Below are 226,918 nucleotides of genomic sequence, written 5' to 3'. Positions count from 1 at the left end.
AGAGCGAGGACGGCGAACACGAGGACCGTGAGGCCGACGAAGACGAGATCGAGCATGAGCTCCACCAGTTGCTTCAGGAACGTTGCCGTGGGCGGCCCCAGGGCTCCGCACGACGCCGGCAAGGGCTACCGGCCCCAGAAGCAAATCGTCTGTTCGAGGCGCTCCGGCGTTTGTTGACGCCCTCCATACGGGTGGTTCCGCCATGTTGACGACGTCCTTACGGCCCTTGACGCTGCCCTAACGCCGCCGTGATCACGCCGTTAAGCGATCCGGGCCCGCCGGCCGCCCGGCGACCCGGCCCCGCCCGGTCGGGACAGCGCCGTCGGGGCGGCACGGCGACGGGCCCCGGGCGCAGTGCCCGGGGCCCGTCGACGGGGCGGCGCTGGTGCTCCGTCAGGAGGTCTCTCGGGGACCGTCCGTCAGGACCGCTCGGGAGCCGCGATCGGCTCGCGCCGGCCGGTGCCCTCGACGAGCGGCTCGCCGCGGCGCACCGAGCCCGGGCCGCGGCGGGCCGGGTGGTCGCCCTTGGGCGCCGAGGAGAGCTGCCACGGCACGCTGATCACCATCACGCCGGGGGTGAAGAGCAGCCGGCTCTTCAGCCAGAGCGCCGACTGGTTGTGCAGGAAGTGCTCCCACCAGTGGCCCACCACGTACTCGGGGATGAAGACCGCCACCGCGTCCCGCGGGCTGTTGCGGCGCACCGAGCGGACGTAGGCGACCACCGGCTTGGTGATCTCGCGGTACGGCGAGTCCAGCACCTTGAGCGGCACCCGCAGGTCGTACTGCTCCCACTGCGCCTTGAGCTCCTCGGTGTCCTCCTTCTCCACCGCGACGGTGACCGCCTCCAGCAGGTCCGGGCGGAACGCCTCCGCGTAGCCCAGCGCCCGCAGGGTGGGCTTGTGCAGCTTGGAGACCAGCACGATGCCGTGCACCCTGGACGGCCGCACCGAATCGGCCCGCGGGTCCTCCACCGCCAGCTCCTCGGAGACCGAGTCGTAGTGCTTGCGGATCCCGCGCATCATCACGAAGAGCACGATCGCGGCGAGCACCGCCAGCCAGGCGCCCTCCAGGAACTTGGTGGCCATCACGATCACGAAGACCAGGCCGGTGGTGCAGGCGCCGAAGGCGTTGATCACCCGGGAGCGCTGCGCGCCGGCCCGCACCTTGGGGTCGCTCTCGCCGCGCAGCACCTCGTTCCAGTGCCGGACCATGCCGATCTGGGAGAGCGTGAAGGAGGTGAAGACGCCCAGGATGTAGAGGTGGATCAGGTTGTCCACGTTGGCCTTGTAGAACCACAGCAGCAGGATGTTCACCGCGGCCAGCGCGATGATGCCGTTGGAGAAGGCCAGCCGGTCGCCGCGGGTGTGGAACTGCCGGGGCAGGTAGCGGTGCTGGGCCAGGATCGAGCCGAGCAGCGGGAACCCGTTGAAGGCCGTGTTGGCGGCCAGGATCAGCACCAGCGCGGTGGCGGCCTGGATGAAGTAGAAGAGCGGGCTGTGGTCCCCGCCGAAGATCGACGAGGCGAGCTGGGCGATCACCGTGGGCTGCGAGGCGGTGTGGCAGTCGCCCGGGTAGCCGACCAACTGGCAGGAGTCGTTGGTCTTGTGCACCTTGGCGACCAGGGCCAGCACGGTGATGCCGATGAACATCACCACGGCGGTGATGCCCATCCAGGACATCGTGGTGGCGGCGTTCTTCGACTTCGGCGCGCGGAAGGCCGGCACGCCGTTGGAGATCGCCTCGACGCCGGTCAGCGCGGTGCAGCCGGAGGCGAAGGCCTTCAGGCCGAGCATGATCAGCGCGACCCCGGCGAGGGTGCCGTTGTGGTCGGTGGGGATGATCGCGTACTTGGCGCTGGAGGCGACCGGGGCGTGCCCGAAGGCCATCTTGACGAAGCCGGTGATCACCATCAACAGGATGCCGAAGATGAACAGGTAGGTCGGCGCGGCGAAGGCCTTGCCGGACTCGCGCACCCCGCGCAGGTTCATCGCGGCCAGGATCGCCACGAAGCCGCAGGCCATCACGACCCGGTAGTCGCCCAGGCCCGGGAAGGCCGAGATGATGTTGTCCACGCCGGAGGCCACCGACACCGCGACGGTCATCACGTAGTCGACCATCAGCGAGGCGGCCACCACCAGGCCCGCCTTGGCCCCGAGGTTGCGCGTCACCACCTCGTAGGAGCCGCCGCCGCCCGGGTAGGCGTGCACGACCTGGCGGTAGGAGAGCACCACGACCGCCATCAGCGCGACCACGCCGAGCGCGACCCACGGGGTGAGGTAGAGGAACGCGGTGCCGCCGACGGTGAGCACCAGCAGGATCTCCTCGGTGGCGTAGGCCACCGAGGAGAGCGGGTCGGACGCGAAGATCGGCAGGGCCAGGCGCTTCGGGAGCAGGGTCTCCCCGAGCTCCTCGCTGCGCATGGCCTTGCCGATCACGAGGCGCTTGAGCGCCGAGGGCACATTGAACACATCCGGGAGCGTATGCGTCCTGGCCGTATGGGCAAGGGGTGACTCGCGGGGGTACGGAGGGCTGAGCTCCGCCTCGGCGGTGGGCGTTTCCGCAGGCCAGGGGCGGTGCGCCGGATTGCTGTCGGGGGCGGCGCGCGCGTTAAGAGGTGGCGTTAAGAGCCCGTCAAAATATCAGGCTGTTATCTGTCATATAGGTCAATCGTGACATTTCGTCTCTGATTGATGGATCCACCCCCGGTACGGGCCTTACAAGTCGAGGGTGCAACGGCGTTGTGGCCTGGATCCCTTGCCGTCTGCTCGCTCTGCCGGGAGTCACATGTGCAGCCGCAGGCGGCAGACCACCGCCTCGGTGTGCCGGCGCAGCGCGCGGTCCATCAACATGCCGCGCTGGTTCTGCAGCGCCCGCTGCCACAGCCGCTCCGGCTCCACCTCGGCGATCAGCACCGTGACCCGCTCCGCCGACAGCCCGTTGACGAACCCGACCAGCGGCTTGCCCAGGCGCCGGTGCGGGTCCGGCACCTCGACCAGCGGCACCCCCGGCTGCCACAGCTCCCAGTCCCGGCGCAGCGCCGCCACCGCCTGCTGGTCCTCGGCGTCCGGCTCGGTCGGCACCACGGTGACCGCCAGCACCTCGTCGCCCAGCGAGAGCGCCGCGGCCAGCGCCTCCCGGGTCATCCGGGTGATCGAGTGCACCGGCACCACCACGGTCGAGCGCTGCCGCACCACCGGACCGGGGATCCGGCCCAGCTCCAGCCGCTCGCCGATCCGCCCGTACGCCCGGTGCACCGCCTCGAAGAGCAGCACCAGCAGCGGCAGCGCGACCACCACGGCCCAGGCGCCCTCGGTGAACTTGGTGCCGGTCACCACCAGGGTCGCCACGCCGGTGAGCAACGCGCCGAAGCCGTTGATCGCCGCCCGGCCGCGCCAGCCCTTGCCGCGCTCCAGCGCCCAGTGCCGCACCATGCCGACCTGACAGATGGTGAAGCCGACGAAGACACCGATCGAGAACAGCGGCACCAGGCTGTTCACGTCGCCCCCGGAGGCGACCAGCAGGCCGGCCGAGACCGCCGCCAGGAAGAGCACGCCGTGCCGGTGCACCTGGTGGTCGGCGCGCAGCGCGAACACGTGCGGCAGGTGGTTGTCCCGGGCCAGCAGCCGCATCAGCACCGGCAGGCCGCCGAACGAGGTGTTGGCGGCCAGCGCCAGCAGCACCACCGTGGAGAACTGCACCAGGTAGAACCCGAAGCCGTGGCCGAGCGAGGCGTCGGCCAGCTGGGCCAGCAGAGTCACGCCGTCCACCGGCTGCAGCTTGAACCGGCCGATCAGCACGGCGAGGCCGATCAGCATCACGCCGAGCACCGCGCCCAGCGCCACCTCGGTGTGCTGGGCCCGCTTCACCCGCGGGGTGCGGAAGCTGGGCACCGCGTTGGCCACCGCCTCCACGCCGGTCAGCGCCGAGCAGCCGGAGGCGAAGGCCTTGAGCAGCAGCAGCGCGCCGACCCCGGTGGCGTTGTGCGCGAGCACCGAGGCGTGCCCGGCCGCCGCGGCGGTGCTGGCCGGGTGCGAGCGGAACAGGCCGACCACCACGATCGCCATGATCGACAGGACGAAGACCGCGGTCGGCAGCATGAACCAGCGCGCCGACTCGGCGATGCCGCGCAGGTTGACCCCGGTGACCAGGACCAGCACGGCCAGGCAGAGCCACACCCGGTCCGGGTAGAGGCCTGGGAAGGCGGAGGTCAGCGCGGCCACCCCGGCGGTGACGCTGACCGCCACGTTGAGGATGTAGTCGATCACCAGCGAGGCCGCGGCGGTCAGCGCGGTGCGCCGGCCCAGGTGGGTCTTGGCCACCGCGTAGGAGCCGCCGCCGTCCGGGAAGGCGGCGATCACCTGCCGGTAGGAGGCGGTGAGCACGGCGAGCAGCACCGCGATGGCGACGGTCACCGGCAGCGTGAAGCCCAGCCCGTAGCTGCCGGCCGCGGCCAGCACCAGGACGATCGACTCCGGGCCGTAGGCCACCGAGGCCATCGCGTCCAGCGAGAGCGCCGCCAGTCCGCCGAGGGCGCTCAGCCGGTCGCGCTCGCCGTGCCCGCCGCCCGGGGCCGCGTCGGTACTCGGCGGCTCGGCGGCCTGTTCGGCGATCTCCGGGGTCAGTGACATCGCAGTCCTCCATGGTCGGTGGCGCCGCTCACGGCACTCCCGGCATCGTCCCGGCCGCGGACTCGGCCGCCGCCGGGTCCATACGCGTTCGATACGCGGGCGCCGAGTTCCCTTACGCTTCGTTGACGGGGCCTGACGGCCCATCATCTCCCTGACCAGCGGGGATCCCCGGAGCGGGGTCCTGCGTCGGACCAGGGAACGGTTCCGGCGGCTCGGAAGGCGGACGGCGATGCGACGCGGACTCTGCGCGATTCTTCTCGGGTTGGCAGTGGGAATGGTCGGAGTGGCCGGCTGCGGAGGCACGACTGCCTCCAGCGCCCCACCACCACTGCGACTCACCGACAGCGCCAACGGCACCACCGTGGCCGCCGAGGTCGGCCAGCAGGTGGTCATCCACCTCACCAGCAGCTACTGGTCACCCGTCAGCAGCTCCGACGCCAAGCTGCTCACCCCGGGAACGGTCAGCAGCTCCCCCGTCAGCTGCCCGCCGGGCGAAGGCTGCGCCTCCGTCGACTTCCCCTTCACCGCCGAAGCCGCGGGCAGCGTGCAACTGACGGCCAGTCGGCACGTCTGCGGCGAGGCCAAGCCCTGCGCACCCGACCAGACCAACTTCCTGGTCACCGTGCGGATCAGCGGCTGAGCAGAGCCTCCACCCTGCCCAACTCCCGCTGCAACTCCAGGTGCGGCACCGCGAGCACCGGGCACCCGGCATGCTTCACGCAGTACCCGGCCACCGGCGCCCGCAGCACCCGCCGCCACCAGGGCCGGCCACCCGCGCCCACCACCAGCAGGTCGTCCACCCGGTCCGCGGTCGCCACCAGGCCCGCCCCCGGCTCCCCGCGCACCACCACACAACTCAGCGGCACCCCCTCCAACCCCGCCGGAAAGGCCCGCCCCATCGCCTCCCGCAACCGGGCCACCGCCGCATCCCGGCACGCCGACAGCAACGGCGGACACGGGGCCCTGCGGAAACTGTGCTCCCCACCGGGCGGCGTCCACACCAGCGCGACGACCAGCTCCGCCCCCGTCTCCCGCGCCAGCCCCGCCGCCCGGTGCAACGCCGCCAGACTCCCCAGCGACCCGCTCACCCCGACAACGACCCGCCGCCCGCCCATCTCACCCTCCACTGCCTGCGCCGACCTGCTCTCCGCCCCCATCCCAACCCCCGCCCAGCCCGGCCCCCGCCCCGTTGACGCACCCCTGACGCCGAGCGACCACTTCCCAACGGGCCCCTGACGGCGCGTCCGGCCCGGGAACGCGAGAAGGCCCCCGGTCTACGTTTCCGTAGATCAGGGGCCTTCTCAGGATCCTGTGGCTGGTGCAGGGTTCGAACCTGCGTAGCTTGCGCGACAGATTTACAGGCCGCTGGTCAGCCCTGCTCTCACCAGGCAACTTCCGATCGTGCGCTGACCCTGGTCCGCCACTGGTCCGGATCTTGGTTCACCTGCCGATGCTGGCGCCGATCCCTACTCCTCCCCCAACCGAAGCTGTTCGCCCTGACCAGCCACCGCAGGTGAGGCGGCGCTCTTGTCAGAGGCAGCAGGCTCCGGGATCGTGAAAATCAATTTCCGATTCCTTCGGTTCTCTCGCCGATCCCACTTCAGAAAGTCCATGTTCTGTGTCGCCCTCTGAGCACTGAGTTCAGCCACGTCGAGCAGCCAGACATTGAATCGCTGGGACCCCTTGTCCGGAACCGTCTCACTCTCATAAAGCAGATGAGTGAATCGAAGGTGCTGAAGCTTGTCAATCTGCTCGGTCAGTCCGGCCTCATCTGTGGCGACCAAGAAGTAGGCCGACTTGTGCTCTCGGCAAAATTCCGTGAGCTGCCTGACTAGATTTTCCAACTGTTGAGCCTCGCCGGGCTCGTCCTTACTTAGGTCCGCAAGCTTACTAGGAGACAATCCCCCTGCGGCCTTATTCACATCTTCAACGATGACGCGATGCGAACCGCTCTTCTCGCTCACTCCGCGATTTCTCGCCTCAGTGATGGAACCAGCGGCCAAGCGAAGGTAGTCCCGAGCGACCCCTCCGGCTGCCAGCACCAGTCGCTTCCTCGTCTCATCCGTAAAGAGCGCCTGCACGTCGACGTTCGACTTCGACGCGATCTTCACCAAAATCTCTTCGAGGAACTCCTGAGTAGACCTGAAGTGCCGGAGCCCGCGATCAAGTGGAACCTCGTGAGCATCATGACCGATCTGCATACCCCGGGGCGGGTCACCCGGCTTAAAGGTGATGGTCGAATACCGAATAGTCCCGATCTTGAGCCAAAGGCCAGTATCCTTCACGAGCCGATGCAGGTAGCCGAGAACGAGAGGCTGAACGTCTCGTCGCAACTGGTACAGGTCGTCGACGAAAACAAACCCGCCGCCCGTAATATTGGCCGCCTCGGTCAGAAGGCCCCTGAAGTTAGTAAGAGCCCTTTCGAGATACTGTTCCTTGGAGCCTTCAACCACTTCACTCGAAGATACGGCAAGCTTCCCCGTTTCCTCAATCTTTGAATCAAGTGAAACGATATTCATCTTGAGACCAGCACTGACTCCGGCCGTCTCCGATGATTCACTACTGATAGTCCACTGGACCTTGCGGTCCAAAGGTGCAAATTTCAGCATTTCGAGGTCGCGGGCGGACTGGGCAAGCGAGTTTGCGAGAATCTGGTTTTCATTCAACTTCTCGGCGATACGAAAGATTCGCTTGACCATTCCACGCTTAGGCGCTGGACCAACTTTATTCAAGAGTGCAATTCGAACGCCCTTGATCAGCTCATGGACTGCGCTGACCAAGACATCAGGATAACTGAGATTCGCAAAGACCTCTTCATCGATCCAGACCGAGATCCGCCCATCGGCGCCGGACAGCTGCTCAAGATGCCGCAACAGACTTGACTTACCGGACCCTCGCTGGCCGAAGACGAAGTGGTGGTAGTTCGCCTCAGCGATCTCACCACCATTGGGCGGCACGTAGTTCTGAGGACCTCCGCGCGGATTCGCCCGTGTCGCCTCTTGGAGATCTTTCAGCAGTAGGGTCACTGCGGGAGTTGCGTAGAGGGCAGCTACCTGACGCTGAACCATCGTGACCTCCTGAAGTTCGATGTCACCATTATTCCACCAGTTGGACTCGGATCTGCGCCTTCCGCAAAATCTGCCAGCTGATCCCAAGATTCACCGGATAGCGGACAGGCGTTGGAAACGCTCCCAGTCCCGCCAGCCGCTGACGGCTCGCGGATCAAGTCAATGCGTCTGAGATGAGAGCCATGGAGTCCACCACCACCACGGCCCCGGCGGCGGCGAGCCTTGCGTCCTTTCCCGGCTTATTGGCGTAGCCGATCGTCCGGACTCCTGCGGAGTGACCAGCCTCAACATCACGGACGGCATCACCAACGAAGATGCAGTGTTCCGGATCGGTTCCCGCAGCTTCCATGGCGCCAAGCAGGAGCCTCGGGCTGGGCTTCATGGACGACAGGTCGCCAGGGGGGCGCCCAAAGACACCCGCCACTAGATCACTCAGCCCATGGTCAGCAAGGTACCGGGCGATGGCCGCACCCGAGTTGTTGCTAACGATCGATACACGGCGGCCGGTAACAGCACAGGAGCGCAGAACGGATTCGCCCTCGGGGTTGGGCCGGCCGGATTGGACAGCCTCGACCTCAAGCGCGGTCAGCGCCGCATCGGCATCACCAGCCAGGTCAGGCCAGAAGTGCGCAATCGACCGAAGCAGAGAAAGTGGGTCCGTCTCGGTCGCGCCGATCGCCTGGCATTGCCCGTCGTCGGGCAGAACCCGGCGGAGGCGCCGGGCAACCTCCGGAGCGGGAAGACCAGAGAAGACCCCGCAGACCGGACCGTCAAAGTCCAGCAGCACGTGCGTCACCGGTCGGAGCACCTCGGTGAGTCGCTGCGCAACGGCACTCACGGCTGACGCTCGTAGGCGATCGTGGACCACACGCTCTCGAACCACATCGTGGCCTGCTGAACGTACTGCGAGCCCAGGGAGGCCTCATCCGGGCCAGCCACGTGGTGGAACAGCGTGGCGTCCTTGCCGGTCACGTCATAGAAGGTGTGGGCCGAGTCCCCGATGGTCACGGTGCGCTCGCGCAGCGGGTAGAAGCCGAAGAACGCCTCTTGACCGTTCAGGACGTACAGCTTGAAGAGGCTGGCGCCCCGGTGGACCTTGACCTGGACGGTGGCCGACTGGACCAGGCCCAGCTCGGCCAGCACCTCCACCGAGTGAGCGATCCCGCCGGCGGCGGTCAGCGCGATGTTCCGGGCTCGCTCAGGCAGCGCGACCTCATCGCGCAGGCCGTCCACCAGCACCGGCACGGCCATCGGCTCGGTGGTGTCGGGCAACAGGAGCCGCACTGCGATGGGCTCAGGGGCGAGCCGGCCAGAACGGACCTTGTCCAACGGCTCCTGCATAGCGTTGTGGAGCGTCTCGCTGGACAACCCGGCGAAGTCGAGGGTCACCTGCTGCTGCTCGAAGGCGCCTCAAGATGGGGCCGCAACCCGACCGGTCGAGAGAGCCGCTCCCGGATGAAGGACCCACTCCCCTGGCGGGTCACGATCATCCCCTCGACCCGGAGCAGGTCCAGCGCCTTGTCCACGGTCCCGCGCGCCACGCCGAAGTGCCTCGCCAGCTCAGGGCCGGAGGGCAGCTTGTCACCGGTCTCGAAGCCAGGCTGCTTGGTGAGGATCGAAGCCCGCAGGGCGCTGTTGACCTGCTGGTACGGGGGACGCGAGTCATCCGGGTCGAGAGGCATGAGCCAACGCTAGGCCTCCGCGAGCTACCCAAGTGGGTTACCTGAACGATCCGTTGGACGACCAGAGCTGCGAGCCGGCGCTCGGCCTCACGCGTCGAAGTCGTACTCCAGGACGTAGGAGGCGGCGTCGAGGGTCATCTCGTTGACCTCGACGGGTCGGTGGTCCTGTGCGAACGCTGTCCGGCAGATCAGGATCACCGGGGTCCCTGCCGCAAGTTGCAAGGCGGCGGTCTCGTCGGCTGTGGGCATCCGCGAGCGGAGTTCCTCACGGAAGTGGGCCGGCTTGGCGTCGATCTCGGCGAGGCGGGCGTAGGTGCCGCCGGGGCCGGTGTCCTCCTGCATGATCCGGGTGCCGGCCACCAGGGCGGCGGGGAGGTAAGAGGTGGAGAGCAGCACGGGCTTGCCGTCCAGGACGAACCGGCGCTGACGAACGCACACGGAGTCGCCCGGTTCCAGGCCGAGCGTGTCGGCGATCCGCTCCGGTGCGACGGCAACCGAGACATCGACCTGGTCGACTTCCAGCTCCCGGTTGTCGATGTCCGCCGCCCAGATCGAGCGCCCGGAACCCCACTGCGCCTCAGCCAGACGCTGGATGCCGCGACGCCGCAGTGGACGGAAGTCGCGGACGAAGACTCCGGCGCCCTTGCGGGCCTCGGCGATGCCCTCGCTCTGCAGGACGCCAAGTGCCTGACGCGCGGTCATGCGGGCTACGCCGTACGTCTCCATGAGGTCGTTCTCGCCGGGCAGACGGTCGCCGGCCGCGTACTGGCCGGAGTTGACGGCGTCCTTGAGCGCGTCGGCGATCCGACGGTACTTCGGCAGCTTGTCGTCGCTGTCTGCCATTGGGTCTCCCTCTGTGGATCTCTAGACATCGTAGGACCGGATCCTCCTGCACGCCGAGCGGCAGACCCACGCTTGACATCTCTAGAGATGAAGAGTTCTCTAGAGATGTTGCTCCATCTGAAGCAGGAGGCGCAGTGACCCAAACCCACCGTCAGAACGCAGGGCTCGTCCCGTACATCACCGCCTGGAGCTCCGAGCGCACGATCCGCCCTGAGCTTCTCTCACTTTCCGGCAGGGGCCTCGGCTTTGAGCGGGAGACCCCTCACGACCGCGACGCGGACGGGGTCCTGTGGAGCCGGATGACGTCCGCCGCGCACCAGGGCTCGCCCGACCACGGGCGGGTCCACCCGCAACGTCAGCGCCGCGCGATGCGACGACTGCTCTGCCAGGTCTGTGGCGGGCCGGCCGACCGCACCGACGAAGGCGTCCTCTGGCTGCTGCGGGACGACCGGGACGACTGGCCGGATTGGCCCGAGGGCATGGCAGCCACGCACCCGCCCGTCTGCCTGCCCTGCGCGCGGGCCGCGACTCGCCTCTGCCCGCACCTGCGGCGCAGATCGGTGGCCGTCCGGGTCAGGGAGTACGAAACGTGCGGGGTCTACGGGAGCCTCTACCGGCCCGGCCTTCTCGGCCTGGAGGCCGTGGGGGACGTCGTCGTCGCATCCACCGAGCCACTCGCACGCTGGGTCCTCGCCGCGCAGATGGTCCGGGTGCTGCGCGGCTGTTCGCTCGTCCGTCCGGACGTTCGGTAGGCACAACAGAGCAGCCCCTGATCTGCTGAACGCAGATCAGGGGCTGCTCTCTATCCTGTGGCTGGTGCAGGGTTCGAACCTGCGTAGCTTGCGCGACAGATTTACAGTCTGCTCCCTTTGGCCGCTCGGGCAACCAGCCAGGATGTTCGTCTTGCGGGGCTCGCCCCGTTCGACTGGGTAAACCTTACCTGATGGACGGGGGTGCTCCGCCACTTGATTGGTCACGTGATGATCAAGGGGGGTGGGGCGGGTGGCGCTGGATAGGCTGGGGGGCTGAGAACGCCCCGCGCCGGCGGGGAGAGGTGCCGAGTCAGCAAGGAGATCACGACAGATGGCCGACTCCAGTTTCGACATCGTCTCGAAGGTCGAGAGGATGGAGGTCGACAACGCGATCAACCAGACCTCACGTGAGATCGCGACCCGCTACGACTTCAAGAACGTCGGGGCCACCATCGGCTGGACCGGCGAGAAGATCGAGTTGAAGGCGGACGGCGAGGAGCGGGTCAAGGCGATCCTCGACGTGTTCCAGGGCAAGTTGGTGGCCCGGAAGGTGTCGCTGAAGGCGCTGGACGCGGGTGAGCCGCAGCTGTCCGGCAAGGAGTACAAGATCTTCGCGACCATCAAGGAGGGCATCTCCCAGGAGGATGCCAAGAAGGTCTCGAAGATCATCCGCGACGAGGGCCCGAAGGGCGTCAAGGCGCAGATCCAGGGCGACGAGCTGCGGGTCTCCTCCAAGAGCCGGGACGACCTGCAGACCGTGCAGGCGCTGCTCAAGGGCAAGGACCTGGACTTCGCGGTGCAGTTCGTCAACTACCGCTGACCCACTCCGGACGGCCGGAGGGCACTGCCCCTCCGGCCGTCGGCGTTCCCGGCTGCGTTCCCGGCAGGCGAGTGGGATTCGTACTGATGGCCGGATGTTTACGTTCGGCGGTACCCGGGGGTGGCGGCCGGCGGCGTGGGGGCGATGACCTCGGGCCGGACCCGTAGGGAGCACGTCCGATCCTGGAGTTCCGAAGAAATCTGGGAGTTTTCCGTGTGCCAACGGTGCGGATCCTGCAAGGATCGGGTGGGATCGGAGCATCGGACCGTGCAAAGACAGGCGGATCCGAGCCGCCGGGCTCAGTAATTCTTAAAAAACGAGCATTAGGTTGACCCGGCTTGCCCCACCAGCCAACGAAGGGGACGCCACCGGTGACCAGCCTGCTCCATACCGTACGCGCCACTGCCGACCGCTCGCGCTCCGACTCCGACAGACCGCCGGGGCGGCTCGCGTCGGTGCTCCGGGTGGCCCGGTACGCTCGCTGGCTGGCCTGGCCGACCTACTTCCTGCTGCTGTGGCACTTCACCGACGAGTACGGGCTGCCGTACGCCAACGACCTGGTGTTCTGCTGGCTGATGGGCGCTCTCGCGGCGGCCTGCGTGCACAGCGGGAGCTGGTTCGGCTGGGTGAAGGTGCTGCGCGACTGGGTGCCCGTGATGGCCGCGGTGTGGGCCTACTCACTGCTGCGCGGGTACGGCGCGCACACGCCCTGGAAGGTGCACTACGCGCCGCAGTTGGCCTTCGACAAGATGGCCGGCTTCGGGCAGGTGTGGACGGTGCGGCTGCAGCACTGGCTGTACACCCCGGGCCACCCGCACTGGTACGACTACCTGTGCACGGTCGTCTACATGTCGCACTTCTTCGCGGTCTTCATCGTGATGGCGGTGCTCTGGAAGCGCCGGCACGACCGGTTCACCCGCCTGGTGGCGCTCTACCTGGCACTCACCTTCGCGGCCTTCGCCACCTACCTGCTCTACCCGGCCGACCCGCCGTGGCTGACCGCGCAGAACGGCCACCTGCCGCAGCTCACCCGGGTGGTGTCGGACGTGCTGACCAACTCGGGGATGCCGCGGGCCGGCTCGATATTCGAGAACGGCAGCCGGTTCGACAACGACGTGGCCGCGATGCCCTCGCTGCACGCCTCCTACCCGATGCTGCTGGCGCTCTTCTTCTGGCCGAAGGCCGGCAAGAAGACCCGGGTGCTGCTGGCGCTCTACCCGATGGCGATGGCCTTCACCCTGGTCTACGGCGCCGAGCACTTCGTGATCGACATCATCATGGGCTGGCTGTACACCGCGGCGATCTACTTCAGCCTGACCCGCTGGCTGGACCGCCGGGCGGAGCTCCGCGCCGAGCGCCGGTTGGCCGGGGAGCCGCGCGGGCGGCTCGGCGCCCTGGTGGGGGTGGCCAGGCGCGGTTAGGGTCCGGGCAGACTGGGGCGGTGAGCACTGCGATCCGCCCCACGCCGGCCCAGCTGGCCGCCGCCCAGGACACCACCATCCCCGACGTGACCGGGCCCGGGCTGCGGGTGCTGTTCTGCGGCATCAACCCGGGCCTGTGGTCCGGCGCCACCGGGCACCACTTCGCCCGGCCGGGCAACCGGTTCTGGCCCGCCCTGCACCGCTCCGGGTTCACCGACCGTCAGCTGGCCCCGGACGAGCAGGGCCTGCTCCCGGCCATGGGCCTGGGCATCACCAACGTGGTGGCCCGGGCCTCGGCCAAGGCGGACGAGCTGACCCGCGAGGAGCTGCGGGCGGGCGGGGCGGCGCTGCGCGAGCGGGTGGAGCGGTTGCGGCCGCGGGCGCTCGCGGTGCTGGGCATCGGCGCCTACCGGACCGGGTTCGGGCAGCCGAAGGCGGCGCTCGGCCGGCAGCCGGAGCCGCTCGGCGGCACCGAGGTCTGGGTGCTGCCGAACCCGAGCGGACTGAACGCGCACTACTCGCTGGACGCGTTGGCCGAGAAGTTCCGCGAGCTGCGCGAGGCGGTCGGGACGGCCACCACGACCGACGGCTGACCCCCCGTCAGCCGTGCTGCGGGCGCGGGCCGGTGTAGGTGGCCCGGGCCCGCATCCGCAGCTCCTCCTCGCGGTACTCCTCGACCGCGTGCCCGAGCCAGCCCGGCGTCCGGGCGACGGCGAAGACCACCTCGCCGGCCTCGGCCGGCAGCCCCGCGGTGTGCGCCAGTGCGGCCAGCGCCAGGTCGACGTTGGGCTGGTCGGCGGAGCGCCCGCCGGCCACCTCGCACAGTTCCTCGACGGCCGCCACCACCCGCTCGCCGCCGGCCAACCCGCGCACCGCGCGCAGCAGCGCGGTGGCCCGGGGGTCGCCCTGCGGGTAGAGCCGGTGGCCCAGCCCCGGCACCCGCCGGCCGGTGCGCAGGTGCTCGGCGACAACGGGCACCGCCCCGGCGGCCAGCACGTCGCCGAGCATCCGGTAGGCGGGCAGGCCGGCCGCGCCGTGCAGCGGGCCGTCGGTGGCGCCCAGGCCGGCGGAGACGACGGCGTACGGGTGGGCCCGGGCCGAGGCCGCCACCCGGGCCGCGACGGTGGAGACGGCCAGCTCGTGGTCGAGCAGCAGCACCAGCGCCCGGTCGAGGCACTCCACCGCCCCGGGGCCGGGCGCTCCGGGCGCCAGCCGGCTCCACAGCCGGGCGGCCAGGGTGGCCCCGGGCCCGGGGTCGGGCGCGGTCGGCGGCAGCGCGGCCACCATGCCCGCGACCAGGCCGGCGCCGGTGGCCCGCACCGCCTCCTCGCGCAGGTCGAAGCGGAGCGGGTCGGTAGCCGAGGCGACCGCGACGGCGACCCGCAGCCGGTCCGGCAGCCGGATGCCGGCGGGCAGCACGGCGGACGCCCGGTCCAGCGCCTCGGCGGCGGCGGGCGGCACCGGGAACCGCACCCCGGGGTCGGTGCCCTGGCCCCAGAACCAGCCGACGGCGGCCTCGAAGCCGTGCCGCTCGGCGAGTTCGGCGGCGTCCCGGCCGCGGTAGTAGAGCCGGCCGTCCTCGATCAGGGTCAGCCCGGTGCGCACCTCTACGGGCCCGCCGGCCACCGCCTTGGCGGCCGGGCGGCGGCCCCGGCGGGCGAGTTCGGCCACCTCGCGGGCGTCGAAGGTGCTGCCCTTGCCGTCGGGCGCGCGCTCGCTGCTGAGCTGGCCCCGGCTGGCGTAGGCGTACACCGTCTCGACCTTGACGCCCAGTTGCTCGGCGACCTGCTGGGTGGTCAGCCGCTCTGCGCGCTCCTCGGCCATCGGCGCGGGGTCCTCTCGATCGCGATGGGGTATTGACGGGAAGTATTGCACATTGATTTTAATCAACATTGACAACGTGGATCAACGGTCGCAGAGTACGAACCGTCAACCGGAACTCCTGGAACCGGAACTCCTGGGAAGGGGACCAGCACCATGTCCACTGTCGAGATCGAGGTCCCGCGCGGCCTCAAGGGCGTCGTCGTCACCGAGACCGGGCTGAGCGACGTCCGCGGGCTGGAGGGCTTCTACCACTACCGCCAGTACTCGGCGATCGAGCTGGCCGAGCAGCGCACCCTGGAGGACGTCTGGCACCTGATGCTGCTCGGCGAGCTGCCGGACGCGGCCGGGAGGGCCGCCTTCCTGGCCCGCACCGCCCCGCTGCGTCGGCTGCCCGCCGCGCTGCGCGAGGTGCTGCCCGCGCTGGCCGCCGGCACAGCGCACGGCGGCCCGCTGGGCGCGCTCGGCGCGGCGCTCACCGTGGCCGGCGCCGAGCGGGGCCTGCGCCCGCTCTACGACACCGCGCCCGAGCAGCGGGTGGAGGACGCGCTGTTCGCCGCCGCCCTGGTGCCCACCGTGCTGACCGCGCTGTACCGGCTGCAGCACGGCCTGCAGCCGATAGAGCCGCGGGACGACCTGGGCTACGCCGCCAACTACCTGTGGATGCTCACCGGCGAGGAGCCGGAGCCGGCCAAGGCCCGGGCGATCGAGATGTACCTGGTCTCCACCGTGGACCACGGCTTCAACGCCTCCACCTTCACCTCCCGGGTGATCGCCTCGACCGGGGCCGACCTGGTGGCCTGCCTGGTCGGCGGGCTGGGCGCGCTCTCCGGCCCGCTGCACGGCGGCGCGCCGAGCCGGGCGCTGGACACCCTGGACGCGATCGGCACGCCGGACCGGATCGACGCGTGGATCACCGAGCGCGTGCTGTCCGGCGACCGGATCATGGGCTTCGGCCACCCCGTCTACCGCACCGAGGACCCGCGTTCGCGGATGCTGCGCGGGGTCGCCGAGTCCTTCGGTGGCGAGCTGGTGGAGTTCGCCACCAAGGTGGAGGACCGGGTGGTGGCGCTGCTGGCCGAGCTCAAGCCGGGCCGCGACCTGAACACCAACGTCGAGTTCTACGCCGGCGTGGTCATGCACCTGTGCGGGCTGCCCCGGGAGATGTTCACCCCCACCTTCGCGGCGGCCCGGGTGATCGGCTGGAGCGCCAACATCCTGGAGCAGGCCGCCGACTCCAAGATCATCCGCCCGGCCGCCCGCTACACCGGCCCCGCCGCCCCGCAGCCGCTGCCCGACCTCTGACCGACCGCTGACCGGCCCCGACGGATCGTCAGCGCCCGGTCGGCGTGAAGGTCGGCAGCTGCTCCAGGCTCGCCGCGACGGCCGCGAAACCGTAGTCGAGCATCTCCAGCTCGTACCGCTCGACGGCGGCGAGCAGCTCGGCCTCGCCGTGGTGCGCGGCGGTGAGCGAGCGGCAGAGCAGGGCCGCATCCCGGAACGCGGTGTTCGCGCCCTGGCCGGCGCTCGGCGGCATCACGTGGACGGCGTCGCCGAGCAGGGTCACCCGGCGGGTGCCCCAGTGCGGCACCGGCTTGGCGTGACGGACCGTCAACGGCGAGCTGTTCACCGCGTCGGACTGCCGGACCAGCTCGACCAGGTCAGGGTGCCAGCCGTCCATCAGGCCCAGCAGCAGCTCACGGGTGGCCGTCCAGTCCTGCGGCAGCGCCTCGACGTGCGGCGGCAGGAAGGCGCCCCAGCGCAGGTAGCTCCCGGTGGCGGGGAGTTCGACGTCGGGCGCGAGTTCCGCCGCCGCGAGGTGCGGCGGCCGCCGGAACTCCATCTTGCCGAGCAGCATCCGCAGCTGCGGGCCGTGCACCACGGTGCCGAACCCCGGCACCAGCCCGGCGAACCGCTCGGTGAGCGGGGTGCGCCCGAGCAGGCCGTTGCCGCCCAGCGTGACGATCTCGGCCTCGGGCAGGAGCTGGCGGCGCACCCGTGAGCCGACCCCGTCGGCGCCGACCAGCAGGTCGCCGCAGGCCGCGCTGCCGTCCGCGAAGACGGCCCGCACGGAGCCGTCGGCCGCCTCCTCGTAGGAGACGAAGCGCTTGCCGAACTCGACGCGGTCGGCGAGACCGGCGAGCAGCAGGTGCCGCAGCACGTGCCGGTCGGTGGCCATGCCACCGTTCAGCGGGCCGAGTCGGCCGGTCACCCGGAGCTGCTCGTCGACCACCCGGCGCTCGCCGGAGAGCTCCCCGGTGGTGGCCTCCAGCAGGCCGTGCAGCCGCGGCGGCAGGCACTCCCGCAGGGCGGCGAGCCCGGGGCCGCCCAGGCCGATCCGGAAGCCCTGGTAGCGGCTGTGGACGCCCGCCTCCCCCTCGAAGACCCGCACGTCGATCCCGGCCCGGACCAGCCCCTGCGCCAGGCACAGTCCGCCGATCCCCGCCCCGATCACCAGCACCCGCATGTCGACTCCCCCACTTGAACAGCGTTCACTTGATCGGTGTTCAAGTTAATTGAACACCGATCAAGTGGCAAGATGCTCCGCCGGGGAGGAGCCGGGCGAAGAAGAGGAGGAGGGCCGATGCCGCTCAGACGGTCCGATGTGCTCGACGGCGCGCTGGAACTGCTCGACGAGGTCGGCCTGGACGAGCTGACCACCCGTCGGCTGGCCGACCGGCTCGGCGTCCGGGCCGGCGCCCTGTACTGGCACTACCCGAGCAAGTCCGCGCTGCTGGACGCGCTGGCCGGGCGGATCATCGGCGAGATGCTCGTCGAACCGCTCGCCGAGCGGGACTGGGCCGGCCGGCTGCGCGAGCTCTGCCACCGGGCCCGGGACACCATGCTGGCGCACCGGGACGGCGCCCGGCTGGTCGTCTCGTTCGTCGAGCTCCCGCCGGCCGCCGCGGCCTACTTCGGGTCGCTCACCGACACGCTGCGCTCGGCGGGCGCGACGGAGCGGAACGCGGCGCTCGCCGCGGACGTGCTGACCAGCTTCGTGAACGGCTTCACCCTGGAGGAGCAGGCCCGCCAGGCCCACCGGCTCCCCCGCGCGGAGCGCGACGCCGCGTTCCGGCTGGAGCTGGACATCGTGGTCGGCGGGATCGCCGCGGTGCTGCCCCCCGACGGGAGTCAGTAGCGGGCGCCGAAGGCCTCGTCCGTGCGGACCACCTCGCGCCCGAGCGGCATCAGCGAGACCGGGATCAGCTTCAGGTTGGCCCAGCCGAACGGGATCCCGATGATCGACAGGAACAGCGGGATGCTCGTCGCGATGTGCGCCAGCGCCAGCCACCAGCCCGCGAAGACCAGCCAGATCACGTTCCCCACGCAGGACGCCGCACCTGCGTCCGGCTTCTCCACCGTGGTCCGGCCGAACGGCCAGATCACGTAGCCGGCGATGCGGAAGGACGCGATGCCGAACGGGATGGTGATGATCAGCACGCAGCAGATCAGCCCGGCCAGCGCGTAGCCGATGGCCATCCAGAAGCCGCAGAAAACCAGCCAGAGGATGTTGAGCAGCAGGTTGATCAGCTTCATGCTCCCCAGCCTCGCACGGCTGACGGCCCGTCGGAACGCGACGGGCCGTCAGCCGGCGGGCGGGGTCAGTCGGTCACCGGGGCGCGCAGGGCGGCCAGGGTCTCGCGGTAGAGGGTCTCCTTGATCCGGCCGCGCACCGGCTTGGACTTGGCGGCCAGCGGGCGGGCCAGTTCGACGGCGGCGGCCAGCAGCTCGTCGGCGCCCGCGGTGGCGTCCACCACGGCGGCGGCCAGGGCCTGCTCGCCGCCGTAGCGGTGGCCGGTGGTCATCGCCTCGTGCGCGGTCTGCGGGGTGAGGCGGGCCCGCACCAGGTCGGACATGCCGGTCTGGAATGGCAGGTCGAGGTCCACCTCGGGCAGGCAGAAGAAGCCCCGGTCGGCCCGCATCACCCGGAAGTCGTGGGCCAGCGCCCACATCGCCCCGGCCGCGAAGGTGTGGCCGTTCAGCGCGGCGACCGTCACCACCGGGGAGGCCAGGGTGCGGGCCAGCAGCGCGTGCACCCGCTCCAGATAGGGCGCGTACTGGTCGCCGTGGGCGAACAGCCAGTCCAGGTCCAGGCCGGTGCACCAGAACTTGCCGCTCCCGGCGGTGACCAGGGCGCGCGGACCCTCGGCGGCCTCCACCTCGTCCAGCAGGGCCTCCAGGGCGCTCAGCCGGTCGGGGTGGAAGCGGTTCTCGTCGTCCGCATCCAGGTGCAGGACGAAGACCTCGCCGTCGCGCTCCAGCTTGGGCATGGGGGTGCTCCAATCAGGGGGTGGTCATTCGCCGGCTGCCGACACCTGCACGTCCGGTTCCTGATCGAACGTCAGGCCCTTGAGCCGGCCCGCTTCGTACGCCGCCACGATGGCCCGCCGCTGCAGCTTTCCGCTACTGGTGCGCTGCAGCTGGTTGGGGCGCAGGTAGTGCACGTCCCCGGGGTGCACGGTGACGCCGACGGTCTGCGCCAGGTGCTCGACGATCCGCGCCCGGCTGCCGGGGATGTCGTCCCGGGCCTCCCGGTCCACCTCGGCCAGCACGATGATCCGACCGCCGGTCTGCGCCGCCATCGAGCGGCCCTCGCGGACGAACGGCAGCCGCTCGACGGCCTGTTCGAAGTCGGCGGCGAACAGGCTCTGGCCGTTCACCTTGATCCGGTCGCTGATCCGGCCGGTGATGAAGAGCTCGCCGCCGTTGACGAAGCCGATGTCGCCGGTGGCGTAGTAGCCGTCCGGGCCGGTCAGCGGCTCCGTGCGGTCCAGGTAACCGTCCGTCAGGCTGCCGTCGGCCAGCTCGATCTCGCCCAGCTCGTCCTCGCCGCAGAGCCGGCCCTCGTCGTCGCGCAGCCGGACCCGGAACTCCGGCATCGGCGGGCCGACCGAGACGGCCGACAGGCCGTTCGGGCCGGTCACCTCGCGGATGCCGGCGCCGACCGCGCGGGTGGAGACCAGCAGCACCACCTCGGCCATGCCGTAGCAGGGCATGAAGACGCCCGGGTCGAGGCCGGTGGGGCGCATCAGTTCGATGAACTCGCGCAGGTTGGGCAGGTTGATCGGCTCGCTGCCGAGGTAGATCGAGCGGATCCCGCTGAGGTCCAGGCCGGCCAGCTCGTCCGGCTCCATGTCCTGCATCATCCGCAGCGAGTAGTCGATCGCGAAGTTGGGGATCACCGTGCCGATCGCCCGCTCCCGCGCCATGTGCTCCCACCAGCCGCGGGCGTCGAACAGGAAGCTGACCGGCTCGGCCAGCATCAGGTCGCAGCCCACCGCGAAGCACGACAGCATCCCGCCGACCAGGCCCATGTCGTGGTAGAGCGGCAGCCAGCTGCTGACCCGCTCGTGCGCCGACCGGCCGTCGGTGCGGGTGATCATGTCCAGGTTGGCCCGGAGCCGGTCCTGCCGGACCGGGATGCCCTTGGGGAACGAGGTCGAGCCGGAGGAGAACTGCACGAAGGCCAGCTCCTCGCCGTCCGGCACCCGCAGCACCGCGCCGGGCACCCGGGCGCCGGCCGGCGGCAGCGGCAGGCCGGGCACCGGCGGCTCGGTGGTGGCCAGGCTCGGGGTGAGCAGCACCCGGGCCGCGCCGAAGTCGCGGGCCACCTTGTCCAGGAACTCCTGGTAGGACTCGCGCTGGGTGCTCATGATCATCGGCTTGACCGAGAGCGGCACCGCGCCGATCTCCATCAGCGCCAGGAAGGCGATCACCACCTGGCTGGAGGTCTCGAACGGGAAGACCACCCGGGTGCCGGCGGTGACGCCCTCGCCGCGGAAGAACTCGGCGGCGCCGGCCACCAGTTCCGGGAAGTCCCGGTAGGCGAGGAACTCCGGCTGCTCGCCGAACTTCTCGTACAGGTAGAGCCCCCGCTGCTGCGGCGACTGCTGGTTGCGCTGGATGAGTTCGAGCACCGCGCGCCCCTCCGATCGTTGGGTTCAGGTCAGCTGGGGCGCGAGGCCTCGACGAATTCCTGCAGGGTGGTCAGCGAGCGCTTCCCGGCGTCCAGGAAGGCGACCGTGACCAGCGCCTCCACCGCCGGTCCGGCGCGGCCGGGCAGGAACACCCGCTGCCGGAACCGGGCCCGGTAGTTCACCCCGTCCTCCTCGAACTCCTCCGCGTCCGGGGACACCAGCGCGGTGGCCACCTCGACGGTGCCGCGCGGGATCTCGGCCCGGTAGTCGATCTCGGTCCGGGCGACCACCGCGATGGTCTCGCCGTTCGGGACCAGGCCCTGCTCCTCCAGCCAGTGCCATCGGCCGCTCTCCAGGTACTCCAGAGCAACCGAGTTGTTCACGTGCCCCAGGACGTCCAGGTCGTTGGGGCGCACCGGCAGGGTGAGCCGGGTCTCGCCGAAAAACATGTCGGTTCCCCCGATGGATGGCGCCGGGCGGGCCGCCTGCGCCGGCGTCACCAGGACGACGGCCGAGGCGAACCCGCCGCTGTGCGAGATCGATACGTGCACGGCCAGGCCCCGGCGGGCGAGCAGCTCCGCCAGGGCGCCGTGGGTGCGGAAGGCCGGCGCGCCGTGCCGGTCGTGGACCAGTTCGGCATCCGTCCAGAACCAGGTCCGGTCCGTCCGGGGCAGCGCCTTGAAGAGGGCCTCCTTGGCCGCGAAGGCGCCGGCCAGGCTCTGCGACGGCTGCTGCGCCGAGTCGATCCGGCGCAGCTCCGCCGCGGTGAAGAAGACGTCCGGGGCACGCAGTCCGCTCACCCCGGCGACCTCGGCGACCTGCTGGAGGTCGTGGCCCAGGCCGGTCACGCGTCCGTGCCCCTCACGAGTCGAGGCCGATCACGAGTCGAGGAGGTCCATCCACATGTCCTCGACCTCGTCCCGGCTCTTCACCTCGATGCCGGTGATCTTCTTGAGCGCGCTGCAGACCAGCTGCTCCTTCTTGTCCATCATGCCGACCTGGAACCCGGTCTCCCCGGTCTCCAGGTGGTCCCACCAGTTGACGTGGGTGCCGCGGTCCTCGCGCAGGTCGCGGTTGCTGCCGCCCAGCTCGCCGTCCTCGCGCAGGAACAGGTGGGCGACGGCGAAGGCGTCCTTCGCGTGGTACTCGCCGCTGTCGATCAGCGCCTTGGCGAAGGCGATGAAGTAGTTGCGGTGCTGGATCTCGTCGGCCGCGACCTGCTTGAAGATCTTCTTCAGGCCCTCGTCCTGGATCACGTGCTGGCACTCGCCGTAGTTGACGGCCGCGGTGATCTCGGAGATCGCCAGCAGCATCAGGGTGCGCAGCATGTCGTCGTCGGGGAAGACCTGGCGGAACTCGATGAAGGTCTCGTCCGAGATCGGCTCCATCCCGGTGACCTGGGCCAGTCGGATGAAGACCGTCTCGTGGTGGGCCTCCTCCTCGTTCCAGTACCGGCTCCAGGTGCCGCAGGCCTGCATCACGGAGGCCAGCGCCGGGTTCTTCTCCTGCCAGCGGCTGCACTCGGCCTCGGCCTGGCGCTCCAGCCGGTCGGCGCCCGGCTTGGTGGTCAGCTCGGCCCGGCCGGCGTTCCACACCAGCACCCGGTCCAGCTCGGTGAGGCTGTCCAGGTCGACGGCGGCGAGCATCTCCACGACGCTCCAGCGGCGCGACTCGTGCAGCCGCTGCTGCTCCCAGGTCACGTCCACCAGGGACATCTGACGCTCGGTCAGCGCGTCCCAGAGGTCGGTGAGGATGGCCGGCTGGCCCTCGCCCTGCAGGGCGGCGCCGCGGGCCGGACGCTCGGTCTCGGCGATTGTCATGCCGCCGCCTCCTGCTTCTCGAATTCGTCCAGGAATGCCTTCAGCACGACCGAGACCGGCGTGTCCAGCGGGAGGGCGGGCAGCCGCACCCGCACGCCGTACTCCTTGCGGACGGCATTCGCGGTACGCGCGAACGACTCCATCAAGTCGATGCTGTTGGTCATTTGCGGACTGCGACTGATCACCGTCGCCATAGTCACGTCTTCGACGAAAACTTGCTCATCAGACAGTCCCGCGAACTCGACGAACTTCAGCCGAATGAAGGACTCCACCCCAGGCGTCACCATGGCTGGAATCGTACAGGTATACTCACGCCCCGCCAAGTGTCTTCTGTCACAGGCATCTTGATGGTCCGTCGGAGTCCGTGCGAGTTCACGGCGAATTAACGCTAATACCGGATCGCCGGGCCGCGCGATGTGCTACCGAGCATGGCAGAACATCTCGGAAATACAAGTGCCGGTGATTTTCCGGAGAACGGAAGCCGCAGTGTCGGCGGGCTTTCGGAAAATCGGACGGAGGTGTCCGGAATTCAGCCCGCGACACCCGCGCGGCGCCGCCCCGGCAGCGTCGCCGACACCAGCACCGCGACCGCCAGCGCGAAGCAGATGGCCATCACCCAGGTGTTCCGGGCGCCGTGCAGCAGGTCCCGGCCGGCGGAGCTGACGATCGACACCGCGAGCGCCGTGCCCAGCACCGCCCCGAGTTGGCGGAAGGCCGCGTTGGCGGCGCTCGCGGTGGCCAGCCGGGCCGGCTCCACCCCCGCCATCGCCACGTTGCCGAGCACCGGCCAGACCAGGCCGGCCCCGACGCCCATCACCGCCGCGCCGGGCAGCCAGTGGGTCACGAAATCCGGGTGCTGCCCGGCGCCCCAGGAGAGCAGCAGGGTGCCGGCGCAGTAGACCAGGCAGCCGATCGCCACCGTGATCCGGTCACCGAGCAGCTCGGCGAGTCTGATCGCCGGGCGGGCCACCAGCGCGGTGGCGATCGGCGGCGGGGTGGTGGCCAGGCCCGCCGAGAGCAGCGTCCAGTGCCAGTCGTTGTTGAGGAAGAGGATGTTGTTGAGGATCACCGCGTAGAAGGTGACCGCGAACAGCATCGAGCCCAGGTTGCCCGCCAGCGCGCTGCGCGAGCGCAGCAGGTCCAGCGCCACCACCGGCGCCGGGTGCCGCGAGCTGAGCACCAGCACCACCGCGACCAGCACCGCGCCGCCGATCAGGCAGCCGATCGTCCGGGCGCTGCTCCAGTCCCAGTCGTGCCCCTTGACCAGGCCGAGCGCCAGCAGGCCGAGGCCGACGGCCAGCAGCACCGTGCCGAGCAGGTCCGGGCGCGGGCCGCTGCGGTCGCGCTGCTCGCCGAGCCGCCGGCTCGCCCAGACCGCGACCGCGCCGATCGGCAGGTTCACCCAGAACACCGCGCGCCAGCTCCAGTGCTCGGTGAGCAGGCCGCCCAGGCCCGGGCCGATACCGGCCGCCAGCGCCGCCGCCGCGCCCCAGATGGTGATCGCGACCAGCCGCCGGGCCATCGAGAACATCGGCATCAGCAGCGCCAGCGAGGTGGGCACCAGGATGGCCGCGCCGATCGCCTGCACCAGCCGGGCCGCGATCAGCAGCTCGACCGAGCCGGCCGCGCCGCAGGCCGCCGAGGCGACGGTGAAGACCACGAGGCCGACCACGAAGGAGCGCCGGCAGCCGAGCCGGTCGGCGGCCCGCCCGGCCGGCATCAGCAGGGCGGCGATCACCACGTTGTAGCCGTTCAGCACCCAGGACAGGGTCGGCAGGTCGGAGCCCTTGAACTGGCGCTCGATCCCGGGGAAGGCGACGTTGACGATGGTGCTGTCCAGGAAGGCCATGAACGCCCCCAGGCAGCACAGCAGGATCAGCGCGGTGGCCGGCCGGGCGGTTGCCCCCAGCCCGGGCGGGTCGCGGCGCTCGGCGTCGGCGACCGGAGTGTCGGCCATCCGGGCTTCCCTTCACTCAGTGAGTGCGCCTTGGCTCGGCGGCCGTCGGACTCGCCGAGGTGGAACCGGTGCCGGAGATTCGACGCCCCCACCGGGTGGAACCGGCGAACCCCGAGGAAGCCCACCCCGGCGACAGTTTCCTTGCCCGTGCCCCGAGTTGGTGTCCCAGTGGCCGTGATCGCTCCCCCGAGCGCGGCAACCCGCCCCACAATGGCCGTTGTTACCGGTGAGTGTCAATGGCCCCAGAGCTCCATTGACCATGGCGCAGGGTTGTTGCAGGATTGCACGGAGTACACACCACTGGGGGGCGGACCGGGCCGTCCGCGCCGTCACCCGTGCAGCGGACATAGGCTGGCTCTGTCACACCGCCTGCCCGCCGTCCGGAGGGCCTCATGACCCGCCGCCGCCCCGCCAGCCACCCGAGCGCAGACGAACTGCTGACCGAACTCGGCCGGCTCACCGCGCAGGCGCTGGAACAGGCCGAGCTGCAGCAGGCCCGGGTGGAGCTGGCCGAGGCCCTGCAGCGCGAACTCCTCCCCTCCGCACTCCCGCAGCTGCCCGGCCTGCGCGCGGCGGCCCGGTACGCGCCCGCCCGGCACGGCCTGAGCATCGGCGGCGACTGGTACGACGGCTTCACCCTGCCGGACGGCTCGCTGGCCTTCTCGCTCGGCGACGTGCAGGGGCACGACGTGGAGGCGGCGGCCTTCATGGGCCAGGTCCGGGTCGGCCTGCGCGCGGTCGCCGGGGTGAGCGCCGACCCCGGCGAGGCCCTGAGCCGGGCCAACGACCTGCTGATATCGCTGGACAGCCGGCTCTTCGCCACCTGCAGCTTCCTGCGCTACGACCCGGCCACCCGGGAGCTCGCGCACGCCCGGGCCGGCCACGTGCCGCCGGTCTGGGCCACCGCCGACGGGTGCTGGGGGCACTGCGCGGACGACGGCGGGCTGCCGCTCGGCGTGCTGCCCGGCGAGCAGTACCCGGTGACCCGCCGCACGCTCTCCGGCTCCGGGGCGTTCGTGCTGGTCACCGACGGGGTGATCGAGGGCCCCGCGTTCCCGATCGAGGCCGGGCTGGAGCAGGTGGCCAAGGTGGTGCGGGAGCGGGTCACCGCGGATCCGGGCGAGCTGGCCGCCGAGGTGCTGCGGGTCGCCGACCTGACCGGGCACACCGACGACGCGGCCGTCCTGGTGCTGCGGCACGACGAGTGATCGACCGGTACTGCGTGTCTCACCCGGCTCGGCGGCCCGGACGTAGTCTGATGACTGGGTGCCGCCCAACGCCCTGACCCAGCTCCGCGACCCCCGCCGCCTGGCCGTCGGCGGGCTGCGCCTGCTGGTGATCGTCGCGGCCTACTTCGGCTCCGGCCGGCTCGGACTGCTGGAGCAGCTGGTGATCGGCGGCGCCAAGGTGACCCCGCTCTGGCCGCCCACCGGGGTCGCGCTGACCAGCCTGCTGCTCTTCGGGATCGGGGTCTGGCCGGCCGTGGCGGTCGGCGCCTTCCTGGTGATCGTCTCGCTCGGGCCGCTGCACCCGGCCTCGTTCGGGATCGTCGCGGGCAACACCCTGGCACCGGTCGCGGCCTACCTGATACTGCGTCGGGTGGGCTTCCGGATCGAGCTGGACCGGCTGCGGGACGGGCTGGCGCTGGTCTTCCTGGGCGCGCTGGCCGGGATGCTGATCAGCTCCACGATCGGCTCGGTGACCCTGGCGCTGAACGGCACGCTGCCGCGCAGCGGGTTCTGGTCCAGCTGGTCGACCTGGTGGGCCGGCGACGCGATGGGCGTGCTGGTGGTCACCCCGCTGCTGCTGGCGCTGCGGATGCTGCGGCTGCCCGAGGAGCCGGGGCTGTTCGACTGGGTGGAGCCGCTCCTGCTGCTGGTCGGCACGGCGGCCGTCACGCTGGTGGCCACGCACAGCACGCTGAGCCTGCTGTTCCTGGTCTTCCCGCTGCTGATCTGGGCCGCGCTGCGGTTCCAGCTGCTCGGCGCGGCGCCCTGCGTGTTCGTGGTCTCGGTGCTGGCCGTCGTCGGCGCCACCCGTGACGCGGGGCCGTTCGCCCGGCACGGCGTGGTGGCCGACATGGTGATGCTCCAGGCGCTGAACGGCTGCGCGGCGCTGACCGGGCTGCTGCTGGCCGCGCTGATCACCGAGCAGCGCAACACCTACCTGCGGATCGAGCAGGCCTGCGTGCAGCTGGCCGAGGTGGTGGCGCGGCTGGCGCCGGGCGAGCCGGCCGGGCGGTGGCCGCCGCCGGAGGACGACGACCACCGCTGACGCCGCGTCAGCCCTGGCCGAGCAGGATCGGGTTGGTGAGCGCGGCCATCGGCCCCCAGGGCAGGACGGGGCCCATGGTGTTGCCCTGGCCGGGGGTGCCGTCGGCGAGCGGGTGGCGGACCTCCGCCCGCACGTAGGCCGCCAGCGAGGCGGTGGTGCGCCAGACCACGGTGCCGGCGCCGCCCGCGGGCAGCGACTCCTGGTGCAGCTGCCCCTCGTCGGTGATGAACCGCACCGTCCCGTGCGGCACCCCGGAGACGGTCAGGCTGACGTCCACCGGCGCGTCGGCCGGCACCGCCAGCCGGTCCCCGATGCCCACCTGCCGCCCCTGCGCGGTGGCGGTGAACTCCAGCTGCACGCCCGCCGACTCGGCCACCCAGCTGCGCCCCGCCTTCAGCCCGGCCAGCACCTGATCACGGGTCAGGTCCTCGGCCAGCACCACGTTGTGCGGCAGGCCGATCACCTGGGGCACGCTGTGCGCGTCGCTGTTGCCCATGGCCGGCAGCCAGGGCCGGCCGGCCCGCAGGTCCTCGGCCAGCCGGGAGTCCCAGGTGTCCACCGCCGACTCGTCGTCGTAGGTCCACGGCCCGTTCCACACCTCGACCAGGTCGGCGCCCTGGTAGCCGAACTTCCACTGGCAGGCCACGTACGGGCAGTAGGGGTGGGCCGGCACCACCAGACCGCCGGAGCGGTGCACCTGGCGGGCGAAGCCGGGGTAGGCGTGGTCCCGGGAGCGGTAGCGCCAGTCCACCCACTCGCCCGGGTGCAGGCCGAGCGCCAGCCAGTGGCCGTTGCGGGTGGTGACCTCCTCGCCGGTGATGATCAGGAGATCAGGGCCGGCCAGTGGGCCCCAGATGCCGTGCGAGGCGGGGGTGTTGTGGTCGGTGGAGACCATGAAGTCCAGTCCGGCGGCCCGGGCGCCGGCCGCCACCTCGGTGGGCAGCCGGTGGCCGTCCGAGTAGACGGTGTGCAGGTGGCAGTCGCCGCGGTACCAGGCCCGGCCGCGGCCGGCGGCGCGCAGCGGCGGGTACTGCGGGGTGAAGGCGGGCAGGTCGTCGCCGAAGGTCAGGGTGACCTGCACCTGGTAGTCCAGGCCCTGCGGCGCCACCTGGTACGGGCCGAGCACCACGTGCCAGGTGCCCGGGCGGACCGGGCCCGGCAGGTAGCCGGGGGTGGCCTGGTCGGTGCTGATCGCGAACTCGGTGCGGAAGCCGCCGGACCAGCCGCGGAAGCCCTGGCCGCCCAGGTCGGTGCCGCGCTCGTCGAAGATCCCGATGTCGCAGGAGTTTCCCGGGGTGCCGGCCGGCACGCCCGGCCGGTCGTAGCTGTAGGAGACGGCGATCTGCCGGACCCCGCGCGGCACCTCGACCGGCAGGTAGACGAAGTCGGCGGCGCCGGTGTCGAGGTGGCCGGTGACGGTCTGCGTGGTGGTGCCGCCGCTCGGCGTGCCGGCCGCGGCGGCGAAGCTGAGCGGCGCCAGGCTCAGCGCGGTGGCGGCGCCGGCCAGCAGGCCGCCCCGCAGCAGGGTCCGCCGGTCCGGCTGTCCGTGCTCCTGATCAGGGTGTTGGCAGGTCTCGTTGCCGCACACGGCGGTCCCTCCGTCGCTACTGACGATGAACTGTCAGTACGCTCCCTTCCCCGGTCGGTGAACCCGGGGCGTGGCGCGGGCGGACGGGACCGCACCATGGCGTGAGGGTTTCGGGCTCAGCCCTGTTCGATCAGCTCCGCCAGCCCGGCGGCCGCCTTGGTCGGGGTGAACTCGACCACCTCGTAGGTGGCGGCGCCCGCCCGGTGGAACGGGTCGCCGGCCAGCACCTCGTCCAGCGCCGCCCGGTCGGCCGCGCGGGCCAGCAGCACGCCGCCGGTGCGGGGCACCCGGCGGCCGGAGGCCAGCACCGTGCCCGCCGCGTAGTGCCGCTCCAGCCACTCGACGTGCTCGGCCAGCAGCTCGTCGATGGTCTCGATCGGCGCGGTGTAGGTGAGGGTGACGACGAACACGGGTTCCTCCTGGCGGGGTCAGCGCCGCCCGGCCAGCCGCTCCAGCCGGGCGATCCGCTCCCCCATCGGCGGGTGGGTGGAGAACAGCCGGGAGCCGGCCTCTCCGGGGCGGAACGGGCTGGCGATCATCATATGACTGGCCGTCTGAATGCCCGGCTCGGGCGGCAGCGGCAGCCGCTGGGTGCCCGCCGCCAGCTTGCCCAGCGCGCTGGCCAGCGCCAACGGGTCCCCGGTGATCCGCGCGCCGTCGGCGTCCGCCTGGTACTCACGGGAGCGGCTGACGGCCAGTTGGATCAGCGTGGCGGCGAGCGGACCCAGGATCATGATGGCGAGCACGCCGAAGAGCCCGGGCCCGTTGTCGTCCTCGTCGCGGCCGAACGGGATCAACCAGGCGAAGTTCACCAGGAACATGATCACCGAGGCCAGCGCTCCGGCCACCGACGAGATCAGGATGTCGCGGTTGTAGACGTGGCTGAGTTCGTGGCCGATCACCCCGCGCAGCTCCCGCTCGTCCAGCATCCGCAGGATGCCGTCGGTGCAGCAGACCGCCGCGTTGCGCGGGTTGCGACCGGTGGCGAAGGCGTTCGGGGCCGGGGTGGGCGAGATGTACAGCCGGGGCATCGGCTGGCGGGCCGAGGTGGAGAGCTCCCGGACGATCCGGTACAGCCCCGGCGCCTCGATCTCGCTGACCGGCCGGGCCCGCATCGCCCGCAGCGCCATCTTGTCGCTGTTCCAGTAGGCGTAACCGTTGGTGGCCAGCGCGACGGCCAGTCCGATCAGCAACCCGGTGCGCCCGAAGAAACCGCCGATCACGATGATCAGCGCCGAGAGCAGGCCGATCAGGACGGCGGTCCTCAGCCCGTTGTGCTGGCGGTGCACGGCAGCCCCTCCAAGTGGTGCGGTGGCGGGAGGCCCTTCGGTTCTCATCCCTCGGTCACTCCGACAACGGAGGGGATCGGGGCCCGGGTTCCCTGCCCGCCGCGCCGGGCCGGCCGCCGCAGCTCAGAAGAGCGAGCCGGAGACCACCTGGAGCACCAGCTGCGGGGCCACCGACAGCACCACGGCACCGGCCGCGGCCAGCCCCAGGGTCGCCGTCAGCGCGGCCGGCGCGCGCTCCGGCCGGGCGTCCTCGGCGGGCCGGAAGAGCAGCGCCGTCCAGCGCAGGTAGTAGGAGAGCGCGATCACCACGTTGACCGCCATGACCACCGCGAGCCAGCCCAGGCCGGCGTCCACCGCCGCCCGGAAGACCACCACCTTGCCGAACAGGCCGACCACGCCCGGCGGCAGCCCCGCCAGGCAGAGCAGGAAGAAGGCCAGCGCCAGCGCCGCCCCGCGGTTGCGGGCGAACAGGCCGCGGTAGTCGTCCAGCCGGTTCGCCGACCGGCTGCGGCCGACCAGCGCGGCCACCCCGAAGGCGCCCAGGTTCACCAGGCCGTAGATCAGCGCGTACGCCACCGTCGCGCCCAGCGGGTGCGGGCTGCCCGCGTAGCCGGCCGCCGCCAGCGGCACCAGCAGGTAGCCCGCCTGCGCCACCGACGACCAGGCCAGCAGCCGCACCGCGCCCTGCGCCGAGTCGGCGCGCTGGCGCAGCGCGGCGGTGTTCCCGGCCGTCATGGTGACCGCGGCCAGCACCGCCAGCAGCAGGCCCCAGGTGTGGCCGTACGGCCGCAGCCCCAGGCTGGTGACCAGCGCCAGACCGGCGAAGCCGGACGCCTTGCCGACCACCGACAGGTAGCCGGCCACCGGCACCGGCGCACCCGCGTAGGTGTCCGGCACCCAGAAGTGGAACGGCACCGCGGCCACCTTGAAGGCGAAACCGACCAGCGCCAGCATCGCGCCCGCCTCGGCCAGCGGCTTCAACTGGCCGGGCAGCCCGACCAGCCCGCGCGCGACCGCCTCCAGCTGCAGGCTGCCGGTGGCCGCGTAGAGGAAGGAGATGCCGAGCAGCATCACCGCGGTGGCCACCACCGAGGAGAGGAAGAACTTCAGCGCCGCCTCGCCGCCGCGCCCGTCCCGCTTCAGCGCGACCAGCGCGAAGGAGGGCAGCGAGACCACCTCCAGCGCCACCACCAGGGTCGCCAGGTCGCGGGCGGCCGGCAGCAGGGCGGCCCCGGCCGCGCTGCTGAGCAGCAGGAACCAGTACTCGCCGGCCGGCAACTCCTCGTCCCGGACGGTCGCGATCGAGAGCAGCGCGGCGATCAGCGCGCCGCCGAGCGCCAGCAGCTGGAAGGCCAGCGCGAAGTGGTCGGCGGTGTAGGAGCAGCCGCTGTCCGGCAGGCAGAAGGTGGACCTGGTCCGCCCGGTCAGCGGCAGCAGCGCGAGCAGCGCGCCCGCCAGGCCGAGCACGCCGAGCGGGCCCAGCAGCCGCTTGCGCGACTCGGGCAGCAGCAGGTCGGCGAGCAGCACCAGCAGCGCGGTGCCGGCGGCGATCAGCGGCGGGGCGATCGCCGCCCAGTCCACCGACTGGATCAGCGAGCCCGCGTGCGGCACGGCGAGGTTCATCAGGTGAGGACCAATCAACTGGGGCGTCGTCATCGGTCAGCCCACCGCCAGCAGGTGCTTGACCACCGGGTCGGAGAGGGTGAGCAGCAGGGCCGGCCAGAGCCCGGCGACCAGGGTGAGCGCGGCCAGCGGGGTCCAGCTGACCGCCTCGTAGGCGCGCAGTTCGACGGGCCGGGCGACGGCGGGCTGCTCGGGGTCGCCCATGCAGACCCGGCACACCACCACCAGCAGGTAGGCCGCGGTCAGCAGGGTGCCGAGGCCGGCCAGCACCATGTAGGTGACGAAGGCCGGGCGGGACAGGCCCGCGCCGGGCTGGAAGGCGCCGAACATCGCCAGCAGCTCGCCCCAGAAGCCGGCCAGGCCCGGCAGGCCGAGGCTGGCCACGGCGGCGAAGGCCAGCAGCGCACCCAGCCGCGGCGCGCGGCCGTAGAGCGCGGCGCCGGTCTCGCCCGCGAGGGTGTCGAGGTCGGCCGTCCCGTAACGGTCCTTCAGCGAGCCGACCAGGAAGAAGAGCAGACCGGTGATCAGGCCGTGGGCGACGTTGGCGAAGAGCGCGCCGTTCACCCCCACCGGGGTCAGCGAGGCGATGCCCAGCAGCACGAAGCCCATGTGGCCGACCGAGGAGAAGGCGATCAGGCGCTTGAGGTCGCCGCCGCGCCCCTGCCGGGCCAGCGCCAGGCAGGCCAGCGAGCCGTAGACGATGCCGACGGCCGCCAGCGCGCCCAGGTAGGGGGCGAAGGTCGCGGTGCCGTCCGGCACGATCGGCAGCAGCACCCGGACGAGGCCGTAGGTGCCCATCTTCAGCAGCACGCCGGCCAGCAGCACCGAGCCGACGGTGGGCGCCGAGGTGTGGGCGTCCGGCAGCCAGCTGTGCAGCGGCCAGCCGGGCGCCTTGACGAGCAGGCCGAGGCCGATCGCCAGCGCGGCGAGCACCTGGGTGGAGTGGCTCAGGCCGTGGCCGTGCGCGGCGGCCAGCGCCGTCATGTCGAAGGTGCCGGCCTTCAGCCCGACCAGCAGGAACCCGAGCAGCATGACCGCCGAGCCGAGCAGGGTGTAGAGGATGAACCGGTTGGCCGAGGCCTCCTTGGCGCCGCTGCCCCAGCGGGCGATCAGGAAGTACATCGGGATCAGCACGACCTCGAAGGCCACGAAGAAGAGCAGCAGGTCCAGCACCAGGAAGGTGGCCAGCATGCCGACTTCCAGCAGCAGGAAGAGCCCGGTGAAGGCGAGCGCCGACGGGGTGCCCTCGCCGGTCGGCCGGCGCCGGGTCGAGTAGACGGCGCACAGGAAGGTGAGCAGCGCGGTCAGCACCACCAGCGGCAGCGAGACGCCGTCCACCCCGAGGTGGAACCGGACGCCGATCGCCGGGATCCACCGCACGTCGGTGACGGCCTGCATCCGGCCCGGGTGGGCGTGGTCGAAGCCGGCCGCCAGGGCGATCGCCAGCACCAGCACCAGGCCGGTGACCACGGCGTTGAAGGCCAGCGCCCGGCGCTCCCGGGTCTCGTGGTCCGGGCCGAACAGGCCGGCCGGGGCGAGCGTGGCGGCGGCGCCCAGCAGCGGCAGCAGCAGGAGCGCGATGAGGAGCGCGGTCATCGGGGACTCCAGGAGTAGAGGGTCACGCCCACTTCGAGGGTCAGGGGAGTCATGTACCGACCGCCACGAAGACCGCGATCAGCACCACGCCGGCGAGCAGCGCGCTCAGGTAGGTCTGGGCGTTGCCGGTCTGGCTGCGGCGCACGGCCCAGCCGAGCAGCCGGGCCGTCGCGCCGGAGCCCTCGACGTAGGTCTCGACCACCTCGCGGTCGAGGAACCTCACCAGCTCGGCGGCGCCCACCACGGGGCGGACGAAGAGCCGGTGGTAGAGCCGGTCCAGGTGGAAGCCGTGCCGGGCCGGGCCGAACAGCGGGCCGAGCAGCACCCGGCCGGGGTCGGCGACCGGCGGCACGGGCTGCGGCTGAGCCGCCGTCAGGCTCTCGGCGGCGGGGGCCACGCCCTGCTCGGGCACCCTCTCGCTGCGCGCCACGGCGGTGCGCCAGGCGGCCCAGCAGATCAGCACACCGGCGACGGCCAGGCCGGTGCCGACCGCGGCGGTGGCCAGGGACGGCCGCAGCGAGCCGCCGTCCAGCAGCTTCGGCAGCCACTCGGGCCGCAGCCCGGCCACGCCGAAGCCGATCGCCGGAATCGCCAGCACCCAGAGCGGCCAGCGCATCGCGGCCGGCTCGGCCTGCCCCGGGGCGACCTCGTCGGGTTCCGGCGAGTAGGGCGCGCCGGCCTCCGGACCGAGCGCCCCGGGCGCCACGGTGCGGGACGGGAAGGCGAGCAGCCACAGCCGGGTCGCGTAGGCGGCGGTGAGCAGCGCGGTCAGGCCGGCCGCGATCAGCACGATCCAGCCGGCCGCCTGCGGCACCGCGCCGGCCGGGCCGAGGCCGTTGGTCAGCGCCTCGCCGTTCGCGGCCTTCTCGGCGGCGGTGAAGACCGCCTCCTTGCTGAAGAAGCCGCTGAACGGCGGCAGGCCGACCAGGGCGACCAGGCCGATGCCGAGGGTCCAGCGGGCGTCCGGCACCCGGTCGCGCAGCCCGGGCAGCCGGGACATCGCGGAGAGCGAGTTGGTGTGCGCCGCGTGGATCAGCACGCCGGCGGCCAGGAACAGCAGCGCCTTGAAGGCGCCGTGGCTGACCAGGTGGAAGACCGCCGCCTCGCGGTCGCCGCAGGCCAGCGCGCCGGCCATGTAGCCGAGCTGACCGACCGTGGAGTAGGCGAGCACCCGCTTGACGTCGTCCTGGGCCAGCGCGCACAGCGCCGAGCCCACCATGGTGACGGCGGCCATGACGGCCAGCACCACCAGCGCGGCGCCGGAGAGCAGGAAGACCGGCAGCAGCCGGGCCACCAGGTAGATGCCGGCCGCCACCATGGTGGCGGCGTGGATCAGCGCGGAGACCGGGGTCGGGCCGGCCATCGCGTCGGGCAGCCAGGTGTGCAGCGGGAACTGCGCGCTCTTGCCGGCCACCCCGGCGAGCAGCAGCAGCGCGATCAGCGTCGGGTGGTGCAGCTGGCCGTGCGCGGCGGCGGCCAGCACGCCGGAGATCCGGAAGGTGTGCGCGTCACCGGCCAGCAGGAAGATGCCGAACAGGAACGGCACGTCGCCCAGCTTGGTGACCAGGAAGGCCTTGAGCGAGGCGGACCGGGCGTCCGCCGTCTCCCAGTGGTGGCCGATCAGGAAGTACGAGCACAGGCCCATCACCTCCCAGCCGGTCAGCAGCACGATCAGGTCGCCCGAGTAGACCACCAGGAACATCGCGGCGGTGAAGAGCGAGACCAGGGCCGCGTAGGAGGGGTAGCGCGGGTCGGCCTTCAGGTAGGCGGTCGAGTAGACCTGCACGCAGGTGGCGACCAGGCCGACCAGCACCGTCAGCAGCGAGGTGTAGCCGTCCAGGTGGAGCGCCAGCGAGACGTCCGGGCCGCCGGTGGGGGTGAGCCGGGTGGCCGCGTCCAGGGTCCGGCCGGTGCCCAGCTGCACGGCGGTGACCAGTGCCAGCACGGCGGCGGCCAGCACCGGCAGCACGGCCAGCGGGCGGGTCCAGCCGGGGGCCCGGCGGCCGGTGGCGAAGGTCGCGGCAGCACCGAGCGCGGGCAGCGCCGGGACCAGCGCGGGGAGGGCGGTGTTCACGAGACGGGCTGCCCCTTCGACGCGTCGTCAGTCGGCACCGGACCGGCCTGGGCCGGGACCTCGGCGGCGCGGTCGCCGAGCCCGGTCAGCCGGTCCACGTCGGCCGAGCCGCGGGTGCGGTAGACCAGCAGCACGATGGCCAGGCCGAGGCCGATCTCGGCGGCGGCCACCGTGATGGTGAAGAGGGTGAGCGCCTGGCCGGCGTGCAGCGCGTCGCGCAGCCAGGCGTCGAAGGCGATCAGGTTCAGGTTGACGGCGTTGAGCATCAGCTCGACCGACATCAGCACCAGCACCAGGTTGCGGCGGGCGAGCACGCCGTAGACGCCGATCGCGAAGAGCAGCGCGGCGAGGACGGCGGGGTAGGCGAGGTGCATCGGTGCTCAGCGCTCCTGCCGGGTCGGGGCCTTGGGCGCGCGCAGCTTGCCGGCCCGCGGCTTGGCGGCGCCCTTGCCGGTGCGGGAGATCACGATGGCGCCGACCAGCGCGGCCAGCAGCAGCACCGAGAGCGCCTCGAACGGCAGCACCCAGTAGCGGAACAGGCCGGCGCCGACCGCGGCGGTGGAGCCGCCGCCGGCGTCCAGGTCGATCCAGGAGGTGCGGAAGGCGTCCACCACCAGGGTCACCAGGGTGCCGGCGGTGGCCAGCGCCACGCCGAGGGCGACCCAGCGGTTGCCCGAGTCGGCGTCCGGCGAGCGGCCGATCGGCGCCCTGGTGAGCATCAGTCCGAAGAGCACCAGCACGACCACCGAGCCGAGGTAGATCAGCACCTGCACCCAGGCCACGAACTCGGCGGTGAGCAGCAGGAACTCGACGGCCAGCCCGCCGAGCGCGACCACCAGCCAGAGCGCGGCGTGCACCAGCTGACGGGTGGTCACGGTGAGCAGGCCGGCGCCCAGCACGACGAGCCCGACCAGCACGAAGACGACCTCCACCCCGGTCGGGGAGAGGAAGCCGTGCGGGGCGGGAGCCAACGAACCATTGGCCAGCGAGCCGGAGGCGGCCAGCAGCTGACGGGCGGTCACGAGGCATCACCGGCCGCGGCGGCCGCCTTCTGCGCCGCCTTCTGGGCGGCGGCGATCTCCTTGGGCTCCTCGGCCGCGGGGTCCAGGGCCGGCGGGGCCGGCACCGTCCACATCCACTCGCGCAGCTTGTCCCGCTCGTGGGTCAGCTCGCGGATGTCGGTCTCGGCGTACTCGAACTCGGGCGACCAGAAGAGCGCGTCGAACGGACAGACCTCGATGCAGATCCCGCAGTACATGCAGAGCGAGAAGTCGATGGCGAACCGGTCCAGCACGTTGCGGGTGCGGGCCCGGGCGTTCGGGTCGGCGGCCGGCAGGGTCTCCTTGTGCGAGTCGATGTAGATGCACCAGTCCGGGCACTCCCGGGCGCAGAGCATGCACACCGTGCAGTTCTCCTCCAGCAGCCCGATCACCCCGCGGCTGCGCGGGGGCAGCAGCGGCTGGGTGTCCGGGTACTGCGCGGTGACCGTCTTCCTGGTCATGGTCCGCAGGGTGACGGCGAGGCCCTTGGCCAGGCCGGAGCCGGGGAGGTTCACTGGATCGCCACCTTGATGATGCCGGTCAGGGCGAGCTGGAGCAGGGCCAGCGGGATCAGCACGGTCCAGGCGAACTTCATCAGCTGGTCCTCGCGCAGCCGCGGGAAGGTGACCCGGGCCCAGATCACCACGAAGGCCAGCGCGAAGGTCTTCAGCAGCATCCACAGCCAACCCAGGCTGTCCGGCAGCGGGCCGTGCCAGCCGCCCAGGAAGAGCACCGCGGTCAGCGCGCAGAGCACCAGGATGCCGCCGTACTCGGCGAGCAGGAAGAACGCGAACCGGATGCCGGTGTACTCGGTGTAGGCGCCGAAGATGATCTCGGAGTCGGCCACCGGCATGTCGAACGGCGGGCGCTGCAGCTCGGCCAGGCCGGCGGTGAAGAAGACGAACGCGCCGATCGCCTGCCACGGCAGCCACCACCAGTGGAAGGCGCCCAGGATGCCGGTCAGCGAGGCGGTGCCGGCGGCCATCGCCACCGAGGCGGCGGCGAGCAGCATCGGCAGCTCGTAGGACATCAGCTGGGCGGCCGTGCGCAGGCCGCCGAGCAGCGAGAACTTGTTCGCCGAGGCCCAGCCGGCCATCAGCGAGCCGAGCACCCCGATGCCCATCACGGCGAGCACGAAGAAGATGCCCGCGTCCACCGCCTGGCCGACGAAGCCGTGCGGGCCGACCGGGATCGCCAGCAGCGCCACCAGGTAGGGCAGCAGGGCGACGGCCGGGGCGAGCTGGAAGACCCGGCGGTCGGCGCCGGCCGGGACCACGTCCTCCTTCTGCGCGAACTTGACGCCGTCGGCGACCAGCTGGGCCCAGCCGTGGAAGCCGCCCGCGTACATCGGGCCGAGCCGGCCCTGCATGTGGGCCATCACCTTGTGCTCGGTCTGGCCGATCACCAGCGGCAGCACCAGGAAGGCGACCAGCACGGCGACGCAGCGCAGCAGCGTGTCGAGCAGGTTCACGCGCCGTCTCCGTCCTTCTCTTCCGGGGTCTGCTGGGGAGTCTCGGGTGCCGGGGTGTCAGCCGATGGAACGTCGGGTGACGACGGAGCAGCTGACGGTGCCTCGGGAGTCGGCTCGGCCGACTTCCCCGGCTCGTCGTAGGCGGGTACCGGCGCGTGCCACGGGGCGTCCGCGCTCTGCGTCCGGGCCACCTTCGGCGCGGCAGGCTCGGCGGACTCGGTGGGCGCGGCGGGCTCGGTCGGCGTGGCGGGCGCGGGCGCCGCCTGGCTGGTCGACCCCTCGGTGATGCTGCGGTTGCGCCGCGGCCGGTCGGCCCGCACCGCCGGGGCGCCCTCGACACCCGCGGCCGCACCGGCACCTGCACCGCGCGCCGCCGCACCGGCGGCCCCCGCCGCGCGCGGCCCGCGCGCGGCCCGGGCCGGCCGCTCGGCCACCGGCGGCAGGGTGCCCTTGAGCGGGCCCCACTCGTTCGGGTCCGGCACACCGGCCGGCTGCATCTTGCGCCGGGCCGGGCCCTCGCCCTCGCTCTCGCCCGGCTCCTTGGCACCCGGCCAGGCCTTGGCCACCCGGGCGGCCAGCACGAACTCCTTGCGCAGCGGGTGCCCCTCGAAGCCCTCCGGCAGCAGCAGCGGCTCCAGGTGCGGGTGCCCGGCGAAGCCGATGCCGAACATCTCGTGGGTCTCCCGCTCGTGCCAGGAGGCCCCGGCGTACACCGCGGCGCAGCTCGGCAGCACCGCCGCGTCCCGGGCCACCCGGGTGCGCAGCAGCAGCCGGCGCAGCTCGCCCGGCCCGCCCACGGCGGCCAGGTGGACGCAGACCGCGAAGCCCTCGCCCAGCTCGTCGACCGCGCTGAGCCAGTCGAAGAAGCGCAGCCCGAGCCCGTCCCGGGCGGCGGTCAGCGCCTCGATCCAGTGCTCGGCGGGGACGTCCACGGTGCAGAGGTCGTAGGCCTGCACGGCGGTGGCCCAGGGGCCGATCGCCGCGGCGGCCGCCTCGGGGTCCAGCGGGGTGCTCACTGCGCACCCCCGGGCCCGGGCAGCAGCGGCCGGCGCAGCGCCTCGGCGGAGGGGCCGGTGTAGCGCTCGGGCAGCGACTCGGCGGCGATCTTCTCCTGGAGCTTGAGGATGCCCTGCAGCAGCGCCTCGGGCCGCGGCGGGCAGCCGGGCACGTAGACGTCGACCGGGATGATCTGGTCCACGCCCTTGGTCACCGAGTAGGAGTCCCAGTAGGGCCCGCCGGAGTTGGAGCAGGCGCCGAAGGAGATGACGTACTTGGGTTCCGGCATCTGCTCGTAGAGCCGCTTCACGGCGGGGGCCATCTTGTCCGTCACGGTGCCCGAGACGATCATCAGGTCGGCCTGCCGGGGGCCGGGGGCGAACGGGATCACACCCATCCGGATGAAGTCGTGCTTGGCCATCGACGCGGCGATGAACTCGATCGCGCAGCAGGCCAGGCCGAAGTTGAAGCACCAGAGGCTGTAGCGGCGCCCCCAGTTGAGCACCACCTTGACCGGGTCCGGGGCCAGCCGGGCCAGCGGGCCGAGCCGGCGCTGTTCGAGCGCGCCGGGGCCCGGCCGGGCCGGGTCCGGCAGCCCGAGCGGCACCGGGCCGTCGGCACCGTCCGGGCCGTGCCCGTGCGGGTGACCGTGGGTCAGGTCCATTCCAGAACGCCCTTCTTCCAGGCGTAGAGCAGCCCCACCGCCAGGAACCCGAGGAAGACGAACATCTCGACCAGGGTGCCCGCGCCGAAGCCCGCGGCGGCGAAGACCGTCGCCCACGGGAAGAGGTAGATGGCGTCCACCGCGAAGATCACGTAGAGGAAGGCGTAGACGTAGTAGCGCAGCTGGGTGTGCGCCCAGCCCTCGCCGACCGGGTCCACGCCGCACTCGTAGGTGAGCAGCTTCTCGGGCGAGTGGATGACCGGGCGCAGCAGCCGGTTGGCGCTGAACGCGACCGCCACGAAGAGCACGCCGATCACCGCGAGCAGGCCGACCGCCGCGTAGGCGTCGAAGTAGCCGCTCCCCAGCGCGGGGTCGGCCGCGAGGGCGGCGGCCCGGGGCCCCTCCATGCGTTCGCCTCCAGCGGTCTTTACCCAATCAATAAGCTCGGTACGGCGTGAGTCTATGGCCACCGCCCCGCTCCACAGCTACCCCTCCCGACCCGTGGGACACCTCACGAGACGATCACCACACGAATCACACCGGGCCCGGGTGGGGTTAACCCCCGCCCCGGAACGGGCACCGGCCCCCGTGCGCGGAGCGGGCCCGGCTTGCCAAGCTGGGCTCGGTCACTTCGGGGTGCCGCAGCCCCTGGCCCAGCAGAACGGACGGAGACCCGATGAACAGACCGCTCTACGGTGCGCGGATGTGGCGCCAGGTCGGCGAGCACCTGATCGGCTTTCCGATCGGCGTCGCCTCCTTCGTCTTCACGGTGCTCACCCTCACCGCGGGCGCCGGGTTCAGCCTCACCGTGGTCGGCCTGCCGCTGCTCGCCGGCGGGCTGCGCGGCTGCCGCGGGCTGGGCGGCTGGGCCCGGCGGCGGGCCAGGTCCGCCTTCGGCGCGCAGGTCGCCGAGCCGGAGCCGCTGCGGCCGGCCCGCCCGGGCGTGGCCGGCCTGGTGCTGGCCACCCTCGCTGACGGCCTGTGCTGGCGCTCGGCGCTCTACTGCCTGCTGATGCTGCCCTGGGGGATCATCAGCTTCACCCTCACCCTGGTGCTGCTGGTGGTCGGCTGGCCGGTGCTGCCCTTCGTGGTGGGCTGGCTGGCGGCCGCGCACCGGGTGCTGGTCGAGCTGCTGCTCAGCCCGGGCGCGGCCGAGCAGCGGGTGCGCGAGCTGGAGGAGGACCGCGGCGCGGTGGTCGACACCGCCGCCGCCGACCTGCGCCGGATCGAGCGCGACCTGCACGACGGCGCCCAGGCCCGGCTGGTGGCGCTGGCCATGGACCTGGGCCTGGCCAAGGAGAAGCTGCTGGACACCGAGCTCTCCGCGGAGCAGGCCTCGGCGGCGAAGATGGTGGACGCCGCGCACGGCGAGGTGAAGCTGGCCCTGCAGGAGCTGCGCGACCTGGCCCGCGGCATCCACCCGGCGGTGCTCACCGACCGCGGGCTGGACGCGGCGCTCTCCGCGGTGGCGGCCCGCTGCACGGTGCCCGGCGGGGTCCGGGTGAACGTCGACCTGGCCGGCCCGGACGGCACCGCCGAGCGCCCGGACTCGGCGGTCGAGGGGATCGCCTACTTCACCGTCAGCGAGCTGCTCACCAACACCTCGAAGCACGCCGGCGCCTCCCGCGCCACGGTGGACGTCTGGCGCTCCGCCGACCGGCTGATGGTGCAGGTCACCGACGACGGGAAGGGCGGCGCGACGCTGCCCGACGGCTCGCCGCGGCCCGGCGGCGGACTGGCCGGCCTGGCCGAGCGGGTCGGCGCGGTGGACGGGGTGTTCCTGGTGGAGAGCCCCGAGGGCGGGCCGACCTCGGTGACGGTGGAGCTGCCCTGGCGCACCCGGGCGGCCCGCGCCGGCCGCTGAGCGGCGGCCCGACGGCCCGGCGGCAACCCTTGCGCGGTCGGCCGCCGGGCCTGCTCTGACCACCCGTCAGGAGCCGAGCGTCCCCAGGGTCACCTGGACGGTGCTGCTCTGCCCGTTGCGGGTGTAGGTGACCGGGGTCTGGCTGCCCGGGGTGAGCGAGGCCAGCGCGGTGGTCAGGTCGGAGAGCGAACTGACCTGGGTGTTGCCGACCTTGGTGATCACGTCCCCGGGCTGCATGCCGGCCGCGGCGGCCGGACCGCCGGAGGTGGTGCTGACCACCACCACGCCCGCCGGCTTGAAGTCGCTGCCGTAGTAGGTGCGGGCGCTGATGCCGAGCGCCGCCCGGCCGGAGTTGGTGACCTTGCCGCTCTGGATCAGCTGGTCGGCGATGCTGGTGATGGTGGCGCTCGGGATCGCGAAGCCGATGCCGGGCGCGGCGCTGCCGTTCAGCTGCTGGTCCACCGCGGCCAGCGTGTTGATGCCGATCACCTGGCTGGAGAGGTTGACCAGCGCGCCGCCGCTGTTGCCCGGGTTGATCGCGGCCGAGGTCTGCACCATGTTGCCGATGGTGGCGCCGGGCGAGTCGGTGCTCTTCGGCTCGGTGACGGTCCGTCCGGTGCCCGAGACGATGCCCTGGGTCACGCTGCTGGACAGGCCCAGCGGGCTGCCCATGGCCAGCGTGATCTGGCCCAGCTCGACCTTGCTGCTGTCGCCGAAGACCGCCGGGCGCAGGCCGCCGGGCGGGCTGCTCAGCTTGATCACCGCGAGGTCGGAGTCGGGGTAGCTGCCGACCAGGGTGGCGTCGAGCTGGTTGCTGCTGTTCGCCAGGCTGACCTGGAAGCTGGTGGCGCTGCCCACCACGTGGGCGTTGGTGACGATGTCGCCCTTGGTGTCGTAGATGATCCCGGAGCCCAGTCCGGAGGCGGTGGTGATCTGCACCACCGAGGGCAGCACGTTGCCGATCACCTGCTGGTAGTCGTCCTGCAGCGTGTTGCTGACGGTGGGTGAGCCGGAGGCGGCGACCGGGGTGGCCGAGCCGGTGGTCGAGGAGGAGGACGAGGACTTGCTGCCACTGGTGCAGCCGGCCAGCGCCAGCGCGACGCAGGCCAGCACCACGACCGGCCCGGCCGCCTTCGGCCCGGTGGGACGGGGTCCGCTGGGGAACGGTCGGGTGTGGTCCTTCGAGGGGTGCACCTGGCTGCCTCCGGTTCGCGCATGCGGGCGTGCTGAACCCGGCCCTGGGGCCGGGCTTTGTCAGCATTTCACCTTTATGTCCGAATCCCCGGCGCGGCGCGCCGCGCTGCGCTACCGCTGCTCGGGCACCGCCGTCCCGTAGACCGCGTCCAGCGCGTAGACGCAGCGGTCCTTGCTGCTCACGAAGACCCGCCCGAGCGCGGCCACCGGAGAGCCCGTCAGTTCGCCCTTGGTGCCCAGCTCCCAGCGCAGCCGTCCGGTGGCCAGGTCCACGGTGTGCAGCGAGTGGTCCCGGCTGCCCAGGTGCACCAGACCGTCGGCGGCGGCCGGCGCGCCGACCACCTCGCCGCGGGCCGAGTAGCGCCACAACTCCCGGCCGTCCGCGGTGTCGAAGGCGTAGAGGGTGTCGCCGCTGGCGATCAGCGCGGTGCGGCCGGCCAGCACCACCGGCTCGGCGCCCTGCCGGCTGGCCGTCCGGGCCTGCCAGCGCACCCGGCCGGTGGCCGCGTCCAGGGCGTAGAGCGTGCCCAGGTAGTCGGCCACGTAGACCGCCGGGTTCGGCGAGTCGTCCAGCACCGGCGGGGTGAAGAGCGAGACCGGCGCGTCGAACCGCCAGTGCTGCGCCCCGCTCGCCGCGTCCAGCGCGTAGACCGCGGTGCCGGCCGTGACCAGCACCCGGCTGCCGCGCACCGCCGGCCGGGACGGCACGTCCTCGCCGACCGGGAAGGACCAGCGCGGCAGCCCGCCCCTGGCGTCCACGCAGCGCAGCCGCCCGCCGCCGTAGTAGAAGGCGGCGCCGGCCAGCAGGGCCGGCCCGGACTGCGGGTTCTCGTAGTCCTGCTGGGCGTCCTCGGCCCGCCACAGCTCCGCGCCGTTCGCGGTGGAGCGGGCCTGCACGCCGCCGCCGCGCAGCCCGCAGAGCAGCACCCCGTCGCCCGCGTCCAGCGAGTACACCCAGCCGTCCAGCGAGGTGCGCCAGCGCTCGGTGCCGTCCGCCACGTCCACGGTGTAGAGGTGTGGGCCGTCGGCCGCGTGCAGCCGGCCGGCGTCCACCGCGACCGCCCAGGCCACGTCCCGGGTCTTGTAGCGGCGGCGGCCGGTGGCGATGTCCAGCGCGTGCACCTCGAAGCTGGAGATGAAGAGCGTGCCGTCGGCCACCAGCGGGGTGCCCCAGACGTCGTTGGACATCCGGAACCGCCACGGGCGCCAGCGGGCCCCGCCGGTCGTCTCGGGGCGCACCGCCGGGGCGGGGGGCGCGGCCTGGCCGCCCTCCGCCGGCCGCGCGCCGGTGGGAGCCGCGTCGGACCGGCGGATCCAGTCGGTGCCGGCCGGCATCGGTCCGCCGGTCTGCCCGTTGTCGGCGTGCGCCTGCGGGCCGGGCCCTATCCGCACGTTGGACAGCCGCACCTCGCCCTGCGGCGACCGGCGGGCGTGCGAGCCGAGCTTGGCGGTGGCCACCTCGCCGGCCTCGCCGGTCGGCGCGGCGTGCGGGCGCGGCCCGAACGCGTCGGGCGGCGGGCCCCAGGGCTCGGCGGCCGGCGGGCCGGCGTGCGCGCCGACCGGCGTCTGCGCCAGGTAGGGCGCGGGCACCGGGGACTGCGGCACCACCGGCGGGACGGTCGGCTGCGGCGGCACCTGCATCGAGGGGGACGGCGGCGGCACCTGGGCGGAGGGCTGCGGCGGCTCCGGCGCCCGCGGCGCGCTGACCGAGCGTCGGCCCAGGCGCTTGCGCTCGATCAGCGCCAGCGCGTCGGGCGGCAGCCAGTCGCCGCCCTCCTCCCCCGCGTCGTCCCGGGAGAACAGGTGCGGGGCCAGCTCGGACTGGATCTGCGCGGGCGTCGGCCGGTGCTCCGGCGCCGCCCGCATGCAGGCGGCCACCAGGTCGGCCAGCTCCGCCGGCAGCCCGGACAGGTCCGGCTCCTCGCGCAGCAGCTTGAAGACCGTCTCCACCGGATTGCCGCCGCGGAACGGCGCGTGGCCGGTGGCGCAGAAGACCAGCAGCGAGCCGAGCGAGAAGACGTCGCTCGCGCCGGTCACGCTGCGGCTGTCCTTGGCCTGCTCCGGCGACATGTAGGCGGGCGTGCCGACGGCCACGTTGGTCATGGTCAGCCGGGTGCTGGAGACGCCGGCCGCGATGCCGAAGTCGATCACCCGCGGACCGTCCTCCACCACCAGCACGTTGGAGGGCTTGAGGTCGCGGTGCACCAGGCCGGCCGCGTGGATCGACTGCAGCGCCTCGGCGATGCCGGCGACCAGCCAGCGCACCGCCTCCACCGGCAGCGGCCCGCACTCCTCGACCAGGTCCTCCAGCGAGGGCGCCGGCACGTAGGCGGTGGCCAGCCAGGGCACCCGGGCGTCCGCGTCGGCGTCCACCACGGCGGCGGTGTAGAAGCCGCCCACCGTCTTGGCCGCCGCGATCTCGCGGGCGAACCGGACCCGGAACAGCTCGTCCTCGGCGAGCTCGCCGCGCACCGTCTTGATCGCCACCCGTCGGCCGGCGGGCGACCGTGCCAGGTACACCAGCCCCATCCCCCCGGCGCCGAGGCGCCCGAGCACCTCGAACGGCCCGATCCGTCTCGGATCCTGCGCCGTCAGCTGGTCCACTCGGCTGCCACCTCCCCGTCCGCGCGCGCCACCTGATCGGCGGCCGCTCCGATTCTCCAATGCCCCTGCCGTCTGAGCCAATCTCCCCCCGCCGGTGCGTCCCACCCGTGTCCCGGTGGAACGTCTGGTTCCGGCCAGCCCGTCAGCTCGGCCGCTTCCACACGGAACTGACGGGCATTCGGAACGTCACGGCGCGCTACGCAGAGCGACCCGAGGCCCCCTCAGCCCACACGCCGTCACTCTGTGCCGCCATCAGCACACGGGGGGGCTCCGAATATCGCTATCCGCCGATCGATTAGCACCCCGAGCGGACTAATAGTCGCATCACCGAATCGCGCCATGATCGGTGCGCGGTAAGCTGACGGCATGACAGGACAAGTTCGCACCGTCGACGGTCGCGTCGCCGGGCGACGCGGACAGGAGACGCGGCAGAAGCTGCTCGACTGCCTCCGCGAGATGCTCAGCACGTCGCCGTACCGGGACGTCAAGGTCATCGACGTCGCCCGTATGGCGGGTACCTCCCCCGCGACCTTCTACCAGTACTTCCCGGATGTCGAGGGCGCTGTCCTCGAGATCGCCGAGGAAATGGCCAAGGACAGCGTCGAGCTCAAAGAGCTGATCGACGGAAAGTCCTGGGCAGGAAAGTCCGGCACCACCACCTCCGAAGAACTGGTGGACGGATTCCTCGCCTTCTGGCGCAAGAACGATGCCATTCTGCGAGTGGTGACGCTCGGTGCTGCCGAAGGGGACAAGCGGTTCTTCAAGATCCGCATGACCGTCCTCAACTCGGTGGCCAAGCCGCTCACGGATGCCATCAAGGAACTCCAGGCCAAGGGCCAGGCCGACAAGGCGCAGGACGCCGCCGCGACGGCAGGCTCGCTGATCTCGCTGCTCGCTTCGGCGGCCGAGCACCAGAAGGCCTTCACCTCCTGGGGTGTGAAGGTCAAGGACCTGAAGCCCACCCTCGCCCCCCTGGTCTACCTGGGCATCACCGGCAAGAAGCCGCCCAAGTAAGGCCCTCCTACGACCCGTGGTACCAGCTCGACAACAGAATGCTCGCGCGCGGCCCCGGCCCTCCTGTCCGGTGCAACGACGGGCGGCGGCCGTGTCCTCGGGGGAGGTTCGCCGACGTACCGCAGCGCGCGGGCGAACGCCGACGGCGGTGTGCACCAGCACACCGCCGTCGGTCTTTTCGCGTTCGGGCCCCGGTCAGGGGCAGCGCACCACCTGGCCGGCGTAGGCCAGCCCGCCGCCGAAGCCGAAGAGCAGCACCGGGTCGCCGGTGGTCAGCTCGCCGCGCTCGACCAGCTTGCTCAGGGCCAGCGGGATCGAGGCCGCCGAGGTGTTGCCGGAATCCACCACGTCCCGGGCGATCACCGCGTCCGGCGCGCCCAGCTTGCCGGCGATCGCGTCGATGATCCGCAGGTTGGCCTGGTGCGCCACGAAGCCCTTCAGCTCGCTCGGCTCGATTCCGGCCTTCTCGCAGGCCTGCCGGGCGAGTGGCGCGATCCGGGTGGTGGCCCAGCGGAAGACCGACTGCCCCTGCTGGGAGATCACCGGCTTCCAACCGGTGATGACGACGGCGTCGCTCCGCTCCGGCTCGGAGCCCCAGAGCACCGGGCCGATGCCCGGCTCGGCGCCCTCGGGCTGGGCCTCGACCACGGCCGCGCCCGCGCCGTCGGCGAAGATCACGGCGGTCGAGCGGTCCGCCCAGTCGATGGTGTCGCTCATCCGCTCGGCGCCGATCACCAGCGCCGTCCGGGCCGCGCCGGCCCGGATCGCGTGGTCGGCGGTGGCCAGCGCGTAGGAGAAGCCGGAGCAGACGGTGTTGATGTCGTAGGCGGCCGGCGAGCTGATGCCCAGTCGGGCGGCCACCGCGCAGGCGGTGTTCGGGCTGCGCTCCACCGCGGTGCAGGTGGCGACCACCACGAGGTCGATCTCGGCGGCGGTCCGCCCGCTGGCGGCCAGCGCCTTCTGCGCGGCCTCGGTGGCGAGGTCGACGAGGGTCTCGCCCTCGGCGATGTGGCGCTGTCGGATGCCCACCCGGCTGCGGATCCACTCGTCGTCGGTGTCCACCACGAGGGCGAGATCGTCGTTGGTGAGCACCTTCGGCGGCTGGTAGTGGCCGAGCGCTACGATGCGGGAACCGGTCATGGTGCCACTCAAACGGTTACCGGTGGGTCAACTGAACACGCCAAGTGACAACGTAAAGCGGTTTCGTCTGTAGGACACGGACAACGGCCCTTGTCCCGCAACGACGCACGGGGCGCATCGGGACAATTCTCACGTTGCCAACGAGGCCGCGTCGCCCATCACGATCACCGGGTGCGCCGCCGGGTCCAGGGTGCGGACCAGCTCGGCCATGTGGTCCTCGGAGACCGAGACGCAGGCGTGGGTCGGGCCGCCGTGGTCCACGTGGATCCAGATCCCGCCGCCCTTCTGCGCGCCCATCGGCTCGCGCGGGTCCAGCGGGGAACTGCCGACCACCCGGTTGTAGTCGATCGCCACCACGTAGTCGAAGGCGCCGGCCAGCGGCTCGCCGTCGAAGCCGGTGCCGCCCGCGACGAAGCCCTTGTCCTGGTGGTAGGGCAGCTTGCTGCCCGGGTCGGACTTGAGGCCGCCCGCGTCGCTGAGGGAGAAGACGCCGATCGGGCTGCGCAGGTCGCCGACCGAGTGGTCGGCGGTCCAGCCCGAGTAGCCGTTGTGCGCGGGCCAGCTCGCGCCCGGCCGCCAGCGGTTGTCCGGGGTGCGGCTCCACAGCGTCACGGTGGTGTCGGAGGAGTCCTTGGCGGCGCCGGAGGCGAGCACCACCTGGTTGGCGCCGGCCGGTATCTGCCCGGCGAAGCCCGGGCCGAGCCCGGGTATCGCGGCGAAGGTGCCGTCGGCGCGGTCCGAGCGGTCGGCCGCCGGGGTCCCGGTGTGCGGGTCGGCCGGGGTGGGTGCGACCTGCTGCGGGGAGGCCGGGCCGGCCGCCGGCTCGGGCGCCGCCTGCGCCGTCGCACCGCCCCGGCCGTGCGCGGCGAAGGCGCCGCCGGGGCCGAGGGCGAACCAGCCGGCGGCCGCCGCGATCAGCAGCGCCGCCGTGCCCGGCAGGATCCGCCGCTTCGGCTTCGCCCGGCGCCGCCGCCCCCGGGACCCGCCGCCCTGCTCCGCCTGCGGCGGGGGGCTGGGGCGGCGGCGTCCTGCGGCACGATGGGATCCGGACATGCGGTCGATCCTGCCAAATTGATAACCGATCGGTAAACCCGGTCCGCCATAAATCCTGGTGAAGGGGCATCAGGCCTGGTGAAGGCCCTGCGGCTGCCGCAGGTCAGAGGCGCATCGCCTGCGGAACGTCTCGGCGGCCGAGATCCGGGCCCGGGTACTCGCGGATGATCTCGTACCGGGTGTTGCGCTCGACCGGCCGGAAACCGGCGTCGCGGATCAGGTCCAGCAGGTCGTCGCGGCCCAGCTTGTTCGGGGTGCCGAAGTTGTCCGCGTCATGGGTGATCTTGTACTCGACCACCGAGCCGTCCATGTCGTCCGCACCATGACTGAGCGCCAGCTGGGCGGTGGTGACGCCGTGCATCACCCAGAAGACCTTGACGTGCGGCACGTTGTCGAAGAGCAGCCGGGAGACCGCGAAGGTCTTCAGGGCCTCGGCGCCGGTGGCCATCTCGGTGCGCGCCATCAGCCGGTTGCGGACCACGCCGTCCTTGGAGTCGTGGAAGTCGTGCTGGTAGCGCAGCGGGATGAAGACCTGGAAGCCGCCGGTCTCGTCCTGGAGTTCGCGCAGCCGCAGCACGTGGTCGACCCGGTGGCGGGGCTCCTCGATGTGGCCGTAGAGCATGGTGCACGGGGTCTTCAGGCCCTTTTCGTGCGCCAGGCGGTGGATCCGCGACCAGTCCTCCCAGTGGGTCTCGTGGTCGACGATGTGTTGGCGGACCTCCCAGTCGAAGATCTCCGCGCCGCCGCCGGTCAGCGACTCCAGGCCGGCGTCGATCAGCTCGTCGAGGATCTCGCTGGCGCTCAGTCCGCTGATCTTCTCGAACCAGTGGATCTCGGTGGCGGTGAACGCCTTGAGCGAGACGGTCGGCAGCGCGGCCTTCAACTCGCGCAGCGAGCGCGGGTAGTAGCGCCAGGGCAGCGTGGGGTGCAGGCCGTTGACGATGTGCAGCTCGGTCAGCGACTCGCTCTCCATCGTCTTGGCGAGCCGCACCGCCTCCTCGATCCGCATCGTGTACGCGTCCTTCTCGCCCGGCTTGCGCTGGAACGAGCAGTAGGCGCAGCTGGCGGCGCAGACGTTGGTCATGTTGAGGTGGCGGTTCACGTTGAAGTGGACCTTGTCGCCGTTCATCCGGGTCCGCACGTGGTGCGCCAGGCCGCCCAGCCAGGCCAGGTCGTCGCTCGCGTAGAGCGCGATCCCGTCCTCCCGGGTCAGCCGCTCGCCCGCGTAGACCTTCGCCTCCAGCTCGCGCTTCAGCCCTGCGTCCATGCGGTGGCCCGCCTCTCTGTCCTTCGTTTCACAGTCCGGAACGAGAGTACGCCTATGCCGTCAGCAGCTCGGACAGCAGCGTCGGTTCCAGGTTGCCGCCGCTCAGCACCGCCGCGAAAACCCGTCCGCCCAGCTCACCGGCCCGGTAGAGGTAGGCCGCCGTGCTGACCGCGCCGGAGGGTTCGGCGACCAGCCGGCCGCGCTGGGCCAGCACCGCCACCGCGTCCCGGATCTCCTGCTCACTGACCGTCACGATGTCGTCCACGTAGGCCTGCACGTGCTCGAACGGCAGCACCCCGAGCGAGGGCTGCCGCAGGCCGTCGGCGATCGTCCGGTAGGTGTCCGCGACCGGCCAGACCACCCGGGTGCCGGCCCGCAGGCTGCCCTGCGCGTGGGCGGCCAGCTCCGGCTCCACGCCGATCACCCGCACCCCGGGGGTGGTCAGCTTGATCGCGGCGGCGACGCCGCTGATCAGGCCGCCGCCGGAGATCGGCACCAGCACGGTGTCCAGCTGGTCCGGGGCGTCCTCGCCGATCTCCAGGCCCACCGTGCCCTGGCCGGCGATGATGTACGGATCGTCGTACGGCGGCACCCAGACGTAGTCGTGCTCCTCGGCCAGCTCGGCCGGCACCTCCTCGCGCCGCTCCGGCGTCACCAGCAGCACCTCGGCCCCGAAGGCCCGGGTGTTGGCCACCTTGACGGCGGGTGAGGCCTCCGGCATCACGATCACGGCCTTGATGCCGAGCAGCTGCGCCGCGTACGCCACCGCCTGCGCGTGGTTGCCGCTGGACTGCGCGACCACGCCGCGGGCCCGCTCCTCGGCCGAGAGCGCGGCCAGCCGGTTGTAGGCGCCGCGGATCTTGAAGGCACCGGTCGGCTGGAGGCTCTCCGGCTTCAGCCAGAGACTGCGCCGACCGTCCTGCGCCCACGGGCACGGGAGCAGCGGCGTGCGCACCGCCACCCCCGCGATCCGCCGCTGGGCCGCGCGCAGCTCCTCCACCCCGACCAGTGCCATCAGTGCCTCACTCCCAGCTTCGATCCAACCGCTTGATGCCCTGCTCCTGCGCTCCGTGCGGGTGCCACCTCTCCCAGCCTCCGGCCGGGGGCACCCCCGCCTCGGCGACCCCCACACTCCGCTGCGTCGCAGGTCAGTCGCTAGCCAAAGGCAGTTCGCTGACCCGGTTCTCCCACTTGGTGGAGAGCACCACGGTGGTCCTGGTGCGGGCCACCCCCTTGGTGCCGGAGAGCCGCTTCACCACCGACTCCAGCCCCTCCACGTCGGAGACCCGGACCTTGAGCATGTACGAGTCGTCGCCGGCGATGAACCAGCAGTCCTCGACCTCGCCGAGGTCCTTGAGCCGGTGCGCCACGTCCTCGTGGTCGGCCGCGTCGGTCAGCTGCAGGCCGATCAGGGCCGTCACGCCGAAGCCGAGCGAGGCCGGGTTGACCGTCGCCCGGTAGCCGGTGATCACCCCGGCCTGTTCCAGCCGGTTGATCCGGTCCGTGACGCTCGGCCCGGACAGGCCCACCAGACGCCCCAGTTCCGCGTAGGAGGCGCGCCCGTTCTGACGCAGCGCCTGGATGAGCTGTCTGTCCACCGTGTCCATGTACCGTCCCGCGTCCTTCCGAGCTGCTATCGCAGAGAACATACTCTCCCGGCAAGTACCGTCTTACGCCCCCCGCGCCACTCTCTCCGCACCCAGCTCCCCCGCCCAGCGTCGGTAGAGCCCGTGCGGCACGCCCACGGCGTCCAGCACCCGGCCGGCCACGAAGTCCACCAACTCCTGCGCCGTCGAGCCGCCGGCGTAGAAACCGGGCGAGGCGGGCAGCACCACGGCGCCGGCCGCGTCCAGCTCCACCAGGTGACGAAGCGTCACCGAGTCGAGCGGCGTCTCGCGCAGGCAGACCACCAGCGGCCGGCGCTCCTTGAGGGTGACGGCCGCGGCCCGCTGCAGCAGGTCCTTGCTCAGCCCGAGCGCCATCCCCGCCACCGCGCCGGTGGTGGCCGGCACCACCAGCATCCCCTTGGCCGGGTAGGAGCCGCTGGACGGGCCGGCCGCGAAGTCGCCGGCCGTCCAGTAGCGCACGTCGTCGAGGTCCTGGTCGGCGCCGATCCAGGCGGCCAGGTCGGTCCGCCAGTGCGCGTCCCGGAAGGAGATCCCGGTCTCGTCCAGGATGGTCAGCCGGGCGGCCCGGGAGACCACCAGGTCCACCGCCTCCCCCGCGGCGATCAGCGCCCGCAGCACCGACGCCGCGTACGGGGTGCCCGAGGCACCGGCGACGGCGACCACCCAGGGGCGGCGGACGGTTCGTTGTTCGTTCTCCACAGCACCGGACCCTAGACCCTCGGTGGATCGGGGGGCGGCGTCGCGACGCCCGGACTCTCGCCTGGACGGCTTCTCCTCAGTCGCCAATGCTCCGCATGGACTCCTTCGTCGGCACCGCCCAGACTCGGCCCGAACGCCGCTCCTTCACCCACCCCCCAATCCACCGAGGGTCTGCGGGAGGATGCTGGCGTGACTGCTCCGGTTCTGCACGACCTCACCCACCAGGTCACCACCGGCATGCCCGTCTACCCGGGCGACCCCGAGGTGGCCCTGCGACCGGCCCTGACCAGCGACACCGCCGGGGTCAACCTGCTCTCGGTGCACCTCGGCTCCCAGTCCGGCACCCACGTGGACGCGCCCTACCACGTGGACGTCACCTGGCCCACCCTGGACGGGCTGCCGCTGGAGCGCTTCACCGGCCCGGCCGTGCTGGCCGACCTGCGGGCGCTGCCGCCCCGCAGTGCGGTGACGCCCGATCAGCTGGCGCCCGCGCTGGAGCGGGTGGTGCCGGGCGCGGTGCTGCTGCTGGCCACCGGCTGGCCCCGGTTCTGGGGCACCGACCGCTACCTGGCGCACCCCTACCTGACGCCCGGGGCGGCCACCGCGATCGTCGAGGCGGGCGTGCGCACGGTCGGCGTGGACGCGCTCAGCGTCGACCCGACCGCCGACCCGGGCCCCGGCGACCCGGCGGTGGCAGCCCTGCTGGCCGGCCTGGCCGACGAGCACGACCCCGGCCAGCCCTCCGCCGCCGCCCTGCCGGTGCTGGACGCGCACCGGATCCTGCTCGGCGCCGAGGGCGGCGGGGTGATCGCCGAGAACCTCACCGACCTGACGGCCCTGGTCGAGGCGCAGGCCCGGGGGAAGTCGATCACCGTGACGCTCTTCCCGCTGCGGCTCGCGGCGGCGGACGGTGCGCCGATCAGGGCCGTGGCCCGGGTGGAGTGACGGTCGGTCAAGGCCGCGGGGACCATTGCCGTGCTCCCGACAATTGGCGCGCTTGGTCTAGACCATCCTCCGTAGGCGCCGATAAGCTGACGGGCCATGGCAGAGATCATCGGAGTCGTCGAACGGCTCTGGCGCTACCCCGTGAAGTCCACCGCCGGGGAGCGGTTGAGCGAGGTGCACCTCGATGAGCGCGGCCTGGCCGGCGACCGGCTGTACGCGGTGCGGGACGGCGACGGGAAGATCGGGTCCGGGAAGAACACCCGACGGTTCCGCCGGATGGACGGACTGCTGCGGCTCGGCTCCCGGCTCGGCCACCGGCTCGACCGCCCCGAGCTGCTGGATCCGCTCGGCCGGCCGGTCACCGACCCGGCCGCCTTCCTGCGCGCCTACCTCCAGCGGCCCGAGGTGGCGCTCGCCCGGGAGGACGGCGTCTCGCACTTCGACCAGAGCCCGGTCAGCGTGGTGTCCACCGCCACCCTGGACTGGCTGCGCGAATCACTGCCGCAGACCCTGGTGGACGAACGCCGGTTCCGCCCCAACATCGTGCTGCGCACCCCGCCCGGAACCCGTCCGTTCGTCGAGGACGACTGGCTGGGCCGGGAGGGCTGCTTCGGCTCCGGCGCCCGGCTCAGCTTCACCGGGACCAGCGAGCGCGGGGTGATGACCGCCACCGCCCAGCCCGGGCTGCCGCACGCGCCCGAACTGCTGCGGCTGATCGCCATCGCGCACGGCAACCGGCTGGACGCGCTGGCCGCGGTCGGCGCGGTCGGGCCGCTGCGGGTGGGCGACCGGCTCCGGCTGAGCTGACCGGCCGCCCTGACGCCGGGTCAGGCGAAGTGCAGCCCGCGCAGGATCAGGTCCAGGAAGGCGAAGGCGAACAGCGAGATCCCGACGAAGCCGTTGATGCTGAAGAACGCCCGGTTCAGCTTCGAGATGTCGTGCGGCTTCACGATCGAGTGCTCGTAGAGGAAGGCCGCCACCACCACGGCCAGGCCGATGTAGAAGGCCGGCCCGGCGTGGGTCAGCACCCCGTACCAGGCCAGCAGGCCCGCGGTGACGGCGTGGCAGGCCCGGGCGCCGTGCAGCGCGCCGGCCACCCCGAACCGGGCCGGCACCGAGCGCACCCCCTCGGCCCGGTCCGCCGCCACGTCCTGGCAGGCGTAGATCAGGTCGAAGCCGCCGATCCAGATGCCGACCGCCAGGCCCAGCACCACGGCCTCCCAGGACCAGCTGCCGGTGACCGCCAGCCAGGCCCCGACCGGGCCCATCGCCTGGGCCAGCCCGAGGATCGCCTGCGGGAAGTCGGTGAACCGCTTGCCGTACGGGTAGACCACCATCGGCACCACGGCCACCGGGGCGAGCGCCAGGCAGAGCGGGTTGAGCGAGGCCGCCGCGCCCAGGAAGACCAGCAGCGCGGCCGCCGAACCGGTGTAGGCGGTGCGCAGCGAGACCGCGCCGGTGACCAGCTCGCGGCCGGCGGTGCGCGGGTTCCGGGCGTCCAGCTCGCGGTCGATGATCCGGTTGGCGGCCATCGCGAAGGTGCGCAGGCTGACCATGGCGATCGTGACGATCAGCAGCTCGCCCCAGTGGATCCGCCGGTTCGCCAGGAACATCGCGGTGAAGGAGGCGATGTAGGCGAACGGGAGGGCGAAGATCGAGTGCTCGATCATCACCAGGCGCAGGAAGGCCTTGATCCGGCCGGGCGGCGGCGCCTCGAAGAGTTCGGCCGTGCTCACAGCCCGTACTCCTTCCAGCGCTGGTCCACCAGGGCGGCCGTGGCCGGGTCCGAGGTGATCATCTCGGGCCAGCCGCCGTCCCGGGTGTAGCCCTCCTCCGGGAGCTTGCGGGTCGCGTCGATGCCCGCCTTGCCGCCCCAGAACTTCTGGTACGAGGCGTGGTCCAGGTGGTCCACCGGCCCCTCGACCACGCTCAGGTCGCGGCTGTAGTCCACGTTGCCCAGGGCCCGCCAGGCGACCTCCTGGTAGTCGTGCACGTCGCAGTCGGCGTCGACCACCACGATCAGCTTGGTCAGCGACATCATGTGGGCGCCCCAGATCGCGTGCATCACCTTCTGGGCGTGCTTGGGGTACTTCTTGTCGATCGAGACGATCACGCAGTTGTGGAACCCGCCGGCCTCCGGCAGGTCGTAGTCCACGATGTCCGGCACGATCACCTTGAGCAGCGGCAGGAAGAAGCGCTCGGTGAACTTGCCCAGCGGCCCGTCCTCGGTCGGCGGCCGGCCGACCACGATGGACTGCAGCAGCGGGCGGCGGCGCATGGTGACGCAGTCGATGGTCAGCGCCGGGAAGGGCTCCTGCGGGGTGTAGAAGCCGGTGTGGTCGCCGAACGGGCCCTCCGGCAGCAGCTGGTCCGGCTCCAGCCAGCCCTCCAGCACCACCTCGGCGTCGGCCGGCACCTGGAGCGGCACGGTGCGGCAGTCCACCATCCGCACCCGCTCGCCGGCCACGAAGCCGGCGAACAGGTACTCGTCGATGTCGCCGGGCAGCGGTGCGGTGGCCGCGTAGGTCACCACCGGCGGGCAGCCGAAGGCGATCGCCACCGGCAGCCGCTCGCCGCGCTTGGCGGCCACCGCCGCGTGGTTGCGGCTGTCCTTGTGGATCTGCCAGTGCATGCCGATGGTCCGCTTGTCGTGCCGCTGCAGCCGGTAGAGGCCGAGGTTGCGCACGCCGGTGTCGGGGTCCTTGGTGTGGGTCAGGCCGAGGTTGAAGAACGACCCGCCGTCCTTGGGCCAGGTGAAGAGCGCGGGCAGCTGGTCCAGGTCCACCTGGTCGCCGGTGAGCACCACCTCCTGCACCGGCGCCTCGGCGGCCTTCACCTTGCGCGGCGGCACGTGGGTCATCGAGGCGAGCTTGCCGAAGGCGTCCCGGACGCCGGTGAAGCCGTGCGGGAGCTCGGGCTTCAACAGACCGGCGATCTTGTCCGCGATGTCGGCCGGCGACTTCAGGCCGAGCGCCTTGGCCAGCCGGCGCTCGGTGCCGAACACGTTCATCGCCAGCGGCATCGAGGCGCCCTTGACGTCCTCGAAGAGCAGCGCCGGGCCCTTGGCCTTCTGCACCCGGTCGACGATCTCCCCGATCTCCAGGTGGGGGTCGACCGCCACCTTGATGCGCTTGAGGTCGCCTTCGCGTTCGAGGGCCCGCAGGAAGGAGCGGAGATCGTCGTATGCCATGGCAGCCAGTATCGGGTACGCCCCCGCCCGTCCCGCTCGCACCCCGCCCATGCCCTGCGGAGGAGCTTTTGGCGTATCCCTACGATTGCGGGTGCGTGAACGGCTCCCCCGCACCCGGGTCGGCCGCGGCGGCCCAGCAGTGGGCGAACTGCCCGTTTTGTGAGGGATCCGGGACCGGGAAACCCGCCCTGAGCTGCGAAATCGCCGAGCGGTAGACTCCGCGGCCGCACTCCCGGGCCGGCGACCGGATGCACCTCGCGTTAACACCCCCAACAGGGGCCCGGAACAGGCGATCTGTAGCCCTCTCACAGGTAATGCCCGCCGACCTTGTACGGAACCAACGCCGAACCGCAGCGGTGAACCCTCGTAATGTCGTAGGGGAAGAATGAAATCGCAGCCGGGGCCCACAACTCGACGCCGACTGCTCGCGCGCTCACAACTGGGAGTTCGAGATGACGGTGTTGCGGGAGGCTGCCGCGGGGGAACCCGCCGACGCGCGTGGCCGGGTGGCCGAACTGCTCGAACTGCGCGAGTTGGTGCGGCGCGGCCCGAGCGACGCGGCCACCGAGGCGCAGCACGCCAAGGGCAAGCTGACCGCGCGCGAGCGGATCGAACTGCTGCTGGACGAGGGCTCCTTCCACGAGGTCGAGCCGCTGCGCCGGCACCGCGCCCAGGGCTTCGGCCTGGAGGCCAAGAAGCCGCACACCGACGGTGTCATCACCGGTTGGGGCACCGTGCACGGCCGCACCGTGTTCACCTACGCCCACGACTTCCGGATCTTCGGCGGCGCGCTGGGCGAGGCGCACGCCCAGAAGATCCACAAGATCATGGACATGGCCATCGCGGCCGGCGCCCCGCTGATCTCCCTGAACGACGGCGCCGGCGCCCGGATCCAGGAGGGCGTCACGGCGCTGGCCGGCTACGGCGGCATCTTCCAGCGCAACACCAAGGCCTCCGGGGTGATCCCGCAGATCTCCGTGATGCTCGGCCCGTGCGCCGGCGGCGCGGCCTACAGCCCCGCGCTGACCGACTTCGTCTTCATGGTCCGCGAGACCTCGCAGATGTTCATCACCGGCCCGGACGTGGTGCAGGCCGTCACCGGCGAGAAGATCAGCCAGAACGGCCTGGGCGGCGCGGACGTGCACTCCGCCGTCTCCGGCGTGGCGCACTTCGCCTACGACGACGAGCAGTCCTGCATCGAGGAGGTCCGCTACCTGCTCTCGATGCTGCCGCAGAACAACCGCGAGATGCCGCCGGCCACCCCCGTCGACGACCCGGTGGAGCGGCGCTGCGAGGCCCTGCTGGACCTGGTGCCGGCCGACGGCAACCGCCCGTACGACATGCGCAAGGTGATCGAGGAGATCGTCGACCACGGCGAGTACCTGGAGATCCACGAGCGCTGGGCGACCAACGTCATCGTGGCGCTGGCCCGGATCGACGGCCACGTGGTCGGCCTGATCGCCAACCAGCCCCAGTCGCTGGCCGGTGTCCTGGACATCAACGCGTCGGAAAAGGCCGCCCGCTTCGTGCAGATGTGCGACGCCTTCAACATCCCGCTGGTCACCCTGCTGGACGTGCCGGGCTTCCTGCCCGGCGTGGACCAGGAGCACGGCGGCATCATCCGGCACGGCGCCAAGCTGCTCTACGCCTACTGCAACGCCACCGTGCCGCGGATCTCGCTGATCCTGCGCAAGGCCTACGGCGGCGCCTACATCGTGATGGACTCCCAGTCGATCGGCGCCGACCTGACCTACGCCTGGCCGACCAACGAGATCGCCGTGATGGGCGCCGAGGGCGCCGCCAACGTGATCTTCCGCCGCGACATCAACGGCGCCGAGGACCCGGAAGCCATGCGGGCCCAGAAGATCAAGGAGTACAAGAGCGAGCTGATGCACCCCTACTACGCCGCCGAGCGCGGCCTGGTGGACGACGTCATCGACCCCTCGGAGACCCGCACCGTGCTGGCCGCCGCGCTCGCCATGCTCCGCACGAAGCACGCCGACCTGCCCTCCCGCAAGCACGGCAACCCGCCGCAGTGACGGGTGCGCACCGCGAGCGGACCGCGGTGCGCACCCCGTCCTGACACACCCCCAGCCGACCCACGCCCAGGAGCTTACGATGACCGAGCCTCTCGTCCGCGTCACCCGCGGCAGCCTCACCGACGAGGAACTGGCGGCGCTGACCGCCGTGCTGATGGCCCGTGCGGCCGCCGTCCAGGCTGCCGCCCCGGCCGCCCGGATCGAGCCGATCGCCCGCTGGCAGCGGCTGGAGCGCCGCCCGTCCTACTTCTCGCCGTTCAGCTGGCAGCAGGCCGCCTGACCGCCTGACCCGCCTGTCGGGAGGCGGCCGGGCGGTCGGCTCAGGCCGTCAGCCGCTTCTCGAACCAGTGCGCCGAGTACCGGCTGTCGTTGTACCGGGGGATCTCCCGGTAGCCGTTGCGGGCGTACAGCGCCCGCGCCTCGACCAGGTCGGAGCGGGTGTCCAGGCGCAGCACCGACATCCCCCGTGCCGCGGCCTCGACCTCGACCGCGGCGAGCAGCCGGGTGCCGCCGCCGCTGCCCCGGGCCGCGGGGTACAGGAAGACCTTGGTGACCTCGCCGGTGCTCTGGTCCAGCCGGCGCAGGCCGATGCAGCCCAGCACCACGCCGGCCGGGTCCCGGGCGAGCAGGAACTCGGCCAGCCCGGCGGCGGGTTCGGCCGCCACCACCTCGTCCACCTCGGCCGCGGTGGTGGGGCGGCCGTGGTAGCGCTCGATCATCTCGATCAGGTAGTCCCGCAGCACCGCCACCGCGTCCGGGTGGTCCACCGGGGTGGGTTCGAAGGTCCAGGCGTTCGTGTCCATCCGGCCATGATCGCCTTCGGATGACCCACAGTCAGCTGATTATCAGGCGGCGACCAGCGCGGCCGAGGAACGGCCGGCGTGCATCAGGTCCAGGTGGGCGGCGAGCAGCTGCGGGTCCTGGTCGAGCCAGAGCCGCAGCGCCGCGCCGAGCATCGCGCTGCCCGAGCCGAGCCGCACGCCGGTGGCCCCGGCCACCGTGGCGGCAGCCGGCACCAGCAGGTCGGCCAGCGGGCCGGGCAGCCAGACGGTCAGCGCGCAGGGGGCCGGCTCGGCGAGTGCGGCCAGCAGCAGGTAGGACCGGGCCGGGCCGTGCAGGGTGGGCAGGATGTCCAGCAGGCCGTCGGCGACCACCTCGGACAGGTCACTGCGGTGCCCCTGGGCGAGCCGGCGCAGCAGTGCCCGCTCCGCCACGGTGATCCGGACCTTCAGCATGATCTCTTCGCTGTCCACGGCGCGGTTCTCCTTCCCTCCTGGCGCGTCCCGCTCAACCGCTGTCACACCTGCCCACCGGAACAGGTCTCACACCACAGTGTGCCCGTTCTCACGCAACTGGCGGACCGTCAGACCGACCGGCCCGCCGCCGGGTTGACGCTGCGTCGGATCATCCCACGCCGGCGTAGGAGTGCTTGCCGGTGATGAAGATGTTGACGCCGTAGTAGTTGAACAGGAAGCAGGCGAAGGCGAGCAGCGCCAGGTAGCCGGCCTTGCGGCCCTTCCAGCCGGCGGTGGCCCGGGCGTGCAGGTAGGCCGCGTAGACCACCCAGGTGATGAAGGACCAGGTCTCCTTCGGGTCCCACTCCCAGTACTTGCCCCAGGCCGCCTCGGCCCAGATCGCGCCCGCGATGATGGTGAAGGTCCACAGCGGGAAGACCATCGCGTTGATCCGGTAGGAGAGCTTGTCCAGGGTCGCGGTGGCCGGCATCCGCTCGAACACCGAGGCCGGGATCTTGAACGGGCCGTTCGGCAGGCCGGCCGCCTTGCGCTTGTCGTAGGACTCGCGGCCCAGGTAGAACGCGGTGGTGGCGAAGGCCGCGTAGAAGGCGCCGCCGCAGATGATCGCGGCGGTGACGTGGATCGCCAGCCAGTACGAGTGCAGCGCCGGGACCAGCTGCTCGGAGTCGGTGTAGAGCACGCTGGTGGCCAGGCCCAGGGTCAGGCAGGCGGCCAGCACGGCCGGCAGGCCGAGCCAGCGGACCGGCTTGCCGACGACCAGCAGCACCAGGTAGGCGCCGACCATGGTGACCGAGAAGGCGCAGGAGAACTCGTACATGTTCCCCCACGGCGGCCGCATCACGGACAGGCCGCGGAAGACCACGCCGCCGAGGTTCAGCAGGAAGCCGAGCACGGTCAGCGAGATGGCGATCCGGCCGAACAGGTCGGCCCGTTCGCTGGTGCCGGCCGCGCCGGGGCCGTCGACCTCGGGGTCGTCGTCACCGCGGCCGCTGGTCACCACGGTGGCGCCCTCGCCGGCCAGGGCGGTGCGGGTCAGCGTGGTGGTGCCGCCGTTGCCGGAGGCCACCGTGACGGTGACCTTCTTCGCCTTGGCCGCCTGTGGTGCGGCGGCGGCAGCGGCGGCCTCGGCCAGGCTGGCCTGCTCGGCCGAGCGGCGGGCCACGGCGCCCTTGCTGCCGAAGGTCCACTCGAACATGTGGGCGAACATGGCCAGCGCGTACACGCCCATGGCCGACCAGATGCACTTGTTGGAGAGGTCCGCCAGGTGGGGGTTGACCCCGGAGGCGAGAGACACCGTCTACTCCTTGGGTTCGTCGTCGGCCGGGGCGGTCTCGGGGGCGCCCGCCTCGGGTTCGTCGGCTTCGGGTTCGTCGGCTTCGGCTTCATCGGCTTCGGCCTCGTCGGCTGCTGCACCGGCTTCGGCCGGTGCTTCGTCCTCGTCGTCCAGCGCCGGCGCGTCGTCCTGCAGGTCCACGGCCAGCTCGGCCAGCTCCTCGGCGATCTTCGCCGACTCGCTGCGGGCCAGGCCGGCCAGCTCGACCAGGGTCCGCCCGTCCGGGCCGACCACCGCGCGGACCCAGATCCGGCGGCGCTGCACGAACAGCGAGCCGATCAGGCCGGCGATCGCCAGCACGGCGCCGGTCAGCGCGACCGCGTTGCCGGGCCGGTGCGAGACCGAGAAGGTGGCCCACTTCTTGTAGCCGTCGAAGGTGAGCGAGCCGTAGTTGTCCGGGAGGGTCCAGCCCTGACCCGGGGTCAGCTTGACCCTGGCCGGCTGGCCGTCCTGCTGCAGCTGGGTCAGGTGGCTCAGGTCGAGCTGGTAGACGTTCTGCGGCAGCCCGGAGTCGGTGCCCAGGTCGCCCGCGTAGCCGGTCAGCACCAGGGCCGGCGCGGCGTCGCCCGGGAAGAGCGAGCGCGGGCCGGTCGACATGTCGAACTGGTCCGGCGCGGTGGGCAGGAAGAAGCCGGAGAAGCCGAGCTGGACCTTCTTGCCGTCCTTCTGGCCGTAGTCGCCGACCTTGACCACGCCGGTCGAGGTGAGGTTGGCGTCCTGCGGCAGGAACGGCACCGCGTCGTGGAAGACCACCTTGCCGCTCGCGTCCCGGACCGTGATCACCGGGGCGTAGCCGTGCCCGATCAGGAAGACCTTGCTGCCGCTGATCTCCAGCGGGTTGTTGACCGAGATCTCACCGGCCTTCAGCTTGGTCGGGTCCGCGCCCTGCCAGTACCGGATGTGCGCGGTGAACTCCCGGGCCTCGCCGATCTGGTCGCCGGTGGTCTGGTACTTGTCGGTGAAGCCGTCCAGCTTGAAGCCGAACGGATCGAGGTCCTCGGAGCCGTAGAAGGCCGAGCCGGAGAAGTCGTCCAGCTGGGTCATGGTGTTGGAGAAGCCGTCGCCCTCGACCACCAGCTTGCCGCCGGTGCCGCTGGCCAGGCTGGCCCAGGCGAAGCCGGCCAGCAGGGCGAAGAGCGAGAGGTGGAAGAGCAGGTTGCCGACCTCGCGCAGGTAGCCCTTCTCGGCCGCCACCGCGCCGCCGGACCGGTGCGCGCGGAACCGGCGCCGGCGCAGCAGCCGGTGCGCGGCGGCCACCGCGGCCTCGGGGTCGGCGTCCGTCTTCCAGGCCGCGTAGACCGGCATCCGGGTCAGGTTGGCCGGGGCCGCCGGCGGCTTGGCCCGCAGCACCCCGACGAACTGCCAGGTGCGCGGGATGATGCAGCCGGCCAGCGAGATGAACAGCAGGATGTAGATCGCCGAGAACCAGACCGAGCTGTAGACGTTGACCAGCTGCAGCTTGTCGTAGACCGGCGCCAGGCTCTTGTGCGCGGCCTTCCAGGTCTGCACCTTGAAGGCGTTCTCGCTGGTCTGCGGGATCAGCGAACCCGGGATCGCGGCGAGCGAGAGCATGAAGAGCAGCACCAGCGCGACCCGCATGGAGGTCAGCTGGCGCCACATCCAGCGCAGCCAGCCGAGCAGCCCTATGCCGGTCGGGGTGTCCGAATCCCTCGGGGCGCTGGTCAGCCGCTCGGCGGCAGCCTCCTCGGGCTGCTCGGTCCGCAGCTCGGTGTCACTCACGGTCAGATTCCGATCTCGCCGCTGGGGGCGATGTATTGAAGCTGGTTCACCAGGTAGTCCCAGCCACCGGTGACCAGCAGCACCCCGACGGCGACCAGCATGCCGCCGCCGATCCGCATCACCCACTGGTAGTGGCGCTTGATGAAGCCGAAGGCACCGATCGCCTTGCGGAAGGCCAGGGCCGCCGCGATGAACGGTATGCCCAGGCCCAGGCAGTAGACGGCCATCAGGAACGCGCCGCGCCCGGCGCTGGCCTGGGTGGCCGACAGCGAGAGCAGCGCCCCCATGGTCGGCCCGGTGCACGGGGCCCAGCCGAGCCCGAAGACGATGCCGAGCAGCGGCGCGCCGATCAGGCCGACCACCGGGCGCCGGTGCGAGCGGAACTCGCGGTTGCTGAACCCGGGGAGCAGACCGGCGAAGGCCAGGCCCATCAGGATGGTCAGCCCGCCCATCACCAGGTTGATGGTCCGCCGCTCGTCCCTGAGGGTGTTGCCGAAGTAGCCGAAGAGCGCGCCGAACGAGATGAAGACGGCCGCGAAGCCGGCGATGAACAGCAGCGAGCCGAGCAGCATCCGGCCGCGCTTGCGGCCCTCGGCGTCGGCCAGGTCGGCGGCCGAGAAGCCGGTCACGTAGGAGAGGTAGCCGGGGACCAGCGGGAGGACGCACGGCGAGAAGAAGGAGACCAGCCCGGCCGCCACCGCGATCGGGATCGCGAGCAGCAGCGGTCCGCTGGAGACCGTCTGGTAGTTGTCCGCGAGGATCACTGCTTCTCCGCGACGATCGGCGCGACCAGCGTGGTCAGCTCGTCGGGGGTGAGGCCCTTCATCGCCCGGGCGGCCAGCCGGCCCTGGCGGTCGATCACCATGGTGGTCGGGATCGACTGCGGGTTCAGGCTGCCCTTGGGGAACTTGAGGATCTGGGTGCCGTCCGGGTCGTAGATGCTCGGGTAGCTGATCCCGTTGACGTCCTCGAACCGCTTGGCGTTGGTCGGGTCGGTGTCCCGGGTGTTGATCCCGACGAACTGGACGCCCTGCGACTTGTACTTCTCGTAGACCTGCTCCAGGCCCTTGGCCTCGGCCCGGCAGGGCGAGCACCAGGAGCCCCAGATGTTGACCACCACGACCTCGCCCTTGTAGTCGGAGAGCGCGATGGGCTTGCCCTCCAGGTCGTTGCCGCCGATGGCCGGGGCGGGCTTGCGGGCGCTCAGCGGGACGGTGTCCAGTCCGCCGTTCCCGGAGACGAAACCGGCCTGGGCGTCACCGCTCCCGCCGCCCGATGAGCTGCAGCCGGCCAGGGTCAGGACAGCGGCCGCCGCGGTGAGCAGGGCGGCCGTACGGAGGCGGGGCGTACCAGACATGTGAAAAGTTTCGCATGGCACTTCTGGCCGGTTCAGGGGGGTCCGCCCTCGTGTGTCGGACCCCCGCTGAACTGCGGGTGTAAAGCCGTTCTAAGGAACTCCGGCCAGGCTCGGCGCAGGTGGTTAGGCCCCGAAGCTCTTGGCCACCGGCGCGTCGCCCTTGCGCCCCTTGCCGCTCAGGTGGGCCGGCAGCAGGTCGCGGGCCGGCTCGCGGTAGCCGATCGAGACCAGCCGGTCGCCCTCGTAGGTGAAGCTGGTGAGCGAGGCCAGCGAGCACTGCCGCTTGCGCGGGTCGTGCCAGAGCCGGCGCTTCTCGGCGAACGAGCGGGCGATCCAGATCGGCGACTGGTGGCTGACCGCGACCGCCTCGTGGCCCCGGGCGGCGTCCCGGGCGGCGGCCAGCGCGGCCATCATCCGCACCGCGAGGTCGATGTAGGGCTCGCCCCAGGACGGCCGGAACGGGTTGGTCAGGTACTTCCAGGCGGACGGGTTCTTCAGCGCGCCGTCGCCGACCCCGAAGACCTTGCCCTCGAAGACGTTGCCGGCCTCGATCAGCCGCTGGTCCACCGCGATGTCCAGCCCGTGCGCCTTGCCGATCGGCCCGGCGGTCTCCTGGGCGCGCTCCAGCGGCGAGGCCACCACGTGGGTGATGTCCCGGTCCGCCAGGTGCTCGGCCACCCGGTCGGCCATCTGCCGGCCGAGGTCGGAGAGGTGGTAGCCGGGCAGCCGGCCGTAGAGCACGCCCTCCGGGTTGTGCACCTCGCCGTGGCGCATCAGGTGCACCACAGTGATCTCGCTCATTGGATGTCCAATCAGTTCGCGGTGGCGGCCGCCGCGGCGCGGGCCGCGGCGGGCAGGGCAGCGGCGATCCGCTCGATCGCCCGCTCGTCGTGGGCCGCCGAGACGAACCAGGACTCGAAGGCGGACGGCGGCAGGTAGACGCCGTCGGCCAGCAGGCTGTGGAAGAAGGCGGTGAACCGGAAGGACTCCTGGGTCTTCGCCGAGGCGTAGTCGGTGACCGGCCGCTCGGTGAAGAAGACCGAGAACATGCTGCCGGCCTTCTGCACCCGGTGCGCCACGCCCTCCTTGGCCAGCGCCTCGGTGACCAGGCCGGAGACGGTCCCGGCGACCCGGTCCACGGTGGCGTAGACCTCGTCGGTGCAGTTGCGCAGCTGGGCCAGGCCGGCGGCGGTGGCGATCGGGTTCCCGGAGAGGGTGCCGGCCTGGTAGACCGGGCCGGCCGGGGCCAGCTGGGCCATCACGTCGGCCCGGCCGCCGAAGGCCGCGGCCGGGAAGCCGCCGCCCATGACCTTGCCGAAGGTCAGCAGGTCCGGGGCCCAGCCCTCGTGGGCCGCCTCCAGGCCGTACCAGCCGGCCTTGGAGACGCGGAAACCGGTCATCACCTCGTCGGAGACGAAGAGCGCGCCGTTCTCCCGGCAGAGCTTGGCCAGCCCGCCGTTGAAGCCGGGCAGCGGCGGGACCACGCCCATGTTGCCGGGCGAGGCCTCGGTGATCACCGCGGCGATCTCGCCGGGGTGCTGGGCGAAGGCCTGCTCGACGGCGGCCAGGTCGTTGTAGGGCAGCACGATGGTGTCGCCGGCCTGGGCGCCGGTGACGCCGGGGGTGTCGGGCAGCGCGAAGGTGGCCAGGCCGGAGCCGGCGGCGGCCAGCAGCGAGTCCACGTGGCCGTGGTAGCAGCCGGCGAACTTCACGATCTTGGCCCGGCCGGTGAAGCCGCGGGCCAGTCGGATCGCGGACATGGTGGCCTCGGTGCCGGAGGAGACCAGCCGGACCTGCTCGACCGGGGCGACCCGGGCGACGATCTCCTCGGCCAGCTCCACCTCGCCCTCGCCGGGGGTGCCGAAGGAGGTGCCGCGGACCACGGCCCGCTGCACGGCCTCGATCACCGCCGGGTGGGCGTGGCCGAGGAGCATCGGCCCCCACGAGCAGACCAGGTCGACGTACTCGCGACCGTCGGCGTCGGTCAGGTAGGGGCCGCTGCCGGACACCATGAACCGCGGCGTGCCGCCCACCGCACGGAAGGCGCGGACCGGCGAGTTGACGCCGCCGGGGGTCACGGCCGCCGCGCGGTCGAAGAGCGCTTGGGACTGAGGGGCTTCATACGGGTAGCTCACGAGACCCCATCCTCTCAAACCGGCTCCGGTCTCAAATCGTGTCCTTTACCTCTGCATGTCGGACCCGATCATCTGGAACGATGATCCGTGTGCGGCCACGGGTCGATTCATCCCGCACACTGGATGTGACGAACCCCGGGCCACGGTCCGGGGAAGGCGTCGGGATCCGGCCGAGATGTCCGGTTTCGGTCGCACAGCGGCGGCACAACGGGAAAATGGGGCCTTCGGCGGGACGCCGAGGGCCCGGGGGTCTGTCGATTCCGGCGAATTCCGGTGAGGATGGTCCGAGTGTCCGAGGAGCAGGACGGCTTCGAGGAGGCCGCGGGGGCAGGCCGCAAGGCAGCCCGAGCGGGAAGGGGAAGGCGGGGTGAAGGTCGCGTGGGGGTGACGTACAAGTACTTCGGGGCACCCGACCGCGCCACCGCCGCCAGAGTCCCCACCGCGCTGGGCCCCGGGGGTCTCGGGCTGGACGCCGGCGAGCTCGGTTCGCTCGGCCGGCTCGGCGACCTGATGGAGACCAGCGGCTCGCCCAACGGCCACCTCTCCACCAAGATCAAGCCGGAGACGATGAGCGCGATGGTGCTCACCGGCATCCAGGGCGTCCCGCTGCACCAGGTCCCGCCGCTCGAACTGGTCGTCCTGCACCCCGACTACGCCGTGGTCCAGCTGCCCTCCACCGTCGTGGAACCGCTGCGCAAGGCCGACGAGACCGAGCTCGGCGCCGCCGCCTTCATCTGGTCGACCGTCCCGGACCGCCGCGGTCCGCGCGACGCCTTCGTCATCTACTCGATGCTGCACGAGTGGCAGGACTTCGCGAACCGGCTGCACGACGCGGGGCACCAGCTGTACTGCCTGGTCTGGCCCTGACGGTCCGTCAACGGCTTCGCTGACTGACCGTCAGGGCAGCACGGGTCGTCAGCTGTCGCTCTGCGGGCCGGTGAGGTTCTTGGTGAGCCAGTCCAGGCTCATCGGGATCAGCTTCCCGAAGTCGACGGTGCTGTGCTCGCCGCCGGGCTCCTCGTAGTACTCGACGGTGGTCGGCGCGGCGGCCTTGGCCATCCACCGCTTGACCACGCCCACCTCGTAGGCGCTGCCGCCGCCGGCGGTGGCGAGTATCCGGACATCGGCCTTGCTGCTGGCGATCAGCTTGTCGGGGCTGTTGGCGGCCTGCTCGGCCTCGTGGCCCTTCCAGGACCAGGAGTCCGCGACGAAGTCGCCGTCGATCGCCACGGCGGCCTTGAAGAGGTCGGGGTGCTGCATGGCCAGCTTGGCGCTGCAGTCGGCGCCGCTGGAGGCGCCCATCAGGCCCCAGCTGTCCCGGCCCTTGAGGGTGCGGAAGTTGGCCCGGACGAAGTCCGGGACGTCCTGGGACATCCAGGTGCCCATCTTGGGCTGGCCGGGGATGTCGGAGCAGTCGAAGGAGTGGTGCTCGTCGCCCGTCAGGTTCTGCACCGGCATGATCATGATGAAGGGGTGCGCCTTCTGCTGCTGGGCGAGCTGGGCGTCGATGTCCTGGATCGGCAGCTGGTGCTCGTCGGTCCAGGTGTTGTAGCCGTTGCTCTGACCGCCCGCGTAGAGGGTGAGCACGGGGAAGCCGTAGTGCGCGTACTTGGGGTCGTTGTACTGCGGCGGCAGCCAGACCCAGACGTCGGCGGAGACACCGGACTTGGGGCCCGCCAGGGTGGTCATCATGATCGGGCCGGCCTTGGTGTCCCGGGCCTTCTTCAGGTTGGCGGCCGGCCCGGTCGGCATGACGACCTTGGCACCCGCCGGCGCCGCGCTGCCGCCCGTCGGGACCGGCGCCGCCGGGGCGCCCGAGCCGGCCGGCGCGGAGGCCGCCGCGCCGCCGCCCGCCTTGGCGTCGGCGGCCGGAGTGCCGCTGCTGCCACCACTGCAGGCCGCCAGCGCGGCGGACAGGGCCAGCGCGGTCACGCCGGCCAGGACCGCGCGGATACGGGTGGGCTGGGACTGCGGCTGTCGCACGGTGGGGGACGCTCCGATCGGTATCACGCCTGGCGCACCTTCCTCGGGTGGAGTGGCCGGCCGTTCACGATCAATGACGCTGGACCGGCGCGCGAAGTTGCCAGGTCCCGCCAGGTCACTTGAGTCGCCGGGAGAGCCAGTCGAAGACCGCCGGCAGGGCGCCCCGCCAGAGCGGGAGGTCGCGCGGGCCGACGAGTTCGCCGACCGTGACGGTGGTCGGCGGCTCGGCCGCCGCGGCCAGCGCCTGGCCGTCCTCCAGTCCGTCGCCCTTGGCGCCCGCCGCGTAGAGGGCGACGGCCGGCGGCCGGGCGGCCCGACGGAGCATCAGCAGCGGGTTGTCCTGGGTGCGCAGGGTCTTGTCGCGGCCGACGGGGCTGGTCGGGTCCCCGGCGGGGTCGTTGACGCCGCTCAGGCTCACCCCCGCGCCGTAGCGGTCGGGGTGGGCGATGGCCAGCCGGGTCGCGCACTGGCCGCCCGCCGAGTAGCCGGCCACCGCCCAGTGCTGGGGGGCGGGTTCGGCGCGGAAGTTGTCGAGGACGAGCTGCGGGACGTCGCGGGTGAGCCAGGTCTCGGCCTTCGGCCGGCCGGGCAGGTCCGCGCAGCCGGTGTCCTGGACGCCGCCGAGGCCGGTGAAGCGCGGCGCGACCAGGATGAACGGCAGCGCCGAGCCGTTCGCGATCATCGGCTTGAGCTGATCCGAGGCGTTCAGGCGGCTGAACCAGATGCTGCTCGGGGCTCCTTGGCCGGGGAGCAGCTCCACGACCGGGAAGCTGCGGTCCCGGTAGGCGGGGTCGTCGTACTGCGGCGGGAGCCAGACCATGACCTCGGCGTCGATCCCGGAGAGCGGCCCGTTGAGCTGGGTGACCTTGACGTCCCGGGGGACCGTGCTGTCAGCCGCGGCGGTGAAATCGGCGTGCGAAGCGGCGGGGGCCGCGGTGGCCGGGCCTGCGGCGGCGGGGACCGCGGCGGCCCGGTCGGGCGGTGGAGCCGGGTGGCGGCCCGGCAGCAGCGCGAGGGTGAGCGCGGGGACGACGACCGCCGTCACGACGACGGCGCTGCGCACCGCGGCCCGGCGGCGGCGGTGCGCGCGGCCGTCGCGGACGATCCGCGCGTACGGCGGCGGGGAGATGACGATGTCCGCCGCGCCGTGCGCGAGGGCGTGGCGCAGCCCTGGTTCGTCGGTGGGTGTGTGGTCCTCGTCAGACCAGGTCATGCGGGCACCTTCGATCTGGGGTCGGTCGTGGCCATCGGGCTGAGGTCGGTGAGGCCGGGATGGGCGCGCAGCTTGGCCAGCCCCTTGGCGGCCTGGCTCTTGACGGTGCCGATGGAGCAGCCGAGCGCGTCGGCGACCTGCGCCTCGGCGAGGTCCTCCCAGTAGCGCAGCACCACCACGGCGCGCTGCCGTGCGGGCAGCGTGGCGAGCACGGCGAAGAGCACCTGGCGCTGGTCGACCTGTGCGCTGGCGTCCGCCGGGTGCGGGCCGCTCGGCTCCAGCAGGTCGCCGGTCGGGTACTCGGTCAAGCGGCGCTTGCGGAAGCGGTCGATGTTGCTGGTCACCAGGATCCGGCGCAGGTACGCGTCCGGGCTGGTGCTGCTGCGGACGCGGCGCCAGGACGCGTACGCCTTGGCCAGCGCGGTCTGCGCCAGGTCCTCCGCGTCGTGCCGGTTCCCGGTCAGCAGGTACGCCGTCCGGACCAGGCCGTTCCACCTGCCCTGGACGAACGCGCTGAACTCCGCCTCCTCGTCGTAGCTGCCCATCAGCCCCACCCCCTCGCCCGTCCAGACCACCTACTTCGTGGATCAGGTTGCCTGATCGGCGAAAAAGCCTGACGGCCCGCCGGGAGGGCAATCCCGGCGGACCGTCAGGTGTGCGGTGTCAGGGTGTGCGGTCAGCCGTGCAGGTAGACGATGCCGAGCTTGGTGAGCTGCCACTGCTGGTTGGCCGCGCCGGTGTCGGGGGCGAGCTGGACCAGCGGGTTGCCCTGGGAGTCCTGAGCGGTGGTCAGGGTGGCGACCGCGGACGGGTCCTGCGAGTCGGCGAGGCGGTAGGTGCCGGAGCCGGACGGGGTGACCAGCCAGTGCTGGTTGCCGCCGCCGTTGCAGCCCCACTGCTCCAGCTGGGTGCCGGCGCCGGTGGCCCCGCCGGTGGCGTCCAGGCACATGTTCCGGTTGCCGCTGAAGTCCAGCTCGTAGCTGCCGCCCGGCTTGGCCTCCATGACGAAGGACTGGTTCAGCCCGCCGGTGGCCTGGTAGCCGATCGCGGCCCGGCCGTTGGTGCTGTCGCCGTAGGTGCCGCCGCCGGAGAGGTCGAGCACCTGGCCGGTGGCCGCGTTGGTGAGCTGGAACCAGGCGCCGTCGTCCGGGGCGTCGTCGAACGGGCGGCCCGGGGTGAGCGGCTCGATGGTGGTGCCGTCGCCCTGGTCCAGGGTGCAGTAGGCCTCCTGCCGGGCCGGCTGGTCGTAGAACTCGCCGAGGCAGTTGCCCTCGCCCTGGTAGCCGGCCACCCGCAGGTGGAAGGACTGCCGGATCTCGTTCTCGCAGAGCGAGAGGATGCCGATCGGGTAGTCGCAGCCGTTGCGGGTGTTCTCCGAGAGGTCGATCACGTCGCCGTTGGTGTACTCGTACGGCGAGGTGGTCATCTCGGCGCAGACCTCGTGGCCGTAGGAGACCCGGCGCTGGTCCAGGTAGCGCACCCCGGGCACCTGTTCGGCGGCCTGCCGCAGCGCGTCCTCGAAGGTCGGCACCACCCAGTTGTGGCCCCAGGCCATGTCCTCCGGGTAGGCCGGGCAGCCCTGGGCGATCTTGGTCGCGTAGTCGTTGCTGCGGATGTCCGGGGTGAGCGGGGTGAAGTAGGACTGGAAGACCAGCTGGTAGTCGCCGTCCGCGTAGCCGGCCTGACGCATGGTCTGCCGGACGTCGGTGAGCGCGGCCACCACCTTGGGGATCACCTTGGCGGCCCGCTGGGTGATCGCGGCACTGCCGATGGTGTCCCGGCAGCCGGTGCCCTTGGGGATCGGGAAGTACTGCCCGAGGCAGCTCTCCATGATGCCGCTGAAGTCGAAGTCGTCGTTGGCGCCGATCGTCACCACGACCATCTTGACGTCGTACTTGCCGGCGGTCTGGGCGAGTTGGACGTCCTGCTTGGGCTCGCCGAAGTCGCCGCTGCCGCCGCCGGTGGTCTGCGCCAGCACCGGGTCGCTGGTCAGGTCGCCGGTCTGGGCGCCGGAGCAGGCCAGGTCGATCGCGGTGACTCCGGACAGGCCGGTGTCGAAGATCTCCGACTGCGGGTGGCGGTGGCAGTAGTCCTTGGGCCCGTCGGTGCCCGGGAAGTAGCCGTCGCTGGTGTCGGTGCCGGCGCCCTCGCCGGAGATCGCGCTGTCGCCCAGCGAGACGATCGCGGGAGCCAGGCCGGCGTGGGTGGCGGTGGGGGTGGCGGCGGCGCTCGCCGGTGGGGCGGTGAGGCCGAGGGCCGCGCCCAGTGCGGCGGCGGCGAGCAGCGCGGCGGGGGCGCGGAAGGGGTGTCTCCTGGTCACACGGACTCCTTCGAGGGGGCGGAGCGGTGCGGTGAGCGGAGTCACATGCTAGGTACTGACAAGTAGTACAACAAGGCTTGCGACAGCCGAAGTTGAGGCAGGCTCACATCCTTCGGCAGACACCCGGCGGCCGGAACGCGAACGGCGCCGCCGCCCGGACCGCCCCAGGAGGGGAGGCGGCGGGCGGCGGCGCCGCGTCGCAGCAGCGGCTGGATCAGCCGTTGTTGACGCAGGTGTTGCCGAAGGCCGGGTTCAGCAGGCCGATCACGTCGACGCTGTCGCCGCAGACGTTGACCGGGATGTGGATCGGCACCTGGACCGCGTTGCCGGAGAGCACACCCGGGGAACCGACCGCGGCGCCCTCGGCACCAGCGCTGGCCAGGGCGGTACCGGCACCCGCGGCCACGATGCCGACCACGGCGGCGCCGACGGCGGCAGCCTTCTTGACGCTCATATTGAGTCTCCTTGTTACTGAGCACGATGCGTGCATGATCTGGAACGACCCGCCCGCACGGCAGTTGCGGCCGGGGCGCGCGAATCACCCGTTCGTACGAACCCGGCGGCGCCGCCCGGCGATCGGGTGATGTTTCACGCCGGTACCCGTTTCCGGTCGCCCGGATCCTCGTTCTCGTTCCCGAAGCGCTTTCACGTACCGCCTCGGAAACGTTCCCGCCCGGGAATGCCCCGGGCCCAACAGAGAACTCGGGAGTCCGTCCCGGGAATCAACGGAGGAAAAACCATGCGCAAGTTCTCCAAGACCCTGGTCCTCTCCGCCGCCGCGGCCGGCCTGCTGCTGGGCGGCGCCGGCGCCGCCGCCGCCAGCTCGGGCGCCGAGGGCGTCGCGGCCGGCTCCCCGGGCGTGCTCTCCGGCAACCTCGTCCAGGTCCCGGTGCACGTGCCGATCAACGCCTGCGGCCTCACCGTCAACGTGATCGGCCTGCTGAACCCGGCCTTCGGCAACACCTGCATCAACCACGGCTGACCAACCCCCAGTTAGACCAAGGAGGTCTCTCCCATGAACGCCAAGAAGATCGCCATCCTGTCCACCGCGGCCCTCGGCCTGGCGCTCGGCAGCGCCGGCACCGCGATGGCCAGCGCCGGTGCGGAGGGCGTGGCCGCGCACTCCCCCGGTGTGCTCTCCGGCAACGCGGTTCAGGTTCCGGTGCACATCCCGGTCAACCTCTGCGGCGACACCGTCAACGTGATCGGCGCGCTGAACCCGGCCTTCGGCAACACCTGCATCAACGCCGACGCCCACCCGCACCACGACGACGACTGCTGAGCAGTCCGTCCCCGTGCACTGCTGGCCCCCCGGACGTGGTCCGGGGGGCCAGAGCCGCATCCAGTGAAAGGACACTCGGTTGAACCCCTCCACCACGGGCGCGCTGGCCGCCGCCGGCACCGCCCTGCTGCTGGTCCCGGTGGCGGCCGGCGCCGCCGCGGCCGCCGCGCCCGCGCCCACCGCCGCCCTGCGGCCCACCCAGGTCGGCCCCGCGCTCGGCGCGCTGCACGGCACCACCGGCTACGTGCTCGGCCCGGTCAAGGACCTGCGCCTCGACCCGTTCGCCAAGTCCGCGGTCGACCCGCTGAACAACGTGCTCGCGGTGCAGCCGGACAACGGCGTGCCGCAGGTCTCCACCACCGCGGCCACCGGCTCGCTGAGCGACGGCGGCGGCGCCAAGGACCTCCCGGTGGCCGGGCTGCTGCTCGGCGCGCTGCCGGGCCGCTGACCGGCTCCGCACACCGGTCGGGCCCGGTGCGCCGCTGCGCACCGGGCCCGACCGGCGGTGGCTGACGGGGGCTCAGCCCTGGTCGCCGCGGGTCGCCTCGTCGGCCACCGCGGAGCCGGTGGCGAGCAGGTTCTGCGCGGCCTGGAGCAGCGTGGTGTTCTGCTGCGGGCCGCCCAGGGTGGCCTTGGCGCCGGGGACCGCGGAGATCGCGCCGGGCACCAGCCGCGGGTCCAGGTCACCGGTGCTCAGCGAGCCGTCCTTGAGCTGGCCGTCGGCCCCCTCGACGAAGGAGAGCGGGTGGCCCACGCCGACCGCCGGGCCGATCGCCTTCAGCGGGGACTGCGGCGAGTCCAGGTCGAGGTTGCCCGGGCGCACCCCGTCGGCCACCGCGGGCAGCGGCAGCGCGGTCTCCAGGCTCGGGCCGACCCGGCTGAAGTTCAGCGGGGGCACCACCTGATCGGGCATCAGTTCGTGCTTGCCCTGCTCGGACGGGACCGGCGGCAGCACCGGGGAGGCGGGCAGCGCGCCGTGCACGTCGCCGGCGAGCGGCAGCATCGGGGCGTGCTGGGTGACCGTCTCCAGCGGCACCCGCAGCGGCACCGTCTTCGTGGCCAGGCCGTTCTCCAGCGCGGCGACCTGACCGGGGGTCATCGGGGTCGCCGGGGCGGCCTGGGCCGCGGTCTGGGCGACGGCCTGGCCGGCAATGGCCGAGGCGCCGGCGGCCAGCAGCAGGGCACCGCTCCGCTTGGACAGCTTCATCGTCTTCTCTGATCCCGTCTGTATGAGGCAGCTTGAGGCAGGTGTGGCAGTGAGCCAGGTGTGGCAAGTGAGCCAGGTGTGGCAGGTGGGCCCGGTCGATAGCAGGCACCCCGAACTGCCTCAACGAGCCGCGGGGTCGGGAGTGGGCGCAGCAATCCCTCGCTTAGCCCGGGTGGCGTATTAGTACGACCACAGAGGCCCCCGAACGGGCCGTCCCGGAGTTTTTCCGCCCAGCCTCGCGTAACTTTCCCGCCCGCCGTTCTTTGATATCGGTGTCGCCGCACCACTGCGGCCGGTTCGGACACCGATCGCCCGGCAGCCGGAGATCCTGCCAGCTGGCGATCCACCCCCGAACAGGTCGTATCCGAATAGGCCGCGAAAGCCGCGGTGACCAGGGACCAGGGCAATTCGTTTCACGCATTGCACCGAGACGCAGCGACGCAGTAAAACCCAGAGAGGAATTTCCCATGATCAAGAAGACCCTGGCCGTTGCCGGCCTGGCCGCCGCGGCGCTCGGCGCGGCCGTGTCCCCCGCCATGGCGATCGGCAACGCGGACGGCTCCGCGGCCAGCCTGTCGGGCAACGGTGGCACCAACAACACCGGCACCTGGGGCGACCACAGCCCCAACTTCCACGTGCTGGACAACGCGAACATCTGCCTGCCGGAGATCCACCACGTCCAGGTCGGCCTGATCCCGGTCCAGGCGGACATCCCGGTCGGCAACCAGCAGCTGCACCAGGTCTGCAACGTCGGCCAGCCGACCCAGACCAACGGCGACGGCGTCGCCTCGCACCTGATCGGCTGACCCAGCCGGTCCCCGCACTTGCACCACCCACCGCAGCCAGCGGTGACCCCCTCCGCACCACCCATTCACACAGCCAGAGAGAGCACCCCATGCTGAAGAAGGTCTTCGCCACCGCCGGCCTGGCCACCGCCGCCATCGCGATGGCCAGCGCGCCCTCCTTCGCCATCGGCGACGCGGACGGCTCCGCCGCCTCGGTCCAGGGCGACGGCGGCACCAACGCCACCGGCACCCACGGCGACCACAGCCCGAACTTCCACACCCTGGACAACCCGAACATCTGCCTGCCCGAGGTCCACCACGTCCAGGTCGGCCTGATCCCGGTCCAGGTGGACGTCCCGGTCCTCAACCAGCAGAACCACCAGATCTGCAACGTGGGCCAGACCACCCAGAGCAACGGCGACGGCGCCCTGTCGCACCTGATCGGCTGATCCAGCCCCACCCACGCACCACCCTGACCCTCCAGAGCAGTACCTGACCCGACGGAGCAGTACCCGAGCGGGGTTGGCGGAGCACTCCGGCCAGCCCCGCTCTGTCATTCGGCAACGCGTTCCACCCGACGCGCCCCACCGGCGCGTCCCACCGAGAGGACCAAATCTCATGCAGAAGATGCTGGGCCGGGCCGCCGCCGTCGCGGCCGGCGCGCTGATGATCGTCGGCCTGGGCGCCTCCACCGCCTCCGCGCACGTCGCGGTCGGCGGCGAGGGCGGCGGCGTGGTCACCGCGCACCACCCGTTCGCGGCCGGCTGGGGCGAGGGCTTCGCCTGCGCGGGCCACGTGCACACCAAGGGCGAGCACGCGTTCTGGGCCACCGACGAGGCCACCGGCGGCGAGGGCGGCGACGAGGTGTCCATCGACGGCTGGCACCACCACGGCTGAGCCGGAGCACGACTGAGGGGGCGTCAGCCGACCGGCTGACGCCCCCTCGGTCATGACGTGCCGTCAGGCGCGGAGCATCCGCGCCGCCTCGACCGCCCAGTAGGTGAGGATCTGCTCGCCACCGGCCCGGCTGATCGACAGCAGGGACTCCATGATGGTGCGCTCGCGCTCGATCCAGCCGTTCGCGGCGGCCGCCTCGACCATCGAGTACTCGCCGGAGATCTGGTACGCGACCACCGGCACCGGCGAGCGGTCGGCCACCGCGCGCAGGATGTCCAGGCACGGCCCGGCCGGCTTGACCATCACCAGGTCGGCGCCCTCGGCCACGTCCAGCTCCAGCTCGCGCAGCGCCTCCCGGGCGTTGGCCAGGTCCTGCTGGTAGGTCTTGCGGTCGCCCTTCAACCCGGAGTCCACCGCCTCCCGGAACGGGCCGTAGAGCGCCGAGGCGTACTTGGCGGTGTAGGCCAGGATGGCGGTGTCCTGGTACCCGGCCGCGTCCAGCGCCCGCCGGACCACCCCGATCTGACCGTCCATCATCCCGGACGGGCCGACCATGTGGACGCCGGCCTCGGCCTGCACCACGGCCATCTCCGCGTACCGCTCCAGGGTCGCGTCGTTGTCCACCGAGCCGTCCGCCGCCAGCACGCCGCAGTGGCCGTGGTCGGTGAACTCGTCCAGGCAGAGGTCCGACATGACCACCAGCTGCTCGCCCACCTCGGCGACCACGTCGCGGATCGCCTGCTGCAGGATGCCGTCCGGGTCGGTGCCCGCGCTGCCCACGGCGTCCTTGTGCTCCGGCACGCCGAACAGCATGATCCCGCCGATCCCCGCCTCGGCCGCCTCCGCGGCGGCCCGGCGCAGGGAGTCCCGGGTGTGCTGGACCACGCCCGGCATCGACCCGACCGGCACCGGCTCGCCGATCCCCTCCCGGACGAAGGCCGGCAGGATCAGCTGCGCGGGGTGCAGCCGGGTCTCGGCGACCAGCCGGCGCACCGCCGGGGTGGTCCGCAGCCGGCGCGGCCGGCTGTCGGGGAAGGTCATGACTCCTCCACGTGCTTGCGGGTTCGGGGGATCAGCGCGCCTTGCGTCGGGAACCCGGTCGGCGCTCGCTGGGGCGGTACACCGGCTCGCCGGCCGAGGTGGCGGCGTCCCGGCGGCCCGCACCGAACTCGGCCAGCGCCTGGGCCAGCGCGGAGGCGGACGGCGCGGGCGCCATCACGTCGACCCGAAGGCCGTGCTCCTCCGCGGTCTTGGCGGTGGCCGGACCGATGCAGGCGATGATGGTGACGTTGTGCGGCTTGCCGGCGATGCCGACCAGGTTGCGCACGGTCGAGGACGAGGTGAAGAGCACCGCGTCGAAGCCGCCGCCCTTGATCGCCTCCCGGGTCTCGGCCGGCGGCGGCGAGGCGCGCACGGTCCGGTAGGCCGTCACGTCGTCCACCTCCCAGCCGAGTTCGACCAGGCCGGCCACCAGGGTCTCGGTGGCGATGTCGGCGCGCGGCAGCAGCACCCGGTCGATCGGGTCGAACACCGGGTCGTAGGGCGGCCAGTCCTCCAGCAGCCCGGCGGCGGACTGCTCGCCGGAGGGCACCAGGTCGGGCTTGACGCCGAAGTCCACCAGCGCCTGCGCGGTGGTCTCGCCGACCGCCGCGACCTTGATCCCGGCGAACGCCCGGGCATCCAGGCCGTACTCCTCGAACTTCTCCCGGACCGCGCGGACCGCGTTGACCGAGGTGAAGGCGATCCACTCGTAGCGGCCGGTGACCAGGCCCTTGATCGCCCGCTCCATCTGCTGCGGGGTGCGCGGCGGCTCGACCGCGATGGTCGGCACCTCCTGCGGCACCGCGCCGTAGGAGCGCAGCTGCTCGGAGAGGCCGTGCGCCTGCTCCTTGGTGCGCGGCACCAGCACGTTCCAGCCGAACAGCGGCTTGGTCTCGAACCAGGAGTGCGAGGAGCGGTGCGCGACCTGCTCACCGACCACGGCTATCACCGAGGTGGCCGGGTCGACCGGGGCGGAGACCGGCGAGGGCAGCACCCGGGCGGCCTTCAGGTCGGCGGCGATCGCGCTCAGCGTGGAGGTGAAGGTGCGCTGCCGGGTGGTGGTGCCGGAGAGCGTGGCGCAGAGCGGGGCGTCCGGCTTGCGGCCGTGGCTGACCAGGGCGTTCGCGGTGGCCGGCAGCTGGCCCAGGGTGGTGCGGACCACCAGGGTGGTCTCCGGCGCGCCGAGGTCGACCAGGGCGCCGGCCAGCAGCGCGGAGCCGTCCACGAAGCGCACGTCGGCGCCGTTGCTGCCGCGCAGCGGCACTCCCGCGTAGGCCGGCACGCCGACCGACTGGGCGACGCCCGGGATCACCTCGAAGGCCAGTCCGGCGCGGGCGCAGGCCAGCATCTCCTCGGCGGCCCGGCCGTCCAGGCCCGGGTCGCCGTCCACCGTGCGGACCACGTGCTTGCCGGCCTGCACGGCCTCGCCGATCAGCTTGCCGATGGCGGCCGGGTCACCGCCGCCGATGTCCAGCGGACCGGTCTCGCTCTCCGCCGGGCTGTACAGCTGCACGGCCTGCGGGCAGTGGCTGCGCACGGCGACGGCGGTCAGCGGGTCGGCGATCAGCAGGTCGGCGGTGGCCAGCACCTCGACCGCGCGCAGCGTCAGCAGCCCGGGGTCGCCGGGGCCGGCACCCAGGAAGGTGCAGCGTCCGGTCCGGTCGGCAGTGGCGGTGGGGCTCATCAGACTCGCTCCCCCATCAGACCGGCCGCCCCGTCGGCGAGCAGCCGGGCGGCCAGCGCGTGGCCCAGGGCCCGCGCCGCCGCCTCGGCCGACTCGCCGGACGCGAGCGGACCAGTGGTGGACATCGTCAGCAGGGTGGCGCCGTCGGTGGTGCCGACCACGCCCTCCAGCCGCAGTTCGTTGCCGCCGGCCGGGTGGGCCAGGGCGGCCACCGGGGCGGAGCAGCCCGCCTCCAGCGCGGCGAGCAGGGCGCGCTCGGCGACCACGGCGGCCCGGGTGGGGGCGTGGTCCAGCGCGCCGAGGGCGGCGGCCAGCCCGGTGTCGTCGGCCCGGCACTCGATGGCCAGCGCGCCCTGCCCGGGGGCCGGCAGCATCAGCTCGGGGTCGAGGTGCTCGGTGATCTCGGCGGACCGGCCGAGCCGGTTCAGGCCGGCGGTGGCGAGCACCACCGCGTCCAGCTCGCCGGAGTGCACGAAGCCGATCCGGGTGTCCACGTTGCCGCGGATCGGGACGGTCTCGATCTCGACGCCGCGGGCCCGGGCCCAGGCGTTCAGCTGGGCCATCCGGCGCGGCGAGCCGGTGCCGATCCGCACCGGGCGGTCCGGGGTCTTCTCGACCAGCTCGGCCAGGTTCAGCCGCTCGCGGGCGATCAGCGCATCCCGGACGTCCTCGCGCTCCGGCACCGCGGCGAGCCGCAGGCCCTCGGCGGCGGCGGTCGGCAGGTCCTTGAGCGAGTGCACGGCGAAGTCGATCCGGCCGGCCAGCAGCGCGTCGCGCAGCGCGGAGACGAAGACTCCGGTGCCGCCGATCTGCGCCAGGTGCTCCCGGGAGGTGTCGCCGTAGGTGGTGATCTCCACCAGTTCGACGGCGCGGCCGGTGACCCGGGAGACCTCGCGAGCGACCATGCCGGACTGTGCCATGGCCAGTGCGCTGCGCCGGGTACCCAGCCGCAGCGGTATCGTTTCGGCCTCCAACTGGCCCTGCTGCGTGCTCAGTTGACCATTCATAGCGTTTTCGTCCCGGTGGTGCTGGTGGTCGTGGGGGTGGTTCATCGGGCCGCTCCGCCCGCGAGACTACCGCCGGCGGGCTGTGCCTGGGGCCCCACCGGCGTACCGGACACGGCGCGGACCGCGCCCGGGTCGAGGTCGAACAGCTCGCGCAGCGCGTCGGCGTAGGTGGCGCCGCCGGGCTCGGCGGCCAGCTGCTTGACCCGCACCGTGGGCGCGTGCAGCAGCTTGTCGACCACCCGGCGGACGGTCTGCGCCACCTCGGCGCGGGACCGGTCGTCCAGGTCGGGCAGTCGGGATTCCAGGCGGGCCAGCTCGGCGCCGACCACCTCGGAGGCCATCGCCCGCAGCGCCACCACGGTGGGGGCGATCCGGGCGGCCCGCTGGGCGGCGCCGAAGGCGGCCACCTCGGCGGCGACGATCCCGCCGACCGCGTCGACGTCGCCCGCGCCGGGGCCGGCCGAGTCGGCCTGGGAGAGCGACTCCAGGTCGACCAGCAGGGCGCCGGGCAGCTCGTGCACCGCGTGGTCCACGTCCCTGGGCATCGCCAGGTCCAGGAAGGCCAGCGGCTCCGGCGCGGTCCGTACGGCGATCGCGGCGGCCACGTCGGCGGCCGGGATCACCACACCGGCCGAGCCGGTGCAGGAGATCACCAGGTCGACGTCGGCCAGCGCCTGCGGCACCTTGGCGAAGTCCACGGTGCGGGCGCCGAGGGAGGCGGCCAGCCGCTCGGCCCGCTCGGGGGTGCGGTTGGCGATCAGCAGGTCGGACACCCCGGCGCGGGAGAGCGTGGCGGCGGCCAGCGAGCTCATCGAGCCCGCGCCGACCACCAGGGCCCGCTTGCCGGCGATCTCGCCGGCCCCGGCGGCGACCTGCTCCAGGCCGAAGGTGACCAGGGTCTGGCCGGCCTTGTCGATGCCGGTCTCGCTGTGCGCCCGCTTGCCGACCCGCAGGGCCTGCTGGAACAGCTCGTTGAGGCCGCGCCCGGCGGTGTGCTCCTCCTGGGCGCGGGCCAGCGCGTCGCGCAGCTGGCCGAGGATCTGGCCCTCGCCGACCACCATCGAGTCCAGGCCGCAGGCGACCGAGAAGATGTGGTGCACCGCGCGGTCCTCGTAGTGGACGTAGAGGTGCGCGGTGAGCTCCTCCAGGTCCACGCCGCTGTGCTCGGCGAGCAGCCGGGAGAGCTCGGCGACGCCGGCGTGGAACTTGTCCACCTCGGCGTAGAGCTCGATCCGGTTGCAGGTGTTCAGCAGCGCCGCCTCGGAGACGGTGGCCGTGGCCGCCGCGTCGTGCAGCAGCCGGGTGGGGGTCTGGCCGGTGAGGGCGGCGCGCTCCAGGACGGTGACGGGCGCGGTGCGGTGGCTCAGACCGACGACGAGCAAGCTCATGCGGGCAGCACCGCCTGCCGGTCGGTCTCGCCCTTGGTCTCCTTGCCACCACTGGCGGCCCGGCGCAGCTTGGCGGCGGCGGCCCGCACCGGACCGGGGGCGCGCTCGCGCACCGGCTCCTCGGCGGGCTCCTCGTCCTCGGGCTCCTCGCCGGCCTTGCGCTGCTCGTGGAAGGCGAGGATCTGCAGCTCTATCGACAGGTCCACCTTGCGCACGTCCACCCCGTCCGGGACGGTCAGCACGGTCGGCGCGAAGTTCAGGATGCTGGTCACCCCGGCTTCGACCAGGCGGTCGCAGACCTGCTGGGCGGCGCCCGGCGGGGTGGTGATCACACCGATGGAGACCTGCTGGCTCTCCACGATGGATTCGAGTTCGTCCATGTGCCGCACCGGCAGGCCGGCCGCGGTGGCGCCGACCACCGCCGGGTCGGCGTCCAGCAGGGCCGCCACCCGGAAGCCGCGGGAGGCGAAGCCCCCGTAGTTGGCCAGTGCGTGGCCCAGGTTGCCGATCCCGACGATGACCACCGGCCAGTCCTGGGTGAGACCGAGCTCACGGGAGATCTGGTAGACGAGGTACTCGACGTCGTAGCCGACCCCGCGGGTCCCGTAGGAGCCGAGGTAGGAGAAGTCCTTGCGCAGCTTGGCGGAGTTGACCCCGGCCGCAGCCGCGAGCTCCTCGGAGGAGACGGTGGGGACGGACCGCTCGGAGAGGGCGGTCAGCGCGCGCAGGTAGAGCGGGAGCCGGGCGACGGTGGCCTCGGGGATCCCGCGGGCGGCACGGGTCTGACGTCCCACAGGGGTGCGGCGCATGGAGCCTCCGTCGGCAGGGGTGGGGGGAGGTGACTGGGGGGTTGATCGGCCGATTGCCACGGTGCTCCTGTGGGTGAAGCTGGGCTTTGGCAGCCAGGCTATGCGTTTGTGAACGTGTGCACAAAGATGGTGTCCGTTTTGTCCCGCCACAGTGACGCGCATCACGCCGCACCCCGACCCCGAACGCCCGTCCGGCGGGCCCGGATCGGAGTCGGGATGGTTCGGACAAGCAGTACCTAAGCGACGCGCGGCCGGGCCCGGCCGGACCCGGCCGCCCGCCGGCACCGGTCCGAACTAGCGGCCAGTCAGCGCGGTGCGCAGCCGGCGTTCGTCGACCCGCCAGAAGTCGTGCTGGCGGCCGTCGATCAGCGTCACCGGGATCTGTTCCGCGTACGTCCGGTACAGCTCCGGGTCCTGGGTGATGTCGCGCTCCTCGAAGCCGGCGCCGAGCTCCCCGACGACCCTGGTGATCACCTCCCGCGCGTCGTCGCAGAGGTGGCAGCCGGGCCTGGACAGCAGGGTGACGGTCCGGTCGGCGGGATCGGCGCTCTTGGCGCGGCGCAGCAGTGGGCTCACCTGGCCATTGTGCGCCGACGCGGGGCAGCCGGAAGGCCCCCGGGCTGGCTATGCTCGGGGCCATGGCCGCGCTGCGAAGGCTCACCCGCACCAGGCGTTCCCCCTCCGAGCGGGCCGCCCTGGCGGGCGAGGCCGCCGCCGACGCGGCGGAGCGGGCGCTGCGCGAGGCCGGCCCGGTGCTCGCCGCCGAGACCGCCGAGTCCGCAGGGTCCACCGGGTCCGCAGGGTCCACCGGCTTCGGGGAGGCCGAGCAGGCCGGGGAGCCCGCGGCGCCGGCCGGTCCGCCGGTCGACCACCCGCTGGGCGCCGCCTTCTTCGACTGCGACAACACGATCCTGCAGGGCGCCGCCGTCTTCTACCTCGGCGTCGGCCTCTACCGCCGCAAGTTCTTCAACCGCCGCGACGTGGCCCGGTTCGCCTGGCAGCAGGCCTGCTTCCGGCTGCGCGGCGCGGAGGACCCGGACCACATCGCGGACGCGCAGTCCACCGCGCTCTCCCTGGTGGCCGGCAAGGCGACGGCCGACCTGGAGGCGATCTGCGAGGAGATCTTCGAGGACATCGTCGCCGCCAAGGTCTGGCCGGGCACCAGGGCGCTGGTGCAGATGCACCTGGACGCCGGGCAGCGGGTCTGGCTGGTCACCGCGGCGCCGGTCGAGGTGGCCCGGATCATCGCCCGCCGGCTCGGCATGACCGGTGCGCTGGGCACCGTCTCCGAGGTGGTGGACGGCGCGTACACCGGGCGGCTGGTCGGCGAGATGCTGCACGGCCCGGCCAAGGCCGAGGCGGTGCGGGCGCTGGCCCGGCGCGAACAGCTGGACCTGGGCCGGTGCGCCGCCTACAGCGACTCGGCCAACGACATCCCGCTGCTCTCGCTGGTCGGGCACCCCTTCGTGGTCAACCCGGACGGCCGGCTGCGCAAGTACGCCCGGGCGCACGGCTGGCGGGTGCAGGACTTCCGCACGGGCCGCAAGGCGGCCCGGATCGGCGTGCCGGCGGCGATCGGCGTGGGCGTGCTCGGCGGCGCGGCGGTGGCCGGCGCCGCGCTGCGCCGCAAGAAGCACCGCCGCTGACCCGGCGTCAACCTCCGCACACCCCGTGAACAGGGCGGCCGCGCCCGGGATCTGACGCGCCGTCGACCGGGTTGCCCGGGTGACCGGATCTGATCGTTCGAACGCCCCGGAAACTCGGGGATTGATGCGCCCGTCGGCTGGGAAACCGGCCGTCCCACCTCGGAATCGGTCACAGTCGGCCGCCGAGCGGTCACCGAACCCACCCGGTCCCGCCGCCCATCCGGTCACTTTCGGGTCACATACCACGAGAAGTGGATCCCTATCGACCACTTCGGCCACACGGTGTAGCTGTCATTGCACAAAGCGTTATTCTCTCCTGGATGCACGCCCACCCCAGCTGTCCCCTCGTCGGGGTGACGGGGAGCGTGCTCTCCGCGCAGGCGGAGGTGATCCGTCCACAGTTCTGCCTCTGGGAGTCCCGTGTACCCACCCGTCCGGAACGACGCGCCTGCTCCCTCCCGCCCGTCGACCTCCGCCACCACGAGTCGCCCCGTGCCGGCCGCCGTCCTGCCCGCCGTGCGCAACCTGCGGCTGCTCCGCTCCCTGCTGCGCAGTCAGCTGGCCTTCCCCGGGCCGCAGTTGGCGACCGCCGGCGGGGCGGCCCTGCCCGGCCAGGCGCAACCGGTGCCGATCGGCCAGGCGTTGCGCTCGGCCGCCACCGGGGCCGCCGCCTCCACCCGCAGCCGGGGCACCGGCCAGCCGCCCACCCGGGGGCGTTCGCGCACCCTGCCGCACCAGGGCGGGGAGGCCGAGCCGAATCCGGTCATGGAGCTGGTCGAACGGGCCCAGGCCGGCGAGAGCGAGGCCTTCGGGCGGCTCTACGACCACTACTGCGACACGGTCTACCGGTACATCTACTACCGGGTCGGCAGCCGGGCCACGGCCGAGGACCTGACCAGCGAGACCTTCCTGCGGGCGCTGCGCCGGATCGGCACCTTCACCTGGCAGGGCCGGGACTTCGGGGCCTGGCTGGTGACCATCGCGCGCAACCTGGTCGCCGACCACTTCAAGTCCAGCCGCTTCCGGCTGGAGGTGACCACCGGCGAGATGCTCGACTCCAACGAGTGCGAGCGCAGTCCGGAGGACTCGGTGCTGGAGTCGCTCTCCAACGCCGCCCTGCTGGACGCGGTGCGCCGGCTCAACCCGCAGCAGCAGGAGTGCGTCACCTTGCGCTTCCTGCAAGGGCTTTCGGTGGCCGAGACGGCCCGGATCATGGGCAAGAACGAGGGCGCGATCAAGACCCTGCAGTACCGCGCGGTGCGCACGCTGGCCCGACTGCTCCCGCCCGATGCCAGGTGAAGTCCACCTCGCGGACTGTTCCCACACGTCCGGGTGAGAATGCGGTCACATGATCACTCACGCGTAACCGACGGCCGACGCCACTCGTTGCCCAGCGTGCAGACCCCCTCGGGCGGCGTGGTCAAGACGGGCCACGATCCATCACCCGAAGGAGTGGATTTGGCCCGCCGTGGCAACCGTCCGGCAGGCCGGGGAGTCGACAACGACGAAGGGAGGTGTGGCCCGTGACGGCAAACGTGCTGGAGCACCGGCGGGCGAAGGCCTTCGCCGAGGCGCTGGAGGCCCACCGGACAGGACCGGCCGCGAGCAGCGAGCCGCTGGGTGAACTCCTGGACACCGCAAGGGCGCTGAGCGCGCTCCCGGTGCCCGGCCTGGACGCCGAGGTCCGGGTGGTGCAACGCGCCCAGTTGCTGGCCGCGTTCGAGCAGACCGTCGGCGGGGGCGGCCTGGCCGCCGTACCGCGCCAGCGGGAGCACCGGCACCGGCGGATCGACCGGCTGGCCCGGCGCCGCTGGGGCCGCCGGTTCGCCATCACCGGCATGATCGCCGGGGTCACGGTGGGCAGCCTGGCCGGGGTGGCCGCGGCCAGCTCCGGCGCCCTGCCCGGCGACCCGCTGTACGGCATGAAGCGCCAACTCGAAGGCCTGCGCCTGGACCTGGCCGACAACGACCAGGAGCGCGGCGCCCTGCTGCTGGACCAGGCCTCCACCCGGCTGGCCGAGGCCCGCACCCTGGTCGGCCGCTCCGGCAGCGGCCCGCTCAGCCCCGAGACGGTCAACCGGCTCGGCTCCGCGCTGCGCGACATGCACGCCGAGGCGGCCCGCGGCCGCGACCTGCTGCGCTCGGTCTACCGGGCCAACGGCTCGCTCGACCCGATGCGCAAGCTGGCCTCCTTCACCGAGGCCCAGGACGACCACTGGGCCGCCCTGCAGCCCAAGTTGCCCACCCAGCTGACCCCGGTGGCCGGCCAGGTGGACCAGCTCTTCGACAACCTGAACGAGGAGGTCGGTCCGCTCCACCTGGAGCCGCCGGCCGGCCAGCCGGCCGGTCCGTCCGCCACCGACAGCGGCTCCGCCGACCCGGCCGCGGGCAACTCCCCGTCCACCGGCGGCCAACCCGCCGCGCAGACCCCGCGGAGCAGCCCCGACGAGCCGGCCGGCCGGCCCGGCACGGGCACCCAGTCGCCCGGCCAGGACGGCGTCGCCGGGCCCGCCAAGGGCGTCGGCAACCCGGTCGGCGGTCTGGTCAACGGGCTCACCGGCAGCCTCACCGGGAACGGCCAGGCCGGTGCGGCCTCGTCGGCGCCGGCCGCCGGCGGTGGCGCGGACGGGTCGAACGGCCAGGCCGGCCAGGCCCCGGCGCCCGCCTCGCCCACCGCGGGGCAGAGCGGTGCGCCGAACTCCGGGCTCAACCTGCCGCCGCTGATCCCCGGCCTGCTGCCGGGCCTCGGGCTCGACGGCAACTGATCCCGCGTCGGTTGATGGCCCGTCGGAGCCGACGGGCCATCAACCGACGGGTCATCAACCGATGATGGACGGGCTCCGGGAGGAGCGTCAGAAGAAGACCGACCGGCGCTCCACCAGCAGCCGGTAGAGGGTGTGCTGGATGGTCTCGCGCACCTCGTCGGTCAGGTTGAAGACCAGCATCGGGTCGTCCGCCGCCTCCGGCGCGTACCGGTCGGTGGCGATCGGCTCGCCGAACTGGATGGTCCACTTGGTCGGCAGCGGGATCGCGCCCAGCGGCCCCAGCCACGGGAAGGTCGGGGTGATCGGCAGGTAGGGCAGGCCGAGCAGCCGGGCCAGCGTCCTGGCGTTGCCCAGCATCGGGTAGGTCTCCTCGGCCCCGACGATCGAGCACGGCACGATCGGCACCCGGGCCCGCAGCGCCGAGGCGACGAACCCGCCCCGGCCGAACCGCTGCAGCTTGTAGCGCTCGGAGAACGGCTTGCCGATCCCCTTGTAGCCCTCCGGCCAGACCCCGACCACCTCGCCGCGCTCCAGCAGCGCCTGGGCGTCCTCGTTGCAGGCCAGCGTGTGCCCGGCCTTGCGGGCGAGTTCGCCGACCACCGGCAGCTCGAAGACCAGGTCGGCGGCGAGCATCCGCAGGTGCCGCTGCCCCGGGGTGTGGTCGTGGATCGCCACCTGGGTCATCAGCGCGTCCAGCGGCACCACCCCGGAGTGGTTGGCCACCACCAGCACCCCGCCGTCCACCGGCAGGTTCTCGGCCCCGCGCACCTCGACCCGGAAGTACTTCTCGGCCAGCGGGCGCAGCGCGGTGAGGAAGACCTCCTCGGTCAGCTCCTCGTCGAAGCCGAACTCGTCCACCTCGTAGTCGCCGGTCAACCGGCGGCGCATGAAGGCCAGTCCGGCGGCGGCCTTCTCGTCCCAGCCCTTGCCGAGCAGCGAGTCGGCGGCCGCACCGGTGCGGCCGGCCAGCAGCGCACCCAACGCGTGACCCAGCGAGTCGGCCAGCCGGTCGCCCAGGCCGGCGCCGGTGCGGCCGTTCCAGCTCGGTGCCGATTCGATCGGGATCACCTTGGCCTGGTCGCCCAGCGGGTCGCGGGCAGCGGTCATGGCGGCCTCAGCTCCTCTTGCTCAGCAGGGTGGCCAGCCGGTCGGCGGCCGCGGCCAGCCGTTCCGGTGGCAGCAGTGCGCCGCGCTGTCCGGCGGCGAAGTCGGCGAAGGCCTGCGGCGTGTCGTAGGCCGGTCGGTAGCCGAACACCTCGCGCAGCGCCGTGGTGTCCACCACCCGGCCGTGGGTGAGCAGGCCGACCTGTTCCGGCGCGAAGTCGATGGCCCTGGTCCGCCGGGCCAGCGCGGCGGCCCAGCCGAGCGCCGGGCTGAGCACCGGCAGGGTCGGGCGGCCGAGCCGGCGGGCGCACTGGGAGAGCAGCAGCACCCCGTCTCCGGCCACGTTGAAGGTGCCGCTGCGGTCCGCCGGGGTGGGCTGGTCCAGGGCGGCCAGCCGGAGCACCTCGACCGCGTCGTCCTCGTGCACGAACTGCAGCCGGGGGTCGTGGCCGAGCGCGGTCGGCAGCACCGGCAGCGCGAAGTAGGCGGCCAGCGGGGTGTCGGCGCCGGGGCCGACCAGGTTGGCGAACCGCAGCACGGTGACCGCGACGTCGGGGCGGCGGCGGGCGAAGCCGCGCACGTAGCCCTCGATCTCGGCGGCGTCCTTGGCGAAGCCGTCGGCCGGCAGGGTCTTGGGCGGGGTGCGCTCGGCGAACACGGCCGGGTCGCGCGGGGTCGAGCCGTAGACGCCGGTGGTCGACTTCACCACCAGCCGGCGCACCAGTGCGGACTGCTGGCAGGCCCCGAGCAGCTGCATGCTGCCGATGACGTTGATCTCCTTGACCGCGGAACGGCCCGCGGCGCCGGGGTTGGTGGCGCTGACGTTCAGGTGCACCACGGTGTCGACGCCGTGCTCGGCCAGCACCCGGGCGATCGCCGGGCGGCGCAGGTCGACGGGCGCGAAGACGTAGGGCGCGCAGGGGGTGCGGTCCCCGGCCGGCCCCGGCCCGGGCGCCCGCGGCGGCCGCACGTCGACGCCGACCACCAGCTCCACCCCGGGCTCGCGGCGGATCCGCTCGGCGAACCGGGCGCCGAGCGGCCGGGCCACCCCGGTGACCAGCACCACTGTGCCCACTTGTCCGCCACCCTCCGCGCCGCCGTGTGCCTGCACCGTACCGCGTCCCCGGCCGGAAACGAGCGCTGCCCGCCCCGGACCGTTTCCGGCCGGGACGGGCAGCTGTGCACCTGGAGCGAGCTCCGTAGGTGTTACTTCTTGTTGCGACGCTGAACGCGGGTCCGCTTCAGAAGCTTGCGGTGCTTCTTCTTGGCCATACGCTTGCGACGCTTCTTGATGACAGAGCCCACGGAACAACCCTCGCTCACTGAGACTTCCGCCCGTGAGAGACGGAGTCCATACGTTTGACGGAGGGCCTAGCCTACCGTCTGGTCCGGGCTCCGCTTAAATCGGGACCGACCAACACGGCTGATCAGGCACTCTGTCGCCCGACGTAGGAGTCCTTGAGGTAGTCGTGGACCGCCTGTTCGGGCACTCGGAAGGAGCGGCCGACCCGGATCGCGGGCAGCTCCTGGGAGTGCACCAACCGGTAGACCGTCATCTTGGACACCCTCATGACCGAGGCGACTTCCGCCACGGTCAGGAAGTTGACCTCTTGCAGGGGGCGTTCGCCGGAACTCATGACCTCACCCGACCCTTTGTCCGTGTGCAAGGCACCGGCTTCCCCTCCGGTGACTCGACCGACACACGCGTATCCCCAGAGTAGTTGCGGGTGGTACGGGTGGGAAGGGGGAGATGCGGACTGCTTGTACGGTCAGAGATAAGACCGTTGCAGTACGTAGCCCATCGGCGCGGTACGTAGCAGAGTGGCTGCGCTGCGTACCACGATCGAGGTTAGGGCAGCAGGCCGTGCTGCGGGAAGACCGCCCGGCGGGCGGCCAGGATCGCCTGGTCCAGCCGGTCGGCGGGGTCGTAGCCGTGCTCGGCGAAGTCCCGGTAGCCGGCGTCCGCACCGTCGGTCATCCGCAGGGGGGCGCCCTGCCGGGTGCGCCGGTAGACCTCGGCCCGCCAGTCCTCGGGGGTCTCGGTGGTCGGCTCGATCGGGCGGCCGGCGGCGATCGCCACCAGGTGGGTCCAGCTGCGCGGGACCACGTCGACCACCGCGTAGCCGCCCCCGCCGAGCGCCACCCAGCGGCCCTCGCAGTGCTGGTGGGCGAGTTCGTGCAGGCTCCGGGCGACCTCGCGCTGGGCGTCCACGGTGACCAGCAGGTGGGCCAGCGGGTCCTCCAGGTGGGTGTCGGCGCCGTGCTGGCTGACGATCACCTGCGGCTTGAAGGCGGCCAGCAGCTCCGGCACCAGGGCGTGGAAGGCGCGCAGCCAGCCGGCGTCCGAGGTGCCGGCCGGCAGCGGCAGGTTGGCGGCCAGGCCCGGCGCCTCGGGGCCGCCGGTCTCGGTGGCCCAGCCGGTCTGCGGGAAGAGCGTGCTGGGGTGCTCGTGCAGCGAGACGGTGAGCACCCGGGGGTCGTTCCAGAACGCCCGCTGCACGCCGTCCCCGTGGTGCACGTCGACGTCCACGTAGGCCACCCGCTCAGCGCCCAGCTCCAGCAGCCGGGCGATCGCCAGCGCCGGGTCGTTGTAGACGCAGAAGCCGGAGGCCCGCTCCGGCATCGCGTGGTGCAGCCCGCCGGCGAAGTTGACGGCGTGCCGGGCCCCGCCGCGCCAGACCGCCTCGGCGGCGGCCACCGACTGGCCGGCGATCAGCGCGGAGGCGCTGTGGATCTCCGGGAAGACCGGGTTGTCCTCGGTGCCCAGGCCGTGCTCCTCGTCCACCAGGGCGGGGTCGGCGGCGGCCCGGCGGACCGCGGCCAGGTAATCGGGGCGGTGCACCAGGGCCAGCGTGGAGTCGCCGGCCGGCGGGGCGGCCGTCACCGTGACGCCGGGCGCGGTGGCCAGGCCGAAGGACTCGACCAGCCGCATGGTGAGCGAGAGCCGCACCGGGTCCATCGGGTGCCGGTCGCTGAACCGGTAGGCGGTTTCGGCTTCGTCCCAGAACAGGCTCAGCTGGCAGGACCGGTCAGGCTGGGTGTGCGGCATGCTCCAACGGTAGTGGCTGGTGTCGGGCGGGTGCGAAGTGCCTGCCGAGCGGCAGCACGGCGAGCACCAGCAGCAGCGGCGCGCCCAGCGCCCAGCGGTACGAGCCGGCCCCGGCGATCGCCCCGACCAGCGGCGAACCGACCAGGAAACCCACGTAGTTGAAGAGGTTGAGCCGGGCCACCGCAGCGTCCGAGTCGTCCGGGAAGAGCCGGCCGCCGGCCGCGAAGACCTGCGGGATGATCGCGCAGATGCCGGCCCCGAGCACCGTGAAGCCGGCGATGCCGACCCACACCCCCGGGGCCAGCGCGGCGATCAGGAAGCCCAGCGAGGCCACCGCCGCGCCGGTGCGCACCACCGGCACGGCGCCGAACCGCTGCACCGCGCGGTCCCCGAGCAGCCGGCCGGCCAGCATCGCCACCATGTAGCCCCCGTAGCCGAAGGGGCCCAGGGTGTCGCCGCCGTGCAGGGTGCCGGTGAGGTACTTGGCGCTCCAGTTGGAGACCGAGGAGTCGGCGATGTAGGCGAAGGCCATCGCGGCGCACAGCGGCAGCAGCGGGCGCCACGGGATCGACCGGGCGGCCGCGGCGGCGGCCTCCTGCACCGCGCTGCCGAGCTCGGCCGGCCCGGCCAGGAACCGGCCCACCACCAGCGCGGCCGGCACCAGCACCGCGGCGACCGAGCCGAACAGCACGATCAGCCGGGCGTGCGCGCCCACTCCGGCCAGCGCCGAGCCGATGATCGCACCGAGGCTGAACGCGGCGTGGAAGCCGATCATGATCGAGCGGCCGTAGCGGTGCTGGAGCCCGACCCCGAGCATGTTCATCGAGGCGTCCAGCGCGCCGACCAGCAGCCCGAAGGCGGCCAGCGCCAGGCCCAGGCTCCACAGCGCGTGCCCGAGCGCCACCCCGACCAGGGTCAGGCAGACGGCCGGCTGGACCACCCGCAGCACGCCGCGCGCGGAGGTCCGCTTGACCAGTTGCTCGGAGGTGATCGAGCCGACCCCGGCGAGGATCGGCACGGCGGCCAGGAAGACCGTCAACTCGCCGTCGCTGAGGCCGTACTGGTGCTGGATGCCGGGGATCCGGGTGACCAGCAGGGCGAAGGTGACGCCTTGCAGCAGGAAGCTGGCCAACAGGGCGGACCGGGCCCGGCGCAGCCGGTCGGTCGTGCCGGCCGCCGTGTCCGGGGACGTGGTACGGGTCTCGCTCACCGCCGGCACCTCCCTCACCGTGGGCGCGGCGGCCGACACCGTCGGCTACCGGCCGGTAGAAGACATTGGCGTGAGCGTAGGGGGTGGCGGCCGCTTTGGGGAGGGCCTGGACAGCGGTATCTGAGCCGGGCTCACTTCCCGCGCTACTTGCCGCCGGAGGCCAGCTCCCGGGAGCGGTCCCGGGCCGCCTCCAGCGCACCCAGCAGCGCGGCCCGCACCCCGTGGTTCTCCAGCTCCCGGATCGCCGAGATGGTGGTGCCGGCCGGCGAGGTGACCGCCTCGCGCAGCTTCACCGGGTGCTCGCCGGAGTCCCGCAGCATCACCGAGGCGCCGATCGCCGACTGCACGATCAGGTCGTGCGCCACCTGGCGGGGCAGGCCGAGCAGGATGCCGGCGTCGGTCATCGCCTCCACCAGGTAGTAGAAGTAGGCCGGCCCGGAGCCGGAGAGCGCGGTCGCCGCGTCCTGCTGGGACTCCGGCAGCCGCAGCGCCTTGCCCACCGAGCGGAAGATCTCCTCGGTGCGCAGCAGGTGCTCCTCGGTGGCGTGCGAGCCGCCGGAGATCACGCTCATCCCCTCGTCCACCAGCACCGGCGTGTTGGGCATCACCCGGACCACCGGGGTGCCGGCCGGCAGCCGGGCCTCGAACCAGCGGGTCGGGATGCCGGCGGCGGCCGAGATGACCAGCCGACCCGGGGTCAGGTGCGGGGCCAGCTCCTCCATCAGGGCGCCCATGTCCTGCGGCTTGACGGCCAGGATCAGGGTGTCGGCGAGCGCGGCCGCCTCCCGGTTGGAGACCGCCGCCACGCCGTAGCGCTCGGCCAGCTCGGCGGCCCGGTCCGCGCGGCGGGCGGTGACCAGCACATCGGCCGGGCGCTTGCCGGCCCGCAGCAGTCCGGAGAGCAGCGCCTCGCCGATCTTGCCGGTGCCGAGGAAGGCGATCCGCTGGGGGTGGACGGCGCTGCTGCTCATGGCCTGGCTCCTTGCTCACCTTGCTCACCTTGCTCACCGCGACGGTACTGCCGATCATCCTCGCACCGCCGGCCGCCCCGGCCCGGGAGCCGTCCAGCGGTCGGACAGCCGCCCGGACGGACGGGCGGACGGACGCGCCGGTGCCCGCCCGGCGGGGCCGACCCGTAGGGGCTCGCCCGGAGAAAGTTCCGGGGCGGCGGTGCTGGCCCGCGGGCGTTCCGAGGAGCACCGTGGAGGCATGGGACACGAGGATCTGTCACGACGCGAGAACCGCCAACTGGCCGTCGCCTCCGCCTCCACCGGCCCGTGGCGCACCGCCGCGGCCGTGGGTGCGGTGGTGGGCGGCGTCACCCTGGGTGTGGACCTGATCAGCGGGCACTGGTCCACCTCGATCCTGGCCGGACCGGCCGAGTGGGCACTTTTCTTCTTCTTCCTGGTCGGCACCGTCGGCGGGCAGCTGCGCCGGGACACCGGTGACCGCCGGCTGCGCCGCTGGGCCGACGCGCACCCCTGGCAGGCGGCGGTGCCCGCCACCGGCGCGCTGCTGGTGCTGAGCACCCTGGCGCTGACCTTCCTGGGCGACTGGGGGGTGATCGGCGCGGTCTTCGCCTCGCTGCTGCCGGCCGGGCTGCTCCTGCTGGTCGCCGGGGTGGTCGGCTCGGTGAAGGCGGCGAGGAAGGGCTGACCGGTGGTCAGCTGAGGATGAATCACCACAGAACGCGCACCGGACGGATACTCGACCCCCGCCCGGTGCTCGGCGTGTCCCCAGGTCCCCCCATACTGTGCGCGTGCCGATAACCGAAGATCCCGAGCCCCGCCCGTCCGGCGAGGAGCCGGACCCGTTCGAGAACCTCGTGCTGGACGAGGAGTTCGTCAAGGGCGCCACCGTCAAGGAACAGTCCGGCCGCACCCGGATGCTCACCGCGCGGTGGAAGAAGAACCCGCCCGAGCCCGTGCCGCACCGCGACCAGCAGCCGCGGCCGACCGCCGAGATCGGCCGCCGCCGGTTCGGCCGCAAGGCCGTGCGGCTCGACCCGTGGGGCAACAAGCCGCGCAGCCGGAAGGTCAACTGGCAGGGGCCGGTGTTCGTGGTGCTGGCGGTCGCCGTGGTGCTGGCCGGGCTGAACGTCAACGGGCTGCACGACTGGTACACGCGCAACTTCGGCGGCGGGCAGGGCGCCGACGCGGTGGCCCCGGCGAAGCCGGTGGTCACCCAGGCGCCGGAGACGGCCCAGCCGACGGCGGCACCGCCCAGCCAGGACATCCCCGAGACGCCGACCGTGGCGCACCCGTGGATCGGCTCGCCGGCGGAGAGCTGGCCGGTCGGGGCGGACGCGATCCAACCTCCGCCGGCACAGGCCGTCGGGGTGTTCAGTGCCGATCAGGTCGCCGCCCAGCTGCAGGTGGTCAAGCAGTTCCTGGTGGAGTCGAGCATCGACCCCGCGGTGCTGGCCGGTGGCCGGCCGGACGCGGCACTCGCCCTCCTGAACCCCTCCAGCCGCAAGGTGGCGGAGCAGGAGCTCGACAGCCCTTCCACGGAGCACAACCCGACCAACCTGTTCAGCCGGTTCAACCCCCGCACTGCGGTCCCGGCCACCAACGACGTGCACCTGCAGGGTCGGATGACCTTCGAGAGCGACGGCGAGAAGGGCATGGTCGTGCACGTCGACTACACATTCGTCTACGCCCTGGCACCGGGCCCCGACAAGTTCAAGCCGCTGCACGGTGCAAGCCCAAGCAGCAACTCCCAGTCGGTCGCCCTCGCCCAGCTCGACCCGTTCGCCCTGATCACCCGGGAGATCGTCCGCCGGGAGGCCGACTACGAATTCCGCGACCCGGACAAGTACGTGGTCGAGGACGGGAAGATCTCACTGTCGAAGTGGCTCGGCACCCGGGACAACAACTACTGCGACTCCGACGACGGGTGGCTGGAGCCGGAGTTCCCGGACGCCTCCGGCGAGAGCGGCCCGGGTCCGTCCGCGAGCGGCTCGCCGGTCGATCCCTACGACCGCAGCAAGCCGATCCCGGAGGACACCGGCGGGCCCGGCTGCGGCACCATCTCCCGCAGCTGACCGCTACTTCTTCTTCCGCTTCCCCGGCCGCCCGGACCGCGTCGCGCTGAGCTTCGCGGCCCGGGCGGTCGCGCGTTCCCAAGCGGCGCGCTGGACGGCCTCGCCGGGGGCCTCGACCAGGCTGCGGAAGAAGTAGGCGGCGGCCGCGCCGACGCAGCCGATCAGCCAGACCGCGCCGAGCGACTTGTCCTCGGCCATCCAGCCGGTCAGCGCGTCCCGGCCCTCGCTGAGCAGTTTCCAGGTGCGCAGCCCGGCCAGGAAGGTGCAGAGCGCGATCGCCCCGACCAGCAGCACGTTGACCATCGAGCCGGACTTGGACAGCTGCACCCCGCTGACCGCGAAGCGCAGCACCAGGGCCCCGGCCGCCGTGGCGGCCAGGGCCCCGAGCGAGACCGCGACCCGCCGCAGCCAGTACGCGCCGCCGCGGTCCACCCAGGTGGTGCCGAAGAAGCGGACGGGCTGCGGTGCGGGGGTGGTCTCTTCGCTCACCTGTGCAGGGTAACGGGCTCAGCCCAGCTTGCTGACGTCCCGCACCGCGCCCTTGTCGGCGGAGGTGGCCATCGCGGCGTAGGCCTTGAGCGCCTGGCTGACCTGGCGGTCGCGGTGCGCGGGGCGGTAGCCGCCGCTCTCCTCCAGCCGCAGCCGGCGCTCGTGCAGCTCCTCGAAGGAGACCTCCAGGTTGACCGAGCGGCCGGGGATGTCGATCGAGATGACGTCGCCGTCCTCGACCAGCGCGATGGTGCCGCCGGAGGCCGCCTCCGGGGAGACGTGGCCGATGGACAGGCCGGAGGTGCCGCCGGAGAACCGGCCGTCGGTGATCAGCGCGCAGGCCTTGCCGAGGCCGCGGCCCTTGAGGAAGGAGGTCGGGTAGAGCATCTCCTGCATGCCCGGGCCGCCCTTGGGGCCCTCGTAGCGGATGACCACCACGTCGCCCTCCTTGACCCGCTTGGCGAGGATCGCGTCCACCGCGTCCTCCTGCGACTCGACGACGACGGCCGGGCCGGAGAAGGTCCAGATCGACTCGTCGACCCCGGCGGTCTTCACGATGCAGCCGTCCTCGGCCAGGTTGCCGTAGAGCACGGCCAGGCCGCCCTCGACCGAGTAGGCGTGGGCCACGCTGCGGATGCAGCCGCCGGCCGCGTCGGTGTCCAGCGACTCCCAGCGCTCGGACTGCGAGAAGGCCTCGGCGCTGCGCACGCAGCCGGGGGCGGCGTGGAACAGCTCGACCGCCTCCGGGGAGGGCGAGCCGCCGCGGATGTCCCAGGTCTTCAGCCACTCGGCCAGCGAGTCGGCGTGCACCGTGTGCACGTCCTCGTTGAGCAGGCCGCCGCGGTAGAGCTCGCCCAGGATGGCGGGGATGCCGCCGGCCCGGTGGACGTCCTCCATGTAGTAGCTGCCGTTCGGCGCGACCTTGCTCAGGCACGGGACCTTGCGCGAGATGCCGTCGATCACCCGCATGTCGAAGTCCAGCTCGGCCTCCTGGGCGGCGGCGAGCAGGTGCAGGATCGTGTTGGTCGAGCCGCCCATCGCGATGTCCAGCGCCATCGCGTTCTCGAACGCGGCGCGGGTGGCGACGTTGCGCGGCAGCACCGACTCGTCGTCCTGCTCGTAGTACCGCTTGGTGATCTCGACCACGGTCCGGCCGGCGTTCTCGTAGAGCGCCTTGCGGGCGGTGTGGGTGGCCAGCACCGAGCCGTTGCCGGGCAGCGAGAGGCCGATCGCCTCGGTCAGGCAGTTCATCGAGTTGGCGGTGAACATGCCGGAGCAGGAGCCGCAGGTCGGGCAGGCGTTCTCCTCGATGATCGCGATGTCGGCGTCGGAGACGTTCTCGTTGACCGCGTCGGAGATCGCGTTGATCAGGTCCAGCCGGCGGACCGTGCCGTCGACCAGGGTGGCCTTGCCGGCCTCCATCGGGCCGCCGGAGACGAAGACCACCGGGATGTTGAGGCGCAGCGCGGCCATCAGCATGCCGGGGGTGATCTTGTCGCAGTTGGAGATGCAGATCAGCGCGTCCGCGCAGTGCGCGTTGACCATGTACTCGACGCTGTCGGCGATCAGGTCGCGCGAGGGCAGCGAGTAGAGCATGCCGCTGTGGCCCATCGCGATGCCGTCGTCCACCGCGATGGTGTTGAACTCGCGCGGGATGCCGCCCGCCTGCTTGATCGCCTCGGAGACGATCCGGCCGACCGGCTGCAGGTGGGTGTGGCCGGGGACGAACTCGGTGAAGGAGTTGGCCACCGCGATGATCGGCTTGCCGAAGTCCTCGCGGGCTACGCCGGCGGCGCGCAGAAGCGCGCGGGCGCCCGCCATGTTGCGACCGTGGGTGACCGTACGGGACTTCAGCTCGGGCACTGCCTTCTCCACTCCCTCAGGGCGGCTGGTGTCTGCCGAGCCTACGCCGCCGTCCCGGGGAACGGACGCACTGTCCACATCCCGATCAGCCACAGCTCCCGATCGAACACGGTCCCGTCACTGCTTGACGGCGACCGTGACGTCCACGGTGTACGGCTCGACCACCCGGCCGTCCGGGAACAGGCCGGTCAGCCACTCCCGGTCGTCGGCCAGCACCCGCTCGCGCAGCTCGGGCTCGGCCACCGCGAAGTAGGACTTGGAGCGCAGGTCGGTGATCACGTCGTCCACCGTGATGGTGCGCTCCCAGCGCAGCCGCTCGTTGACCACCCGGAAGGGGTGGCGGGACAGCGGCTCGGTGACGGCGTTCATCACCCCGTAGTAGTGGTACGAGGGCAGCGCGGCCGCGTGCCGGCGCTCCTGCTCGGCCAGCCACTCGACCGAACGGTCCTTCAGGTTCCAGAACAGCACCAGCGCGCCGCCGGGCCGCAGCACCCGCAGCGCCTCCGGGAGCGACTTCGCCGGGTCGGTCCAGTGGAAGGCCTGGGCGTAGGTGATCAGGTCGGCGCTCGCGTCGTGGCACGGCAGCTCGTCGCCCACGCCCTTGACCACCGGGATCTGCGGGCTGACGGCGTGCAGCTGGGCGGCCATCCCGGCGCTCGGCTCCACCGCGATCACCCGGGCGCCGCGCTCGGCCAGCAGCCGGGTGGCGATGCCGGTGCCGGCGCCCACGTCCAGCACGTCCGCGCCGCGCAGCGGGCGGCCGGCCAGCCGCTCGATCGCCTCGAACAGCGCCGGCGGGTAGGAGGGACGGGCCTTGTCGTAGTCAGCGGCCACGGCACCGAAGGAGGCGGCGTGGTGCTGGTGCTGAGTGTCCGTCATGTCCGTGCTCCCCGGGTCGTCTCGCCTGACGGTCAGCGTACGCGCGAGCCCGTGGCCAGGTGCAGCCGGGTGAAGGCGAGCGCCTCGGCGAGGTCGGCCTCCCGCTCGGCGGGCGAGCCGGACCGCCGGGTGTTGACCTCCAGCACCACGTGGCCGTCGAAGCCGGTGCGGGCCAGGCGCTCCAGCAGTTCGGCGCAGGGCTGCTTGCCGCGGCCGGGGATCAGGTGCTCGTCCTTGCCGGAGCCGGAGCCGTCGGCCAGGTGCACGTGGGCCAGCCGGTCGCCCATCCGGTCGACCATCTCGAAGGCGTCGATCCGCGAGGTGGCGACGTGCGAGAGGTCCACCGTGAAGTGCCGGTAGGCCTCCTCGGTGACGTCCCAGCCCGGCGCGTAGGCCAGCACCTCGCGGTCCTTGTAGCGCCAGGGGTACATGTTCTCCACCGCGAACCGGACCGGCGTCTCGTTCGCCATCCGCTCGATGCCGAGCACGAACTCCTTGGCGTACTGCCGCTGCCAGCGGAACGGCGGGTGCACCACCACGGTGTCCGCGCCGAGCTTCTCGGCCGCCGCCCGGGCCCGCTTGAGCTTGGTCCACGGGTCGGTGGTCCACACCCGCTGGGTGATCAGCAGGCAGGGCGCGTGCACCGCCAGGATCGGCACCCGGTAGCGCTCGGAGAGTTCGCGCAGGGCCGGCAGGCTCTGGCTGACCGGGTCGTTCCAGACCATCACCTCGACCCCGTCGTAGCCGAGCCGGGCGGCCAGCTCGAAGGCGATCCGGGTGTTGTCCGGGTAGACCGAGGCGGTGGACAGGGCGATCTTGTTGTCCGGGATGTGCAGCGCCGGGTGGCGGGGCAGCACCAGCCGGTCGGTGGTGCGCAGCAGGGGGTCCCTGCGCGGCTCCTTGCGCCGCCCGACCCGGCGGCGCGGCGGCCGTCCGCTCTGCTCTTCCACGTCCCTCAGGTTACGGGCTAGCGGGCGGGGTCGAGCGAGTCCAGGCGGCGCAGGATGATGCCCTCGCGCAGGGCCCAGGGACAGATGTCCAGCTCCTCCAGGCCGAACAGGTCCATCGCGGCGTCCGCCACCAGGGCGCCGGCCAGCAGCTGTCTGGCGCGCCCCTCGGAGACCCCGGGGATCCGCGAGCGCTCGGCCGCCGTCATCGCGGCCAGCCGGGGCACCCAGGCGGCCAGCCCGCTGCGGCCGAGCTTGCGCGGCACCCGGGGGCCGGCCTCGGCGGGGGCGGCGCCGGTCATCCGGGCCAGCTGCTTGAAGGTCTTGGAGGTGGCCACCGCGTGGTCCGGCGGGCCCAGCCGGGCCACCTCGCCGACCACCGTGGCGATCTCGGCCCGGATGTGCCGGCGCAGCTCGCGCACCCGCTCCGGGTCGGGCAGGTCGTCGGGCAGCCAGCCGACGGTGAGCCGGCCGGCGCCGAGCGGCAGCGAGAAGGCGGCGTCCGGCTGCTCGTCGATGCCGCAGGCGATCTCCAGCGAGCCGCCGCCGATGTCCAGGTCGAGCAGCCGGCCGGAGGACCAGCCGAACCAGCGGCGCACGGCCAGGAAGGTGAGCCGGGCCTCGTCCTGCCCGGAGAGCACCTGGAGCTCGACCCCGGTCTCCTGCTCGATCCGCTCCAGCACCGCCTCGCCGTTGGCGGCCTCCCGCACGGCCGAGGTGGCGAACGGCAGCAGGTCGACCACGCCCTTGTCCTCGGCGACCCGCAGCGAGGAGGCGATGTGGTCGATCAGCCGCCGTATCCCGTCCTCCCGGATCGCCCCCTGCTCGTCCAGGAGTTCGGCCAGGCGCAGCTCCGCCTTGTGCGAGTAGGCGGCCAGCGGCGCGGCACCGGGGTGGGCGTCCACCACCAGGAAGTGCACCGTGTTGGAACCTACGTCGAGGACACCGAGTCGCATAACGCACCACGCTACGCCACCGCACCTGCGGAAATCCCGCCTGTTCGATTGCTGATCGAATCGTCGTGGCGCCAGCCTGGGCGGTGCTGACCATCCGTCGATCCACCCTCACCGCTTGGAGCCAAGCAACCATGACGATCAGTCACCGCCTCGTCGGCGCGGGCGAGCACAAGGTCATCGTCCTGCACGACTGGTTCGGGACCACCTCGGGCTGGGGTCCGTTCCTCGACTACCTGGACCGCTCCGCCTTCTCCTACGCGATGCTCGACTACCGGGGCTACGGCGACCGGGTGGCCGAGCCGGGCGAGTTCACCCTGGCCGAGATCGCCCAGGACGCGCTGGCGCTGGCCGACCAGCTGGGCTGGGACACCTTCTCGCTGGTCGGCCACTCGATGGGCGGCAAGGCGGCGCAGCGGGTGCTGGCCGAGGCGCCGCACCGGGTGCGCAAGCTGGTCGGGGTGGCGCCGGTGCCGGCCGGCGTGTACGAGATGGACGAGCAGGGCTGGCAGCTGTTCCGGGCCGCACCGCAGAACTTCACCGCCCGCCGGATGATCATCGACCTGGTGACCGGGCAGCGGGCCAAGGCGGTCTGGCTGGACCGGATGGTGGCCCGCTCCTCCGCCACCTCCCGGGTGGACGCCTGCGCCGCCTACTTCGAGGACTGGGCGGGCCAGGACGTCTCCGCCGGGGTGGCCGGGCTGGAGCTGCCGGTCAAGGTCTTCACCGGCGAGCACGACCTGGCACTGACCGCCGAGCTGATGCGCCGCACCTGGCTGGAGCTCTTCCCGAACGCCGAGCTCACCGAGCTGGCCAACTCGGGGCACTACCCGATGTACGAGGTCCCGGTGCACTTCGCGAAGGAGTTGGAGGACTTCTTGGCGGCCTGACCCGCTCCCGGACACGTTCGGTCACCCGGCTGCCCTACCCTTGCCGGGTGGCCGCCATCGACATCCCCGCCCCCACCCGCAAGAAGCCGCTCCCCGAGGTCGGCGCCGACTTCCCCCGTGCCTGGGTCGAGTTCACCGACCCGACCGACGACGACCAGGTGTTCCGCTGCGACCTGACCTGGCTGACCTCCCGCTGGGGCTGCATCTTCGGCCAGGGCTGCCACGGCATCCGCCCGGGCCGCGGCGAGTCGGACGGCTGCTGCACGCTGGGCGCGCACTACTCGGACGAGGACGACGAGCAGCGGGTGGTCGAGCACGCCCGCCGGCTCACCCCCGAGACCTGGCAGCACTTCGCCGAGGGCACCGACAAGAAGGGCCGCCTCAAGATCGACGGCGGCATCACCATGCTCGACGAGGACGGCGACCGGCAGACCCGCCGGGTCGACGGCGCCTGCATCTTCCTCAACGGCCCCGGCTTCCCCGGCGGCCAGGGCTGCGCGCTGCACACCCTGGCGCTCAAGGAGGGCAAGGAGCCGCTGGAGACCAAGCCGGACGTCTGCTGGCAGCTGCCGATCCGCCGCACCTACGACTGGATCGACCGGCCGGACGACACCCGCTACCTCCAGGTGTCGATCGGCGAGTACGACCGGCGCGGCTGGGGCCCGGGCGGCCACGACCTGCACTGGTGGTGCACCAGCAGCCCGGAGGCGCACCAGGCCGTCCAGCCGGTCTACGTCAGCTACCGGCCGGAGCTGACCGAGCTGATGGGTGCTCAGGCGTACGCGGTGCTGGCCGAGCTGTGCGAGCAGCGGATCGCCGGCAAGGGCGACCGCAAGCTGGCGCCCCACCCCGCCGACCCGAAGAAGCGCAAGAAGGACGACAAGGACGCCAAGGGCGACAAGGAGTAGCCGGTCCTACTTGTCGATGTCGCCGACCACGAAGAACATCGACCCGAGGATCGCGACCATGTCGGCCACCAGCGTGCCGGGCAGCAGCTCGGTCAGCGCCTGGATGTTGTTGAAGGACGCCGAGCGCAGCTTCAGCCGCCACGGCGTCTTGTCGCCGCGCGAGACCAGGTAGTAGCCGTTCACCCCGAGCGGGTTCTCGGTCCACGCGTAGGTCTCGCCCTCGGGGGCCTTGAGCACCTTGGGCAGCCGCAGGTTCACCGGGCCGGGCGCCAGGGCGGCCACCCGGTCCAGGCAGGCGTCGGCGAGGTCGAGCGAGTTCTGGGTCTGCTCCAGCAGGCACTCGAACCGGGCCAGGCAGTCGCCCTCCTCGCGGACCGCGACGGAGAGCACGTCCCGCAGCTCGCCGTAGGCCAGGTAGGGCTCGTCGCGGCGCAGGTCGAAGTCCACCCCGCTGGCCCGGGCGATCGGGCCGGTGACGCCGTAGGCCTGCACGTGCTCGGGCGAGAGCACGCCGACGCCGGCGGTGCGGGCCCGGAAGATCTCGTTGCCGAGCACCAGGTCCTGGTAGACCGGCAGCTGGGCGCGGACGGCGGCGACGGCGGCGCGGACCCGGCCGAGCCAGCCGGCCGGCAGGTCCTCCTTGAGGCCGCCGACCCGGTTGAACATGTAGTGCATCCGGCCGCCGCTGGCCTCCTCCAGCACGTGCTGGAGCTCCTCGCGGGCGGTGAAGGCGTAGAAGACCGGGGTGATGCCGCCGAGCTCCAGCGGGTAGGAGCCGATGAACATCAGGTGGTTGAGCACCCGGTTGAGCTCGGCGAGCAGGGTGCGGGTCCAGACGGCGCGCTCGGGCACCTCCATGCCGAGCATCCGCTCGACGGCGAGCACCACGCCGAGTTCGTTGGAGAAGGCGGAGAGCCAGTCGTGCCGGTTCGCCAGCATGATGATCTGCCGGTAGTCCCGGGCCTCGAAGAGCTTCTCGGCGCCGCGGTGCATGTAGCCGATGATCGGCTCGGCGCTGACGATCCGTTCGCCGTCCAGCACCAGCTTCAGCCGCAGCACGCCGTGGGTGGCCGGGTGCTGCGGGCCGATGTTCAGCACCATGTCGGTCGCGGTGTTCTCGGCACCGGCGCCGACGCCGACCGTGGTCTCCCTCAGAGCGCTCATGGCTCCAGAGTCTGCCATCCCGCGAGCCCCGCCAGGAGTTCCGGTACCGGCATCCGGACGGCCTGCAGCAGCCAGCCGAAACCGCCCAGGCCGGCGCTCGCGGTGAGCTCGGCCGCCTCCCCGGCGGCGGCCAGCGCGCGCAGGTAGCCGGCCGGGTCGCGGCCGGCCAGCTCCAGCGGCGGCCGGGTGCCGGAGACGCCGAGCGCGTGCAGCGCCTCCCGCTGCGTCGTCCACAGGCTGTGGATACCGGGAACCGCCACCGAGTCCAGCGCCACATGGGCCGTCAGGTCGCAGCTGCCGTCCGGCACCGGGGGCACCTCGCGGCCCCGCCGGAAGCCGGTCAGGGTGCCGAAGATCGGCCGGTCCGACGCCCGGTGCGCGTAGTCCACCGCCACCGCGAGCCCACGGTCGAGCCGGCCGACCGCCGCCGCCCAGGCCTCGTCCCGCGGCCGCCCGATCTCGACGCGCTCGCCCTCCGGCTCGCCGTCCGAGGGCCACCAGCGCTCCACCCAGGCGAGGTCGGCCGGCTCCAGCGGCTCCCCCAACCGCTCCTGACCCGCCCCGTCCACCTCCAGGTAGCGCAGCACCCCGGCCGCGTCCCGCTCGGCGAGGTCCAGCGGCACGTTGTCCAGCCACTCGTTGGCGAAGAGCAGCCCGACCGCCCCTTCGGGCACCCGCTCGCACCACTGGACCCCGGCCGGCAGGTCGGCCGGCCGCTCCGCCAGCTCCACCCCGCAGGCCCGCAGTCGCCCGGGCAGCAGGTCGGCCAGCCGCCCGACCAGCTCGCCGCGCCCGGCCCCGATGTCGACCAGGGCGATCTCCTCCGGGTGGCCGAGGGCCGCGTCCACCTCCAGGAGCAGGCGCCCGACCGCCTGCGCGTACTGGGTGGAGGCGTGCACCGAGGTCCTGAAGTGCCCCGCCGGGCCCTCCGGCCTGCGGTAGAACCCGCCCTGCGGCCCGTACAGGGCCCGTTCCATGGCGGGTCGCCAGCGCATCCAGCTCATGCCCGCGACCGTACCCGCCTCCGACCTGCGGACGAGACGCGGATCGCCCTCCCGGTGGACGGGACGACCCCCCTCGGCTGCCTACGCTTGGTATGTGCATCGACTCAACGCCTGGCTCCGCGGACACCCGATGGTGGTGGACGGAGCCTGGGCCGCCCTGGTGGTCTTCCTCTCGCTGGTGTCCAACATCAGCAGCGAGGGGGCACACCGGGCTTGGTACCTGGTCATCACCGGGGTGATCGCGGTGCTGATGGTGATCCGGCGGCGCCGCCCGCAGATCGCCGTCACCGGAGGCCTGCTGATCGGCCTGCTCCAGGTCGGCCTGAGCATCTCGCCCGAGGCCTCCTCGATCGGCTACCTGGTCTTCGTCTACACCGGCGCCGCGTTCGGCGCCCAGTGGGTCTCCCGGCTGGCCCTGGTCGGCGGCCTCTGCGCCGGCCCGCTGACGCTGCTGATCCAGCATCAGCAGGAGAGCGACCCGGCGGCCCGGGCCGGCCACGGCTCGGCCCAGGAGGTCTTCGTCTCCGCGCTGCTCTCCACCCCCTTCATCCTCTGCTGGGCCTGGGGCCGGCTGACCCGGGTCCGCCGGGCCTACCTGACCGAGCTGGAGGACCGGGCCGAGCGGCTGGAGCGGGAGCGGGACGCCCAGGCCAAGGTGGCGGTGGCCGCCGAGCGGGCCCGGATCGCCCGCGAGCTGCACGACGTGGTGGCGCACAACGTCTCGGTGATGATCGTGCAGGCCGACGGCGCCGCCTACGTGATGGACAACTCGCCGGGCCAGGCGAAGGAGGCGCTGGGCACCATCGCCTCCACCGGCCGGCAGGCGCTGGTCGAGATGCGCCGGCTGCTCGGCGTGCTGCGCACCTCGGACACCACCGAGGAGTACGTGCCGCAGCCCGGCGTGGAGGAGCTGCCCGAGCTCCTCGAACAGGTCCGCACGGCCGGCCTGCCGGTGGAGTTCAGCACCTCCGGCACCCCGCGCGAGCTGCCCCGGGGCGTCGAACTGACGGTCTACCGGATCGTTCAGGAGGCTCTCACCAACGTCCGCAAGCATGGCGGTCCCAACGTGAGCGCCAAGGTCGCGGTGGACTTCGGCGACCGCGACCTGAACGTGCTGATCGAGGACGACGGCCGCGGCTCCACCGACGAGCAGCTGGCCCACGGGGGCACCGACGGTCTGGGCCACGGCCTGATCGGCATGCGGGAGCGGATCGGCATGGTCAGCGGCAGCCTGGACGCCGGTCCGCGGCCCGGCGGCGGCTTCCGGATCCGTGCCGTACTGCCGCTGAAGGCCGCCCGATGACCCTCCCCCCGACCCAGGAGTGAACGACGTGACCATCCGAGTGATGCTGGTGGACGACCAGGAGCTGCTGCGCACCGGCTTCCGGATGGTGCTGCAGTCGCAGGACGACATCGAGATCGCCGCCGAGGCGGGCGACGGCGCCGCCGCCGTCGAGGTCCTCGCCACCGCCGAGGTGGACGTGGTGCTGATGGACGTCCGGATGCCCCGGCTCGACGGCGTCCAGGCGACCCGCCGGATCTGCCTGGACGGGGACGGGCTGCCCCGCCCGGACGCCCCCAAGGTGCTCATCCTCACCACCTTCGACCTGGACGAGTACGCCTTCGCCGCGCTCAAGGCCGGCGCCAGCGGCTTCCTGCTCAAGGACGTGCCGCCGCCGGAGCTGGTCAGCGCGATCCGCGCGGTGCACAACGGCGACGCGGTGGTCGCCCCGACCACCACCCGCCGGATGCTGGACCGGTTCGCCGAGGTGCTGCCCGCCCCGCAGCCGCAGGCCGGCCCGCCCGCCCTGGACCCGCTCACCGACCGGGAGCGGGAGGTGTTCCTGCTGGTCGCCCAGGGCCTGTCGAACGGCGAGATCGCCACCGGGCTGACCCTCTCCGAGGCGACCGTGAAGACCCACGTCGGCCGGATCCTGGCCAAGCTGGGCCTGCGCGACCGGGTGCAGGCGGTGGTGCTGGCCTACGAGGCCGGGCTGCTCAAGGCCGGCGGCCACTGAGGGACGGGCCACCGGGGCCGCCGCCGCGGGGCCGTAGGATGGGACGGACCGTCTGGTACCCGTAGAGGACTGGAACGCCGTGAGCACCTGGGACCACCCCTTCGACTCCTCCGACCCCACCGATCCCGCCGACCGACCGGCCCGGCTGGCCGTCGGCGTGGTCGGCACCGGCCGGGTGGGCCCCGCGCTGGGCGCCGCCCTGCAGCTGGCCGGCCACCACGTGGTGGCCGCCTCCGGCGTGTCCAACGCCTCGGTGCGCCGGGCCGAGGCGCTGCTGCCCGGGGTGCGCCTGGTGACGCCCCCTCAGGTGCTGGCCGCCGCCGACCTGGTGCTGCTCACCGTGCCGGACGACGCGCTGGCCGACCTGGTCGCCGGTCTGGCGTCGACCGGTGCGATCCGCCCCGGCCAGCTGCTGGTGCACACCTCGGGCGCGCACGGCGTGGCGGTGCTGGAGCCGGCCGCCCGGGCCGGTGCGCTGCCGCTGGCGCTGCACCCGGCGATGACCTTCACCGGCACCTCGGTGGACCTGGCCCGGCTGGCCGGCTGCCCCTTCGGGGTGACGGCGCCGCCGGAGCTGCGGCCGGTGGCCGAGGCCCTGGTGGTGGAGATGGGCGGCGAGCCGGAGTGGATCCCCGAGGCGGTCCGCCCGCTCTACCACACCGCCCTGGCGCACGGCGCGAACCACCTGGTCACCCTGGTCGCGCAGGCGATGGAGCTGCTGGGCACGGCCGGCGTGGCCGAGCCGGGCCGGCTGCTCGGCCCGCTGCTGGGCGCCGCGCTGGACAACAGCCTGCGCTCCGGCGACGCGGCGCTGACCGGCCCGGTCGCCCGCGGCGACACCGGCACGGTGCGCCGCCACCTGGACCAGCTCAGTACGGTGTCCCCGGACATCCCGGCCGCCTACCGGGCGATGGCGAAGGCCACCGCCCAGCGGGCCCTGGCCCACGGGACGCTGAAGGAAGAAGCGGCGGCCTCGCTGCTCGACGTACTCAACGAGGAGATCTGATGGCCCGCCCGAAGCCCGCAGCGAAGCAGCGCAGCACCCAGCTGACCCACACCGTGGACGACTTCGAGTCCGCGTTCTGGCCGGACGAGAGCCCGGTGGACAACGCCGTGGTGATGACCATGGGCGCGCTGCACGAGGGCCACGCCGCGCTGGTCCGGGCGGCCCGCCGGCAGGTCGGCCAGGACGGCCGGGTGGCGGTGACGGTCTTCGTCAACCCGCTGCAGTTCGGCGCCGGCGAGGACCTGGACCGCTACCCGCGCACCCTGGCCGCCGACGTCCGGCTGGCCGAGGAGGCCGGCGCCGACGTGGTCTTCGCCCCGCTGCCGGAGGAGGTCTACCCGAACGGCGACCCGCAGGTGCGGCTGACCGCCGGCCCGATGGGCGAGCGGTTCGAGGGCGCGACCCGCCCGGGCCACTTCGACGGGGTGCTGACCGTGGTGGCCAAGCTGCTGCACATCACCGACCCGGACTACGCCTTCTTCGGCGAGAAGGACGCCCAGCAGCTGGCGATCGTCCAGCGGATGGTGGCCGACCTGGACTTCGACGTCGAGGTGGTCGGCGTGCCGACCGTGCGGGAGGCCGACGGCCTGGCCCTGTCCTCGCGCAACCGCTACCTCTCCGAGGGCGAGCGGGAGCAGGCGCTGGTGCTGTCGAAGGCGCTGTTCGCCGGCCGGGACGCGGCCGCGCAGGGCCCGGCGGCGGTCCGTGCCGCCGCCGGCGAGGTGCTGGCCGGGGCGCCGGGAATCGAGCTGGACTACCTGGCGCTGATCGACCCGCACGACTTCACCGAGGCGCCGGACGACTTCCAGGGCGAGGCCGTGCTGGCGCTGGCCGCCAAGGTGGGCGCCACCCGGCTGATCGACAACGTCCGCATCATCGTGCGCTGACCGCACCAGGCAATCCCCAGGCATGCACTCAGAAGGAGAGGCGTGACCATGCTCCGCACCATGTTCAAGTCCAAGATCCACCGCGCCACGGTGACCCAGGCCGACCTGCACTACGTCGGCTCGGTGACCGTCGACGAGGACCTGCTGGACGCCGCCGACATCCTGGCCGGCGAGCTGGTCCACATCGTCGACATCAACAACGGCGCCCGGCTGGAGACCTACACCATCGCCGGGCCCCGCGGCACCGGTGTGATAGGCATCAACGGCGCCGCCGCCCGGCTGGTGCACCCCGGCGACCTGGTGATCCTGATCGCCTACGGGCAGATGGACACCGCCGAGGCCAGGTCGTACCAGCCCAAGGTGGTCTTCGTGGACGCCGAGAACCGGATCACCGGCACCGGCGCCGACCCGGCCGAGGCGCTGCCGGGCACCGAGACGCTGCGCGGCGACGCCGTGCACACCCGCTAGGAGCAGTGCCGTGACCCACCGACTCGCAGCCCCCGCCCCCGGCTGGACCTCGACCACCGACGTGGTCGTGGTCGGCTCCGGGGTGGCCGGGCTGACCGCCGCGCTCGGAGCCCGCCAGGCCGGGCTGCGGGTGACCGTGGTCACCAAGGCGATGCTCGACGACGGCTCCACCCGCTGGGCCCAGGGCGGCGTGGCCGCCGCGCTGGGCGAGGGCGACACCCCCGAGCAGCACCTGGCCGACACCCTGGTGGCCGGCGCCGGCGTCTGCGACGAGGAGGCCGTGCGCCTGCTGGTCACCGAGGGGCCGGGCGCGGTGCGCCGGCTGATCGGGGCGGGCGCGCTGTTCGACACCGACGCCGAGGGCGAGATCCTGCTGACCCGCGAGGGCGGGCACCACCGCAACCGGATCGTGCACGCGGGCGGCGACGCCACCGGGGCGGAGATATCCCGCGCCCTGGTCGAGGCCGTGCGCAACGACCCGGAGATGGAGCTGGTCGAGCACGCCCTGGTGCTGGACCTGCTGAAGGACGCCGAGGGCCGCACGGCCGGCCTGACCCTGCACGTGATGGGCGAGGGCCAGCGCGACGGGGTGGGCGCGATCCTGGCCCCGGCCGTGGTGCTGGCCACCGGCGGCATCGGCCAGGTGTTCTCCGCGACCACCAACCCGGCGGTCTCCACCGGCGACGGCGTGGCGCTGGCGCTGCGGGCCGGCGCGGCGGCGGCCGACCTGGAGTTCGTCCAGTTCCACCCGACCGTGCTCTGGCTCGGCCCGGAGGCCGAGGGCCAGCAGCCGCTGGTCTCCGAGGCGGTCCGCGGCGAGGGCGCCCACCTGGTCGACGCCGACGGCGTGCGGTTCATGCTCGGGCAGCACGAGCTGGCGGAGCTTGCGCCGCGCGACGTGGTGGCCAAGGCGATCATCCGGCGGATGCAGGAGCTGGGCGCCGAGCACATGTACCTGGACGGGCGGCACTTCGGCGCCGAGATGTGGGCCGAGCGCTTCCCGACCATCCTGGCCGCCTGCCGGGAGCACGGCATCGACCCGGTGACCGGGCTGATCCCGATCGCCCCGGCCGCGCACCACGCCGCCGGCGGCGTCCGCACCGACCTGCACGGCCGCACCTCGGTGCCCGGCCTGTACGCCTGCGGCGAGGTGGCCTGCACCGGGGTGCACGGCGCCAACCGGCTGGCCTCCAACTCGCTGCTGGAGGGCCTGGTCTTCGCCGAGCGGATCGCCGCCGACCTGGCCGCCCGGTACCGGGCCGGCGAGCTGGCGCAGCGTCAGGTCGACGTGGCGGCGGCCCGCGCCGCGGCGACCGTGCCGCTGCCGGCCCCGGAGGCCCGGGCGGCGATCCAGCAGCTGATGTCCCGCGGCGCCGGGGTGCTGCGCTCGGCCGACTCGATGGCCGCCACCCGGGCCGGGCTGGCGGAGCTGGCGGCCGGCGCCGCCGCGGACGCCGCCGAGCAGAAGCCGGCCGACCCCCGGGTGGAGACCTGGGAGGCGGCCAACCTGCTGCTGGTCGCCACCGCGCTGGTCGGCGCGGCCGAGCGGCGCACCGAGACCCGGGGCGGCCACTGGCGCGAGGACTTCCCCGAGCGGGACGACGCCCACTGGCGGCACCACCTGATCACCACCCTGGACGCGGACGGCCTGCACGTCACCGAGGAGCACTGAGGACCATGACCCACACCCACGAGGAACTCCCGATGGCCGATGCGGGCTGCGGGGACGGCTGCGCCTGCGGCGACGGCGAGGGCTACGAGACCGGGCTGGACCCGGCGCTGGCCGAGCTGCTGGAGGAGGCCGGCCTGGACCCGGTCGAGGTCGAGGACATCGCCACCCTGGCGCTGGCCGAGGACTTGGCCGGCGGCGAGGACGTCACCTCGGTGGCGACCGTGCCGGCCGACGCGGTGGCCACCGCCGACTTCACCGCCCGGGAGGCCGGCACGGTGGCCGGCCTGCGGATCGCCGAGGCCGTGGTCTCGCTGATCTGCGAGGAGGAGTTCGAGGTCGAGCGGCACGTCGAGGACGGCGACCGGGTCGAGGCCGGCCAGGTGCTGCTCTCGGTGCGCAGCCGCACCCGCGACCTGCTGACGGCCGAGCGCAGCGCGCTCAACCTGCTCTGCCACCTGTCCGGCATCGCCACCGCGACCCGGCAGTGGGCGGACGCGCTGGAGGGCACCGGCGCGGTGGTCCGGGACACCCGCAAGACCCACCCGGGCCTGCGCGCGCTGCAGAAGTACGCGGTGCGCTGCGGCGGCGGGGCCAACCACCGGATGGCGCTGAGCGACGCGGCGCTGATCAAGGACAACCACGTGATCGCCGCGGGCGGCGTGGCCGAGGCCTTCCTGGCCGTCCGGGCCGCCTACCCGGAGCTGCCGGTGGAGGTCGAGGTGGACACCCTGGAGCAGATCCCGCCGGTGCTGGAGGCCGGGGCGGACCTGATCCTGCTGGACAACTTCACGGTGGAGCAGCTGAAGCAGGCGGTCGAGCTGGTGGCCGGCCGGGCGAAGCTGGAGTCCTCCGGCGGGCTGACCCTGGCCAACGCCCGCGAGGTCGCCGAGACCGGGGTCGACTTCCTGGCGGTCGGTGCCCTGACCCACTCGGCGCCGATCCTGGACATCGGCCTGGACCTGCGCTCCTGACCACACGTCGCCCTGACCGCGCGTCACCCCCTGGAGAAAGCGGCCCCATGCTCCTGACCATCGACGTCGGCAACACCCAGACCACGCTCGGCCTGTTCGAGGGCGAGGAGGTCGTCGAACACTGGCGGATCTCCACCGACCCGCGCCGCACCGCCGACGAACTGGCGGTGCTGATGAACGGGTTGATGGGGCCGCACGCCCAGAACGTCGACGGTCTGGCGATCTGCTCCTCGGTGCCCGCGGTGCTGCACGAGCTGCGCGAGGTGACCCGCCGTTACTACGGCGACGTGCCCGCGGTGCTGGTGGCGCCCGGGGTGAAGACCGGGGTGCACGTGCTGATGGACAACCCGAAGGAGGTCGGCGCGGACCGGATCGTCAACGCGCTGGCCGCCAACCACCTGTACGGGGGACCGTGCATCGTGGTCGACTTCGGCACCGCCACCACCTTCGACGCGATCAACGAGCGCGGCGACTACGTGGGCGGCGCGATCGCCCCGGGCATCGAGATCTCGGTGGACGCGCTCGGGGTGCGCGGCGCCCAGCTGCGCAAGATCGAGCTGGCCCGGCCGCGCAACGTGATCGGCAAGAACACCGTGGAGGGCATGCAGTCCGGGGTGCTGTACGGCTTCGCCGGGCAGGTGGACGGGCTGGTCGGCCGGATGGCCAAGGAGCTGTCGCCGACCGACCCGGAGGACGTGCAGGTGATCGCCACCGGCGGGCTGGCCCCGCTGGTGCTCGGCGAGGCGGACTCGATCGACGTGCACGAGCCCTGGCTGACCCTGATCGGGCTGCGGCTGGTCTACGAACGGAACAAGCCCACCACCTGATCGACCCCCGGCCGGACCAACCGAGGTTGACACTGCGCGAGGCTTCCGACAAATCGGATATTCCTCACGTAGTGTCAACTCATGCCTACGCCACACGGGTCCCGCGGCGGCATGGCCTTCAGCGCCGACGAAGTGCGCGTGCTGCGCCGTGCCCTCGCCCAGGCCCTCCACCCCGCCATCCCCGCCCAGCTACCGCTCGGCGCCGACCTGGCCCTGCTCTGGGCCGAGGACGTCCAGGAGGCGCTCAGGCTGACCGAGGCGATCGACGAGGCCGTCCTCGAAGGCGGCCGGCTGCGCGTCTTCCTGCGGGCCGAGCTGATCCGCTACCGGACCGCCCTGCCCGGCAGCGCCACCGGCTACCTGGAACGCCTGGAGGAGGCCGTCACCGACGGCTACCTCCCGGAACCCGACGACCTCTCCGCCCTGCGCGCCCTCACCCGCCAGCCCTGCGGCTCGACCGAACGCCAGCGCCGCTCCCGGCTGGCCGGGCGCTGCCACGCGCTGGCCGAGGCCGCGGTCCGGGAGCGCCTGGCCCGCGCCACCGCCCCGCCGCCGCGCCACCTGACGGCCGTTCCCAGCCCCGACCGCAGCCCCGACCGCAGCCCCAACCGCTCGGAAGGACCGATCCCCATGACCAGCGAACCGCGCCGCCCGGCCCCCGCCGCCGCGTCCACCCGCATCCCCACCCCCGCCGAGCTCTTCGCCCGCCGCCCCCGCCCCCCGCAGCACCCCGACTCGCCCGAGGCCGAGTCGAGTGCCCCGGAGGAGCAGGAGCTGGCCACGGGGACCGGCTGACGGCCCGACGGTCTGACGGTCCGACAACGACTTGTCGACAGTGTGATGGGTTCATGGGCAACTGATGGTCACGATTCCTTAAAGCTCATGAACCCTTCGCTCGGTACTGCCCCCTGATGACCGGTTTGCCCGGTCCGCACCCTAGCTAGGGTCCGGTCGAGCACAACTCATCTCATCCAGGGGGACCACCGTGCACTCCGCACGCGCACGCCGCGCCACCGCACTCGGCACCGCCACCATCGCCGCCGTGCTGACGGCGGGCATCACCGCACTCCCGGCCCACGCGGCCGGCGCCCAGCTGCAGCTCTTCCTGCCCAACTCGCTCCAGCTGCCGCTGACCGCGCCCGCCGATCCGTCGTCGGACCCGAACAGCGTCCTGCCCGTGAACATCGGCCGGACCGGCAGCGCCCCGGTGCACGACGTGAAGGTCAGCTTCGACACGTCGGCGCTGGCCGGCGTCGCCGACCTCCACTCCAGGAGCGGAGCCGGCGGCCCCGGCTGCCCGACCAGCGGAGCGGTCGTCACCTGTGAGGTGGGCGACCTCAACTTCGACAAGATCAACATGACCACGAACCTCTGGCTGACGGCGGCCGCCGGGGTGAAGCCCGGCGCCAGCGCGCTGCTGCACGTCACCGAGACCTCGTCGGACGCGACCAGCGTGAGCCAGGACCTCCGGATCACGGTCGGCGGCCCCGACCTGAAGGTCAAGGACATCGCCCCGGCCACCCACGTGAAGCCGGGCAGCACCGTCCCGATGCCGATCGAGTTCGCCAACGTGGGCCAGCTGCCGACCAGCAAGGTCGTGGTGGAGCTGGAGGCCGGCGAGGGCCTGGACTTCGCCGGTGCGGGCATGGACCACTCGAAGCTGCCGTCGAACTGCGAGTACGCGGCGACGACGGGCAGCAACGTCGGCGAGAAGCCGGAGATGTCCAACCGCCTCGCGATCTGCACGCTCGACCTGCCGGCCGCCGTCGGCCAGGTCTACCGGCTCGACCCGATCGCCCTGCAGACGGCGAGCAGCCTGGTCGGCATGGACGTGCTGGTCAACGTGGAGCCCGCCGAGGACGCGCCGGGCGCCCAGGCACCGCTCTGGCGCAAGGCCGACTCGTTCCAGAAGGGCGGCGCCGCCCCGCTCACCGCGACCGCGATCAGCGACGACGCCTTCCTCAAGGGCCCGCGCCACCAGTACGACCGGCAGACCTACTTCGGGGTGCAGGCCGACAACACCGCCGACTTCGCCGCGCTGGGCAACTGGGCCCCGAACGGTGACGGCACCCAGGGCACCCTGACCGTCGGACTGCAGAACAACGGCCCCGGCGCGATCATCAACAGCCACTCCGGCGAGAACCCGGCGGACGTGCGCCTGGTCCTCCCGCAGGGCGTCCAGGTGACCAAGGTCCCGACCGGCTGCCACTCGGAGCAGCTCAACGACAAGACCGCGGCCTACGCGTGCGACACCACCTGGCTGGTCCGGGACGGCTACCAGCAGACCTTCCCGTTCGGGCTGAAGCTGACCGGCGGGTCGACCGCCGGCAACGCCCGGGTGAGCTTCCAGAACGAGGACGAGGCCAACCCGCAGGACCCGCAGCTGGCGTTCGACCCGAACCCGGCGAACAACGCGGTCCTGGTCGCCCTCGGCGCCCAGCCCGCCGGTGCCCCGATCACCGCCGTGAGCGCCTCCGCCGCCCCCAGCGAGAACTCCACCAACCCCGCCGACACCAAGGACGCCGACTCCGGCAAGGCGCTCGCCTTCACCGGTGGCGGGTCCGACGCCGCGCCGCTGGCCGCGGTCGGCGGTGCGGTGCTGCTGGCCGGCGCCGGCGCGGTGCTGTACGCGCGCCGTCGCCGCACGAGCTGAGCCGACTCCCTCCGGGGCCCCGACACCGCGCCGCTGGCCGGTGACGGGGCCCCGCGTTCTGCTCGCTACTCTGGTGCGGTGAGCGTTCAGAGCACCCCCGCGACCGATGACCTCCCCGAGCAGATGCGCGTCCGGCGCGAGAAGCTCGACCGCCTGCGCGAAGCCGGCATCGATCCGTACCCGGTCGGCTTCCCCCGGACCACCACCATCGCCGACCTGCGCGCGAAGCACACCGGCCTGGAGGCCGACGTCGCGACCGGCGAGCGGGCCGGCGTGACCGGCCGGGTGGTGCTCTCGCGCACCGGCGGCAAGCTCTGCTTCGCCACCCTGCGGGACGGTTCGGGCGACCTCCAGGTGATGCTCTCCCTGGACAAGCTGGGCGAGGAGCGGCTGGCGGCCTGGAAGACCGACATCGACCTGGGCGACCAGGTGGGCGTCGAGGGCGAGGTGATCACCTCAAAGCGCGGTGAGCTGAGCGTGCTGGTGGACAGCTGGGCGCTGACCGCCAAGTGCCTGCGCCCGCTGCCGGACAAGCACAAGGGCCTGACCGACCCGGAGGCCCGGGTCCGCCAGCGGTACGTGGACCTGATCGTCAACCCCGAGGCGCGCGAGATGCTGCAGCTGCGCTCCAAGGTGGTGCGCTCGATCCGCAACACCTACGAGGAGCGCGGCTACCTCGAAGTCGAGACCCCGATGCTGCAGCCGATCCACGGCGGCGCGAACGCCCGCCCGTTCGTCACGCACATCAACGCCTACGACATCGACCTCTACCTGCGGATCGCCACCGAGCTCTACCTGAAGCGCCTGGTGGTCGGCGGGGCCGAGAAGGTCTTCGAGATCAACCGGAACTTCCGCAACGAGGGCGCCGACGCGACCCACAACCCGGAGTTCACCGCGCTGGAGTCCTACGAGGCGTACGGCGACTACAACACCCAGGCCGAGCTGATCCGGGCGATCGTGATCAACGCCGCCAGGGACGCGCTGGGCACCACCGTGGTCCGCGGCACCGACCCGCACGGCGTGGAGCACGAGATCGACCTCGCCGAGCCCTGGGAGGAGATCAGCGTCTACCCGGGCATCTCGCAGCGGATCGGCTCCGAGGTCACCCCGGACACCTCGGTGGAGGAGCTGCGCAAGCTCTGCGACGCGGCCGGCGTGCCCTACGAGAAGGAGTGGGGCCACGGCCAGATCGTGCTGGAGATGATCGAGCGGCTGCTGGAGGAGAACGCGGTCCGCCCGACCTTCCTGAAGGACTACCCGACCGAGGTCTCGCCGCTGACCCGCCAGCACCGCTCGATCGCGGGCGTGGCGGAGAAGTGGGACCTGGTGATCTTCGGCACCGAGATCGGCACCGCCTACTCCGAGCTGATCGACCCGGTCGAGCAGCGGGCCCGGCTGACCGCGCAGTCGCTGCTCGCGGCCGGCGGCGACGTCGAGGCGATGCAGGTGGACGAGGACTTCCTGCGCGCGCTGGAGTACGCGATGCCGCCCACCGGCGGGCTCGGCCTCGGGGTCGACCGCCTGATCATGCTGCTCACCGGCAAGAACATCCGCGAGACGGTGCTCTTCCCGCTGGTGAAGCCGGAAGTCACGAAGCCGGAATCCGCGAAGCCGGAGGGCAAGACCGAGTCCGGCAAGTCCGAGGAGGAGTGATCCGATGCAGTACGTGAGTGCGATCGTGCCGCCGCTGGTGATGGCCATCGGCTTCGGTTTCCTGGTGCGGGCCATCATCCGCAGCCAGGGCGGTTCCCAGAAGGGCAAGGAGGACATCGCCGCCGAGGCGATGGTGCGGGCCGCCCAGGCGGACTCCGCGAAGTAGTCCGTTCCCCCTGCACGCTGCGCCGGGCCGCCTTCCCGTTCATCCGGGAGGGCGGCCCGGCGGCGTTCTCCCCGCCGTTCTCCCCCGCCGTTCTCCCCGCGCCTTCGGCATTCACCCGACAAATATCCCTAAAGTGGTCATATGGTCCGGCCGCTGGGCGAACTGGAGAACGCCGTGATGACCCGGGTGTGGGAGTGGAACCGCCCGGTCACGGTTCGCGAGGTGCTGCTCGATCTGCGGTCCGATCGCGAAATCGCCTACACGACCGTGATGACCGTGCTCGACAAGCTCTATCGAAAGGGCTGGCTGCGCCGGGAACGCGACGGCCGCGCCTATCGATATGCGCCGGTGGCGACCCGTGAGGCCTACACCGCCGCGCTGATGCACGAGGCCTGGGCGACCAGTGACAATCCGGCCGCCGCGCTGGTGCACTTCTTCGGCATGATGTCGGCCCCGCAGCGCGAGGCGCTGGCGGACGCCCTGCGGGTGGCCGGTCCCCAGGAGCCGCCGGCGACGCGATAACGTCCCGCCATGGAGGTCACCATCCGCCGGGCGCGGACCAGTGATGTACGGGCCGTGCGGCGGCTCATCGACGCCTACTCGCAGGACGGCATTCTGCTCGACAAGCCCACAGTCACACTGTTCGAATCCATCCAGGAGTTCTGGGTGGCCGAACGCGACGACGACGGCAGCGTGGTTGCCTGCGGTGCGCTGCACGTGATGTGGGAGGATCTCGCCGAGGTCCGCACCCTGGCGGTCGATCCGGTCGTGCGCGGTCACGGGATCGGGCACGTCCTGTTGGAGAAGCTGCTGCAGACCGCGCGCTGGTTGGGCGTACGTCGGATTTTCTGCCTGACGTTCGAGGTGCCCTTCTTCGCGAAACACGGCTTCGTCGAGATCGGGGAAACCGATGATGGTACGACAGACCCCGGCGTCATCGCTACGGAAGTGTATGAAGAACTCCTTCGCTCCTACGACGAAGGAGTGGCGGAGTTCCTCGACCTGGAGCGGGTGAAGCCCAACACCCTGGGCAACTCCCGCATGCTGCTGCACCTCTGAACCGGGGCGCGCGGACTTGCGGCGGCGCGCATGGCGCACTCGCTCGAACAGCCCGGGGTTTGTGTTTTTCGAGAAAAGGCGGTTTCCTTTCCTCAAGGCATTGGATCGTTAAGCGGAAAGGGAGTCCCGTGGCACAGAGGGTGCAGGTCATTCTTGAAGACGATCTCGACGGCGGTTCGGCGGACGAGACGGTGACGTTCGCCCTCGACGGCGTTGCCTACGAGATCGACCTGAAGTCCGGCAACGCGGAGAAGCTGCGCAACCTGCTCGCTCCGTACGTCGAAAAGGGCCGCAAGCAGAGCGGCCGGCTCACCAGCGCCCGCCGCACCAGCGGGCGTGCCGCCGCCCGCCCGGCCTCCGGCAGCGCGGACACGGCGAAGATCCGCACGTGGGCGAAGGACAACGGCTTCACCGTGAACGACCGCGGTCGCGTGCCGAGCAACGTGCGCGAGGCCTACGAGGCGGCCCAGGCCGCTTCCTGAGCTGCTGCCGCGACCGTGCCGAGGGCCGGTCCGGCCGGCGCCCACGACGGGGTGCGGGGGGTCTCCCCCCGCGCCCCGTGGCCGTACCCGCCCGCTCCGTCCGCGGGGCGGGCGGCGGGCGTCGGGCAGCACCGGCGGTCGGCTGGGGTCGGGGGAACGCGCACGGACTGTGCAACGCTGGACCAGCGGCACGGTCACGCCGGAGCACCCCGTTGGCCCCACCGGGCCGCCGTCCGGCCACGGCTGGGGCACACCGCCCCCGCCCGCCGCACACTGAACCCCCGTCACCCGGGGCCCGGCCGGGCGGACTTCTCGCCTGGCGAACAACGCCACCGGGGAAACTGCACGAGAACAGCCGGAATTTCCGGTATGAATGCAGGTGGGACGGTAGGCGCTGTGGTTCACCGGGCTCCGGCCCGGGCCGTGTTCGCCATTGGCGTAGCGGGAACACGTGCATCGGCCGCGCTGGCGGGAACACCGTCTCCCAACACCAGGTTGGGAAGGGTGTCGGCTGGTCGCGCAGCCAGATATCCCGTGCACACCGCACGGGGAACTACGTGGGCCGCGCCGCTGAGCGGGACTAGCATGCGGAAGGACAGGGCGGGGACAGTCCCCGAACTGCCCGACCGCTCTGAGGAGCGATTAACGATGTTCGAGAGGTTCACCGACCGCGCGCGGCGGGTTGTCGTCCTGGCTCAGGAAGAAGCCCGGATGCTCAACCACAACTACATCGGCACCGAGCACATCCTCCTGGGCCTGATCCACGAGGGCGAGGGTGTCGCCGCTAAGGCCTTGGAGAGCCTCGGGATCTCTCTTGAGGCGGTCCGCCAGCAGGTCGAGGAGATCATCGGGCAGGGCCAGCAGGCCCCGTCCGGCCACATCCCCTTCACCCCCCGGGCCAAGAAGGTCCTGGAGCTGTCGCTCCGCGAGGCCCTTCAGCTCGGCCACAACTACATCGGCACCGAGCACATCCTGCTCGGCCTCATCCGCGAGGGCGAGGGCGTCGCCGCCCAGGTCCTGGTGAAGCTGGGTGCCGATCTCAACCGGGTGCGGCAGCAGGTCATCCAGCTGCTCTCCGGTTACCAGGGCGGCGGCAAGGAGTCCGCCACCGCGGGCGGCCCCGCCGAGGGCACCCCCTCCACCTCCTTGGTCCTCGACCAGTTCGGCCGCAACCTCACGCAGGCCGCCCGCGAGACCAAGCTCGACCCGGTGATCGGGCGCGAGAAGGAGATCGAGCGGGTCATGCAGGTGCTGTCCCGCCGCACCAAGAACAACCCGGTGCTGATCGGTGAGCCCGGTGTCGGCAAGACCGCCGTCGTGGAGGGCCTGGCCCAGGCGATCGTCAAGGGCGAGGTCCCGGAGACGCTCAAGGACAAGCAGCTCTACACACTTGACCTCGGTGCCCTGGTGGCCGGCTCCCGCTACCGCGGTGACTTCGAGGAGCGCCTGAAGAAGGTGCTCAAGGAGATCCGCACCCGCGGCGACATCATCCTGTTCATCGACGAGCTGCACACCCTGGTCGGCGCGGGCGCCGCCGAGGGCGCGATCGACGCCGCCAGCATCCTCAAGCCGATGCTGGCCCGCGGCGAGCTGCAGACCATCGGTGCCACCACGCTCGACGAGTACCGCAAGCACCTGGAGAAGGACGCCGCGCTGGAGCGCCGCTTCCAGCCGATCCAGGTCGCCGAGCCGTCGCTGCCGCACACCATCGAGATCCTCAAGGGTCTGCGCGACCGGTACGAGGCCCACCACCGGGTCTCCATCACGGACGCCGCCCTGGTCGCCGCCGCGACGCTGGCCGACCGGTACATCTCGGACCGCTTCCTGCCGGACAAGGCCATCGATCTGATCGACGAGGCCGGTTCGCGGATGCGCATCCGCCGGATGACCGCGCCGCCGGACCTGCGCGAGTTCGACGAGAAGATCGCCGCGGTGCGCCGGGAGAAGGAGAGCGCGATCGACGCGCAGGACTTCGAGAAGGCCGCCTCGCTGCGTGACGACGAGAAGCAGCTCCTGAACGCGAAGGCGAAGCGCGAGAAGGAGTGGAAGGCCGGCGACATGGACGTCGTCGCGGAGGTGGACGAGGAGCTCATCGCCGAGGTCCTGGCCACCGCGACCGGCATCCCGGTCTTCAAGCTGACCGAGGAGGAGTCCTCCCGGCTGCTGCGCATGGAGGACGAGCTGCACAAGCGCGTCATCGGCCAGAAGGACGCCATCAAGGCGCTCTCGCAGGCCATCCGGCGCACGCGTGCGGGCCTCAAGGACCCGAAGCGCCCCGGTGGGTCGTTCATCTTCGCCGGCCCGTCCGGCGTCGGTAAGACCGAGCTGTCCAAGACGCTGGCCGAGTTCCTGTTCGGCGACGAGGACGCGCTGATCTCCCTCGACATGTCGGAGTTCAGCGAGAAGCACACCGTCTCCCGGCTGTTCGGCTCCCCGCCCGGATACGTGGGCTACGAGGAGGGCGGCCAGCTCACCGAGAAGGTGCGCCGCAAGCCGTTCTCGGTCGTCCTCTTCGACGAGGTCGAGAAGGCCCACCCGGACATCTTCAACTCGCTGCTGCAGATCCTGGAGGACGGTCGCCTGACCGACTCCCAGGGCCGAGTGGTGGACTTCAAGAACACCGTCATCATCATGACCACCAACCTGGGCACCCGGGACATCTCGAAGGGCTTCGGCCTGGGCTTCGCGGCCACCGGGGACACCCAGACCGGGTACGAGCGGATGAAGGCGAAGGTCGGCGAGGAGCTCAAGCAGCACTTCCGCCCCGAGTTCCTGAACCGTGTCGATGACATCGTCGTCTTCCACCAGCTGTCGGAAGAGGACATCATCCAGATCGTCGACCTGATGATCGACAAGGTGGACTCCCGGCTCAAGGACCGCGACATGGGCCTGGAGCTCAGCATCGAGGCCAAGAAGCTGCTGGCCAAGCGCGGCTACGACCCGCTGCTCGGTGCCCGTCCGCTGCGCCGCACCATCCAGCGCGAGATCGAGGACCACCTGTCCGAGAAGATCCTCTTCGGCGAACTGCGCGCCGGCCACATCGTGGTCGTCGGCGTCGAGGGCGAGGGCAAGGAAGCGAAGTTCACCTTCCGCGGCGAGGAGAAGTCGGCCGTGGCCGACACCCCGGCCGCGGTGGCGGCGACGGGTCCTGACCTGACGAAGTAACAGGTCGACTCGCTCGGCTTGAGTTGACGGCTGCGGCCCCGGTTCCTGTGGAACCGGGGCCGCAGCCTTTGCTATGCCTCCTCCGCCGGAGCGCACTCGCACCACACCGCCTTCCCGAGGTAGCCCTCACCCCGGGGCCGGCAGCCCCAGCGCAGCGCGAGCCGTTGGACGAGCAACAGGCCGCGCCCGCAGGTGGCGTCGGCCGGGAGGTCCGCACGGGGAACGGGCAGGCCGGCGCCGATGTCGTGGACTTCGAGGAGCAGCGTGTCGGTGAGCACTACCCTGAGGTAGATCAAGGTGCCGCGCCTGGCGCCGTGCAGGACGGCGTTGGTGACGAGCTCCGTGACCAGCAGCGATCCGTGCTCGGCGAACCGCTGGCCGCCCTTGACGCGGGAGAGGACGTCACGGACGACGCGGCGGGCGTGGGCGGGGGAACGGGTGCTGGCGGGCAACCAGCAGTCCTGGACGACAACTCCTCCGGGTGGTTTGTCGGGGACTTCGAACATGGGGGCGCCTCCCTCGGGGCACAGTGGGGTTTGCGGTTCCACGATGGCGAGTTGGGGGCGAGCCACGCCAGGGGGGCACGGGCAACAGAGGACGTTGTTGGAAGGGGTGGCCGGGGTGAGGGAGAACGGGTTCGGTCAGTGGAAGTTCGGCTGGCGGTTCTTCGGCGCGGAGTTGAAGTTCCACCGGGAGCAAATGGGGCTGACCCAGCAGGATTTGGGCAAGCTGGTGTTCTGCACCGGCTCGTTCATCGGCCAACTTGAGAACGCCGTGCGGCGGCCGCTACCTGAGATGGCGGCGAAGCTTGACGAGGTGCTGAAGACCAACGGGCTCTTCGCCCGGATGTGCAAGAGGCTGGAGAACGACTCGCCGTACGACGACTACTTCGCAGCCGCTGCGGAGTTGGAAAAGTCGGCGACGATGATCACGGAGTACAGCGGGCAGGTCATTCCAGGGCTCTTCCAGACCGAGAGCTACGCCAGGGAGCTGAACCGAGTAGCCTTCCCGTTCCTCACCAAGGGGGAGATTAACGCCCTCGTAGCCATGCGCATGGCTCGCTCCGAGATCTACACAGCCCCTGAGCGGGCAACAAGGCCGAAGTTGTGGGTCACCATTGACGAGGCGGCCATCCGACGCATCATCGGCAGCCGCGAGGAAATGGCCCTACAGCTTGACCACCTTGTGCATCTGTCCGAGGAGTCCGCCATCCTGCTCCAGGTGGTGCCGTTCTCCGCAGGGGCGCACTCCCTCCTTGAGGGGAACCTCAAGCTCATGGCATTCGCGGATGCGCCTCCGGTGGCTTACCAGGAGGGCCCTTCCTACGGCCAGTTGATCGATGATCCAGTCGCGGTTGCTGACCTTGAGATGCGCTACAGTCTCCTTACGGCCAGGGCACATTCCTTCGACGAGTCCCTGGGGCTGGTCAAGTCAGTCGCGAAGGGACTACGCACATGAGCGCGGACCACGGCATCTCGTGGCGTAAGTCGAGCTACAGCGGCGCCGGGGGCAACAACTGCGTCGAAGTTGCAGACGGCCTAACGAGCTTGCTCCCGGTTCGCGACTCCAAGGACCCCAACGGCCCGGCCCTCACCTTCGCCGCTGACGCCTGGTCATCCTTCGTCTCCGCACTGAAGGCCGGCGACCTCTAGCCGCGTCGCCCACCCCGCTCGTACCCTGCCGCCATGATGCCCCGAACTCAATGGCGCAAGTCCTCCTACAGCGGTGGCACCGCCAACGACTGCGTCGAAGTCGCCCTCGCCCACCCCGCCGTGCGGGACTCCAAGGACCCCGACGGGCCGGCGCTCGTCTTCACTCCTGACGCCTGGTCAGCGTTCCTGACCGAACTCCAGTCCACAACAACGCCCTTGCTGTGACCTACAGCCGCCGGAGGCGAGTGGTGTGCGGCGTGCCGTCGGTGGTGTGGACGGTCAGCTCGATCGCCTCCGGCAGGTCGCCGGGCGGGAGTTCGAAGAGCTCGTGGCTTTCGGTGACCCGGCCGTTGGAGCCTCCGCCGGCCGACAGCCGCCGCAGCGGGCTCCCGTTCCAGTTGATCTCGCCGGGCCGGTAGGTCCGGTTCAGCGCATCGGTGTTCGACGGGTGCGAGCGCACGGTCGTCACCAGCGCCAGCCCGTCCCCGATCGACACCGCCGTGTGCCAGGCCCGGAGCGCGGGCGCCTCGGGCACCGCTGCCGCAGGACCGTAGACGGCGAACCGGTCGCGCGAGTCATCCACGTCATCCACCGTACGACTTCCTCGAATCCGCTGGCCAGGTGCCACTCCTGACAACCGGTCACAAGTGACCTGTTCCGTGACCTGTCCCTCGACAGCAGTGCCGTGGTCATGTCAGATGGCACGGCAAGAACGGTTTTCGAGACAAGGAAGTCCATCGATGACGCTCCTCCCGGGCCGCAAGGCCCAGCAGTTACGGTTCCTCGCCGTCCTCTTCGCGGTGTTCGGGCTGGCCCTCGGCCTGCTCAGCTCGCCGCTGGCGACCGCTCCGGCGCACGCCGCGAACCCCGCCGCCACCACGAGCTGTACCGACCCGACCACCTGCATCCAGTTCCAGTCGCTGAGCAACGGGCGCTACCTGGACGCGCAGAACGGCAACACCACCGACGGCGTCTACATCGTCACCAACTCGGCGCCCGGATACCACGAGAACTGGCACCTGGCCGTCGACCAGTCCGACTCCTCGTTCAACATCGTCAACAACGACACCGGCAAGTGCATCGACATCGGGTGGCTGCCGACGCAGCAGAACACCTGCGCGGGGCAGGCGAGCCAGAAGTGGTACTTCCAGCCGGCCGCGAACGGCGGGACGGGCTACATGATCCGCCACGAAGGCGACAACAACTGCCTCGACCTGCTGCAGGGCGCCCAGTACGACGACGCGTGGACCGACGCCTACAGCTGCAACGGCACCATCAACCAGCTGTGGACCGCTCCCCCGCAGGCCCATGACCTCGCGGTGGCGCACGCCGCGGCGGCCTGCCAGAAGAACACCGCCAGCTGCACCTGGTCCGAGACGAGCGAGGCTCCGGCGGCGCCGCTGCCGAAGATCTGCGTCTCCTCGGTCTGGTTCAACAACACCAGCGGGCCGATCAACCAGACCTTCGGGGTGAGCCAGATGACCGGCTGGTCGGACACGCTCAGCTCGACCGTCTCGGAGCAGCTCGACATCGGCACGCTGCTCGGCCTGACCGCCAAGATCTCCACCACCCTCTCGGTCACGGCGACCTCCGTGTGGAACGGCTCCAGCACCGTCAACAACCAGGTGTCGGTGCCCGTGCCCAGCCAGCAGTACGGCTGGGTGACGCTGTCCGAGCTGGCCAAGAAGGTGACCGGCACCTGGACCTTCGACGCCCAGGGCTTCCCGTGGACCGCCGCCGACACCGTGTCCGTCCCGCTCGCCTCCGACCCGAGCGGCGGCGCGACCGTCTACGTCGCCAACACCAGCCCGACGTTCAGCACCTGTAGCTGACGCGGTACGCCTTGCGGCCCGTGCCCTGCGAGGGGCGCGGGCCGCTGGACGTCGGCGGAGTGGACGTTGGAGTCGGGTGAGCACGCTGCCCGCGCTCAGCGGCTGTGGGCGGTGATGTCACCGGCGGAGACGGTGGCGCGGATGGTCAGCTCGGGGGTGCCGTCGTTCTTCAAGGCGTTGCTGATCCGGCCGTAGCCGGTCTTGGCGTCCAGCGAGGCGGAGACGCCGGTGGCGGCGCCGACGGTGATGTCGCCGGCGTGGGTGCGCAGCTCGAAGTCGCCGCGGACCGCCTCGACGATCCGGATGTCACCGCGGGCGGTGGTGATCCGGGCGGGCCCGCCGACCCGGCCGACCTCGACGTCGCCGTCGGTCGCGGTGAGGCGCAGGCTGGCGGCCTCGTCCAGCTTGATGCGGTGGTAGGCGCCGTCGAAGACCACGTCGCCGAGCCGGCCGACCCCGCGCAGCTCGCAGGCGGCCGACTTGCCCTGCACGCCGGAGCCGCTCGGGAGCTGCACGGTGATCTCGACGGAGCCGGAGGGGCCGAAGTACTGGTTCCGGGCCTGCGGGTTGTGCACCCGCAGCACGCCGTCGGCGAAGCTGACCTCGAACTGCCCCGCGGCCTTCACGTCGCGGCTCTTGGCCGGGTTGGCCGGCCGCACCTCCACCACGGCGTCGTTGCGGTCGGCGGCGATCAGCTGCACCCGCCCGGCGGTGACCTCCAGGACCGCGGTGACCGGGGAGGTGGTGGCGAACTTCTGCATCGTGGGCTCCTTGGGTGGGGCGGGCCGATCGTCCGCCGCGGCGTTTCTGATGAGTGAAACGCTACGTTGCTTTCAAGGATTAGGCAACGGCTTCATTGCTCATGAGTGATAGATGTGCAGGTCATAGGGTCAGTTTCGTTGCAGTGGCTTCGAAGGGAATGCAATGGAGGAGTGGTCATCTATTGCAATGGGCTGCCAGTGAACGCTATGCGCCGCAGGGCGAGGGCACGGGTGCGGGCGCTGCGGTGTCAGGGCCGCTGCTGGAAGACGACCTCCGGGTCGGCCGGCGACGGACCATCCAGCAGCGGCTGCGGGATGCCCTTCAGCTGCTCGTCGAAGAAGGCCGCGACGTAGTCGCGGGTCAGCTGCTCGGCGCGCACCGCCGGGATCGAGCCGTCCACGCCCGGGATGCCCGCCTCATGGGCGAGCACGGGCACGTCGGTGAAGCTGACGTGGTTGGAGCCGGTGACAGTCAGCCAGCGCTTCCAGCCGTCGAGGGACGGCCAGTCCGTCGCCCAGCTCGACTCGTCGCCGCCCACCGCGTGGTTCGCCGGATTGCCGAGCAGCAGCACCGGCCGGCCGTCGAGACCGGCGGTCGGCACCGGTACGAAGAACCTGCCGTCCAGGTCGGCGCCGGCCCGCACCCGCCGGTCGGCCGCCATGGTCGCGGTGACGGCGTTGCCGCCGAGCGAGTGCCCGGCCATTCCGATCCGCTTGCCGTTGATCAACTGTGCGTACTGCCAGGGTGAATGGCGGCTGGTCAGCTGGTCCAGCACGAACGAGAGGTCCTCGGTCCGGCTCTGCACGTTCTCGGCGTCCGTCACGCTGGCCAGGTCGCACAGCGCGCAGCCGAGCGTCTGCCCATCGGGGAAGGTCGTGCCGGAGTCCTCGTACGTGTGGTCGACGAGCGCGACGACGTAGCCGCGGCTGGCCAGGTCCACCGCGAGGCCGGTGAGCGTCTGGCGCGGCAGTTCGAAGCCGGGCGAGAGCACCACCAGCGGGTACCTGCCGTGCTCCGGGCGGGCGTCGGTGGACGCGTAGGTGCGGGTGTCGGCGAGCACCTGCGCCGGGACCGCGCTGCCGATCCCCTCCATGTCCAGGAAGAGCCGAGCCTCCTCGATGGTCATGTAGGGAGCGGCCCGGCCCGTGCCCGGCCGGGCCGGGTAGTACATCGACACCATCAGCTGCCGCGGTCCCGCACTCGGCACCCACGGGTCCGGGCGGTCCTGGTCGACCAGGTGCAGCATGCTGACGCCGACCGCGTGCGGGCCGGTCGGGCGGGGGAGCTCCAGCTGAACGCCCTGGCGGGTCGGGGTCGAGGCAGTGGTGGCGGGGGCCTGTCCGGCGGCGGCGAAGGCCGTGCCCGCTGCGGTGATCGGCAGCGGCAGGACCAACGCGAGGGCGGCGGCTACGGCGGTGCGACGGATGCGAGTCATACCGACGACGGTAGGAAGCGAGCACCCCGCCCCACGTCGTCACCGCGGCGGAGCCGGACCCGAGCCGAGCCCGGAGGGCAGCCCTGGGCGAGCCCGGAGAGGTGGGCGGTGCGGGCCTCGGGGGTGTGCGGCGATCGCGCAGCTCGGGGGCTCGGGGCTCGGGGGCTCGGGGGCTCGCCAACGTCGGCCGTGCGGAAGGTTCGTGGCTCAGGAGTTGCGGGTCTACACCCCTGCCGCAGCGCTGGCCGCGTACGCTTTCCTCCCATCTGGGTGCGGGGAGGGCGGCCGGTGGTGCAGGAGAACGTCACCAACTCGATGAGCGGCGGCAGCGCTCGCAACGTCGTCCAGGCCGGGTTCGTCGGGGCGGTGAACTTCTATCAGGACCGGCCGGCGGCGGAACCAGTCGAGGGCGACGAGTGGGCGCGGCTGGTCCACGGGTCCGCCGTGTGGCAGCACGTCGCCGACGCGGCTGACGCGCAGACGTACCGCGCCGGGGCGGTTGCCGTCGCACGGGAGTTGGCGAAGCTGCGGGACGAGGCGGGCGAGCGGCTGGCCGGGGACCCGTGGCAGGACCCGGGGGTGGTGGTGCGGTTCCTGCGCAACGTCGAGTGGCTGCTCGGCGGGGAGGCGCTGGGACTGTCGGCGGCGGAGGCCGCGCTGCTGGTGGTCGCGCCGCTGCTGTACCGGGTGCGGACACTGCGGCTGGCCGCCGAGTTCGCCGAGGTGCGGGAGGGCGGTGGCGGGGAGGCGCGGGCATCGTACGAACGGTTCGCGGAGACGTACGACCTGCTGACGCACCGCGCCGAGCTGCGGCCCGAGGCGGAGGACGGGATCGGGTGGTGGCTGTTCCACCGCTGGCTGACGCAGCACCAGGACCTCGCGGAGCCGCACGCTGTAAGGGAGTTGCTGGCGGAGGCCGGGGCCGGCGCGCTCGCGGAGACCTTCGCCGTGGGTCGCGTGTGCGCCCTGCTGCACGGGATCCGGCGCGGACCGGACGTGGGGAACCGGGAGTTCCTCGGCGGCCTGAAGGCGGAGGACCGCGTTGCTGGGCCCGGCGGTCGCGGGCAGCGGGTGCGGGACCGGTGGCTCAGCCTGCTGCTGGCGCTCGCCTACGGGGTGTCGATCGAGAGCACCGCACTGCCGGACATCGTGGCGGAGCACCTGGGCATCCCGCACGCGGTGGAGCTGGCACAGCTGCGGGACACCCTGGAGCGGGCGGTGTGGGGCGGCACCCGGGAGCTGCCGGTGCTGCGGGCCGAGTGCCGGCACGAGGCGGTGGTGGAGGGTCTGCGGGAGTACGTGGCGCGGGCAGATGAGTTGCTGCACGCCGTGCACCGGGAGTGGGGCGGTGAGCTGCCTGCGCTGCCCGTGCGGCTCTCGTCCGACGAGACGGCACCGGCGGAGGGCACGTTCGCCCGGGGTGCGCGGTTCCGGCTCGACGAGCGCCGGGTGCGCGGGCTGCTGATGGGCACTCAGCTGTACAAGGACCGGGACTTGGCGGTGCGTGAGCTGTACCAGAACGCGCTCGATGCTTGCCGGTACCGGCTGGCGCGGACCGAGTACCTGGACCGGTCCTCGGCGATGGCGTCGTACCGGTACGAGGGGAAGATCGAGTTCGAGCAGGGTGTGGAGGACGGCCGCCCGTACCTGGAGTGCCGGGACAACGGCGTCGGGATGGGCGAGGCCGAGCTGCGCGGGGTGTTCTCCAACGCGGGGGCGCGGTTCGCCGAGCAGCTGGACTTCAAGCTGGAGCAGGCGCAGTGGCGGGAGGTCGAGCCGCCGGTGGTGCTGTATCCCAACAGCCGTTTCGGGATCGGGGTGTTGAGCTACTTCATGCTCGCGGACGAGATCCGGGTGCGGACCTGCCGGATGGACGCGAAAGGGCAGCTGGGGCCGGAGTTGGAGGTGTCGATCTTCGGGCCGGGGCACCTGTTCCGGATCGTGGAGAAGGCGAGGCGGGGGCAGGAGCCGGGGACTGCGGTGCGGTTGTACCTGCGTGAGCTGCCGGAGGACTGGTCGGCGGTCGCGGTGCTGGAGCGGCTGCTGGGGATCGCGGAGTTCGGGACGGTGGCGCGGGACGGGGAGCGGGAGGTGGAGTGGGAGGCGGGGCAACTCCGCAGCCGACCACCGTCCCATAGTCAGAAGCACGGTTACAACGCTGCTGGAGAGTTCGTCAGTTGGAGCGACGCCCCGGCCGGGGCACAAGTGATCTGGTGCGAGACCGGCGGGGCCCTGCTGGTAGATGGCATCTTCGTAGAGTCATCGTCAGAGCGAGGGGTCCTCTCCACGCTAACCCAGGGCCTACAGGGGGCGGTTGTCAATCTCTACGGCGAACTATCGCCCACGAGCATGACAGTGGATCGACGCGAAGTCCTTGACGACAATGCCGACCAGGTAGGAGCCCTCCTTGCGGCAGGAGTCGACTCGCTGATCGAAAACGGAAGGCTCATCCCCACGTTCGAATGGATCTGTGCGCTGGCCAGAGAGAGCACAGAAGTAGCCGACATGGTGGCAGCGGCAGCCTCCCGGGCCGGTCGCCCCCTGATGATCGATGGCACAGAATTCCGCACCTCGATCACCGGATGCCTTCCTCTTGATCCTTCAATTCTGCATCCCACGCACACAAGAAACCACCTCGTCGCACCAGAATGGCCAGACAGCCTGCTGCTCTGGAGGCTCATCGCCCATCGCCCTATCTCATATCTCGATGCGCTCAGCGAGGCCTACCCAATTCTTTCCGAATACCGAACAGGCCTTCCGGCCCTACCCTCCGATGTCGCACTCTTCCCAGAGAGATCAAGCGATCAAAGTCGGGATATTTACGCGCTCACCAGCCGGATCCGCGAGGCCACCGCTCGTACAGTTTCCCAAGTAGACCATCTCATGCGCCTGAGGCTGCTCTCGCCGCTCATCTGGAAACCGGGACGCGAGGTATCCACCAGTCAGCTCCTGGAAGCAGCCGCAGCACTCCGATTGAATATCGCCATGACCGGCGACCTCCTACGTAGCCTCGGCCTCGAAATCCCCGCAGAGACTCTATCGCTGGCAGGATCCATCGAGGGAAATTCACTCCTCCGCAATAATTCGAGCAACTGGAGCTGGCTGACACCCGGTGGCGAGGTTCCACCCGGCGCACTCGCTGATATCAGCCTCCATACGAGCACCCCGACCTCAGCCATTGCTTTGACACTCGCAGCCTGCGGACTTCAGGTCACCCAGGGAGCGATTCCAGAGGAACCATCCCGAGAAACCGTCCTCCTATTGAGCGACGGCGGCTTCGGAATGGCCCCGTGGCTCGATCCGTCAAAACCCGTCTCACCGAGTCAGGTACTTGCCGCAGCAGACAGCCTTGACTGGACTCCATCGCGCGCAGCTGAGACCCTGTCGAGTTTTGGATTCCACGTTTCTCCACTTCCGGAAGATGCAGACGTAGCCGATCTCTATCTATTTCGCATCCTGGACGACGAGCCACCCAGCATGTCGGTCACCTACGAGAACGTGTTTTTCGCGGCGGAGGAGTTCTACTCTTCCCTTCAGGACACAGTTGATCGACTAATGGAATACGGGATCAAGGCACCGCTCCGACTTCCTGCATCCCCCAGCACAATCGACGACTCCCTCCTCTCGACGGAAGGTCCGGTGTCCTGGGAGGACGTGGTACTGGGGACGCCACTCCCATTCGCGCGTGTCGTCGCCGCCTCGGCACAGCTGCCCATGCCCCCGGAAGAAATCGCCCTTCTGATCAATTCCTACGGGGTCACAACCTCTCATCAGACGCTCCCCCTGGGGCTTCCGCTCGCAACGGCGCAAGAGCTCGTCCGGCTCGCCTCGGGCAACGTCACCCTCGCCACACTTCTCAATGCCCACCGCGCCATCGGAGCCCCCATTCTCCAAATCGCCTCCTGGCTCCGCGACATGGGCGTCCCCGTCCCCGACGTCCGCGAGACGATCCTCGCCGCCCTCGCCCGGGTACCCATGGCCACTCGTTCGGGTGACAACTGATCATCTGATGGTTAGTCAGCACTCAACCGGTGCTAGCGTCCGCGTCATTAGACCAGGACATGAAAGCGCCCCGGCGGTGTTCAGACCACCCCGGGGCAATGGCACCAGGAGCTACCAACTCCCATGCAGATCCACCTTATCGCGCCCGACCGCTACGTCCGCGCATCTCATGAAATCGTCCGCCATCCGCGTCTTCGTGGTACGGCGAAGGCCCTGCTGCTCTGGGCGCTCTCGCTACCCCCCGGCAGCCGGGAGACCATCCTCACCATCGGCGCGAGGATGCCCGAGGGGCGGCAGGCCGTCTCCAACGCCCGCGCCCAGCTGCGGGAAGAGGGATTCCTGCACGTCCGACGCGAGCAGGACCCCACCAAGGGCACCTGGAGCACCCGGATCCTGGTGAGCAGCGTGCCGCTCACCACTGCTGCGGAGGTCGCCGAGGCGTGGGCAGCGGCAGGCGTCACCGCCACGGAGCCGAGTGACCGGAAGCCGACACTCGGGGTGCGGGCCCGTCGGGCGTTCGGCAGTTCTCCCAAGAAACAGAACAACGGTGAGCAGAACAACCACCCGCCCGCTCCCGAGCCTGACCCCGACTCCCCGCTCGCCGCCGCGTGCCGTGCGCTCGCCAATGCGCTCTCGCCGTGCGCGCGGCTGGCGCTCGGGTTGCACGAGATCGTCAACCTGGCACCGCTGGTGGTCGACTGGCTGAGCCGGGACCGGAGCGAGGCGCGGCTGGCGCACGCGCTCACGGACGGGCTGCCCGCGGACCCGATCCACGCGCCGGCCGCGTTCGTCCGTCGTCGGCTGGAGCGGAAGATGCCTCCGGCGCCGCCGTTCCCGCAGCAGCGCGAACCCGTGGGCCCTCCCCCGCCGCTGCCGCTGCGGGCGTGCCCGACCTGCGAGGCGCCGATCCGCACCGACCTCGGGCCCGGCGAGTGCAAGGCGTGCGCGGCGGCCCGGCCCCGGCTGGACGAGGCGGCCCTGGAGCGGAACCGTCGCGGCATCGCGCAGGTCAGGGGCCTGCTGCAGGGCTGACCTTGAGGCTAGTGACTGATCATCAGATCAGCTAGCCATCTTGATCGTTGGCGACCGCCATTCGGGTCTGCCGCAGCTGTTGATCACTCGTCCGACTGTTCCCGGTAGGCATCGACTGCATGCCCCACAGCAACGTCACGATGGTCGGGAATTCCTTCTCCCTTGATGCCCTTCACCGTGATGCGCTGGATGAGCAGTTCGAACAGCAACTGGCTCGCGCCGACCTGCCTGGCAGCTGGCGTACCGCCCTGCGCGAGGGAGATGCTGAAGGGCTCGGTGTCCTCCGCCTTGACTCCGATGTACCCCTGCCGCAGGCCCTCGTTGACCGTTGCTTCCTTGAACTCCTCAGGGGTTTCACCGTCACCGGCACTCCTGGCGTGCGCCTCCCGAATCAACTCGGTCTTGTAGGAGGGCCCGAGGGCCATGTGCTTCGGCTTGAACAGTTCCTCGTGCGCACCCGGCTTCAACTCGAACTCAAGCAGGACCTCATAACCCGCCGCCTGCCTGCCGTGATATTCCTCAGCCTGACCGATGTCACCGAGGTGCTTGCCGATGGTCATGCCGACATGACCCCTCTTCCTGAAGTCCGAAGCCGAGCCGCTACGCGATTTCACGAACTCGTGGGTGTCGCCCTGCCGCTTCGTGCCCCAGTAGCTGAGGATGCTGCTCGCCTCCAAGGGGCTCATCGCCCGGTACAGCTTCAACTGTTCGGCACTCGCGGGCTTCGTCGCCAGCTCTGCCAAGAGCCCAGGGCCGATATCCGTGATGATGGTCCCGATCGTGCGCTCTTGTTCCTCGGGCTGGCTACTGCTACTGCTGCCCTTACTACTGCTGGCCTTGCTTCCGCTCGCCTTATTCTTGGCCTTACTACTACTGCCCTTACTACTACTGCCCTTGCCGCCACCAGAGGTTCCGCTGCTGTCGACTCTGTTCTGGGCCTTCGTGAGGACTTCGGCCTTCCTCCCCTTTGTACCCGTCACCCCTGCTTCCCGTTCCCAGTGTTCAACGGTCAGGAGGTTCTGGGGGTCCTCGGGGTTCTCATAGTTGTAGGCACGTTGCACGGACGGGGCAGGCGCCTGCGCGGGGGCGGGGTCCGCGTGGCGTTGCAGGCTCTGCGCGATTCCGGGGCTAGTTGCCATGGCCCGGTTGGCGTTTTCCTCGGCCGCGCGCTCATACCGGTCGCCGGGGTCGGAGACTCGCAGGCCGGCGCCGTTGTCAGTGCCGGCGACCGGGCCTTGCCGCTGTTGGATGACGTGGGTCAGCTCGTGGGCGAGGGTGTGCTTATCGGCGCCGCCGGCGCCGATGACGACGTGGTTACCCGAGGTGTAGGCGCGCGCGCCGATCTCGGCGGCGGAGCGTTGGGCGGTGATGCCGTCATGGATGCGGACGTCGGAGAAATCCGCTCCCAAGCGGCCCTCCATGTCGGTGCGGGTGACCTCGTCCAGGGGCCGACCTCCCGAGTTCAGCACCTCGTGAACTGCGGAGCGCTGCACAGGAGCCTCGCCGGTCTGCCGGTGGCCGCAGCCGTCACCGTGCTGGTGCTCCTGCTGGGCCTGCGTACCGAGGTGTCCGGCCCGTCGGAGCAGCTGGACGACAGCGGCGTTACCGGCGGTGCGCTGCAGGCCGAGCAGCGCCGAGGGGGATAACACCGAGGGGGACAGTGCCGACGGGGGCGCGGGACTCTGTTCCACCGCACTAGAGTTGTGGATGGGCAGTGGGGCGGGCGGCCGTTCGGTACTGGGGTGCGGATCCTGTGCGCGCATGGCGAGTCCTCCTCCGACTTGGCAGACCACACATATACCGGCGCCGCAACGGCTCCAGAAGGTTCGCCAGGGCAGAAGAAAGGGCAGCCGGCTCACTCCGACGGCCTCCAAGTGGCCTACCAGCCTTGTTCGTTCACCGGAGGCCCTGGAGCGGAACCGTCGCGGCATCGCGCAGGTCAGGGGCCTGGTACAGGGTCGACCTTGATCACCGAACGGCTGCCTGAGATAGTCCGGGTGACTGATCATCAGACAGGGGAGCCACAATGATCGTTGTCACCGGTGCCACCGGCACCGTCGGGTCGAAGGTCGTCGTCGGACTGCGGGAGCGCGGCGAGAGCGTGCGGGCGCTGCTGCGCGACCCGGCCGCGCGGCCGGCCGAGTGGGACGAGGGCGTGCAGGCCGTCGCCGCCGACTTCGCCGACCCGGCGTCGCTGGACGCCGCGCTGGCGGACGCCGACGTGATCTACCTGCTGGTCGCCGTGCACCCGGAGATGGAGCAGCACGAGCTCAACGTGATCGACGCGGCGGTGCGCAGCGGGCGCCGGCCGCGGATCGTGCTGCACGCGGCGGCGGGCGTGGAGTACAAGCCCGAGGGCATCCGGTTCCTGAGCGCGCACGTGGCCGCGCACGCGCACCTGCAGGCCAGTGGCCTGCCGTGGACCGTGATCGCCCCGAACGGCTTCTACCAGAACTTCCTGGGCACGGCCGCTGCCGTCAAGCAGGGCAACCTGACGGCTCCGGCCGGGCAGGCCCCGGTCTCCTGGGTGGACGTGCGCGACGTGGCGGAGGCCGCCGTCGCCGTGCTCGCCACCGAGGGCCACGAGGGCGCCGTCTACACGCTGACCGGCCCGGCCGGCCTGACCCACGCCGAGATCGCCGAGCAGCTGGGCGCCGTGGCCGGCCGCGAGGTGGCCTACACCGACGCCGACCCGCAGGCCGCCCTCGCGGGCATGCTGGGCGCGGGCCTCGGCCAGTGGCGCGCCGAGGGCATCATCGAGCTCTACGCCCTCTACGCCGCCGGCACCGCGGCCGCCGTCAGCTCCGACGTCGAGAAGCTGACCGGCCACCCGGCCCGCTCCTTCGCCCAGTTCGCGGCCGACCACGCGGACGCGTTCCGCGCCTGAGGCCCCGGGCTGCCCGTCGAGCGCACCACGGCGCTCGGCGGGCAGCCCTTGGCGCGAGCGGGGCGGTGCGCTCAGAGGGGGATGATCCGGGTCAGCCGGACCACGTGGTGCTCTGCATCGATGACGTACTCGACCAGGCCACGTCCATGAGAGATCGGGAGCCGCCGCCAGTCACCGACGCTGTCGCGTGCGCTGCTCGCCGGCAACCACGGGTCCTCGGCGATCGCGACGGTGAGCGCGACGATCGCCGAGAAGAGTTCGACGGACAGCTTGGGGTCAGCCAGGACGTCCTGAACGGCTTCGGACGGCTCCACCGGTCAGAGGTCGTCCGCGTCGTACTCACTCACCGGGCAGTTCCCCGCCTCGCTCACGGCGCAGCCGCATCATGTCGGCCATGGTGACCGTCGGCAGGGTGCCGCTGCGCGCCGCGGCGATGATGCGGTCCTGGTCCGGGTCGGCGTCGAGTTCGGCCTCGCACCACCAGCGGTTCAGGATCTGCTCGACCTGGTCGATGGGCGCCTGGCCGAGCTCGCGGTAGAACTCCATCCGGCGGCCGCCCCGCAGGGCTGCGGCAATGCCGTCCGGGTTTCGGGGCACCCGCGGGTGCCCGGTTGTGTGGTGGCTGGGCTGGACGCTCATCCGGTCCTCCTGGTCGTCCCTCCCACCGTATCGGGTGCCGGGCCGCTTGCCGGTCGTTCGAAGCGCTCCCGGCGCGAGCCCGGGCTCGCGGGAGCGGAGTCGTTCAGGGAGGCGGGGGTTCTCGCGCTCAGCGGGCCGCCGCCGGAGCCGGGACGAGCACCAAGCGCCCCCGCAAGCCGCCCGCGGCGAGCCGCTGGTGGGCCGTCGCGGCCTGGTCGAGCGGCAGGACGTCGGCGACCCGAAGGGTCAGCTCGCCCGCCGCCGCGAGGCCGGCCAGGCGGGTCAGGGCCGCGCCGTCGGCGGCTATCCACACCGTGTGGACGGTGATCCCGCGCAGGCCGGGGGGTGGGCCGCCGGCCACCGAGACGAAGGCGCCCCGGTTGCGCACCGCGCCGAGCGCGCGGATGCCGAGCAGGGCGGTGTCCAGGGCTCCGTCGACACCGCCCGGGACCAGGGCGCGGACGGCTTCCGCGAGGTCGGGCGCGGCGCGGTCCACCACGAAGGCGGCGCCCATCGCGCGCAGTGCGGCGTGGTCGGCGGGCGCGGCCTGGGCCAGCACCGTCAGGCCGCGCTGCCGGGCGGCGAGTTCCACCGCGAAGCCGCCGACCGCGCCCGCCGCCCCGGTGACCAGCAGGGTGGCGCCGGGCGGCAGGTCGAGCAGGTCGAGCGCCTGATCCGCCGTCAGGCCGTTCAGCGGCAGGGTCGCGGCCTCGGCGAAGGGCAGGCCGTCGGGAAGCGGTGCGACCGCCGAGGCGTCCAGCACCAGGTGATCGGCATAACTCCCGAGCGGCAGGTCCAGCCGGTCCCGCAGCGCGAGCACCCGCTGCCCGACCGCGAAGCCGGCCGTGCCCGGGCCGAGCGCGAGCACCTCGCCCGCGACGTCCCAGCCGATCCCGACCGGCGTGCCCGGTGCGGGCGCGGGCAGCAGGCCGAGCCCGGCCAGCGTGCCGTCCCTGGTGACCGCGTCCACCGGGTTGACGGCTGCGGCCGCCACGCGGATCGCCAACTGCCCCGGGCCGGGCACCGGTTCCGGCAGGTCGACCACCTCCAGCACCTGCGGCCCGCCGAACTCGTGCACCACCACCGCGCGCATCGCGCTCACCCCTTTCCTCAGCTGCCTGCCACGCTAGGGCGGGCTAGGCTCGGCCGGTAAGGACGCACCAGGAGGTGCGTACCGCACTGCGGGGGGAGCATCCGATGGCCACCAGCACGGCGGCGCAGCGGCGCGCGGCCGCGAAGACGGAGTACGACGCCTACCTGGCCGACTGCCCGGCCCGGCAGTTGCTGGAGCGGATCGGCGACAAGTGGGTCAGCTTGCTGGTGAACGCGCTCGCGGACGGGCCGTTGCGGTACGGCGAGCTGTCCCGCCGGCTGGCCGGGATCAGCCAGAAGATGCTCACCCAGACGCTGCGCGCGCTGGAGCGGGACGGCCTGCTCACCCGCTCCGTGACGCCCGCCGTGCCGGTCCAGGTGGAGTACGCGCTCACTCCGCTGGGCGCCGGCCTGCTGCCGCTGCTGGGTGCGGTGGTCGACTGGGCGGAGCGGAACATGCCCGAGGTGCTGGCGGCCCGCGACCGATACGACGGCGACACGAACGCCGTCTGACGGACCGTCAGCGGTCCAGGCTGGCCCGCACCGCGACGGTCAGCGGGTGGTCGGGGCTCAGGTGGGTCTCGCACAGGGCGAGGGTGCGCAGCGCGATCGCCGCCGCCCGGTACGGGTCGTCGGCGGCCCAGTAGGCCTTGGCGAGCTGGTGGCGGGTGCGCAGGGTGTCGGGGTGGTGCTCGCCGAGCGCCACCCAGCGGTCGCCGAGCACCCGGTCGAGCAGCTCGGCGGCGCCGTGCGGCTCGCCGATCCGGCGCTGGGCGACGCCGAGTTCGAAGCGCAGCGAGAGCGGCTCGGGGTGGCGCTCGCCGAGCACCCGGTGGGCCCGCTCCAGCGTGGTCTCCAGCAGGGCCAGGCCCGACTCGTGGTCGCCCTGGTCGAGTTGGGCGACGGCGAGGTGGCGGCGGGCGGTGAAGGTGGCCGGGTGGTCCTCGCCGAAGACCCGGGTGCGGGCCCGGTCCACGGCCTCCAGGATCGGCACCGCCCGGTAGAGGTCGCCGGCCTCCAGCAGGGCCAGGCCCAGGCGCAGCGCGGCGGTCAGGGTGGTCGGGTAGTGCTCGCCGAGCGCCCGGGCGGCGTCGCTCTGGATCTGTTCCAGGGCGGGGATGGCCCGGGCCAGGTCGCCGGCCTCGGCCTGCGCGGCGGCGGCGTCGGTGCGGATCACCAGGGTGTCGGGGTGGTCCTCGCCGAGGGCGCGCTCGGCGTCCACCAGCAGCCACTCGAAGGCGGTGAGCGCGCCGGCCAGGTCGCCGGCGTCGCGCTGGGCGGCGGCGAGGCGGCCCCGGGCGGCCAGCGCCTCTGGGCTCTCCAGGCCCTTGAGCGCCTCGGCCTCGGTGGCGAGCAGTTCGAACAGCGGCAGGGCCCGGCCGACCGCGCCGGCCTCCAGGTAGGCGGCGCCGAGCCGGCTGCGGATCACCAGCAGGTCGGCGGCGGCGGCCTGCGCCTCGGCGTCGGCCAGCAGTTGCTCGTAGCGGCGCAGCGCGGTGGGCAGCCCGCCGTTCTCCAGGTAGGCGTCGGCGAGCCGGAGCCGGGCGGCGAAGGTGTCGGGGTGGCCGTGGCCCATCACCTGCTCGGACACCTCGACCAGCTGTTCCAGGGCGGGGATCTCCTGCTCCAGGTCGCCGGCCTCCTGGTAGGCCCGGGCCAGCACCTGACGTGACGTCAGTTCCGGCTGCCCGCCCTGCTCGGCGGCGATCCGGGCGTTCACCGCGGCCAGCCGGCCGACCGCCTCGGGGCCGCCGATCCGTTCCAGCAGCCGACAGACCAGCCAGAGCGGCAGCTCGGTGTCGGGGGTGAGCAGCGGCAGCAGGTCCTCGCCGACGGCGTACAGCGCCTGCCACTCGCGCGGCTCGTAGTCGGCGCCGGCCTCGTTGGGGAACATCGCCAGCAGCGGGCGCAGCTGCTCCAGCACCTCGCCGCGCACGGCCTCGTCGAGCACCGAGGCGTAGGGCAGGCAGCCGGCGGCGATCAGCCGGATCCAGCGGGCCCGGCGGGCGTCCTGGCAGGCCGTGGCGGCGGCCAGCAGCCGGCGCAGCAGCACCGCCCGGTCGCGGTGCGAGCAGTGGCCGACGGCCATCCGCACCACGTCCGCCCACTGCTCGTCGCTGGACCGCTCGGCGAGCAGGCCGAAGTCCCGGTCCTCCATGAACTCCCGGGCGGCCAGGTAGTCCTGGAAGGTGCGGTGGACGAACTCGAAGGTGGCCACGCTGGTCTCGCTGAGCAGGCCGGTGCGCTCGACCAGGTGGCGCAGCACCCGCTCGGCGTCGAGTTCGCCGTGGGCGGCGGGCAGGCTGGGCAGCACCTGGGCGATCTGGCGCAGCGCGTCCTCGTGGCCGCCCTCGTGCTGGCCGTTGAGCACCAGCCAGGCGGCCATCCGCTGGAGCAGGGCGAGTTGCTCCTCGCGGCCGAGCTGGCGGCCCTCGGGGAGGGCGGCGATCCGGCGCTGCTTGTCGCGGCGCAGCAGCAGCATGTCCAGGGCGGACTCGTAGACCTCCATCTTGCGTTCCGGCAGGCCGCCCTCCCACTCCCGGTGCAGGGCGCAGATCATCGCGCACAGCAGCGGGCTGTCGGTGATCAGGTCGAGTTCCGGGGAGAGCTTGAGGGCCCGCCGCAGCGCCTCCGTCATCTCGCGGAACCGGCTGTCCAGGGCGGCGAGTTCGGCGGGCGTGGGGTCGTCGGCGGCGGCGCGTTCGGCGGCCAGCGCGGCCTGGTGCCAGCGCTCCACGAAGCGGTTGCGGTCCCACTCGTCCATCGGACAGAGCATCAGCTCCTCGAACCGCTGGCGGTGCAGCCAGTCGGCGGGCACGCCGGTGGGGCGCACGGTGACCAGGGTGAAGCAGTTGGGGTAGCGCTCCAGCAGGTCGGCCAGCCACTCGCCGGCCTCGTCGCGGCTCTCCTGGGGGATCTCGTCGAGTCCGTCGACCAGCAGGATGGCCCGGCCGGCGTCGAACAACCGGTCGGCCCAGCCGGCGGGTTGGGCGTCGGTGACGGGGCTGCGGTCCATCGCGAGGAACTCGGAGGGCAGCGGCTGGAGGTTGCGCAGCTGGAACATGGTGCGCAGCCGCAGCAGGAACGGCACCCGGTAGTTCAGCTCGGCGAGTTCGCCGACCAGGTTGCCGGAGACGGCGTTGACGGCCAGCCACTGCAGCAGGGTGGTCTTGCCGGAGCCGGCCTGGCCGCGCAGCAGCACCCGGCGGCGGTCCTTGAGCAGGCTCTCCACCCGGCCGCGGCGGCCGGTGCGGTCGATCAGCACCTCGCCGCTGCCGCCGGCGCCCGGCTCGGTGCCGCGCCGGCGCTCGGTGACCCGGATGGCCTGCAGGCTGAGGTAGGCGGTGCCCAGGTCCCAGCGCAGCGACTGCGGCAGGCCGAAGATCTTCAGCCGGCCGTGCTCGCGGCGGATGGTGCGGGCGTACTCCTCCTCGAACTCGGCGTCCTGGCGCTCGCGGGCCGAGACGCCGCTGAGCCGCACCGGGCCGGGCAGCCGGCGGGCCAGCTGGGCGGCGAAGGCGGGGTCGTCGAGCAGCGGGGCGAGCGGGACCAGGCCGAGCTGGGAGTGGTGCCAGACGCCGGGGGCGAGGTCGGCGGTGGCCAGGCCCAGCAGCAGGTTGTTGAAGACCACGGGGGCGCCGGACATGCCCGACCAGGGGGACTCGGCGCCGGTGACCGGGCCGGGCGGCTGGTGCTGGGTGGCGAGCACGTGGCGGCCGGTGCCCAGGCCGCTGGCGGGGGCCAGGGTGCCGACCAGCTGGTGGCTGCGCAGCACCCCGCCGTCCTCCCGGCCGGCGGCGGGGTAGCCGATCGCGTGGCAGAGCGGGACCGGCTCCAGCTCGTCGACCCGGCCCCAGCGCAGTTCCTCGAAGCCGGCCGCGAGTTCGGGCCGGACCAGGTCGCCGACGGCCAGCAGCAGGGCGGCGTCGGCGGCGGCCGAGCGCCACAGCGGGGTGCAGCGCAGCCAGCCGCGCCCGCCCGGGACGGCCGCCTCGATCACGGTGGCCGGGGCCGGCTCGGCCTCGGGCGGGAGCAGGTGGGCGGCGGTCAGGACCAGCCGGCCGGTGAGCAGCACCCCGCTGCCCTGGCCGGCCGCCCGCACCGCCGCGATCCGCTGGGCCGTCAGGCTCAATGGAAGCCCTCACGGCTGCCCAGGTCCTGGTTGCCGACCAGCACGTTCGCGCCAGTCGCCAGGTCGAGCGGGGTGAGCGTGACGGTCACCCGGTGCGCCCGGGTGCGGCCGGTGCTGCCCTCGCCGCCGGCCTCCACCACCCAGGCCCGCACCTTGCCGTCGAGCTTCCCCTCCCGGCGCAGTTCGACCGAGAACTCCAGCTCGACGGTGCCGACTTCGAACTGCAGGCGCTCCCCGGCGGCCCGTTCGGCGGCCGCCGCGAGCTGGCGGCGGACCGCCTCGACGGCTTCGGCGAGTTCGATCTCCGGATACTGCTCGCTCACCCGTGCCCCCTCGGTGACGGTTCGTCAGCTGGCCGGAATCCGGCGGTACGACGGTCGATCACCAGAGTTGACGATGTCCGGGCGAACCGTCAAGCGGGCCCTGCCGCAGGGTCGGTGGCCCGGTGGTGCAGGTGGTGCAGGAGGGCGTGGACCGAGCTGGTGACGTCCTCGGCGCTCCACCCGAGCGCCGGGCCGAGCACGGTGACCTCGGTCATCGACAGGCCTGGCACGGGGCTCGCCCACCAGCTGCCGAACAGCCCGTCGCCGCTGTCCCGGCAGTGCCGCAGGCCGGCCTCGGTGAGCCGGTCGGGCGGGTAGGGCAGCCAGAGCTGGAACTGGTGGGTGTGCGGCGGGTCGGGGTGGATCCGGGCGCCGGGCAGGTCGGCGACGGCCCGGCGCAGGCCCTCGGCGACGGTCCGGGCGTGGGCCAGGTAGCCGGGCAGCCGGGGCAGTTCGCGGCCGAGCGAGGCGCGGGCGGAGAGCGCGGCGGGCCACTGCTGGTAGAGCTGGCCGCCGTAGCGGTGGCGCCAGGCGCGGGCCTCGGCGATCAGCTCGGCGGGGCCGGCCAGGGCGGCGCCGCTGAGCGCGCCGAGCGCCTTGTAGAACGAGACGTAGACCGAGTCGCCGAGCTCGGCCAGCTCGGCGGGCGGCCGGCCGTAGTGGGCGGCGGCCTCCCAGAGCCGGGCGCCGTCCAGGTGCACGGCGGCGCCGGCGGCCCGGGCGGTGGCGGTCAGCTCGACCAGGTCCGGCCAGTCGGGCAGCAGGAAGCCGGCGGCGCGCAGCGGGAGCTCGACCAGCAGCACGCCGTAGGGCTCCTCCAGGGCGCGCAGTTCGGCGGCGGTGGGCAGCCGGGGCGCGGTGGTGGGGAAGACGGTGTCCAGGCCGGTGAGCCGGCGGTAGGCGCGGCGCTCGTGGGTCTCCAGGTGGGTCAGCGGGTGGCCGGCCACCAGCGGGCTGCCGCCGCGCTCGGCCCAGCAGCGCAGGGCGATCTGCTGGGCCATGGTGCCGGTGGGGAAGAAGGCGGCGGCGGGCTTGCCGAGCAGTTCGGCGACCTGCCGCTCGAAGGCGGCCACCACGCCGTCGCCGTAGAAGTCGGGGCGCTCGGCCGGGTCGACGGTGGCGCGGGCGTCGGCGCCCAGCTCGGCCAGGCGCTCGTGCAGGGTGACCGGTCGGGGACCGGAGAGGATCCGGTCGGCGGCCCGCCAGAGGGCGAAGCGGCGATCGTCGGGGCCCTGGTAGGGCTCCGCGGTGACGTTCGTGTCGTCGGTCATCCCCCGATGGTCCGCCCGGCGGGCGGTGGCGGGAACGGTCGCGACGCGGGCTGTGACGCGGCCCCGGTGCGGGCTCCGGTGCGGGGCGCTGGTGGTGATGGTCACAGCGCGTGAGGGCGGTACGAGGGCGGGTAGTAGTGCCCGGCCGGTCCGACAACCCGTCGATTGGGCCGATCGTTTGAACTTGGCGCACGGCTCTCACTACACGCCGTAGTAGTTGATCGGATTTCGCGACTTGCTCACCGACGGTTACACCTGAGTGGTCCCCCCTCCAGTGCGCTGCCGACAGCGCCTGGCCCGAACCGCTGTGAGGTCGAGCTCGGCATGCGTCCTGGTCCAGTGCTCCGCTACCTGATCGACGGCAGACCCGGCCGGCACGCCCGGCCCCGCCCGCCGAGGGACCCCTACGCCGTCTTCCGCGGCCCGCACCGGCGGGTGGCGGCCACCTCCGCGGCGGCCGGCGCGGTGCTGCTCGGCACCGTCCTGGCGGCCGTGCCGGGCAGCGCCGCGGCCCAGACGGTCCGGCCGACCACCCCGGGCGCCTCCGCCTTCACCGCGGCGCACACCGCCGCGCTGACCGGCGCGCTGGTGCAGCTCGGCGCCCCCAGCGCCTACCGGATGCCCGGAGGGGCGCACGCCTCCCAGCAGGCCGTCGCGGTGGCCGCCAACCTGGCCGGGGTGAGCGCTCCCGGACCCGAGGCCCCGCACCCGCCGCAGCCGCCGGCCGGGCCGACCGCACCGCCGGCCCCCGCCCCGCCGGCCGGCCCGGTCTGGTCGGCCCCCGCGCCCGGCGCGCCGGTCACCAACCCGTTCGGCGAGCCCAACCGCTCGTACGCGGCCGGGTACCACACCGGCGTCGACTTCGCGGTGGACTCCGGCACCCCGCTGCACGCGGTCGGCGACGCCACCGTGGTCTCGGCCGGCTGGGACGGCGCCTACGGCAACGAGGTGGTGCTGCGGCTGGCCGACGGCAAGTTCGCCGAGTACGCCCACCTCTCCCGGCTGGAGGTCGCCGAGGGCCAGCAGGTGACGGGCGGTCAGGTGATCGGCGCCTCCGGCACCACCGGCAACTCCACCGGCCCGCACCTGCACTTCGAGATCCGCACCGAGAACCGGTACGCGGCCGTCATCGACCCGGTCGCCTACCTGGCCTCGCACGGCGTGACGAACCTCTAGGGCACCCGCGCCGGATGACGCCGAGTCAGCGGGCGACCGTGCGCGGCTCGATCCGGGTGGCGATCTCCAGGCCGACGGTGAGGGCGCCGCGCATCGCGTCCTCCATCCGCTCGGCGGCCTCCGAGCCCTCCTCGCCGGGCGAGCAGGGGGCCAGCGGGCGGTCCTCCAGGTCCTGCTTGAGCAGGAAGAACGCGGAGTTCACCGAGAAGAGTGCCATGGTGGCGCGCAGCCGGTCCTCGAACGGGGCACCGGGGCCGTGCACCAGTCGGATCATCCGGATCATCCGGTCCCGGAACTCCAGGCCGGCGGCCGACTCGCGCAGCGCGGGCTGGTTCTCGTGGAAGAACCGCAGCAGCGGCGCCCGCTCGGCCATGCCCGCGGCGAACCGGCGGACCAGCTCGTCGCGCACCTCGGGCGACCACTCCTGCCGCTCGCCCCAGGCGATCGCCTCGTCGATCGGCGCGGCCATGCTCTGCACGATGCCGTGGACGATGTCGTCCTTGGTCTTGAAGTGGTAGTACAGCGCGGCCTTGGTGACGCCCAACCGGTCGGCGATCTCGCGCAGCGAGGTCTTCTCGTAGCCCTGCTCGGCGAAGAGCTCCAGCGCCACCGCGATGATCCGCAGGCGGGTGTCGCTGCGCGGGCTGTGCGTCGTACTCATGGCCTCTGTGCCTGCCTAGTTCGCTGCGGACTCCGGGGTAGTCGCCAAACAGCTTGACTCCCGACTTACCCAGACCTTACCGTGCCATCGACTCATAAACTAGCCGGTCGGCAAGTAAGGCACTCAGAAGGGGCCGTACGACGCGGCCCACAGGCGCTTCCGGGAGACGCACCATGGCACAGCAACAGGTCGACGCGAAGGCGGAGACCCCGCCTCCAGCGCTTGGACCGGACGGTCGTCCGGCCCGGTCGCCGCGCGAGATCCGGCTGGTGATGATCGGTCTGGTCATCACCATGCTCCTCGCGATGCTCGACAACCTGATCGTCGGTACCGCGATGCCGACCATCGTCGGCGACCTCGGCGGCGCCAACCACCTCTCCTGGGTGGTCACCTCCTACACCCTGGCGACCGCCGCCGCGACCCCGATCTGGGGCAAGCTCGGCGACCTGTACGGCCGCAAGGGCACGTTCATCACGTCGATCGTGATGTTCCTGATCGGCTCGGCGCTCGCGGGCCTCTCGCAGAACATGAACGAGATGATCGCCTTCCGCGCCCTCCAGGGCCTGGGCGCCGGCGGTCTGATGGTCGGCGTCATGTCGATCATGGGTGCGCTGGTCAGCCCGCGTGAGCGCGGCAAGTACCAGGGCCTGTTCGCGGCCGTGATGGCGCTGGCCACCATCGGCGGCCCGCTGCTCGGCGGCTTCATCACCGACCACTTCAGCTGGCACTGGATCTTCTACATCAACATCCCGCTGGGCATCATCGCGCTCGCCGTGGTGACGATCACCCTGCACCTGGAGAAGGTCAAGTCCACCGCGCGGATCGACTACCTCGGCGCCGCGCTGCTGACCATCGGCATCACCTCGCTGGTGCTGCTCACCACCTGGGGCGGCACCCAGTACGCCTGGGGCTCCAAGCACATCATCGGCCTGGCCGTGCTGGCCGCGGCCTCGCTGATCGGCTTCTGCTACGTCGAGCAGCGGGTCGCCGAGCCGATGCTGCCGCTCTCGCTCTTCCGCAACCGCGACTTCACCGTCGTCTCGATCATCGGCTTCATCGTCGGTTTCCAGATGTTCGGCGGCGTCACCTTCCTGCCGCAGTTCCAGCAGCTCGTCCAGGGCGCCTCGGCCACCAACTCCGGCCTGCTGCTCATGCCGATGATGTTCGGCATGCTGGTGGTCTCGCTGGTGGTGGGTCAGTACGTCACCAAGACCGGCAAGTACCGGATCTTCCCGATCATCGGCACCGTGGTGATGGGCATCGGGTCCTTCCTGCTCTCCACCCTGAGCGTCAGCACCAGCTCGCTCCTCACCAGCGTCTTCATGGTGGTGCTCGGCGCCGGCATGGGCTTCCTGATGCAGATCACCATGCTGGTCGCGCAGAACAGCGTGGAGCTCAAGGACATGGGCGTGGCCAGCTCCACCGCCACCCTGTTCCGCACCATCGGCGGTTCGTTCGGCGTGGCGCTGTTCGGCGCGATCTACACCAACCGGATGACCGACACCCTGAAGGCGCACGGGATGGTCCGCGGTTCCTCCAGCGACCAGCAGCTCACCCCGGCCTCGCTGAAGAAGATGCCGGCGCTGGCGCAGGACGCCATCCACCACGGCGTCGCCAACGGCATCCACTCGGTGTTCCTGTGGGCCGGACTGATCGCCCTGGTGGCCATCGCCGCCTCGCTCTTCCTGAAGGGCGCGCCGCTGCGCGGCGCCGGCCAGAAGGACGACAACGCCGCCATGGCCGCCGCCGCGCACTGACGCGGTCGCACCCCGAAAGCCGGCGAGGCCCCACCCCAGGGATCGGGTGGGGCCTCGCCCTTTCTCGTCCGTCGTACCGGCTACTGCGGCAGGCGGTAGAACCCGTCGGCCAGCGGCTCCACCAGCCCGTCGGCGACCAGCCCGTCCAGCGCGCGGGCCCGCTGGATCTCCTCCGGCCAGACCACGTCCAACCGCTGCCGCGGCACCGGCCCGTGGCTGGCCCGCAGCACGGCGAGCAGCTTGCCGCGCACCTGGCGGTCGGTGCCCTCGTAGGTCTGGCCGCGCCGCGCCGGACCGTCGTAGGGCGGGCAGCCGGCCCGCTGCCAGGCGCAGTGCGGGCGCAGCGGGCAGCCGCCGCACTCCGGCGAACGGGCGGTGCAGACCAGCGCGCCCAGCTCCATCACGCCCACCGCCCAGGCGGCGGCCGTCTCCGGGTGGTCGGGCAGCAGCTCGGTGGCGGTGCGGCGCTCGGCCGCGGTGGTGGCGTTGGCCGGGTACTCGACGCCGGTCACCGCCCGGGCGAAGACCCGGCGGACGTTGGTGTCCAGCACCGCGTGCCGCTGCCGGAAGGCGAAGGAGGCGACGGCCGCCGCCGTGTACTCGCCGACGCCGGGCAGGGCCAGCAGCGCGGCGTGGTCCTCGGGCACCTCGCCGCCGTGCCGCTCGACGATCGCGGCGGCCGCCCCGTGCAGCCGCAGGGCCCGGCGCGGGTAGCCGAGCCGGCCCCACATCCGCACGGCCTCCCCGGGCGCGTCGGCGGCCAGCGCGGCCGGGGTGGGCCAGCGCTCCAGCCAGGCGGCCCAGGCGGGCAGCACCCGCTTCACCGGGGTCTGCTGGAGCATGAACTCACTGACCATCACACCCCACGCGGTGGCCCCGTCGGCCCGCCAGGGGAGGTCCCGGGCGTGCTCCCGGTACCAGTCGAGGACGATCGTGTGCAGCAGCGGCGCGGGGGTCCCGGGGCCGCTGCGCGGGGCTGCGCTGGGGGGTGCGGAGATGGTCGGCATAGCGCCTCCGATCCTCGCACAGTCCGCCCGCGAGGCTCCCTCGGACGGCGGAAATGCCCGATCATGTGAAAGATCGGGTCGCGAGAGCGGTGTTGGTGCGCATGAGGGGTCCCCGGCTCTCGTAGAGTTTGCTCGTGCCTTCACTGCGACAGCCCGTCGGTCCGCTGCCCGCCTCGATCTACTGGCGACGGCGCCTCGTCGCGCTCGCCGCCGTCGCGGTGGTGGTGCTGCTGATCGGCTGGTTGACGCTCGGTCAGGACGGCGCCAAGAAGACCGCGCAGGCCGTGCCGCCCTCCCACAGCCCCAGCGCGCCCGGCTCGATCACGCCCGGCGCCACCCCGACCGGTCCGGCGATCTCCAGCCGGCCCGGTGGCAGCAGCGGCGGCACCGGTGGCGGGACCAGTGGCGGGACCGCGGGCGGCGGCACGGACGGCGGCAGCGCGGGCGGTGCGGGCGGCTCCGGCACCGGGACGGGCGGCAGCGGTACGGGCGGTAGCGCCACGGGCGGCTCCGGCACAGGCGGTTCCGGCTCCAGTTCCGGTTCCGGTTCCGGTTCCGGCGACAGCGGGGCCACCGGGACGGGCGGCGCCACCGGCGGCGACTCCGGCGGCGCCCCGCCGGTCAACACCCCCGAGGTGATGGCCCTGCCGATCTGCACCGCCTCCCAGCTCACCCTGGAACTGGCCGGCACCCAGAACTCGTACAGCACGAAGGAGAAGCCGACCTTCGAGCTGAAGATCCGCAACGCCTCGACCAGCCAGTGCCGGGTCGACCTCAGCCAGGCCGCCTCCTCGATCACCGTCAACTCGGCCGCCGGCGACCGGATCTGGTCCTCCGCCGACTGCGTGACCGACAAGCAGGGCCGCTGGGTGCAGGTCTCCCCCGCCACCGCGCTGACCGAGACCTTCGTCTGGGACCGCTCGCACAGCAAGCCGCAGTGCGCCACCCCGACCGACAACACGCCCGCACCGGCCGGCAACTACCTGGTGCAGGCGGAGCTGGCCGGCCCGGCCGGCGGCCCGGTCCCGGCCCGCACCTCCACCCGGCTGGACAGCTGACCCGGCGTCACGACGAACGGCTGCGGCCCGTGACCTGACGTCAGGTCACGGGCCGCAGCCGTTCGTACGAATGTCTGAGGAAGCGTTACCTCAGACGTACCGCTCCAGGATCGAGGACTCGGCCAGCCGGGAGAGCCCCTCGCGGACCGAGCGGGCCCGGGTCTCGCCGACGCCCTCGACCGCCTGCAAGTCGTCGATGCTCGCCGCGAGCAGCTTCTGCAGCCCGCCGAAGTGCTCCACCAGGCGCTCGATCACGGTGTTCGGCAGCCGCGGGATCTTCGCCAGCAGCCGGTAGCCGCGCGGCGAGACGGCCGAGTCCAGCGACTCGGGCGAGCCGGAGTAGCCGATCGTCTTGGCCACCGTCTGCAGGTCCAGCAGCTCGGCGTGGGTGAGCGTCTCCAGGTCGGCCAGCACCTCGGCCACCGTGCGGCCGCGCTTGGCGGCCCGCTCCGGGAAGTAGTCCCGGGCGACCAGCTCGCGCTCCGGCTCCACGCCGGCGATCAGCTCGTCGAGTTGGAGCGAGAGCAGCCGGCCGTCGGTGCCGAGCTCCAGCACGTAGCCGGCGATCTCGGCCGCGATCAGCCGGACCATCTCCAGCCGCTGGGCGACCGCGGTGACGTCCCGGACGGTGACCAGGTCCTCGATCTCCAGCGCCGAGAGGGTGCCGGCCACCTCGTCCAGGCGCAGCTTGTAGCGCTCCAGGGTGGCCAGCGCCTGGTTGGCCCGGGAGAGCACGGTGGTGGAGTCCTCCAGCACCCGGCGGCTGCCGTTGACGTACATCGCGATCAGCCGCATCGAGTGCGAGACCGCGACCACCGGGAAGCCGGTCTGCCGGTTCACCCGCTCCGCGGTGCGGTGCCGGGTGCCGGTCTCGTCGGTCGGGATCGCCGCGTCCGGCATCAGGTGCACGCCGGCCCGGACGATCTTGGTGATGTCCTTGTCCAGCACCACCGCGCCGTCCAGCTTGCACAGCTCGCGCAGCCGGGTCGCGGTGAACTCGACGTCCAGCACGAACCCGCCGGTGCACACCGACTCGACCGTCTTGTCGAAGCCGAGCACCACCAGACCGCCGGTGTTGGCCCGCAGCACCCGCTCAAGTCCGTCCCGCAGCGGAGTGCCCGGGGCGATGGCCTGCAGCGAGGAGCGCAGCAGCGCCTCCTCGCGGGGGGACTTCTCCACCCGGTCGCTCGCTGCCACGTGACTCCTCCGGCCCGGTCCGGACCGCTCTCAGCCCCGGTCCCTCGTTCGCTTCTGTCCGATCTGGTACTGGACAGGGCAAAGTCTACGGTGCGGCCACGCTGACGGTGCCTCGGTCAGACCAGTTCGTCCGAATCGACCGGTTCCCAGCCGGCCATCAGCTCGTCCGGGTGGGCGGGCGGCGCGGGCACCGGGCGGGCGTCGGCGGGCGGGCGCTGCTCCGTCCGGGGACGGGCGGCGGAGCGGCCGCGCCGGCCCGGGATCGCCCGCAGCGCCTCGCCGATGTCGGCCACCTCGACCACCTTCATGCCCGCCGGCACCTTGCCCGGGTCCGGCGGCACCAGGGCGTGGGTGAAGCCCAGCCGGTGCGCCTCGGCCAACCGGCGCTGCACCCCCGTCACCCGGCGCACCTCGCCGGCCAGGCCGACCTCGCCGATCGCCACCAGGTTGCTGGGCAGCGGCGTGTCGGTGGAGGAGCTGGCCACCGCGAGCGCCACCGCCAGGTCGGCCGAGGGCTCGGTCAGCTTCACCCCGCCGACGGTGGCGGTGTAGATGTCCTGCTTGCCGAGCTTGACCCCGCCGTGCCGCTCGACCACCGCCAGGATCATCGCGATCCGGGGCGACTCCAGGCCGGAGGTGGTGCGGCGCGGGGAGGGGATCTGCGAATCCACCATCAGCGCCTGCACCTCGGCCACCAGCGGGCGCTTGCCCTCCAGGGTGACGGTCAGGCAGGTGCCCGGCACCGGCTTGTCACGGCGGGTCAGGAAGAGGCCGGACGGGTCGGCCAGGCCCTCGATGCCCTCGTCGTGCAGCTCGAAGCAGCCGACCTCGTCGGTGGCGCCGTAGCGGTTCTTGACGCCGCGGATGATCCGCAGCCGGGCGTGCCGGTCGCCCTCGAAGCTCAGCACCACGTCGACCAGGTGCTCCAGCAGGCGGGGGCCGGCGATCTGCCCGTCCTTGGTGACGTGGCCGACCAGCAGGGTGGCCATGCCGCGCTCCTTGGAGGCGCGGATCAGCGCGCCCGCCACCTCGCGCACCTGGGCCGGGCCGCCGGGCGCGCCGTCCAGCTCGGCGGAGGCGATGGTCTGCACCGAGTCCAGGATCAGCAGGCCCGGGGAGACCTGGTCGATGTGGCCGAGCACGGCGCCCAAGTCCTGCTCGGCGGCCAGGTAGAGGTGGTCGGAGAGGGCGTTGATCCGGTCCGCCCGCAGCCGCACCTGGCCGGCCGACTCCTCGCCGGTCACGTAGAGGGTGCGGTGCTGGGAGGTGGCGGCCTTGGCGGCCACGTCGAGCAGCAGGGTCGACTTGCCGACACCGGGCTCGCCCGCCAGCAGCACCACGGCGCCGGGCACCAGGCCACCGCCGAGCACCCGGTCCAGCTCCGGCACGCCGGTCGAGCGGGCGGTGGCGACCTGGCCGTCCACCTGGCCGATCGGGCGGGCCGGGGCGCTCACCGGGCCGGCCGCGGTGGTGCGGATCGGCACCGCGCCGTACTCCTCGACGGTGCCCCAGGCGTTGCACTCCGGGCAGCGGCCGACCCACTTGGGCAGCTGGTTGCCGCACTCCGTGCAGCGGTAGGCCGGGCGGGGCTTGGCGGTGGTCTTCGAGGTGCGGGCTGCCATGCGGGCCACGGTAGCGGGTGGGACCGACGACGCGTGCGGCCCCGGTGACGCGTGCGGGCCCCGGTGCCGACAACGCGTACCACCCCGGTGTCGTCGGAAGGGCGGTCCTGTTACCCGAAAGAAGTACAAAGGCATGGTTCGACACGGGTCCCGGCGGGCCGAAGGCCTACTGTCCGGACCGTGACGCCCGAGAGCATGCCCACCGCCTACCAGCGCCTGCTGGACGGCCTCTACACCTACTGCCTGTCCGTGCTCTGCGACCCGGCCGAGGCCGGCGCCGCGGTCGGCGAGGTCCGCGAGCTGGTGGACAGCGGCGGCGAGCGGCTGACCGACCCGGCGCTGCGGCGGGCCTGGCTCTACTCGGCCGCCCGGTACGCCTGCGTGCGCCGACTGGCCGCGGGCGCGGCCGGCGACCGGGCCGGTGGGCCGGTGGACGACCCGGCCGGGCTGCGCGCCGAGCTGGCCGCGCTGGCCTGGCCGGAGGCGGCCGGCACCACCGCGGAGCAGCGCGAGGCGCTGGAACTGACGCTGCGTCACCACCTGACGGAGGAGGAACTGGCCGCCGTGCTGGGCCTGGACCCGGCGGCCACCGGCCGGCTGCTCGCCGGGGCCCGGGCCGAACTGGCCACCACCCGACGGGCGCTGCTGGTGCTCGGCGTGGGCACCTGCCCCGAGCTGGACCGGCTCGGCGGGCCCGGCGCCGAGCACTGGCGGGGGTGGGTGCTGGGGCCGGCGCTGCGGCGCGAACTGGTCCGGCACGTGGAGCAGTGCCCCACCTGCCGCGGGACGGCGGAGCGGGTCGCCGGGTTCGACGGCGGGCCGCCGGCCGGGCTGGCGCTGCTGGCCGCACCGGCCGGGGTGCGGGCGGGCGGCGGGGGCGGGGCCGGGGTGCCGGTCTTCGACGCCCGGGGGCTGCCCCGGCACCGGGCACCCGGGCTGCTGGAGCGGCACCGGGCCGGCGGGGACCTGCACGAGCGGCTGGTGCTGGCCCGGCAGCGGCTGGTCAGCACCGGGGTGCTGGCGGCGGTGCTGTCCGCGCCGCTGGCCGCGCTCTGGGTCGCGCACCGGGACGGCGCGCCGGTCGCGGGGGCGGCGTCGGTCTCCTCGGTGCGGGTGGACACCCCGCCGGACGGCGAGGCTCCCGCCGTGCCGCCGGTCCCGGCGGCGCCGGGCCGGCCGACCGGGACGGGTGGCGACGGGCGCGGGCTGGTGGCGGCGCTGGTGGGTGCGGCGAGCGGTGCCGGGGGCGGCGCGGCGGGTGCAGAAACGTTGCTGCCGCCGGTTCAGGCGTCAGCTGTGCCGGTGCCCGCGACCGGTGCGGTGCCGATCTCCAGCCCGCAGTGGCACCCCGAACCGGTGCCGGCGGCCGCCGCGCTGGACGTCACGGCCGGCAGCTACGGCAGCCGGACCGTGCTCACCCTGACCAACACCGGCGGCACTGCGCTGGACTGGCACGCCGAACTCAGCTGCGACTGGCTGCGGCTGAGCCGGGACGCCGGCACCCTGGCGCCCGGCCAGCGGATCACCGTGATCGTCACCGTGGACGATCAGCACGCCCCCGACGCGGACTGGACGGCGTGGATCGCCCTGCCGCCGTCCTCCGCCGTGGTCACCCTCACCGGCGGCCCGGACCGGCGCGGCCTCCCCTCGCCCAGCGCCTCGCCCTCCGCCCCGGACGGCACCACGCCCAGCCCGAGCGCGAACCCGAGCGGCAGCGCCAGCGCCACCCCCTCGGACACCCCGAGCGCGGGCAGCAGCGCGAGCAGTCCGCCGAGCAGCAGCGAGAGCCCAAGCGCCAGCCCGACGTCCGGGCCGTCCACCCAGCCGTCGGCCAGCCGGTCGGCGAGCAGCAGCCCGTCGGCCACGCCGTCCATCCGGCCGTCCAGCAACCCGCCGACGCCTTCCACCGCACCCGCGACCAGCTCTGCCACGTCCGACACCTCGCCCTCGTCACCGCGCTGAACAGCCCCGTACTGCTCTGCCATTCCCTATGACTCTTCACCGGGAACCCACGTTGCACACCGATGGATGAGAACCGGGTGACAATCCGATATCGGCGGCCCGAGGGGGTAGGGAGCGGGCAGGGACCGGGCGAGGAGCGGGCAGGGCGCGGGTGGTGCGAGTGCCGGTGGGCGTTGCCCCCGGGCCGGTGACGCGTTGTCAGGGGGAGCGAGGAGGCGGCGGTGGCCGAGCAGGGTGACGGGATGCGGGACGCGGTGCGGGAGACCTACGGGTCCGGCGACCTGAGCGCCGTGCCGATCTTCGCCGGGGGCTTCATCAACTTCGGCCACTGGCGCGGCATCGACCTGACCGCACCGGTCGGCGAGCCGGAACGGGTGCGCAGCCAGCAGGACCTCTACCGCCTGGTGCTGGACGCCGCCGTGCCCGCCCCCGGCGCCCGGCTGCTGGAGGTCGGCTGCGGGCTCGGCATGGGGTGCGCACTGGCCCTCGGCGAGCGCGATCCGGCCGCCGTGACCGGCCTGGACATCCACCCCGAGCAGCTGCGCCGGGCCCGCGAGCGGCACGCCGCGCTGCTCGCCGAGCAGCCCGAGCGGCTCGCCTTCGTCCAGGGCGCCGCCGAGCAACTGCCCTTCGCGGACGGCGGGTTCGACGCGGTGCTCAGCGTCGAGGCCGCCCAGCACTTCCCGGACCTGGCGGCCTTCGCCGCCGAGACGGCCCGGGTGCTCGCGCCGGGCGGCCGGCTCGCGCTGGCCGGCTTCTTCACCGTGGACGACTCGCCCGCGCGGCCGGCCCAACTCGCCGGCCTGCTGGAGACCTTCGCCAACGGCCTGGACATCGCCCGCCCGGTCACCGCGCTGACCGGCGCGCTGGGCGGGGCCGGGCTGACCGGGGTCGCGGCGGAGTCGATCGGCGCCGAGGTCTGGCCCGGCTGGGACCGGTGGCTGAGCCGGTGGTGGGCCCCGGACACCTGGCCGCACAACTTCCTGCGCGCCTACCGGGACGGCATCCTGGACTACTACCTGGTCACCGCGGAGCTCCCGAGGGTCCCAGGGGCCCCGGGAGCTCCCGGAGCTCCCGCAGTGACGGTTCTCCCTCGGTGAACGCAGTGCGCCGCAGGCGAACGGCCCTACCGGGGACGGCCCGCAGCGGGCAGGCTCGTCCGCATGCGCATCCTGATGCTGGGCGGCTCGGTCTTCCTCGGCCGGGCCTTCGCCCAAGAAGCCCTGGCCCGCGGCCACCAGGTGACCACGTTCAACCGCGGCCGGTCGGGCACCGACCTGCCGGGCGTGCGCGCGCTGCGCGGCGACCGGACCGACCCCGAGGCGCTGGCCCGGCTGGCCGAGGAGCCCTGGGACCTGGTGATCGACACCAGCGGCCAGCAGCCCCATGACGTCCGGCAGGCGGCCACGGCGCTGCGCGAGCGGGCCGGGCGCTACCTCTTCGTCTCCTCCGTGCACGCCTTCGCCGAGTGGCCCGACGAGCCGGTCAGCGAGGAGTCGCCGCTGCACGAGTGCGCCGCCGACTCGCCGCCGGGCCAGCCGTTCAGCACCGGTCTGAAGGCCGGGTGCGAGCGGGCGGTGCTGGAGCAGTTCGGCGCCGAGCGCTCCCTGCTGCTCAACTGCGGGCTGCTGGTCGGCCCGTACGAGAACGTCGGGCGGCTGCCCTGGTGGCTGGAGCGGATCGCCCGGGGCGGCCGGGTGCTCGCCCCGGGCCGCCCGGACCTGCCGATCCAGCTGATCGACGCCCGCGACTTCGCCGTCTTCGGCCTGGACCTGGCCGAGCGCGGTGCGCACGGCAGCTTCGTCACCACCGCGCTGCCCGGCTCCAGCAGTTACGGGCAGCTGCTGGAGGCCTGCGTCGCGGCCACCGGCTCCGGGGCCGAGCTGGTCTGGGTGCCGGACGCCCCACTGACCGCCGCCGGGATCGAGATGTGGACCGAACTTCCGCTCTGGGCACCCGAGTTCGAGGAGGACGGGCGGCCGAGCGGGATCTGGCGGGCGGACAGCCGCAAGGCGGAGGCGGCCGGACTGCGCTGCCGGCCGATCGAGCGGACCGTGGCCGACACCTGGGCCTGGATCCTCGAACGCGGCCCGCGCGAGCGCCCCTACACCCAGGGCGGCGAGCCGCTCGGCATCGACCCGGAGAAGGAGCGGCGCCTGCTCGCCGAGCACGGCTGAGCCAACATGACCTGACGGTGCGTCACTTCCGGGGAAGCGACGCACCGTCAGCATTGCCGCCGTCAGGTCCGTGGCGGGGGCAGCCGTTGCAGGAAGACGTCGAAGGCGGTCGGTTTCACCGCCGTCGCGCCGGCGAACGGGAAGTTCATCTCCTTGATGACCAGCAGCGACAGCACCACCAGCGCCCCCAGCGAGAGCACCATCAGGGTGTGCGCGAGCGTGTTGGAGAGGCCGAACAGGAAGGTGAACCCGATGGTGAGCACCCCGCCGCCGATCAGCGCCACCCAGAGCAGCGGCGGCACCGAGTCGTCGACCTGGTTGAGCCGCTCGCGCCGCTCGGAGGCGAGGTCCTCGACGTGGCTCACCGCGTGCTCGTAGAGCACCTGTTGCTGCTCGTCGGTGGGCTTGATCGAGAAGACGCTGTCCCGGATCTGGTAGACCAGCTCGGTGGCCTGCGGGTCGCTCTTGTGGTTGGCCATCATCGGCCACTCGCTGTCCTGCACGGTGCGGGCGTAGGAGAGGGTCTGCTGTTCGAGCTGCGGGCCGAGCGGGGCGGGCAGTTCGCGGGAGATCCAGTAGATGCCGGCCAGCGCGTCGGCCTCCTGGAAGGTGGTCTTGCTGGCGGAGTCGTTGTTGGTCCAGACGGTGATCACGACGAAGCCGAGCAGCACGGCGTAGAGCACGCCGACGGCCGCGAAGATGAAGCCCGCGACGTCGTTGTGCTCCTCCCGGATGTGGTGCGGGACCCAGCGCTGCAGCAGCTTGATGGCGACGGCCAGCAGCAGCAGGGTTATGACGATGGTGCCGATGTCGGCAAGGCTCATGAAGACGGTGCCTTCTGCGTCAGGGCAGCCCGAAACAGCCGGCGGGCCGCAGCTGGTGACGGTGACTCGGAGGCGAGGGTGAGGGAGAGCGACGGAGGGAGAGGGGGGAGCGGGAGGGACGGGAAGGTGCGACGTGCGCGACGTGGGCGACGAGCGCCGCGTCAGCGGTTGCGGCGGGTGACCAGCTCGGCCAGCGCCAACAGGTCGTCGGTGGCGGCGGGGTCGGGCACCGCGACCGCGAGGTGTTCGAGGGCGGCAGCCATCCGCTCGCAGGAGGCGCCCTGGGCCCAGGCGCGGCCGCCGGCCCGCTCGACCGCGTCGGCGGCGAGCTTGACCTCGGCCTCGGTGAGCGGCCGGTCGAGGGCGTAGATCGCGGCGAGTTCGGCACCGGCGGCGGTGCCGGAACCGAGCGCGGCGACCACCGGCAGGGACTTCTTGCGGACCAGCAGGTCGGCGCCGGCCGGCTTGCCGGTGACGGCGGGGTCGCCCCAGATGCCGATCAGGTCGTCGATCAGCTGGAAGGCCAGGCCGATCTCGCGCCCGAAGGCGTCCATCGCCCGGGCGGCCTGCTGGTCGGCACCGCCGTAGAGCGCGCCGATTGCGCAGGCGGCGCCCAGCAGCGCCCCCGTCTTGGCCTCGGCCATCGCCAGGCACTCGTCGAGCGAGACGGTGCTGCGCTGCTCGAAGGCGCAGTCGGCCTGCTGGCCGGCGCAGAGCTCGACCACGCAGTCGGCCAGCCGGCGCATCGCGTCCCCGGCGGCCGGGTGGCCGTCCTCGGCGAGGGTGCGCAGCGCCAACGAGTGCAGGGCGTCACCGGCCAGGATCGCCTCGGTGGAGCCGAACACCCGCCAGGCGGTGAGACGGTGGCGACGGGTGTCGTCCCGGTCGATCACGTCGTCGTGCAGCAGGGTGAAGTTGTGCACCAGCTCGACGGAGGCGGCGGCCCGGACGGCGCCGCGCGCCAGCGCCTCGTCGGCGCCGCGGCCGGCGCAGGCCTCGGCGGCGGCCAGCACCAGGGCGGGGCGGATCGCCTTGCCCGGATCGGCGGCGGAGGGCGAGCCGTCGGCCTCGCGCCAGCCGAAGTGGTAGGCGGCGACCCGGGCCATCGACTCGGGCATGCCGTCCACTGCGGTGCGCAGGGCCGGGTCGACGATGGCGCGGGCCCGGGCGAGCAGCCCGGCGGCCTGCTGGTCGGCCCCTTGGTTCTGGCCGTGGCCCTGCTCGCGGCCTTGGTTGTGTCCTTGGTTGTCCTGACTTCCCCGGCTGAGCGTTTCGGTGCTCATGGGTTCTGGCCCCCCAGAATTCGTTCAGTGTTCGACTGATCCCCCGTCGGGCCGCTCCCGGGGATTTCCCGGGTTCGGCCCACCCTGCATCACGCCGCGGGAATACCGCGGAAATTCAGTCCCGCGGACGGGCGATTTCGACGTTCTCCAGCACACCGATCGCGTCGGGCACCAGAATGGCCGCCGAATAGTAGGCGCTCACCAGGTAGGAAATGACGGCCTTCTCGTTGATGCCCATGAAGCGGACCGACAGGCCGGGCTGGTACTCGTCCGGCAGGCCGGTCTGGTGCAGGCCGATCACGCCCTGCTTGTCCTCGCCGAGACGCATGGCCAGGATCGAGGTGGTGTGACCGTCCACGATCGGGATCTTGTTGCAGCTGAGCAGCGGGACGCCGCGCCAGCCCGGCACCGTCTGGCCCTCGACCTGCACCGGGGTCGGGTACAGGCCGCGGGAGCTGCACTCCCGGCCGAAGGCGGCGATCGCCTTGGGGTGGGCGAGGAAGAACTTGGTGCCCCGGCGACGGCTGAGCAGCTCGTCCATGTCGTCCGGGGTGGGGGCGCCGCTATGGGTCTGGATCCGCTGCTCGTACTCGGCGTTCTGCAGCAGGCCGAACTCCGGGTTGTTGATCAGCTCGTGCTCCTGGCGCTCGCGCAGCGCCTCCACGGTGAGCTTCAACTGCTGCTCGATCTGGTTCATCGGCTCGTTGTAGAGGTCGGCGACCCGGCTGTGCACCCGGAGCACCGTCTGCGCGACGCTGAGCTCGTACTCGCGCGGGGCCAGCTCGTAGTCCACGAAGGTGCTGGGCAGCTCGTGCTCGCCCTCGTGGCCTGCGGCGAGCTCGATCTCGGCCTCGCCGTGCTTGGTCTGCGGCTGCTGGGCGTCCGCCAGGAACTGGGTGATCTGGTCGCGCAGCACCTCGGAGCGGTCGGCCAGCTCCTGGAAGGCGGGCCAGGAGAGCGCCATCGCGGTGCCGGCGGTCACCGCCGTCACGCTGTACGGCCAGTTGCCGTCGGCGACCGAGAGCGCCTCGTCGCCGATGTGGTCACCGTCGGCCAGCACCCCGACGACGGCGGACTCGCCGTACTTGCCCGGGGCGACCTTGTTGACCTTGCCGTGGGCGATCAGGAAGACCTCGTTGATCGGCTGCCCGGCCTCCACCAGCACCTCGCCGGCCCGGAAGTCGCGCTGCTGGAAGCGCGCGGCCAGCTCGGTGAGCAGCCCCTCGTCCTCCAGGCCGCGCAGCACCGGCACCTCGGTCAGCGAGGGCGCCCAGACCTTCACCTGCGCACCGGTCTTGACGAAACTCACCCGGCCGCGGCCGACGGCGTAGCTGAGCCGGCGGTTCACCCGGTACGTGCCACCGCTGACCTGCACCCAGGGCAGCATCCGGAGCAACCAGCGCGAGCTGATGCCCTGCATCTGCGGCTCGGACTTGGTGGTGGTGGCAAGATTCCGGGCCGCAGCAGTGGCAAGGCTCTGCTGCTGGTCGTTGCCCGGCCCGGAACTGGGTGCCGGAATAGCGGTGGTGATCTCTGTAGTCATGACAGGGCCCTCCCCCACGCGAGATACGGACTGCTTGATTCCAGAGTGGCGTCCAGCCATCCCGCGGCGCAATCACTCGTACGAGTGATTGACCCGGTGGAGCAATTAGTACGATTAGAGATTCTGCTCGATTTCTGTTCGGGTCAATTCCACGCAGAATCGATCCCGCTCGACCACCGTCCAGCTCAGTCCTCACACCGGCGGCTGCCCGCGGTCGTCCGGATCCGCCCGTTTCGCACCTGCTTGCGAGCCGACGGCGCCGCGCCGGTGATCCACCTGTTCGGCCCAGTACCCCTGTTCGGCCCAGCGCACCGACGCGCCGTCAGCCCTGCCCGACGTCCCGTCAGGTCGGCCCGGTCCAGTCCAGCGTCGGCTCCAACCAGCCCTCCAAAGTGAGCAGCCAGCGCTTGGTATCCAGCCCCACCCGCCCGTTGCCGAACCCGCCGAGCCCGTCCGCCGCCACCACCCGGTGGCAGGGCACCAGCACCGGCAGCGGGTTCGCGCCCATCATCTGACCCACCGTCCGGGCCGCCAGCCCGGGCGCCTCGGCCGGCGGGAAGACCCCGCTGCGCCGGGCCAGTTCGCCGTACGTCACCACCTCGCCGTACGGCACGGTGCCCAACAGGGCCTCCAGCACCGTGCGGTGCGGCCCCGTGGCCAGCCGCCAGTCCAGCGGCAGCCCCAGCCTGCGCACCCCGCCCGCGAAGTACGCCGCGAAGGCGTCCCGCACCGCCGCGCACCGGCGGTCCTCGGCGGCCCGGGGCAGGTCGACCGGCACGGTGTCGGCGAGGAACTGCACGGCGGCCACCCCGTCCGGGGTCACGCCCACCGCGAGCGGTCCGCTGGGCAGCGGGCTGGGCACCGTCAGCCACTCGATCCGGCCGGCGCTCACCGCGCGCCCCCGCCCGCCCGGACCAGGCTCGCACTCGCACTCGCACTGGCACTCGCGTTCGCGTTCGCCAGCAGCGCCAGCCGCTGTTCGGTCGCACTGCCCGGCTCGACCGTGTAGGCGACCAGCAACTGGTCCGGGTCGCCCGGCAGTTGGAGGGTCTCGTAGCCGAGTTCCAGCTCGCCGACCACCGAGTGGTGGAAGAGCTTGCGCCCCCAGGTCTTTTCCCGCACCTGGTGGTCGGCCCACATCTCACGGAACTCCGGGCTGCGCGCGGAGAGTTCGGCGACCAGCTCGGCCAGCTCCGGGTCGCCCGGGTGCCGGCCCGCGTCCAGCCGCAGGTAGCCGACCGTCTCGGCGGCCACCGCGGCCCACTGCGGGTAGAACTCCCGGGCGGACGGCGCGCAGAAGGTGTGCCACGCCGCGTTGCAGCGCTCCATCGCACCGAACCCGACCACGGCGTCGGCCAGGCCGTTCCAGGCCAGCACGTCCATCCGGCGGCCCAGCACGAAGACCGGCACCTCGGCCATCCGGTCCATCAGCAGCCGGATCCCCGGCCGCACGGTCTGCCCCGGCGCCGCGTCGGGGCGCGGCGGGTGGACCAGCAGGCGCAGGTGGTCGTGCTCCACCGGGTCCAGCCGGAGCACCCGGGCCACCGCGTCCAGCACCGCCTCGGAGACGCCGGCGCCCCGGCCCTGCTCCAGCCGGACGTAGTAGTCCACGCTCACCCCGGCCAGCATCGCGACCTCCTCGCGCCGCAGCCCCGGCACCCGCCGCCGCCCGTAGGCGGGCAGTCCGACCTCCTCGGGCTGGATGCGCGCCCGGCGCGAACGGAGGAACTCCCCCAGTGCGTTCTCCATGCCCCCAGCCTAGGCCCGCCGTTCCCTGGTACTGGCAGACCCAGGAAAAGCTCCACCCTGGGTGGCCGGTCGCGACCGGAGCAGGATCGTTCCCGTCAGCGAGTGAAGCGAACGAACGACCCGACAGGGAGCACGACATGAGCTACGACCTCACCGGCCGCACCGCCGTCGTCACCGGAGCCGCCTCCGGCATGGGCGAGGCCACCGCCCGACTGCTCGCCGCCGGCGGTGCCCGGGTGGCGCTGCTGGCCCGGCGGGCCGACCGGCTGGCCGAGTCGGCCGCGAAGATCGAGGCCGAGGGCGGCCGGGCGCTGGCGGTGCCGGTGGACGTGACCGACCAGGCCGCCGTGGAGCGGGCCGCCGAGGCCGTGCACCAGGCCTGGGGCCGGGTGGACCTGGTGGTGAACGCGGCCGGCGTGATGCTGCCCAACCCCGTGGCGGCCGGCCGGCTGGACGAGTGGACCAGGATGGTGGACACCAACCTGACCGGCGCGCTGCGCGTCATCGACGCCTTCCGGGCCGACCTGGTCGCGGCCGGCGCCGAGGGACGGGCGGCCGACCTGGTGAACGTTTCCTCGATCGGCTCGCACGTCACCTTCCCCGGCTACGCCGTCTACAGCGCCACCAAGGCCGCGCTGACCCACCTCTCGGCCGTGCTGCGCACCGAACTGGGCCCGCTGGACGTGCGGGTGACCAACGTGGAGCCCGGCCTGACCGACACCGAGCTGGGCAGCCACATCGACAACGCCGAGCTCTCCGCCCAGCTGGACGGGATGTTCCAGGTGATCCCGCCGCTCACCTCCGAGGACGTGGCCGACCTGATCGCCTGGACGGTCAGCCGACGCGCCGGGGTGAACCTGCGCCAGGCGATCGTACTGCCGACCCGTCAGGCCTGATCCGCCGTCACCTCGTCCAGCACCGGCTCGTCCACCAGGTCGACCGACTCGCCCGCCGGGCCGTGCAGTTCGAGCAGCACCAGCTCGTTGCGGCCGGACCGGAGCAGCGGGCCGGGTAGGTAGAGGGTCTGCTGCGGGCCGAGGTCCCAGAACCGGCCGAGCGGGAAGCCGTTCACCCAGCAGAAGCCCTTGCCGTGCCCGGCGGTGCGCACGAAGGTGTCGGCCGGGCGCTCGACCTCGAACTCGGCACGGCGCAGCACGGGTTGGCCGTCGAGGCCCGCCAACGGCCGCTCGGGGAAGTCCAGTTCGCCGAGATCGTCGAGCGGCAGCCGGAACATCCGCCACCCCATCAGCAGCTGCTGCCCGAGCCGCACCCCGCCGCTGATCCCCTTCCGCTCCCCCAGCGCCGGGCCGTAGTTGACCCGCCCCAGGTTCTCCACCAGCAGCTCCAGCCGGGCCCCGCCGGCCGGCACGGCCAGCTCGACCGGCCCGCCGGAGCGCCCGGTGCGGTCCAGCACGCCGACCGGGCGCCCGTCCAGGAACACCTGCGCGCGGTCGCCGAGCCCGTCCACCTGCAACTCGGCGGGGGCTCGCGGGCCGGAGACCTCGGTGCGGTAGAGCACCAGCCCGTAGGACTGGCCCAGTTGCTCCATCGAGCGCGGGTACGGCGAGGCGACCGGCTCGCCGTGCAGCCGCGCCAGCGGAAGCGGGGCGCAGAGCGCCAGGGTGCGCGGGGCCAGCCGCGCGGGCTCGTCGGCGGCGGGCGGCGGGGGCAGCTCGGTGTACTTGCCGAGCACCTCACGGAAGGCCCAGTACTTGGCGGTGGGGCGGCCGTCCTCGCTGATCGGGGCGTCGTAGTCGTAGCTGGTGACGGTGGGTTCGAGGCGCCCGCCGGTCAGGTTGGCGCCGTTCGACCAGCCGAAGTTGGTGCCGCCGTGCGCCATGTAGAGGTTCACCGAGGCGCCGGTGGCGAGGATCTCGTCCAGCGCCCGGGCCGCGTCGGCCGCGTCCCTGCGGTGGTGCGGCTCGCCCCACTGGTCGAACCAGCCGTTCCAGAACTCCATGCAGAACGGCGGGACGTCCGGGGCGTGCTTCCCCAGCACCGCGAAGTGCTCCGCCGCCCGGTCCCCGAAGTTCACGGTCGGCAGCACGCCGGGCAGGGTGCCGCCCTGCAACTGGGCGGGATCCGGCCCGTCCGAGGTGAACAGCAGGCACTCGGCACCGCGTTCCCGCAGCCCCCGCTCCAGCCGGCGCAGGTACTCGCCGTCGGTGCCGTACGACCCGTACTCGTTCTCCACCTGCAGGCCCAGCACCGGCCCGCCCCGCTCGGCGAGCAGCGGGACCAGCCGGGGCACCAGCTCGTCGAACCACCGCTCCACGGCCGCCAAGTAGCCCGGGTGCGCGCACCGCACCCGCATCCCCGGGTCGGCCAGCAGCCAGGCGGGCAGCCCGCCGAACTCCCACTCCGCGCAGATGTACGGGCCGGGCCGCACCAGGACGTGCAGCCCGGCCCGCTCCGCCGCCCGGACGAACCCGACCAGATCGAGCCGTCCGCCGAAGTCGTAGGCCCCGTGCCGGGGTTCGTGCAGGTTCCACGGCACGTACGTCTCGACCGTGTTGAGCCCCATCGCCCGGACCAGCCCGAGCCGGTGCTCCCACTGCTCCGGCAGCACCCGGAAGTAGTGCAGCGCCCCGGAGAGGATCCGCAGCGGCTCGCCGTCGAGGGCGAAGCCGTCCTGATGATGGGTGAGACGGGGCATCGGACGGCTCCCTGCGGGCTCGGCACGGTTGGCACTCGCCATCCTGCCCACGCCAGCGCCCCGGACACGGTCCGCACGCCCCCGGACACGACGAGCAGGCACGGATCGGGTGACATCGCCCGCGATGCGGTCCTGCCCGGCCTCCCGCGCCGTACGTTGGACGCATGACCATCGATGCCGCCACCTTCGCCCGCCTGCGCGAGATCGCGGACGAGCTGTCCCAGCTGCCCATGAAGCCCCGGGTGGAAATCGGCCCGCAGGGTCTGGTCATGATGCTGTCCCCGACCACGCCACACGGCCTGACAGTCATCTACCTGCGTCGGCAGTTGGAGCAGCAGGCCCCGGACACGCTCGTGTTCACGGACACGGACATGCAGGACAGTGCGCTGGGCCGTATGCGCGTGCCCGACCTCATGGTCCTTCCCACGGACCTGATCGACTCCCAGCCCCAGGCCGCCCTCAATCCCCGTGACATCGAGCTGGTGGTCGAGGTCGTCTCGAAGTCCAACCCCGAGAACGACTACCGCGACAAGATCGCCGACTACTCGGCGATGGGCATTCCGCTCTACCTCATCGTCGATCCCGGCCGCGGCACGGCCCAGGTGATGTCCGAACCGAACGGCACGGGCTACGGCGAGACCCGCACCTACGACTACGGCCAGCCCGTCCCGGTCGGCCGCTGGCTGATCAGCACCGACAACCTTCCCCGCTACCGCTGACCCGCCCGCCGGCGCGCGGGCGGGCGGGTCACGGAGGCCTCACCCCGCGAGCGCCTCGCGCAGGCGCTTCTTGTCCGGCTTGCCGACGGAGGTCAGCGGGATCGCGTCGACCAGGTGCAGGGCCGCCGGGGCGTAGATCCGGCCCTTGTTCGCGGTGACGAAGGCGCGGACCTCGTCCAGGGCGGGCCGCTCGCCCGGGGCGGGGACGACGGCGACGTGGACGTGTTCGGTCTGCTGGGCGTCGCGCACGCCGAAGACGGCGCACTGGGCGATCGCCGGGTGGGTGAGGAGCAGCTCCTCGACCTCGGTGGGGTAGACGTGGCCGCCGACCACGATGATCAGGTCCTTGCGGCGGTCGGCGAGGTAGAGGAAGCCGTCCGCGTCGAAGTAGCCGATGTCACCGGTGTGCAGCCAACCGCCGCGCAGCGTCTCGGCGGTGAGCTCGGGCTGCTTCCAGTACCCGGCCATCAGGGCCTCCGAGCGGACGTACACCTCGCCCTGTTCGCCGGTCGGCAGCTCGGTGCCGTCGGCGCCGCGGACCACCACCTCCACGAACGGGAAGGGGCGGCCGACCGGCAGCGGGCCGTCGTCGCCGAACCGGGCGAAGTCCTCCGGGGCGAGCATGGCGATCACCTGCGCCTCCGACATGCCGTAGAGGCTGATCAGGACCGGCCCGAACACCTTGATCGCCTCGCGCACCCGGGTCGGCGAGGCGGGCGAGCCGCCGTAGTCGATCCGCTCCAGGCTGGACAGGTCGGTGCGGCCGACGGCCGGGTGGTCGAGCAGTTGGTGCAGCAGCGGGGGCAGCAGCCACAGGTCGGTGATCCGCTCGCGCTCGATCGCGGCGAGCACCTCGCCCGGGTCGAAGGAGCGCTGGATGACCACCGAGCCGCCGCGGTGCAGCACCAGATCGGTGAGCACGCCGGCGAGGTGGGCCAGCGAGGTGGCGGCGAGCAGGCGGGGCCGCCGGTCGGCCTCGCGGTCGTCGATCGAGACGTCGAACATCGCCCGGTAGGGGCCGTGCAGGCTGAGGATGCCCTTGGGGATGCCGGTGGTGCCGCCGGTGTGGCGGATGCCGAGGTCGTCCTCGGGATCGACGCGCACGTCCGGCTCCTCGGCGGGCCGGCTCGCCGCGGCGGCGATCACGTCCTCGCCGATGCCGCCACCGCCCTGCGGCGCGGGCCCCAGGGTGAGGACGGTCGGCACGTCGATCAGCGGGAGCAACACGCCCGCATCCGCGAACCGTTCGGCGTCCACCAGCAGCAGGGTGGTGTCGACGCTGGCCACGATCTCGGCCAGTACCGGGGCGCTCATCCCGTCGTACAGGTTCACCACCCGCGCGCCCGCCAGGCCCGCGGCGTACCGGGCGGCGAGCGCCTCGGCGGTGTTCCCGGTGAGCAGCGTGACGGTAGCGCCGCGCGCCACGCCCCGGGCGATGAGCTCGTGCGCGAGGCGGTAGACGGCGGCGGCGAACTCGCCGGCCGTGATCCGCTCACCGTCGGCGGTGGTGACGGCCCGTCGGCCGGGATCGGCGGCGAGGGACCGCAGGATGAGGGCTGGTGCGCTGACGAACTCCGATTCGCTCATGGCCACTCCCTTGTGGTTTACAACCATGTCGCCAGGCTAACTCCACCCCCCGCCGTGCACCGGCGAGTTCCGGCCAGGCTCGGTGACGTGTCGGCGGCACCCCGGAGCGGCACGATATGACCCCTCGTCAGCACCGGTCGCACTGGTGCCCGATACTCCCCGGGTGACCACCGACGCCACCTCCGACACGCTCCGCGTCTCACCGCTGGAGGCCTTCCTCGACCTCGTCTTCGTCTTCACCATCACCCAGTTGACGGCCAGCCTGGTGCACCACCCCACGCCCGGCGGGCTGCTGCGGGTGCTGGTGATGCTGGCCGTGATCTGGTGGATGTACGACGCGTTCACCTGGCTCACCAACGCGATGCCGCCGGCCACCCACACCCGCCGCGCCCTGCTGCTGCTCACCATGGTGGCGTTCCTGGTGATCGCGATGACCATCCCGCACGCGTTCGAGGGCGAGGGCGCGGCGTTCGGCTGGGCGTACCTGGCGGTGGTGGCGCTGCACACCGGGATGTTCGCGGCCAACGGCGTCGCGCGGCACTCGGTGGCCCGGATGGGGGCGCTGAACGGGCTGAACGCGGGCATCGTGGTGGTCGGCGGGTATCTGGCCGGATCGGCGCAGTTGCTGCTCTGGACGCTGGCCTACGCGCTGCAGTTCGCCACGCCCCGGCTGGTCGACCTGCCCAACTTCCAACTCCGGCCGGACCACTTCGTGGAGCGGCACGGGCTGGTGGTGATCATCGCCTTCGGCGAGTCGGTGATCGCGCTGGGCACCGGGGCGGTCAGCCTGGCCGCCGGGCCGCTGGCGGTGGCGCTGCTCAGCCTGGCGGTCTGCGTGGCGCTCTGGTGGGCCTACTTCGGGCACGACGACGACACCCGGGCCGAGCACCACCTGGCCGTGCAGGGCGACGCCCGGCGGAACACGCTCGCGGTGCGCGTCTACAACCTGGGCCACTACTGGCTGCTGCTCGGGGTGCTGCTCTTCACCGCCGGCATCCACGTGGCGCTGGAGCGCCCGGGCGAGCCGCTCGGCTGGCCGGCGGCCGCCACGACGGCCGGCGGGGTGGTGCTCTACCTGCTGGTCAACTCGGTGATCCGGCAGACCATGCGGCTCGGGCCGTCCGGCCTGCGGCTGCTGGCGACCGGGCCGGTCGCGGCGACCGCACTGCTGGGCCGGCTGGTCGGCGGGCTGGTGGAGCTGGCCGCGATCGCCGCGCTCCTCGCCGCGCTGTTCGGCGGCGAGGAGCTGCGGCGGTACCGGGCGCGGCGCGCCTGACGGCCTGCCGGACAGCCCGCCGGACAGCCCGCCGGACAGCCCGTCAGGCGGCCAGCTCGCGACGGGCCCGGCCGGCCAGGATCGCCTCCCGGCGGTCCGAGAACGCGGTCGCCTGGCTGTCCAGCCGTCCGACGAACGCGGCCAGCTCCTCGCGGGCCCGCTCGCCCTGCGCCCCGAACCCGGTGCGCTCGAAGACCCGCAGCTGGCGCAGGATCGGCTGCACCACGTCGTCGTGGTGCAGCCGCAGGTCGTAGATGCCGGCCATGGCGATCTGCGCCGACTTGCGGCCGAAGTCCTTGATCGTGGAGCCCGGCATCTCGAAGCCGATCACCACGTCGGCGACCGCCCGCATCGCGGTGTCCGGGGCGATCTCGAAGGCCGCGGCGACCAGGTTGCGGTAGAAGAGCATGTGCAGGTTCTCGTCGGCGGCGATCCGGGCCAGCAGGCCGTCGCAGACCGGATCCTCGCTGTGCAGGCCGGTGTTGCGGTGCGAGATGCGGGTGGCCAGCTCCTGGAAGGCGGCGTAGGCGATGGCGTGCAGCGCGCTGAAGCCGTCGGGGCGCTGGTAACCGCCCGTCATGTGGGCCATCCGGGCCAGCTCCAGGGCCCGCGGGTCCACCGTGCGGGTCACCAGCAGGTAGTCGCGCAGCGCGGTGCCGTGCCGGGCCTCCTCGGCGGTCCAGCGGTTGACCCAGGTGCCCCAGGCGCCGTCCTGGCCGAACTGGGCGATCGCGAAGTGGTAGCCGGGCAGGTTGTCCTCGGTCAGCAGGTTGACCACCAGCGAGGTGCGGGCCACCTCGGAGAGCTTGGCCTCCTCCGGCACCCAGGCCTCGCCGTTCAGCGGGCCCTCGAAGTCGCGGCCCTGGCTCCACGGCACGTACTCGTGCGGGAACCAGTCCTTGGCCACGGCCAGGTGGCGGTCCAGGTTCTCGCCGACCACCGGCTGGAGGTCGGCGAGCAGCGCGTACTCGGCGCGGTCGGTCGTCGGGCTGGTCATATCGGGTTCCCCCCTCGGAACATGGAACAGGTCGGCTCAGCGGCCGGTGGCGGCCGAACAGCCGGTCTCGGCTCAGCAGCCGGTCGCGTGGACTCCGCCGTCCACGTGCAGCACCTCGCCGGTGGTGCGCGGGAACCAGTCCGACAGCAGCCCGACCACGCCGCGGGCGGCGGGCTCGGGGTCGGTCGGGTCCCAGCCGATCGAGGCGCGCTCGGCCCAGACCTCCTCGAAGCCGCCGTAGCCGGGGATCGAGGTGGCCGCCTTGGTCTTGATCGGGCCGGCCGCCACCAGGTTGCAGCGCACCCCGTGGCCGCCGAGGTCGCGGGCCAGGTAGCGGGAGGTGGACTCCAGCGCGGCCTTGGCCACGCCCATCCAGTCGTAGCTGGGCCAGCTGAACCGGGCGTCGAAGGTCAGGCCGACGATCGAGCTGCCCGGCGCGAGCAGCGGCAGCGCGGCCATCGCCAGCGACTTCAACGAGTAGGCGGAGACCTGCACCGCGGTGGCGACGTCGGTCCACTGCGCGTTCAGGAAGTTGCCGCCGAGGGCGTCCTTCGGGGCGAAGGCCACCGAGTGCACCACGCCGTCCAGCCCGTCCACGTGCTCGCGCACCTGCTCGGCCAGGCCGTCCAGCTGGGCCTGGTCGGTGACGTCCAGTTCGATCACCGGCGCCGGCTTGGGCAGCCGGGCGGCCACCCGGTTGACCAGGCTGAGCCGGCCGAACCCGGTGAGCACCACCTCGGCGCCCTGTTCCTGGGCCAGCCGGGCCACGTCGAAGGCGATCGAGGAGTCGGTGATGACCCCCGTCACCAGGATCCGCTTGCCGAGCAGCAGGTCACCCATGGGTCCGTCCCCCGTCCTCGGCGCGCTCGGCGGCCAGGAAGGCGGCCAGCCGGCCCACCCCGTCGATGATCTGGTCGTCGGTCAGGTAGCTGCAGGAGAGCCGCAGCTGGTGCGAGCCGCCGCCGTGCAGGTAGAAGTCGCCCATCGGGGTGAAGAGCACCCCGAACTCGCGGGCCGAGCGCTCCAGCGCGGCGTGGTCGACGGCCACCGGCACGTCCACCACCACGAAGAAGCCGCCGCGCGGCCGGTTCCAGCGCACCCCGTGCTCGGCGTGCCGGTCGGCCGGGAAGGTCCGCTCCAGCTCGGCGAGCAGGGTCTCCAACGCGTTGCGGTAGTGCTTGATGGCCTGCTCGTTGGCCTCCCGCAGCCGGCAGTCCAGCTCGATCAGCATGCCGCCGATGACCGCCTGGCTGACCGCCGAGGTGTTGACCGTCGTCATGCTCTTGATCTTGGAGAGCTGGTCGGCCAGCAGGGTGCGGCCGCCGTCGGCGGTGAGCACCTCCTGGTCGGCAACCAGGTAGCCGAGCCGGGCGCCCGGGAAGGCGGTCTTGGCGAAGGAGCCCAGGTAGACCACCCGGCGGGCGGTGTCCAGCGACTTCATGGTGGGCAGCGGCGAGCCCTCCCGGACGAAGAAGCCGTACGGGTTGTCCTCCAGGACCAGCAGGTCCTGCTCGCCGGCCAGCGCCAGCAGCTGGTGGCGCACCTCCAGCGGCAGGGTGCTGCCCGAGGGGTTGGCGAAGTCCGGCACCAGGTAGAGCGCGCGGGGCCGCTTGCCGGCCGCCCGCAGCTGGCGGGCCACCGCCGCCACCGCGGCCGGCTCCAGGCCGTCCGGGCCCTCCGGCACCGGGGCGACCTCGATGTCCAGCACCCGGGCCGCGCCGGTGATGCCGACGTAGGCCGGGGAGCTGACCAGCAGCACGTCGTCGGGGCCGGCGCAGAGCGCGCGCAGCGCGAGCAGCATCGCCTCCTGGCAGCCGACGGTGACCACCACCGACTCGGCGGGCACCTCGATGCCCTCGTCGTTGGCCAGGGTGCGGGCGATCAGCTCGTGGATCTGGCCGTTGGTGCGGCCGTACTGGAAGAGCCGGGTGCGCACCTGGTCGCGGTCCAGGCCGTCGGCCGCCAGCCGGTCCAGGTAGCTGCGCAGGTAGGACTCGATCTGCTCGACCTCGAAGAAGCCCTCGTACGGGCGCCCGGGGGCGAAGGAGACGGCCTCGGGGAAGCGGCCGGTCACCTCGTTGAGGAAGTTCATCGCGTCCAGCACCGGGTCGCTCAGCGAGCCGTGCAGCTCGGCCTGGCGCAGCAGCACCGGGGCCTGCGGGGCCAGCTTGCGGCGCAGGAAGCCGGCCGCCTGGCCCATCGCGGTGCGGCCCGCCGCCAGCACGCCGGACATCGCGAAGAAGCCGTGCACCACGCCGTCGTAGCGGGTCAGTTCGACCTCGACGCCGGCCGCGGCGAGCTTGGCCGCGTAGGCCTCGCCCTCGTCGCGCAGCGGGTCGTACTCGGCGGTGATCACCAGGGCCGGGGGGAGGCCCGAGTGGTCGCCCGCGCGCAGCGGGGAGGCCAACGGGTCGGCGCCGTCGGCCTGGTCGGCCAGGTAGTGCTTCCAGTACCAGTCGACCGACAGCTGGTTGAAGAAGAGCGGGTCGTCGTTCTCCGCCATCGAGGCGGTGGCCGAGGCGTGGTCGGTGTTCGGGTAGACCAGCAGCTGGGCGGTGATCGCCGGGCCGTCCTGGTCGCGGGCCAGCAGGCTGACGACGGCGGCCAGGTTGCCGCCCGCGCTGTCGCCGCCGACCGCGAGGCGGGCCGGGTCGCCGTCGAACCGGGGGGCCTGCTCGGCGGCCCAGCGCAGCGCCGCCAGGCAGTCGAACACCGCGGCGGGGAAGGGGTGTTCGGGCGCCAGCCGGTAGCCGACCGAGACGGTGACGCAGCCGGCCGCGTTGGTCAGCGCCCGGCAGATCGCGTCCGAGGTGTCGATGCTGCCCAGGGTCCAGCCGCCGCCGAAGAAGTAGACCAGCACCGGGAACGGGCCTTCGCCCTCGGGCCGGTAGACCCGGACCGGCAACGGGCCGTCGGGGCCCGGCAGTTCGGTGTCGGTGACGGCGCCCACCGGCTCCGGCCGGCCGGCCTCGGACTGGATCGCGGCCAGGTCGGCCGCCCGGGCCTCGTCGATGCCCAGTGTGTAGAGCGGGCGCACCGCGGCGGCGGCCTTGGCCGCGCGCATGGCCTGCACCTGGGGGTCGAGTGGCATGGTCGTTTCTCCAGGACTTGAGCGCTCGTCAGGCGACGGTCAGCAGGGCGGGCGGGTCGCAGAGCAGGGCCGGATCGGTGGCCGCCGACCGCAGCCGCCGCAGGATCGCGGTGGCCGCCTTCTGGTAGGCGGTGTCGTCGTCGTGCAGCAGCGCGGTGCTGTTGGCACCGTCGAGCAGGGACAGCAGCTCGAAGGCCAGGGTCGCGGGATCGGTGTCGGCAGTGAGCTCGCCGGCCTCGATCGCCGCCACGATCACCCGCTCGACGTAGTGGATCCACTCGCGCTGAGCACCGGCCAGCAGATCGCGGACCGGCCCCGGGCGGGCCGCGAACTCGACCGAGGTGGCGAAGAAGAAGCAGCCGCCGGGAAAAACCCGGCCCATCGAACTACGCAGCCAACTGTCGCACAGCAAACGCACCTTGACAATCCCTTCGGGGAGTTGCCGATTCGGCGTGATGAGGTGCTCAAGATAGAAACTGATGGCCGATCGCACGGTGGCCAGCTGCAGCTCCTCCTTCGAGCCGAACAGCGCGAAGATACCACTCTTGCTGATGCCCACCTCGGCGGCCAGGCGGCCGAGCGAAATGTTCTCCAGTCCTTCCACCGACGCTATCTCGGCGGCCCGCTGGAGGACTGTTCGGCGCGTCAGGTTCCCCCGCGCGATTCGTGCGTCACCCACGTGTCGACTCCCATTGTCGCGCGCTTGTCGGAGGCACTCCTGCTGTTCACCGTGTTCACTTCTTCGCCCCGGCGTGTCGGCCCGGCGGTCCTTGACCCGCCCTCGACGGCGCCACCATGATATTAAGTGAACGACCGTGCGGTCACAACGCTCGAAGTCGATCGTGCGGGGGACAGGAGCAGACAGGTGCTTGACATAGCAAGCTACGAGTCGGCTGCCCAGGGGGTGCTGACCGAGCAGGTCTGGGACTTCATCCAGGGCGGCAGCGGCAGCGAGTCCGCCCTCGCCGCCAACCGCGCGGCGCTGGACCGGCTGCGGATCCGACCACGGGTCCTGGTGGACGTCTCACAGTGCTCGACCGCGACCACGGTGCTCGGCGCGCCGCTGGCCGCACCACTGGGCGTGGCCCCGATGGCCTACCACCGGCTGGCCTGCCCGGACGGCGAGACCGCCACCGCCGAGGCGGCCGGCAAGGCCGGCTCGCTGCTCACCGTCAGCATGTTCGCCAGCCGCACCCTGGAGGACATCGCCGCCGCCGCGAGCGGGCCGCTGTGGCTCCAGCTCTACTGGCTGCGCGAGCGGCAGGCCCTGGTCGAACTCGCCGCACGGGCCGCCGCGGCCGGCTTCCAGGCCCTGGTGCTGACGGTGGACGCGCCGCGGGTGGCCCGCCGCCCGCGCGACGTGCGCAGCGGCTTCAGCGTGCCCGGCGACATCCGGGCGGTGAACCTGCCGGCCGCGCTGATGTCCAGCTCGCACCGGCGCACCGAGGGCGCCTCGGCGATCGAGAAGCACTCCCGCGAGCAGTTCGACTCCTCGATCACCTGGGCCGACCTGGCCTGGCTGCGCGAGCGCACCGGGCTGCCGCTGATCCTCAAGGGCGTGCTGACCGCCGAGGACGCGCGGCTCGCGCTGGCCCACGGCGCGTCGGGCGTGGTGGTCTCCAACCACGGCGGCCGGCAGCTGGACAGCGCGGTGGCCTCGGCCGACGCCCTGCCCGAGGTGGTGGACGCGGTGGCCGGGCGGGCCCTGGTCGCGGTGGACGGCGGGATCCGGCACGGCGGCGACCTGCTGAAGGTGCTGGCGCTCGGCGCCGACCTGGCGATGGTTGGCCGACCAGTCTTCTGGGGGCTGGCCCAGGGCGGCGCGACCGGAGCGGCCGAGGTGCTGCGACTGCTCACCGAAGAACTCGACGAGGCGATGGCACTCTCCGGGTGCCCGCGGCTCACGGAAATCACCCGTGCCCTGATCACTTCCCGATAAATTCATCCGCAATTCTCCGAGCGCCGCGGCGGCCCACCTGGGCCGCGGCGCATTTCGACATTCCTTCACAACCGCTTCCTGAAGTTTCAGACTACTCGGGCGTAACTTTCCGCCGTCGGTTGACCAGCTTTGCGTGATCCGCATAGGCTTTCGGTACCGGGGGGCGGGAGCACGCCGAATCCTTTCTGCGGCCGATTCATTCTGCGGCCGAACGGCGCGCGCGTAGTAACAAGGTTCCCGGACATGCGCGACGCATGCCCGGGGACGCTCTGCGTCGGAGTTCCCGATATTTTCGCGAATTCTTAACTAATGCATCAGCAATGCTCGGGGCACCAATTTCATGGGGGCATGGATGTCGTGGGTTGACGATGTTCTGCTGGCCGGCGCGGATGACTCACCCTGTCTGACGCTGGAGCGGACACTGGACCGGGCCGCGGTCCGCGAATTGGTCGAACAGGAACAACAGCGGCTGACCAGCGCGGGTGCCCACAAGGGCAGCACCGTCGCGCTGCGGCTGCCGCCCTCGCTCGCGCTGATCACCACGCTGCTGGCCGCCTGGCGGCTCGGCGCCCAGGTGGCACTGCTGGACGTGCGGCTCGCCCCCGGCGAGGTGGCCACCGCGCTGGAGCGGCTGCGGCCGCAGTTCCTGGTCGAGTCCACCGCCGGCGCGCCCGGCGCGCTGCGCGGCTTCAGCACCGCGGCCGAGACCGTGGTCACCGCCCTGGACGGGCTCCCGGCCGCCACCGACCACGCGCTGCTCCAACTGAGTTCGGGCTCCACCGGGCCGTCCAAGGTGATCGGCCGCAGCGCCGCCGACCTGACCGCCGAGATCGAGCGGTACACCCGGCTGGACGGCTTCCCGCAGCCCGGCGAGCGGGTCGTGGTGCTCGCCTCGATCGTCCATGTGCTGGGCCTGGTCGGCGGGTTGCTGCACACCCTGCACCGGGGCGCCGAACTGGTGCTGCCGGCCCGCACCACCGTGGACGGCATCCGGCGGGCGATCGGCGCCGACCTGCGGCCCACCACCGTGCTCGGCGCGCCGGTGCAGGCCGAGATCCTCGCCTCCGCCGGGGACGGGCCCGAACTGCCCGGCTTCAAGGCGATGATCACCGGCGGCGACGCGGTCGGCGACCGGCTCTGGAAGGCCTTCACCGAGCGCTACGGGGCGACCCTGGGGTCGATGTACGGGATGACCGAGGTCGGCGTCATCGCCACCGACCTGCGCGGCGCCCACCGACCCCAACTCGCCCCCGCCCCGGGCATGGAGCTGGAGATCCTGGACGGCCAGATCCTGATCCGCACCGCCGGGTCGCCCTACGTCGGCCTGACCGACCCGACCCGCTGGGTCGACGGGCTGCTGCGCACCAAGGACGCCGGCACCCTGGACCGGGCCACCGGCCTGCTCACCGTGCACGGCCGGATGGACTCCCAGGTGTCGATCGGCGGCCTCAAGGTCGACCTGCTGGAGGTCGAGCGCACGCTGGCCGAACTCCCGGGCGTGGCCGACGTGGTGGTCGTCCACGACCGCGACATCACCGCCTACCTCACCCTCACCGACCCGGCCGCCGAGGCCGGGCTGACCGCCGCGATGGGGCCGCTGCTGGCCCCCTACAAGCGGCCGCGGGCCCTGCACGTGCTGCCGGCCTTCCCGCGCACCGCCACCGGCAAGCCGCTGCGCGACCCCGTCGCACTGCGCTCCCACATCGTCGCGCCGACCGGCTGACGAGCCTCCCCCGGCCTTCGGCCGGGGGACCCCACCCTCCCAAGTCATCGACACGACTTGGCCGATCGAGAGGCAAAGCCCATGAACGACGACGTCTACACCTTCCTCACCGAGGTGCTCGCCGACATGAACTACGACACCGCCGCCGTCACCCCCGAGACCGAGCTCGGCCCGAACGGCCTGGACATGGAGTCGCTGGCCATCGCCGAGGTCTCCATCCAGGTCGAGGACCGCTACGGGGTCAAGTTCGAGGAGGACGAGGCCGAGCAGCTCGCGCTGATGAACCTCGGCCAGCTGGTCGAGGAGATCGTCAAGCGCGCCGCCGCAGTCGCGAAGTGAGCACGACCGCGCGGATCGACCGCGACACCGTGCTGGACCTGCTCGCCGGCTACCGGGAGCGGCCGGCGGCCGAGACCACCGAGCAGATCGACTCGATCGAGCTGGCCTGGCTGATCCACCAGGTGGAGCAGCTGCACCAGGTGGAGCTCGACCTCGACGACGACCAGCTGCAGCGGATGTCCGAGGCGGCCGGCGCGGCCGAGGTGCTCAACGAGGTCCTGGCGGGCAGCGCGGATGCCTGAGCTGCTCGCCGCACCGGCGGCCCGGCCCGTGGTGGTGACCGCGATCGACGCGGTCACCGCCTGCGGGCGGGGCACCGCCGCGCTGGCCGAGGCGGTCTTCACCGGCGCCGACTCGTTCTCCGAGGTCGACCGGTTCGACGTCTCGGCCCGCCGCACCACCCGGGCCGCCCAGCTGCCCGGCACTCCCGACCTGGCCGCCGAGCTGCGCGCCGTGGTCCGCGGCGCGATCACCGCCGCCGGCCTGACGGACGAACAACTCGTCGACACCCCACTGATGTTCGCCGGAACCCCGGACCGCGCCGCGGCCCGCCCCGGCGGCGCCGAACGGCCCGAGCTGCGGGCCGGCGCACTGGCCGCGGCGCTGGCCGCCGACACCGGCCTGAACGGCGTCCTGCGCACCTACACCACCGCCTGCGTGGCCGCCAGCACCGCGGTCGCCGACGCGGCCGCGCTGATCTCCACCGGGCGCCTGGACCGGGTGGTGGTGGCCGCCGGGTACTTCCTGGAGGCCGACCGCTTCACCCTCTTCGACAGCGCCCGGGCCCTCGCCGCGGACGGCCGGCTGCGGCCGTTCAGCACCGGCCGCCAGGGCATGGTGCTCGGCGACGCGGCGGTGGCCGTGGTGCTGGAGGCCGAGCCGGCCGCCACCGGGCGCGGCCGGGAGCCGCTGGCCCGACTGGCCGGCTGGGGCCGGGCCGGCGACGCCTACCACGTCAGCCAGCCGCACCCCGAGGGCCTGGGCCTGGCCCGCGCCGTCGGCGCCGCGCTGCGCCGCGCCGCACTGGCCGCCGAGGAACTGGACTACGTGAACGCGCACGGCACCGGCACCACCGCCAGCGACACCGCGGAGAGCGCCGGACTGCACCGCGCGCTCGGCGCGCAGGTCGCCGCCCGGGTGCCGGTCAGCTCCAGCAAGTCGGTGCACGGGCACTGCCTGGAGGCCTCCGGACTGGTCGAACTGGCCGTCTCGGTGCTCGCCCTGAACGAGGGCCGGCTGCCGGTGAACGGCGGCGACTACCTGCCCGACCCGGACTGCCCGCTGACCGTGGTGGACCGGCCGCTGAGCGCCCCGCTGCGCCACGTGCTCTCCGTCAACTCGGCCTTCGGCGGGGCCAATACCGCACTGGTGGTGAGTCGATGACGGAGCGTTGGCGCAAGGAGTTCGAGCGGTCCGGCTTCACCGTGCTGGCCTCGGCCGAGCACGACCCGCAGGGCGGCCGGCCCGCCCCGGTGCCCGGCTTCGTCGCCTCCGACTTCCCCGGCCTGGTGGCCGGGGTGGCGGACCGCTGCCTGGGCCGGCGGCACGCGGCCGCACCGCTGGCCCCCGAAGCGGGCGAGCGGACCGCACTGCTGCTGGTCAGCCCCGGTGGCGACCAGGAGACCGCACGCACCATCGCCGACCTGGTGGACGCCGGCAAGCGGGTCTCCCCGCTGCTCTTCTTCCAGTCGGTGCCCAACTCGATCGGCGGCAAGGTGACCTCCCGCTGGGGGATCACCGGCCCGCTGGTCTGCATCAGCCCGGTGGACGACCCGGTGGACGACGCGAGCGCCCAGGCCGAGCTGATGCTGGCCACCGGCGAGGTGGACGAAGTGCTGGTGGTGCTGGCCGAACTGGCCGGCCCCGGCGCCGAGTCGGACCAGGCCGTCGCGGTGCTGCTGGGCCCGGGCGGGCCCGAGCCGCGCCGCCACCCGAACCCCTAAGCCCGAACCTTTTAAGGAACGCCGATGAACGCACCGTGGAACCGGGCCGAACTCGCGGCCGACCCGCAGCTGGGCACCGGTAACGTGCTCACCGCGCTGATCGAGCGGGGCAAGGGCCTCGACGACCCGGCGCTGACCTTCGACACCGAGGTGGACGGCCACCCGGCCTGGCAGGCCCTGAGCCTGCGTCAGCTGGGCGAGCGGGTGGCGGCCCGGTCCGCCGCGCTGCACGCCCTCGGGGTCAAGCCCCGGGACCCGGTCGCGGTCTACGTCACCGACGCCGCCGACCAGGTGCTCAGCTTCCTCGCGCTGGCCCGGCTCGGTGCGATCGGCGCCCTGATCAACGGTGCGATGCCCGGCGGGACGGCTGCCCGCTACGTCCGGGTGCGGTTCGGCGACGACACCCCGGTGCTGGTCGACCAGGCCCACCGCGAGCTCCTGCTGGAGCACGGACTGAAGGCCGAACTGCTGCTGGACGTCAAGGAGTTGGGCAAGGGCGACGCGGCCGCCGCGCCGGCCCCGTTCCGCTACCACCCGGACGACCCGGCGGTGATCACCCACTCCTCCGGCACCACCGGCCTGTCCAAGGCGGTCGGCCACTCGCACCGCAGCCTGTTCGCCTCGATCAAGCACCGGCTGTCGCTGCCCAAGCCGCAGGGCATGGAGCGCATCCTCAGCGCGCTGCCCTCGGCGCACGCCGCCACCGTGATCGCGGTCAACCTGGCGCTGGCCAGCCACATCGAGCTCGCGCTGATCTCCGCCCCGCACGGCCCGGTGGTGCTGGACGCCATCGAGCAGTGGCGCCCGGAGAGCATCCTGGGCTTCGCCGCCGTCTGGTCCGAGCTGGCCGGCACCGACCTGACCGCCCGCGACCTGAGCTCGGTGCGGGCCTGGTGGAACACCGGCGACTGCGCGCACGAGGCGCACGTGCGCCGACTGGTCGCGGTCGGCAGCCGCGACGTGCTGGAGAACCGCAAGAAGGTCAAGCGGACCGGCTCGATCTTCCTGGACGGCCTGGGCTCCAGCGAGATGGGCCACTCCCAGTTCTTCATCACCCACACCCCGGACAGCAACCGCTACGGCCGCTGCATCGGCAAGCCGCACGCCTTCTCGGACTGCGCGGTGCTGGACGAGAACGGCGACAAGCTGCCGGTCGGCAAGGTCGGCCAGCTGGGCATCAACGCCCCGACCCTGTCGATCGGTTACTGGAACGACTCGACCACCACCTACCGGACCCGGGTGGGCGGCTACTTCCTCACCGGCGACCTGGTCTACCGGGACGAGGCGGGCTACTTCTACCACGTGGACCGGATGGTGGACTCGGTCCAGCTGGACGACGGCTCCTGGCTCTACACCGCCGCCACCGAGGAGAAGGTGCTGGCCACCTGCCCCGAGGTGCTGGAGTGCACCGTGGTCGCGGTCCCGGCCGAGGCCGGCGAGCCGGCCAGCGCCACCCTGCTGCTGGTCCCGGCGCCCGGCGCCGAACTGGGCGAGGAGCAGCGCGCCCAGGCGCTGGCCGCGCTGGAGCCGAACGTCCGGGCGGCGATCCGCGAGGTGCTGGCCATCGACTCGGCGGTGCTGCCGCTCGGGCCGACCGGCAAGGTCCGCAAGGTCGCCCTGCGCGAGCTCTACCGCAGCGGCGAACTGGCCGCGCTGATCGCCGGTTCGGAGGTGTCCGCATGACCGCCGTGGTGACCGGTCTCGGTCTCTTCTCCCCGCTCGGCCGCGGCGCCGAGGAGGTCTTCGCGGGCCTGATCGCCGGCAAGTCCGGCATCCGCGACATCCCTGAGGGCCACGTGCTCGGCAACTCCGTGGCCTTCGCCGGCCTGGCGCCGGAGATCGCCGCCACCGAGGTGCTGCCGGCCACCGAGGGCCGGATGGTGGACCGGTTCGTGCTGATGGCCCTGGCCGCGGCCGACGACGCGCTGGCCGACGCCGGACTGACGGTGGGTCAGGACGTCGACCCGGAGCGGGTCGCCGTGGTCGTCTCCAGCGGCGCCGGCGGCCTGACCACCTACGAGGCGCAGACCCTGGCCCGCGCCGAGCGCGGCCACACCGCCGTCAGCCCGTACCTGCTGCCCGGCATGCTGCCCAACATGGCGGCCGCCCGGATCGCCATCAAGCACGGCATCCAGGGCTACAGCTCCTCGATCGCCACCGCCTGCACCGCCAGCGCGCACGCGGTGGCCGAGGCCTTCCGGCTGATCCAGGAGGGCCACACCGACGTGGTGGTCTGCGGCGGCTCCGAGTCGCCGCTCAACCCGACCAGCGCGCTGGCCTTCGGCCACGCCCGGGCGCTGGCCACCAACTGGGCGGACCCGACCCAGGCCAGCCGCCCGTTCGACCGGCGCCGCAACGGCTTCGTGCTGGCCGAGGGCGCCGGCGTGCTGGTGGTGGAGCGGGCCGAGCACGCGGCGGCCCGCGGCGCCGGCGGCTACGCCGACCTGATCGGCTGGGGCGCCACCACCGACGCCTTCAAGCCCACCACCCCGCGCCCGGACGGCGCCGGCGCGGCGGGCGCGATGAAGCGGGCGATCGCCGTCTCCGGCCTGGACCCGGCCGACATCGGCTACATCAACGCCCACGGCACCGCGACCAAGATCGGCGACTCGGCGGAGGCCAAGGCGATCCGCGCGGTCTTCGGCGACCACCACCCGGCGGTCAGCAGCACCAAGGGCCAGACCGGGCACCTGCTCGGCGGCACCGGCGCGCTGGAGGCCGCGGTCAGCGTGCTGGCGCTGGCCAAGGGCCTGCTGCCGGCCACCGCCAACCTGGAGGAGGTCGGCCCGGACTGCGAGCTGGACCACGTGCGCGGCGTGGCCCGCCCGGCCGCGGTGCGCGCCGTGCTCTCCAACTCCTTCGCCTTCGGCGGGCACAACGTCAGCCTGCTGTTCGGCCCGGCGAGCACCCCGAAGCGGCGCGGCCGGGAGAACGACGGTGACTGAGCACCCGCCCGAGCTCGACGCCGAGCTGGAGCAGGTGTTCCGGCACTGGTGGCTGCACGACGCGCGCTGGTACCAGGGCGTGCGCAAGCGGTACGGCCAGCAGGCGGCCAACGAGATCAACGCCGAGGCCGTCGCCTTCGTCGGCCGCCGGGTGGCGGCCGACTACCTGCGGGCAAACCCGGAGCAGGCGAGCGCCCCCTCCTCGGCCGAACTGGCCGAGCGGATCGACGCGGTGCTGGCACTGATGGGCGCCGACCGGATGTCCCAGGTCAGCCAGCACGTGATCGACGACCGCACGGTCGAGACCGTGGTGACCAAGTCCTTCGCCCTGCAGATGCTCAGGGCCGCCCGGGCGCTGGAGGGCTACGAGTGCCCCTGCCTGGAACTGCGGGCCTCCTGGTTCGAGGGCCTGCGGGTGCCGGTCTCGGACTGCCGGCTGGAGTGCCAGCGGGAGGGCTCCGAGACCTGCCGCTTCCGCGCCGAGCTGAAGACCGCACAACCCGAAACCTAACGACGAAAGATCGGATGGAGCCCCGGTGGAAATCCATGGTGTGGACCACGTCGAGTTCTACGTCGGAGACGCCCAGCAGGCAGCCTTCTACTTGTGCACCGCGTTCGGCTTCCGGGTCGCCGGCCAGGGCGGCCCGGAGACCGGCCTGGACGGCCAGCGCACGATCCTGTTGCGCCAGGGCCAGGTCCAGGTGCTGCTGACCACCGGGCTGGACGCCCGCCACCCGGCCGCCGAGTACGTGGGCCGGCACGGCGACGGCGTCGGCGTGATCGCCTTCGGCGTGGACGACGCGGCCGAGGCCTTCGCCACCCTGGTGTCGCGCGGCGCCGAGGCGGTGGAGCCGGTGCGCACCGAGCAGCAGGGCGAGAACGCGGTGACCACCGCGATGGTCTCCGGCTTCGGCGACGTCACCCACCGGCTGGTCCAGCGGGTCGGCGACACCGAGGAGTTCCTGCCCGGCCTGATCGAGCTGATCGCCCCCGACATCGAGGAGGGCGAGCACCTCTTCTCGATCGTGGACCACGCCGCCGTCCTGGTGCCGGGCGGCGAGCTGACCAGAACCGTGGAGTACTACCAGGAGGTCTTCGGCTTCAGCCAGATCTTCCAGGAGTTCATCGAGGTCGGCGAGCAGGCGATGGACTCCAAGGTGGTCCAGAGCCCGTCCGGCGGCGTCACCTTCACGATCATCGAGCCGGTGACCGACCGCCGCCCCGGCCAGATCGACGGCTTCCTGGGCCGGCACGGCGGTGCCGGCGTGCAGCACCTGGCCCTGCTGACCGACGACATCGTGTCGGCCGTGCGGGTGCTGGAGCGGCGCGGCGTGCGCTTCCTGGAGACCCCGGGCAGCTACTACGACGAGCTGGAGAACCGGCTCGGCGTGCCGGAGCTCGACATCAAGGACCTGCGGGACACCAACGTCCTGGTCGACCGCGACCACTGGGGCCAGGTGTTCCAGATCTTCGCCCAGTCGATGCACGTGCGGAACACCTACTTCTTCGAGGTCATCGACCGGCACGGCGCCAAGACCTTCGGCAGCGGCAACGTGAAGGCCCTGTACGAGGCCGTGGACCGCGAGAAGACCACGACCTGACACACCGTCACCACACGCAAAGGGAGCTACCCGTGAGCACCACCGATCAGCAGGTATTCGTCCTGACCGAGGAGGAGCTGGCCCTGCTCCCCTCGGAGGAGGACGTCCACTTCTACCAGGAGCACGGCTGGTACCTCTCCAAGAAGCTGCTGAGCGACGAGGAGACCGCCCTGCTGGAGAAGGCCAGCGAGGACTTCTACGCCGGCCACCGCGACCGCCGCCTGCCGGTGCGCCCGCCCAAGCTCGCCTACTGGGAGCCCTCGGCCGGCGGCGTGCAGCGCCACAACGACTACATCCACTACGAGGACGACCGGATCGGCGCGATCCTGCGCAAGCCGCTGATCGGCGCGGTCGCCGCGCTGCTGACCGGCACCTCGTCGATCCGGATCTTCCAGTCCACCCTGATCTACAAGCCGCCGGCGCCGGAGGAGCGCTCCAACATCGTGCCGTGGCACTTCGACCGGCACTACTGGGCGACCTGCAGCTCGGAGCGGATGCTGACCGCGTTCATCCCGTTCCACGACTGCACCGAGGAGCTCGGCACCATCACCATGGTGGACGGCAGCCACCGCTGGAAGGAGACCGCGGAGAACGACCGCACCTCCCTGCACTTCGCCGAGCGCGACAACAGCGAGCTCGACGTCATGCTGGCGGAGAACGCCGAGTTCAACGGGGTCGAGCTGAAGAAGCTGCCGATCACCATCCCGCGCGGGCACATGAACTTCCACCACTGCCGCACCTACCACGGCAGCGGCGCGAACGTCGGCGAGATCCCGCGCCGGGCGATCTCGCTGCACCTGCAGGACGGCGAGAACCAGTACCGCCCGTTCACCCGCTCGGACGGCTCCGAGGTGTCCTACAACCACGACGTGCTGGTGCGCCGCACCGCCGACGGGCTGCCGGACTACGCGGACCCGGCCTACTGCCCGACCACCTGGCAGTCCTGAGTCGCAGGGCGTCGGCCGACCGGCCGGCGCCCACTGCTTTTCCGGCCGTCCCCGCTTCCCCGGCCGTCCCCGCCCATCGACCCTTCCCTGGCTCACGACCCCCCGATCACGCCCGAGCGGCCGGCGCCCCGCCGACCCATCGCGAGGAGAGGCACGTGTCCGAGCTCAACACCGTCGAGGCCGAGTTCCACCGCGTCGACCGCAGACCGCTGCGGACCGCGGCCGTGGTCGGCACCGGTCTGATCGGCACCTCGGTCGGGCTGGCCCTGTCGGCCCGCGGGGTCACCACCTACCTGCTGGACCGCGACCCCGAGGTGGCCCGGGAGGCCGCCGCGCTCGGCGCCGGCCGGGCCGCCCGCCCACCGCACCCGGTGGACCTGGCGGTGCTGGCGATGCCGCCCTCTGCCATCCCGAGCGCCCTGATCGAGTACCAGCGCTCCGGCCTGGCCCACTACTTCACCGATGTCGGCAGCGTGAAGCTGCCGCCCCAGCGGACCGCCGCGACGGCCGGCGCCGACCTGCGCGGCTACGTCGGCGGCCACCCGATGGCCGGTGCCGAACGCTCGGGTCCGTCCGCCGCCCGGGCCGACCTGTTCCACGGCCGCACCTGGGTGCTCACCCCGTCCGCCCGCACCGATCCCGCCGCGGTGGCCCGGGCGAGCGAGCTGATCCGGCTGTGCGGCGCCGAGTTGCTGCTGATGGACGCCGCCGAGCACGACCGCACGGTGGCCCTCACCTCGCACGCCCCGCACCTGCTGGCCTCGCTGATCGCCGGCCGGCTGGCGGACACCGATCCGGCCCGGCTGCGGCTGGCCGGCGCCGGCCTGCGGGACACCACCCGGATCGCGCTGGGCGATCCCGACCTGTGGACCGACATCCTGCGCTCGAACGCCGCGCCGGTGGCCGAGGTGCTGCGCGAGGTGGCCGACGAGCTGGCCGTGGCGGTCGCCGCGCTGGACTGGCTGGCCGGTCCCGACCCGGCCCAGCAGCTGCGCGGCGAGCGGGAGTTGCACCACCTGCTGAGCCTCGGCGTGGCCGGCCGGGAGCGCCTGCCGGCGGCGGCCGCCCAGCCCGCCGGCCGCTAGCCGACTTCGCCCACCGACTCCGGGACCAGGAAGCCGATCGCGCTGTCCAGCACCGCGGGATCCGTCATGATCTTGCGGTGCCCCAGCCCCTTGGTGACCACCAGTTCCAACTGGTCCCCGTAGGCGGCCTTGAGCCGGTGGGCCTGGGCGACCGGCACGGTGTCGTCGTCCTCGTCGTGGATCACCAGGATCGGCAGGTCGATCTGCCCGGTGTGCTGCTTGGCGTCGAAGTCGACCCACGGGTCGGCCTGGTGCGGGAAGAGCTCGGTCTCGATCCGCCGCTGCAGGTCGGCCCGCAGCCGGGCGTTGAGCTTCGTCTGGTCGGCGAACTCGTCGCGCAGGAACTGGAAGTCGGACATCCCCGCGATCGCCACCAGCCGGCCGGCCCGCAGCGGCTCGCGCAGCGCCAGGAAGGAGCAGAGCACGCCGAAGGAGTGCGCCACCACCGACTCGAACGTGCCGTACTTCTCCTGCAGTTGGGCGATCAGCTCGCGGTACTCCAGGATCGTGACGGTGTCGCCCTGGGAGTCGCCGTGCGCGGGGGCGTCGAAGCTCACCGCGGTGCAGCCGAGCTCCTGCAGGCGCTGCACCAGGGGCGCGTACCGCGAGGCGCGGGAGCGCCAGCCGTGCAGCAGCAGCACCGGCCGGCTGCCGTCGCCCCAGCGGTAGGCGACGACCTGCTTGCCGTTGACGGTCAGCGTCTCGGTCACCGCCCGCTCGTGCACCTCGCGCTCGGTGCCGCGCACCTTGCTGCGGGCCAGCGGCCGGCAGAACAGGTAGAAGGAGACCTTCCCGGCCAGCTTGGTGGAGAGCACCGAGCCGGCGTTGAGCGCCGCGCTGGTCAGCCTGACGGACAGGTCCATGTCCCACTCCAATGAGCACGCTCTGCGATGAGCGACGAGCAATGAGCACGATCGTTCGGCTACTTTGTGATCCTGGCACAGCCGCCGACGGCGCGCCAGGAGCACCGGCGAACTTTCTCCGCCCTGCCCTCCCTTATACAAAAAGACCGAACGATCGTGCTAGCGTCTCTCCTGTGATGGACGCCGAGCTCCCCGAGCCGTACCGTTGCGCCAGCCGGGTCCACTGGGACGAGCTGGACCCGATGGGGATCCTGCACAACGCCCGCTACCAGGTGCACGCGGAACGCGCGGTCGGAGCCTTCTTCGCCGACTTCGTCAACGACGCCGACCTGTTCCACGCGGTGCGCCGCTTCGAGATCGACTTCCGCCGCCCGCTGCGCGGCCAGGGCACCATGCAGGTCGAACTCTGGCTGGAGCACCTGGGCCGCACCAGCTGCCGGCACGGCTTCGCCCTGCTGGGCCCGGACGGGCAGCTGCTGGCCAGCGGCGCCAGGGCCGTGGTCAAGATCGACCCGGACACCTTCCGGCCGGTCGAGTGGAGCGAGACCTGGCGCGCCGCGCACCTCAGCCGGCTGCGCACCAAGCCCTCAGTGCCCATCTGATCCACCCCACGTCCGTGCGCACCGGGCCACCACGCCCCGGTCGCCGACCCGAGGAGGGGCCGTGCCTGAAAGCCGGCAGGAGATCTGCATCGTCGGAGCGGGCCCACGCGGGCTCGCCGTGCTGGAACGGATCTGCGCCGCCGCCCCGACCGGCGGCCCGGAGCGGACCACCGTCCACCTGGTCGACCCCCGACCGCCGGGCGGGGCGGTCTGGCGCACCGACCAGTCCACCCAGCTGCTGATGAACACCGTCGCCGCGCAGGTCACCGTCTTCACCGACGAGAGCGTGACCGCCACCGGCCCGATCGTGCCGGGGCCCAGCCTCTACGAGTGGGCCAAGACCATCGTGCTCGGCGACCAGCCCACCGAACACCCGCACTGGGTGCGGTCCGAGGCCGCCCGGCTGACCGCCGACAGCTACCCCAGCCGGGCCTTCTACGGGCACTACCTGGGCTGGGTCCACGACCACCTGGTGCGCACCGCGCCCGCCACGGTGACGGTGCGGCGGCACCGCGACACCGCCGTCGAGCTGACCGACCAGCCGGACGGGCGGCAGCGGCTGCGGCTGGCCGACGGCACCGAACTCACCGACCTGGACGCCGTGGTGCTGGCCCAGGGCCACCTGCCGCTGGCGCTCGGCAGCACCGAACGGCGGCTGGCCGACTACGCCGCCGTGAACGGCCTCGGCTACCTGCCGCCCGGCAACCCGGCGGACGCCGACCTGTCGATCGCCCGCCCCGGCCGGCCGGTGGCGCTGCGCGGCCTCGGCCTCAACTTCTTCGACCACCTGGCGCTGCTCACCACCGGCCGCGGCGGGGCCTTCGAGGAGTTCGACGGACGGCTGGTCTACCGGCCCTGCGGCGACGAGCCGGTGATCCACGCCGGCTCGCGCCGCGGCGTGCCGTTCCACGCCCGCGGCGACAACCAGAAGGGCGTCAGCGGCCGGCACCTGCCGCTCTTCCTCACCCCGGAGCGGATCGCCGAGCTGACCCTGCGCCACAGCGCGCACGGCGACCTGGAGTTCACCCGCGACCTGTGGCCGCTGGTGGACCGCGAGGTGCGCGGCGTCTACTACGCCGCGCTGCTCGCCGCCCGGGACGGCCTGGCGGCCCGCGAGGCCTTCCTCGCCGAGTACGTCCCGCTGGCCGCCGACCCGGCCGCCCTGGCCGGGCTGCTCGACCGGCACGGCGTGGCCGAGGCCGACCACTGGAGCTGGGAGGCGATCCAGCGCCCCTGGGGCGACCTGGAGTTCGCGCAGCCGGCCGACTTCCGCCACTGGCTGCTCGGCCACCTGCACCGCGACATCCGGGAGGCCGCCCGCGGCAACGCGCTGGGCCCGCTCAAGGCCGCCCTCGACGTGCTGCGCGACCTGCGCAACGAGCTGCGCCTGGTGGTCGACCACGCGGGCCTGACCGGCCGCTCCTACCGGGACGAACTCCAGCGCTGGTACAGCCCGTTGAACGGCTTCCTGTCGATCGGCCCGCCGCGCCGGCGGATCGAGGAGCTGACCGCGCTGATCGAGGCCGGGGTGCTGCACCCGATCGGCCCCGGCATGACGGTCACCGAAGCCGGCGACGGCGACGGCTTCCTGGTCTCCTCCAGCCTGGTGCCGGACTCCGAGGTGCGGGTCGAGGCGCTGATCGAGGCCCGGCTGCCCGAACCGGACCTGCGGCACACCACCGACCCGCTGCTCACCCGGCTGCGCGAGACCGGGCAGTGCCGGCCCTACCTGATCCCCGACCCGGACGGCGCGGGCTACCAGACCGGCGGACTGGCCGTCACCCGCTCGCCGTACCGGCTGGTCGACGCCCTGGGCGAGGTCCACCCGCGCCGGTTCGCCTTCGGCGTGCCGACCGAGGCGGTGCACTGGGTCACTGCGGCCGGCGTCCGCCCCGGGGTCAACTCGGTGATCCTCTGCGACGCGGACGCCATCGCCCAGGCGGTGCTCGCCATCCGCCCCGCGGAGCTGCACCAGCCGGCCTGAGCCGGGCTAACAGCTCGTCAACTCCCGCACCGGCTTGCGCACGGGCCCGCGCGGGGACTTGCGCGGCGGCGGCACCGAGCCGCCGTCGCCGGAGGTCGCGGCGGCGGCGAGCAGCTGGCGGATCGCCGTCCGGGCCCGCTGGTAGGGCTGCTCGCTGTCGTACATCAGGGAATTGGCGTTCGCCGTTTCCATAAAGCTGATCAGCTCGAAGGAAAGCTGGCCGAGATCCACCTCCGGGCGGACCTCGCCCAGTTCCCGGGCCCTTTCCAGCAGCTCGTGCACCGTCCGCTCCCAGGCCAGGCTCAACACGGCCAGTTCGTCCCGGATCCGCCCCGGCTGCGAGTTGAACTCGCAGGAGACCGCGAAGAAGAAACAGCCGCCCGGAAAGACCCTGGTCCGCGAATACTCCAGCCAGCCCTCGCAGAGCGCCAGCACCCGGCCCAGCCCGGCGGGCGTGCGCAGCGCGGGGTGCACCACCACGTCCAGGAAGACGGTCCTGGCCGCCCGCACGGTGGCGAGCTGCAGCTCCTCCTTGGAACCGAAGAGCGCGAACACCCCGCTCTTGCTGATTCCGAGATCGGCCGCGAGCCGACCGAGCGACAGCGAGTTCAGCCCCTCGACCGACGCGATCTGGACCGTCCTGGCGAGAATCAGCCGGCGGGTTTCATTGCCCTTCTGAACTCGACCGTCTGTGGGGGAAACCGTCACGAGCCACCATCGCCTCTGCCGCCGGAGGGAATCGGAAAGGGGAACCGCTCGATCACACGGGCAGCGTGCTGCCGGAGGGGGGACCGCATGATCGACTGTCGGAGCGCAGCACATCTTAACGCCGGGGTGCCGTTCGCAGCCACCATACGAGTGCGATCTACCGGTGCCGGGAACGGAATCCTCTAACGGAACACGTCAGTTCGTAGCCCAATCGAGGCACCGTCGGCCGAGCCGTCGGCCACCGCCACGGCGAGCACGGCAGGACCCGCGGGCAGCATCGCGAAGCAGTGGCCGCCGCACCCCGGTTCCGCCGTCAGCCGGTCGGCCCGGTCCGGGAGTTGACCAGGCAGGCCGACCGGGCGCCGGGTGCCGCCGTCCCGCAGGCCGGTGCCCAGCGCCTTGCCGATCGCCTCCTTGCGGGTCCACAGCCAGAAGAAATCCCGCTGCCGCAGCTCCTCCTGACGGTCCGCCAGCCACTCGGCCTCCGCCGGCGCGTACCAGGAGCGGGCCAGCGGCACCGCGGGCACCGGCCGGACCGCCTCCACGTCCACGCCCACCGGCCAGCGCCGGCTCAGCGCCACGGCGGCCAGGCCGCGCCCGTGGCTGATGCTCACCTGCAGCCCCTCGGCCGCCCCCGCCAGCACCGGCCGCCCGCCCGGCTCGTGCTCCAACCGCACCAGCCGGCGCTCCACCCCGGCCAGCTCGGCCGCGCCGCACAGCGCCAACTCCCGCGCCACGGCCCGGGCATCCGGCCCCGTCGGCACCAGGTGCACCAGAATCTCGGCCCCGTTCACGTCCCCCATGCCCCCATCCTGAGCCACCCGCCCGGCCCGCGCCAGCACCCGGCGAGTGACGACGGGGCGACCCCGGGGATCACCCGCGCCAGGAAATGGCGATACTGGGTTCATCGGGATTCGCGGCGCGAAAGAATGCGCACATCATGGATATTTGTCCAGATTAATCCAATTCGAAATGTGAGACTCCTCTCCCGCACCGGTCTTGCGGGCGAGATGTTGATCTTGCTAGCCTCGCATGGATCTTGCAAGAACTGATACATCGTCAATTCGCCATTCCGATGATTGAGGTCGCGCGGATGCAGCTTCGCATCGAACTTCGCCCGACGACCGGAGCCTCGCAGGGCCATGCCCTCGGTCCAGCGGAAACGGTCGTGGCCCTGGCAGCCCTGGTCCATCGCTTCTCGGGACACGATCTGAGCGTGCAGGGCCGATGGTCGGGAGACGTACTCTTCCCGGCGCCGTTGCTCATCGACGCCGACCTCATGGCCTGCTCACTGGCCGAGAGCCGCACGCGAGCAGGGCTCGGCCCCCTCGAAGACAGAGCGCCCGACGTCACCGTCACGATCACCACGGGAACGGGCAGCGGATCCGAGGCAGTCGTCGACCTGGCCGAACACCTGGCGGTCGACGGCCTGGGCGGCGCGGTCACGGAAGCCCTGGCGCACTTCGCCGACGAGATCGCCCGGCTGCCCCACGTTCCGCTGAGTGAGATCGGCACCGTCGCTCCCGTTGAGGAGAAGCGGTTGCTGGCGCTGTCGGGCGACCAGTGGGACGACGCCGTATCGCTGCCGTCCGTGCACCAGTTGGTGGAGCGTCAGGCGCTGCTGAGGCCCGATGCCGGCGCCGTGAGCGACGGCGTGCGAGAGCTCAGCCGTGCGGAGCTCCAGTCGGCTGCCGTCCGCGCCGCACAGCGCCTGCGTGCCGCGGGAGTCACGCCCGGCTCGCTGGTCGGTCTGATGACCGAGCGAAGCCTCGACGCGATCGTCGCGTTGCTCGCCGTGGCGATGGCGGGGGCGGCTGCCGTGCCGCTCGATCCGTCCTACCCGGCGGCACGGCTGCACATCATGCTGGACGATCCCCGGATCGCCGCCGTGGTCCACAGCGAGGAACTCGCCGTGTCCGCTCCGGCGGGCGCTGCCGTGCTGTCGTTGGCGGAGCTCACCGACCAGGGCGGCCCCGGCTCCGCCCCATCGGACGTCGAGCCCGGGCATGCCGAGGATCCCGAGGACGCGCTCTTCGCCCTCGTGTTCACCTCGGGCTCCACGGGCGTTCCCAAGGGCGTGGAGATCACGCATCGCGGCGTCGCCCGGCTGGTGACGGACGAACAGTGCACCGGCTTCACGGCTGACGACGTCGTGCTGCAGTACGCGCCACTGACCTTCGACGCCTGCTTCCTGGAGATCTGGGGCGCGCTGGCACGTGGCGCCCGTTTGGAGCTGGCCCCGCCAGGACCGCTGGGGCTCGGCGAACTCGGCGAGGTGATCGAAGAACGAGGGATCACCGTCCTCTGGCTCACCTCCGGCCTCTTCCACCAGATCGCCGAGTACGAACCGGACTGCCTGCGCGGGGTGCGCCGGCTCTTCGTCGGTGGAGACGTCGTGTCGCCGCACCACGTCGACCGGGTCACCCGGATGTGGCCGCACCTGGAACTGGTCAACGGGTACGGCCCCACGGAGAACACCACGTTCACCTGCTTCCACCGGATCGACGGCGACGGCAGCGACGGCGACAGCGGGCAGGGCCCTCGTTCCAGCATCCCGATCGGCCGCCCCGTCGCCCGGACCCGCGTCCATGTGCTGGACCGGTACGGGCAGTTGGTGCCGGCGGGGGTCCCCGGCGAACTGTGGGTCTCGGGTGAGGGCCTGGCCCGCGGCTACGCGCTGCGTCCGGACCTGACCGCGGAGCGCTTCGTGACCGCGCAGGAGGGACCGCTGCGCGGCGTACGGATGTACCGGACCGGAGACCTCGTCAGGTTCCTCGACGACGGTGCCATGGAGTTCCTGGGACGCACCGACCTACAGGTCAAGGTCAACGGGTTCCGCATCGAGCTGCCGGAGATCGAGTCGGCCCTGCTCGCCTGCCAAGGCGTCCGCCAGGCCTGTGTGATCGTGGAACAGGACGCCGTCGGCGGAAAGCGGCTGGCTGCCTACGTGGTCGCCCAGGACCCGGACGGGAAGCTGGGGTTGGCGCTGCGCACCGCCCTGCGCGCGCAGCTGCCGCACTACATGGTGCCGACCCGCTACACGGTGCTCGAAGAGCTGCCGCTGACCCACAACGGCAAGGTCGACCGTTCCCGCCTCGCCACTCCTACGACGGACAAGGACTGAATCACCCATGACCACCCCCGCCACCAGGGTCCACGAAGCAGTCGTCGAGATCTGGACCGAGACCCTGGGCGTCGAGGTGACCCCGGACGCGGACTTCTTCCTCCTCGGAGGGCACTCGCTGCTGGCGACGCGGATGATCGCCCGCGTCGAGCAGACCCTGGGCGTGAAGGTGCGGATGCGCGACGTCTTCGACCACGCGCAACTCGACGACTTCGTCGCACTGGTGGCGGAGCGGGCCGCGGCCCAGCAGTGAGCGCGGCCCCGTCCGGGGCGAGCGGTCGACCCATGCGCAGCGGCCGTTCTCCGATGCCTCGACACTCGACGTCTCGAAGCGTGGAGAACGGCCGCTGACCAGGCGTCAAGCTCAGTGCTGGCCCGGCAACGAGGTGATCGGGTGCCCGGCGACGTTGTGCGGCTGGTACAGCTCTTCGAGGTAGCTGATCTCCTCCTCGTCGAGCACCACGTCCAACGCGTCGATGGCGTCCTGGAGATGACTCATCTTGCTGGCACCGACGATGGGTGAGGTCACCGTCGACTTGGACAGCATCCACGCCAGCGCCAGCTGCGCCATCGGCACCTCGCGCTTCTCGGACAGCTGCGCCAGCCGGTCGACGATCTCGCGGTCGCTGTCGCAGTAGAGCATCTTGCCGAACTCGTCGGTCTCGCTGCGGGCGCTGACGCTGTCCCACTGGCGGGCGAGCCGGCCCCGGGCCAGCGGGCTCCACGGGATGACGCCGATGCCCTGGTCCTCGCAGAGCGGCAGCATCTCCCGCTCCTCCTCGCGGTAGATCAGGTTGTAGTGGTTCTGCATGGTGCTGAAGCGGGTCCAGCCGTTCGCATCGGCGACGTACTGGGCCTTCGAGAACTCCCAGGCCCACATCGACGACGCGCCGATGTGCAGTGCCTTGCCCGCCTTCACCACGTCGTGCAGCGCCTCCATGGTGACCTCGATCGGCGTCGCCGGGTCCCACCGGTGGATCTGGTAGACGTCGACGTAGTCGGTGCCGAGCCGGCGGAGGCTGTTGTCGATCTCGGTCATGATCGCCTTGCGCGACAGGCCCACGCCGTTGGGGCCGGGACGCGTGCGCCCGTGCACCTTCGTCGCCAGCACGATCTCGTCGCGGTGACCGTACTCGCCCAGGATCTGCCCGACGATCTGCTCGCTGGACCCCGCGGAGTACACGTTGGCCGTGTCCACGAAGTTCACCCCGGACTCCAGGGCGTGCAGCATCAACGGCCGCGCCTGGTCCAGGTCCAGGGTCCAGTTGTGGACGCCCTTGCCCGGTGTGCCGAAGCTCAGGGCACCCAGGCAGATCCGCGACACGTCTATACCGGTCGAGCCCAGCTTGACGTACTTCACGTTGCTCTCCTTGATCGTTTCGGAGTCAGTCGGAATCAGTCGGAATCAGAACGACAACGCGCGACGCTCGCGGGCGTGCGGGGACCGCCCGGCACCCGCCGAGCACCACACCCCGCTACCGGCCCTCGCCCGCCGGTCCCCGCACCCGGGACGCGGCGACCGCCACCAGCAGGCCCAGCACGATGCAGGCCGCGCAGATGAGGAACATCCGCTGGTACCCGGCGGCCTGGGCGATCAGCCCGAGCGAACCACTGCCGATGGCGACACCCACCGTGAAGCAGGCTCCGAAGACCGACAGCGCCACGGCCCGCCCGCGCTCGCTGACCGAGCGCACCACGAGCACTCCCAGCGCCGGGTAGATCTGCCACATGCCCACGCCGGTGAGCACACCGCCCACCACGCCCAGGCCCAGCCCGTGCGACAGCCCGACGAGCGCGATCCCCGCGGCCTCGACCAGGAACAGGCCCGCCAGCGCGGCCGGCCCCTTGGCCTCCCAACGGATCCAGGTACCCGCGATCCGCAGCAGCACCACGGTCAGGGAGTACGCGGTGACCACGGCCGCGCCGCCGGAGACACCCAGGGCGTTGTACTTCGCGACCGCGAAGCTGGCGACGGCCGCGAAGCCGAACGCGGTGAAGACCAGTGCGACGCTCGGCAGCACGGTGCCCAACAGTGCCCGGCCCCGCTCGGCGCCGGCCTTCTCCTCCTTCGGGGGGAGACGCACCTCGGGCACGTACAGGGCGATCGGGATGACGAGCAGGGCGACCAGCCCGGCGATCACGAACGTTTCCGAGGTGCCCACCAAGCGACCGAGCAACGTACCCAGCGGAGCGCCCAGCCCCAGGGCCAGGTAGTTGACGGTACCGCCCAACCCCAAGGCCCAGCTCTGCCGGTCCTTGGCCACCAACTGCACGGGCCAGACCCCGGTCGCGGCCTGCATCACTCCCATGCCGACACCCACCAGCAGACGCAGGCCCACCAGTTCGGCGATGGACCCGGCCAGCGGGTAGCACACGGTGGCCAGCACGGTCAGCAGCGCCCCGCCGACGCTCAGCGCCCGGGCGCCGAGACGGTTCATCAGCGCACCCGACACCGGCCGCAGCAGCAGCGAGGTCAACGCGTAACTGCTGACGACCGCACCGACGTCCGCCGGGCCGCCGTGCAGACGGTTCGTCACGTAACCGGGCAGGATCGGAATCGTCAGGGCGAACGGCAGATAGCCGATCCCGGTGGCCAGCGAGATCAACAGCGCGTACCGCATGGAGCGCTTGTCAGTGGTCTCGGCGACCTCGGAATCCTGCTCGGTCAGCACGGCACCGCTCCCCTCGACCCCGATCCCGGACCCTGCGGGCCCGATCGCCCCGAGGACAGCATCACTTCGCATCGCCATGGGCGCTGGCGGCACCCACAGCGGCGCGGGCGACGATCTCCGAGACCGCCTTGGTGAACTCGCCCAGGGTCGTCTTCTCGAACATGATCCGCGGCGGTACGCGGTGGCCCAGCTCGGTGCGGATCCGGCCGGCCGCCTGCACCGCGAGCAGCGAGTGCCCGCCGCGCTCGAAGAAGTCGTCGTCCTCCCGCAGTTCGATACCGCCGAGGAGCTGGGACCACACCCGTGCGACCACCTCCCGCACCGGGTCCTCGGCGGGCACCGGCTCCGCGGCGGGGGCCGGCTCCGCGGCGGGCGCCGGGTCCGCGGCGGGCGCCGCTGCGTGCAGGGCGCGCAGGGCCGCGAGATCCACCTTGCCCCGCTCGGTCATCGGCAACCGGTCCACGACCGTGATCACGTTGGGCACCATGTGGCCCGGCAGCCTGCCCCGCAGATGGTCGCGGAGCTCATCGACCGACCGCCGACCCGCCGCGGCCACCACGAACGCGGCCAGCGCCTGCTCCTGCGGCAGGACCACGCAGTCCACCACGTCCGGGTGCGTGCGCAGGGCCGCCTGCACCTCGCCGATCTCCACCCGGTGCCCGTTGATCTGGACCTGCTCGTCACCCCGGCCCAGGAACTCGAACGCCCCCGCGGCGGTGGTCCGGACACGGTCCCCGGAGCGGAACACCCGTCCCAGGTCCGGCAGTTGGACGAAACGCTCCGCCGTCAGTGCGGCATCGCCCAGGTAGCCGCGCGCCACGCAGGCGCCGCCGATCAGCAACTCCCCGTCCGGCGAGACGTGCAGCTCGGCCCCGGTGACGCCGAGGCCGATCGGCACGTCCGGCCCGGTGTCCGTGCCCGCGTCGAACTCGTGGTAGGTGACCGCCACGGCGGCCTCGGTCGGTCCGTACCGGTTGAACACCCGTACTCCGGGAAGCAGTTCGGCGATCCGGCGGGCCGATGACGTCGGCAGCCGGTCGCCGCCGCTGATCAGGTACCGCAGGCCGGTGGCCTCGCGCAGGCGCGGCTCGTCGAGCAGCAACGGCAGGATCGCCGGGGGGAGCCGGACCGCGGTGATCTCCTGCTCGACCAGCGCGGTGGCGATGGCGAGCGGGTCCAGGTGGTCGCCCTCGGCGACCGAGACCACCGTGGCGCCCGCACGCAGCGGCCAGAAGAAGTCGGTCAGCGAGGCGTCGAAGGTGTAAGGCGCCACCTGCAACAGCCGGTCGCCCGGCCCGAGCGGCAGCCGCTCGGCGAGCCAGTCCAGATGCGGCGTCAGGTTGCGGTGCTCGACGACCACGCCCTTGGGCGCGCCGGACGATCCGGAGGTGTAGATGACGTACGCGGGATCCTCCGGGGCGCCGACGACGGCCGGCCCGTGCTCCGCGTCCGGGTCCGCGTCGACGTCGATGTCCACGCCGAGCGTGCGGACGCCGTCGGCCCCGAACCGGGCCGCCGTGGCCTCGTGCACCAGCACCACGGCCGGCGCGCAGTCCGCCAGGATCCGGGCCAGCCGGGGCGCGGGTTCCGCCAGGCTCAGCGGCACGAACGCCGCACCGGCCCGCAGCACGCCCAGCATGGCGATCGCCATGTCGGCCCCGCGCTCCAGGAACAGCCCGACCCGCTCACCGGGACCCGCTCCCGCTTCGGTCAGTCGCCTCGCCAGCCGTCCCGACCGCTCGGCCAACTCCCGGTACGTCAGCGCCTGTCCGGAACTGTCGAGCCAGGCCGCGGCCGCCTGTGCCCCACCGAGAATCCGGGCCTGCAACAAACCCTCGTCCGACATCCTCATCCCCCGCGGGTGGATCACTCAAGTGGATCATCAAAGACGTTCGATCCGACCACAGCATGACAAGTCTCGTCAATCATCGAACGTCAGGAACCGCTGTCAGGACGGTTACTGGCCATCTGCGTGTCACAAACCACGCTGTCCCGCCTTGAAACAGGGCTGTAGCATGATCCCAAAATCGGGGGAATCCTCTGATGACGCAGGGCCGCACCGCCACCAAGAGCCCCGGTACGGGGCCGCGGGCACTTGCAGACCGGCCTGCGAACAGCGCATCCGCGCAGGTCTCCCACGCCGCGAGATGAGGAGAAGCCACGCCCATGTCACCGCTGCCCGATGCCGTCTCCACCGATGTCCCCCTCGCGCTGACTGCTTTCCAACGGCGGATCTGGCTCGCCGAGTTGATCGATCCCGGGGTGCGCAACCACGTGCCGCTCGCCTGGCGGGTGGCGGGTCGGCTGGACCCCGACCGGCTGCGCGCGGCGCTGGGCCGGCTGGTCGCCACGCACGAGGTACTCCGCACCTGCTTCATCGAGGACGACGACGGCCTGTCCGTGCGGCTGCGCGAACCGTGGCTGCCGGAGCTGGAACTCCTCGACCTGCGCGACGACCCCAGCGGCATGACGGACTGGCTGGACGCCACCGTGCGCGAGCCGTTCGACCTCGAATCCGGCCAACTGCTGCGCGCCGCCCTCGGCGAGCTCGGCGACGACCGGCAGGTGCTGCTGCTGTGCCTGCACCACATGGTCATCGACGGGGAGTCGGTCCCCGTCCTGCTCGCGGAACTCGACCGCCACTACACGACCCCGGACAGGCCGCGACCGGTCGTCCAGTACCGGGAGTTCGCCGCCCACCAGCAACAGCAGCGCGACACCGAGGCCTGGAACGACGACCTGCTGTACTGGGCCTCCACACTGCGGGGAGCGTCCCCGGACACCCCGCTGCCCGCACCGGAGCGACCGGAGCCGAACGGGGCGTTCCAGATCCCGCTGCCCGCCGGACTGCTGGACTCGCTGCAGACGTTCCAGGCCCAGCAGCGCGTCAGTTGGTTCATGGTGGCCGCCACCGCCCTGGCGGTGACCCTGCACCGGTGGACCGGCCTGGACGACGTCACCTTCGGGTCCCCGACGGCGAACCGGGACGAGCCCCGGTTCGCCGACCTGCTCGGACCGTGCCTGAACACCGTGGTGCTGCGCTCCCGAGTGACCGCCGGCAGCACACTGCTGGACACCCTGCGGCAGATGCGCGACCAGGCCCTGGACGCACTGGAGCACCAGAGCGTCGAGTTCGACGACGTGGTCACCCGGCTCAAGCCGGCCCGGCGGTTCGGACGCACCCCCTACGCCAACGTCACCTTGAACATGAACCTGCTGGACGACCACGCCGGCGCACTGGACGGCACGCGGCTGACGCCGGTGCTGGACGACTCGCTGCGCAGCAACTACGCCAAGTTCGGCCTGACGGTGACCATGGCGCAGCGCGACGGCCAACTGATCGCACTGGTGGCCCACCGCGGCGACCAGCTCAGCGCCGAACACGCCCAGGAACTGGCCGCCGAGTTCGCCGACCTGCTGGCCCGCTTCCCGCAGGCCCTGAACGAGCCGGTCATGCCCAGCGGTGAGCCTGCGCAGCAGAGTTGACGATCCGTCCGACTACTGTGTGGTTCCCGCCAGGGAACCACACAGCACGTCGGCGATCGCGGTCGCAGTGGCACCGGACACGAGCGCGGGATCGTGGTCGACGCGCAGCGACAACTCCCCTCCGTCGTGCAGGGCCGAGACGACCACCGGCTGGTGGGCCCGGTGGCCCGACGGATAGCGGAACCGGCCGGGCTCACCCTCCAGCACCGGTGCCGGTCGGCGCGTGCGGTCGATGAGGGTCAGCACGAGGTCGAGGTGGCCGGTCCACGGCGCCTGGCACGCCCGGGCCGCCCGGACCACCTCGTCGAACGGGGTGTCCAGGAATTCCAGGTCGTCCAACCAGCTCTCGCTGACGCCCTCGTCCTGCGGGTTGGCCAGCACGGTGTTGATGAAGCACCCGACCACGCCCGCCCCGTCCTGGCTTCCCCAGGTGTAGGCGACCGGTGCGGTTCCCGCCAGCCGGGAGAGCGCCTGGTGGCAGCCGTCCAGCACCGCCGGGAACGGCCGGAGCGCGGCCGGCCCCGACAATGTGACGCGCTGCCAGATCGAGGCGCTGGTGCCGGGTTCCGGCGCGTCCGTGCCCCACAGGCCGGGCCCCGCGTCGCGCACCCGCGACGTCCAGTGGTCCAGCGCCTCCGGTCCGCTGGCCGCGTGCTCCTTCTCCAACTGCTGCTCCACCGCTTCGCGGTAGCGGTGCAGTGTGGCGGCGGCCGCCGCGGAGTCCGGCTCGCCCGCCGGGCCGTGGTACTCGGACACCAGCTCGTCCAGCACCAGGCCGGTGGACTCGCCGTCGCAGACCAGGTGGTCGAAGCCGATGGCCAGCAGGTCCCGCCGCTCGTCCCTGGCCAGGAGCACCCGGAACGCACCCGACCCGGTGGGCCGGTGGTCCAAGGCGGCCGACAGGGCGAGGTCGGTGTCCGGAGCCGTGATCTCCCGCACGACCGGGCCCTCGGGAAGCGGGTGGATCCGTAGGACCGGCACCCCGCCGGCGGTGTCGGCGGCCCCGCGCAGGGCCGGATGCCGCAGCAGGACCGATCGCGCCGCCTGCTCCAGTCGTTGGGCCGACAGCAGACCGGGCGGGAATTCCAGGAAGACCGGCAGGATCTGGGCCCGGTCGTGCGGGTCGGTGGACCTGGCGTGCTGGAACCTGCGCTGCGCGCCGGTCAGCGGCATCAGCTCGGCGGCTCCGTCGTGGACGTTCGCGTAGTGCTTGAGGTAGGTCCTGGTGATGCTGCGGTGCACAGCTGGCCTCCACGGTGTTCTGTTCCTGCGTCGGGCCGTTGTCCGCCCCGGAGGTGGGCCGCCGACGTCCCTGCCGGAATACCGGAAGCGCTCCAGCTCGGGCAGGTCGTCGCCTGCCCGAGCTGGATCGCGGTTTCAGCGGCGCGCGGCCGCTACTGAGCCTGTCATCGGTTCATGACCCGCTCGGCCCGGGTCAGGTCCGACGGCTCGGATCGGACGGCCCGGATCAGATCGGACCGGACCGTGTCGGTGAACAGCCCGACCAGGCCTTCGGGGTCCTGCCGGGTGTGGAAGTGGCCTCCCGGCCGCACGGCCGACTCGAAGGCCCCGTCCGTCTGGTCGCGCCAACCGGCCGTCCACGCCTCGCCGTTCGGTTCCGCATCGCCGACGATCGCGGTGATGGGACTGTGCAGCCGCGGGCCCGGAACGTACTCGTAGGTCTCCAGCACCTGCAGATCGGCGCGGTAGCAGGCCAGTGCGGCGGCGAGCAGGTCCTTGTCGGACGTGGCCGCCGCGGGCAGCGGGCCCCAGAGCCGTTCGATCTCGGCGTGCAGCTCGGTGTCGTCGAGCAGGTGCATCGACTGGGACGGTGCCAGCAGCGCCGGGGACGGACACGACGAGACGAACAGCCGCAGGGGCTTCGGCTGCAGGGCCCTGGCCACCTCGAACGCGACGAGCGCGCCCAGGCTGTGCCCGAACAGGGCGAACGGCGGGGTGAACTCCACCTGCGCGAGGATCTCGCCCACCAGTTCCGGCATCGAGGTCAACGCCGACTGCTTGAGATCGTGGGCCCTGCCCGGTGGTTGGATGGCCACCAGCCGCAGGCCGAGCGTGTGCGCCGCCCACCGCGCGTACTCCCCGCCCGCCCCACCCGCGTGCGGGAAGCAGTACAGGGTGGCGACGGAGGCGTGCGGTGCCGGGCGCGCGATCACCCGTATGTCAGCCACGGGACACCGCCGAGCCGTCGCGCATCTGCTCCTCGATCAGTGCGGTGAGCTCGCGCACCGACGGCGCGAGGTACATCTCCCGGATCTCCAGCTCCACCGGCAGCAACTGCTCAAGCTGGCCCAGCAGTTCGTTCGCGACCAGCGAATCCCCGCCGAGGTCGAAGAAGCTCTCGTCCAGGTCGACGTTCGGCAGGCCGAGCATCTGGCCGAACAGCGCGGCCACCGCCCGCTCCACGTCCACCTCGGCGTCCGCGGCGTCCGCGGTCTCCCCACCGTCCGCGGCGGACGCGGTGGGCGCCGACGGCTGGCCGGTGGGCCCGGCCTCCAGCAGGTAGCGCTGCCGCTGGAACGGGTAGCCGGGCAGGGGCACCCGTCGGGGCTGCTCCGCGTGGGCCCCGGCCCAGTCGATCGGCAGCCCGGCGAGCCACAGCTCACCCAGCACTGCCAGCGGGTCGGTGGCCGTGACGGCGATGTGGTCCGGCGTCCACTGCGGCTGCTCCCGCAGGCGTGCCAACAGCGGCGAGTCGCCGATCTCCAGGAACAGCCGGCCCGGGGTGTCCAGGGCGGCCTGGAGCTCGGCGTCGCTGCTGTCCGGGGTCAGGGTCAGATCCGGCGTCAGGCCGAACGCCTTCCACCGCTGGACCGACTGCCAGGAGGCGGTCTCCGACACCAGCAGGGCCACGGCTCGCCCGTCCCTGGCGCGGTCGCCGGTGATCAGCCGCTCGGGGGCCTGGCCGCCGAGCACCCGCAGTGCGTCCTGCCGATCGCGCACCACCGCGTAGCGGCGGTGGCCGTGCAGCCGCCTGCCGACCTGCAACGTCCAGGCCACGTCCCGCAGTTCGAGCTCGGGCTGATCGGTCAGCCGGCCGGCGACGCGGGCCGTCAACTCGTCGAGGGCGGCCGGGGTGTGAGCGGACAGCACCAGCACCTGGTCCTGCGCGCCGTCCGCCCTGGACAGCCGGGCCGGCGGCTGCTCCAGCACGGCGTGCGCGTTGCCGCCGCCGAGGCCGCGCGCGGTGACACCCGCGCGGCGCGGCAGCCCGGTGGGCGCCCACGGCGTGGGTTCGGTCACCACGGCGAACGGGCCCGCCGCGAAGTCGATGTCCGGGTTCGGGGTGCGGTAGTTCAGGCTCGGGGGGATGACCCCGCGCTCCACGGCGAGCACCGTCTTGATGAACCCGGCGATGCCGGCGGCGGCATCGGTGTGCCCGATGTTGCCCTTGACCGAGCCGAGCAGGCACGGCTGCTCACGCGGCTCCCCGTCGGCGAACGCGTGGTTCAGCCCGGCGACCTCGATCGGGTCCCCCACCCGGGTGCCGGTGCCGTGCGCCTCGACGTAGGTGATGGACGAAGGCGTCACGCCCGCGGCGCGCTGGGCCGACCTGATCACCTCGACCTGCCCGCGCACGCCCGGCGCGGTGAACCCCGCACGGTCCCTGCCGTCGTTGTTGACCGCGGAACCACGCAGCACGGCGTGGATGTGGTCGCCGTCGGCGATGGCGTCGGACAGCCGCTTGAGCACGGTCATGCCGCAGCCCTGGCCACCGATCACCCCGTCGGCCGCCGCGTCGAACGGGCTGCACGTGCCGCTGGGTGAGGTGATCCCGCCGACCCGGTAGTTGTCCAGCGCGGCGGGCAGCCGTACCGAGGTACCGCCGGCCAGCGCCAGGTCGCACTCCCCGGACAGCAGTGCCCGCGCGGCGAAGTGCACGGCGTACAGCGAAGTCGCGCAGGCCGCCTGCACGTTGGCCGTCGGTCCGCGCAGGCCCAGCTTGTAGGCGACCCGGCTGGCCAGGTAGTCGCTGGTGGTGCCGGTCAGGATGTCCCAGTTGGTGATCGTGGCGTCTTCCAGCTGCCTGGCCCGCATCGTCTCCGTGTAGGTGGACAGGCTGGACCCGGCGTAGATGCCGATCAGGCCGGGGAAACGGTCCGGGTCGTAGCCGGCGCTCTCGATCGCCTCCAGCGAGCACTCCAGCAGGATCCGGTGCTGGGGGTCGATGAGCAGGGCCTCGCGCGGGGTGTAGCCGAAGTAGCTCGCGTCGAACCACTCCGGCGTCTCCAGCAGGCCGCCCGCGGGGACGTACTCCTTCGTGCTGCCGCCGGGGGTGAGGAAGCTCTTCTTGGGGAAGCGGCTGATGCTGTCCACACCGGCCACGAGGTTGTCCCAGAACTGGTCGGGATCCGTCGCGTCCGCGAAACGGCAGGCCAGTCCGATGACGGCGATGTCCGTGTCGCGCCACTCGGCCCCCGGGCCGGCGGAGTCCGGGACCGCGGCCTTTTCCTCGACGACCGCCACCGGCTCCTGCACCTGTGCCGATCCGTCGAGGAATGCGGCACACGTCCGGATCGTGGAGTAGATGAACAGCTGCGGAAGGGTCGGCCGGATACCGGTGCGCTGCGCGATCTGCTCCCGCACCATTTGCATGAGCATCGAGTAGCCGCCGACTTCGAAGAAGTTGTCGGTCACTCCGACTTCGTCGAGTTCGAGGATGTCGCACCAGATCTCGGCGAGAATTCGCTCGGTTTGGGTGACGGGGGGCTGACTGGTGCTCACTTCATCACATCCCGGTGTCGTCCGTTTTCATGGCCAGTGAATATCGCCCAACACGAAGAAGTCATCGAACCGCCCAGTCTCATGAACCCCGGCAACTTTCCCGATCGACACGCATGGTGATCCACCACGCTGGCGACTATAACCACACCGACTCTGCCGGTACAAGATCGCCATCGCCCGTACTGCCCTTGCCCATCGACTGTTTGAGGCCGACTCACATTACGGGTTCGACGCACTCGCACAGCGGGCCGGGACGGCGGAGTCACCGCGGGGGCGGATAGGGACGGTGGTCGATCTTTGTCTGGATTGGTGCGGTACGCGATCCACAAAGGCATAAACGCTTTAAGGACAGATGGGGGTTTTTTTGTGATCGACATCGGCGCGCCACCCGGCGGCGGCGTTCGCGCAGCCGATCCCGGCCCTGCGAGGCCTTCCGTCGAGCTTGCGCCGACTTGGCCAACAGGCCCTAGAACATGGCGAGTTGGATGCTGGCGATCCGATCCGGCGATATCGGAGCCGTGCACTCCACTTGGGTACCGACCGTCGGCCGCGCGTACTTGACACCGACTCCGGGGCAGCCCGCCCCGCCCCTTGGTGCAACCTTCGATCGGACGCCGCAGCTCAAATCAGGACATAGATCGGTTACCGCCCAGGAGATAGATCATCTACCACAGCTCCTGGGCTACACTCCCCGTCGTCAACGATGAGGAAGTTGGGGGCCGATGGTTACACAGCAGCTCTTTCTCGCCTGTCTGCCTTTCGCCGGCGGCGGCGCCGGTTTCTTCCGGGAATGGGAAAAGCGCGGCATACCGGAAGTCACGGTACTTCCGATCCAGCTGCCGGGGCGCGAGGAACGATTCATTGACGACCCGTTCACCGAGGTCGCGGACGCCGTCGCCGAACTGACGCCCAAAATCGTGTCCGGCGCCGGCGACGGGAACATCGCACTGTTCGGGCACAGTCTCGGCGCAGTGCTCGCCTACGAGATCGCCAGGGAACTGGAGCGGATCGGCCACCCCGGACTTCGCCACCTGTTCGTCAGTGGTTCACCGGGGCCGCACGACGGACGGACCGAACGGGCCACCGGCCTGCCCGACGAGCAGTTCATCGCCGGGGTGCAGCGGTTCGCCGGCTATCGGCACGCGGCCTTCGACGATCCCGACCTGCTTGAGGTCCTGCTCCCGATCCTGCGCGCCGACGTGGAGATGCACGAGAACTACCTGGCGACCGGCACCGAGCCGCTCTCGGTACCGATCACCTCGCTGCGCGGCGAGCACGACGAACTCGTCTCCCGGGAGCAGGCCGAACAATGGGCCGAGGTGACGCGGGGTTCGTTCACCTACCAGGAACTGCCCGGCGGCCACATGTACCTGGTCGACGAGACCGAACGGCTGCTGCAGGTGATCGCCGGGAGCCCGGCATGCGGCTGACCGGCAAGACCGTGATCGTCACCGGCGCGGCCCGCGGCCTGGGCCGCGCCTGCGCGCTCAGGTTCGCCGAGGAGGGAGCCGACCTGCTGCTGCTGGACATCACGCAGGACCTGGCCGACGTGCCCTACCCGCTCGGATCGTCCAGCCAGCTGGAACACACCGCCGCCCTGTGCCGGCGCGCGGGCGCCGCGGCCGTGACCGCCGCCGTGGACGTGCGCGACTCCGAGCAGTGCGCGCTGGCGGTCGATCAGGCGCTGGACCGGTTCGGCACGGTGGACGTGCTGGTCAACAACGCCGGCATCGCCTCGCCCTCCGGGAAGGTCACCCACGACATCACCGAGCGGGAGTGGTCGCTCATGCTCGACGTCGACCTCTCCGGCGCCTGGCGGATGATGAAGGCGGTCGCACCGGTGATGGTCCAACGCAGGTCCGGCAGCATCATCAACGTGTCCTCCACCGCGGGCACGGTCGGATACCGGCATTTCGCGAGCTACGTCGCGGCCAAGCACGGGCTGATCGGACTGACCAAGGCCGCGGCCCTGGACTACGCCCCGATGCGGGTGCGGGTGAACGCGCTGTGCCCCGGCTCGGTCCGCGACGAGCCGGTGATGGAGGGTCGGATGCTCGCCGAGATCGCCCGATCGCTGGATGTCCCGGTCGCCGAGCACGAGCAGATCTTCGTCCGGGACCAGCCGATGAACGCACTGATCGAGCCGTCCGACATCGCGAACGCGGCGCTGTGGCTCGCGGCGGACGAATCCCGCCAGGTGACCGGCAGCGTGCTGACCGTGGACGGCGGCTTCACGTCCCGATGACCAGGAGGTCCCACCCGTGACGACACCGACGATCGATGAACTGGCCGCCGGCTGCCACAGCCTCGTGCTGCGGCTGCCCGGCGCGGCCGATCCGCAGCACCTGCTGTCCGGGGCGATGCCCGGTCCCGTCCGGGTCTGGCAGACCCCGGTGCCGGCCGGCGCCGACGAGCCGCTGGCCCGGGACCGCAGGCGCGCCGAGTCCCTGCGGCCGATCCACCAGGACGGCCCTCCCCTGCGGGCCGTGGCCCTCAACTACCTCGACGGCACCACGGACCTGGTCCTGGTGGCCGTCCGCGCGGTGATCCCACCGGCCGCGCTGCGGCGGATCGCCCGACTGCTGCTGGACGGGTCCGGCGACAGCCTGCCGGCGTGGCCCACCGCCACCCGGCCCGGCCTCGCGCACCGCGGCCGCCTCGACTGGGGCCTGGGCGACCCGCGGCTGCACGGGGTCGTCGGCAGCGCGCGGATCGACCTCACCGCGCTCGGCGGACGAGCCGAGCAGCTCCTGGTGCCCGCGATCGCCCTGGCCGTGAGCCGGTACGGCGGCGGGGACCGGACGGAACTGGGCGTGCTGGACCTGAGCGACGGCACGGGCGAGCACCTCGGCGCCCACCCGCTGGACGAGCATCCGCAGGGTTCGATCGCGGACTTCCTGCGGCGCTTCGACCAGGCACCGGTCGCACCCCACGAGCCGCCGCCGGTCGGGGTCGTCCTGAGCCCGGCCTTCGAGGAGGGCAGCTACACGGCCTGCCTGGCGCCGGTGCTCCCGCTCACCATCCAGCTCGACCGCGGCTCGTCCCGCGCGGACTGCCGGTTCGACCAGGGCATCGTGGACGCCTCCATCGCGCGGCAGTTCTGCGCGCACGTGGCCCACCTGGCCGAGCAGCTGGCGAACAGCGCGGCGCAGCGGCCGCTGTCCGAGCTGGAACTGCTGCCGCACACCGAACGGGCGGCAGTCCTGCGGGTGGGCGGAGCAGGCGACGCCGCGCCCGTGCGGGGGCGGATCGACCGCGCCTTCGAGGAGATGGCCGCCAAGCAGCCCCAGGCCGTGGCACTGCTGGCCGGCGAGGAGCAGCTGACCTACCGTCAGCTGGACGAGCGGGCGGACGCGGTGGCCGCGGGCCTGCGCGCACTGGACGTCGCACCCGGCAGCCGGATCGGCGTCTGCCTGGAACGGGACGCCGAGCTGGTGGTCACCCTGCTCGGCGTGCTCAAGGCGGACTGCGCGTACGTGCCGATGGACCCGCGCTACCCGGAGCAGCGCCTGGGCTTCACCGCCCGCAACGCGGGGATGCCCGTCATCATCACCTCCGCACCGAACTTCCCCGCGGTCCCCGGCACCCGGCTGCTGACCCCGGGCGAACTGACCCGACTGGCAGCGGACCCGACGCCGGCCGGCGCGCGGGCCGACGAAGGCGGCGAGGACCCCGCCTACGTGATCTACACGTCCGGTTCGACCGGCACGCCCAAGGGCGTGGTGGTGCCGCACCGCAACGTGCTGGCGCTGCTGCAGGCCACCACCGGGGACCTCGCCCTCGGTCCCGACGACACTTGGACGCTGTTCCACTCCAGCGCCTTCGACTTCTCCGTCTGGGAGATCTGGGGCTGCCTGCTCACCGGCGGCCGCCTGGTCGTCGTGCCCTACTGGACCACCCGCGACACCGAGGAGTTCTACACCCTGCTGGCCGAGCAGCGCGTCACCGTGCTCAACCAGACACCCTCGGCGTTCGCCCAGCTCATCCGCACCGACCAGCACGTCCGCCGGGACCTGGCCCTGCGACTGGTCGTCTTCGGCGGCGAGCCACTGGACGTGCGCATGCTGGCGCCCTGGTTCACCCGCCACCCGGCCACCGACTGCCGCGTGGTCAACATGTTCGGCATCACCGAGACCACCGTGCACGTCACCGCCCAGACGGTCACCCCGCACGAAGTCGTCACCGGCTCACGATCGGTCGGCCGCGCGCTGCCGGGGTGGTCGGTGTCCATCCGCGACGCGCAAGGACGGGTCCTGCCGCCCGGCCCCGCCGGCGAGATCTACGTCGGCGGCGCCGGCGTGGCCGGCGAATACCTCGGCCAACCCGAACTGACCGGGCAGCGGTTCATCCTCGACGAAGCCACCGGCGAACGGATCTACCGCAGCGGTGACAAGGGCCGGCTGCACCTCGACGGGCGCCTGGACCACCTCGGCCGGCTCGACAACCAGGTCAAGATCCGCGGACACCGCATCGAACTCGACGAGATCCGCACGGTGCTGCTCGGCGCACCCCAGGTGACCGCCGCAGCCGTCGTCGTCAACCGCGACCAGCCCGACGACCCCGCCAGCAGCCGGATCGACGCCTACGTCGTCCTGGAGGCGGCGGGCGACCGCGCCCTCGTACTCGCGCACGCCAAGGCCATGCTTCCCGACTACATGACGCCCGCGACGCTCACCCAGGTCACCGGAATCCCGCTGACCATCAACGGGAAGCCCGACACCGCCCAACTCCCCGACCCGCGCACCGCGCCGGCCGACGACCCGATCGACACCCCCGAGCCCGCCACCAGCTCGATCGCCGACACCGTCCTGCGCATCTGGAGCAAGCAGCTCAACACCCCGGTGAGCCTCCAGGACAACTTCTTCACCCTCGGCGGGAACTCACTCCTCGTCGTCCGGGTCCTCGCCGAAATGCGGGCGCAGAACCTGCCCAAGATCTCGCCCAAGCAGTTCTACAGCCACTCCACCGCAGCCCAGTTCACCGAATTCGTCCAACAACTCACCGAAGCCAACCAGTGAGTTGAGCAAAACCGTGGACCGGCACGACGACTGACACCCCGTCACCGGCCCCCGCCCGACGCACGACGAACACACGACGAAGGGCCGGCCCCCGGGGATCACCCCGCCGAGCCGGCCCTTCGGACACCTCACACACTGAGCCCCCTGTCGGGTTCGAACCGACGACCCCCGCTTTACAAGAGCGGTGCTCTGGCCAGCTGAGCTAAGGAGGCACGGTGACCGTCCGCGGCGGGCCACGGCGGTACCGGGGGGCAGTCTACCGGGCGGGGTGGGTCGGCGGGGCCGGATTGCGGGCGTGATCGGACTGGTACCCGAATCATTGGCGCGAGGGGGCTGACAAGCAGGGGAAACGGCAGGTAGCCTCGGCCGAAAGTCGCCCAGAAGTGGTCTGGACCACTCCGGGGCGGCGGACAACCCAACCTTTACTCGGATCGTCCGGCACGTTCCTGCCGGTGAAGGAGAACACCATGGCCTCGGTCACGTACGACAAGGCGACCCGCCTCTACCCCGGCGGCAAGAAGCCCGCGGTCGACGCGCTCGACCTGCACATCGAGGACGGCGAGTTCCTCGTCCTGGTCGGCCCGTCCGGCTGCGGCAAGTCCACCAGCCTGCGGATGCTGGCCGGCCTGGAGGACGTCAACGGCGGCGCGATCCGGATCGGCGAGCGGGACGTCACCAACCTGCCGCCGAAGGACCGGGACATCGCCATGGTGTTCCAGAACTACGCGCTCTACCCGCACATGAGCGTCGCCGACAACATGGGCTTCGCGCTCAAGATCGCCGGCGTGAACAAGGCGGAGATCCGCAAGAAGGTCGAGGAGGCCGCCAAGATCCTCGACCTGACGGAGTACCTGGACCGCAAGCCGAAGGCGCTCTCCGGCGGTCAGCGCCAGCGCGTCGCGATGGGCCGCGCGATCGTCCGCGAGCCGCAGGTCTTCCTGATGGACGAGCCGCTGTCCAACCTGGACGCCAAGCTCCGCGTCTCCACCCGCACCCAGATCGCCGGCCTGCAGCGCCGCCTGGGCATCACCACGGTCTACGTCACCCACGACCAGACCGAGGCCATGACCATGGGCGACCGGGTCGCCGTGCTCAAGGACGGCCTGCTCCAGCAGGTGGACTCTCCGCGCCGGATGTACGACAAGCCCGCCAACGTCTTCGTGGCCGGCTTCATCGGCTCCCCCGCGATGAACCTGGTGGACGTCCCGCTGGTGGACGGCGGCGTGAAGTTCGGTGGCTCGCTGATCAACATCGACCGGGCCCAGCTGGCCGGCGCCGGCAACGACAAGACGGTGACCGTCGGCATCCGCCCGGAGCACTTCCAGATCGTCTCCGAGGGCGGCATCGAGGGCGTGGCCGTCACGGTCAACGTGGTCGAGGAGCTCGGCGCGGACGGCTTCGTCTACGGCACCACCAAGGTCGGCGGCGAGGACAAGGACATCGTGGTCCGGGTGCACGGCCGCGGCGTGCCGGAGAAGGGCGAGACCATCCACGTGGTCCCGGTCGGCGGCGAGACCCACGTCTTCTCCAGCTCGACCGGCGCCCGCCTGAGCGACTGAGCCCCGGGCGGCGGCCCTCGAACGCGCACCGGGCCCCGTCGGACACCCGTCCGGCGGGGCCTGACACGTCGTCACTCGTCCGTGTGACGGAGTGTCGAGCACCCCTCACACGACGCTAACCTCACTGCCGTGAAGCAGCTCGTTCGCCGCATCGGCCAGACCATCGCCCTGACCCTGCCCGTGGTCCTGGTGACCACCGGCACCCTCGCCGTGACCCGGGTCGCCTGGGCCCCGCCGACCAGTGACGACCAGCAGGTGGTGGCCGCCGCGAGCGGCAGCGCCCCCGGCATCGGCCGGGCACCCGCCGCCACGGACGCCTCCCAGCAGGGCCTGTCCCCGGTGGACGCCCTCCGGGCCGACCTGCTGTCCGAGCTGCGCACCGACGGCGCCCCGGCCGCGCTGGACCTGCTGGAGCGCAGCATGCACCAGCAGCCCTCGCTCACCCCGTACTGCACCACGCTGGCCCGCGAGTTGGGCCAGGCGACGCTGAAGCAGTACCAGGGCGACGTGGCGCGCGCCCGGTCCTTCGCCCGCCCGGTCTGCGACGGCTCGTTCGCGGCGGGCATCGGCGGCTGACCGTCCGCTCCCGGGGGCCGGCCGATCCGAGCGGGATCCGCGCGAGCCGGGCCGCCCCCGCACGGAGCGGGCCTATCCTGCCCACATGACCGGCTCACCGCACCCCCTCGCCCCGAGTTCTCCCGACGTCACGCAGGCCGTGATCCTGGCCGGCGGACAGGGTTCCCGGCTGCGCCCGTACACCGACGACCGGCCCAAGCCGCTGGTCGAGATCCCCGGCACCGGCATGCCGATCGTGGGACACCAACTCGCCTGGCTGGCAGCCGAAGGCGTGACCGACGTGGTGATCTCCTGCGGCCATCTGGCCGAGGTGCTGCAGAAGTGGCTGGCCGAGGCCGAACTGCCGCTGCGGGTCGAGACCGTGGTGGAGACCGAGCCGCTCGGCCGGGGCGGCGGGCTGAAGTTCGCCGCCGCCGCGCTGCCGCGCCCGCAGGAGCCCTGGTACGCCACCAACGGCGACATCTGGACCCGGTTCAGCCTGCGCGAGATGGCCGCCTTCCACCACGAGCGGGACGCCCTGGCCACCCTCGCCCTGGCCCGGCCGCGGATCCCCTGGGGCGCCGTGGAGACCGACCAGTTCGGCAACGTGCTGGACTTCATCGAGGCCCCGCCCTCGCCGTTCCTGATCAACGCGGGGCTCTACGTCTTCGCGGCCGGCTTCGCCGAGCTGCTGCCCGAGGTCGGCGACCACGAGCGGACCACCTTCCCGCAGCTGGCCCGGGCCCGCCGGCTGGCCGGCTACCAGCTGCCGCAGGGCGTCTACTGGCGGGCCATCGACACCGCCAAGGACCTCACCGAGGCCGCCAAGGAGCTCGCCGCGACGACCGGCTGACGGCACGTCAGGCCGCCACGTCGAAAACGGAGGTGCCCCACCCGCCACGAGAGCGGGAGGGGCACCTCCGTCAGCACCTCCGTCAGTACCTCCGTCGGCACCTGCGCCGGTGCCTCGGACCGGTCAGACCACCGGCCCGCCCGTCGACCGGCCGCCCGCCGGCATGCCCAGCGTCGACGGCAGCAGCCCGCCGGCCGGCGGCCCGCTGCCCAGCACCCCGCCGAGCAGTCCGCCGCCGGTCGGGCTCGGCTTGGGCGCCCGGTTCCCGCCCGCCCCACCGCTGGTGGGCGCCGGCGCGGCACTGCCGGCCGGCGCACCGCCCGGCGCGGCGGCCGGAGCGCTGCTGCTGCCCGCCCCGCTCTCCCCGTGCGCGGCGCCGGAGGCGTGCGGCTTGGGGCTGTGCGAGGGCTGGGCGGCGGGCGACGGGGTGGGCGAGCCGGTCGAGGCGCTCGGCGACGGCGCCCCGCTGTGCCCGGCCGGGGCCGCCGGACGGGCCGAGCCCGGCGCGCCCGTGACGGCGGGCCAGACCGGCGTGCCGTAGTCGGTCGGCGGGGCCGGCACCGGCGCGGTCCGCCCGCTGGTGCGCACCGCGGCGCCGAGCAGCGAACCGAGCAGCATGGTCAGGCCGATCACCACGGTGGCCACCACGGTGCCGCGACGCAGCACCCGCCGCCGCACCGCGCCCGGCGCCTGCGGCCCGTACCGCCGCCAGGCCTCCAGCGCGAGCCGCCCGTCCAGCGAGGCGTACGGCGCGCCGGCCATCAGGAGCGGGCTCCAGGCCGCCAGGAAGATCAGGTCGGGGGTGTCGTAGACCGGCACGGCCCGCCAGCTGACGGTGAACAGCAGCGCCGCCGAGAGCAGCATCGCCGCGCCGGCCGCCAGCCGCTGCCACAGGCCGAGCAGGGTCAGCACGCCGACCACGACCTCGGTGAAGGAGACCCCGAGGCCCGCGCCCACCGGGTGCGCCATGGCGAAGTCCAGCAGCGGCTGGGCGCTGCGCCACGGGTGCAGCGAGGAGAGCCAGCGCATCATCGAGCCGCGGTCGCCGCCGTCGAAGTACACCGGGTCGCAGAGCTTGCTGAAGCCGGCGTAGACCGAGAGCGAGCCGAGCAGCATCCGCAGCGGCAGCAGCACCAGCCCGAGGTCCACCCGGCGCCCCGGGTACCAGGCGTGCCGGCTGGGTTCGCCGCTGCTCGCCGAGTGCTGCGGCAGTTCGCCGTCCGGTCGCCAGCCGGGCCGGTTGATCCGGGTGGGCACCGCGCGCCGGTCGGCACCGGCGGGCTGGCGCGGCACGCCGCCCCGGCCGCCGTAGCGGGTGCGGCCGCCGCCGACCGGGTCGCTGTCCCAGCCGGGCACGGTCTCCAGCGGCTGGGTGGTCTCGGTCTCCGGGTCGGCCAGTCCGACCGAGCCGAGCGCCCGGGCGCCGGAGGAGCCGCCCCCGACGGTGGCCCCGGACACGGTGTTCAGCCGCACCGCGTCCAGCAGCTGAGTGGCCGCCAGGTCGCCGGGGGCCGCCTGGCCGCTCCAGGTGACGGCGGTGACCCGGCCCTTGCGCCGGCCGGCGCCGACGCCGCCGCGCGCCGGGGCGGCGTCGGCCGCCCCGGCCCGGACCAGCCCGGGCCGCCCGCCGTAGCTGAGCGAGGCGTAGGCGCGCCCGAACGCGTCGGCGTACGGCCCGGCGGCCGGCGGCGGCGGGTCGATCAGTGACGCGACCGGTGCGGCCAGCCGGACCCGGAAACTCACCTGGGTGCTGCTGAGCCGTCCCGGGTCGCTCGGCACCCGGACCGTGCTGAGGCCGGGTTCGGCCGCTATCCCTGCCCCCGCCGTTTGGCCCAGCCTGGAGCGTCGACGTGTTCTGGTGTCCACGCCCCTCTAACCGGGTGACGCCCGGTTAGGACACTCTCCCGAGTGCAACTCTCGGCGTGGCTGACGGATGCGGTCAGTCCCGTGCGGGAGAGTGATCGATCAGGACCGATCCGGGCAGAACCCGGGCACAAGCGAACCAGGACTGGCGCGCCGGCACCCGACGGCTCAGCGACCGGCCCGCCGGCTCAGCGCTTGGACCGCAGCCGGGCCGCCTCGTAGAGCACGATCCCGGAGGCCACACCGGCGTTCAGCGACTCGGTCAGCCCGGACATCGGGATCCGCACCAGCATGTCGCAGGTCTCCGAGACCAGCCGGGACAGGCCCTTGCCCTCGCTGCCGGCGACGACCACCACCGGACCGGTCAGCAGCTCCAGGTCGCCCAGCTCGGCCGTGCCGTCGGCGGCCAGGCCGACCACCATCAGACCGGCCTTCTGGTAGGCCTCCAGAGTCCGGGTCAGGTTGGTCGCCCGGGCGACGGGCAGCCGGGCCGCGGCACCGGAGGAGGTCTTCCACGCACCGGCGGTCATGCCGGCCGCCCGGCGCTCCGGGATCACCACGCCGTGCGCGCCGAAGGCGGCGGCCGAGCGGACCACGGCGCCCAGGTTGCGCGAGTCGGTCACCCCGTCCAGCGCCATGATCAGCGCGTCCTCGCCGGCGTCGGCCGCGGCGACCAGCAGGTCGTCCGGGTGCGCGTACTCGTACGGCGGCACCTGGAGCACCAGGCCCTGGTGGTTCAGCCCACCGGTCATCTGGTCCAGCTGCGGCCGGGGCGCCTCCATCAGCGGGATGCCGCGGTCGTTGGCGGCCTGGAAGGCGTCGCGCACCCGGTCGTCGGTGTCGATGAACTGCATCACGTAGAGCGCGGTGGCCGGCACCCCGCCCTGCAGCGCCTCGGCCACCGAGTTGCGGCCGACCACCAGCTCGGCGCTGCCGGCGCCGCCGCGCCCGCCCCGGCCGGCCCCGCCGGACCGGCGCATGCCGGCCCGGGCCTTGGCGTCGCGCTCGCGCTTGAGCGCCGCGTTGGCGGCGCGCTGCTTCGGGTGGCCCTTGCGCTCCTCGCCGGGCGGGGTCGGGCCCTTGCCCTGCAGCGCCTTCCGGCTGTGGCCGCCGGTACCGACACTCGCACCCTTCTTCGACCCGGGGTTGCGGCGGTTCCTGCGCTGGCTGTTGCCGGCCATGGTGTGGCTTCCTGTCTTTCGAAATCTGTCTGCGTCATGCCGAAGGGGCCGTACTCATGGAGAGTACGGCCCACCGGCGCCTCGCGCGCGGAGCGCGCGCGGCTACTGGTTGAGCGTCCAGCGCGGGCCGGACGGGGTGTCCTCGATCGCCAGTCCGGCCAGGCCGAGCTGGTCGCGGATCGCGTCCGCGGTGGCGAAGTCCTTGCGGGCGCGGGCCGCCTGGCGCTGCTCCAGCACCAGGCCGACCAGCGAGTCGACCACGCCGTGCAGGTCGTCCCCGTGCTCCGCGCCGGCCCACATCGGGTCGAGCGGGTCGAGGCCGAGCACTCCGAGCATCGCACGGACCTCGGCGAGCCGGGCGACCGCGTTCTCCTTGTCGTCCGCGGTCAGCGCGCTGTTGCCCTGCCGGACGGCGGTGTGCACCACGGCCAACGCCTGCGGCACGCCCAGGTCGTCGTCCATCGCCTCGGCGAAGGCCGGCGGCACCTCGGCGGCCGGCTCCACCGGGCCGCAGCGCTCGACCACCCGCTGGATGAAGCCCTCGATCCGGCTGAAGCCGGCCTCGGCCTCGCGCAGCGACTCCTCGCTGTACTCGATCATCGAGCGGTAGTGCGGGCTGCCCAGGTAGTAGCGGAGCACGATCGGCCGCCAGCGCTGCACCATCTCGGAGACCAGCACCGAGTTGCCGAGCGACTTGCTCATCTTCTCGCCGGCCATGGTGACCCAGGCGTTGTGCACCCAGAAGTTGGCGAACTCGTCGCCGAACGCCTTGGACTGCGCGATCTCGTTCTCGTGGTGCGGGAAGATCAGGTCGATCCCGCCGCCGTGGATGTCGAAGGCCTTGCCCAGGTACTTGTGCACCATCGCGGAGCACTCCAGGTGCCAGCCCGGCCGGCCGGCCCCCCAGGGGGTGTTCCAGCTGGGCTCGCCCTCCTTGGCGGCCTTCCACATCGCGAAGTCGCGCGGGTCGCGCTTGCCGGTCTCGCCCTCGCCCTCGGGCTGCAGCAGGTTCTCCAGCTTCTGGTTGGAGAGCTGCAGGTACTCGGGGAAGGACTTGACGTCGAAGTAGACGTTGCCGTCGGCCGCGTAGGCGTGGCCCCGGGCGATCAACGCCTGCATCATGTCGATCATCTCGGGGATGTGCCCGGTGGCCCGCGGCTCGACGGTCGGCGGCAGGCAGCCGAGCGCGGTGTAACCGTCGTTGAAGGCGCGCTCGTTGGCGTAGGCGATCTGCCACCAGGGCACGCCGAGCTCGTGCTCCTTGCGGATCACCTTGTCGTCGATGTCGGTGACGTTGCGCACGAACGTCACCTGGTAGCCGCGGTGGGCGAACCAACGGCGCATCATGTCGAAGTTGAGGCCGGACCGGATGTGCCCGATGTGCGGCGCGCTCTGCACGGTCGCACCGCACAGGTAGATCGAGACACAGCCCGGTACAAGCGGGACGAAGTCGCGTACCTGGCGGGTGCTGGTGTCGTACAGGCGAAGGCTCACAGCGTCCAGAGTAGTGGGAAGTGGGCGGTGCCTCGCCACCCTTTGTCGGTACCAGAGGCAAACGATTCTCGGCGGGCCCCGCCCTTGCTGCGGCGTACTGCGGCGATGTGACGCCGGTACGAGCCGGGATGACGCACCGTGGCCAACCGGAGTCCGCCGCTCCGGTCAGCCCGCCCGCGTCGCCCGGCTCAACCCGTTCGACTCAAACCCGTGCGACTCAACCCGTCCGGTAGACCAGCGCGGTGGCCAGCCCGACCAGGCCCTCGCCGCGCCCGGTCATGCCGAGCCCGTCGGTGGTCGCCGCGGAGAGCGAGACCGGCGCGCCGGCCGCCGCCGAGAGCGCCTTCTCCCCCTCCTCCCGGCGACTGCCGATCCGCGGCCGCACCCCGATCACCTGCACCGCGATGTTGCCGATCTCGAAGCCGGCCGCCCGGACGATCCGGGCCGCCTCGGCCAGCAGCGTGGTGCCGGCCGCACCGGCCCACTCGGGCCGGTCGGTGCCGAAGTGGGTGCCCAGGTCGCCGAGTCCGGCGGCCGAGAAGATCGCGTTGCAGGCCGCGTGCGCCGCCACGTCGCCGTCCGAGTGCCCGGCCAGCCCCTGCGGGGCGCCCTCCCAGTGCAGCCCAGCCACGTGCAGCGGCACGCCGTCGGCGAACGCGTGCACGTCGGTGCCGATGCCGACCAGCGGCAGCAGGGGGACCGACGGGCGGACCGGAATTGACTGATCGTCAGAAGCCATCGGACGCCCTCCGTCGCGCGAGTACCGCCTCGGCCAGCACCAGGTCCAGCGGCCGCGTCACCTTGAAAGCCTCCTCGTGGCCGGGCACCACGACCACCTGGTCGCCGTACCACTCCACCAGCCCGGCGTCGTCCGTCACCGCCGGACCGCCGCCCGCCGACTCCTCGGCCAGCGCCTTGGCGTGCACCTCGGCCAGCAGCTCGCGCCGGAAGCCCTGCGGGGTCTGCACCGCGCGCAGGGTCGAGCGGTCCGGGGTGTCCAGCACCGGCTCCGGCCGCCCCGGCCCGCCCGGCCCGACCCGCTTGACGGTGTCGGCCAGCGGCACCGCCGGCACCACGGCCGGCGCCCCGGCGCGGACGGCGGCCACCACCGCGTCCACCACCTCGACCGGCACCAGCGGCCGGGCGGCGTCGTGCACCAGCACGATGCCGGTCTCCTCCGGGACGGCGGCCAGGCCCAGCCGGACCGACTCCTGGCGGGTCGCCCCGCCGGCCACCACCCGGACGTCCTTGCCGGCCAACCCGTGGCTGTCCAGCAGGCCGACCACCTCGGCGACGCCGTCGGCCGGCGCCGCCACCACGACCAGGCCGACCGCCCGACTGCTCGCCAGCGCCCGGACGGCGTGCACCAGCAGCGGCGCACCGCCCAGTTCGCGCAGCGCCTTGGGCGCCCCCGGTCCGAGCCGTTCGCCCCGCCCGGCGGCGGGAACCACGGCAGCTGCCACTACTCCTGTGGTGTTCAGGTTTCACTCCTTCGGCGAAGTGGGTATGGCCCTGGCGTACCCGTCAGACGGTGCACCGGACCCCTTCCACCCGGCGCCGCCTCTCGGGTACCGGTCTGCCCGGCCCGCGGTTCCCCCACGGCCGGCGTGATCGACACCCCGGCTCGTTCGATCGACCCTGGCGAGCCCGGGCATGCCACAGCGCCCGGGTGGCCACCGCACCACACGAGGACCAGCTGATCCATTGTCCAGCTGATCCTCGGTGACACCGCAGCGCCGGGCGCTGTGTTGTTGCACTGCAACGCGAACGCGCCGCTCGTTACGAGGCGAGCACCTCGTCGAGCAGCGTCTCCGCCTTGTCCTCGTTGGTGTTCTCCGCCAGCGCCAGCTCGCTGACGAGGATCTGCCGCGCCTTGGCGAGCATCCGCTTCTCGCCGGCCGACAGGCCGCGCTCGCGCTCGCGCCGCCACAGGTCGCGGACCACCTCGGCGACCTTGATCACGTCGCCCGATGCGAGCTTCTCGAGGTTCGCCTTGTAGCGGCGAGACCAGTTGGTGGGCTCCTCGGTGTACGGCGCGCGCAGCACCTCGAAGACCCGGTCCAGACCCTCCTGGCCGACCACGTCGCGCACGCCGACGAACTCCGCGTTCTCCGCGGGAACGCGCAGCGTGAGGTCACCCTGCTGAACCTTCAGCACCAGGTAGGTCTTGTCCACACCTTTGATCTGGCGAATTTCGATGGCCTCGATCAGTGCAGCCCCGTGATGGGGGTAGACCACCGTGTCGCCAACCTTGAACGTCATGTGACAGGACCCCTTCCGTGGCTTTCCAGAATAACACGCTTTTCCGTCCGCCCGAAGGGCGTTTTCGCAGGTCAGGGCCGGTCTCGGGGCTTGACAAGGACCCCCGGGACGTGCTGCGGCCACCCCTGTGCGGGGGCTTCCCGCAGGTCGGAGGCCCTTCTCGGTCCGGTTGAAACCCCGCACGCCACCTCGGAAACGCCGCAACCGATCTTGAAGTCATCACCGGATATTCACTGTTTCCCGATCGTGATCTGATCTTGCGGCGGTTCCGGAACCTCTGGTACCGCCGCCGCCCGGGGGGCTCGGTCCGCGACACGGGGCCACCCCGTGAGGGCCGGATAAGTGCGGTCGGTACGCTGGGCGCTGACAAACCGACACGCGACCAAGGAGATGCCGCCGCCGTGAGCCGCAGCCTTCGACGCGGTGGCATTGCCGCCATCGTTCTCGCCCTCTCCGCCCTCTCGCTCTCCGCCTGCGCGGACGGTCCCGGCACCAGCTCGCAGACCCTGCAGATCAAGCCGAACAGTGCGGCCACCTCGCTGGGCAACGACCTCAAGCTCAACGCGATCGTGGTCGTCGTCGGCCTGACGCAGACCAGCAGCGAGCCCGGCCCGGCGAACCTGACGGTCAACATCAGCAACACCGGCTCCGCCCCGGAGACCCTGCAGTCCGTCACCATCGGCGGCACCAACGCCACCTTCCAGGACGCCAAGGGCGCCCCGCTGCCCGGCGGCATCGTGATCCCCGCGATGGGCGCGGTGCTGGTCGGCGGCCCGGGCCAGCCCTCGGCCCACGCGGACGGCGCGACCCTCCCGGTCGGCGGCTTCGCGCCGACCAGCTTCGCCTTCTCCTCCGCCGGCAAGGTGGACGTGCAGGCCCAGGTGCTGCCGGCCACCGGCGCCTACGAGTCGTTCGGCCCGGCCACCCCGTCGGCCTCGGCCTCGGCCCCGGCGAGCGGGTCGGCCTCCGCCGGCGCCTCGGCGAGCGCCCCCGCCTCGGCCGGCGCGAGCACCTCCGCGTCCGCCGGCGCGAGCGGTGCGGCCTCCGCCCCGGCCAGCGGCTCGCCCGCCAGCGCGAGCGCCTCGGCGCACTGAGCAACCGGCGCGGAGCGCTCGCGCCCCGCGCACGGCCGAGGGCCGCACCCCCTTCCGGGGAGTGCGGCCCTCGTCGTGCGCGCGGTGCCGTTTACGGCTCGAACTTGTAGCCCAGGCCACGGACCGTCACCAGGTAGCGCGGCGCGCCCGGGTCGGGCTCGATCTTCGCCCGCAGCCGCTTGACGTGCACGTCCAGGGTCTTGGTGTCGCCGACGTAGTCCGCGCCCCAGACCCGGTCGATCAGCTGCATCCGGGTCAGCACCCGGCCGGCGTTGCGCAGCAGCATCTCCAGCAGGTCGAACTCCTTGAGCGGCAGGTCGACCTTGGCGCCGTCCACGGTCACCACGTGCCGGTCCACGTCCATCCGGACCGGGCCCGCCTCCAGCGCGCCGGGGCCGCCGCCGTCGTTGCCGGTCCCGCCGTCCTCACCGCGGCGGCGCAGCACCGCGCGGATCCGGGCGACCAGCTCGCGGGTGGAGTAGGGCTTGGTGACGTAGTCGTCGGCACCTATCTCCAGGCCGACCACCTTGTCGATCTCGCTGTCCTTGGCGGTCACCATGATCACGGGCACGTTGGAGCGGACCCGGAGCTGGCGGCAGACCTCCGTGCCGGGCAGCCCGGGCAGCATCAGGTCGAGCAGGACGAGGTCGGCGCCGTTGCGCTCGAACTGCTCCAGCGCGTCGGGGCCGGTGGCGGCGACGGCCACCTCGAACCCCTCCTTGCGAAGCATGTACGACAGGGCGTCGCTGAACGACTCCTCGTCCTCGACCACCAGTACACGGGTCACGATCGGGCCTCCGGGGCAGGAAGGGGGTTGGGTGTTGCGGGTGCGTCCAGGGACGTCGCCGTGGCCGGCGACGGGTTCTGTCCGGCGGGCAGCCGGACGGTGAAGGTCGAGCCCTGGCCCTCGACGCTCCACACCGAGACCGTGCCGCCGTGCGAGGCGGCCACGTGCTTGACGATGGAGAGTCCGAGGCCGGTGCCGCCGGTGGCCCGGGAACGGGCCGGGTCAACCCGGTAGAAGCGCTCGAAGATCCGCTCGCGGTCCTTCTCCGAGATGCCGATGCCCTGGTCGGTCACCGAGATCTCGATCAGTTCGCCGTCCGCCTCGCCGATGGCGGCGGCGCTGGCTATCCGGCGGGTGGCGATCGCCACCCGGGTCCGCGGCGGACTGTAGTTGACGGCGTTCTCGACCAAGTTGCCGAGCGCGGCGGCCAGCTGGCCGCGGTCGCCGTGGATGTAGAGGCCGGCGATGCCGCCGGCCGCGATGTGGATCTGCTTGGCCGCGGCCTGCTGGCGGCAGCGGTCCATCGCCTCGGCTATCAGCTCGTCCACCGGCACCGGCTCGGGGTCCATCAGCAGCCGGTCGTCCTGCACCCGGGAGAGGTCGATGATCTCCTGCACCAGGCTGGCCAGCCGGGTCGCCTCGATCTGCATCCGGCCGGCGAACCGCTGCACCGCCTCCGGGTCGTCGGCCGCGTCGGCGACCGCCTCGGAGAGCAGCGAGAGCGCACCGACCGGGGTCTTCAGCTCGTGGCTGACGTTGGCCACGAAGTCCCGGCGGACCGCCTCGATCCGGCGCCGCTCGGTGAGGTCCTCGACCAGCACCAGGACCAGCCGGGACCCCAGCGGGGCCACCCGGACCGAGACCGAGAGCGGCTCGCCGGCGCGCTGCACCCCGGGGCGCGGCACGTCCAGCTCGGCCTGGCGGATCTCCCCGTCGCGGCGGGTGGAGCGGGCCAGCGCGAGCATCGGCTCGACCGCCACCGCACCGCCGCGGACCAGACCCATCGAGTACGCCGCCGAGCTGGCCTTGACCACCTCGTCGCCGTCGCCGAGCACGATCGCGCAGGAGCGCAGCACCGAGAGCACGGTGTCCACCCCGGGCGGCAGGGTCGGCTCGGGGAGCGCTGAGTTCACGGCGGGGGCACCCCGCCTGCCATTTCCACCAGCGGCACCGCGGGCCTGCTCACGCTCGCTCCAGCGGAAGGCGATGGAAGCGGTGAGGCCGACACCCAGCCCGGCGATGGCGCAGGCAGCGGCAGCGGCCACATTCACGTCCATGCCGACCAGCGTAAGCGCATCCGACGGCAGCTTTGGAAGCCTCGGATCAAGGCATTGGCCGCGCGTTGCCGAGAATTCACCGTCAAGTGGTCTTCGGTTAACTGTGGCCACCGTGCCGCGTCGCCCGGACGACGCAATCTGTTCGTCGAAGCCCGTTCGGGCCCGTGGCGCGCGTACGATGCGCGCCACCGAGCGGCGGCCGTCCTCCCCGGTCGGCCGCCGGGCACCACCACAGAATGAGGAGTGGAGCGCATGCGCGACACGTACCACGAGGAACTCGACTCGATCAGCGACAGCCTGGTCGAGATGGCCCGACTGGTCGGCTCGGCGATGGGCCGCGCCACCACCGCGCTGCTCGACGCCGACCTGGCCCTCGCCGAGAGCGTGATCGCCGCTGACGAGAAGGTCAACGCCCTCCACCACGACCTGGAGGACCGCGCGATCGACCTGCTGGCCCGCCAGCAGCCGGTCGCCACCGACCTGCGGATCGTGGTCACCAGCCTGCGGATGAGCGCCGACCTGGAGCGCTGCGGCGACCTGGCCCGGCACGTGGCCAAGGTGGCCCGGCTGCGCTTCCCGGCCCACGCGGTCCCGGGCGACCTGCAGCCCACCGTGCTGGAGATGGGACAGCTGGCCCAGCGCCTGGTGGCCAAGGCCGGCCAGGTGATAGCGACCAAGGACGTGGACGCGGCGCTCCAGCTCGAACGCGACGACGACGAGATGGACGAGCTGCACCGCGAGCTCTTCGCCCACCTGATCGACGACCGCTGGCAGCACGGCATCGAGACCGGCGTGGACGTGACCCTGATCGGCCGCTACTACGAGCGCTTCGCCGACCACGCGGTCTCGGTCGCCAAGCGGGTCGTCTACCTGGTCACCGGCGAGCACGCGGGCGAGTTCGTCCCGCCGACCCCGGCACCGGGCGAGTAGTCCGGCGCACCCGGCCGCCCCGGCCCGGGGGCGCACGACGGGGCCGCCGCCCACACCCGCGCGCCCGTTGACGCCCCGTCAGCGCCGGGGTTTCACTCGTTGGACGGGCGAGCGCCGACCGCCGCCCGCCCGATCGAGGAGGGCACCGCACCATGACCACGTCCAACGCCCAGCCCCTACCCGTCGAGCCGGCCCCCCGCCCCGCCCCGGTGCACCACCAGCTGATCCTGCTCGGCGCCTGCGGCTGCGGCCCGGGCTGCGGCTGCGGCTGCCAGTCCGGCGCACCGTGCCAGTGCGGCGGCGCCACCGGCCACTGACGCCGACGAGCACGAGGGGGCCCGGCCGCGGTGCGGTCGGGCCCCCTCGTGCTCGTGCGGGGGTGCTACTTCTTGCCCTGGTTCTTGACCGCCTCGATGGCGGCCGCGGCGGCCTCCGGGTCCAGGTAGCGGCCGCCGGCGGCGAGCGGCTTGAAGTCCGCGTCCAGCTCGTAGACCAGCGGGATGCCGGTGGGGATGTTCAGGCCGGCGATCGCCTCGTCGGAGATGCCGTCCAGGTGCTTGACCAGTGCGCGCAGGCTGTTGCCGTGCGCGGTGACCAGCACGGTGCGGCCGGCGGCCAGGTCCGGCACGATCGCGTCGTACCAGTAGGGCAGCATCCGGTCGACGACGTCCTTCAGGCACTCGGTGCGCGGACGCAGCTCGCTCGGGATCTCGCCGTAGCGGGCGTCGCCGGCCTGCGAGTACTCGGCGTCGTCGGGCAGCACCGGCGGCGGGGTGTCGTACGAGCGGCGCCAGAGCTGGAACTGCTCCTCGCCGAACTCGGCCAGGGTCTGCGCCTTGTCCTTGCCCTGCAGCGCGCCGTAGTGGCGCTCGTTCAGGCGCCAGCTGCGGCTGACCGGGATCCAGTGGCGGTCGGCCTTGTCCAGCGCGATCTGCGAGGTGCGGATGGCCCGGCGCAGCAGCGAGGTGTGCAGCACGTCCGGCAGCAGGCCTTCGGCGGCCAGCAGTTCGCCGCCGCGCGCCGCCTCCTTCTCGCCCTTCTCGTTGAGGTCGACGTCGACCCAACCGGTGAAGAGGTTCTTCTGGTTCCACTGGCTCTCGCCGTGGCGGAGCAGGATCAAGCGGTAGGTCGTGTCAGCCATGGGCGACAGCTTAATGCGTCCGCATAAACCCCTGGCCTGGGCAGGGACCGCTCTGTAATGTGTGCTCGTCGCTAGAGCCACTTACTGTTCCGGACACCGGTCAACCCCACCCCGCTGACCGGGACACCTGCCGCCCCGGGAGCCGCCATGCCCGCCGCCGTCGCCCAGTTGCCCGTCAGATTTCGCGCCGCGGCCACCGAGTCGCTGGGCGGGCTGCCGTCCGCCTTCTGGTGGCTGTGGACCTCGACCCTGGTGAACAAGCTCGGCGGCTTCGTGGTCACCTTCATGGCGCTCTACCTCACGGCCGTCCGCGGCTACTCGACCGGCTACGCGGGCCTGGTGGCCTCGCTCTACGGGCTGGGCTCGGCGGTCGCCTCGCTCACCGGCGGCGTGCTGGCCGACCGGATCGGCCGGCGGCCCACCATCCTGGTCGCGCAGACCATGACCGCGCTGAGCACCGCCGCGCTGGGCTTCTCCCGGGGCCAGCTGGTGATCGCGGCCGTCGCCTTCCTGACCGGCCTGAGCGCCAACGCCTCCCGCCCGGCGATCTCCGCGGTGATCGCCGACGTGGTGCCCGCCGCCGACCGGGTGCGCGCCTTCTCGATCAACTACTGGGCGATCAACATCGGCTTCGGCGTCTCGGCCGCGGTCGCCGGGCTGATCGCCGTCCACGGCTACCTGCTGCTCTTCCTGGCCGACGCGGCCACCACGCTGCTCTGCGCGCTGGTCGTCTTCACCAAGGTCCCGGAGTCCCGGCCGACGGCGCCCCGCCCGGACGAGCGGGCGGCCGCGCCCCGGGTCGGCCTGGGCACGGTGTTCCGGGACGGCCGGTTCATCGCGCTGGTCTCGATGACCTTCCTGTTCGCGATGGTGATGCAGCAGGGCAGCACCACCCTGGCCATGGTGATGGGACAGGCCAAGCTGAGCGCCACCCAGTACGGCCTGGTGATCGGGCTCAACGGCTTCCTGATCGTGCTGCTGCAGATCCCGGTCACCCGGATGATCCAGGGCCGGGACCGGGCCAAGCTGCTGATGACCGGCGCGCTGCTGGCCGGCTGGGGCGCCGCGCTCACCGCCTTCGCCGGCCGCTCGGTGCTCTTCTTCGCACTGACCGTGGCGATCTGGACGGTCGGCGAGATCATCCAGATGCCCAGCAACATGAGCCTGGTCGCCGAGCTCTCGCCGACCCACGCCCGCGGGCGCTACCAGGGCGTCTCCTCGCTGGCCTGGTCATCGGCCGCCTGCCTCGGCCCGGCGCTCGGCGGCCTGCTGCTGGAACACGTCGGCGCGGACTCCGTCTGGGGCGGCTGCGCGCTGCTCGGCACCGTGTCCGGGATCGGCTACCTGCTGGTCGCCCGGCGGGTCGCGGACGCGGCGGCGGCCCGGATCCCCGAGGGGCTCCCGGCCCGCACCGCCGCGGAGGCGACCGTCGCCTGACGGCGGCTCAGAGCGGCCCAGTCCGAGCCGGCTCAGTCCTGCGCGGGCCGCTCGGCGAGGTGGGCGAAGGCGGCCAGGTTGCGGGTGGACTCCCCGCGCTTGGTCCGCCACTCCCACTCCCGCCGGATCGCACCGGCGAACCCGAGCTCCAGCAGGGTGTCGAAGGGCTCGTCGGCCGCCGCCAGCACGGTGCCGAGCAGCTGGTCCACCACCTCGGCGGTCAGCGCGTCCAGCGGCAGCCGGCCGGTCAGGTAGACGTCGCCCAGCGGGTCCAGCGCGTAGGCCACCCCGGCGAGCCGGGTGTTGCGCTCCAACAGCCAGCGGAACACCGCCTCGTGGTTCTCGTCCGGGCGGCGGATCACGAAGGCGTTCACCGAGAGGGTGTGGTCGCCGACCCGCAGCGCGCAGGTGGTGCTCAGCTTGCGGGTGCCCGGGAGGGTGGCGACCAGGGTGTAGGGGTCGGCGACGGCCGGCTCCCAGCCGACGCCGGTCTGCTCCAGCGCGGCGGCCAGCTCGGCGAGCGCCTGGTCCTTGGTGCGGATAGCCATGCCGGTGAACTTACCGGCAGGTAGCGGCCGGGGCCCAGGACCCCGGCGCGCGGCCCGCCGTCAGTGCAGTCGGCGGCGGGCCGGACCGACCCGGCCGGCGGGCCTGACCAGGGTGCCGGCGTAGACGTCCGCGGTGGCCGCCGCGGCCGCGCTCCAGCCGAAGCCGGCCGCGTGCCGGGCCGCCTCGGCGCCCAGCCGGGCCACCAGCTCGGGCCGCACCACGTACGGCTCCAGCGCGGTGGCCCAGTCCGCCGGGTCGTGCCCCTGGACCAGGGTGCCGGTCTCGCCGTCCCGCACCGCCACCGGCAGCCCGCCGACCGCGGCGGCCACCACCGGGGTGGCGCACGCCTGCGCCTCCAGCGCCACCAGGCCGAACGACTCGCTGTGCGAGGGCATCACCAGGGCGGTCGCGGCCCGGTACCAGCGGGCCAGGTCGGCCTGGCCGACCGGCGGGTGGAACCGGACCATGTCGCCCAGGCCCAGCTCCGCGGCCAGCTTCTGCAGGCTCTGCGGCTTGGCCAGGCCGTTCCCGGACGGCCCGCCGACCACCGCCAGCACCAGCCGCTCGCGCAGCTCGGGCCGCCGCTCCAGCAGCACCCCGGCCGCCTGGAGCAGCACCTCCGGCGCCTTGAGCGGCTGGATCCGGCCGGCGAAGAGCAGCACCGCGGCGTCGGCCGGCAGCCCCAGCTCGGCCCGCGCGATCCGCTGGGCGCCCGGCCCGCCGGGGTGGAACAGCTCCAGGTTGACCCCGGGGTGCACCACGGCCAGCTGGTCCGGCCGGGCGCCGTAGTGGAAGGCCAGCTCGCCGGCCTCGTCCGCGGTGTTGGCGATCAGCCGGTCGGCCGCCTCGACCACCTGGGTCTCGCCGATCACGCGGGCGGCGGGCTCGGGGGTGTCGCACCGGGCCAGCGCGGCGTTCTTCACCTTGGCCATGGTGTGCATGGTGTGCACCAGCGGCACGCCCCAGCGCTGCGCGGCCAGCCAGCCCACCTGGCCGGAGAGCCAGTAGTGCGAGTGCACCAGGTCGTAGTGGCCGGGGCGGTGGCCCGCCTCGGTGCGCAGCACGCCGTGCGTGAAGGCGCACAGCTGGGCCGGCAGGTCCTCCTTGACCAGCCCCTCGTACGGGCCGGCGGTGACGTGCCGGACCAGCACGCCGGGCGCCAGCTCGACGGTCGGCGGCAGGTCGGAGGAGGTGTAGCGGGTGAACACCTCCACCTCGATGTCCAGCGCGGCGAGGCGCTTGGCCAGCTCGACGATGTAGACGTTCATCCCGCCCGCGTCGCCGGTGCCCGGCTGGTGCAGCGGGGAGGTGTGCACGCTCAGCATCGCCACCCGGCGGGGGCGGCGGGGGCGGCCGGAGGCGAAGGCGTGCAGGCGGCCGCGCGGTGCGGAGGAGCGGTCGCGCCACGCTGCCGACACGGGGTTCTGGATCACTCGCCTGCAACCTCTCTGGTCCGGATCTCGGACCCCACTACCAGGTTCACCAGCCCGACAACCCGCGAGCGCCAGGTCGCATTCCCGCTTGACGGAGTGACGGTCGACTCAGTCGCCGCGCGGCCGGCCCGCGCCCTGGTCCGCGCCCCGGTCCGCGCCCCGGGCGCGCGGGCCGGGGTGTGGGGCGCGCCGCGTACCCTGCGTGCATGACCGCTTCGTTCGACCCGGGCCCCGGGGACCTCCCCCGGCCCGGCGGGCGCCGGAGCGCGGCCACCCGGCCGGTGGGCACCGTGACCCGGGGCACCACCAACACCAACCGGCTGCGGCGGATGGACCGCTGGATCGTGCACACCATGGGCGCCCGGCTGCGCCGGGCCGACGCCCCGCCGGTCGCGGTGGACCTGGGCTACGGCGCGGCGCCGTGGACCGCGGTGGAGCTGTACGGGCGGCTGGCGGCGGTCCGGCCGGACGTCCGCACGGTCGGGATCGAGATCGAGCCGGCCCGGGTGGCGGCCGCGCTGCCGTACGCCCGACCGCCGGGGCTGAGCTTCCGCCGGGGCGGGTTCGAGGTGCCGCTGGACGGTGCCGACGCCCTGCTGATCCGGGCCGCCAACGTGCTGCGGCAGTACCAGGAGGAGGCGGTCGAGGCGGTCTGGCAGCGGCTCTGCGCCCGGCTGGCGCCGGACGGGCTGCTGGTCGAGGGCACCTGCGACGAGGTCGGGCGGCGGCACGTCTGGGTGGCGCTCGGGCCGCAGGGGCCGCGCACGGTGACCTTCGCGGCCCGGCTGGCCGGCCTGGAGCGGCCCTCCGACCTGGCCGAACGGCTGCCCAAGGCGCTGATCCACCACAACGTGCCGGGGCGGCCGGTACACGCCTTCCTGGCCGACTTCGACCGGGCCTGGGCGGCGGCCGCGCCGTACGGGGCGTTCGGGGTCCGGCAGCGCTGGGTGGCGGCCTGCGCGGCGCTGGCCGGGCAGTGGCCGGTGGTGGACCAGCCGCGGCGGTGGCGGCAGGGCGAGGTCACGCTGCCCTGGTCGGCCCTGGCGCCCTGACGGCCGGCCCCGGTGCCCTGCTCGGCGCCGGCCGGACGGGTTCGACACTCCGGGACGGTCGATCGATTCACTCGAACGAGTTATCGAATTGCTCTGGCGTGTTGACGGCCCGTCAGGCCACCATGGGATCAGATCAGCCGACGCTCCTTGACTCGACCAGACAAGCCATCAGTCCGCGGCGGGCCCGCCCTCGGCCAGCTCGCGCCACACCCCTTCGAACACCCCGTAGGCTTCCGACCCGAACAGCACGAACCGCACCTCCACCAGCCCACCGTCCGCCCCACCACCCGATCCGGCGGCCGCCAACTCCGCCCGCACGGTCGACAGCGCGATCCGCGCCGCCGACTCCATGGGCCAGCCGAACACCCCGGTCGAGATGGCCGGGAACGCGACACTCCGGGCACCCAGTTCCACCGCCAACCGGAGCGACTGCCGGTAGCAGGACGCCAGCAGCTCCGTTCCGCGCTCGACGCTCTCGTCCCGGTACACCGGACCGACGGTGTGCACCACATGCTCGGCCGGCAGGTCCCCGGCCGTGGTCGCCACCGCCTGCCCCTCCTTGAGCCCACCGCCGTAGTGCGAGGCGCGCAGCGCCCGGCACTCGGCCAGGATCCGCGGGCCGCCGGCCCGGTGGATCGCGCCGTCCACCCCGCCGCCGCCCAGCAGCGACGAGTTGGCGGCGTTGACCACCACATCAACGTGCTGCGCCGTGATATCACCCTGGACCAGTGTGATCTGTGTCACCGTCAACTCCTCGCCTCCGACCGGGCGGATCCCGGACCCGCTCGGCCCACCTCAGCAGACAAGCCCGCCACCTGCGTGGCAATAACCACATCCACGGCGGCCAGCCAAGGAAATCCCCGGAGATCACGTTATGGTCGCGAAAGGTTCCCTGACTCGCGGTGCCCGGCGGGCACTGCGCACGGACCGCAGCCGTTACCCCGTCAGGGAAGAGGAGGAAGCATCCGTGCCCGCTACGGGAGACGGGCAAGGACTCGGCGCCGAGAGCCGGTCCGGCGCCCCCGCAGCCGCTGGCGTCCGTCAGCGCCTCGGTGCGCCATGCCCTGATTCGACCGCTCCGGTGGTCGGCGAGGAGGCGCTGAACGGCATGAACGGACTGAACTCCATCCACGGCCTCGACACCCTGGAGGGTCTGGGCCGGCTCGGCGGAACCACCGCCGGACTCGGCGAGCTGAACGGGATCGCCGACGCCGCCCGGCTGCCCCGGCACGCCGGCGCCCAGGACACCCGGGACGTCCCGGCGAACACCCCGAACACGCCGAGCACCCCGGCCGCGCAGAGTGCCCAGACTGCCCAGAAGAGTGCCCAGACGGCCGAGACCGGTCGGCGCGCCGAGTCCGCCGCGGGCACCGTGGCGGTGCCCGGCCCCCGGGCCATCCGTCGGCCGACCGGCGCCGACCGGGTGGTCGGCGGGCTCAAGCTGCTGGCGATCGAGAACGAGGGCACCGACACCCGGCTGCTGGAGGAACTGGTCGCCGCCAGCGGCACCCCGGTCGAGCTGCACCGGGCGCAGGGCCTGACCGCCGCGGCCGCCCTGCTCGCCCCGGTCGGCCGGCGCGGGCGACAGCTGCCCTCCGACTTCAGCTGCGTGCTGCTCGACCTGGGCGCGGCGCCGAGCGCCGGCTCGGACGCCGCCCACGCCGCCGAGTGCGACCCGCTGGACGGACTGCGCGAGGTGCTCCGGCTGGCCCCGGGCGCAGCCGTGATCGTGCTGACCGACGCCGCCGACACCCAGCTCGGGGCGGACGCGGTGGCCGCCGGCGCCCAGGACTTCCTGGTCCGGGACGCCACCGACGGCCCGCTGCTGGCCCGCGCGCTGCGCTACGCGGTCGAGCGCAGGCGGGCCGACGAGTCGCAGCGCCGGCTGGTCGAGGCGGAGCTGCGCGGCCAGGAGAACGCCCGCCTGCAGCGCCACCTGCTGCCCACCCCGCTGCTGGAGGGCGCCGA

Annotated in this window: 212 protein-coding genes and 2 tRNA genes (1 of these 214 only partly in view); 91 read left to right on the top strand and 123 right to left on the bottom strand. The window is 72.4% G+C overall.

The features are described from left to right. Positions 1-419: 419 nt before the first annotated feature. A complete protein-coding gene (locus tag FHX73_RS16270; RefSeq protein WP_145908323.1) occupies positions 420-2,420 on the bottom strand; it encodes an APC family permease in 2,001 nt (666 codons plus the stop codon). A gap of 360 nt (positions 2,421-2,780) precedes the next feature. Beyond that, positions 2,781-4,628: an APC family permease gene (locus FHX73_RS16265; RefSeq protein WP_145905694.1), complete on the bottom strand. Its 1,848-nt coding sequence runs from the start codon at positions 4,626-4,628 to the stop codon at positions 2,781-2,783. Positions 4,629-4,890: 262 nt separating this feature from the next. On the opposite strand from FHX73_RS16265, the gene FHX73_RS16260 reads away from it, so the two are divergent. Further along, complete coding sequence (locus FHX73_RS16260) at positions 4,891-5,268, top strand: hypothetical protein (RefSeq protein WP_145905693.1); 378 nt, start codon at positions 4,891-4,893, stop codon at positions 5,266-5,268. On the opposite strand, the gene FHX73_RS16255 is transcribed toward FHX73_RS16260, so the two are convergent. From FHX73_RS16255 to FHX73_RS16230, 6 genes are all read right to left on the bottom strand, one after another. Next, positions 5,258-5,743, bottom strand: coding sequence for a universal stress protein (locus FHX73_RS16255; protein WP_145905692.1), 486 nt, complete (start codon positions 5,741-5,743; stop codon positions 5,258-5,260). The two genes, FHX73_RS16260 and FHX73_RS16255, sit on opposite strands and share 11 nt — an antisense overlap. Before the next feature lie 351 nt (positions 5,744-6,094). Beyond that, on the bottom strand, positions 6,095-7,696 hold the full coding sequence (locus tag FHX73_RS16245; RefSeq protein ID WP_145905691.1) for a hypothetical protein: 1,602 nt from the start codon (positions 7,694-7,696) through the stop codon (positions 6,095-6,097). Between the two features lie 154 nt (positions 7,697-7,850). Further along, positions 7,851-8,492, bottom strand: a complete 642-nt coding sequence (locus FHX73_RS16240) for an HAD family hydrolase (RefSeq protein WP_246213559.1) — start codon at positions 8,490-8,492, stop codon at positions 7,851-7,853. A 38-nt stretch (positions 8,493-8,530) separates the two neighbouring features. Continuing rightward, positions 8,531-9,085, bottom strand: a complete 555-nt coding sequence (locus FHX73_RS16235) for a hypothetical protein (RefSeq protein ID WP_246213558.1) — start codon at positions 9,083-9,085, stop codon at positions 8,531-8,533. Continuing rightward, positions 9,082-9,378, bottom strand: coding sequence for a GntR family transcriptional regulator (locus tag FHX73_RS46270; protein WP_246213557.1), 297 nt, complete (start codon positions 9,376-9,378; stop codon positions 9,082-9,084). The genes FHX73_RS16235 and FHX73_RS46270 overlap by 4 nt, the downstream gene beginning before the upstream one ends. Positions 9,379-9,465: 87 nt before the next feature. After that, complete coding sequence (locus FHX73_RS16230) at positions 9,466-10,221, bottom strand: GntR family transcriptional regulator (RefSeq protein WP_145905689.1); 756 nt, start codon at positions 10,219-10,221, stop codon at positions 9,466-9,468. Between the two features lie 134 nt (positions 10,222-10,355). On the opposite strand from FHX73_RS16230, the gene FHX73_RS16225 reads away from it, so the two are divergent. Beyond that, the gene (locus tag FHX73_RS16225; protein ID WP_145905688.1) at positions 10,356-10,973 is read left to right on the top strand and encodes a hypothetical protein; all 618 of its coding nucleotides are present in this window, start codon (positions 10,356-10,358) and stop codon (positions 10,971-10,973) included. A 58-nt stretch (positions 10,974-11,031) separates the two neighbouring features. Here the strand turns inward: FHX73_RS16225 and FHX73_RS16220 are convergent. Then, positions 11,032-11,112, bottom strand: a tRNA-Tyr gene (locus FHX73_RS16220). Positions 11,113-11,304: 192 nt separating this feature from the next. On the opposite strand from FHX73_RS16220, the gene FHX73_RS16215 reads away from it, so the two are divergent. The 3 genes from FHX73_RS16215 (at position 11,305) to mug (ending at position 13,807) form a co-directional block, all read left to right on the top strand. After that, positions 11,305-11,793, top strand: a complete 489-nt coding sequence (locus tag FHX73_RS16215) for a YajQ family cyclic di-GMP-binding protein (protein ID WP_145905687.1) — start codon at positions 11,305-11,307, stop codon at positions 11,791-11,793. 464 nt (positions 11,794-12,257) lie between these two features. Beyond that, positions 12,258-13,214, top strand: coding sequence for a phosphatase PAP2 family protein (locus FHX73_RS16210; RefSeq protein WP_145905686.1), 957 nt, complete (start codon positions 12,258-12,260; stop codon positions 13,212-13,214). Positions 13,215-13,234: 20 nt separating this feature from the next. Beyond that, positions 13,235-13,807: a G/U mismatch-specific DNA glycosylase gene (mug, locus tag FHX73_RS16205; protein ID WP_145905685.1), complete on the top strand. Its 573-nt coding sequence runs from the start codon at positions 13,235-13,237 to the stop codon at positions 13,805-13,807. Positions 13,808-13,814: 7 nt separating this feature from the next. Here the strand turns inward: mug and FHX73_RS16200 are convergent, their stop codons facing one another. Then, complete coding sequence (locus FHX73_RS16200) at positions 13,815-15,038, bottom strand: citrate synthase (protein WP_145905684.1); 1,224 nt, start codon at positions 15,036-15,038, stop codon at positions 13,815-13,817. A gap of 153 nt (positions 15,039-15,191) precedes the next feature. On the opposite strand from FHX73_RS16200, the gene FHX73_RS16195 reads away from it, so the two are divergent. Continuing rightward, a complete protein-coding gene (locus FHX73_RS16195) occupies positions 15,192-16,340 on the top strand; it encodes a citrate/2-methylcitrate synthase (RefSeq protein WP_145905683.1) in 1,149 nt (382 codons plus the stop codon). A 28-nt stretch (positions 16,341-16,368) separates the two neighbouring features. Here FHX73_RS16195 and FHX73_RS16190 read toward each other — a convergent pair whose 3' ends face one another. Then, positions 16,369-17,502 (bottom strand): FAD-dependent oxidoreductase, encoded by a 1,134-nt coding sequence (locus tag FHX73_RS16190; RefSeq protein WP_211786210.1) that lies wholly within the window; start codon positions 17,500-17,502, stop codon positions 16,369-16,371. Between the two features lie 117 nt (positions 17,503-17,619). Here FHX73_RS16190 and FHX73_RS16185 point away from each other — a divergent pair, with 117 nt between their 5' ends. Further along, on the top strand, positions 17,620-18,174 hold the full coding sequence (locus tag FHX73_RS16185; protein ID WP_170304938.1) for a TetR/AcrR family transcriptional regulator C-terminal domain-containing protein: 555 nt from the start codon (positions 17,620-17,622) through the stop codon (positions 18,172-18,174). Here FHX73_RS16185 and FHX73_RS16180 read toward each other — a convergent pair. From FHX73_RS16180 to FHX73_RS16150, 7 genes are all read right to left on the bottom strand, one after another. Next, positions 18,168-18,572 (bottom strand): YccF domain-containing protein, encoded by a 405-nt coding sequence (locus FHX73_RS16180; protein ID WP_145905681.1) that lies wholly within the window; start codon positions 18,570-18,572, stop codon positions 18,168-18,170. The two genes, FHX73_RS16185 and FHX73_RS16180, sit on opposite strands and share 7 nt — an antisense overlap. A 65-nt stretch (positions 18,573-18,637) precedes the next feature. Next, the gene (locus FHX73_RS16175; protein ID WP_145905680.1) at positions 18,638-19,306 is read right to left on the bottom strand and encodes an enoyl-CoA hydratase-related protein; all 669 of its coding nucleotides are present in this window, start codon (positions 19,304-19,306) and stop codon (positions 18,638-18,640) included. Positions 19,307-19,330: 24 nt separating this feature from the next. After that, on the bottom strand, positions 19,331-20,953 hold the full coding sequence (locus tag FHX73_RS16170; protein WP_145905679.1) for an AMP-binding protein: 1,623 nt from the start codon (positions 20,951-20,953) through the stop codon (positions 19,331-19,333). Between the two features lie 29 nt (positions 20,954-20,982). Next, positions 20,983-21,801 carry a thioesterase family protein gene (locus FHX73_RS16165; RefSeq protein WP_145905678.1) on the bottom strand — a complete coding sequence of 273 codons (819 nt, stop codon included), beginning with the start codon at positions 21,799-21,801 and terminating at the stop codon, positions 20,983-20,985. Between the two features lie 30 nt (positions 21,802-21,831). Next, positions 21,832-22,773 carry a ferritin-like domain-containing protein gene (locus tag FHX73_RS16160; RefSeq protein WP_145905677.1) on the bottom strand — a complete coding sequence of 314 codons (942 nt, stop codon included), beginning with the start codon at positions 22,771-22,773 and terminating at the stop codon, positions 21,832-21,834. Beyond that, entirely contained in the window at positions 22,770-23,060 is a 291-nt protein-coding gene (locus tag FHX73_RS16155) for a hypothetical protein (protein ID WP_145905676.1), read from the bottom strand. Before FHX73_RS16155 ends, FHX73_RS16160 begins: the two co-directional genes overlap by 4 nt. Positions 23,061-23,302: 242 nt before the next feature. Next, positions 23,303-24,730 carry an MFS transporter gene (locus FHX73_RS16150; RefSeq protein WP_145905675.1) on the bottom strand — a complete coding sequence of 476 codons (1,428 nt, stop codon included), beginning with the start codon at positions 24,728-24,730 and terminating at the stop codon, positions 23,303-23,305. A 392-nt stretch (positions 24,731-25,122) separates the two neighbouring features. Between FHX73_RS16150 and FHX73_RS16145 the strand changes: the two genes are divergently transcribed. Next, complete coding sequence (locus FHX73_RS16145; RefSeq protein ID WP_145905674.1) at positions 25,123-25,938, top strand: PP2C family protein-serine/threonine phosphatase; 816 nt, start codon at positions 25,123-25,125, stop codon at positions 25,936-25,938. Positions 25,939-25,996: 58 nt separating this feature from the next. Continuing rightward, positions 25,997-27,004 (top strand): MASE1 domain-containing protein, encoded by a 1,008-nt coding sequence (locus tag FHX73_RS16140; RefSeq protein WP_246213556.1) that lies wholly within the window; start codon positions 25,997-25,999, stop codon positions 27,002-27,004. 7 nt (positions 27,005-27,011) lie between these two features. On the opposite strand, the gene FHX73_RS16135 is transcribed toward FHX73_RS16140, so the two are convergent. The 13 genes from FHX73_RS16135 to FHX73_RS16075 all read right to left on the bottom strand — a co-directional run bounded on the left by FHX73_RS16135 (position 27,012) and on the right by FHX73_RS16075 (position 39,752). Beyond that, positions 27,012-28,490, bottom strand: a complete 1,479-nt coding sequence (locus FHX73_RS16135; RefSeq protein WP_145908321.1) for a CehA/McbA family metallohydrolase — start codon at positions 28,488-28,490, stop codon at positions 27,012-27,014. A 218-nt stretch (positions 28,491-28,708) separates the two neighbouring features. Then, the gene (locus FHX73_RS16130; protein WP_145905673.1) at positions 28,709-29,002 is read right to left on the bottom strand and encodes a YciI family protein; all 294 of its coding nucleotides are present in this window, start codon (positions 29,000-29,002) and stop codon (positions 28,709-28,711) included. Positions 29,003-29,020: 18 nt separating this feature from the next. Beyond that, a complete protein-coding gene (gene htpX, locus FHX73_RS16125; protein ID WP_145905672.1) occupies positions 29,021-29,881 on the bottom strand; it encodes a zinc metalloprotease HtpX in 861 nt (286 codons plus the stop codon). A gap of 123 nt (positions 29,882-30,004) precedes the next feature. Next, positions 30,005-31,504, bottom strand: a complete 1,500-nt coding sequence (locus FHX73_RS16120; RefSeq protein ID WP_145905671.1) for an NADH-quinone oxidoreductase subunit N — start codon at positions 31,502-31,504, stop codon at positions 30,005-30,007. Positions 31,505-31,540: 36 nt separating this feature from the next. Next, on the bottom strand, positions 31,541-33,100 hold the full coding sequence (locus FHX73_RS16115) for a complex I subunit 4 family protein (protein ID WP_145905670.1): 1,560 nt from the start codon (positions 33,098-33,100) through the stop codon (positions 31,541-31,543). Positions 33,101-33,149: 49 nt separating this feature from the next. Next, the gene (locus FHX73_RS16110; RefSeq protein ID WP_145905669.1) at positions 33,150-35,174 is read right to left on the bottom strand and encodes an NADH-quinone oxidoreductase subunit 5 family protein; all 2,025 of its coding nucleotides are present in this window, start codon (positions 35,172-35,174) and stop codon (positions 33,150-33,152) included. After that, on the bottom strand, positions 35,171-35,548 hold the full coding sequence (gene nuoK / locus FHX73_RS16105; RefSeq protein ID WP_145905668.1) for an NADH-quinone oxidoreductase subunit NuoK: 378 nt from the start codon (positions 35,546-35,548) through the stop codon (positions 35,171-35,173). Before nuoK ends, FHX73_RS16110 begins: the two co-directional genes overlap by 4 nt. 6 nt (positions 35,549-35,554) lie before the next feature. Beyond that, complete coding sequence (locus FHX73_RS16100; protein ID WP_425461387.1) at positions 35,555-36,196, bottom strand: NADH-quinone oxidoreductase subunit J family protein; 642 nt, start codon at positions 36,194-36,196, stop codon at positions 35,555-35,557. Then, positions 36,193-36,675, bottom strand: coding sequence for a 4Fe-4S binding protein (locus FHX73_RS16095; protein ID WP_145908318.1), 483 nt, complete (start codon positions 36,673-36,675; stop codon positions 36,193-36,195). Before FHX73_RS16095 ends, FHX73_RS16100 begins: the two co-directional genes overlap by 4 nt. Before the next feature lie 50 nt (positions 36,676-36,725). Then, complete coding sequence (locus tag FHX73_RS16090) at positions 36,726-37,679, bottom strand: complex I subunit 1/NuoH family protein (protein WP_145908317.1); 954 nt, start codon at positions 37,677-37,679, stop codon at positions 36,726-36,728. A gap of 2 nt (positions 37,680-37,681) precedes the next feature. Next, on the bottom strand, positions 37,682-38,701 hold the full coding sequence (locus FHX73_RS16085) for an NADH-quinone oxidoreductase subunit C (RefSeq protein ID WP_145905667.1): 1,020 nt from the start codon (positions 38,699-38,701) through the stop codon (positions 37,682-37,684). Further along, positions 38,698-39,345, bottom strand: a complete 648-nt coding sequence (locus FHX73_RS16080) for an NADH-quinone oxidoreductase subunit B (RefSeq protein WP_145905666.1) — start codon at positions 39,343-39,345, stop codon at positions 38,698-38,700. Before FHX73_RS16080 ends, FHX73_RS16085 begins: the two co-directional genes overlap by 4 nt. Beyond that, on the bottom strand, positions 39,336-39,752 hold the full coding sequence (locus tag FHX73_RS16075; protein WP_145905665.1) for an NADH-quinone oxidoreductase subunit A: 417 nt from the start codon (positions 39,750-39,752) through the stop codon (positions 39,336-39,338). The genes FHX73_RS16080 and FHX73_RS16075 overlap by 10 nt, the downstream gene beginning before the upstream one ends. A gap of 269 nt (positions 39,753-40,021) precedes the next feature. Here FHX73_RS16075 and FHX73_RS16070 point away from each other — a divergent pair, with 269 nt between their 5' ends. Beyond that, complete coding sequence (locus FHX73_RS16070) at positions 40,022-41,209, top strand: sensor histidine kinase (RefSeq protein ID WP_145905664.1); 1,188 nt, start codon at positions 40,022-40,024, stop codon at positions 41,207-41,209. 66 nt (positions 41,210-41,275) lie between these two features. Here FHX73_RS16070 and FHX73_RS16065 read toward each other — a convergent pair whose 3' ends face one another. Continuing rightward, complete coding sequence (locus tag FHX73_RS16065) at positions 41,276-42,325, bottom strand: S1C family serine protease (protein ID WP_170305070.1); 1,050 nt, start codon at positions 42,323-42,325, stop codon at positions 41,276-41,278. 189 nt (positions 42,326-42,514) lie between these two features. Next, positions 42,515-45,007 (bottom strand): serine/threonine-protein kinase, encoded by a 2,493-nt coding sequence (locus FHX73_RS16060; RefSeq protein ID WP_145905662.1) that lies wholly within the window; start codon positions 45,005-45,007, stop codon positions 42,515-42,517. A gap of 366 nt (positions 45,008-45,373) precedes the next feature. Between FHX73_RS16060 and FHX73_RS16055 the strand changes: the two genes are divergently transcribed. Next, positions 45,374-46,021, top strand: a complete 648-nt coding sequence (locus FHX73_RS16055) for a TetR family transcriptional regulator (RefSeq protein ID WP_145905661.1) — start codon at positions 45,374-45,376, stop codon at positions 46,019-46,021. 195 nt (positions 46,022-46,216) lie between these two features. Here the strand turns inward: FHX73_RS16055 and FHX73_RS16050 are convergent, their stop codons facing one another. The 6 genes from FHX73_RS16050 to FHX73_RS16025 form a co-directional block, all read right to left on the bottom strand. Next, entirely contained in the window at positions 46,217-47,161 is a 945-nt protein-coding gene (locus FHX73_RS16050; protein ID WP_145905660.1) for a beta-ketoacyl-ACP synthase III, read from the bottom strand. A gap of 129 nt (positions 47,162-47,290) precedes the next feature. Continuing rightward, positions 47,291-48,214 carry a L,D-transpeptidase family protein gene (locus tag FHX73_RS16045; protein WP_145905659.1) on the bottom strand — a complete coding sequence of 308 codons (924 nt, stop codon included), beginning with the start codon at positions 48,212-48,214 and terminating at the stop codon, positions 47,291-47,293. Between the two features lie 103 nt (positions 48,215-48,317). Then, the gene (mqnE, locus tag FHX73_RS16040) at positions 48,318-49,481 is read right to left on the bottom strand and encodes an aminofutalosine synthase MqnE (protein WP_145905658.1); all 1,164 of its coding nucleotides are present in this window, start codon (positions 49,479-49,481) and stop codon (positions 48,318-48,320) included. Between the two features lie 52 nt (positions 49,482-49,533). Next, positions 49,534-50,496 (bottom strand): threonine ammonia-lyase, encoded by a 963-nt coding sequence (locus FHX73_RS16035; RefSeq protein WP_145905657.1) that lies wholly within the window; start codon positions 50,494-50,496, stop codon positions 49,534-49,536. A gap of 133 nt (positions 50,497-50,629) precedes the next feature. After that, positions 50,630-51,088, bottom strand: coding sequence for an Lrp/AsnC family transcriptional regulator (locus FHX73_RS16030; protein ID WP_145905656.1), 459 nt, complete (start codon positions 51,086-51,088; stop codon positions 50,630-50,632). Between the two features lie 63 nt (positions 51,089-51,151). Then, entirely contained in the window at positions 51,152-51,808 is a 657-nt protein-coding gene (locus FHX73_RS16025; protein ID WP_145905655.1) for a UbiX family flavin prenyltransferase, read from the bottom strand. A gap of 189 nt (positions 51,809-51,997) precedes the next feature. Here FHX73_RS16025 and FHX73_RS16020 point away from each other — a divergent pair, with 189 nt between their 5' ends. Beyond that, the gene (locus tag FHX73_RS16020) at positions 51,998-52,753 is read left to right on the top strand and encodes a cyclase family protein (RefSeq protein ID WP_246213555.1); all 756 of its coding nucleotides are present in this window, start codon (positions 51,998-52,000) and stop codon (positions 52,751-52,753) included. A gap of 96 nt (positions 52,754-52,849) precedes the next feature. Next, positions 52,850-53,560 (top strand): MOSC domain-containing protein, encoded by a 711-nt coding sequence (locus tag FHX73_RS16015; RefSeq protein ID WP_145905654.1) that lies wholly within the window; start codon positions 52,850-52,852, stop codon positions 53,558-53,560. A 20-nt stretch (positions 53,561-53,580) separates the two neighbouring features. Here FHX73_RS16015 and mqnP read toward each other — a convergent pair whose 3' ends face one another. Next, positions 53,581-54,489 carry a menaquinone biosynthesis prenyltransferase MqnP gene (gene mqnP / locus FHX73_RS16010; RefSeq protein ID WP_145905653.1) on the bottom strand — a complete coding sequence of 303 codons (909 nt, stop codon included), beginning with the start codon at positions 54,487-54,489 and terminating at the stop codon, positions 53,581-53,583. After that, positions 54,486-55,943: a menaquinone biosynthesis decarboxylase gene (locus FHX73_RS16005; RefSeq protein ID WP_145905652.1), complete on the bottom strand. Its 1,458-nt coding sequence runs from the start codon at positions 55,941-55,943 to the stop codon at positions 54,486-54,488. The genes mqnP and FHX73_RS16005 overlap by 4 nt, the downstream gene beginning before the upstream one ends. A 452-nt stretch (positions 55,944-56,395) precedes the next feature. Here FHX73_RS16005 and FHX73_RS16000 point away from each other — a divergent pair, with 452 nt between their 5' ends. Next, complete coding sequence (locus FHX73_RS16000) at positions 56,396-57,982, top strand: acyl-CoA carboxylase subunit beta (protein WP_145905651.1); 1,587 nt, start codon at positions 56,396-56,398, stop codon at positions 57,980-57,982. Positions 57,983-58,061: 79 nt separating this feature from the next. Beyond that, positions 58,062-58,262 (top strand): acyl-CoA carboxylase subunit epsilon, encoded by a 201-nt coding sequence (locus FHX73_RS15995; protein WP_145905650.1) that lies wholly within the window; start codon positions 58,062-58,064, stop codon positions 58,260-58,262. A gap of 40 nt (positions 58,263-58,302) precedes the next feature. On the opposite strand, the gene FHX73_RS15990 is transcribed toward FHX73_RS15995, so the two are convergent. The 8 genes from FHX73_RS15990 to hemL all read right to left on the bottom strand — a co-directional run bounded on the left by FHX73_RS15990 (position 58,303) and on the right by hemL (position 65,803). Continuing rightward, the gene (locus tag FHX73_RS15990; RefSeq protein ID WP_145905649.1) at positions 58,303-58,785 is read right to left on the bottom strand and encodes a GNAT family N-acetyltransferase; all 483 of its coding nucleotides are present in this window, start codon (positions 58,783-58,785) and stop codon (positions 58,303-58,305) included. 42 nt (positions 58,786-58,827) lie between these two features. After that, positions 58,828-59,235 carry a hypothetical protein gene (locus FHX73_RS15985; RefSeq protein ID WP_145905648.1) on the bottom strand — a complete coding sequence of 136 codons (408 nt, stop codon included), beginning with the start codon at positions 59,233-59,235 and terminating at the stop codon, positions 58,828-58,830. 151 nt (positions 59,236-59,386) lie between these two features. Further along, the gene (ccsB, locus tag FHX73_RS15980; protein WP_170304937.1) at positions 59,387-60,532 is read right to left on the bottom strand and encodes a c-type cytochrome biogenesis protein CcsB; all 1,146 of its coding nucleotides are present in this window, start codon (positions 60,530-60,532) and stop codon (positions 59,387-59,389) included. A 3-nt stretch (positions 60,533-60,535) separates the two neighbouring features. Next, positions 60,536-62,311, bottom strand: a complete 1,776-nt coding sequence (gene resB / locus FHX73_RS15975; RefSeq protein WP_246213554.1) for a cytochrome c biogenesis protein ResB — start codon at positions 62,309-62,311, stop codon at positions 60,536-60,538. Positions 62,312-62,313: 2 nt separating this feature from the next. Further along, a complete protein-coding gene (locus FHX73_RS15970; protein ID WP_145905647.1) occupies positions 62,314-63,075 on the bottom strand; it encodes a cytochrome c biogenesis CcdA family protein in 762 nt (253 codons plus the stop codon). Then, a complete protein-coding gene (locus tag FHX73_RS15965; RefSeq protein ID WP_145905646.1) occupies positions 63,072-63,668 on the bottom strand; it encodes a TlpA family protein disulfide reductase in 597 nt (198 codons plus the stop codon). The genes FHX73_RS15970 and FHX73_RS15965 overlap by 4 nt, the downstream gene beginning before the upstream one ends. A gap of 123 nt (positions 63,669-63,791) precedes the next feature. Continuing rightward, a complete protein-coding gene (locus tag FHX73_RS15960) occupies positions 63,792-64,469 on the bottom strand; it encodes a histidine phosphatase family protein (RefSeq protein ID WP_145905645.1) in 678 nt (225 codons plus the stop codon). An 11-nt stretch (positions 64,470-64,480) separates the two neighbouring features. Further along, complete coding sequence (gene hemL / locus FHX73_RS15955; protein WP_145905644.1) at positions 64,481-65,803, bottom strand: glutamate-1-semialdehyde 2,1-aminomutase; 1,323 nt, start codon at positions 65,801-65,803, stop codon at positions 64,481-64,483. A 384-nt stretch (positions 65,804-66,187) separates the two neighbouring features. Here hemL and FHX73_RS15950 point away from each other — a divergent pair, with 384 nt between their 5' ends. Beyond that, complete coding sequence (locus FHX73_RS15950; RefSeq protein ID WP_246213553.1) at positions 66,188-66,670, top strand: hypothetical protein; 483 nt, start codon at positions 66,188-66,190, stop codon at positions 66,668-66,670. 48 nt (positions 66,671-66,718) lie between these two features. Here FHX73_RS15950 and FHX73_RS15945 read toward each other — a convergent pair whose 3' ends face one another. The 5 genes from FHX73_RS15945 to FHX73_RS15925 form a co-directional block, all read right to left on the bottom strand. Next, complete coding sequence (locus tag FHX73_RS15945; protein WP_145905642.1) at positions 66,719-67,786, bottom strand: alpha/beta hydrolase; 1,068 nt, start codon at positions 67,784-67,786, stop codon at positions 66,719-66,721. 115 nt (positions 67,787-67,901) lie between these two features. Then, positions 67,902-68,999 (bottom strand): alpha/beta hydrolase, encoded by a 1,098-nt coding sequence (locus FHX73_RS15940; RefSeq protein ID WP_145905641.1) that lies wholly within the window; start codon positions 68,997-68,999, stop codon positions 67,902-67,904. Next, positions 68,996-69,544, bottom strand: coding sequence for a SigE family RNA polymerase sigma factor (locus tag FHX73_RS15935; protein WP_145905640.1), 549 nt, complete (start codon positions 69,542-69,544; stop codon positions 68,996-68,998). The genes FHX73_RS15940 and FHX73_RS15935 overlap by 4 nt, the downstream gene beginning before the upstream one ends. 131 nt (positions 69,545-69,675) lie before the next feature. Continuing rightward, positions 69,676-71,319 (bottom strand): RICIN domain-containing protein, encoded by a 1,644-nt coding sequence (locus FHX73_RS15930; protein ID WP_246213552.1) that lies wholly within the window; start codon positions 71,317-71,319, stop codon positions 69,676-69,678. Positions 71,320-71,533: 214 nt separating this feature from the next. Next, positions 71,534-71,773: a chaplin gene (locus FHX73_RS15925; RefSeq protein WP_145905639.1), complete on the bottom strand. Its 240-nt coding sequence runs from the start codon at positions 71,771-71,773 to the stop codon at positions 71,534-71,536. A 285-nt stretch (positions 71,774-72,058) separates the two neighbouring features. Here FHX73_RS15925 and FHX73_RS15920 point away from each other — a divergent pair, with 285 nt between their 5' ends. From FHX73_RS15920 to FHX73_RS15910, 3 genes are all read left to right on the top strand, one after another. Further along, the gene (locus FHX73_RS15920) at positions 72,059-72,301 is read left to right on the top strand and encodes a chaplin (protein ID WP_145905638.1); all 243 of its coding nucleotides are present in this window, start codon (positions 72,059-72,061) and stop codon (positions 72,299-72,301) included. 33 nt (positions 72,302-72,334) lie between these two features. Beyond that, positions 72,335-72,601, top strand: coding sequence for a chaplin (locus tag FHX73_RS15915; protein WP_145905637.1), 267 nt, complete (start codon positions 72,335-72,337; stop codon positions 72,599-72,601). 79 nt (positions 72,602-72,680) lie between these two features. Next, the gene (locus FHX73_RS15910; RefSeq protein ID WP_145905636.1) at positions 72,681-73,049 is read left to right on the top strand and encodes a hypothetical protein; all 369 of its coding nucleotides are present in this window, start codon (positions 72,681-72,683) and stop codon (positions 73,047-73,049) included. 72 nt (positions 73,050-73,121) lie between these two features. Here FHX73_RS15910 and FHX73_RS15905 read toward each other — a convergent pair whose 3' ends face one another. After that, the gene (locus FHX73_RS15905) at positions 73,122-73,808 is read right to left on the bottom strand and encodes a hypothetical protein (protein WP_145905635.1); all 687 of its coding nucleotides are present in this window, start codon (positions 73,806-73,808) and stop codon (positions 73,122-73,124) included. A gap of 467 nt (positions 73,809-74,275) precedes the next feature. Between FHX73_RS15905 and FHX73_RS15900 the strand changes: the two genes are divergently transcribed. The 3 genes from FHX73_RS15900 (at position 74,276) to FHX73_RS15895 (ending at position 75,490) form a co-directional block, all read left to right on the top strand. Continuing rightward, entirely contained in the window at positions 74,276-74,614 is a 339-nt protein-coding gene (locus FHX73_RS15900; RefSeq protein WP_145905634.1) for a rodlet layer protein, read from the top strand. Between the two features lie 89 nt (positions 74,615-74,703). After that, positions 74,704-75,042 (top strand): rodlet layer protein, encoded by a 339-nt coding sequence (locus FHX73_RS44690; RefSeq protein WP_170304936.1) that lies wholly within the window; start codon positions 74,704-74,706, stop codon positions 75,040-75,042. 169 nt (positions 75,043-75,211) lie between these two features. Further along, complete coding sequence (locus FHX73_RS15895) at positions 75,212-75,490, top strand: hypothetical protein (RefSeq protein ID WP_145905633.1); 279 nt, start codon at positions 75,212-75,214, stop codon at positions 75,488-75,490. 63 nt (positions 75,491-75,553) lie between these two features. Here the strand turns inward: FHX73_RS15895 and hemB are convergent, their stop codons facing one another. From hemB to FHX73_RS15865, 6 genes are all read right to left on the bottom strand, one after another. Further along, entirely contained in the window at positions 75,554-76,531 is a 978-nt protein-coding gene (gene hemB, locus FHX73_RS15890; RefSeq protein WP_145905632.1) for a porphobilinogen synthase, read from the bottom strand. Between the two features lie 31 nt (positions 76,532-76,562). Beyond that, positions 76,563-78,215 carry a bifunctional uroporphyrinogen-III C-methyltransferase/uroporphyrinogen-III synthase gene (locus FHX73_RS15885; protein ID WP_145905631.1) on the bottom strand — a complete coding sequence of 551 codons (1,653 nt, stop codon included), beginning with the start codon at positions 78,213-78,215 and terminating at the stop codon, positions 76,563-76,565. Continuing rightward, the gene (gene hemC, locus FHX73_RS15880) at positions 78,215-79,222 is read right to left on the bottom strand and encodes a hydroxymethylbilane synthase (RefSeq protein ID WP_145905630.1); all 1,008 of its coding nucleotides are present in this window, start codon (positions 79,220-79,222) and stop codon (positions 78,215-78,217) included. Before hemC ends, FHX73_RS15885 begins: the two co-directional genes overlap by 1 nt. 41 nt (positions 79,223-79,263) lie before the next feature. Further along, positions 79,264-80,610 (bottom strand): glutamyl-tRNA reductase, encoded by a 1,347-nt coding sequence (locus FHX73_RS15875; protein ID WP_145905629.1) that lies wholly within the window; start codon positions 80,608-80,610, stop codon positions 79,264-79,266. Further along, positions 80,607-81,419 (bottom strand): redox-sensing transcriptional repressor Rex, encoded by an 813-nt coding sequence (locus tag FHX73_RS15870; protein WP_145905628.1) that lies wholly within the window; start codon positions 81,417-81,419, stop codon positions 80,607-80,609. Before FHX73_RS15870 ends, FHX73_RS15875 begins: the two co-directional genes overlap by 4 nt. A gap of 294 nt (positions 81,420-81,713) precedes the next feature. Beyond that, entirely contained in the window at positions 81,714-81,995 is a 282-nt protein-coding gene (locus FHX73_RS15865; protein ID WP_145905627.1) for a glutaredoxin family protein, read from the bottom strand. A gap of 62 nt (positions 81,996-82,057) precedes the next feature. On the opposite strand from FHX73_RS15865, the gene FHX73_RS15860 reads away from it, so the two are divergent. The 3 genes from FHX73_RS15860 (at position 82,058) to FHX73_RS15850 (ending at position 85,830) form a co-directional block, all read left to right on the top strand. Next, a complete protein-coding gene (locus tag FHX73_RS15860) occupies positions 82,058-83,065 on the top strand; it encodes an HAD family hydrolase (protein WP_170304935.1) in 1,008 nt (335 codons plus the stop codon). A gap of 492 nt (positions 83,066-83,557) precedes the next feature. Further along, positions 83,558-84,364, top strand: a complete 807-nt coding sequence (locus FHX73_RS15855) for an ECF subfamily RNA polymerase sigma factor, BldN family (RefSeq protein WP_425461384.1) — start codon at positions 83,558-83,560, stop codon at positions 84,362-84,364. Between the two features lie 224 nt (positions 84,365-84,588). Then, positions 84,589-85,830: a DUF5667 domain-containing protein gene (locus FHX73_RS15850; protein WP_145905625.1), complete on the top strand. Its 1,242-nt coding sequence runs from the start codon at positions 84,589-84,591 to the stop codon at positions 85,828-85,830. Between the two features lie 87 nt (positions 85,831-85,917). Here FHX73_RS15850 and FHX73_RS15845 read toward each other — a convergent pair whose 3' ends face one another. From FHX73_RS15845 to proC, 7 genes are all read right to left on the bottom strand, one after another. Then, positions 85,918-86,937: a lysophospholipid acyltransferase family protein gene (locus tag FHX73_RS15845; RefSeq protein WP_145905624.1), complete on the bottom strand. Its 1,020-nt coding sequence runs from the start codon at positions 86,935-86,937 to the stop codon at positions 85,918-85,920. Between the two features lie 7 nt (positions 86,938-86,944). After that, positions 86,945-88,009 carry an NAD-dependent epimerase/dehydratase family protein gene (locus FHX73_RS15840; RefSeq protein WP_145905623.1) on the bottom strand — a complete coding sequence of 355 codons (1,065 nt, stop codon included), beginning with the start codon at positions 88,007-88,009 and terminating at the stop codon, positions 86,945-86,947. Positions 88,010-88,140: 131 nt separating this feature from the next. After that, positions 88,141-88,239, bottom strand: a complete 99-nt coding sequence (locus FHX73_RS15835; protein WP_003948845.1) for a 30S ribosomal protein bS22 — start codon at positions 88,237-88,239, stop codon at positions 88,141-88,143. Between the two features lie 122 nt (positions 88,240-88,361). Further along, the gene (locus FHX73_RS15830; protein WP_101381292.1) at positions 88,362-88,571 is read right to left on the bottom strand and encodes a helix-turn-helix domain-containing protein; all 210 of its coding nucleotides are present in this window, start codon (positions 88,569-88,571) and stop codon (positions 88,362-88,364) included. 212 nt (positions 88,572-88,783) lie between these two features. Next, a complete protein-coding gene (locus tag FHX73_RS15825) occupies positions 88,784-89,983 on the bottom strand; it encodes an acetoin utilization protein AcuC (RefSeq protein ID WP_145905622.1) in 1,200 nt (399 codons plus the stop codon). Next, a complete protein-coding gene (locus FHX73_RS15820; RefSeq protein WP_246213551.1) occupies positions 89,964-91,193 on the bottom strand; it encodes an MFS transporter in 1,230 nt (409 codons plus the stop codon). The genes FHX73_RS15825 and FHX73_RS15820 overlap by 20 nt, the downstream gene beginning before the upstream one ends. Positions 91,194-91,336: 143 nt before the next feature. Then, complete coding sequence (gene proC, locus FHX73_RS15815; protein ID WP_145905621.1) at positions 91,337-92,164, bottom strand: pyrroline-5-carboxylate reductase; 828 nt, start codon at positions 92,162-92,164, stop codon at positions 91,337-91,339. A 238-nt stretch (positions 92,165-92,402) separates the two neighbouring features. Here proC and FHX73_RS15810 point away from each other — a divergent pair, with 238 nt between their 5' ends. After that, on the top strand, positions 92,403-92,849 hold the full coding sequence (locus FHX73_RS15810; protein WP_145905620.1) for a hypothetical protein: 447 nt from the start codon (positions 92,403-92,405) through the stop codon (positions 92,847-92,849). Between the two features lie 103 nt (positions 92,850-92,952). Beyond that, on the top strand, positions 92,953-94,236 hold the full coding sequence (locus FHX73_RS15805) for an SCO2583/SCO2584 N-terminal domain-containing protein (protein ID WP_145905619.1): 1,284 nt from the start codon (positions 92,953-92,955) through the stop codon (positions 94,234-94,236). A gap of 3 nt (positions 94,237-94,239) precedes the next feature. Here the strand turns inward: FHX73_RS15805 and FHX73_RS15800 are convergent, their stop codons facing one another. From FHX73_RS15800 to FHX73_RS15780, 5 genes are all read right to left on the bottom strand, one after another. Beyond that, the gene (locus tag FHX73_RS15800; protein WP_145905618.1) at positions 94,240-94,725 is read right to left on the bottom strand and encodes a hypothetical protein; all 486 of its coding nucleotides are present in this window, start codon (positions 94,723-94,725) and stop codon (positions 94,240-94,242) included. An 18-nt stretch (positions 94,726-94,743) separates the two neighbouring features. Further along, entirely contained in the window at positions 94,744-96,588 is a 1,845-nt protein-coding gene (ilvD, locus tag FHX73_RS15795; protein ID WP_145905617.1) for a dihydroxy-acid dehydratase, read from the bottom strand. Positions 96,589-96,705: 117 nt separating this feature from the next. Then, the gene (locus tag FHX73_RS15790) at positions 96,706-97,467 is read right to left on the bottom strand and encodes a class I SAM-dependent methyltransferase (RefSeq protein ID WP_145905616.1); all 762 of its coding nucleotides are present in this window, start codon (positions 97,465-97,467) and stop codon (positions 96,706-96,708) included. A gap of 32 nt (positions 97,468-97,499) precedes the next feature. Next, a complete protein-coding gene (locus FHX73_RS15785) occupies positions 97,500-98,303 on the bottom strand; it encodes a sugar phosphate isomerase/epimerase family protein (protein WP_145908310.1) in 804 nt (267 codons plus the stop codon). Positions 98,304-98,434: 131 nt separating this feature from the next. Next, on the bottom strand, positions 98,435-99,370 hold the full coding sequence (locus tag FHX73_RS15780) for a Ppx/GppA family phosphatase (RefSeq protein ID WP_145905615.1): 936 nt from the start codon (positions 99,368-99,370) through the stop codon (positions 98,435-98,437). Between the two features lie 131 nt (positions 99,371-99,501). Here FHX73_RS15780 and FHX73_RS15775 point away from each other — a divergent pair, with 131 nt between their 5' ends. Together FHX73_RS15775 and FHX73_RS15770 are read left to right on the top strand one after the other, a co-directional pair. Then, entirely contained in the window at positions 99,502-100,257 is a 756-nt protein-coding gene (locus FHX73_RS15775) for an alpha/beta fold hydrolase (RefSeq protein ID WP_145905614.1), read from the top strand. Between the two features lie 47 nt (positions 100,258-100,304). After that, positions 100,305-101,165 carry a DUF3109 family protein gene (locus tag FHX73_RS15770; protein ID WP_246213550.1) on the top strand — a complete coding sequence of 287 codons (861 nt, stop codon included), beginning with the start codon at positions 100,305-100,307 and terminating at the stop codon, positions 101,163-101,165. A 6-nt stretch (positions 101,166-101,171) separates the two neighbouring features. Here the strand turns inward: FHX73_RS15770 and FHX73_RS15765 are convergent, their stop codons facing one another. Further along, a complete protein-coding gene (locus FHX73_RS15765) occupies positions 101,172-102,320 on the bottom strand; it encodes an NADH-quinone oxidoreductase subunit D (protein ID WP_145908308.1) in 1,149 nt (382 codons plus the stop codon). A 5-nt stretch (positions 102,321-102,325) separates the two neighbouring features. Next, positions 102,326-103,333: an SAM-dependent methyltransferase gene (locus tag FHX73_RS15760; RefSeq protein ID WP_145905613.1), complete on the bottom strand. Its 1,008-nt coding sequence runs from the start codon at positions 103,331-103,333 to the stop codon at positions 102,326-102,328. 130 nt (positions 103,334-103,463) lie between these two features. On the opposite strand from FHX73_RS15760, the gene FHX73_RS15755 reads away from it, so the two are divergent. The 16 genes from FHX73_RS15755 to FHX73_RS15690 all read left to right on the top strand — a co-directional run bounded on the left by FHX73_RS15755 (position 103,464) and on the right by FHX73_RS15690 (position 120,360). Further along, on the top strand, positions 103,464-104,636 hold the full coding sequence (locus FHX73_RS15755; protein ID WP_145908307.1) for a sensor histidine kinase: 1,173 nt from the start codon (positions 103,464-103,466) through the stop codon (positions 104,634-104,636). A 28-nt stretch (positions 104,637-104,664) separates the two neighbouring features. After that, positions 104,665-105,351, top strand: a complete 687-nt coding sequence (locus tag FHX73_RS15750) for a response regulator transcription factor (RefSeq protein WP_145905612.1) — start codon at positions 104,665-104,667, stop codon at positions 105,349-105,351. Between the two features lie 79 nt (positions 105,352-105,430). Then, positions 105,431-106,357, top strand: a complete 927-nt coding sequence (locus FHX73_RS15745) for a Rossmann-like and DUF2520 domain-containing protein (RefSeq protein WP_145905611.1) — start codon at positions 105,431-105,433, stop codon at positions 106,355-106,357. After that, positions 106,357-107,244 carry a pantoate--beta-alanine ligase gene (gene panC, locus FHX73_RS15740; protein ID WP_145905610.1) on the top strand — a complete coding sequence of 296 codons (888 nt, stop codon included), beginning with the start codon at positions 106,357-106,359 and terminating at the stop codon, positions 107,242-107,244. Before FHX73_RS15745 ends, panC begins: the two co-directional genes overlap by 1 nt. Positions 107,245-107,292: 48 nt before the next feature. After that, the gene (gene panD / locus FHX73_RS15735; protein ID WP_145908306.1) at positions 107,293-107,712 is read left to right on the top strand and encodes an aspartate 1-decarboxylase; all 420 of its coding nucleotides are present in this window, start codon (positions 107,293-107,295) and stop codon (positions 107,710-107,712) included. 10 nt (positions 107,713-107,722) lie between these two features. Next, positions 107,723-109,384, top strand: coding sequence for an L-aspartate oxidase (locus FHX73_RS15730; RefSeq protein WP_145905609.1), 1,662 nt, complete (start codon positions 107,723-107,725; stop codon positions 109,382-109,384). A gap of 5 nt (positions 109,385-109,389) precedes the next feature. Beyond that, on the top strand, positions 109,390-110,355 hold the full coding sequence (nadC, locus tag FHX73_RS15725; RefSeq protein WP_145905608.1) for a carboxylating nicotinate-nucleotide diphosphorylase: 966 nt from the start codon (positions 109,390-109,392) through the stop codon (positions 110,353-110,355). Positions 110,356-110,402: 47 nt separating this feature from the next. Beyond that, entirely contained in the window at positions 110,403-111,182 is a 780-nt protein-coding gene (locus FHX73_RS15720; RefSeq protein ID WP_145905607.1) for a type III pantothenate kinase, read from the top strand. Between the two features lie 81 nt (positions 111,183-111,263). Then, positions 111,264-111,977, top strand: coding sequence for a hypothetical protein (locus tag FHX73_RS15715; protein ID WP_145905606.1), 714 nt, complete (start codon positions 111,264-111,266; stop codon positions 111,975-111,977). 190 nt (positions 111,978-112,167) lie between these two features. After that, complete coding sequence (locus FHX73_RS15710; RefSeq protein ID WP_145905605.1) at positions 112,168-113,835, top strand: hypothetical protein; 1,668 nt, start codon at positions 112,168-112,170, stop codon at positions 113,833-113,835. A gap of 78 nt (positions 113,836-113,913) precedes the next feature. Beyond that, the gene (lysX, locus tag FHX73_RS15705; protein WP_145905604.1) at positions 113,914-115,488 is read left to right on the top strand and encodes a bifunctional lysylphosphatidylglycerol synthetase/lysine--tRNA ligase LysX; all 1,575 of its coding nucleotides are present in this window, start codon (positions 113,914-113,916) and stop codon (positions 115,486-115,488) included. A gap of 4 nt (positions 115,489-115,492) precedes the next feature. Beyond that, positions 115,493-115,654: a hypothetical protein gene (locus tag FHX73_RS44685; protein ID WP_170304933.1), complete on the top strand. Its 162-nt coding sequence runs from the start codon at positions 115,493-115,495 to the stop codon at positions 115,652-115,654. Positions 115,655-115,795: 141 nt separating this feature from the next. Beyond that, a complete protein-coding gene (locus FHX73_RS45630; RefSeq protein WP_211786209.1) occupies positions 115,796-116,176 on the top strand; it encodes a BlaI/MecI/CopY family transcriptional regulator in 381 nt (126 codons plus the stop codon). A gap of 9 nt (positions 116,177-116,185) precedes the next feature. Then, positions 116,186-116,713 carry an amino-acid N-acetyltransferase gene (locus FHX73_RS45625; RefSeq protein WP_211786208.1) on the top strand — a complete coding sequence of 176 codons (528 nt, stop codon included), beginning with the start codon at positions 116,186-116,188 and terminating at the stop codon, positions 116,711-116,713. Positions 116,714-116,841: 128 nt separating this feature from the next. Further along, entirely contained in the window at positions 116,842-117,195 is a 354-nt protein-coding gene (locus FHX73_RS15695; RefSeq protein ID WP_145905603.1) for a histone-like nucleoid-structuring protein Lsr2, read from the top strand. Between the two features lie 648 nt (positions 117,196-117,843). After that, a complete protein-coding gene (locus FHX73_RS15690; protein WP_145905602.1) occupies positions 117,844-120,360 on the top strand; it encodes an ATP-dependent Clp protease ATP-binding subunit in 2,517 nt (838 codons plus the stop codon). A 71-nt stretch (positions 120,361-120,431) separates the two neighbouring features. On the opposite strand, the gene FHX73_RS15685 is transcribed toward FHX73_RS15690, so the two are convergent. Next, positions 120,432-120,812 (bottom strand): ATP-binding protein, encoded by a 381-nt coding sequence (locus FHX73_RS15685; RefSeq protein WP_170304932.1) that lies wholly within the window; start codon positions 120,810-120,812, stop codon positions 120,432-120,434. Positions 120,813-120,981: 169 nt separating this feature from the next. Here FHX73_RS15685 and FHX73_RS15680 point away from each other — a divergent pair, with 169 nt between their 5' ends. Genes FHX73_RS15680 through FHX73_RS15670 form a run of 3 tightly spaced genes read left to right on the top strand, consistent with a single transcriptional unit; the run spans position 120,982 to position 122,237 of the window. Beyond that, the gene (locus FHX73_RS15680; protein WP_246213549.1) at positions 120,982-121,818 is read left to right on the top strand and encodes a helix-turn-helix domain-containing protein; all 837 of its coding nucleotides are present in this window, start codon (positions 120,982-120,984) and stop codon (positions 121,816-121,818) included. Beyond that, positions 121,815-122,012, top strand: coding sequence for a DUF397 domain-containing protein (locus FHX73_RS15675; protein ID WP_145905599.1), 198 nt, complete (start codon positions 121,815-121,817; stop codon positions 122,010-122,012). The genes FHX73_RS15680 and FHX73_RS15675 overlap by 4 nt, the downstream gene beginning before the upstream one ends. A 33-nt stretch (positions 122,013-122,045) precedes the next feature. Beyond that, a complete protein-coding gene (locus FHX73_RS15670; protein WP_145905598.1) occupies positions 122,046-122,237 on the top strand; it encodes a DUF397 domain-containing protein in 192 nt (63 codons plus the stop codon). A gap of 1 nt (position 122,238) precedes the next feature. On the opposite strand, the gene FHX73_RS15665 is transcribed toward FHX73_RS15670, so the two are convergent. Then, entirely contained in the window at positions 122,239-122,595 is a 357-nt protein-coding gene (locus FHX73_RS15665; protein ID WP_145905597.1) for a hypothetical protein, read from the bottom strand. Positions 122,596-122,752: 157 nt separating this feature from the next. On the opposite strand from FHX73_RS15665, the gene FHX73_RS15660 reads away from it, so the two are divergent. Beyond that, positions 122,753-123,844 carry an RICIN domain-containing protein gene (locus tag FHX73_RS15660; RefSeq protein ID WP_170304931.1) on the top strand — a complete coding sequence of 364 codons (1,092 nt, stop codon included), beginning with the start codon at positions 122,753-122,755 and terminating at the stop codon, positions 123,842-123,844. A gap of 95 nt (positions 123,845-123,939) precedes the next feature. Here the strand turns inward: FHX73_RS15660 and FHX73_RS15655 are convergent, their stop codons facing one another. Then, positions 123,940-124,605: a DUF4097 family beta strand repeat-containing protein gene (locus tag FHX73_RS15655; protein WP_145905595.1), complete on the bottom strand. Its 666-nt coding sequence runs from the start codon at positions 124,603-124,605 to the stop codon at positions 123,940-123,942. A gap of 248 nt (positions 124,606-124,853) precedes the next feature. Beyond that, on the bottom strand, positions 124,854-126,041 hold the full coding sequence (locus FHX73_RS15650; protein WP_145905594.1) for an alpha/beta hydrolase family protein: 1,188 nt from the start codon (positions 126,039-126,041) through the stop codon (positions 124,854-124,856). 288 nt (positions 126,042-126,329) lie between these two features. Here FHX73_RS15650 and FHX73_RS15645 point away from each other — a divergent pair, with 288 nt between their 5' ends. Further along, the gene (locus FHX73_RS15645; protein ID WP_145905593.1) at positions 126,330-130,043 is read left to right on the top strand and encodes an HD domain-containing protein; all 3,714 of its coding nucleotides are present in this window, start codon (positions 126,330-126,332) and stop codon (positions 130,041-130,043) included. A 123-nt stretch (positions 130,044-130,166) separates the two neighbouring features. Continuing rightward, positions 130,167-131,075 (top strand): hypothetical protein, encoded by a 909-nt coding sequence (locus FHX73_RS15640; RefSeq protein ID WP_145905592.1) that lies wholly within the window; start codon positions 130,167-130,169, stop codon positions 131,073-131,075. Between the two features lie 83 nt (positions 131,076-131,158). On the opposite strand, the gene FHX73_RS45620 is transcribed toward FHX73_RS15640, so the two are convergent. Next, entirely contained in the window at positions 131,159-132,838 is a 1,680-nt protein-coding gene (locus FHX73_RS45620) for an eCIS core domain-containing protein (protein ID WP_211786207.1), read from the bottom strand. Between the two features lie 263 nt (positions 132,839-133,101). Here FHX73_RS45620 and FHX73_RS15630 point away from each other — a divergent pair, with 263 nt between their 5' ends. Then, the gene (locus tag FHX73_RS15630; protein ID WP_145905591.1) at positions 133,102-133,962 is read left to right on the top strand and encodes an NmrA family NAD(P)-binding protein; all 861 of its coding nucleotides are present in this window, start codon (positions 133,102-133,104) and stop codon (positions 133,960-133,962) included. A gap of 71 nt (positions 133,963-134,033) precedes the next feature. Here FHX73_RS15630 and FHX73_RS15625 read toward each other — a convergent pair whose 3' ends face one another. The 3 genes from FHX73_RS15625 to FHX73_RS15615 all read right to left on the bottom strand — a co-directional run bounded on the left by FHX73_RS15625 (position 134,034) and on the right by FHX73_RS15615 (position 135,694). Then, positions 134,034-134,276, bottom strand: a complete 243-nt coding sequence (locus FHX73_RS15625) for a hypothetical protein (protein ID WP_145905590.1) — start codon at positions 134,274-134,276, stop codon at positions 134,034-134,036. 25 nt (positions 134,277-134,301) lie between these two features. Beyond that, a complete protein-coding gene (locus FHX73_RS15620) occupies positions 134,302-134,601 on the bottom strand; it encodes a hypothetical protein (RefSeq protein WP_145905589.1) in 300 nt (99 codons plus the stop codon). A 127-nt stretch (positions 134,602-134,728) separates the two neighbouring features. Next, positions 134,729-135,694, bottom strand: a complete 966-nt coding sequence (locus FHX73_RS15615; RefSeq protein WP_145908305.1) for an NADP-dependent oxidoreductase — start codon at positions 135,692-135,694, stop codon at positions 134,729-134,731. A gap of 104 nt (positions 135,695-135,798) precedes the next feature. On the opposite strand from FHX73_RS15615, the gene FHX73_RS15610 reads away from it, so the two are divergent. Beyond that, positions 135,799-136,206, top strand: coding sequence for a winged helix-turn-helix transcriptional regulator (locus FHX73_RS15610; protein WP_145905588.1), 408 nt, complete (start codon positions 135,799-135,801; stop codon positions 136,204-136,206). A gap of 7 nt (positions 136,207-136,213) precedes the next feature. On the opposite strand, the gene FHX73_RS47210 is transcribed toward FHX73_RS15610, so the two are convergent. From FHX73_RS47210 to FHX73_RS15595, 3 genes are all read right to left on the bottom strand, one after another. Next, positions 136,214-139,825, bottom strand: a complete 3,612-nt coding sequence (locus FHX73_RS47210) for a tetratricopeptide repeat protein (protein ID WP_145905587.1) — start codon at positions 139,823-139,825, stop codon at positions 136,214-136,216. Next, positions 139,822-140,148 carry a trypco2 family protein gene (locus FHX73_RS15600; RefSeq protein ID WP_145905586.1) on the bottom strand — a complete coding sequence of 109 codons (327 nt, stop codon included), beginning with the start codon at positions 140,146-140,148 and terminating at the stop codon, positions 139,822-139,824. Before FHX73_RS15600 ends, FHX73_RS47210 begins: the two co-directional genes overlap by 4 nt. A gap of 89 nt (positions 140,149-140,237) precedes the next feature. After that, complete coding sequence (locus tag FHX73_RS15595; protein ID WP_145905585.1) at positions 140,238-141,419, bottom strand: threonine aldolase family protein; 1,182 nt, start codon at positions 141,417-141,419, stop codon at positions 140,238-140,240. Positions 141,420-141,743: 324 nt separating this feature from the next. Between FHX73_RS15595 and FHX73_RS45615 the strand changes: the two genes are divergently transcribed. Continuing rightward, positions 141,744-142,595 carry a M23 family metallopeptidase gene (locus FHX73_RS45615; RefSeq protein ID WP_246213548.1) on the top strand — a complete coding sequence of 284 codons (852 nt, stop codon included), beginning with the start codon at positions 141,744-141,746 and terminating at the stop codon, positions 142,593-142,595. Between the two features lie 25 nt (positions 142,596-142,620). Here FHX73_RS45615 and FHX73_RS15585 read toward each other — a convergent pair whose 3' ends face one another. After that, positions 142,621-143,256, bottom strand: a complete 636-nt coding sequence (locus FHX73_RS15585; protein WP_145905584.1) for a TetR/AcrR family transcriptional regulator — start codon at positions 143,254-143,256, stop codon at positions 142,621-142,623. A gap of 173 nt (positions 143,257-143,429) precedes the next feature. On the opposite strand from FHX73_RS15585, the gene FHX73_RS15580 reads away from it, so the two are divergent. After that, positions 143,430-145,013 carry an MDR family MFS transporter gene (locus FHX73_RS15580; protein WP_145905583.1) on the top strand — a complete coding sequence of 528 codons (1,584 nt, stop codon included), beginning with the start codon at positions 143,430-143,432 and terminating at the stop codon, positions 145,011-145,013. Positions 145,014-145,093: 80 nt separating this feature from the next. On the opposite strand, the gene FHX73_RS15575 is transcribed toward FHX73_RS15580, so the two are convergent. Next, positions 145,094-146,020, bottom strand: coding sequence for an HhH-GPD family protein (locus tag FHX73_RS15575; RefSeq protein WP_145905582.1), 927 nt, complete (start codon positions 146,018-146,020; stop codon positions 145,094-145,096). 134 nt (positions 146,021-146,154) lie between these two features. Between FHX73_RS15575 and FHX73_RS15570 the strand changes: the two genes are divergently transcribed. Continuing rightward, the gene (locus FHX73_RS15570) at positions 146,155-147,078 is read left to right on the top strand and encodes a hypothetical protein (RefSeq protein ID WP_145905581.1); all 924 of its coding nucleotides are present in this window, start codon (positions 146,155-146,157) and stop codon (positions 147,076-147,078) included. 90 nt (positions 147,079-147,168) lie between these two features. On the opposite strand, the gene disA is transcribed toward FHX73_RS15570, so the two are convergent. Beyond that, positions 147,169-148,227 (bottom strand): DNA integrity scanning diadenylate cyclase DisA, encoded by a 1,059-nt coding sequence (disA, locus tag FHX73_RS15565; RefSeq protein ID WP_170305069.1) that lies wholly within the window; start codon positions 148,225-148,227, stop codon positions 147,169-147,171. 164 nt (positions 148,228-148,391) lie between these two features. Next, complete coding sequence (gene radA / locus FHX73_RS15560) at positions 148,392-149,897, bottom strand: DNA repair protein RadA (RefSeq protein ID WP_145905579.1); 1,506 nt, start codon at positions 149,895-149,897, stop codon at positions 148,392-148,394. A gap of 180 nt (positions 149,898-150,077) precedes the next feature. On the opposite strand from radA, the gene FHX73_RS15555 reads away from it, so the two are divergent. The 3 genes from FHX73_RS15555 (at position 150,078) to FHX73_RS15545 (ending at position 154,036) form a co-directional block, all read left to right on the top strand. Beyond that, positions 150,078-151,859: a BACON domain-containing protein gene (locus FHX73_RS15555; RefSeq protein WP_145905578.1), complete on the top strand. Its 1,782-nt coding sequence runs from the start codon at positions 150,078-150,080 to the stop codon at positions 151,857-151,859. Between the two features lie 221 nt (positions 151,860-152,080). Then, entirely contained in the window at positions 152,081-152,959 is an 879-nt protein-coding gene (locus FHX73_RS15550) for a class I SAM-dependent methyltransferase (RefSeq protein ID WP_342795300.1), read from the top strand. 63 nt (positions 152,960-153,022) lie between these two features. Next, the gene (locus tag FHX73_RS15545; RefSeq protein ID WP_145905577.1) at positions 153,023-154,036 is read left to right on the top strand and encodes an NAD-dependent epimerase/dehydratase family protein; all 1,014 of its coding nucleotides are present in this window, start codon (positions 153,023-153,025) and stop codon (positions 154,034-154,036) included. A 62-nt stretch (positions 154,037-154,098) separates the two neighbouring features. Here the strand turns inward: FHX73_RS15545 and FHX73_RS15540 are convergent, their stop codons facing one another. From FHX73_RS15540 to FHX73_RS15520, 5 genes are all read right to left on the bottom strand, one after another. Then, on the bottom strand, positions 154,099-154,860 hold the full coding sequence (locus FHX73_RS15540) for a bestrophin-like domain (RefSeq protein ID WP_145905576.1): 762 nt from the start codon (positions 154,858-154,860) through the stop codon (positions 154,099-154,101). 161 nt (positions 154,861-155,021) lie between these two features. Further along, positions 155,022-156,143 (bottom strand): family 2 encapsulin nanocompartment cargo protein polyprenyl transferase, encoded by a 1,122-nt coding sequence (locus tag FHX73_RS15535; protein WP_145905575.1) that lies wholly within the window; start codon positions 156,141-156,143, stop codon positions 155,022-155,024. A 115-nt stretch (positions 156,144-156,258) separates the two neighbouring features. After that, positions 156,259-157,686, bottom strand: coding sequence for a family 2B encapsulin nanocompartment shell protein (locus tag FHX73_RS15530; protein ID WP_145905574.1), 1,428 nt, complete (start codon positions 157,684-157,686; stop codon positions 156,259-156,261). 343 nt (positions 157,687-158,029) lie between these two features. Then, a complete protein-coding gene (locus FHX73_RS15525; RefSeq protein WP_145905573.1) occupies positions 158,030-158,578 on the bottom strand; it encodes a methylated-DNA--[protein]-cysteine S-methyltransferase in 549 nt (182 codons plus the stop codon). Next, on the bottom strand, positions 158,575-159,435 hold the full coding sequence (locus FHX73_RS15520; RefSeq protein ID WP_145905572.1) for a helix-turn-helix transcriptional regulator: 861 nt from the start codon (positions 159,433-159,435) through the stop codon (positions 158,575-158,577). Before FHX73_RS15520 ends, FHX73_RS15525 begins: the two co-directional genes overlap by 4 nt. A 137-nt stretch (positions 159,436-159,572) precedes the next feature. Between FHX73_RS15520 and FHX73_RS15515 the strand changes: the two genes are divergently transcribed. Further along, on the top strand, positions 159,573-160,331 hold the full coding sequence (locus FHX73_RS15515) for an SDR family oxidoreductase (protein WP_145905571.1): 759 nt from the start codon (positions 159,573-159,575) through the stop codon (positions 160,329-160,331). Here the strand turns inward: FHX73_RS15515 and FHX73_RS15510 are convergent. Next, positions 160,322-162,091, bottom strand: coding sequence for a glycoside hydrolase family 35 protein (locus FHX73_RS15510; RefSeq protein WP_211786206.1), 1,770 nt, complete (start codon positions 162,089-162,091; stop codon positions 160,322-160,324). The two genes, FHX73_RS15515 and FHX73_RS15510, sit on opposite strands and share 10 nt — an antisense overlap. Before the next feature lie 164 nt (positions 162,092-162,255). On the opposite strand from FHX73_RS15510, the gene FHX73_RS15505 reads away from it, so the two are divergent. Then, positions 162,256-162,810 (top strand): Uma2 family endonuclease, encoded by a 555-nt coding sequence (locus FHX73_RS15505; protein WP_145905569.1) that lies wholly within the window; start codon positions 162,256-162,258, stop codon positions 162,808-162,810. A gap of 39 nt (positions 162,811-162,849) precedes the next feature. On the opposite strand, the gene FHX73_RS15500 is transcribed toward FHX73_RS15505, so the two are convergent. Next, the gene (locus tag FHX73_RS15500) at positions 162,850-164,397 is read right to left on the bottom strand and encodes an AMP-binding protein (RefSeq protein ID WP_145905568.1); all 1,548 of its coding nucleotides are present in this window, start codon (positions 164,395-164,397) and stop codon (positions 162,850-162,852) included. A 163-nt stretch (positions 164,398-164,560) separates the two neighbouring features. On the opposite strand from FHX73_RS15500, the gene FHX73_RS15495 reads away from it, so the two are divergent. Further along, positions 164,561-165,673: a low temperature requirement protein A gene (locus FHX73_RS15495; protein ID WP_170304930.1), complete on the top strand. Its 1,113-nt coding sequence runs from the start codon at positions 164,561-164,563 to the stop codon at positions 165,671-165,673. Between the two features lie 43 nt (positions 165,674-165,716). Here FHX73_RS15495 and FHX73_RS15490 read toward each other — a convergent pair whose 3' ends face one another. The 4 genes from FHX73_RS15490 to FHX73_RS15475 form a co-directional block, all read right to left on the bottom strand. Further along, positions 165,717-166,670 carry an acyl-ACP desaturase gene (locus FHX73_RS15490; protein ID WP_145905566.1) on the bottom strand — a complete coding sequence of 318 codons (954 nt, stop codon included), beginning with the start codon at positions 166,668-166,670 and terminating at the stop codon, positions 165,717-165,719. A 72-nt stretch (positions 166,671-166,742) separates the two neighbouring features. After that, positions 166,743-167,510, bottom strand: a complete 768-nt coding sequence (gene fabI, locus FHX73_RS15485) for an enoyl-ACP reductase FabI (RefSeq protein WP_145905565.1) — start codon at positions 167,508-167,510, stop codon at positions 166,743-166,745. Beyond that, the gene (locus tag FHX73_RS47515; RefSeq protein WP_145905564.1) at positions 167,503-169,761 is read right to left on the bottom strand and encodes an aminotransferase class I/II-fold pyridoxal phosphate-dependent enzyme; all 2,259 of its coding nucleotides are present in this window, start codon (positions 169,759-169,761) and stop codon (positions 167,503-167,505) included. The genes fabI and FHX73_RS47515 overlap by 8 nt, the downstream gene beginning before the upstream one ends. A 28-nt stretch (positions 169,762-169,789) precedes the next feature. Beyond that, complete coding sequence (locus FHX73_RS15475; RefSeq protein WP_145905563.1) at positions 169,790-170,440, bottom strand: TetR/AcrR family transcriptional regulator; 651 nt, start codon at positions 170,438-170,440, stop codon at positions 169,790-169,792. Positions 170,441-170,626: 186 nt separating this feature from the next. Between FHX73_RS15475 and FHX73_RS15470 the strand changes: the two genes are divergently transcribed. The 12 genes from FHX73_RS15470 (at position 170,627) to FHX73_RS15415 (ending at position 182,283) form a co-directional block, all read left to right on the top strand. Continuing rightward, positions 170,627-171,700 carry an alpha-hydroxy acid oxidase gene (locus FHX73_RS15470; RefSeq protein WP_145905562.1) on the top strand — a complete coding sequence of 358 codons (1,074 nt, stop codon included), beginning with the start codon at positions 170,627-170,629 and terminating at the stop codon, positions 171,698-171,700. A 352-nt stretch (positions 171,701-172,052) separates the two neighbouring features. Continuing rightward, positions 172,053-173,423 (top strand): class I adenylate-forming enzyme family protein, encoded by a 1,371-nt coding sequence (locus FHX73_RS15465; protein WP_145905561.1) that lies wholly within the window; start codon positions 172,053-172,055, stop codon positions 173,421-173,423. A gap of 81 nt (positions 173,424-173,504) precedes the next feature. Then, positions 173,505-173,762 (top strand): acyl carrier protein, encoded by a 258-nt coding sequence (locus tag FHX73_RS15460; RefSeq protein ID WP_145905560.1) that lies wholly within the window; start codon positions 173,505-173,507, stop codon positions 173,760-173,762. Next, on the top strand, positions 173,759-174,004 hold the full coding sequence (locus tag FHX73_RS15455; protein ID WP_145905559.1) for a hypothetical protein: 246 nt from the start codon (positions 173,759-173,761) through the stop codon (positions 174,002-174,004). The genes FHX73_RS15460 and FHX73_RS15455 overlap by 4 nt, the downstream gene beginning before the upstream one ends. Continuing rightward, positions 173,997-175,145, top strand: coding sequence for a beta-ketoacyl synthase N-terminal-like domain-containing protein (locus FHX73_RS15450; protein ID WP_145905558.1), 1,149 nt, complete (start codon positions 173,997-173,999; stop codon positions 175,143-175,145). Before FHX73_RS15455 ends, FHX73_RS15450 begins: the two co-directional genes overlap by 8 nt. Beyond that, positions 175,142-175,705 carry a beta-ketoacyl synthase chain length factor gene (locus FHX73_RS15445; protein ID WP_145905557.1) on the top strand — a complete coding sequence of 188 codons (564 nt, stop codon included), beginning with the start codon at positions 175,142-175,144 and terminating at the stop codon, positions 175,703-175,705. The genes FHX73_RS15450 and FHX73_RS15445 overlap by 4 nt, the downstream gene beginning before the upstream one ends. A 24-nt stretch (positions 175,706-175,729) precedes the next feature. Then, on the top strand, positions 175,730-177,388 hold the full coding sequence (locus tag FHX73_RS15440; protein ID WP_145905556.1) for a class I adenylate-forming enzyme family protein: 1,659 nt from the start codon (positions 175,730-175,732) through the stop codon (positions 177,386-177,388). Continuing rightward, positions 177,385-178,650, top strand: a complete 1,266-nt coding sequence (locus FHX73_RS15435; protein WP_145905555.1) for a beta-ketoacyl-[acyl-carrier-protein] synthase family protein — start codon at positions 177,385-177,387, stop codon at positions 178,648-178,650. Before FHX73_RS15440 ends, FHX73_RS15435 begins: the two co-directional genes overlap by 4 nt. Beyond that, positions 178,643-179,161: a hypothetical protein gene (locus FHX73_RS15430; RefSeq protein WP_145905554.1), complete on the top strand. Its 519-nt coding sequence runs from the start codon at positions 178,643-178,645 to the stop codon at positions 179,159-179,161. The genes FHX73_RS15435 and FHX73_RS15430 overlap by 8 nt, the downstream gene beginning before the upstream one ends. Before the next feature lie 25 nt (positions 179,162-179,186). After that, positions 179,187-180,251 carry a 4-hydroxyphenylpyruvate dioxygenase gene (gene hppD / locus FHX73_RS15425; protein ID WP_145905553.1) on the top strand — a complete coding sequence of 355 codons (1,065 nt, stop codon included), beginning with the start codon at positions 179,187-179,189 and terminating at the stop codon, positions 180,249-180,251. Between the two features lie 32 nt (positions 180,252-180,283). Next, a complete protein-coding gene (locus tag FHX73_RS15420; RefSeq protein ID WP_145905552.1) occupies positions 180,284-181,198 on the top strand; it encodes a phytanoyl-CoA dioxygenase family protein in 915 nt (304 codons plus the stop codon). Positions 181,199-181,353: 155 nt separating this feature from the next. After that, complete coding sequence (locus tag FHX73_RS15415; RefSeq protein WP_246213547.1) at positions 181,354-182,283, top strand: prephenate dehydrogenase; 930 nt, start codon at positions 181,354-181,356, stop codon at positions 182,281-182,283. Here the strand turns inward: FHX73_RS15415 and FHX73_RS15410 are convergent. Beyond that, positions 182,280-183,146 carry an alpha/beta hydrolase gene (locus tag FHX73_RS15410; protein ID WP_145905551.1) on the bottom strand — a complete coding sequence of 289 codons (867 nt, stop codon included), beginning with the start codon at positions 183,144-183,146 and terminating at the stop codon, positions 182,280-182,282. The genes FHX73_RS15415 and FHX73_RS15410 overlap by 4 nt on opposite strands. A gap of 176 nt (positions 183,147-183,322) precedes the next feature. Here FHX73_RS15410 and FHX73_RS15405 point away from each other — a divergent pair, with 176 nt between their 5' ends. Next, positions 183,323-183,748 (top strand): acyl-CoA thioesterase, encoded by a 426-nt coding sequence (locus FHX73_RS15405; RefSeq protein ID WP_145905550.1) that lies wholly within the window; start codon positions 183,323-183,325, stop codon positions 183,746-183,748. A 61-nt stretch (positions 183,749-183,809) separates the two neighbouring features. Continuing rightward, positions 183,810-185,732 carry an FAD/NAD(P)-binding protein gene (locus FHX73_RS15400; protein ID WP_145905549.1) on the top strand — a complete coding sequence of 641 codons (1,923 nt, stop codon included), beginning with the start codon at positions 183,810-183,812 and terminating at the stop codon, positions 185,730-185,732. 6 nt (positions 185,733-185,738) lie between these two features. On the opposite strand, the gene FHX73_RS15395 is transcribed toward FHX73_RS15400, so the two are convergent. Beyond that, entirely contained in the window at positions 185,739-186,440 is a 702-nt protein-coding gene (locus FHX73_RS15395; protein WP_246213546.1) for a TetR/AcrR family transcriptional regulator, read from the bottom strand. Between the two features lie 182 nt (positions 186,441-186,622). Further along, on the bottom strand, positions 186,623-187,243 hold the full coding sequence (locus FHX73_RS47205) for a 4'-phosphopantetheinyl transferase family protein (RefSeq protein ID WP_145905547.1): 621 nt from the start codon (positions 187,241-187,243) through the stop codon (positions 186,623-186,625). 236 nt (positions 187,244-187,479) lie between these two features. On the opposite strand from FHX73_RS47205, the gene FHX73_RS15385 reads away from it, so the two are divergent. Then, positions 187,480-189,564: an amino acid adenylation domain-containing protein gene (locus FHX73_RS15385; protein WP_145905546.1), complete on the top strand. Its 2,085-nt coding sequence runs from the start codon at positions 187,480-187,482 to the stop codon at positions 189,562-189,564. A 7-nt stretch (positions 189,565-189,571) separates the two neighbouring features. Beyond that, positions 189,572-189,817 carry a phosphopantetheine-binding protein gene (locus FHX73_RS15380; protein ID WP_145905545.1) on the top strand — a complete coding sequence of 82 codons (246 nt, stop codon included), beginning with the start codon at positions 189,572-189,574 and terminating at the stop codon, positions 189,815-189,817. Between the two features lie 111 nt (positions 189,818-189,928). Here FHX73_RS15380 and FHX73_RS15375 read toward each other — a convergent pair whose 3' ends face one another. From FHX73_RS15375 to FHX73_RS15365, 3 genes are all read right to left on the bottom strand, one after another. After that, positions 189,929-190,924 (bottom strand): aldo/keto reductase, encoded by a 996-nt coding sequence (locus FHX73_RS15375; RefSeq protein ID WP_145905544.1) that lies wholly within the window; start codon positions 190,922-190,924, stop codon positions 189,929-189,931. Between the two features lie 115 nt (positions 190,925-191,039). After that, the gene (locus FHX73_RS15370; protein WP_170304929.1) at positions 191,040-192,236 is read right to left on the bottom strand and encodes an MFS transporter; all 1,197 of its coding nucleotides are present in this window, start codon (positions 192,234-192,236) and stop codon (positions 191,040-191,042) included. Positions 192,237-192,297: 61 nt separating this feature from the next. After that, positions 192,298-194,082, bottom strand: coding sequence for a non-ribosomal peptide synthetase (locus FHX73_RS15365; protein WP_170304928.1), 1,785 nt, complete (start codon positions 194,080-194,082; stop codon positions 192,298-192,300). 320 nt (positions 194,083-194,402) lie between these two features. Here FHX73_RS15365 and FHX73_RS15360 point away from each other — a divergent pair, with 320 nt between their 5' ends. Beyond that, on the top strand, positions 194,403-195,722 hold the full coding sequence (locus FHX73_RS15360) for a condensation domain-containing protein (RefSeq protein ID WP_145905541.1): 1,320 nt from the start codon (positions 194,403-194,405) through the stop codon (positions 195,720-195,722). Between the two features lie 12 nt (positions 195,723-195,734). Here FHX73_RS15360 and FHX73_RS15355 read toward each other — a convergent pair whose 3' ends face one another. The 3 genes from FHX73_RS15355 to FHX73_RS15345 form a co-directional block, all read right to left on the bottom strand. Then, a complete protein-coding gene (locus FHX73_RS15355; RefSeq protein WP_145905540.1) occupies positions 195,735-196,964 on the bottom strand; it encodes a condensation domain-containing protein in 1,230 nt (409 codons plus the stop codon). 164 nt (positions 196,965-197,128) lie between these two features. Further along, entirely contained in the window at positions 197,129-197,911 is a 783-nt protein-coding gene (locus FHX73_RS15350) for a thioesterase II family protein (protein ID WP_145905539.1), read from the bottom strand. After that, positions 197,904-200,465, bottom strand: a complete 2,562-nt coding sequence (locus FHX73_RS15345) for a type I polyketide synthase (RefSeq protein WP_145905538.1) — start codon at positions 200,463-200,465, stop codon at positions 197,904-197,906. Before FHX73_RS15345 ends, FHX73_RS15350 begins: the two co-directional genes overlap by 8 nt. Before the next feature lie 722 nt (positions 200,466-201,187). On the opposite strand from FHX73_RS15345, the gene FHX73_RS15340 reads away from it, so the two are divergent. Genes FHX73_RS15340 through FHX73_RS15330 form a run of 3 tightly spaced genes read left to right on the top strand, consistent with a single transcriptional unit; the run spans position 201,188 to position 205,483 of the window. Beyond that, on the top strand, positions 201,188-201,895 hold the full coding sequence (locus tag FHX73_RS15340) for a thioesterase II family protein (protein WP_145905537.1): 708 nt from the start codon (positions 201,188-201,190) through the stop codon (positions 201,893-201,895). Further along, positions 201,886-202,710 carry an SDR family oxidoreductase gene (locus FHX73_RS15335; RefSeq protein WP_145905536.1) on the top strand — a complete coding sequence of 275 codons (825 nt, stop codon included), beginning with the start codon at positions 201,886-201,888 and terminating at the stop codon, positions 202,708-202,710. The genes FHX73_RS15340 and FHX73_RS15335 overlap by 10 nt, the downstream gene beginning before the upstream one ends. A 16-nt stretch (positions 202,711-202,726) precedes the next feature. Continuing rightward, positions 202,727-205,483, top strand: coding sequence for an amino acid adenylation domain-containing protein (locus FHX73_RS15330; RefSeq protein WP_145905535.1), 2,757 nt, complete (start codon positions 202,727-202,729; stop codon positions 205,481-205,483). A gap of 138 nt (positions 205,484-205,621) precedes the next feature. Here FHX73_RS15330 and FHX73_RS15325 read toward each other — a convergent pair. After that, positions 205,622-205,695: transfer RNA gene (locus FHX73_RS15325), tRNA-Thr, on the bottom strand. A 255-nt stretch (positions 205,696-205,950) separates the two neighbouring features. Between FHX73_RS15325 and FHX73_RS15320 the strand changes: the two genes are divergently transcribed. The 3 genes from FHX73_RS15320 (at position 205,951) to FHX73_RS15310 (ending at position 208,450) form a co-directional block, all read left to right on the top strand. Then, the gene (locus tag FHX73_RS15320; RefSeq protein ID WP_145905534.1) at positions 205,951-207,042 is read left to right on the top strand and encodes an ABC transporter ATP-binding protein; all 1,092 of its coding nucleotides are present in this window, start codon (positions 205,951-205,953) and stop codon (positions 207,040-207,042) included. Positions 207,043-207,171: 129 nt separating this feature from the next. Further along, positions 207,172-207,618, top strand: coding sequence for a hypothetical protein (locus FHX73_RS44675; protein WP_170304927.1), 447 nt, complete (start codon positions 207,172-207,174; stop codon positions 207,616-207,618). Positions 207,619-207,703: 85 nt separating this feature from the next. Beyond that, on the top strand, positions 207,704-208,450 hold the full coding sequence (locus tag FHX73_RS15310; protein WP_145905532.1) for a nucleotidyltransferase family protein: 747 nt from the start codon (positions 207,704-207,706) through the stop codon (positions 208,448-208,450). Between the two features lie 123 nt (positions 208,451-208,573). Here the strand turns inward: FHX73_RS15310 and FHX73_RS47200 are convergent, their stop codons facing one another. From FHX73_RS47200 to FHX73_RS15280, 6 genes are all read right to left on the bottom strand, one after another. Then, positions 208,574-210,229, bottom strand: a complete 1,656-nt coding sequence (locus FHX73_RS47200; protein ID WP_281292682.1) for a DoxX family membrane protein — start codon at positions 210,227-210,229, stop codon at positions 208,574-208,576. 272 nt (positions 210,230-210,501) lie between these two features. Further along, positions 210,502-211,494, bottom strand: coding sequence for a 23S rRNA (guanosine(2251)-2'-O)-methyltransferase RlmB (rlmB, locus tag FHX73_RS15300; protein WP_145905531.1), 993 nt, complete (start codon positions 211,492-211,494; stop codon positions 210,502-210,504). Positions 211,495-211,596: 102 nt separating this feature from the next. Continuing rightward, positions 211,597-212,988 carry a cysteine--tRNA ligase gene (gene cysS / locus FHX73_RS15295; RefSeq protein WP_145905530.1) on the bottom strand — a complete coding sequence of 464 codons (1,392 nt, stop codon included), beginning with the start codon at positions 212,986-212,988 and terminating at the stop codon, positions 211,597-211,599. Between the two features lie 217 nt (positions 212,989-213,205). After that, positions 213,206-213,727 (bottom strand): 2-C-methyl-D-erythritol 2,4-cyclodiphosphate synthase, encoded by a 522-nt coding sequence (gene ispF / locus FHX73_RS15290; protein ID WP_145905529.1) that lies wholly within the window; start codon positions 213,725-213,727, stop codon positions 213,206-213,208. Further along, complete coding sequence (ispD, locus tag FHX73_RS15285; RefSeq protein WP_145905528.1) at positions 213,717-214,469, bottom strand: 2-C-methyl-D-erythritol 4-phosphate cytidylyltransferase; 753 nt, start codon at positions 214,467-214,469, stop codon at positions 213,717-213,719. Before ispD ends, ispF begins: the two co-directional genes overlap by 11 nt. Before the next feature lie 298 nt (positions 214,470-214,767). After that, positions 214,768-215,250 (bottom strand): CarD family transcriptional regulator, encoded by a 483-nt coding sequence (locus FHX73_RS15280; RefSeq protein ID WP_030244332.1) that lies wholly within the window; start codon positions 215,248-215,250, stop codon positions 214,768-214,770. Between the two features lie 401 nt (positions 215,251-215,651). On the opposite strand from FHX73_RS15280, the gene FHX73_RS15270 reads away from it, so the two are divergent. Further along, the gene (locus FHX73_RS15270; protein ID WP_145905527.1) at positions 215,652-216,344 is read left to right on the top strand and encodes a DUF461 domain-containing protein; all 693 of its coding nucleotides are present in this window, start codon (positions 215,652-215,654) and stop codon (positions 216,342-216,344) included. A 91-nt stretch (positions 216,345-216,435) separates the two neighbouring features. On the opposite strand, the gene phoP is transcribed toward FHX73_RS15270, so the two are convergent. Beyond that, positions 216,436-217,131, bottom strand: a complete 696-nt coding sequence (gene phoP / locus FHX73_RS15265) for a two-component system response regulator PhoP (RefSeq protein ID WP_145905526.1) — start codon at positions 217,129-217,131, stop codon at positions 216,436-216,438. Further along, positions 217,128-218,408: a sensor histidine kinase gene (locus tag FHX73_RS15260; RefSeq protein ID WP_145905525.1), complete on the bottom strand. Its 1,281-nt coding sequence runs from the start codon at positions 218,406-218,408 to the stop codon at positions 217,128-217,130. Before FHX73_RS15260 ends, phoP begins: the two co-directional genes overlap by 4 nt. A 252-nt stretch (positions 218,409-218,660) precedes the next feature. Between FHX73_RS15260 and phoU the strand changes: the two genes are divergently transcribed. Further along, positions 218,661-219,338 (top strand): phosphate signaling complex protein PhoU, encoded by a 678-nt coding sequence (gene phoU / locus FHX73_RS15255; protein WP_145905524.1) that lies wholly within the window; start codon positions 218,661-218,663, stop codon positions 219,336-219,338. A 152-nt stretch (positions 219,339-219,490) separates the two neighbouring features. Further along, positions 219,491-219,655, top strand: a complete 165-nt coding sequence (locus FHX73_RS44665) for a hypothetical protein (protein ID WP_170304926.1) — start codon at positions 219,491-219,493, stop codon at positions 219,653-219,655. Between the two features lie 65 nt (positions 219,656-219,720). Here the strand turns inward: FHX73_RS44665 and FHX73_RS15250 are convergent, their stop codons facing one another. Further along, positions 219,721-220,479, bottom strand: coding sequence for a phosphoglyceromutase (locus tag FHX73_RS15250; RefSeq protein ID WP_145905523.1), 759 nt, complete (start codon positions 220,477-220,479; stop codon positions 219,721-219,723). A gap of 147 nt (positions 220,480-220,626) precedes the next feature. On the opposite strand from FHX73_RS15250, the gene FHX73_RS15245 reads away from it, so the two are divergent. Further along, on the top strand, positions 220,627-221,916 hold the full coding sequence (locus tag FHX73_RS15245; RefSeq protein ID WP_145905522.1) for an MDR family MFS transporter: 1,290 nt from the start codon (positions 220,627-220,629) through the stop codon (positions 221,914-221,916). A gap of 32 nt (positions 221,917-221,948) precedes the next feature. Here the strand turns inward: FHX73_RS15245 and FHX73_RS15240 are convergent, their stop codons facing one another. Then, positions 221,949-222,464 carry a YbjN domain-containing protein gene (locus FHX73_RS15240; RefSeq protein WP_145905521.1) on the bottom strand — a complete coding sequence of 172 codons (516 nt, stop codon included), beginning with the start codon at positions 222,462-222,464 and terminating at the stop codon, positions 221,949-221,951. Positions 222,465-222,524: 60 nt separating this feature from the next. Further along, positions 222,525-223,898, bottom strand: a complete 1,374-nt coding sequence (gene mshA / locus FHX73_RS15235) for a D-inositol-3-phosphate glycosyltransferase (protein WP_425461383.1) — start codon at positions 223,896-223,898, stop codon at positions 222,525-222,527. A gap of 206 nt (positions 223,899-224,104) precedes the next feature. Between mshA and FHX73_RS15230 the strand changes: the two genes are divergently transcribed. Next, the gene (locus FHX73_RS15230; protein ID WP_145905520.1) at positions 224,105-224,950 is read left to right on the top strand and encodes a class I SAM-dependent methyltransferase; all 846 of its coding nucleotides are present in this window, start codon (positions 224,105-224,107) and stop codon (positions 224,948-224,950) included. A gap of 168 nt (positions 224,951-225,118) precedes the next feature. On the opposite strand, the gene FHX73_RS15225 is transcribed toward FHX73_RS15230, so the two are convergent. Further along, positions 225,119-225,694, bottom strand: a complete 576-nt coding sequence (locus FHX73_RS15225) for an O-acetyl-ADP-ribose deacetylase (RefSeq protein ID WP_145905519.1) — start codon at positions 225,692-225,694, stop codon at positions 225,119-225,121. A gap of 364 nt (positions 225,695-226,058) precedes the next feature. Here FHX73_RS15225 and FHX73_RS15220 point away from each other — a divergent pair, with 364 nt between their 5' ends. Next, positions 226,059-226,918 carry the 5' portion of a PP2C family protein-serine/threonine phosphatase gene (locus FHX73_RS15220; RefSeq protein ID WP_211786203.1) on the top strand. Its footprint extends 817 nt past the window's final position, so only the first 860 of its 1,677 coding nucleotides appear in the window; its start codon is at positions 226,059-226,061; its stop codon lies beyond the right edge, outside the window.

The sequence above is a fragment of the Kitasatospora viridis genome, assembly GCF_007829815.1.
Classification (GTDB): Bacteria; Actinomycetota; Actinomycetes; order Streptomycetales; family Streptomycetaceae; genus Kitasatospora; species Kitasatospora viridis.
The sequence above is the reverse complement of the archived record's forward strand: the minus strand, read 5'-3'. Positions and strand labels throughout refer to the sequence as shown.

What these genes read in the sequence shown, in the direction of transcription:
- FHX73_RS15460 (WP_145905560.1), top strand. Translation starts at nt 173,505, where the DNA reads ATGAACGACGACGTCTACACCTTCCTCACCGAGGTGCTCGCCGACATG.
- FHX73_RS15905 (WP_145905635.1), bottom strand. Translation starts at nt 73,808, where the DNA reads ATGAAGCTGTCCAAGCGGAGCGGTGCCCTGCTGCTGGCCGCCGGCGCC.
- FHX73_RS15610 (WP_145905588.1), top strand. Translation starts at nt 135,799, where the DNA reads ATGGCCACCAGCACGGCGGCGCAGCGGCGCGCGGCCGCGAAGACGGAG.
- FHX73_RS45620 (WP_211786207.1), bottom strand. Translation starts at nt 132,838, where the DNA reads ATGCGCGCACAGGATCCGCACCCCAGTACCGAACGGCCGCCCGCCCCA.
- FHX73_RS15320 (WP_145905534.1), top strand. Translation starts at nt 205,951, where the DNA reads ATGGCCTCGGTCACGTACGACAAGGCGACCCGCCTCTACCCCGGCGGC.
- FHX73_RS15825 (WP_145905622.1), bottom strand. Translation starts at nt 89,983, where the DNA reads ATGCCGCACACCCAGCCTGACCGGTCCTGCCAGCTGAGCCTGTTCTGG.
- FHX73_RS15405 (WP_145905550.1), top strand. Translation starts at nt 183,323, where the DNA reads ATGGACGCCGAGCTCCCCGAGCCGTACCGTTGCGCCAGCCGGGTCCAC.
- FHX73_RS15860 (WP_170304935.1), top strand. Translation starts at nt 82,058, where the DNA reads ATGGCCGCGCTGCGAAGGCTCACCCGCACCAGGCGTTCCCCCTCCGAG.
- FHX73_RS15615 (WP_145908305.1), bottom strand. Translation starts at nt 135,694, where the DNA reads ATGCGCGCGGTGGTGGTGCACGAGTTCGGCGGGCCGCAGGTGCTGGAG.
- panD (WP_145908306.1), top strand. Translation starts at nt 107,293, where the DNA reads ATGCTCCGCACCATGTTCAAGTCCAAGATCCACCGCGCCACGGTGACC.
- FHX73_RS16150 (WP_145905675.1), bottom strand. Translation starts at nt 24,730, where the DNA reads ATGGCCGACACTCCGGTCGCCGACGCCGAGCGCCGCGACCCGCCCGGG.
- FHX73_RS15915 (WP_145905637.1), top strand. Translation starts at nt 72,335, where the DNA reads ATGAACGCCAAGAAGATCGCCATCCTGTCCACCGCGGCCCTCGGCCTG.
- FHX73_RS16070 (WP_145905664.1), top strand. Translation starts at nt 40,022, where the DNA reads ATGAACAGACCGCTCTACGGTGCGCGGATGTGGCGCCAGGTCGGCGAG.
- FHX73_RS47205 (WP_145905547.1), bottom strand. Translation starts at nt 187,243, where the DNA reads ATGGGGGACGTGAACGGGGCCGAGATTCTGGTGCACCTGGTGCCGACG.
- FHX73_RS15830 (WP_101381292.1), bottom strand. Translation starts at nt 88,571, where the DNA reads ATGAGTTCCGGCGAACGCCCCCTGCAAGAGGTCAACTTCCTGACCGTG.
- FHX73_RS15640 (WP_145905592.1), top strand. Translation starts at nt 130,167, where the DNA reads ATGCAGATCCACCTTATCGCGCCCGACCGCTACGTCCGCGCATCTCAT.
- FHX73_RS16195 (WP_145905683.1), top strand. Translation starts at nt 15,192, where the DNA reads ATGTCCACTGTCGAGATCGAGGTCCCGCGCGGCCTCAAGGGCGTCGTC.
- FHX73_RS15545 (WP_145905577.1), top strand. Translation starts at nt 153,023, where the DNA reads ATGCGCATCCTGATGCTGGGCGGCTCGGTCTTCCTCGGCCGGGCCTTC.
- FHX73_RS16095 (WP_145908318.1), bottom strand. Translation starts at nt 36,675, where the DNA reads ATGACCAGGAAGACGGTCACCGCGCAGTACCCGGACACCCAGCCGCTG.
- hemC (WP_145905630.1), bottom strand. Translation starts at nt 79,222, where the DNA reads ATGAATGGTCAACTGAGCACGCAGCAGGGCCAGTTGGAGGCCGAAACG.
- FHX73_RS15885 (WP_145905631.1), bottom strand. Translation starts at nt 78,215, where the DNA reads ATGAGCCCCACCGCCACTGCCGACCGGACCGGACGCTGCACCTTCCTG.
- FHX73_RS15760 (WP_145905613.1), bottom strand. Translation starts at nt 103,333, where the DNA reads ATGAGCTGGATGCGCTGGCGACCCGCCATGGAACGGGCCCTGTACGGG.
- FHX73_RS44685 (WP_170304933.1), top strand. Translation starts at nt 115,493, where the DNA reads ATGCAGTACGTGAGTGCGATCGTGCCGCCGCTGGTGATGGCCATCGGC.
- FHX73_RS15875 (WP_145905629.1), bottom strand. Translation starts at nt 80,610, where the DNA reads ATGAGCTTGCTCGTCGTCGGTCTGAGCCACCGCACCGCGCCCGTCACC.
- FHX73_RS45625 (WP_211786208.1), top strand. Translation starts at nt 116,186, where the DNA reads ATGGAGGTCACCATCCGCCGGGCGCGGACCAGTGATGTACGGGCCGTG.
- FHX73_RS15650 (WP_145905594.1), bottom strand. Translation starts at nt 126,041, where the DNA reads ATGACTCGCATCCGTCGCACCGCCGTAGCCGCCGCCCTCGCGTTGGTC.
- phoU (WP_145905524.1), top strand. Translation starts at nt 218,661, where the DNA reads ATGCGCGACACGTACCACGAGGAACTCGACTCGATCAGCGACAGCCTG.
- FHX73_RS15940 (WP_145905641.1), bottom strand. Translation starts at nt 68,999, where the DNA reads ATGACCTGGTCTGACGAGGACCACACACCCACCGACGAACCAGGGCTG.
- FHX73_RS15465 (WP_145905561.1), top strand. Translation starts at nt 172,053, where the DNA reads ATGTCGTGGGTTGACGATGTTCTGCTGGCCGGCGCGGATGACTCACCC.
- FHX73_RS16160 (WP_145905677.1), bottom strand. Translation starts at nt 22,773, where the DNA reads ATGACAATCGCCGAGACCGAGCGTCCGGCCCGCGGCGCCGCCCTGCAG.
- FHX73_RS15585 (WP_145905584.1), bottom strand. Translation starts at nt 143,256, where the DNA reads ATGAGTACGACGCACAGCCCGCGCAGCGACACCCGCCTGCGGATCATC.
- FHX73_RS15790 (WP_145905616.1), bottom strand. Translation starts at nt 97,467, where the DNA reads ATGACGGACACTCAGCACCAGCACCACGCCGCCTCCTTCGGTGCCGTG.
- FHX73_RS15995 (WP_145905650.1), top strand. Translation starts at nt 58,062, where the DNA reads ATGACCGAGCCTCTCGTCCGCGTCACCCGCGGCAGCCTCACCGACGAG.
- FHX73_RS15250 (WP_145905523.1), bottom strand. Translation starts at nt 220,479, where the DNA reads ATGGCTGACACGACCTACCGCTTGATCCTGCTCCGCCACGGCGAGAGC.
- FHX73_RS15575 (WP_145905582.1), bottom strand. Translation starts at nt 146,020, where the DNA reads ATGCCGACCATCTCCGCACCCCCCAGCGCAGCCCCGCGCAGCGGCCCC.
- FHX73_RS15675 (WP_145905599.1), top strand. Translation starts at nt 121,815, where the DNA reads ATGAGCGCGGACCACGGCATCTCGTGGCGTAAGTCGAGCTACAGCGGC.
- FHX73_RS15335 (WP_145905536.1), top strand. Translation starts at nt 201,886, where the DNA reads ATGCGGCTGACCGGCAAGACCGTGATCGTCACCGGCGCGGCCCGCGGC.
- FHX73_RS15365 (WP_170304928.1), bottom strand. Translation starts at nt 194,082, where the DNA reads ATGTCGGACGAGGGTTTGTTGCAGGCCCGGATTCTCGGTGGGGCACAG.
- FHX73_RS16035 (WP_145905657.1), bottom strand. Translation starts at nt 50,496, where the DNA reads ATGGCACTGGTCGGGGTGGAGGAGCTGCGCGCGGCCCAGCGGCGGATC.
- FHX73_RS16270 (WP_145908323.1), bottom strand. Translation starts at nt 2,420, where the DNA reads ATGCGCAGCGAGGAGCTCGGGGAGACCCTGCTCCCGAAGCGCCTGGCC.
- FHX73_RS16115 (WP_145905670.1), bottom strand. Translation starts at nt 33,100, where the DNA reads ATGACCGCGCTCCTCATCGCGCTCCTGCTGCTGCCGCTGCTGGGCGCC.
- FHX73_RS15810 (WP_145905620.1), top strand. Translation starts at nt 92,403, where the DNA reads ATGGGACACGAGGATCTGTCACGACGCGAGAACCGCCAACTGGCCGTC.
- FHX73_RS15435 (WP_145905555.1), top strand. Translation starts at nt 177,385, where the DNA reads ATGACCGCCGTGGTGACCGGTCTCGGTCTCTTCTCCCCGCTCGGCCGC.
- FHX73_RS15280 (WP_030244332.1), bottom strand. Translation starts at nt 215,250, where the DNA reads ATGACGTTCAAGGTTGGCGACACGGTGGTCTACCCCCATCACGGGGCT.
- FHX73_RS16005 (WP_145905652.1), bottom strand. Translation starts at nt 55,943, where the DNA reads ATGGCATACGACGATCTCCGCTCCTTCCTGCGGGCCCTCGAACGCGAA.
- FHX73_RS16015 (WP_145905654.1), top strand. Translation starts at nt 52,850, where the DNA reads ATGGCAGAGATCATCGGAGTCGTCGAACGGCTCTGGCGCTACCCCGTG.
- FHX73_RS15360 (WP_145905541.1), top strand. Translation starts at nt 194,403, where the DNA reads ATGTCACCGCTGCCCGATGCCGTCTCCACCGATGTCCCCCTCGCGCTG.
- FHX73_RS15245 (WP_145905522.1), top strand. Translation starts at nt 220,627, where the DNA reads ATGCCCGCCGCCGTCGCCCAGTTGCCCGTCAGATTTCGCGCCGCGGCC.
- FHX73_RS15845 (WP_145905624.1), bottom strand. Translation starts at nt 86,937, where the DNA reads ATGACCGCTGCCCGCGACCCGCTGGGCGACCAGGCCAAGGTGATCCCG.
- FHX73_RS15310 (WP_145905532.1), top strand. Translation starts at nt 207,704, where the DNA reads ATGACCGGCTCACCGCACCCCCTCGCCCCGAGTTCTCCCGACGTCACG.
- FHX73_RS15380 (WP_145905545.1), top strand. Translation starts at nt 189,572, where the DNA reads ATGACCACCCCCGCCACCAGGGTCCACGAAGCAGTCGTCGAGATCTGG.
- FHX73_RS15540 (WP_145905576.1), bottom strand. Translation starts at nt 154,860, where the DNA reads ATGAGCCTTGCCGACATCGGCACCATCGTCATAACCCTGCTGCTGCTG.
- FHX73_RS15440 (WP_145905556.1), top strand. Translation starts at nt 175,730, where the DNA reads ATGAACGCACCGTGGAACCGGGCCGAACTCGCGGCCGACCCGCAGCTG.
- FHX73_RS15655 (WP_145905595.1), bottom strand. Translation starts at nt 124,605, where the DNA reads ATGCAGAAGTTCGCCACCACCTCCCCGGTCACCGCGGTCCTGGAGGTC.
- FHX73_RS15775 (WP_145905614.1), top strand. Translation starts at nt 99,502, where the DNA reads ATGACGATCAGTCACCGCCTCGTCGGCGCGGGCGAGCACAAGGTCATC.
- FHX73_RS16200 (WP_145905684.1), bottom strand. Translation starts at nt 15,038, where the DNA reads ATGGCCGAGGAGCGCGCAGAGCGGCTGACCACCCAGCAGGTCGCCGAG.
- FHX73_RS15925 (WP_145905639.1), bottom strand. Translation starts at nt 71,773, where the DNA reads ATGAGCGTCAAGAAGGCTGCCGCCGTCGGCGCCGCCGTGGTCGGCATC.
- FHX73_RS15630 (WP_145905591.1), top strand. Translation starts at nt 133,102, where the DNA reads ATGATCGTTGTCACCGGTGCCACCGGCACCGTCGGGTCGAAGGTCGTC.
- FHX73_RS16190 (WP_211786210.1), bottom strand. Translation starts at nt 17,502, where the DNA reads ATGCGGGTGCTGGTGATCGGGGCGGGGATCGGCGGACTGTGCCTGGCG.
- FHX73_RS15660 (WP_170304931.1), top strand. Translation starts at nt 122,753, where the DNA reads ATGACGCTCCTCCCGGGCCGCAAGGCCCAGCAGTTACGGTTCCTCGCC.
- FHX73_RS15690 (WP_145905602.1), top strand. Translation starts at nt 117,844, where the DNA reads ATGTTCGAGAGGTTCACCGACCGCGCGCGGCGGGTTGTCGTCCTGGCT.
- FHX73_RS15230 (WP_145905520.1), top strand. Translation starts at nt 224,105, where the DNA reads ATGACCGCTTCGTTCGACCCGGGCCCCGGGGACCTCCCCCGGCCCGGC.
- FHX73_RS15500 (WP_145905568.1), bottom strand. Translation starts at nt 164,397, where the DNA reads ATGAGCGAATCGGAGTTCGTCAGCGCACCAGCCCTCATCCTGCGGTCC.
- FHX73_RS16045 (WP_145905659.1), bottom strand. Translation starts at nt 48,214, where the DNA reads ATGTCCGGATCCCATCGTGCCGCAGGACGCCGCCGCCCCAGCCCCCCG.
- FHX73_RS15900 (WP_145905634.1), top strand. Translation starts at nt 74,276, where the DNA reads ATGATCAAGAAGACCCTGGCCGTTGCCGGCCTGGCCGCCGCGGCGCTC.
- FHX73_RS16185 (WP_170304938.1), top strand. Translation starts at nt 17,620, where the DNA reads ATGCCGCTCAGACGGTCCGATGTGCTCGACGGCGCGCTGGAACTGCTC.
- FHX73_RS16075 (WP_145905665.1), bottom strand. Translation starts at nt 39,752, where the DNA reads ATGGAGGGGCCCCGGGCCGCCGCCCTCGCGGCCGACCCCGCGCTGGGG.
- FHX73_RS15520 (WP_145905572.1), bottom strand. Translation starts at nt 159,435, where the DNA reads ATGGAGAACGCACTGGGGGAGTTCCTCCGTTCGCGCCGGGCGCGCATC.
- FHX73_RS16145 (WP_145905674.1), top strand. Translation starts at nt 25,123, where the DNA reads ATGACCCGCCGCCGCCCCGCCAGCCACCCGAGCGCAGACGAACTGCTG.
- hemB (WP_145905632.1), bottom strand. Translation starts at nt 76,531, where the DNA reads ATGACCTTCCCCGACAGCCGGCCGCGCCGGCTGCGGACCACCCCGGCG.
- FHX73_RS15445 (WP_145905557.1), top strand. Translation starts at nt 175,142, where the DNA reads ATGACGGAGCGTTGGCGCAAGGAGTTCGAGCGGTCCGGCTTCACCGTG.
- FHX73_RS16030 (WP_145905656.1), bottom strand. Translation starts at nt 51,088, where the DNA reads ATGGACACGGTGGACAGACAGCTCATCCAGGCGCTGCGTCAGAACGGG.
- FHX73_RS16000 (WP_145905651.1), top strand. Translation starts at nt 56,396, where the DNA reads ATGACGGTGTTGCGGGAGGCTGCCGCGGGGGAACCCGCCGACGCGCGT.
- FHX73_RS15450 (WP_145905558.1), top strand. Translation starts at nt 173,997, where the DNA reads ATGCCTGAGCTGCTCGCCGCACCGGCGGCCCGGCCCGTGGTGGTGACC.
- FHX73_RS15990 (WP_145905649.1), bottom strand. Translation starts at nt 58,785, where the DNA reads ATGGACACGAACGCCTGGACCTTCGAACCCACCCCGGTGGACCACCCG.
- FHX73_RS15340 (WP_145905537.1), top strand. Translation starts at nt 201,188, where the DNA reads ATGGTTACACAGCAGCTCTTTCTCGCCTGTCTGCCTTTCGCCGGCGGC.
- FHX73_RS15935 (WP_145905640.1), bottom strand. Translation starts at nt 69,544, where the DNA reads ATGGGCAGCTACGACGAGGAGGCGGAGTTCAGCGCGTTCGTCCAGGGC.
- FHX73_RS16245 (WP_145905691.1), bottom strand. Translation starts at nt 7,696, where the DNA reads ATGGTTCAGCGTCAGGTAGCTGCCCTCTACGCAACTCCCGCAGTGACC.
- FHX73_RS16215 (WP_145905687.1), top strand. Translation starts at nt 11,305, where the DNA reads ATGGCCGACTCCAGTTTCGACATCGTCTCGAAGGTCGAGAGGATGGAG.
- FHX73_RS15715 (WP_145905606.1), top strand. Translation starts at nt 111,264, where the DNA reads ATGCCTACGCCACACGGGTCCCGCGGCGGCATGGCCTTCAGCGCCGAC.
- FHX73_RS15510 (WP_211786206.1), bottom strand. Translation starts at nt 162,091, where the DNA reads ATGCCCCGTCTCACCCATCATCAGGACGGCTTCGCCCTCGACGGCGAG.
- FHX73_RS15515 (WP_145905571.1), top strand. Translation starts at nt 159,573, where the DNA reads ATGAGCTACGACCTCACCGGCCGCACCGCCGTCGTCACCGGAGCCGCC.
- FHX73_RS15720 (WP_145905607.1), top strand. Translation starts at nt 110,403, where the DNA reads ATGCTCCTGACCATCGACGTCGGCAACACCCAGACCACGCTCGGCCTG.
- FHX73_RS16120 (WP_145905671.1), bottom strand. Translation starts at nt 31,504, where the DNA reads ATGAACCTCGCCGTGCCGCACGCGGGCTCGCTGATCCAGTCGGTGGAC.
- FHX73_RS16265 (WP_145905694.1), bottom strand. Translation starts at nt 4,628, where the DNA reads ATGTCACTGACCCCGGAGATCGCCGAACAGGCCGCCGAGCCGCCGAGT.
- mqnE (WP_145905658.1), bottom strand. Translation starts at nt 49,481, where the DNA reads ATGGACGCAGGGCTGAAGCGCGAGCTGGAGGCGAAGGTCTACGCGGGC.
- FHX73_RS15410 (WP_145905551.1), bottom strand. Translation starts at nt 183,146, where the DNA reads ATGGACCTGTCCGTCAGGCTGACCAGCGCGGCGCTCAACGCCGGCTCG.
- FHX73_RS15670 (WP_145905598.1), top strand. Translation starts at nt 122,046, where the DNA reads ATGATGCCCCGAACTCAATGGCGCAAGTCCTCCTACAGCGGTGGCACC.
- FHX73_RS46270 (WP_246213557.1), bottom strand. Translation starts at nt 9,378, where the DNA reads ATGCCTCTCGACCCGGATGACTCGCGTCCCCCGTACCAGCAGGTCAAC.
- FHX73_RS16180 (WP_145905681.1), bottom strand. Translation starts at nt 18,572, where the DNA reads ATGAAGCTGATCAACCTGCTGCTCAACATCCTCTGGCTGGTTTTCTGC.
- proC (WP_145905621.1), bottom strand. Translation starts at nt 92,164, where the DNA reads ATGAGCAGCAGCGCCGTCCACCCCCAGCGGATCGCCTTCCTCGGCACC.
- FHX73_RS15780 (WP_145905615.1), bottom strand. Translation starts at nt 99,370, where the DNA reads ATGCGACTCGGTGTCCTCGACGTAGGTTCCAACACGGTGCACTTCCTG.
- fabI (WP_145905565.1), bottom strand. Translation starts at nt 167,510, where the DNA reads ATGGGTGACCTGCTGCTCGGCAAGCGGATCCTGGTGACGGGGGTCATC.
- FHX73_RS16155 (WP_145905676.1), bottom strand. Translation starts at nt 23,060, where the DNA reads ATGGTGACGCCTGGGGTGGAGTCCTTCATTCGGCTGAAGTTCGTCGAG.
- FHX73_RS16230 (WP_145905689.1), bottom strand. Translation starts at nt 10,221, where the DNA reads ATGGCAGACAGCGACGACAAGCTGCCGAAGTACCGTCGGATCGCCGAC.
- FHX73_RS15620 (WP_145905589.1), bottom strand. Translation starts at nt 134,601, where the DNA reads ATGAGCGTCCAGCCCAGCCACCACACAACCGGGCACCCGCGGGTGCCC.
- rlmB (WP_145905531.1), bottom strand. Translation starts at nt 211,494, where the DNA reads ATGGCCGGCAACAGCCAGCGCAGGAACCGCCGCAACCCCGGGTCGAAG.
- FHX73_RS15960 (WP_145905645.1), bottom strand. Translation starts at nt 64,469, where the DNA reads ATGAGCGAGATCACTGTGGTGCACCTGATGCGCCACGGCGAGGTGCAC.
- FHX73_RS15755 (WP_145908307.1), top strand. Translation starts at nt 103,464, where the DNA reads ATGGTGGTGGACGGAGCCTGGGCCGCCCTGGTGGTCTTCCTCTCGCTG.
- FHX73_RS15965 (WP_145905646.1), bottom strand. Translation starts at nt 63,668, where the DNA reads ATGTCTGGTACGCCCCGCCTCCGTACGGCCGCCCTGCTCACCGCGGCG.
- FHX73_RS15530 (WP_145905574.1), bottom strand. Translation starts at nt 157,686, where the DNA reads ATGACTACAGAGATCACCACCGCTATTCCGGCACCCAGTTCCGGGCCG.
- FHX73_RS16175 (WP_145905680.1), bottom strand. Translation starts at nt 19,306, where the DNA reads ATGCCCAAGCTGGAGCGCGACGGCGAGGTCTTCGTCCTGCACCTGGAT.
- FHX73_RS16080 (WP_145905666.1), bottom strand. Translation starts at nt 39,345, where the DNA reads ATGGACCTGACCCACGGTCACCCGCACGGGCACGGCCCGGACGGTGCC.
- radA (WP_145905579.1), bottom strand. Translation starts at nt 149,897, where the DNA reads ATGGCAGCCCGCACCTCGAAGACCACCGCCAAGCCCCGCCCGGCCTAC.
- FHX73_RS16255 (WP_145905692.1), bottom strand. Translation starts at nt 5,743, where the DNA reads ATGGGCGGGCGGCGGGTCGTTGTCGGGGTGAGCGGGTCGCTGGGGAGT.
- FHX73_RS45615 (WP_246213548.1), top strand. Translation starts at nt 141,744, where the DNA reads ATGCGTCCTGGTCCAGTGCTCCGCTACCTGATCGACGGCAGACCCGGC.
- FHX73_RS15895 (WP_145905633.1), top strand. Translation starts at nt 75,212, where the DNA reads ATGCAGAAGATGCTGGGCCGGGCCGCCGCCGTCGCGGCCGGCGCGCTG.
- nadC (WP_145905608.1), top strand. Translation starts at nt 109,390, where the DNA reads ATGACCCACACCCACGAGGAACTCCCGATGGCCGATGCGGGCTGCGGG.
- panC (WP_145905610.1), top strand. Translation starts at nt 106,357, where the DNA reads ATGGCCCGCCCGAAGCCCGCAGCGAAGCAGCGCAGCACCCAGCTGACC.
- FHX73_RS15535 (WP_145905575.1), bottom strand. Translation starts at nt 156,143, where the DNA reads ATGAGCACCGAAACGCTCAGCCGGGGAAGTCAGGACAACCAAGGACAC.
- FHX73_RS15580 (WP_145905583.1), top strand. Translation starts at nt 143,430, where the DNA reads ATGGCACAGCAACAGGTCGACGCGAAGGCGGAGACCCCGCCTCCAGCG.
- nuoK (WP_145905668.1), bottom strand. Translation starts at nt 35,548, where the DNA reads ATGCACCTCGCCTACCCCGCCGTCCTCGCCGCGCTGCTCTTCGCGATC.
- ispF (WP_145905529.1), bottom strand. Translation starts at nt 213,727, where the DNA reads ATGGCTTCTGACGATCAGTCAATTCCGGTCCGCCCGTCGGTCCCCCTG.
- FHX73_RS47515 (WP_145905564.1), bottom strand. Translation starts at nt 169,761, where the DNA reads ATGCCACTCGACCCCCAGGTGCAGGCCATGCGCGCGGCCAAGGCCGCC.
- FHX73_RS15240 (WP_145905521.1), bottom strand. Translation starts at nt 222,464, where the DNA reads ATGGCTATCCGCACCAAGGACCAGGCGCTCGCCGAGCTGGCCGCCGCG.
- FHX73_RS15505 (WP_145905569.1), top strand. Translation starts at nt 162,256, where the DNA reads ATGACCATCGATGCCGCCACCTTCGCCCGCCTGCGCGAGATCGCGGAC.
- FHX73_RS15490 (WP_145905566.1), bottom strand. Translation starts at nt 166,670, where the DNA reads ATGACCAGCCCGACGACCGACCGCGCCGAGTACGCGCTGCTCGCCGAC.
- FHX73_RS15920 (WP_145905638.1), top strand. Translation starts at nt 72,059, where the DNA reads ATGCGCAAGTTCTCCAAGACCCTGGTCCTCTCCGCCGCCGCGGCCGGC.
- FHX73_RS15595 (WP_145905585.1), bottom strand. Translation starts at nt 141,419, where the DNA reads ATGACCGACGACACGAACGTCACCGCGGAGCCCTACCAGGGCCCCGAC.
- FHX73_RS15260 (WP_145905525.1), bottom strand. Translation starts at nt 218,408, where the DNA reads ATGGACGTGAATGTGGCCGCTGCCGCTGCCTGCGCCATCGCCGGGCTG.
- FHX73_RS44690 (WP_170304936.1), top strand. Translation starts at nt 74,704, where the DNA reads ATGCTGAAGAAGGTCTTCGCCACCGCCGGCCTGGCCACCGCCGCCATC.
- FHX73_RS45630 (WP_211786209.1), top strand. Translation starts at nt 115,796, where the DNA reads ATGGTCCGGCCGCTGGGCGAACTGGAGAACGCCGTGATGACCCGGGTG.
- FHX73_RS16055 (WP_145905661.1), top strand. Translation starts at nt 45,374, where the DNA reads ATGACAGGACAAGTTCGCACCGTCGACGGTCGCGTCGCCGGGCGACGC.
- FHX73_RS44665 (WP_170304926.1), top strand. Translation starts at nt 219,491, where the DNA reads ATGACCACGTCCAACGCCCAGCCCCTACCCGTCGAGCCGGCCCCCCGC.
- FHX73_RS16050 (WP_145905660.1), bottom strand. Translation starts at nt 47,161, where the DNA reads ATGACCGGTTCCCGCATCGTAGCGCTCGGCCACTACCAGCCGCCGAAG.
- FHX73_RS15870 (WP_145905628.1), bottom strand. Translation starts at nt 81,419, where the DNA reads ATGCGCCGCACCCCTGTGGGACGTCAGACCCGTGCCGCCCGCGGGATC.